207 protein-coding genes, 5 tRNA genes and 1 riboswitch (1 of these 213 only partly in view) are annotated in these 224,909 nt (G+C 68.7%); of the genes, 106 read left to right on the forward strand and 106 right to left on the reverse strand.

What is annotated here, in order from left to right; translation table 11 throughout:
* From DYS74_RS00265 to DYS74_RS00280, 4 genes are all read right to left on the reverse strand, one after another.
* Positions 1-1,103, reverse strand: the 5' portion of a protein-coding gene (locus DYS74_RS00265; protein ID WP_121530163.1) for an ABC transporter substrate-binding protein. 535 nt of this gene lie to the left of the window's left edge; the window shows 1,103 of its 1,638 coding nt (coding positions 1-1,103); its start codon is at positions 1,101-1,103; its stop codon lies beyond the left edge, outside the window.
* A 148-nt stretch (positions 1,104-1,251) separates the two neighbouring features.
* The gene (locus tag DYS74_RS00270; protein WP_121530164.1) at positions 1,252-2,148 is read right to left on the reverse strand and encodes a LysR family transcriptional regulator; all 897 of its coding nucleotides are present in this window, start codon (positions 2,146-2,148) and stop codon (positions 1,252-1,254) included.
* Between the two features lie 49 nt (positions 2,149-2,197).
* Positions 2,198-2,527 (reverse strand): GNAT family N-acetyltransferase, encoded by a 330-nt coding sequence (locus DYS74_RS00275; RefSeq protein ID WP_121530165.1) that lies wholly within the window; start codon positions 2,525-2,527, stop codon positions 2,198-2,200.
* On the reverse strand, positions 2,520-4,049 hold the full coding sequence (locus tag DYS74_RS00280; RefSeq protein ID WP_121530166.1) for a VOC family protein: 1,530 nt from the start codon (positions 4,047-4,049) through the stop codon (positions 2,520-2,522). Before DYS74_RS00280 ends, DYS74_RS00275 begins: the two co-directional genes overlap by 8 nt.
* A gap of 163 nt (positions 4,050-4,212) precedes the next feature.
* Between DYS74_RS00280 and DYS74_RS00285 the strand changes: the two genes are divergently transcribed.
* The 3 genes from DYS74_RS00285 to DYS74_RS00295 all read left to right on the forward strand — a co-directional run bounded on the left by DYS74_RS00285 (position 4,213) and on the right by DYS74_RS00295 (position 7,696).
* Positions 4,213-5,145: a pirin family protein gene (locus DYS74_RS00285; RefSeq protein WP_121530167.1), complete on the forward strand. Its 933-nt coding sequence runs from the start codon at positions 4,213-4,215 to the stop codon at positions 5,143-5,145.
* Between the two features lie 170 nt (positions 5,146-5,315).
* Positions 5,316-6,383 carry a phosphotransferase gene (locus DYS74_RS00290; RefSeq protein WP_183077411.1) on the forward strand — a complete coding sequence of 356 codons (1,068 nt, stop codon included), beginning with the start codon at positions 5,316-5,318 and terminating at the stop codon, positions 6,381-6,383.
* Positions 6,380-7,696 (forward strand): aspartate aminotransferase family protein, encoded by a 1,317-nt coding sequence (locus DYS74_RS00295; protein WP_121530169.1) that lies wholly within the window; start codon positions 6,380-6,382, stop codon positions 7,694-7,696. The genes DYS74_RS00290 and DYS74_RS00295 overlap by 4 nt, the downstream gene beginning before the upstream one ends.
* Before the next feature lie 2 nt (positions 7,697-7,698).
* Here DYS74_RS00295 and DYS74_RS00300 read toward each other — a convergent pair whose 3' ends face one another.
* Positions 7,699-8,499, reverse strand: coding sequence for an AraC family transcriptional regulator (locus tag DYS74_RS00300; protein WP_121530170.1), 801 nt, complete (start codon positions 8,497-8,499; stop codon positions 7,699-7,701).
* Positions 8,500-8,584: 85 nt separating this feature from the next.
* On the opposite strand from DYS74_RS00300, the gene DYS74_RS00305 reads away from it, so the two are divergent.
* A complete protein-coding gene (locus DYS74_RS00305) occupies positions 8,585-9,970 on the forward strand; it encodes an SLC13 family permease (protein WP_121530171.1) in 1,386 nt (461 codons plus the stop codon).
* 4 nt (positions 9,971-9,974) lie between these two features.
* Here DYS74_RS00305 and DYS74_RS00310 read toward each other — a convergent pair whose 3' ends face one another.
* From DYS74_RS00310 to DYS74_RS00345, 8 genes are all read right to left on the reverse strand, one after another.
* Positions 9,975-10,946, reverse strand: a complete 972-nt coding sequence (locus DYS74_RS00310; RefSeq protein ID WP_121530172.1) for a quinone oxidoreductase family protein — start codon at positions 10,944-10,946, stop codon at positions 9,975-9,977.
* Between the two features lie 12 nt (positions 10,947-10,958).
* Positions 10,959-11,363 carry a carboxymuconolactone decarboxylase family protein gene (locus DYS74_RS00315; protein ID WP_113899162.1) on the reverse strand — a complete coding sequence of 135 codons (405 nt, stop codon included), beginning with the start codon at positions 11,361-11,363 and terminating at the stop codon, positions 10,959-10,961.
* A gap of 22 nt (positions 11,364-11,385) precedes the next feature.
* On the reverse strand, positions 11,386-12,885 hold the full coding sequence (locus tag DYS74_RS00320) for a sugar ABC transporter ATP-binding protein (protein ID WP_121530173.1): 1,500 nt from the start codon (positions 12,883-12,885) through the stop codon (positions 11,386-11,388).
* A gap of 2 nt (positions 12,886-12,887) precedes the next feature.
* Positions 12,888-13,934, reverse strand: a complete 1,047-nt coding sequence (locus DYS74_RS00325; protein ID WP_121530174.1) for a hypothetical protein — start codon at positions 13,932-13,934, stop codon at positions 12,888-12,890.
* Positions 13,931-16,054 carry an ABC transporter permease gene (locus DYS74_RS00330; RefSeq protein ID WP_121530175.1) on the reverse strand — a complete coding sequence of 708 codons (2,124 nt, stop codon included), beginning with the start codon at positions 16,052-16,054 and terminating at the stop codon, positions 13,931-13,933. The genes DYS74_RS00325 and DYS74_RS00330 overlap by 4 nt, the downstream gene beginning before the upstream one ends.
* Positions 16,055-16,145: 91 nt before the next feature.
* Positions 16,146-17,180, reverse strand: coding sequence for a sugar ABC transporter substrate-binding protein (locus DYS74_RS00335; protein ID WP_121530176.1), 1,035 nt, complete (start codon positions 17,178-17,180; stop codon positions 16,146-16,148).
* A 61-nt stretch (positions 17,181-17,241) separates the two neighbouring features.
* The gene (locus DYS74_RS00340; RefSeq protein WP_121530177.1) at positions 17,242-18,213 is read right to left on the reverse strand and encodes an ABC transporter permease; all 972 of its coding nucleotides are present in this window, start codon (positions 18,211-18,213) and stop codon (positions 17,242-17,244) included.
* Positions 18,214-18,345: 132 nt separating this feature from the next.
* Entirely contained in the window at positions 18,346-19,293 is a 948-nt protein-coding gene (locus DYS74_RS00345; RefSeq protein ID WP_121530178.1) for a LysR family transcriptional regulator, read from the reverse strand.
* A gap of 249 nt (positions 19,294-19,542) precedes the next feature.
* Between DYS74_RS00345 and DYS74_RS00350 the strand changes: the two genes are divergently transcribed.
* Both DYS74_RS00350 and DYS74_RS00355 read left to right on the forward strand, forming a co-directional pair.
* Positions 19,543-20,781 carry an aromatic ring-hydroxylating oxygenase subunit alpha gene (locus DYS74_RS00350; RefSeq protein WP_121530179.1) on the forward strand — a complete coding sequence of 413 codons (1,239 nt, stop codon included), beginning with the start codon at positions 19,543-19,545 and terminating at the stop codon, positions 20,779-20,781.
* Between the two features lie 4 nt (positions 20,782-20,785).
* The gene (locus DYS74_RS00355) at positions 20,786-21,877 is read left to right on the forward strand and encodes a hybrid-cluster NAD(P)-dependent oxidoreductase (RefSeq protein WP_121530180.1); all 1,092 of its coding nucleotides are present in this window, start codon (positions 20,786-20,788) and stop codon (positions 21,875-21,877) included.
* Positions 21,878-21,964: 87 nt separating this feature from the next.
* Here the strand turns inward: DYS74_RS00355 and metH are convergent, their stop codons facing one another.
* The 9 genes from metH to DYS74_RS00400 form a co-directional block, all read right to left on the reverse strand.
* On the reverse strand, positions 21,965-24,688 hold the full coding sequence (gene metH / locus DYS74_RS00360; protein WP_121530181.1) for a methionine synthase: 2,724 nt from the start codon (positions 24,686-24,688) through the stop codon (positions 21,965-21,967).
* Between the two features lie 9 nt (positions 24,689-24,697).
* Positions 24,698-25,738, reverse strand: coding sequence for a homocysteine S-methyltransferase family protein (locus DYS74_RS18860; RefSeq protein ID WP_121530182.1), 1,041 nt, complete (start codon positions 25,736-25,738; stop codon positions 24,698-24,700).
* Positions 25,739-25,844: 106 nt separating this feature from the next.
* Entirely contained in the window at positions 25,845-26,528 is a 684-nt protein-coding gene (locus DYS74_RS00370) for an adenosylcobinamide amidohydrolase (protein WP_121530183.1), read from the reverse strand.
* On the reverse strand, positions 26,525-27,262 hold the full coding sequence (locus tag DYS74_RS00375; protein ID WP_121530184.1) for an ABC transporter ATP-binding protein: 738 nt from the start codon (positions 27,260-27,262) through the stop codon (positions 26,525-26,527). Before DYS74_RS00375 ends, DYS74_RS00370 begins: the two co-directional genes overlap by 4 nt.
* Positions 27,262-28,251, reverse strand: a complete 990-nt coding sequence (locus tag DYS74_RS00380; protein ID WP_121530459.1) for a FecCD family ABC transporter permease — start codon at positions 28,249-28,251, stop codon at positions 27,262-27,264. Before DYS74_RS00380 ends, DYS74_RS00375 begins: the two co-directional genes overlap by 1 nt.
* An 8-nt stretch (positions 28,252-28,259) precedes the next feature.
* A complete protein-coding gene (locus DYS74_RS00385) occupies positions 28,260-29,117 on the reverse strand; it encodes an ABC transporter substrate-binding protein (protein ID WP_121530185.1) in 858 nt (285 codons plus the stop codon).
* Positions 29,092-30,903 (reverse strand): TonB-dependent receptor plug domain-containing protein, encoded by a 1,812-nt coding sequence (locus DYS74_RS00390; RefSeq protein ID WP_183077413.1) that lies wholly within the window; start codon positions 30,901-30,903, stop codon positions 29,092-29,094. Before DYS74_RS00390 ends, DYS74_RS00385 begins: the two co-directional genes overlap by 26 nt.
* Before the next feature lie 117 nt (positions 30,904-31,020).
* Positions 31,021-31,220, reverse strand: a riboswitch (cobalamin riboswitch).
* Positions 31,221-31,376: 156 nt separating this feature from the next.
* Positions 31,377-33,017, reverse strand: coding sequence for an acyl-CoA synthetase (locus DYS74_RS00395; RefSeq protein WP_121530187.1), 1,641 nt, complete (start codon positions 33,015-33,017; stop codon positions 31,377-31,379).
* A gap of 51 nt (positions 33,018-33,068) precedes the next feature.
* A complete protein-coding gene (locus tag DYS74_RS00400) occupies positions 33,069-35,261 on the reverse strand; it encodes a 3-hydroxyacyl-CoA dehydrogenase/enoyl-CoA hydratase family protein (protein WP_121530188.1) in 2,193 nt (730 codons plus the stop codon).
* A gap of 340 nt (positions 35,262-35,601) precedes the next feature.
* On the opposite strand from DYS74_RS00400, the gene DYS74_RS00405 reads away from it, so the two are divergent.
* Entirely contained in the window at positions 35,602-37,581 is a 1,980-nt protein-coding gene (locus tag DYS74_RS00405) for a hybrid sensor histidine kinase/response regulator (RefSeq protein WP_183077414.1), read from the forward strand.
* A complete protein-coding gene (locus DYS74_RS00410; protein WP_121530190.1) occupies positions 37,581-38,291 on the forward strand; it encodes a winged helix-turn-helix domain-containing protein in 711 nt (236 codons plus the stop codon). Before DYS74_RS00405 ends, DYS74_RS00410 begins: the two co-directional genes overlap by 1 nt.
* A gap of 6 nt (positions 38,292-38,297) precedes the next feature.
* Here the strand turns inward: DYS74_RS00410 and DYS74_RS00415 are convergent, their stop codons facing one another.
* The 15 genes from DYS74_RS00415 to DYS74_RS00485 all read right to left on the reverse strand — a co-directional run bounded on the left by DYS74_RS00415 (position 38,298) and on the right by DYS74_RS00485 (position 55,080).
* Positions 38,298-39,425, reverse strand: coding sequence for an NAD(P)/FAD-dependent oxidoreductase (locus DYS74_RS00415; RefSeq protein ID WP_121530191.1), 1,128 nt, complete (start codon positions 39,423-39,425; stop codon positions 38,298-38,300).
* A 94-nt stretch (positions 39,426-39,519) separates the two neighbouring features.
* A complete protein-coding gene (locus tag DYS74_RS00420; RefSeq protein ID WP_121530192.1) occupies positions 39,520-40,734 on the reverse strand; it encodes an RNA polymerase factor sigma-54 in 1,215 nt (404 codons plus the stop codon).
* Positions 40,731-41,456, reverse strand: coding sequence for a type 1 glutamine amidotransferase (locus tag DYS74_RS00425; RefSeq protein WP_121530193.1), 726 nt, complete (start codon positions 41,454-41,456; stop codon positions 40,731-40,733). Before DYS74_RS00425 ends, DYS74_RS00420 begins: the two co-directional genes overlap by 4 nt.
* 44 nt (positions 41,457-41,500) lie before the next feature.
* Positions 41,501-42,997: an aldehyde dehydrogenase gene (locus DYS74_RS00430; RefSeq protein ID WP_121530194.1), complete on the reverse strand. Its 1,497-nt coding sequence runs from the start codon at positions 42,995-42,997 to the stop codon at positions 41,501-41,503.
* 14 nt (positions 42,998-43,011) lie between these two features.
* The gene (locus tag DYS74_RS00435; RefSeq protein WP_121530195.1) at positions 43,012-43,830 is read right to left on the reverse strand and encodes an ABC transporter permease; all 819 of its coding nucleotides are present in this window, start codon (positions 43,828-43,830) and stop codon (positions 43,012-43,014) included.
* A gap of 1 nt (position 43,831) precedes the next feature.
* Entirely contained in the window at positions 43,832-44,698 is an 867-nt protein-coding gene (locus tag DYS74_RS00440) for an ABC transporter permease (RefSeq protein ID WP_220668806.1), read from the reverse strand.
* Positions 44,695-45,792: an ABC transporter ATP-binding protein gene (locus DYS74_RS00445; protein WP_121530196.1), complete on the reverse strand. Its 1,098-nt coding sequence runs from the start codon at positions 45,790-45,792 to the stop codon at positions 44,695-44,697. Before DYS74_RS00445 ends, DYS74_RS00440 begins: the two co-directional genes overlap by 4 nt.
* A gap of 113 nt (positions 45,793-45,905) precedes the next feature.
* Positions 45,906-46,952: an ABC transporter substrate-binding protein gene (locus DYS74_RS00450; RefSeq protein WP_121530197.1), complete on the reverse strand. Its 1,047-nt coding sequence runs from the start codon at positions 46,950-46,952 to the stop codon at positions 45,906-45,908.
* A 31-nt stretch (positions 46,953-46,983) separates the two neighbouring features.
* Positions 46,984-48,366, reverse strand: a complete 1,383-nt coding sequence (locus DYS74_RS00455) for a sigma-54 interaction domain-containing protein (RefSeq protein ID WP_183077415.1) — start codon at positions 48,364-48,366, stop codon at positions 46,984-46,986.
* A gap of 18 nt (positions 48,367-48,384) precedes the next feature.
* On the reverse strand, positions 48,385-49,575 hold the full coding sequence (locus DYS74_RS00460) for a PAS domain-containing protein (protein ID WP_183077416.1): 1,191 nt from the start codon (positions 49,573-49,575) through the stop codon (positions 48,385-48,387).
* Between the two features lie 25 nt (positions 49,576-49,600).
* On the reverse strand, positions 49,601-51,082 hold the full coding sequence (locus DYS74_RS00465; RefSeq protein WP_121530200.1) for a glutamine synthetase family protein: 1,482 nt from the start codon (positions 51,080-51,082) through the stop codon (positions 49,601-49,603).
* Between the two features lie 26 nt (positions 51,083-51,108).
* Positions 51,109-52,425 carry a hypothetical protein gene (locus DYS74_RS00470; RefSeq protein WP_121530201.1) on the reverse strand — a complete coding sequence of 439 codons (1,317 nt, stop codon included), beginning with the start codon at positions 52,423-52,425 and terminating at the stop codon, positions 51,109-51,111.
* Between the two features lie 7 nt (positions 52,426-52,432).
* Complete coding sequence (locus DYS74_RS00475; protein WP_121530202.1) at positions 52,433-53,650, reverse strand: NAD(P)/FAD-dependent oxidoreductase; 1,218 nt, start codon at positions 53,648-53,650, stop codon at positions 52,433-52,435.
* A 4-nt stretch (positions 53,651-53,654) separates the two neighbouring features.
* Positions 53,655-53,840: a ferredoxin gene (locus tag DYS74_RS00480; RefSeq protein ID WP_121530203.1), complete on the reverse strand. Its 186-nt coding sequence runs from the start codon at positions 53,838-53,840 to the stop codon at positions 53,655-53,657.
* Positions 53,841-53,880: 40 nt separating this feature from the next.
* Positions 53,881-55,080 (reverse strand): cytochrome P450, encoded by a 1,200-nt coding sequence (locus DYS74_RS00485; protein WP_121530204.1) that lies wholly within the window; start codon positions 55,078-55,080, stop codon positions 53,881-53,883.
* A gap of 365 nt (positions 55,081-55,445) precedes the next feature.
* On the opposite strand from DYS74_RS00485, the gene DYS74_RS00490 reads away from it, so the two are divergent.
* From DYS74_RS00490 to DYS74_RS18865, 6 genes are all read left to right on the forward strand, one after another.
* The gene (locus tag DYS74_RS00490; RefSeq protein ID WP_121530205.1) at positions 55,446-56,387 is read left to right on the forward strand and encodes a lipid A-modifier LpxR family protein; all 942 of its coding nucleotides are present in this window, start codon (positions 55,446-55,448) and stop codon (positions 56,385-56,387) included.
* Between the two features lie 143 nt (positions 56,388-56,530).
* Positions 56,531-57,601, forward strand: a complete 1,071-nt coding sequence (locus tag DYS74_RS00495; RefSeq protein WP_121530206.1) for a Hint domain-containing protein — start codon at positions 56,531-56,533, stop codon at positions 57,599-57,601.
* Between the two features lie 281 nt (positions 57,602-57,882).
* A complete protein-coding gene (rpsD, locus tag DYS74_RS00500; protein ID WP_121530207.1) occupies positions 57,883-58,503 on the forward strand; it encodes a 30S ribosomal protein S4 in 621 nt (206 codons plus the stop codon).
* A gap of 156 nt (positions 58,504-58,659) precedes the next feature.
* Positions 58,660-59,751: a histidinol-phosphate transaminase gene (gene hisC / locus DYS74_RS00505; RefSeq protein WP_121530208.1), complete on the forward strand. Its 1,092-nt coding sequence runs from the start codon at positions 58,660-58,662 to the stop codon at positions 59,749-59,751.
* The gene (locus DYS74_RS00510; protein ID WP_121530209.1) at positions 59,748-60,677 is read left to right on the forward strand and encodes a prephenate/arogenate dehydrogenase family protein; all 930 of its coding nucleotides are present in this window, start codon (positions 59,748-59,750) and stop codon (positions 60,675-60,677) included. Before hisC ends, DYS74_RS00510 begins: the two co-directional genes overlap by 4 nt.
* On the forward strand, positions 60,674-61,594 hold the full coding sequence (locus DYS74_RS18865; RefSeq protein ID WP_245965152.1) for an extensin-like domain-containing protein: 921 nt from the start codon (positions 60,674-60,676) through the stop codon (positions 61,592-61,594). The genes DYS74_RS00510 and DYS74_RS18865 overlap by 4 nt, the downstream gene beginning before the upstream one ends.
* On the opposite strand, the gene DYS74_RS00520 is transcribed toward DYS74_RS18865, so the two are convergent.
* Positions 61,582-62,571: a DUF2125 domain-containing protein gene (locus DYS74_RS00520; RefSeq protein WP_121530210.1), complete on the reverse strand. Its 990-nt coding sequence runs from the start codon at positions 62,569-62,571 to the stop codon at positions 61,582-61,584. The two genes, DYS74_RS18865 and DYS74_RS00520, sit on opposite strands and share 13 nt — an antisense overlap.
* Positions 62,572-62,634: 63 nt before the next feature.
* On the opposite strand from DYS74_RS00520, the gene DYS74_RS00525 reads away from it, so the two are divergent.
* The 5 genes from DYS74_RS00525 (at position 62,635) to DYS74_RS00545 (ending at position 67,694) form a co-directional block, all read left to right on the forward strand.
* Complete coding sequence (locus tag DYS74_RS00525; protein ID WP_121530211.1) at positions 62,635-63,168, forward strand: gamma-glutamylcyclotransferase; 534 nt, start codon at positions 62,635-62,637, stop codon at positions 63,166-63,168.
* A 60-nt stretch (positions 63,169-63,228) separates the two neighbouring features.
* The gene (locus DYS74_RS00530; protein WP_121530212.1) at positions 63,229-64,422 is read left to right on the forward strand and encodes a biopolymer transporter ExbB; all 1,194 of its coding nucleotides are present in this window, start codon (positions 63,229-63,231) and stop codon (positions 64,420-64,422) included.
* 1 nt (position 64,423) lies between these two features.
* On the forward strand, positions 64,424-65,731 hold the full coding sequence (locus DYS74_RS00535; protein ID WP_121530213.1) for a peptidoglycan -binding protein: 1,308 nt from the start codon (positions 64,424-64,426) through the stop codon (positions 65,729-65,731).
* 251 nt (positions 65,732-65,982) lie between these two features.
* On the forward strand, positions 65,983-66,918 hold the full coding sequence (locus tag DYS74_RS00540) for a class I SAM-dependent DNA methyltransferase (protein ID WP_121530214.1): 936 nt from the start codon (positions 65,983-65,985) through the stop codon (positions 66,916-66,918).
* A gap of 11 nt (positions 66,919-66,929) precedes the next feature.
* Positions 66,930-67,694, forward strand: coding sequence for a bestrophin-like domain (locus DYS74_RS00545; protein WP_121530215.1), 765 nt, complete (start codon positions 66,930-66,932; stop codon positions 67,692-67,694).
* Positions 67,695-67,700: 6 nt separating this feature from the next.
* Here DYS74_RS00545 and DYS74_RS00550 read toward each other — a convergent pair whose 3' ends face one another.
* Positions 67,701-68,270 carry a hypothetical protein gene (locus DYS74_RS00550; RefSeq protein WP_121530216.1) on the reverse strand — a complete coding sequence of 190 codons (570 nt, stop codon included), beginning with the start codon at positions 68,268-68,270 and terminating at the stop codon, positions 67,701-67,703.
* 299 nt (positions 68,271-68,569) lie between these two features.
* Positions 68,570-70,876 carry an arginine/lysine/ornithine decarboxylase gene (locus tag DYS74_RS00555; RefSeq protein ID WP_121530217.1) on the reverse strand — a complete coding sequence of 769 codons (2,307 nt, stop codon included), beginning with the start codon at positions 70,874-70,876 and terminating at the stop codon, positions 68,570-68,572.
* A 395-nt stretch (positions 70,877-71,271) separates the two neighbouring features.
* Between DYS74_RS00555 and ygiD the strand changes: the two genes are divergently transcribed.
* The 4 genes from ygiD (at position 71,272) to DYS74_RS00575 (ending at position 75,752) form a co-directional block, all read left to right on the forward strand.
* Positions 71,272-72,093 carry a 4,5-DOPA-extradiol-dioxygenase gene (gene ygiD / locus DYS74_RS00560; protein WP_121530218.1) on the forward strand — a complete coding sequence of 274 codons (822 nt, stop codon included), beginning with the start codon at positions 71,272-71,274 and terminating at the stop codon, positions 72,091-72,093.
* Positions 72,094-72,103: 10 nt separating this feature from the next.
* Complete coding sequence (locus DYS74_RS00565; RefSeq protein WP_121530219.1) at positions 72,104-73,069, forward strand: glutathione S-transferase family protein; 966 nt, start codon at positions 72,104-72,106, stop codon at positions 73,067-73,069.
* A 117-nt stretch (positions 73,070-73,186) separates the two neighbouring features.
* On the forward strand, positions 73,187-74,902 hold the full coding sequence (locus DYS74_RS00570; RefSeq protein ID WP_245965153.1) for a tetratricopeptide repeat protein: 1,716 nt from the start codon (positions 73,187-73,189) through the stop codon (positions 74,900-74,902).
* Positions 74,889-75,752 carry a 4-(cytidine 5'-diphospho)-2-C-methyl-D-erythritol kinase gene (locus tag DYS74_RS00575; protein ID WP_121530220.1) on the forward strand — a complete coding sequence of 288 codons (864 nt, stop codon included), beginning with the start codon at positions 74,889-74,891 and terminating at the stop codon, positions 75,750-75,752. The genes DYS74_RS00570 and DYS74_RS00575 overlap by 14 nt, the downstream gene beginning before the upstream one ends.
* Before the next feature lie 19 nt (positions 75,753-75,771).
* On the opposite strand, the gene DYS74_RS00580 is transcribed toward DYS74_RS00575, so the two are convergent.
* Positions 75,772-76,773, reverse strand: coding sequence for a polyprenyl synthetase family protein (locus DYS74_RS00580; RefSeq protein WP_121530221.1), 1,002 nt, complete (start codon positions 76,771-76,773; stop codon positions 75,772-75,774).
* 63 nt (positions 76,774-76,836) lie between these two features.
* Here DYS74_RS00580 and DYS74_RS00585 point away from each other — a divergent pair, with 63 nt between their 5' ends.
* The 3 genes from DYS74_RS00585 to DYS74_RS00595 all read left to right on the forward strand — a co-directional run bounded on the left by DYS74_RS00585 (position 76,837) and on the right by DYS74_RS00595 (position 78,102).
* Positions 76,837-77,049: a putative signal transducing protein gene (locus tag DYS74_RS00585; protein ID WP_121530222.1), complete on the forward strand. Its 213-nt coding sequence runs from the start codon at positions 76,837-76,839 to the stop codon at positions 77,047-77,049.
* Positions 77,049-77,810: a tRNA1(Val) (adenine(37)-N6)-methyltransferase gene (locus tag DYS74_RS00590; protein ID WP_121530223.1), complete on the forward strand. Its 762-nt coding sequence runs from the start codon at positions 77,049-77,051 to the stop codon at positions 77,808-77,810. The genes DYS74_RS00585 and DYS74_RS00590 overlap by 1 nt, the downstream gene beginning before the upstream one ends.
* A gap of 118 nt (positions 77,811-77,928) precedes the next feature.
* Positions 77,929-78,102 (forward strand): YdcH family protein, encoded by a 174-nt coding sequence (locus DYS74_RS00595; RefSeq protein ID WP_121530224.1) that lies wholly within the window; start codon positions 77,929-77,931, stop codon positions 78,100-78,102.
* 34 nt (positions 78,103-78,136) lie between these two features.
* Here DYS74_RS00595 and yddG read toward each other — a convergent pair whose 3' ends face one another.
* The 4 genes from yddG to DYS74_RS00615 form a co-directional block, all read right to left on the reverse strand.
* Positions 78,137-79,000 carry an aromatic amino acid exporter YddG gene (gene yddG / locus DYS74_RS00600; RefSeq protein WP_121530462.1) on the reverse strand — a complete coding sequence of 288 codons (864 nt, stop codon included), beginning with the start codon at positions 78,998-79,000 and terminating at the stop codon, positions 78,137-78,139.
* A 64-nt stretch (positions 79,001-79,064) separates the two neighbouring features.
* Positions 79,065-79,787, reverse strand: coding sequence for a beta-ketoacyl-ACP reductase (gene phbB, locus DYS74_RS00605; protein WP_121530225.1), 723 nt, complete (start codon positions 79,785-79,787; stop codon positions 79,065-79,067).
* 105 nt (positions 79,788-79,892) lie between these two features.
* The gene (locus DYS74_RS00610; protein ID WP_121530226.1) at positions 79,893-81,068 is read right to left on the reverse strand and encodes an acetyl-CoA C-acetyltransferase; all 1,176 of its coding nucleotides are present in this window, start codon (positions 81,066-81,068) and stop codon (positions 79,893-79,895) included.
* Positions 81,069-81,222: 154 nt separating this feature from the next.
* Positions 81,223-82,068, reverse strand: coding sequence for an EAL domain-containing protein (locus DYS74_RS00615; protein WP_121530227.1), 846 nt, complete (start codon positions 82,066-82,068; stop codon positions 81,223-81,225).
* Positions 82,069-82,232: 164 nt separating this feature from the next.
* Here DYS74_RS00615 and DYS74_RS00620 point away from each other — a divergent pair, with 164 nt between their 5' ends.
* A complete protein-coding gene (locus tag DYS74_RS00620) occupies positions 82,233-83,465 on the forward strand; it encodes a PAS domain-containing protein (RefSeq protein WP_121530228.1) in 1,233 nt (410 codons plus the stop codon).
* Positions 83,466-83,473: 8 nt separating this feature from the next.
* Here the strand turns inward: DYS74_RS00620 and DYS74_RS00625 are convergent, their stop codons facing one another.
* Positions 83,474-84,016 (reverse strand): TlpA family protein disulfide reductase, encoded by a 543-nt coding sequence (locus DYS74_RS00625; RefSeq protein ID WP_121530229.1) that lies wholly within the window; start codon positions 84,014-84,016, stop codon positions 83,474-83,476.
* A 26-nt stretch (positions 84,017-84,042) separates the two neighbouring features.
* Between DYS74_RS00625 and argH the strand changes: the two genes are divergently transcribed.
* From argH to DYS74_RS00645, 4 genes are all read left to right on the forward strand, one after another.
* Positions 84,043-85,443 (forward strand): argininosuccinate lyase, encoded by a 1,401-nt coding sequence (gene argH / locus DYS74_RS00630; RefSeq protein WP_121530230.1) that lies wholly within the window; start codon positions 84,043-84,045, stop codon positions 85,441-85,443.
* Positions 85,444-85,453: 10 nt separating this feature from the next.
* Complete coding sequence (locus DYS74_RS18540; protein ID WP_183077417.1) at positions 85,454-85,606, forward strand: hypothetical protein; 153 nt, start codon at positions 85,454-85,456, stop codon at positions 85,604-85,606.
* A gap of 288 nt (positions 85,607-85,894) precedes the next feature.
* The gene (gene lysA / locus DYS74_RS00640) at positions 85,895-87,160 is read left to right on the forward strand and encodes a diaminopimelate decarboxylase (RefSeq protein WP_121530232.1); all 1,266 of its coding nucleotides are present in this window, start codon (positions 85,895-85,897) and stop codon (positions 87,158-87,160) included.
* 29 nt (positions 87,161-87,189) lie between these two features.
* Positions 87,190-89,709 carry a DUF4175 domain-containing protein gene (locus DYS74_RS00645; RefSeq protein ID WP_121530233.1) on the forward strand — a complete coding sequence of 840 codons (2,520 nt, stop codon included), beginning with the start codon at positions 87,190-87,192 and terminating at the stop codon, positions 89,707-89,709.
* 19 nt (positions 89,710-89,728) lie between these two features.
* Here the strand turns inward: DYS74_RS00645 and DYS74_RS00650 are convergent, their stop codons facing one another.
* Positions 89,729-90,823 (reverse strand): zinc-ribbon domain-containing protein, encoded by a 1,095-nt coding sequence (locus DYS74_RS00650; protein ID WP_183077418.1) that lies wholly within the window; start codon positions 90,821-90,823, stop codon positions 89,729-89,731.
* Between the two features lie 107 nt (positions 90,824-90,930).
* Here DYS74_RS00650 and DYS74_RS00655 point away from each other — a divergent pair, with 107 nt between their 5' ends.
* From DYS74_RS00655 to DYS74_RS00665, 3 genes are read left to right on the forward strand one after another with little or no spacing between them, the layout of a single operon-like run.
* On the forward strand, positions 90,931-91,602 hold the full coding sequence (locus DYS74_RS00655) for a cell division ATP-binding protein FtsE (RefSeq protein ID WP_121530235.1): 672 nt from the start codon (positions 90,931-90,933) through the stop codon (positions 91,600-91,602).
* A complete protein-coding gene (locus DYS74_RS00660; RefSeq protein ID WP_183077419.1) occupies positions 91,602-92,495 on the forward strand; it encodes a cell division protein FtsX in 894 nt (297 codons plus the stop codon). The genes DYS74_RS00655 and DYS74_RS00660 overlap by 1 nt, the downstream gene beginning before the upstream one ends.
* Positions 92,495-93,283: a lysophospholipid acyltransferase family protein gene (locus DYS74_RS00665; protein WP_245965154.1), complete on the forward strand. Its 789-nt coding sequence runs from the start codon at positions 92,495-92,497 to the stop codon at positions 93,281-93,283. The genes DYS74_RS00660 and DYS74_RS00665 overlap by 1 nt, the downstream gene beginning before the upstream one ends.
* Positions 93,284-93,302: 19 nt before the next feature.
* Here DYS74_RS00665 and DYS74_RS00670 read toward each other — a convergent pair whose 3' ends face one another.
* Together DYS74_RS00670 and DYS74_RS00675 are read right to left on the reverse strand one after the other, a co-directional pair.
* The gene (locus DYS74_RS00670; RefSeq protein ID WP_121530236.1) at positions 93,303-93,617 is read right to left on the reverse strand and encodes a DMT family transporter; all 315 of its coding nucleotides are present in this window, start codon (positions 93,615-93,617) and stop codon (positions 93,303-93,305) included.
* Entirely contained in the window at positions 93,614-94,576 is a 963-nt protein-coding gene (locus DYS74_RS00675; protein WP_121530237.1) for an acetyl-CoA carboxylase carboxyltransferase subunit alpha, read from the reverse strand. Before DYS74_RS00675 ends, DYS74_RS00670 begins: the two co-directional genes overlap by 4 nt.
* 140 nt (positions 94,577-94,716) lie before the next feature.
* Between DYS74_RS00675 and DYS74_RS00680 the strand changes: the two genes are divergently transcribed.
* Positions 94,717-95,181 (forward strand): AraC family transcriptional regulator, encoded by a 465-nt coding sequence (locus tag DYS74_RS00680; RefSeq protein WP_183077420.1) that lies wholly within the window; start codon positions 94,717-94,719, stop codon positions 95,179-95,181.
* Positions 95,182-95,312: 131 nt separating this feature from the next.
* On the opposite strand, the gene DYS74_RS00685 is transcribed toward DYS74_RS00680, so the two are convergent.
* Positions 95,313-96,269 carry an L-malyl-CoA/beta-methylmalyl-CoA lyase gene (locus DYS74_RS00685; RefSeq protein ID WP_121530239.1) on the reverse strand — a complete coding sequence of 319 codons (957 nt, stop codon included), beginning with the start codon at positions 96,267-96,269 and terminating at the stop codon, positions 95,313-95,315.
* A gap of 276 nt (positions 96,270-96,545) precedes the next feature.
* Here DYS74_RS00685 and dgcN point away from each other — a divergent pair, with 276 nt between their 5' ends.
* From dgcN to DYS74_RS00700, 3 genes are all read left to right on the forward strand, one after another.
* Positions 96,546-97,553 (forward strand): N-acetyltransferase DgcN, encoded by a 1,008-nt coding sequence (gene dgcN / locus DYS74_RS00690; protein WP_121530240.1) that lies wholly within the window; start codon positions 96,546-96,548, stop codon positions 97,551-97,553.
* A 66-nt stretch (positions 97,554-97,619) separates the two neighbouring features.
* On the forward strand, positions 97,620-98,582 hold the full coding sequence (gene dgcA, locus DYS74_RS00695) for an N-acetyl-D-Glu racemase DgcA (RefSeq protein ID WP_121530241.1): 963 nt from the start codon (positions 97,620-97,622) through the stop codon (positions 98,580-98,582).
* A 13-nt stretch (positions 98,583-98,595) separates the two neighbouring features.
* On the forward strand, positions 98,596-99,456 hold the full coding sequence (locus tag DYS74_RS00700; protein ID WP_121530242.1) for a D-amino-acid transaminase: 861 nt from the start codon (positions 98,596-98,598) through the stop codon (positions 99,454-99,456).
* Positions 99,457-99,511: 55 nt separating this feature from the next.
* On the opposite strand, the gene DYS74_RS00705 is transcribed toward DYS74_RS00700, so the two are convergent.
* From DYS74_RS00705 to DYS74_RS00715, 3 genes are all read right to left on the reverse strand, one after another.
* Positions 99,512-99,961 carry a hypothetical protein gene (locus DYS74_RS00705; RefSeq protein WP_121530243.1) on the reverse strand — a complete coding sequence of 150 codons (450 nt, stop codon included), beginning with the start codon at positions 99,959-99,961 and terminating at the stop codon, positions 99,512-99,514.
* A 76-nt stretch (positions 99,962-100,037) separates the two neighbouring features.
* The gene (locus DYS74_RS19015; protein WP_121530244.1) at positions 100,038-101,981 is read right to left on the reverse strand and encodes a calcium-binding protein; all 1,944 of its coding nucleotides are present in this window, start codon (positions 101,979-101,981) and stop codon (positions 100,038-100,040) included.
* A 149-nt stretch (positions 101,982-102,130) separates the two neighbouring features.
* On the reverse strand, positions 102,131-102,871 hold the full coding sequence (locus DYS74_RS00715; protein ID WP_121530245.1) for an N-formylglutamate amidohydrolase: 741 nt from the start codon (positions 102,869-102,871) through the stop codon (positions 102,131-102,133).
* A 132-nt stretch (positions 102,872-103,003) separates the two neighbouring features.
* Here DYS74_RS00715 and pyk point away from each other — a divergent pair, with 132 nt between their 5' ends.
* The 8 genes from pyk to DYS74_RS00750 all read left to right on the forward strand — a co-directional run bounded on the left by pyk (position 103,004) and on the right by DYS74_RS00750 (position 111,458).
* A complete protein-coding gene (gene pyk, locus DYS74_RS00720; protein ID WP_121530246.1) occupies positions 103,004-104,449 on the forward strand; it encodes a pyruvate kinase in 1,446 nt (481 codons plus the stop codon).
* Positions 104,450-104,480: 31 nt separating this feature from the next.
* Positions 104,481-104,708, forward strand: coding sequence for a hypothetical protein (locus DYS74_RS00725; protein WP_121530247.1), 228 nt, complete (start codon positions 104,481-104,483; stop codon positions 104,706-104,708).
* A 142-nt stretch (positions 104,709-104,850) separates the two neighbouring features.
* A complete protein-coding gene (gene rpmI / locus DYS74_RS00730; RefSeq protein WP_121530248.1) occupies positions 104,851-105,051 on the forward strand; it encodes a 50S ribosomal protein L35 in 201 nt (66 codons plus the stop codon).
* Between the two features lie 15 nt (positions 105,052-105,066).
* Positions 105,067-105,432: a 50S ribosomal protein L20 gene (rplT, locus tag DYS74_RS00735; protein WP_113899239.1), complete on the forward strand. Its 366-nt coding sequence runs from the start codon at positions 105,067-105,069 to the stop codon at positions 105,430-105,432.
* Positions 105,433-105,563: 131 nt separating this feature from the next.
* A complete protein-coding gene (gene pheS, locus DYS74_RS00740) occupies positions 105,564-106,646 on the forward strand; it encodes a phenylalanine--tRNA ligase subunit alpha (RefSeq protein ID WP_121530249.1) in 1,083 nt (360 codons plus the stop codon).
* Entirely contained in the window at positions 106,643-107,347 is a 705-nt protein-coding gene (locus DYS74_RS18435; RefSeq protein ID WP_147435428.1) for a hypothetical protein, read from the forward strand. Before pheS ends, DYS74_RS18435 begins: the two co-directional genes overlap by 4 nt.
* Positions 107,344-109,764 carry a phenylalanine--tRNA ligase subunit beta gene (gene pheT, locus DYS74_RS00745; RefSeq protein WP_121530250.1) on the forward strand — a complete coding sequence of 807 codons (2,421 nt, stop codon included), beginning with the start codon at positions 107,344-107,346 and terminating at the stop codon, positions 109,762-109,764. The genes DYS74_RS18435 and pheT overlap by 4 nt, the downstream gene beginning before the upstream one ends.
* 80 nt (positions 109,765-109,844) lie before the next feature.
* On the forward strand, positions 109,845-111,458 hold the full coding sequence (locus DYS74_RS00750) for a GMC family oxidoreductase (RefSeq protein WP_121530251.1): 1,614 nt from the start codon (positions 109,845-109,847) through the stop codon (positions 111,456-111,458).
* Here DYS74_RS00750 and DYS74_RS00755 read toward each other — a convergent pair.
* The 4 genes from DYS74_RS00755 to DYS74_RS00770 all read right to left on the reverse strand — a co-directional run bounded on the left by DYS74_RS00755 (position 111,430) and on the right by DYS74_RS00770 (position 113,908).
* Positions 111,430-111,816: a GFA family protein gene (locus tag DYS74_RS00755; protein WP_121530252.1), complete on the reverse strand. Its 387-nt coding sequence runs from the start codon at positions 111,814-111,816 to the stop codon at positions 111,430-111,432. The genes DYS74_RS00750 and DYS74_RS00755 overlap by 29 nt on opposite strands.
* Positions 111,816-112,547, reverse strand: a complete 732-nt coding sequence (locus DYS74_RS00760; RefSeq protein WP_121530253.1) for a rhomboid family intramembrane serine protease — start codon at positions 112,545-112,547, stop codon at positions 111,816-111,818. The genes DYS74_RS00755 and DYS74_RS00760 overlap by 1 nt, the downstream gene beginning before the upstream one ends.
* Positions 112,548-112,592: 45 nt before the next feature.
* Positions 112,593-113,003: an META domain-containing protein gene (locus tag DYS74_RS00765; RefSeq protein WP_121530254.1), complete on the reverse strand. Its 411-nt coding sequence runs from the start codon at positions 113,001-113,003 to the stop codon at positions 112,593-112,595.
* A gap of 74 nt (positions 113,004-113,077) precedes the next feature.
* Entirely contained in the window at positions 113,078-113,908 is an 831-nt protein-coding gene (locus DYS74_RS00770; protein WP_121530255.1) for a MerR family transcriptional regulator, read from the reverse strand.
* A gap of 110 nt (positions 113,909-114,018) precedes the next feature.
* Between DYS74_RS00770 and DYS74_RS00775 the strand changes: the two genes are divergently transcribed.
* From DYS74_RS00775 to DYS74_RS00825, 11 genes are all read left to right on the forward strand, one after another.
* Positions 114,019-115,305 (forward strand): 4-aminobutyrate--2-oxoglutarate transaminase, encoded by a 1,287-nt coding sequence (locus DYS74_RS00775; protein ID WP_121530465.1) that lies wholly within the window; start codon positions 114,019-114,021, stop codon positions 115,303-115,305.
* A gap of 4 nt (positions 115,306-115,309) precedes the next feature.
* Positions 115,310-115,774, forward strand: a complete 465-nt coding sequence (locus DYS74_RS00780) for an Lrp/AsnC family transcriptional regulator (protein ID WP_121530256.1) — start codon at positions 115,310-115,312, stop codon at positions 115,772-115,774.
* 57 nt (positions 115,775-115,831) lie between these two features.
* Complete coding sequence (locus DYS74_RS00785) at positions 115,832-117,088, forward strand: MgtC/SapB family protein (RefSeq protein WP_121530257.1); 1,257 nt, start codon at positions 115,832-115,834, stop codon at positions 117,086-117,088.
* Between the two features lie 100 nt (positions 117,089-117,188).
* Positions 117,189-119,150 carry a heme lyase CcmF/NrfE family subunit gene (locus tag DYS74_RS00790; RefSeq protein ID WP_121530258.1) on the forward strand — a complete coding sequence of 654 codons (1,962 nt, stop codon included), beginning with the start codon at positions 117,189-117,191 and terminating at the stop codon, positions 119,148-119,150.
* Positions 119,151-119,152: 2 nt separating this feature from the next.
* Positions 119,153-119,605 (forward strand): cytochrome c-type biogenesis protein, encoded by a 453-nt coding sequence (locus tag DYS74_RS00795; RefSeq protein ID WP_121530259.1) that lies wholly within the window; start codon positions 119,153-119,155, stop codon positions 119,603-119,605.
* 88 nt (positions 119,606-119,693) lie between these two features.
* Complete coding sequence (locus DYS74_RS00800) at positions 119,694-120,470, forward strand: enoyl-CoA hydratase-related protein (RefSeq protein ID WP_121530260.1); 777 nt, start codon at positions 119,694-119,696, stop codon at positions 120,468-120,470.
* Positions 120,471-120,513: 43 nt separating this feature from the next.
* Positions 120,514-120,598 (forward strand) — tRNA-Leu (locus tag DYS74_RS00805).
* Between the two features lie 228 nt (positions 120,599-120,826).
* A complete protein-coding gene (locus tag DYS74_RS00810; protein ID WP_121530261.1) occupies positions 120,827-122,137 on the forward strand; it encodes a hypothetical protein in 1,311 nt (436 codons plus the stop codon).
* A 150-nt stretch (positions 122,138-122,287) separates the two neighbouring features.
* A tRNA-Glu gene (locus DYS74_RS00815) sits at positions 122,288-122,362 on the forward strand.
* A gap of 167 nt (positions 122,363-122,529) precedes the next feature.
* The gene (locus tag DYS74_RS00820; protein WP_121530262.1) at positions 122,530-124,317 is read left to right on the forward strand and encodes an ABC transporter transmembrane domain-containing protein; all 1,788 of its coding nucleotides are present in this window, start codon (positions 122,530-122,532) and stop codon (positions 124,315-124,317) included.
* A 156-nt stretch (positions 124,318-124,473) separates the two neighbouring features.
* Positions 124,474-126,366, forward strand: a complete 1,893-nt coding sequence (locus tag DYS74_RS00825; RefSeq protein ID WP_121530263.1) for an acyl-CoA synthetase — start codon at positions 124,474-124,476, stop codon at positions 126,364-126,366.
* 53 nt (positions 126,367-126,419) lie between these two features.
* Here DYS74_RS00825 and DYS74_RS00830 read toward each other — a convergent pair whose 3' ends face one another.
* On the reverse strand, positions 126,420-127,403 hold the full coding sequence (locus tag DYS74_RS00830; protein ID WP_245965155.1) for a M23 family metallopeptidase: 984 nt from the start codon (positions 127,401-127,403) through the stop codon (positions 126,420-126,422).
* A gap of 4 nt (positions 127,404-127,407) precedes the next feature.
* The gene (clpA, locus tag DYS74_RS00835) at positions 127,408-129,729 is read right to left on the reverse strand and encodes an ATP-dependent Clp protease ATP-binding subunit ClpA (protein WP_121530264.1); all 2,322 of its coding nucleotides are present in this window, start codon (positions 129,727-129,729) and stop codon (positions 127,408-127,410) included.
* A 300-nt stretch (positions 129,730-130,029) separates the two neighbouring features.
* On the opposite strand from clpA, the gene DYS74_RS00840 reads away from it, so the two are divergent.
* Positions 130,030-131,484, forward strand: a complete 1,455-nt coding sequence (locus DYS74_RS00840; RefSeq protein ID WP_121530265.1) for a chloride channel protein — start codon at positions 130,030-130,032, stop codon at positions 131,482-131,484.
* A 16-nt stretch (positions 131,485-131,500) separates the two neighbouring features.
* Here the strand turns inward: DYS74_RS00840 and gloB are convergent, their stop codons facing one another.
* A complete protein-coding gene (gloB, locus tag DYS74_RS00845; RefSeq protein ID WP_121530266.1) occupies positions 131,501-132,271 on the reverse strand; it encodes a hydroxyacylglutathione hydrolase in 771 nt (256 codons plus the stop codon).
* A 62-nt stretch (positions 132,272-132,333) separates the two neighbouring features.
* Here gloB and DYS74_RS00850 point away from each other — a divergent pair, with 62 nt between their 5' ends.
* The 7 genes from DYS74_RS00850 (at position 132,334) to DYS74_RS00880 (ending at position 138,711) form a co-directional block, all read left to right on the forward strand.
* On the forward strand, positions 132,334-133,092 hold the full coding sequence (locus DYS74_RS00850; RefSeq protein WP_121530267.1) for a methyltransferase domain-containing protein: 759 nt from the start codon (positions 132,334-132,336) through the stop codon (positions 133,090-133,092).
* A 335-nt stretch (positions 133,093-133,427) separates the two neighbouring features.
* Positions 133,428-133,988, forward strand: a complete 561-nt coding sequence (locus tag DYS74_RS00855; RefSeq protein ID WP_121530467.1) for a F0F1 ATP synthase subunit delta — start codon at positions 133,428-133,430, stop codon at positions 133,986-133,988.
* Positions 133,988-135,517: a F0F1 ATP synthase subunit alpha gene (gene atpA, locus DYS74_RS00860; protein ID WP_121530268.1), complete on the forward strand. Its 1,530-nt coding sequence runs from the start codon at positions 133,988-133,990 to the stop codon at positions 135,515-135,517. The genes DYS74_RS00855 and atpA overlap by 1 nt, the downstream gene beginning before the upstream one ends.
* A gap of 21 nt (positions 135,518-135,538) precedes the next feature.
* Entirely contained in the window at positions 135,539-136,414 is an 876-nt protein-coding gene (locus DYS74_RS00865) for a F0F1 ATP synthase subunit gamma (protein WP_121530269.1), read from the forward strand.
* Positions 136,415-136,432: 18 nt separating this feature from the next.
* Complete coding sequence (gene atpD, locus DYS74_RS00870; protein WP_121530270.1) at positions 136,433-137,851, forward strand: F0F1 ATP synthase subunit beta; 1,419 nt, start codon at positions 136,433-136,435, stop codon at positions 137,849-137,851.
* A 12-nt stretch (positions 137,852-137,863) separates the two neighbouring features.
* Entirely contained in the window at positions 137,864-138,262 is a 399-nt protein-coding gene (locus tag DYS74_RS00875) for a F0F1 ATP synthase subunit epsilon (RefSeq protein WP_113899264.1), read from the forward strand.
* Between the two features lie 98 nt (positions 138,263-138,360).
* Positions 138,361-138,711 carry an H-type lectin domain-containing protein gene (locus DYS74_RS00880; RefSeq protein WP_121530271.1) on the forward strand — a complete coding sequence of 117 codons (351 nt, stop codon included), beginning with the start codon at positions 138,361-138,363 and terminating at the stop codon, positions 138,709-138,711.
* Positions 138,712-138,916: 205 nt separating this feature from the next.
* Here DYS74_RS00880 and groL read toward each other — a convergent pair whose 3' ends face one another.
* Together groL and groES are read right to left on the reverse strand one after the other, a co-directional pair.
* On the reverse strand, positions 138,917-140,554 hold the full coding sequence (groL, locus tag DYS74_RS00885) for a chaperonin GroEL (protein WP_121530272.1): 1,638 nt from the start codon (positions 140,552-140,554) through the stop codon (positions 138,917-138,919).
* A 56-nt stretch (positions 140,555-140,610) separates the two neighbouring features.
* Positions 140,611-140,898, reverse strand: coding sequence for a co-chaperone GroES (groES, locus tag DYS74_RS00890; RefSeq protein ID WP_121530273.1), 288 nt, complete (start codon positions 140,896-140,898; stop codon positions 140,611-140,613).
* A 278-nt stretch (positions 140,899-141,176) separates the two neighbouring features.
* Here groES and DYS74_RS00895 point away from each other — a divergent pair, with 278 nt between their 5' ends.
* The 6 genes from DYS74_RS00895 (at position 141,177) to DYS74_RS00920 (ending at position 146,251) form a co-directional block, all read left to right on the forward strand.
* Positions 141,177-142,097: a manganese-dependent inorganic pyrophosphatase gene (locus tag DYS74_RS00895; RefSeq protein WP_121530274.1), complete on the forward strand. Its 921-nt coding sequence runs from the start codon at positions 141,177-141,179 to the stop codon at positions 142,095-142,097.
* A gap of 174 nt (positions 142,098-142,271) precedes the next feature.
* Positions 142,272-143,150, forward strand: a complete 879-nt coding sequence (locus DYS74_RS00900) for a TIGR01459 family HAD-type hydrolase (RefSeq protein WP_121530275.1) — start codon at positions 142,272-142,274, stop codon at positions 143,148-143,150.
* 162 nt (positions 143,151-143,312) lie between these two features.
* On the forward strand, positions 143,313-143,750 hold the full coding sequence (locus DYS74_RS00905; RefSeq protein WP_121530276.1) for a MaoC family dehydratase: 438 nt from the start codon (positions 143,313-143,315) through the stop codon (positions 143,748-143,750).
* Positions 143,751-143,784: 34 nt separating this feature from the next.
* Positions 143,785-144,708, forward strand: a complete 924-nt coding sequence (locus DYS74_RS00910; protein WP_121530277.1) for a bifunctional riboflavin kinase/FAD synthetase — start codon at positions 143,785-143,787, stop codon at positions 144,706-144,708.
* A gap of 47 nt (positions 144,709-144,755) precedes the next feature.
* Complete coding sequence (locus tag DYS74_RS00915) at positions 144,756-145,202, forward strand: YcgN family cysteine cluster protein (RefSeq protein WP_121530278.1); 447 nt, start codon at positions 144,756-144,758, stop codon at positions 145,200-145,202.
* Positions 145,202-146,251: a threonine aldolase family protein gene (locus DYS74_RS00920; protein ID WP_121530279.1), complete on the forward strand. Its 1,050-nt coding sequence runs from the start codon at positions 145,202-145,204 to the stop codon at positions 146,249-146,251. The genes DYS74_RS00915 and DYS74_RS00920 overlap by 1 nt, the downstream gene beginning before the upstream one ends.
* Before the next feature lie 64 nt (positions 146,252-146,315).
* On the opposite strand, the gene DYS74_RS00925 is transcribed toward DYS74_RS00920, so the two are convergent.
* Both DYS74_RS00925 and DYS74_RS00930 read right to left on the reverse strand, forming a co-directional pair.
* Positions 146,316-147,125 (reverse strand): alpha/beta fold hydrolase, encoded by an 810-nt coding sequence (locus tag DYS74_RS00925; RefSeq protein ID WP_121530280.1) that lies wholly within the window; start codon positions 147,123-147,125, stop codon positions 146,316-146,318.
* Positions 147,125-147,724: a 2-hydroxychromene-2-carboxylate isomerase gene (locus tag DYS74_RS00930; protein WP_121530281.1), complete on the reverse strand. Its 600-nt coding sequence runs from the start codon at positions 147,722-147,724 to the stop codon at positions 147,125-147,127. The genes DYS74_RS00925 and DYS74_RS00930 overlap by 1 nt, the downstream gene beginning before the upstream one ends.
* Positions 147,725-147,837: 113 nt before the next feature.
* Here DYS74_RS00930 and DYS74_RS00935 point away from each other — a divergent pair, with 113 nt between their 5' ends.
* The gene (locus DYS74_RS00935) at positions 147,838-148,857 is read left to right on the forward strand and encodes a ribose-phosphate pyrophosphokinase (RefSeq protein WP_121530282.1); all 1,020 of its coding nucleotides are present in this window, start codon (positions 147,838-147,840) and stop codon (positions 148,855-148,857) included.
* Positions 148,858-148,960: 103 nt separating this feature from the next.
* Positions 148,961-149,797, forward strand: a complete 837-nt coding sequence (locus tag DYS74_RS00940; protein ID WP_121530283.1) for a DMT family transporter — start codon at positions 148,961-148,963, stop codon at positions 149,795-149,797.
* Between the two features lie 112 nt (positions 149,798-149,909).
* On the opposite strand, the gene DYS74_RS00945 is transcribed toward DYS74_RS00940, so the two are convergent.
* From DYS74_RS00945 to DYS74_RS00955, 3 genes are all read right to left on the reverse strand, one after another.
* Positions 149,910-150,974 carry a 5-(carboxyamino)imidazole ribonucleotide synthase gene (locus DYS74_RS00945; protein ID WP_121530284.1) on the reverse strand — a complete coding sequence of 355 codons (1,065 nt, stop codon included), beginning with the start codon at positions 150,972-150,974 and terminating at the stop codon, positions 149,910-149,912.
* Positions 150,967-151,452, reverse strand: coding sequence for a 5-(carboxyamino)imidazole ribonucleotide mutase (gene purE, locus DYS74_RS00950; RefSeq protein WP_121530285.1), 486 nt, complete (start codon positions 151,450-151,452; stop codon positions 150,967-150,969). The genes DYS74_RS00945 and purE overlap by 8 nt, the downstream gene beginning before the upstream one ends.
* Positions 151,453-151,534: 82 nt before the next feature.
* Positions 151,535-151,765, reverse strand: coding sequence for a YdcH family protein (locus tag DYS74_RS00955; RefSeq protein ID WP_121530286.1), 231 nt, complete (start codon positions 151,763-151,765; stop codon positions 151,535-151,537).
* A gap of 230 nt (positions 151,766-151,995) precedes the next feature.
* Between DYS74_RS00955 and DYS74_RS00960 the strand changes: the two genes are divergently transcribed.
* Together DYS74_RS00960 and DYS74_RS00965 are read left to right on the forward strand one after the other, a co-directional pair.
* Entirely contained in the window at positions 151,996-152,409 is a 414-nt protein-coding gene (locus DYS74_RS00960) for an Hsp20 family protein (RefSeq protein WP_121530287.1), read from the forward strand.
* Between the two features lie 21 nt (positions 152,410-152,430).
* Positions 152,431-152,658 carry a DUF1150 family protein gene (locus DYS74_RS00965; RefSeq protein WP_121530288.1) on the forward strand — a complete coding sequence of 76 codons (228 nt, stop codon included), beginning with the start codon at positions 152,431-152,433 and terminating at the stop codon, positions 152,656-152,658.
* 113 nt (positions 152,659-152,771) lie between these two features.
* Here the strand turns inward: DYS74_RS00965 and DYS74_RS00970 are convergent, their stop codons facing one another.
* Positions 152,772-154,478: a bifunctional sulfate adenylyltransferase/adenylylsulfate kinase gene (locus DYS74_RS00970; RefSeq protein ID WP_121530289.1), complete on the reverse strand. Its 1,707-nt coding sequence runs from the start codon at positions 154,476-154,478 to the stop codon at positions 152,772-152,774.
* Positions 154,479-154,691: 213 nt separating this feature from the next.
* On the reverse strand, positions 154,692-155,633 hold the full coding sequence (gene trxB / locus DYS74_RS00975; RefSeq protein WP_121530290.1) for a thioredoxin-disulfide reductase: 942 nt from the start codon (positions 155,631-155,633) through the stop codon (positions 154,692-154,694).
* 172 nt (positions 155,634-155,805) lie between these two features.
* Between trxB and DYS74_RS00980 the strand changes: the two genes are divergently transcribed.
* Entirely contained in the window at positions 155,806-156,306 is a 501-nt protein-coding gene (locus DYS74_RS00980; RefSeq protein ID WP_121530291.1) for an Lrp/AsnC family transcriptional regulator, read from the forward strand.
* Between the two features lie 234 nt (positions 156,307-156,540).
* Here DYS74_RS00980 and rpoH read toward each other — a convergent pair whose 3' ends face one another.
* The 3 genes from rpoH to DYS74_RS00995 form a co-directional block, all read right to left on the reverse strand.
* Positions 156,541-157,440 (reverse strand): RNA polymerase sigma factor RpoH, encoded by a 900-nt coding sequence (rpoH, locus tag DYS74_RS00985; protein WP_121530292.1) that lies wholly within the window; start codon positions 157,438-157,440, stop codon positions 156,541-156,543.
* Between the two features lie 140 nt (positions 157,441-157,580).
* Entirely contained in the window at positions 157,581-159,572 is a 1,992-nt protein-coding gene (locus DYS74_RS00990; RefSeq protein ID WP_121530293.1) for a potassium transporter Kup, read from the reverse strand.
* Positions 159,573-159,764: 192 nt separating this feature from the next.
* Entirely contained in the window at positions 159,765-160,805 is a 1,041-nt protein-coding gene (locus DYS74_RS00995) for an RluA family pseudouridine synthase (RefSeq protein WP_121530294.1), read from the reverse strand.
* Here DYS74_RS00995 and DYS74_RS01000 point away from each other — a divergent pair.
* Positions 160,795-161,121 (forward strand): DUF6476 family protein, encoded by a 327-nt coding sequence (locus tag DYS74_RS01000; protein ID WP_147435430.1) that lies wholly within the window; start codon positions 160,795-160,797, stop codon positions 161,119-161,121. The genes DYS74_RS00995 and DYS74_RS01000 overlap by 11 nt on opposite strands.
* The gene (locus DYS74_RS01005; protein ID WP_121530296.1) at positions 161,118-161,543 is read left to right on the forward strand and encodes an NUDIX hydrolase; all 426 of its coding nucleotides are present in this window, start codon (positions 161,118-161,120) and stop codon (positions 161,541-161,543) included. The genes DYS74_RS01000 and DYS74_RS01005 overlap by 4 nt, the downstream gene beginning before the upstream one ends.
* Positions 161,544-161,656: 113 nt before the next feature.
* Here the strand turns inward: DYS74_RS01005 and DYS74_RS01010 are convergent, their stop codons facing one another.
* Positions 161,657-161,914: an accessory factor UbiK family protein gene (locus DYS74_RS01010; RefSeq protein ID WP_121530297.1), complete on the reverse strand. Its 258-nt coding sequence runs from the start codon at positions 161,912-161,914 to the stop codon at positions 161,657-161,659.
* Between the two features lie 112 nt (positions 161,915-162,026).
* Between DYS74_RS01010 and lgt the strand changes: the two genes are divergently transcribed.
* From lgt to DYS74_RS01030, 5 genes are all read left to right on the forward strand, one after another.
* Positions 162,027-162,908 (forward strand): prolipoprotein diacylglyceryl transferase, encoded by an 882-nt coding sequence (lgt, locus tag DYS74_RS01015; protein WP_121530298.1) that lies wholly within the window; start codon positions 162,027-162,029, stop codon positions 162,906-162,908.
* Positions 162,905-164,005, forward strand: coding sequence for a class I SAM-dependent methyltransferase (locus DYS74_RS01020; protein ID WP_121530299.1), 1,101 nt, complete (start codon positions 162,905-162,907; stop codon positions 164,003-164,005). Before lgt ends, DYS74_RS01020 begins: the two co-directional genes overlap by 4 nt.
* Positions 163,989-164,750, forward strand: coding sequence for a peptidoglycan editing factor PgeF (pgeF, locus tag DYS74_RS01025; protein ID WP_121530300.1), 762 nt, complete (start codon positions 163,989-163,991; stop codon positions 164,748-164,750). Before DYS74_RS01020 ends, pgeF begins: the two co-directional genes overlap by 17 nt.
* A 238-nt stretch (positions 164,751-164,988) precedes the next feature.
* Positions 164,989-165,162: a hypothetical protein gene (locus DYS74_RS18545; protein ID WP_183077421.1), complete on the forward strand. Its 174-nt coding sequence runs from the start codon at positions 164,989-164,991 to the stop codon at positions 165,160-165,162.
* A 374-nt stretch (positions 165,163-165,536) separates the two neighbouring features.
* Positions 165,537-166,220, forward strand: coding sequence for a Hint domain-containing protein (locus tag DYS74_RS01030; protein ID WP_183077422.1), 684 nt, complete (start codon positions 165,537-165,539; stop codon positions 166,218-166,220).
* Between the two features lie 3 nt (positions 166,221-166,223).
* On the opposite strand, the gene DYS74_RS01035 is transcribed toward DYS74_RS01030, so the two are convergent.
* Both DYS74_RS01035 and DYS74_RS01040 read right to left on the reverse strand, forming a co-directional pair.
* Positions 166,224-167,393, reverse strand: a complete 1,170-nt coding sequence (locus DYS74_RS01035) for a dipeptidase (protein ID WP_121530302.1) — start codon at positions 167,391-167,393, stop codon at positions 166,224-166,226.
* An 81-nt stretch (positions 167,394-167,474) separates the two neighbouring features.
* The gene (locus DYS74_RS01040) at positions 167,475-169,298 is read right to left on the reverse strand and encodes a M3 family oligoendopeptidase (protein ID WP_121530303.1); all 1,824 of its coding nucleotides are present in this window, start codon (positions 169,296-169,298) and stop codon (positions 167,475-167,477) included.
* Positions 169,299-169,645: 347 nt separating this feature from the next.
* On the opposite strand from DYS74_RS01040, the gene DYS74_RS01045 reads away from it, so the two are divergent.
* Genes DYS74_RS01045 through DYS74_RS01060 form a run of 4 tightly spaced genes read left to right on the forward strand, consistent with a single transcriptional unit; the run spans position 169,646 to position 173,584 of the window.
* On the forward strand, positions 169,646-171,058 hold the full coding sequence (locus tag DYS74_RS01045) for a circularly permuted type 2 ATP-grasp protein (RefSeq protein WP_121530304.1): 1,413 nt from the start codon (positions 169,646-169,648) through the stop codon (positions 171,056-171,058).
* Positions 171,059-171,065: 7 nt separating this feature from the next.
* Positions 171,066-172,019 carry an alpha-E domain-containing protein gene (locus DYS74_RS01050; RefSeq protein WP_121530305.1) on the forward strand — a complete coding sequence of 318 codons (954 nt, stop codon included), beginning with the start codon at positions 171,066-171,068 and terminating at the stop codon, positions 172,017-172,019.
* Positions 172,016-172,828, forward strand: coding sequence for a transglutaminase family protein (locus DYS74_RS01055; protein ID WP_121530306.1), 813 nt, complete (start codon positions 172,016-172,018; stop codon positions 172,826-172,828). The genes DYS74_RS01050 and DYS74_RS01055 overlap by 4 nt, the downstream gene beginning before the upstream one ends.
* Before the next feature lie 30 nt (positions 172,829-172,858).
* On the forward strand, positions 172,859-173,584 hold the full coding sequence (locus DYS74_RS01060) for a peptidase (RefSeq protein WP_121530307.1): 726 nt from the start codon (positions 172,859-172,861) through the stop codon (positions 173,582-173,584).
* A gap of 17 nt (positions 173,585-173,601) precedes the next feature.
* Here DYS74_RS01060 and DYS74_RS01065 read toward each other — a convergent pair whose 3' ends face one another.
* Both DYS74_RS01065 and DYS74_RS01070 read right to left on the reverse strand, forming a co-directional pair.
* Positions 173,602-174,537 (reverse strand): alpha/beta fold hydrolase, encoded by a 936-nt coding sequence (locus tag DYS74_RS01065; RefSeq protein WP_121530308.1) that lies wholly within the window; start codon positions 174,535-174,537, stop codon positions 173,602-173,604.
* On the reverse strand, positions 174,537-174,824 hold the full coding sequence (locus DYS74_RS01070) for an SCP2 sterol-binding domain-containing protein (RefSeq protein ID WP_121530309.1): 288 nt from the start codon (positions 174,822-174,824) through the stop codon (positions 174,537-174,539). The genes DYS74_RS01065 and DYS74_RS01070 overlap by 1 nt, the downstream gene beginning before the upstream one ends.
* 65 nt (positions 174,825-174,889) lie before the next feature.
* On the opposite strand from DYS74_RS01070, the gene DYS74_RS01075 reads away from it, so the two are divergent.
* The 5 genes from DYS74_RS01075 to DYS74_RS01095 all read left to right on the forward strand — a co-directional run bounded on the left by DYS74_RS01075 (position 174,890) and on the right by DYS74_RS01095 (position 179,865).
* Positions 174,890-175,450 (forward strand): tetratricopeptide repeat protein, encoded by a 561-nt coding sequence (locus DYS74_RS01075; RefSeq protein ID WP_121530310.1) that lies wholly within the window; start codon positions 174,890-174,892, stop codon positions 175,448-175,450.
* Between the two features lie 22 nt (positions 175,451-175,472).
* Positions 175,473-178,259 carry a helicase-related protein gene (locus DYS74_RS01080; RefSeq protein ID WP_121530311.1) on the forward strand — a complete coding sequence of 929 codons (2,787 nt, stop codon included), beginning with the start codon at positions 175,473-175,475 and terminating at the stop codon, positions 178,257-178,259.
* Positions 178,260-178,574 carry an RNA-binding S4 domain-containing protein gene (locus tag DYS74_RS01085; RefSeq protein ID WP_121530312.1) on the forward strand — a complete coding sequence of 105 codons (315 nt, stop codon included), beginning with the start codon at positions 178,260-178,262 and terminating at the stop codon, positions 178,572-178,574.
* Between the two features lie 108 nt (positions 178,575-178,682).
* Positions 178,683-179,021, forward strand: a complete 339-nt coding sequence (fdxA, locus tag DYS74_RS01090) for a ferredoxin FdxA (RefSeq protein WP_113901794.1) — start codon at positions 178,683-178,685, stop codon at positions 179,019-179,021.
* A 334-nt stretch (positions 179,022-179,355) separates the two neighbouring features.
* The gene (locus DYS74_RS01095; RefSeq protein ID WP_121530313.1) at positions 179,356-179,865 is read left to right on the forward strand and encodes a CarD family transcriptional regulator; all 510 of its coding nucleotides are present in this window, start codon (positions 179,356-179,358) and stop codon (positions 179,863-179,865) included.
* A gap of 52 nt (positions 179,866-179,917) precedes the next feature.
* On the opposite strand, the gene DYS74_RS01100 is transcribed toward DYS74_RS01095, so the two are convergent.
* The 6 genes from DYS74_RS01100 to DYS74_RS18555 all read right to left on the reverse strand — a co-directional run bounded on the left by DYS74_RS01100 (position 179,918) and on the right by DYS74_RS18555 (position 188,754).
* A complete protein-coding gene (locus tag DYS74_RS01100; protein ID WP_121530314.1) occupies positions 179,918-181,813 on the reverse strand; it encodes a monovalent cation:proton antiporter-2 (CPA2) family protein in 1,896 nt (631 codons plus the stop codon).
* 132 nt (positions 181,814-181,945) lie between these two features.
* A complete protein-coding gene (locus tag DYS74_RS18550; RefSeq protein WP_183077423.1) occupies positions 181,946-185,437 on the reverse strand; it encodes a hypothetical protein in 3,492 nt (1,163 codons plus the stop codon).
* Between the two features lie 277 nt (positions 185,438-185,714).
* On the reverse strand, positions 185,715-186,998 hold the full coding sequence (locus DYS74_RS01110; protein ID WP_121530315.1) for an O-acetylhomoserine aminocarboxypropyltransferase/cysteine synthase family protein: 1,284 nt from the start codon (positions 186,996-186,998) through the stop codon (positions 185,715-185,717).
* 94 nt (positions 186,999-187,092) lie between these two features.
* Positions 187,093-187,461 (reverse strand): hypothetical protein, encoded by a 369-nt coding sequence (locus DYS74_RS01115; RefSeq protein WP_121530316.1) that lies wholly within the window; start codon positions 187,459-187,461, stop codon positions 187,093-187,095.
* 87 nt (positions 187,462-187,548) lie between these two features.
* The gene (locus tag DYS74_RS01120; protein ID WP_121530317.1) at positions 187,549-188,544 is read right to left on the reverse strand and encodes a hypothetical protein; all 996 of its coding nucleotides are present in this window, start codon (positions 188,542-188,544) and stop codon (positions 187,549-187,551) included.
* 126 nt (positions 188,545-188,670) lie between these two features.
* Positions 188,671-188,754, reverse strand: a tRNA-Tyr gene (locus DYS74_RS18555).
* A 117-nt stretch (positions 188,755-188,871) separates the two neighbouring features.
* Here DYS74_RS18555 and rlmB point away from each other — a divergent pair.
* Positions 188,872-189,654, forward strand: a complete 783-nt coding sequence (gene rlmB, locus DYS74_RS01125; protein ID WP_121530318.1) for a 23S rRNA (guanosine(2251)-2'-O)-methyltransferase RlmB — start codon at positions 188,872-188,874, stop codon at positions 189,652-189,654.
* Between the two features lie 211 nt (positions 189,655-189,865).
* Positions 189,866-190,285, forward strand: coding sequence for a CoA-binding protein (locus DYS74_RS01130; protein WP_121530319.1), 420 nt, complete (start codon positions 189,866-189,868; stop codon positions 190,283-190,285).
* Positions 190,286-190,450: 165 nt separating this feature from the next.
* Here DYS74_RS01130 and DYS74_RS01135 read toward each other — a convergent pair whose 3' ends face one another.
* From DYS74_RS01135 to hisA, 15 genes are all read right to left on the reverse strand, one after another.
* Positions 190,451-191,650, reverse strand: coding sequence for a DegT/DnrJ/EryC1/StrS family aminotransferase (locus DYS74_RS01135; protein ID WP_121530320.1), 1,200 nt, complete (start codon positions 191,648-191,650; stop codon positions 190,451-190,453).
* Positions 191,651-191,746: 96 nt separating this feature from the next.
* Positions 191,747-193,054, reverse strand: a complete 1,308-nt coding sequence (locus tag DYS74_RS01140) for an NAD(P)/FAD-dependent oxidoreductase (protein ID WP_121530321.1) — start codon at positions 193,052-193,054, stop codon at positions 191,747-191,749.
* The gene (locus tag DYS74_RS01145; protein ID WP_121530322.1) at positions 193,051-194,406 is read right to left on the reverse strand and encodes a glutamine synthetase family protein; all 1,356 of its coding nucleotides are present in this window, start codon (positions 194,404-194,406) and stop codon (positions 193,051-193,053) included. Before DYS74_RS01145 ends, DYS74_RS01140 begins: the two co-directional genes overlap by 4 nt.
* Before the next feature lie 17 nt (positions 194,407-194,423).
* Positions 194,424-195,104, reverse strand: a complete 681-nt coding sequence (locus DYS74_RS01150; RefSeq protein WP_121530323.1) for a type 1 glutamine amidotransferase — start codon at positions 195,102-195,104, stop codon at positions 194,424-194,426.
* 132 nt (positions 195,105-195,236) lie between these two features.
* A complete protein-coding gene (locus DYS74_RS01155; RefSeq protein WP_121530324.1) occupies positions 195,237-196,568 on the reverse strand; it encodes a glutamine synthetase family protein in 1,332 nt (443 codons plus the stop codon).
* 4 nt (positions 196,569-196,572) lie between these two features.
* Complete coding sequence (locus DYS74_RS01160; RefSeq protein ID WP_121530325.1) at positions 196,573-197,406, reverse strand: ABC transporter permease; 834 nt, start codon at positions 197,404-197,406, stop codon at positions 196,573-196,575.
* A complete protein-coding gene (locus DYS74_RS01165; protein ID WP_121530326.1) occupies positions 197,403-198,284 on the reverse strand; it encodes an ABC transporter permease in 882 nt (293 codons plus the stop codon). The genes DYS74_RS01160 and DYS74_RS01165 overlap by 4 nt, the downstream gene beginning before the upstream one ends.
* Positions 198,285-198,339: 55 nt before the next feature.
* Positions 198,340-199,065, reverse strand: a complete 726-nt coding sequence (locus tag DYS74_RS01170; protein WP_121530327.1) for a transporter substrate-binding domain-containing protein — start codon at positions 199,063-199,065, stop codon at positions 198,340-198,342.
* Between the two features lie 49 nt (positions 199,066-199,114).
* Positions 199,115-199,891: an ABC transporter ATP-binding protein gene (locus DYS74_RS01175; protein WP_121530328.1), complete on the reverse strand. Its 777-nt coding sequence runs from the start codon at positions 199,889-199,891 to the stop codon at positions 199,115-199,117.
* Positions 199,892-200,021: 130 nt separating this feature from the next.
* Positions 200,022-200,465, reverse strand: coding sequence for a tellurite resistance TerB family protein (locus tag DYS74_RS01180; RefSeq protein ID WP_121530329.1), 444 nt, complete (start codon positions 200,463-200,465; stop codon positions 200,022-200,024).
* A gap of 42 nt (positions 200,466-200,507) precedes the next feature.
* Positions 200,508-200,822 carry a DUF1330 domain-containing protein gene (locus tag DYS74_RS01185; protein WP_245965156.1) on the reverse strand — a complete coding sequence of 105 codons (315 nt, stop codon included), beginning with the start codon at positions 200,820-200,822 and terminating at the stop codon, positions 200,508-200,510.
* Positions 200,815-201,117: a DUF1330 domain-containing protein gene (locus DYS74_RS01190; RefSeq protein WP_121530330.1), complete on the reverse strand. Its 303-nt coding sequence runs from the start codon at positions 201,115-201,117 to the stop codon at positions 200,815-200,817. The genes DYS74_RS01185 and DYS74_RS01190 overlap by 8 nt, the downstream gene beginning before the upstream one ends.
* Before the next feature lie 56 nt (positions 201,118-201,173).
* Positions 201,174-201,485 (reverse strand): phosphoribosyl-ATP diphosphatase, encoded by a 312-nt coding sequence (locus DYS74_RS01195; protein ID WP_121530331.1) that lies wholly within the window; start codon positions 201,483-201,485, stop codon positions 201,174-201,176.
* Positions 201,482-202,243 carry an imidazole glycerol phosphate synthase subunit HisF gene (gene hisF, locus DYS74_RS01200; protein ID WP_121530332.1) on the reverse strand — a complete coding sequence of 254 codons (762 nt, stop codon included), beginning with the start codon at positions 202,241-202,243 and terminating at the stop codon, positions 201,482-201,484. Before hisF ends, DYS74_RS01195 begins: the two co-directional genes overlap by 4 nt.
* Before the next feature lie 182 nt (positions 202,244-202,425).
* The gene (gene hisA / locus DYS74_RS01205) at positions 202,426-203,145 is read right to left on the reverse strand and encodes a 1-(5-phosphoribosyl)-5-[(5-phosphoribosylamino)methylideneamino]imidazole-4-carboxamide isomerase (RefSeq protein ID WP_121530333.1); all 720 of its coding nucleotides are present in this window, start codon (positions 203,143-203,145) and stop codon (positions 202,426-202,428) included.
* A gap of 149 nt (positions 203,146-203,294) precedes the next feature.
* Between hisA and DYS74_RS01210 the strand changes: the two genes are divergently transcribed.
* Positions 203,295-203,678, forward strand: a complete 384-nt coding sequence (locus DYS74_RS01210; protein WP_121530334.1) for a DUF2147 domain-containing protein — start codon at positions 203,295-203,297, stop codon at positions 203,676-203,678.
* Positions 203,679-203,724: 46 nt separating this feature from the next.
* Here DYS74_RS01210 and hisH read toward each other — a convergent pair whose 3' ends face one another.
* The gene (gene hisH, locus DYS74_RS01215; RefSeq protein WP_121530335.1) at positions 203,725-204,366 is read right to left on the reverse strand and encodes an imidazole glycerol phosphate synthase subunit HisH; all 642 of its coding nucleotides are present in this window, start codon (positions 204,364-204,366) and stop codon (positions 203,725-203,727) included.
* A gap of 13 nt (positions 204,367-204,379) precedes the next feature.
* The gene (gene hisB / locus DYS74_RS01220) at positions 204,380-204,967 is read right to left on the reverse strand and encodes an imidazoleglycerol-phosphate dehydratase HisB (RefSeq protein WP_121530336.1); all 588 of its coding nucleotides are present in this window, start codon (positions 204,965-204,967) and stop codon (positions 204,380-204,382) included.
* Positions 204,968-205,090: 123 nt separating this feature from the next.
* Between hisB and DYS74_RS01225 the strand changes: the two genes are divergently transcribed.
* Positions 205,091-205,600, forward strand: a complete 510-nt coding sequence (locus DYS74_RS01225; protein ID WP_147435432.1) for a hypothetical protein — start codon at positions 205,091-205,093, stop codon at positions 205,598-205,600.
* A gap of 86 nt (positions 205,601-205,686) precedes the next feature.
* Here the strand turns inward: DYS74_RS01225 and DYS74_RS01230 are convergent.
* Together DYS74_RS01230 and DYS74_RS01235 are read right to left on the reverse strand one after the other, a co-directional pair.
* Positions 205,687-205,761, reverse strand: a tRNA-Gly gene (locus DYS74_RS01230).
* 22 nt (positions 205,762-205,783) lie between these two features.
* A tRNA-Gly gene (locus DYS74_RS01235) sits at positions 205,784-205,858 on the reverse strand.
* Positions 205,859-206,056: 198 nt separating this feature from the next.
* Here DYS74_RS01235 and DYS74_RS01240 point away from each other — a divergent pair.
* Positions 206,057-206,254: a CsbD family protein gene (locus DYS74_RS01240; RefSeq protein ID WP_121530338.1), complete on the forward strand. Its 198-nt coding sequence runs from the start codon at positions 206,057-206,059 to the stop codon at positions 206,252-206,254.
* 49 nt (positions 206,255-206,303) lie between these two features.
* Here the strand turns inward: DYS74_RS01240 and DYS74_RS01245 are convergent, their stop codons facing one another.
* Entirely contained in the window at positions 206,304-206,672 is a 369-nt protein-coding gene (locus DYS74_RS01245; RefSeq protein ID WP_121530339.1) for an MAPEG family protein, read from the reverse strand.
* 72 nt (positions 206,673-206,744) lie between these two features.
* Positions 206,745-210,179: a pyruvate carboxylase gene (locus DYS74_RS01250; RefSeq protein ID WP_121530340.1), complete on the reverse strand. Its 3,435-nt coding sequence runs from the start codon at positions 210,177-210,179 to the stop codon at positions 206,745-206,747.
* A gap of 167 nt (positions 210,180-210,346) precedes the next feature.
* Here DYS74_RS01250 and DYS74_RS01255 point away from each other — a divergent pair, with 167 nt between their 5' ends.
* Entirely contained in the window at positions 210,347-211,795 is a 1,449-nt protein-coding gene (locus tag DYS74_RS01255) for a TrkH family potassium uptake protein (RefSeq protein WP_121530341.1), read from the forward strand.
* A gap of 29 nt (positions 211,796-211,824) precedes the next feature.
* Here DYS74_RS01255 and DYS74_RS01260 read toward each other — a convergent pair whose 3' ends face one another.
* Positions 211,825-213,633 carry a trypsin-like peptidase domain-containing protein gene (locus DYS74_RS01260; protein ID WP_121530342.1) on the reverse strand — a complete coding sequence of 603 codons (1,809 nt, stop codon included), beginning with the start codon at positions 213,631-213,633 and terminating at the stop codon, positions 211,825-211,827.
* 161 nt (positions 213,634-213,794) lie between these two features.
* On the opposite strand from DYS74_RS01260, the gene DYS74_RS01265 reads away from it, so the two are divergent.
* Genes DYS74_RS01265 through glyS form a run of 3 tightly spaced genes read left to right on the forward strand, consistent with a single transcriptional unit; the run spans position 213,795 to position 217,268 of the window.
* Entirely contained in the window at positions 213,795-214,733 is a 939-nt protein-coding gene (locus tag DYS74_RS01265; protein ID WP_121530343.1) for a glycine--tRNA ligase subunit alpha, read from the forward strand.
* Complete coding sequence (locus DYS74_RS01270) at positions 214,730-215,206, forward strand: DUF6446 family protein (RefSeq protein ID WP_121530344.1); 477 nt, start codon at positions 214,730-214,732, stop codon at positions 215,204-215,206. The genes DYS74_RS01265 and DYS74_RS01270 overlap by 4 nt, the downstream gene beginning before the upstream one ends.
* Before the next feature lies 1 nt (position 215,207).
* Entirely contained in the window at positions 215,208-217,268 is a 2,061-nt protein-coding gene (gene glyS / locus DYS74_RS01275) for a glycine--tRNA ligase subunit beta (protein ID WP_121530345.1), read from the forward strand.
* A gap of 118 nt (positions 217,269-217,386) precedes the next feature.
* On the opposite strand, the gene DYS74_RS01280 is transcribed toward glyS, so the two are convergent.
* Positions 217,387-218,388, reverse strand: coding sequence for a sugar-binding transcriptional regulator (locus tag DYS74_RS01280; RefSeq protein WP_183077424.1), 1,002 nt, complete (start codon positions 218,386-218,388; stop codon positions 217,387-217,389).
* Positions 218,389-218,560: 172 nt separating this feature from the next.
* Between DYS74_RS01280 and DYS74_RS01285 the strand changes: the two genes are divergently transcribed.
* The 5 genes from DYS74_RS01285 to DYS74_RS01305 all read left to right on the forward strand — a co-directional run bounded on the left by DYS74_RS01285 (position 218,561) and on the right by DYS74_RS01305 (position 224,861).
* Complete coding sequence (locus DYS74_RS01285; RefSeq protein WP_121530347.1) at positions 218,561-219,901, forward strand: sn-glycerol-1-phosphate dehydrogenase; 1,341 nt, start codon at positions 218,561-218,563, stop codon at positions 219,899-219,901.
* Positions 219,901-220,716 carry an HAD-IIB family hydrolase gene (locus DYS74_RS01290; protein WP_121530348.1) on the forward strand — a complete coding sequence of 272 codons (816 nt, stop codon included), beginning with the start codon at positions 219,901-219,903 and terminating at the stop codon, positions 220,714-220,716. Before DYS74_RS01285 ends, DYS74_RS01290 begins: the two co-directional genes overlap by 1 nt.
* Entirely contained in the window at positions 220,709-222,238 is a 1,530-nt protein-coding gene (gene glpD / locus DYS74_RS01295; RefSeq protein WP_121530349.1) for a glycerol-3-phosphate dehydrogenase, read from the forward strand. Before DYS74_RS01290 ends, glpD begins: the two co-directional genes overlap by 8 nt.
* 86 nt (positions 222,239-222,324) lie before the next feature.
* Positions 222,325-223,770 carry a xylulokinase gene (xylB, locus tag DYS74_RS01300; protein WP_121530350.1) on the forward strand — a complete coding sequence of 482 codons (1,446 nt, stop codon included), beginning with the start codon at positions 222,325-222,327 and terminating at the stop codon, positions 223,768-223,770.
* 80 nt (positions 223,771-223,850) lie between these two features.
* On the forward strand, positions 223,851-224,861 hold the full coding sequence (locus DYS74_RS01305; RefSeq protein ID WP_121530351.1) for a sugar ABC transporter substrate-binding protein: 1,011 nt from the start codon (positions 223,851-223,853) through the stop codon (positions 224,859-224,861).
* Positions 224,862-224,909: the final 48 nt, after the last annotated feature.

The following is a 224,909-nucleotide window of genomic DNA, read 5'->3' on the forward strand; positions in this document are numbered from 1 at the left end:
TCCGGCGCGGCCCAGCCCTCGACGAACATGTCCGAGCGGCGGAAGCTGTCGAACTGCAGCCCCGCGGGCACCACCGTCTGCCCGGCCCAGAGCGCCTCGACGATCGCCTGACGGTCGATCGCATGGGTCATGGCGCGGCGCACGCGCGGATCGGCGAGCACCTCGTTTTGCGTGTTGAAGACCGAGATCCGGTGGTTCCAGATGGTCGAGCTTTGAACCTCAAAGCCTGGGGTGCCGGTGACCGCGGCGATCTGGTCGGGCGGCAGGTCGCAGGCGAAGTCGTATTCGCCCGACAGCAGGCCGTTCACCCGGCTCGACACTTCCGGCACCTCGACGAAGGTGATCTTCTCGAGCGGCGGCTGACCGCCCCAGTAGTCGTCGAAGGCGACGAGGGTCAGCGACACGTCGGGCTTGAACTCGGCCACCATGTAGGGGCCGGTGGTGACGGGCTTCGCCGCCCACTCGGCATAGCTTGCCGCCTCGTCCCAGGCGCGGCGGTTGGCGATCTGGCTGCCGAAGGCATAGAGCCGGCCCTCGAGCGCGACGTCGGACGTCGCGTTGTGGAAGCGCACGGTATGCTTGTCGACGATCTCGACGCCCTGCAGCGCCGGCCACAGGCGGCGGCCGATGCCCGGCACGGTGGCGGGCAGGTCCTTCGCCGTCGCGGGTTTGGAGTTGTCGGCGAAGATCGTGGTGCCGCCGACCGGCTGGGTGTTGCCGAAGACACGCTCGGGCGAGAACGAGAAGGCCACGTCCTCGGCGGTCATCTCGTCGCCGTTGTGGAACTTGACGCCCTCGCGCAGCTTCAGCTCGATCGTCTTGTCGTCGATGCGCGACCACGAGGTCGCCAGCCCCGGCACCGGGCCCTGATCGCCCATCCAGTTGCGCAGGATCAGCCCTTCCCAGAGGTTCGGGAAGAGCACCCGCTCGCCGACGTTCGACTGTTCGTTCCAGATGTCGAGCGTGTTGTTGTTGGTGATCTTCTGCACCGCCACCGTGATCGAGCGGCGGGCGCCCTGCGCGCGCAGATAGCCGGGCAGCAGCAGGCTGCCGGTGGTGGCCCCCATCAGTCCGAGGGCGTGGCGGCGGTTCAAGCGGATCATCGGTGTCTCCTGAAATGGCACAAGACGGGGCCGGGCCCCGGGAGCAGGGACCGCCGCGGTGGAGCGGCGGGACTGCCGGTCATTGAACAGGTTCAGGTGACGTTCCGGCGACCGCCGTGCGAAACTTGCGTAACAGGCCCGCTCGGGCTCAGCCGCGGGGCAGCCAGGGCGGGTGCTCGCCGATGGTGGCGACGAGATGGTCGACGAAAAGGCGCAGCTTGCGCGGCATCGGCCGGATCGGCGGCCAGACCGCGCTGATCGGCAAGGGCGGCGGGGCAAGGCCCGGCAGCACCGTGACGAGTCGCCCGTCGGCCAGTGCGTCATGCACGATGAACGAGGGCAGAAATGCCAGGCCCAGCCCCGCAATCGCCATGTCGCGCATCGCCTCGCCGTTGTTCGCGGCGACGCGGGCCGGGCGGGGGGGCGGCACGCCGGGGCCGAGTTCCCAGGCCTCGCCCGGGCGGGTGTTCAGATAGCCGATCGCCTCATGCGCGGACAGATCCGCGGCGGTGGCGGGGGTGCCCATGCGGGCCAGGTAGTCGGGGCTCGCGACAATCGCGCGCGGGTCCTCGCACAGCCGGCGCGCCATCAGCGTGCTGTCGCGCAGCCGGCCGATGCGCAGCGCCACGTCAAAGCCCGCCCGCGCCAGGTCGATGTGCTGGTCGTCATAGTTCAGCACGATCTCGAGCCCCGGATGGGCGCGGGCGAAGCCCGCCACCACCGGGCCGAGATGGCGGATGCCGAAGCTCATCGGCGCAGCGATGGCAAGCCGGCCGCGCAGCGCGCCGCTGGCGGCACTTTCGGTGGCGGCAACCAGGGTGGCCAGCGCCGGGCGCAGCCGCTCGGCCAGCTCCTGTGCGGCGTCGGTCGCGGTGATCCGCCCGGCACTGCGCAGGAACAGCGCGGTGCCGAGCGCCGCCTCGAACTCGGCGATGCGCTTGCTGACCACCGATTTCGACAGCCGCAGCCGCGCGCCCGCGGCCGAGACGCTGCCGGTCTCCATCACCGCGAGGAAGGTCTCGATATCCGCGAGCGTCCAGGTCATGCGGGCAGGATATCCGCCGCCCGTGCCGTTCGCAAATCCGGAACGCACCTCAGCGGGGCAGGTCCGGTTTCTCGCCCGGGGCGGTGGTGAAGACATCGGCCCAGTCCGGGTGGCGGGTATAGAGCAGCTGCACATAGGGGCAGAGCGGGATGATCTTCACCCCCTCGGCGCGGGCATCGGCGACCAGCCGCTCGACCAGCGCCGCGGCGGCGCCGGTGCCACGCAGGGCCTCGGGCGCGCCGGTGTGATCGGCACTGAGGAGCGCCGGGCCGCGCCGGGTGAAGGTCAGTTCCGCCTCGGCCTCGATACCGGCGACGCGGGCGACATAGCGCCCGTGCCGGTCGTCGCGCCATTCGCGGGTCAGGGTGATCTCAGTCATCGGTCTCTCCTGTCATCCAATGTTGCACCGCGGCCTCGTCGGCCGTGGTGATCTCATGCCCGGCATCGAGCGCGCGCCGCGTGACCTCGGCCCCGGCCGCGGTCAGCGCCGCGGTGAGCTTCGGCGCCTCGGCGCGGAAGAAGTCGCGCGTGCCGGTCAGCGCCAGCACCCGGGTGCCGGCGAGATCGGCGGCGGGCGGGTTTTCCAGCGCCGCTGCCGGGCGCAGCAGCACCGCGCGCCGCACAGCCCCCGGGTAAAGCTGCAGCACCGCGCCGAGGAACGCCGCCCCGTTCGAATAGCCGATCACGCTCAGCCCGTCCGGGGCGAGCCCATAGGCGCGGCGGGCCTCGGTCAGGAAGGCGTCGAAGGCCTCGGCCTCGGCGCGGATGTCATCCTGATCGAAGCGCATCAGCCCCTCGCGGCGGAACCAGCGCGGCGTGCCTTCCTCGACCGCCCGGCCGCGCAGGGCGACCAGCGTCGCGTGCGGGGCCACCCGATGCGCGAAGGGCAGCAGGTCGGCTTCGTTCCCGCCCGAACCGTGCAGCAGGACGAGCGTCGTGCCGTCCGGCTCCTCGGGGGTGAAGATCCGGTGCACGAAGGGCAGATCGCGCTGCGGCAGGCGCGGCGCGCCCGGCAGGGCAAATTGCGGCAGCATCACCCGCAGATCGGCGGCGCGGCGCGGGTCGTCGACCGGCACGAAGAGCGTCTCGCCCAGATGCCCGGGCGCCTCGTCGACCGCAAAGCCGGGCCCGTCCGTCGCGTATTCGAGCAGGCTGCCGCCCGGCTCGCGCACATAGAGCGAGGTGAAATAGGTCCGGTCGTGCAGCGCGGTGGGCTCGGCCGGGGCCAGTGCCGCCTCCATCGCCGCGACGGCCGCCACATCGGGGGCGCGGAAGGCGACGTGGTCGATGCCGCCGGTGCCCGGCGCCGCCTCCCAAAACCCGGTCGCGTCGCGGATGTCGAGCGCGTCGGTTTCCGACACCAGCCGCCGCACCGCGCCCTCGCGCGCCGCCTCGCGATAGCCGAAGCGGGCGACGAAGGCCGCGGTCTCGTCCGGGCGCTCGGTGAAGAGCGTGACCGCACGCAGCCGGCGCGGCGCCTCGACGGGGTCGAGCGGCGCGGTGGCGGGCAGATCGGCGCCGACCAGCTTCACGATGATGCCGTCCGGGTCCTTCAGCCGCAGCACGGTCTCGCCGAATTCGCGCAGCGGGCCCTCGACCGGCACATGCGCGGCGAGCGCCCGGGTCAGCCACAGGCCGATGCTGTCGGCGGGAACGGCGAGCGCGATCTCGCCCGGCGCGCCATGGCCCGCGCGGCCCGGCCCGCCATCCTCCCACACCAGGAAGGTGACGAGCGAGCCGGGCGCGCCGGCGGCATCGCCGTAGAACAGGTGCAGCTGGTTCGCATCCTCGAAGCCGCCGGTGCGCTTGACCAGCCGCAGGCCGAGGAAGCCCGCGTAGAAGTCGACATTCGCCTGAACGCGGCGGGTGAGGGCGGTGACGTGATGCAGACCGGTGGTCATGGAAGTTCTCCTGAAGGAGGTTTGGCCAGAAGATAGGGCGCGGCGGCGCGCCGGCGAAGCGGCCCGGCACAGAACCCGGCGTTCTCGAAATGCGAACGAATTGCATCTCACGCGTTTCATGATTTCGTGCTATCTCAGAGGCAATCAACGACAGGAGAACGCCATGAGCTGGAACCCCGCCCTCGCCCCGGGCGATCCCGACGCCGTCGGCCCCGACGCGATCGAGACCCTGATCATTCCCCGCGCCCGCGATCTGGGCGGCTTCGAGGTGCAGCGCGCACTGCCCTCGGTGCAGCGCCAGATGGTCGGGCCCTTCATCTTCTTCGACCACATCGGTCCGGCCGAGTTCCTCACCGGCAAGGGCATCGACATCCGGCCGCACCCGCATATCGGGCTGGGCACGGTGACCTATCTCTACCGCGGCGACTTCCACCACCGCGACAGCACCGGCGCCGATCAGGTGATCGTGCCCGGAGAGGTGAACTGGATGGTCGCGGGCAAGGGCGTGACCCATTCCGAGCGCACCAGCGAGGAAGGCAAGCACGGGCCGCACAGCCTTTACGGCATCCAGACCTGGATCGCGCTGCCCGAGGACCGCGAGGACATGGCCCCGGTGTTCGAGCATCACGGCAAGGGCGCGCTGCCGCTCTTCGAGGATGGCGGGGTCAGCGCGCGGCTGATCCTCGGCACCGCCTACGGCGAGGTGGCGCCGGCGACGATGTTCTCGGAAACCTTCTACCTCGACGTGACGCTGGCCCCCGGCGCCCGCTTCCCGCTGCCCGACGATCACGAGGACCGCGGCATCTATGTCACCGAGGGCGAGATCCGCGTCGCCGGCCAGCGCTTCGAGGCGGGGCGGATGATGGTCTTCCGCCCGGGCGACCGGATCACCGTCGAGGCGGGAGAGCGCGGCGCGCGGATCATGGCGCTTGGCGGTGCCACGCTGAACGGGCCGCGCCACATCTGGTGGAACTTCGTCGCCTCGAGCCGCGAGCGGATCGAACATGCGAAGGAAGAGTGGCGTGCGGCACGGTGGGGGCGGGGGCTGTTCGACCTGCCCGCCACCGACCACGACGAGTTCATTCCGCTGCCCTGAGCCGGTCTGCCTCACTCCGCTGCCCCGGTGCATTGACGCGCCGGGGCGCTTGGTGAACTAATCGGCGCCGGACGAAGGCTGCCCCATCGCGCGGGGCGCCGATGCGGAGGCGCTGCGATGACCCACTTCCCCTTGCGACCGGCGCGCGCGCCCCGTTTCCGGGCGTGCCGATGAGCAACGCGCTCTCCGACCCGATCTTCGCCGTCCTCCTCGACAGCCCGCCGCCGCCCGTCGATACCGCGGCGGCCGAGGCGCTGTTGCGCGATCTGTGGGGGATTGAGGGGCGGGCCGAGAGCCTGGCTTGCGAGCGCGACGCGAATTTCCGCATCACCACCGAGGCCGGGCCGGGCTATGTGCTGAAGGTCGCAAACCCGGCCGAGGCGCGCGCCACCACCGCGTTTCAGGTCGAGGCGCTGCGCTGGCTGGAAGGCCGCACCCCGGCCCTGCCGGTGCCGCGGATGGTCGCGACGGGGACGGGCGATTTCCTTGCGCCGCTTGCCCTTGACGACGGACGGAACAGCACGGTGCGGCTGCTCAGCTGGGTGCCGGGCACGCCGGTGGCGCGCACGGGCGGGGCAGGGCGGCTGGCGGCACAGATCGGCACGCTGGCCGCGCAACTGGGCGCGGGGCTGGCGGGCTTCCGCCATCCCGCCTCGGGGCACGAGATCCTGTGGGACATCCGCCACCTGCCGCGGCTGATGCCGCTGCTCGCATCGCTGCCCGCCGGCGCCTTGCGCGACCAGCTTCAGGCCGAGATCGACCATTTCGCCGCCGCGGTGGCGCCGCGTCTGCCCGCGCTGCGCTGGCAGGTGGTGCACAATGACCTCAACCACCACAACATCGTCATCGACCCGCAGGCGCCCGAGCGGATCGCGGGCGTGCTCGACTTCGGCGACATGGTGCGCACGCCGCGCGCCGTCGATGTCGCGGTGGCGGCCTCCTATCTCACCCATCTCGAGGAGGATCCGCTTGCCCCGGTGGCGCGGATGGTCGCGGCCTATGCCGCGGTCACGCCGCTTGATGCGGCCGAGGTCGAGCTGCTGCGCGACCTGATCGTGGCGCGGCTGGTCGCCTCGATCACCATCACCGAGTGGCGCGCGGCGCGCTATCCGGAGAATGCCGAGTATATCTTGCGAAACAACCGCGGCGCGCGGGCCGGGATGGCGGGCTTTGCCGCCCTGCCGCGCGAGGTGGTCACGGCGGCACTGCGGGCCGCGGCTGAGGAGGGCGTGCGATGACGCGCGAGACGATGGTGAACGCCTATGTCGAGGGGGCAGCCGACCTCGATGCCGAGACCGCGGCGCTGATCGCGCGGCGGCAGGCGCTGCTCGGGCCCGCCTATCGGCTGTTCTACGAAAAGCCGCTGCATCTGGTGCGGGGCGAGGGCGCATGGCTCTATGATGCCGCGGGCGAGGCCTATCTCGACGCCTACAACAACGTCACTTCGGTCGGGCATTGCCACCCGAAGGTGGTGGCGGCGATTGCCGCGCAGGCGGGGGTTCTGGCGACCCATACCCGCTATCTGCACGCGGGCGTTCTGGACTATGCCGAGCGGCTGCTCGCCACGCTGCCGGACGAGATCGGGCAGATGATGTTCACCTGCACCGGCTCCGAGGCGAATGACCTTGCGGTGCGGATCGCGCGCGCCTTCACCGGCGGCACCGGCATCATCGTGACCGAGACTGCCTATCACGGCGTCACCCAGGCGGTGGCGGAGTTCTCGCCCTCGCTCGGCCCCGCGGTCGATCTGGGCGTGCATGTGCGCACCGTGCCCGCCCCCGACAGCTACCGCGAGGCGGATGTGGCAGGCGCCTTCACCGCCTCGGTCGAGGCGGCGATCGCCGATCTGACCCGCCACGGCATCCGCCCGGCGCTCTTCATCTGCGACGGCATCTTCGCCTCGGACGGGGTGTTCGACGGGCCGGCGGGCTTCCTGCAGGGCGCGGTGGCCGCGATCCGTGCCGCGGGCGGGCTTTACATCGCCGACGAGGTGCAGTCGGGCTTTGGCCGCACCGGCGACGCGATGTGGGGGTTCCAGCGCCACGGCGTCACCCCCGACATCGTGACCATGGGCAAGCCGATGGGCAATGGCTATCCGGTCGCGGGCGTCGCGCTGCGCCCCGAGGTGGTCGCCGAGTTCGGCCGCAAGGCACGCTATTTCAACACTTTCGGCGGTAATGCCGTGGCGGTTGCGGCGGCGACCGCGGTGCTGGACGTGATCGAGGGCGAGGGGCTGGTCGCGAACGCCCGCGACGTCGGCGCGCATCTGCGCGACGGGCTGCGCGGGCTGGCGGCGCGTCATCCCTGCATTGGCGACGTGCGCGGCGCGGGGCTCTTCATCGGCGTCGAGATCGTCTCGGACCGCGCCGCGAAGACCCCAGATCCGGCGCGCACGGCGGCCATCGTCAATGGGCTTCGCGCGGAGCGCGTGCTGATCTCGGCCTGTGCCAAGGGCGCGAATGTGCTGAAGATCCGCCCGCCGCTGATCTTCACCCGCGAGCAGGCCGACCTGCTGGTGGCGCGGCTTGACCGGGTGCTTGGCGGGCTCTGAGCCTAACCCATCAGGAAGCTCTGCGGCGGCCGGCCGAATTGCGCGCGGAAGGCGGCGACGAAGGCGCTCGGGCTGCGATAGCCGAGCGACCAGGCGATCTCGGTGCTGCTTTGCCCGCGCTCGAGCCGCTCGATCGCCGCCATCAGCCGCAGCCGGCTGCGCCACTGCCGGAAGGTGAGCCCGGTCTCGGCGCGGAACAGCCGTTCCAGCGTGCGCGGGCTCGCCCCGGCCAGGGCCGCCAGATCGGCGAGCGGGCGCGCCTCGTCGGGGCTCTCGCGCAGGTGCCGCATCAGCCGCACCAGCCGCGCGTCATGCGCGCCGGGCAGGCTGAAGGGCGCCTCGGCCAGCGCCTCGATCTCGTCGGCGATGACCGCGGCCAGATGCAGCCGCCGCGCGTCGAAGGGAGCGTCGGTCGTCAGCGCGGCCAGCCGCAGGATCAGCTCGCGCAGCAGCGGCGTCAGCAGCAGCACGGCGCAGCGCGGCACCTGCCGGCGCAGCGGCAACGAGGGGTCGACGTAGAGGTTGCGGATCTCGACCTCGGTCTCGGTGGTGACGTGGTGGTCGGTGCCGCCCGGGATCCAGACCGCATGGCTGGGCGGCACGATCCAGACGCCGCCGCGGCTTGTCACCCGCAACACCCCCTGCATCGCCCAGATCAGCTGGCCGCGCGGGTGGCTGTGAGGCTCGACCATCTGCCCGGCCGGCATCTGCCCGCTGTGCACCAGCACCGGGCGCGCGGGATCGCGCACGAAGCCCGCGCCGCTGGCGGGCCGGGTTGGCGTTTCGGCGACATCCTTTGTCATGATGATGGTCTAACGCAGGGGCGCGCGCCGGGCTAGTGTGGCGACGAGTGCGAACGGGGGGCCCATGTCAGTCGCAAGAATTTCGATGAAACCGCTTTTCGTCGCGCTGGTCGTGCTGGCGGCGCTGGTGCTGGCGTTGCTGCCGCCCGCCGGGCTGACACTCGAGCAGGCGCGCACGCTCGGCATCGTGCTGGTCACGCTGGCGCTCTGGGCGACGGGGGTGGTGCCGGGCTATCTGGCCAGCCTGATCTTCTTCGCCGTGGTGCTGATCCTCGGCCTCGCGCCGGCCGCCACGGTCTTTGCGGGCTTCGGCTCGACTGCGGTCTGGCTGATCGTCTCGGGCTTCGTCATCGGCACGGCGATCGGCGTGTCGGGCCTTGGCGGGCGACTGGCCGAAGCGGTGGGGCCGGTGCTCGGCCGCTCCTATCCCTGGCTCATTGGCGGGCTGATGGGCGTGGCGATGGCGCTCGGCTTCCTGATGCCCTCCTCGGTCGGGCGTGCCGTGGTGCTGGTGCCGATCGGCATGGCGCTGGCCGACCGGGCGGGCTTTGGCCGCGGCTCGAACGGGCGGATCGGCATTGCCGCGGTGCTGGCGATCGGCTGCAACATGCCGAGCTTTGCGATCCTGCCCTCGAACATCCCGAACATGGTGCTGTCGGGCGCGGCCGAGACCATCCACCACGTCCATTTCGGCTATACCGAATACCTGCTGCTGCATTACCCGGTGCTGGGCATTCTCAAGGCGGCGCTGACCGTCGCGCTGGTGCTGCGCCTGTTCCCGGCCGAGGTCGGTGCGCCGCTGCCGCGCGTGCTCGAGGCAGAGGCCGCGGCGGGCGCGAACCCCGGCGAGCGCGGCAAGCAGATCCGGGTGGCGGTGATCCTGCTTGCGACGCTCGTGCTGTGGATGACCGACAGCTGGCACGGGGTGAACGCGGCCTGGGTCGGGCTGGTCGCGGCGGTGATCCTGCTGATGCCGGGGATCGGCGTGGTGACGCCGCCGGCCTTCAGGCAGGGCGTCGACTTCGGCATGCTGCTGTTCGTCGTCGGTGCGCTGGCGCTTGGGGCGATGGTCAATGCCTCGGGGCTCGGTGCGCTGCTGGGCGCGGGGCTGCAAAAGGTGCTGCCGATGGCGCCCGGCGCCGAGGCGACGAATTTCCTGTCGCTCGTCGCGATGGCGAGCGGCACCGGCCTCTTCGCCACCGTGCCGGGGGTGCCCGCGGTGCTGACGCCGATGGCGCAGGATCTGGCCACCCTCACCGGTTTCAGCCTGAAGGCGGTGCTGATGACCCAGGTGATCGGCTTCTCGACGGTGTTCTTCCCCTATCAGGTCGGGCCCCTGGTGGTGGCGATGCAGCTCTCGGGCGAGCGGCTTTCCCACCTCGTCAAGGTGGTGCTGCCGCTCGCGCTGCTCACGCTTCTCGTGCTCGCCCCGCTCGACTTCCTGTGGTGGAAGCTCCTGGGCTGGATCTGACGCGTCAGGGGATCAGGACCGTGGTGCCGGTGGTGCGCCGCCCCTCGAGTGCCGCATGCGCCTCGGCCGCCTCGCTGAGCGGCCGCGTCGCCACCACGTCGGCGCGGACCTCGCCGCGTTCGAGCCGGGCGAACAGATCGGCGGCGCGGCGTTCGAGGTCTTCGCGCGCATCGACATAATCAAAGAGCATCGGCCGGTTCGCCGACAGCGAGCCCCGGGCCAGGTCGGAGAGCTTGAAATCCTCGATCATCCCCGAGGACTGGCCGAAGTTCACGAACATGCCGAAGCGCTTCAGACAGGCGAGCGAGCCGCGCCAGGTGTCGCGCCCGACGCTGTCATAGACCGCGGCGCAGAGCGCGCCCCGGGTCAGCCGCGCGACCTCGGGGGCGAAGTCGGTGGCGGTGTAGTCGATGACGTCGCTGTAGCCGTGCTGAAGCGCCAGCGCGACCTTGGCGGGCCCGCCCGCGGTGCCGATCGCCCGCGCCCCGATCGCGCGCAGCCACTGGCCGAGGAGCAGCCCGACGCCGCCCGCCGCCGCATGGACAAGAACGGTGTCGCCCGGCTGCACCGCGTAGGACGAGGTGACGAGGTATTGCGCCGTCAGCCCCTTCAGCATGACGCTTGCCGCCACCGTGTCGGGGATCGCGTCGGGCAGCCGCACCAGCCGGTCCGCGGGCACCACGCGGCGGGTGCGATAGGCGCCGAATTTCAGCACATAGGCCACCCGGTCGCCGGGCCGCACCGTGTCGACGCCGGGGCCCACCGCCTCGACCACCCCCGCGGCCTCGGCGCCGGGGATCATCCTGCCCTCGGGCCAGGGGTACAGGCCCGAGCGGTGATAGACGTCGATGAAATTCACCCCGATCGCGGTGTGGCGGACCAGCGCCTCGCCGGGGCCGGGGGCGGCGGTCTCGACCGCGCTCCATTCCATCACCTCGGGGCCGCCCGGGCGGCGGGCGACAAGGGCCATGTCCATCGCGCGGCCTCCTTACAGCTGGAATTCGGGATCGACCGGGATCTGCATCCCGGTGACGAGGTGGTTCGTCTGCGCCGCGAGCGCGACGATCGACAGAAGCTCGGCGTGCTCGGCCGCGCCCATGCCCTTCGCCTTCGCCTGCGCGGTGTGCGAATGCACGCAATAGCTGCAGCTGTTGGCGATCGAGACCGCGACATAGATCATCTCGCGCGTCTTCGGGTCGATCTCGCCGGGCACGGTCATCACCGCCTTCAGCCCCTCCCAGGTGCGCGCAAGAAGCCCCGCGTCGAAGGCGAGCGCGCGCCAGAAGTTGTTGATGAAGTCGGTCTTGCGCGTCGCGCGGATGTCGTCGAACACCGCCTTGACCGCGGGGATCGTCTCCGCCTCGGCATCGCTCATCAGTTTCACGGTCGCCATCGCGTCCTCCTTTTTCCGCCGCTCAATGCACGGCGGCATACATGATCCTGGCCTCGGTCGCCTCGCCGGGCGAGAATTCCTCGACGATCCGGCCCTGACGGCACACGAGGATGCGGTCGGAGAGGTTCATCACCTCGGGCAGGTAGGAGGAAATCACCACCACCGCGAGCCCCTCGTTCGCGAGCCGGTTGATCAGCGCGTGAATCTCGGCAATCGCGCCGACGTCGACGCCGCGGGTGGGTTCGTCGAAGATGACGAGCCGCGGTTTCTGCACCAGCCCCTTGCCGATCACCACCTTCTGCTGGTTGCCGCCCGACAGCTCGACCACCCGGGCATTCTCGTTGATCGCGCGGATGTTCAGGGTCTGCGTCCACTCGGCCGCCACCGCCGCCATCTCGGCGCGCCCGACATACCAGGCGTGATCGTGCCCCGCCGCCAGAAGCCCGGAATAGATGTTCTCGGCAATCGACATCGTCTCGAAGAAGCCCTCGGCCTTGCGGTCCTCGGTGATGTAGACGATGCCGTCGCGCACCGCCTCGCGCGGGACGGTATAGCGTACCGGCCGGCCGTCGAGCGCCACCGCCCCGCCGCGCAGGAAGTCGCGCTTGTAGATCCCCGAGACCACCTTGAAGGTCTCGGTCCGGCCCGAGCCCACCAGGCCGAAGACCCCGGTGACCTGCCCGGCGAAGATGGAAAACGAGGTGTTGCGCACCATCGCCCCCATCGACAGGTCCTGCACCGACAGCACCTTTTGCCCGGCCTTGCGGGTGCCCGCGGCCGAGCGGTCGCGGTAGAGCGCATCGGACAGCGTGCGCCCGACCATCGCGGCGACGATCGTCTCGCGGGTGAACCCGGCGGTCGGGCCCGTCGCCACCAGCTCGCCGTCGCGCAGGATGGTGATGCGGTCGGAGAGGTCGAGCGCCTCCTCGAGCGCGTGCGAGATGAACACGATCGACACGCCGCGCGCCTTCAGCCGGCGGATCAGCGCGAAGAAGTGGCGCTTTTCCTCGGGGGTCAGCGTCGCGGTCGGCTCGTCGAAGATGATCACCTCGGCGTTGTGATGGACGGCGCGGGCGATCTCGACCATCTGCTTCTTGGCGGCGCCCAGCGTCTCGACCATCGCCGCCGGATCGACCGGGAAGTTCAGCGATTGCAGGAATTGCTGGGCCGAGATGTAGGTGCCGCGCAGCCGGTTCAGGAACTTCTCGGAGCCGAGATAGAGGTTCTGTGCCACCGTCATCGAGGGCACGAGCGAGGTCTCCTGGAAGACCATCGCGATGCCGGCCTCGAGCGCCGCGTTCGGCGTGGCGAAGACCGTCTCGCGGCCATGGAGCCACATCCGCCCGGAACTGGGCGCGACGACCCCCGCCATCATCTTCGTCAGCGTCGACTTGCCGGCGCCGTTCTCGCCCAGAAGGGCGTGGATCTCGCCCTTGCGCAGTTCGAAATCGACCTCGCGCACGGCGGGGACGCCGCGATAGGCCTTGGTGATCTTCTCGAGCCGCAGGATCGCATCGTCCATGCTCAGCCCTCCGCCGGCAGGGTGACGAGGACGTCGCCGCCCTTCGAGGCGACGACAAGCCGGCCCGCATGCACGATCGCCGAGCATACGCCATGGCGGTGGCCGTTGGCGCGGCTGTGCGCGCTCGAGACCGGGTTCATCTGCCGGTCGAGCCGCACCACAAGGCCCCAGGAGCGCGAGGGCGACCAGGGCTTGTGCACGCCCATGGTGCGGATGCCGCCGCATTGCAGCGGTTCGAGGAAGCTGCGCCCCGAGGCGAGCGCCGGCGCGATCCAGTAGTCGCGCGGCACCTCGCGGATCATGTCCTCGCGGTAATGGGTTTCGTGCAGCACGAATTCGATCAGCCGGTTGCGCGGCGCAAAGACCGCAAGCACCGCACCGCCGTCGGGGGTGGGCGAGATCCGCGCGGGATAGCCCGGGATCATCTCGATCAGCGGTTTCAGCCCGCCCTCGGCATTCAGTTCCATCACCCGGTGCCGCCAGCTTTCGGAAAAGGCGATGGTGCCGCCCGGGCGCGGGCAGAGCCCGTTCGGCCAGGCGAGATCCTGTGCCACCTTGTGGAAGGGCTGTCCCTCGGCGCGGCGCACCCAGATCGAGCCGGTGGCGCGCCGCTTCATCAGATCGGCGGCCCAGTCCGAGGGCGCGTGCTCGGCCGAGCCGTTCGTCAGCCACAGCGCGCCATCGGCGGCAAAGGCAAGGCCGGTGATCGCGCGCACCTCGGGCAGCAGGTGCTGCGCCACCCCGTCGACCAGCAGCACGCCAGTTTCCAGCGCCACCGCAAGCTGGCCCTCGGCCGAGACGGCGAGCGCGGTCACCGGTGCGTCGAAGCGCTGGAGAAGCAGGGGCTCGGCGCCCGGCACGAGGCGGTAGAGCGCATTGCCCGAGGAGGCGATGAGGTCGCCACCGAGCACGGCGAGGTTGTCGGGTTCGGCAAGACGCGCCAGCACCGGCGCCTCGTCAAGCGCGGTATTCGGCCGGAACGCGCCGTCCATCGGCGGGATCGTCACCGCCTTGCCGCGAAACAGGTCGAGGATCGGATCGAAGATCATGCGCGGGTCCCCCAATAGGCGCGCATCCCGGTCCACTCGGGGTCGGCGCCCTCGATCCGGTAGCGGCCGATGCGGTTGTTCAGGATGCCGCCGATGAACAGCTCGCCCTTGTGCTCGCGCATCGAGGTGACCATCGGGTGGTTCTCGCCGGTGAGGTCGCCGAAGGTCTGCAGGATGCGGCCGCTGTCGTCGAATTTCACGATGCCGCCGGTGTTGATGTTCGGGAACAGCCAGTCGTCCTGCGGCAGGCGGCGGGTCATCCGCTTGCGCATCGCCGGATGGCGCAGGCTGAGATCGAAGCTTGGCGTGCGCATGCCGAGCCAGGCCATCCAGTAGGTGCCGTCCGAGGCGCGGTTGATGTTGTCGGTATAGCCCGGCATGTCCTTGATCACGCATTCCGCGGTGCCGGCCTTCGGCCCCTCGAGCCAGTAGCGATGGATCCGGCAAGCCCAGCTTTCGGCGAAATAGAGCGACTTGCCGTCATGGGCCATGCACACGCCGTTGGTGTAGCGATAGCCATCGAGCAGCGTCTTCGTCGAGCCGTCCCGGGGATCATAGACCAGCAGCCGCCCGGTGCCGCGGTTCTCGATGCTGTCGAGTGTCCAGTCATGCGCGTCATAGCGCTTCGTCGAGTCGGTGAAATAGATCCGCCCGTCCGGCGCGATGTCGAGGTCATTGGGGTCGCGCAGCCGCGCGTCATCCTGCACCGAGGTGAGCGAACGCCGGGTCTCGGCACTCAGCCGCGTCACGGTGCGGTCGGGCGCGATCTTGTAAAGCCCCATGGCGCCCACGCAGGAGATCAGGTTGCCGTCGCGGTCGAAGGCGAGGCCGAGGGGGAAGCCGCCGACATGGGCGAAGACCTCGGAACGGGTGTAGTCGGGCGCGAAATAGCGCACGATCTCGCCATGCCGGGTGCCACAATACAGATGGTCGTCGGCGTCGAGGATCACGTCCTCGGGCCCCTCGAGCTCGCCCAGCCCGATATGCTCGGCTGCGGCGAGGCGGTTGTTCAGCGCATAGGGCGTGCCCGAATGCGGCTCGGCCGACTGGGGCTCGCCCATCTTCAGATAGACCGGCGCGACATAGACCTCGTTCAGCACCTTGTGGCGGTTCTTCAGCCAGCGGATGTCGATGGTGACGGCGACGGCCAGCATGATGCCCAGGACCATCTGGTTGGTGCCGGTGCCATAGCCCAGGCGAATGAGCCCGTTCGTCATCACCAGCACGATCACCGCGCCCATCAGCCCCTTGACCACCGAGCCGCGCCCGCCGCCGAGGGCATTGCCGCCGACGACCGCCGCGGTGAGGGCGAGGATCTCGAGCCCGGCGCCGGTGCCCGGGCCCGCGCCCGAGAGCCGGCAGGCGATCAGGAACCCCGCCGCGCCCGAGCACAGGCCCGAGAAGACATAGGTCAGGAACACCGTGCGCCGGACCTTGATGCCGGCGTTATGCGCCGAGCGGCGCGAGCCGCCGACGGCGAGGATGTGCCAGCCGATGCGGGCGCGGGTCAGGGTGACGTGGGTGACGAGCGCCAGCAGCCCGGCCGCGATCACCGGCACCGACAGCCCGGCGAAGGTGCCGTCGCCGATGAAGTCCCACGCATCCGAGCTGGCAAAGGACATCTGGATCGCGGCGCCGAACTGCACCACCAGGATGTCGAAGACGGCGCGGCCGATGATGAAGGTGACCAGCGTGGTCAGGAACGCACGCAGCCGCAGGAAGCCGACGAGATAGCCGTTGATCGCGCCGAAAAGCGCGCCGGTCGCCAGCGCCGCCAGGAAGGCCGCCCAGACCGGCAGGCCGAGGATGAAGAACGAGCCCACCGAGGCGAAGGTCGCCAGCGCGAAGATCGACCCCACCGAGAGGTCGATGCCGCCGCCGAGCATCACCACCGTGAGACCGATCACCACGATCGCGAACTCGCCCAGCTGGCGGGTCGATTCCTGCAGGCTGAACGGGTTGAAGAACCCGGGGATCGCCGTGCCGAAGAGCGCGATCACCGCCACCAGCACGAGGAACGGGATCGCGTTGTCGGTCCAGCGCTTGGTCAGGATCTCGCCGATCAGGTGATCGGGAATGAGGTTGTAGCGCAGGGCCTGCAGGCGTTCGCGTGACGGCATGTCGGGGATGTCCGGCTCGGGGGAGGGGAGGGGCGGCCCCGCAGGGCCGCCCCGGTTCGCGTGAGTGGTCGTCGCGTGAGTGGGGAAGGGCTTACTTCGCCGCCGCCTGCAGCGCCTGCAGCGCCTGCAGATCCCAGCAGGTGCCGGGGGTCAGGTCGGCCTTGGTGGTGGCCTTGAGCAGCGTGTAGAGATAGGCAGACGAGGTGCCCGGCGCCTGACCGCTTTGCAGCAGGTACTTGATCATCGCCACCATGTCGCTCGACTCGTGGGCGAGATCGGTCATCACCACGGCGTCATAGGTGCCATCCTCGAGCCGGTCGCAATCGGCGGTCTTTTCGCCGCCGCCGGTGGTCACGAGGTAGACCTTGTCCTGCAGCCCCGCATCCCGGATCGCGGCGGCGGCGCCGGTCGCGTCGCCGTCCCAGAAGTCGATGATGCCGCAGATGTCGGGGTTTTGCTGCAGCATCGTGGTGGTCACGTTGCGCGAGGTGGTGGCGTCCCAGTTCGAGTCGGGTTTCGCCACGACCTGGAAATCGGGATATTTCGCCAGCACCTCCATGATGCCCGCATATTGGAACAGGCTGGTGGCGTTGACCTGATCGCCCTGGACAAGGCCGATCTTCTTCGAGCTGCCCTCGCCACAGCCCTTGACCACCGCCTCGGCCTCGAGCCGGCCAAGCTGGGTCCAGTCCGAGCCGGTGTAGACGTCGGCCTTGAAGTTCGCCGGGTTGTCGACAAGGATCACATAGATCCCGGCCTGCTGCGCCTTCTTCAGCAGCTTCGAATAGCTGTTCAGGTCGGGCGACATCACGATCAGCACGTCGGGCTTCTCGGCCGAAGAGATCGCTTCGGTGATCGCCTGCGCGCCGGCCTCGGCCGACCAGTTCGGGTCGCGGGTCTCGAGCGTGCCACCGAAGGCGTCGATCTCGCGCTTGAGGAAGGCGGTCCAGCCCTGCGCCAGGTCGAAGCCCATCGACAGCGGCACCAGCATCACCTTCTTGCCCTTCAGCGCGGCCGAATAGGCGGCCGGGCCCGGATCGTCGAGGGCGGCGGCGGGCAGCGTCGCGGCGCCGAGGAACCCCGCGGCCGCGGCGGTCATCAAGGCAGTCTTCAGCAGTGTCTTCATGTCGTTACCCCTGTTGGAAATGGCCCGCCGCCCGGATCGCGCGCGGGGGCGGTCGTCGGTCTCAGATGTCGCCTTGCTGCGCGGTCTGCTCGTCGCGCGGGTTCAGCACGCCGTCGAAGATGATCGCGGCCAGCAGGATCGCGGACTTGATCAGGTTCTGATAGAGAAGCGGGATGTCGAGGATGGTCATCGCGTTCAGCATGATGCCGATCAGCGCGGCGCCGATCAGCACGTTGCGCACGCCGCCCTTGCCGCCCGCGAGCCCGATGCCGCCGATCACCGTCACCAGAACGATGTCGTAAAGCTGGGGCGAGTTCACCACGCGGGTGTTCATCGACTGCAGGCTGCCCGCGGTCAGGATCCCGGCGGCGAAGGCGACGAGCGATGAGAGCACGTAACGCAGCACCAGCATCGGGCGCACCGGCATGCCGACATTGCGCGCCGCCGCCGGGTTGTCGCCCGCGTAATAGACATAGCGCCCCCATTTGGTGAAGCGCAGGAAGACGAAGGCGGCAAGGGCGAGACCGGCGAAGACGAAGACCTCGACCGGCACGTCGGCAAGCCGCAGCGCGCCGAGCTCGGCCACCCAGTGCCCGGGCGGCACCGGCACCGCGTCCGAGCCGATCAGCTGCGAGCGCACGAGCCCGTAGACGAAGGAGGCCGAGGCGAGGGTGACGAAGATCGCCGGCACCTCGGCATAGGCGACAAGGAAGCCGTTCGCGAAGCCGATCGCCACCACGCCGGCAAGGGCCAGACCAAGCGCCGCGCCGTCGCTCATGCCGTTGCCCAGCATTTGCAGATACCACGCCACCGACATCGCCATCACCGCCACCATCGACAGGTCGATGCCACGGCCGATCACGATGATCGCCATGCCGAGCGCGAGGATGCCCAGCACCGAAACCGAGCGCACGATCGCCACCAGATTGTCGGCGGTGAAGAACCCCGGCAGGGTCAGCGCCGCGACGACGAAGATTGCCACCGCGATCGCGAAGACGATGCGCTCCTGATTGAGGGATCCGAGAAAACCCATCGGCAAGACCTTCCTGTGGCGGCCGTCCTCTTGCGGGGCGGGCCGATCCGGTCAGGCTAGTCGCGCGCGCGCAGCACGGTCCAATGAATAATTTCGACCAAAACCGATGCGAAACCGGAATGGATCCGGGGGTCAGACCACCTGCAGCCGGCCATAGCGGGCGGCGGGCAGGCGGCCGTCCTCGGGGGCCTGATCGGCGCGGATATGGGCGCCGAGCTCCTCGATGAAGCGCCGGCCATAGAGCGGCAGCCCGGCCCGCGCGTTCCACATCGCGCAGATGCCGAACTGCACCGGGTCGCCATTCAGTGCGATCGGCCGGCTCACCAGCCGCTCGACCGGGGGCTTGGCCGAGGAGGGCACCACCGCGATGCCGTTGCCGCCCTCGGCCATGGCGAACAGCGTGTGCGGCGAATAGCTTTCCAGCACGATGTCGGCGACGGTCCCCGAGACCCGGCAGGCGGCGTCGAACACCTCGCGCGAGGCATGGCGGCGGTTCAGCGTCAGGATCGGCCGGTCGAGCAGATCGGCCAGTTCAACCGGCGCATTGCCCTCGGGCAACAGTTCCGGCTCGGCCACGGCGAGAAAGCCGAGCTGGCCGAGCGGCAGGCTTTCGAGCACGTCGATCGGCGCCGAGGGCGCGGCTGAGAGGGTCAGGTGCAGCTGCCCGTCCTTGAGCTTGCCGGCCAGTTCCGGCCCGCCGCCATCCTCGAGCCGCAGCTCGATCCCCGGATTGGCCGCGCGCCAGCCGCGCAGGAAGGTGGGCAGATAGCGCTCGATCATCTGCGAGCAGGCGCCGACGCGCAAAAGCCCGGCGTCGCCCTTCGCCAGATCCTCGGCGCAGGCCAGCAGGCTGCGATCGGCGGCAAGCACCGCACCGACGCGGCCACGCAGCGCCTCGCCCGCGGCGGTCAGGCGGATGTTGCGCCCGGCCTTCTCGAACAGTGCCACGCCCAGGTGATCCTCGAGCGCCTTGATCTGCCGCGACAGCGCCGATTGCGTCAGGTTCAGCCGTTCGGCCGCGCGGGTGACGTTCAGTGTCTCGGCGGTGGCGGCGAAGGCGGTGTAGGTGCGGATGTCCATGGGCGCTCCGGTTTGGCCGGGGAAAGCCTAGGCGCGGGCAGGGCGATGCGTCAACAATCCTGCTGCATCCGCGGCGGCGCGAAGCGGCAGGTCTTTTTCCGTCGATCCGGTGTCGCAAATGTTGATCGGCGCCACGAAAACTCTGGCTAGAGTGGGCTCATGCGGCCCCGTCCGCAGCGAGTCACGGCGGCCTGCCGCCCCCCTTCAGCCCGATCCGTGCGCAAGGCGCGGAGCCAACAGAGGTGCCACATGCTGGGCAAGACCGAAATCCGCGCGCTTCTCGATGCACGCCGCCCGAACTATGCGCTCGAACGCGATCTCTACTGCGATCCGGGCGTCTTCGAGGCGGATCTCGAGCAGATCTGGTACAAGGAATGGCTGTTCGCGATTCCGGCGGTGCAGCTGACCAAGACCGGCGCTTATGCGACGCTGCAGATCGGCGCCTATCCGGTCGTCATCGTGCGCGGCGCCGACGGCGCGATCCGCGCCTTCCACAACGTCTGCCGCCACCGCGGCCAGCGGCTGTGCGCGAAGGAAACCGGCTCGGCGCCGAAGATCGTGTGCCCCTATCACCAGTGGACCTACGAGCTGGACGGCCGGCTGCTTTACGCGAAGGACATGCAGCAGAGCTTCGACCCGGCGGCGCACGGGCTGAAGCCGGTGGCGTGCAAGACCATCGGTGGCATGGTCTTCGTCTGCCTCGCGGACACGCCCCCCGACACCGCGCTTCTGGAAGAGAAGCTGTCGACCTATCTCGCCCCCTCGGGCATCGCGGAGGCCAAGGTCGCCTTCACCTCGACCATCGTCGAGAAGGGCAACTGGAAGCTCGTGCTGGAAAACAACCGCGAGTGCTATCACTGCGGCGGCTCGCACCCCTCGCTGTGCCGCACCTATTCCGACAGCCCGACGATGACCGCGATGGAAGGCCCCGACAGCGCCGCGCCCGAGATCCTCGAGCACTGGAAGCGCTGCGAGGAGGCCGGCCTGCCCTCGCGCTTCACCAACGAGCCGAAGATGCAGTGGCGTCTGGCCCGCATTCCGCTGCTGAACAACGCCGAGAGCTACACCATGAGCACGAAGCGCGCGGTCAACAAGCTGATGGGGCAGATGCCCTTCTTCGATGCCGGCTCGCTGCTGTTCTACCACTACCCCAACAGCTGGAACCACTTCCTCGCCGATCACGCGATCGTCTTCCGGGTGCTGCCGGTCAGCGCCACGGAAACCCTCGTCACCACCACCTGGCTGGTGCCGAAGGATGCGGTCGAGGGCGAGGATTACAACCTCAAGGAACTGACCGAGGTCTGGGAAGCGACGAATGACGAAGACCGCCGCGTCGTCGAGGAGAACCAGAAGGGCATCCTGTCGCCGGCCTACGAGCCCGGCCCCTATTCGACCGTGGTCGAGGAGGGCGTGATCCAGTTCATCGACTGGTATTGCGACCTGATGTCGGCGCGTCTTGCGCCCCGACCCGCGCTGGCGGCGGAGTGATCGGATGGCGAAACCCCGGCTGAACTGGGGCGCCGAGCCCTGGCAGGATTCGGAGCCGCTTGAATGCGCGATGGTGGTGCCGGAGACCTCCGACACCGCCACCTTCACCTTCCGCGCGCCCTCGGGCGCGTGGTTCGACTATCAGCCGGGGCAGTTCGTCACCCTCGACCTGCCGGTCGATCCGGCGAAGGGGGCGGCCGGGAACGTGCAGCGCACCTACACGATCTCGTCGAGCCCGTCGCGGCCGCTCTCGATCTCGGTCACGGTGAAGGCGCAGAAGGACAGCATCGGCACGCGCTGGATGCTCGATCACCTGAAGCCCGGGATGCGGATCCGCGCCTTCGGGCCCTCGGGGATCTTCTCCTTCCTGCGCCACCCGGCGAAGAAATACCTGTTCATCTCGGCGGGCTCGGGGATCACCCCGATGATGTCGATGACCACCTGGGCCTGGGATTCGGGCGAGATGCCCGACATCGCCTTCGTCCACGCCGCGCGCCGGCCCTCGGACATCATCTTCCGCGAGCGGCTGGAGCAGTTCGCGAACCGGGTGCCGGGGCTGCAGCTGCGCCTGACCGTCGAGGAGCCGGATCCGTTCCGCTTCTGGCCCGGCTATCACGGCCGGCTGAACCAGATCATGCTGGGCCTGATGGCACCCGACTATCTGGAGCGCGAGGTGTTCTGCTGCGGGCCCGAGCCCTTCATGCAGGCAGTGCGCGAGATGCTGATCTCGCTCGGCTATGACATGGAGCATTACCACCAGGAAAGCTTCGGTGCCCCGGTGGCGACCGAGGCCGAGGCGCCGGTGATCGAGGACGTCACCCCCGAGGAAGGGGTGAAGGCCGAGGTCACCTTCACCGAAAGCGGCGTCACCGCGCCCTGCGCCGAGACCGACACGATCCTGGCCGTCGCCAAGCGGTCGGGGCTGAACATCCCCTCGGGCTGCACCTTCGGGCTGTGCGGCACCTGCAAGGTGAAGAAGGTCTCGGGCGAGGTGCACATGGTGCACAACGGCGGGATCTCGGACGAGGATATCGAAGAGGGCTGGATCCTTGCCTGCTGCTCGAACCCGATGGGCAAGGTCGAGGTCGAGGTCTGACCCGTTCAGGGGCCGGCAAGAGCCACCACTCACAGACTGAAACGCCCGCCATTTCCGGCGGGCGTTTTCTTGTCTGCGGAGGAGGGTTCAGGCGGCCGAGCTGGCCACCGGAACGTAGTTCAGCACCGGGGCAAGCCAGCGCTCGGCCTCGGCGAGCGTCATGCCCTTGCGACGGGCGTAATCCTCGGCCTGATCGCGTTCGACCCGGGCGACGCCGAAGTAATAGGCCTCGGGATGGGCGATATAGAGGCCCGAGACCGACGAGCCGGGCCACATCGCCATGCTGTCGGTCAGCGTCACCCCGGTCGCTTCGGTGGCGTCGAGCAGATCGAAGAGCGTGACCTTCTCGGTGTGGTCGGGCTGGGCGGGATAGCCCGGGGCGGGGCGGATGCCGCGATAGGGCTCGGCGATCAGCTCCTCGGGGGAATAGCCCTCGTCGGGCGCATAGGCCCAGAACTCGCGCCGCACGCGGGCATGCAGCAGCTCGGCCAGCGCCTCGGCGATGCGGTCGGCCAGCGCCTTGACCATGATCGCGCCATAGTCGTCATTGGCGCGTTCATAGCGCGCGGCGATTTCCTGCTCCTCGGGGCCCGCGGTCACCACGAAGCCGCCGACATGGTCGGGCACGCCCGCCGGGCCGACGAAATCGGCCAGCGCCACGTTCGGCCGGCCCTCGCGCTTGCGGGTCTGCTGGCGCAGGGTGTGCAGCGTGGCCAGCGGCGTCGCCCGGTCCTCGCCGGTGAAGAGCCGGATGTCGTCGCCCTCGGCATTCGCCGGCCAGAAGCCAACCACCGCCTTGGGGTTGAACCACTTCTCGGCGATGATGCGGTCAAGCATCGCCTGCGCATCGGCGAACAGCGCGCGCGCCGCCTCGCCCTGCTTCTCGTCCTCGAGGATGCGCGGATAGATGCCCTTCAGCTCCCAGGTCTGGAAGAACGGGGTCCAGTCGATATAGCGCGCGATCTCGGCCAGGTCCCAGTCGGCCAGAACCTTCGTGCCGAGGAAGCGCGGCGCCGGCGCGGCATAGCCCGCCCAGTCGATCGCCAGCGCATTCGCCCGCGCCTCGGCCAGCGGCAGGCGCTGCTTCGCCAGTTCCGCGCGCTCGTGCCGCTCGGCCACGTCGCGATACTCGGCGCGGACCTGGTCGATATAGGCGACCTTGTGCTCGGCGCTCAGCAGCTGGCTGACGACGCCCACGGCGCGGCTCGCATCGGTGACATAGACCGCCTGGCTGTGGGTGTAGCGCGGCGCGATCTTCACCGCCGTATGCACCTTCGAGGTGGTCGCGCCGCCGATCAGCAGCGGAATGTCGAAGCCCTCGCGCTCGAGCTCGGCGGCCATGTGCACCATCTCGTCGAGCGAGGGGGTGATCAGACCCGAGAGCCCGATCGCGTCGACCTGCTCGGCCTTCGCCACCTCGAGGATCTTCTGCGGCGGCACCATCACGCCAAGGTCGATGATCTCGTAATTGTTGCACGCCAGCACGACGCCGACGATGTTCTTGCCGATGTCGTGCACATCGCCCTTCACCGTCGCCATCAGCACCTTGCCTGCGGTCTCGCGGCCGGTGCCGCCATTCGCGGCCTTTTCCTCTTCCATGTAAGGCAGCAGCACCGCCACCGCCTGTTTCATCACACGGGCCGATTTCACCACCTGCGGCAGGAACATCTTGCCCGCGCCGAAGAGGTCGCCGACGACGTTCATGCCGGCCATCAGCGGCCCCTCGATCACATCGAGCGGACGGGTGGCGGCCTGACGGGCCTCCTCGGTGTCGGCCTCGATGAATTCGGTGATGCCGTTGACCAGCGCATGTTCGAGCCGCTTCGCCACCGGCCAGTCGCGCCAGGCGAGGTCGCGCGCCTTCTCCTCCTTCGCGCCCGCGCCCTTGAAGCGTTCGGCGATGGTCAGAAGCCGTTCGGTCGCGGTGCCGCCGACCTTGGGGGCGCGGTTCAGCACCACGTCCTCGCAGGCCTCGCGCAGCTCGGGGTCGATCTGGTCGTAGACGGCAAGCTGGCCGGCGTTGACGATGCCCATGTCCATCCCCGCCTGAATGGCGTGGTAGAGGAAGACCGCGTGCATCGCCTCGCGCACCGGTTCGTTGCCGCGGAAGCTGAACGATAGGTTCGACACCCCGCCCGAGACATGGGCGTAAGGCAGGTTCTGCCTGATCCAGCGCGTCGCCTCGATGAAGTCGACGCCGTAATTGTCGTGTTCCTCGATTCCCGTCGCCACCGCGAAGATGTTCGGGTCGAAGATGATGTCCTCGGGCGGGAAGCCGAGCTCGTCCACGAGGATGCGATAGGCGCGCTCGCAGATCCGGGTCTTGCGCTCGAAACTGTCGGCCTGGCCCTTTTCGTCGAAGGCCATCACCACCACCGCGGCGCCATAGGCGAGGCAGAGCGAGGCATGGGCGCGGAAGGCGTCCTCGCCCTCCTTCAGGCTGATCGAGTTGACGATCGGCTTGCCCTGCACGCATTGCAGGCCGGCCTCGATCACCTCCCATTTCGAGCTGTCGATCATCACCGGCACGCGGGCGATGTCGGGCTCGGCGGCGACGAGGTTCAGGAACTCGACCATCGCGGCCTTCGAATCGATCAGCCCCTCGTCCATGTTGATGTCGATCACCTGTGCGCCGTTCTCGACCTGGCTACGGGCCACTTCCAGCGCCGCGGCATAGTCGCGATTGGTGATCAGCTTGCGGAACCGCGCCGAGCCGGTGACGTTGGTGCGCTCGCCCACGTTCACGAAGGGGATGTCGGGGGTGAGGGTGAAGGGTTCGAGCCCGGAGAGGCGCAGCAGGTGGTTGGTCATGGTCGTACCTCAGGCGGGGATCTTGCGGGGGGCGAAGGGACGCACCGCCTCGGCGATGGCGCGGATATGCTCGGGCGTGGTGCCGCAGCAGCCGCCGACGACGTTCACCAGCCCCTCGCGGGCGAAGTCGGCCACTTGCCGGGCGGTGTCCTCGGGGCCCTCGTCATACTGGCCGAAGGCATTCGGCAGACCGGCGTTCGGATAGGCGCAGATCCTCGTGTCGGCAACGGCCGACAGTTCCGCCAGATGCGGGCGCATCGCGGCGGCGCCAAGGGCGCAGTTCAGCCCCACGGTGAAGGGCTGCGCGTGCTGCACCGAATACCAGAAGGCGGTCGGCGTCTGGCCCGAGAGGGTGCGCCCCGAGGCATCGGTGATCGTGCCCGAGATCATCAGCGGCAGCCGCGCGCCGTGCTCGGCGAAGGCCTCGAAACAGGCGAAGATCGCGGCCTTGGCGTTCAGCGTGTCGAAGATCGTCTCGATCAGGATCAGGTCCGAGCCGCCGGCGATCAGGCCGCGCACCTGCTCGCCATAGGCGCGGCGCAGGTCGTCGAAGGTGACAGCGCGATAGCCCGGATCGTTCACGTCTGGGCTGATCGAGGCGGTGCGGTTCGTGGGCCCGACGGCGCCGGCGACGAAGCGCGGCCGGCCGTCCTCGGCCTCGGCGCGGTCCATCGCCCGGCGGGCCAGGCGGGCGCCCTCGCGGTTCAGCTCGAACACCTTGTCTTCCATGCCGTAATCGGCCTGCGCGATGGTGGTCGAGGAAAAGGTGTTGGTCTCGACGATGTCGGCACCGGCGCGGGCATAGCGCAGGTGGATCTCCTCGATCGCCTCGGGCTGGGTCAGGATCAGCAGGTCGTTGTTGCCCTTCTGCGGCTTGTCCGAATGGATGTGGCAGGCGCAGCCGCCGCCGCAGCCGGTATAATCCTCTTCGCTCAGGCCAAGGCTCTGGATCTGCGTGCCCATGGCGCCGTCGAGGATCAGGATGCGCTCGCGGGAAAGCGCCTCGAGGCGGGCGAAGGCCTCGGTGCGGGGCAGGCGAAGGTTGATCATCGGCGTACGGGCCTCCTTGCAAAGCAGCAAAGACCCTACTGCGCCGGCAACCCGCGCGCAAATTCATAATTTTCGTAAAGATTATGAGTGAAATCGAAGTTCGGGGTCAGTCGAGCGGCTTGCCCTCCGCCTTCAGGCGCCGCAGCCGGTGGATGTCGATGCGCCAGTCGGCGATGCAGCGGGCGACGCCCGCGCGTACCGCGGCGCCGATCGCCTCGCCAAGCGCGGTGTGCAGGCCGGCGTGGGGCAGGGCGGGGCCCGCCTCGCGCGCGGCGATCGCGATGCAGTCGGTGCCGGTGCCGGTGGCAAGCCCGGTTGGCAGCTCGATCGCCGCCTCGATCACCGCCGCGGTGCGGGCTTCGGTCGCGATGCTGAGCGCCTCGAAAAGCGCGGGCTCGGTCAGTGCGGCATGGATCTGCACGGCGATGTTGATCGTGCCCCAGTCCATGCCGGCCCAGTCCTGCCGCCGGCCCACGGCCTCGGCATTCGAGAGGCCCGCGGTGGTCAGCGCCTCGACCGTCACGCCCTCGACCTCGGCGCGGGTCAGGGCATGGGCGCGGATGTCGCGCGAGGTGAGCAGGCCGACGGCATCGGCCCCGCCCCGCCCCGCCATCTCGCGCGCAAGCCAGGGCGTGACGTCAAGATCGGCGGGCAGGTCGGCATTGCGCACCTCGCGCCACCAGATCGCCGGGGCGCGGGTGAGCCCGCCGTTGTGCACGGCCCAGCTGAGCACCCGGTGCGGCGCGCCGAGATCGGCGCAAAGCCAGGGCCGGTCGCAGGTGACGATCATCGCGCGACCCGGCCGAGCGGCTGGAAGATCAGCCCCTCGGGGCCCTCGGACAGGTGCGCGCGGATGCCGAAGGTGCCGGCCAGCAGCGCCTCGGTCAGCACCGCGCGGGGGGCGCCGTCGGCAACGATCCGGCCGGTGTCGAGCACGATCAGCCGGGTGCAGTGCCGTGCCGCAAGGCCGAGGTCATGGAGCGAGGCGAGCACCGTGCCGCCCTCGGCCGCAAGCCCGGCAAAGAGCGTCATCACCGCAAGCTGCTGCTCGGGATCAAGCCCGGCGGTGGGTTCGTCGGCCAGCAGCAGCGGCGCCTCCTGTGCCAGCGCGCGGGCGAGCAGCACGCGCGCCTGTTCGCCGCCCGAAAGCTCGGTCGCGCGGCGCGGCCGCAGGGGGGCAAGGCCGAGCCGGTCGATGGCGCGGGCAACGGCGGCGGTATCCTCGGGCCGGCGGCCGGGACGACCGAGTGCGACCAGCGTCTCGACCGGCATCGGCCAGGCGATCTCGCGGCCCTGCGGCAGGAAGGCCGCGGCACGGGCGCGGGCGGCGGGCGGCAATGCGGCGATCGACGAGTGTCCCCCGGCCGGCAAGAGCCCAAGCGCCGCGCGCAGAAGCGTGGTCTTGCCGGCGCCGTTCGGGCCCAGAAGGCCGACGAATTCGCCCTCAGCCAGCGTCAGGGAAATATCATGCAGCACCGGGCAGGGGCCGCGGCGGACGGTCAGATGATCGAGGACAAGCCGCATCACAGCCCCTCCTGCCGGGTGCGCAAGATCAGGTGCAGGAAGAAGGGCGCGCCGACAAGCGCGGTCAGCACGCCCAGTTTCAGGTCGCGGTCCGGCGCGATCAGGCGCACCGCGACATCGGCCGCCAGCACCACCGCCGCCCCGCCAAGCGCCGAGGCGGCCAGCAGCCGGCTGGGCCGCGCGTCACAGGCGCGGCGCAGCAGGTGCGGCACGACGAGGCCGACAAAGCCCACGGCACCGGCGACGGCGGTCGCGGCGCCGACCATCAGCGCGGCGGCCAGCACCGTCAGCAGCCGCAGCCGGCGCAGGTTCACCCCAATCGAGGCCGCCGCATCCTCGCCCAGCGTCAGCGCGTCGAGGCTGCGCGCGGCGGGGATCGCCAGCAGCGCGCCAAGGCCGAGGAAGGGCAGCGCCAGCTGCACATGCAGCATCGAGCGGTCGGCAAGCGAGCCCATCATCCAGAAGATGATCTCGTTCGCGGCAAAGGGGTTGGGCGAGAGGTTCAGGATCAGCGCCGTGGTGGCGGTGGCGAGCGACGAGATCCCGATGCCCGCCAGGATCAGCGTCAGCGTCGAGCCGCGCGGGCCCGAGAGCAGCAGCAGCACCGCGACCGAGGCAAGCGCGCCCGCAAGCGCGGCAAGCGGCAGGGCGAGCGCAAAGGCCGCCGAGACCCCGGTCTGGATCGCCAGCACCGCGCCGAGCGCCGCCGAGGAGGAGGTGCCGATCAGCCCGGGCTCGGCCAGCGGGTTGCGCAACAGCCCCTGCAGCAGCGCGCCCGACAGCCCGAGCGCCGCGCCGATCGCCGCGCCGAGGATCGCGCGCGGCAGCCGCACCTCGCGCATCACCAGCGTCACCGCCTCGCCCTGACCATGGATCAGCGCGGCGAGGCTGTCCGACAGCCCGATCGCCGCCGGGCCGACCAGCAGCGAGGCGAGGAACAGCAGGGCGCCGGCAAGGCCGAGCGCGGCAAGAAGCGCGGGATAGGGCAGGCGCATGGTCACTCCGTCAGGCCGTCGCGGGCGGCACGCAGCGCCCGCACGGCGCGCAGAACATAGGGCGTTCCGCAGATCCAGTCACGATCCGCCATCGCCGCCCGCGCCGAGGCGGTGCCGAGCGCGGCGAGCGCCGGGTGGTCGAGCACCTCTTCCGAGCGCGAGGCGCCGGGATAGCGCTGCCCCGAGACGATGAGATCGGGATGGGCGAGGATCAGCACCTCGAGCGGCAGGGTGCCGCCGATGCTCAGCCCCGCCTCGGCACCGACATTGCGGAACCCGGCAGCGGCGAGGATCTGGCCCGAAAGCGTCTTGTCGCCCAGCGAATAGCTGTTGGCATAGTAGAGTGCGGCGCGCGGGCCGGTGGCGGGATCGGCGCGCAGCGCGGCCAGATCGGCGTCGAACTGCGCCACCATCGCGCGGGCGGCCTCGTCACGGCCGAGGGCGGTGCCCATGGCGAGGATCTCGGCGCGCACGGCCGCCATGTCGGAGGCGGGGGCGAAGGTCTCGACCCGCACGCCGAGGCGACGCAGCAGGCCCGTCGTCGCGGGGCTGGTATAGGTGCCCGCCAGCACCAGATCGGGGCGCAGCGCGAAGACCTCTTCGGCAAGGCCGTGGTTCTCGGGATAGGCCGCGGCCTCCTCGGCCATCGCCGAGGCGAGCGGATCGCGGGCGAGGTTCGACACCGAGACAAGCTGCCCGGGTGCGGCGAGCAGCATGGCCAGCTGGTCGGTGCACAGGTTGATCGACACCACCCGCTGCGGCACCTCGGCCGCGGCGGGGGGCGCCAGCATCAGCGCGGCGGCAAGCGCAAGCGCCCGCCAGCCCTTATGCCGCTCAGAACGACGCACGGAGCCCGACATAGAAGGCCCGGTCCGAGGTGCCATAGCCCTTGTTCGTCTGGTATTCCTTGTCGAACAGGTTCTCGACCCGCAGATAGCCGGTCCGCCCCTCGCCGAAGTCATAGTCGAGCGAGGCGTTGACCACCGCATATTCGGGCATCCCGTCGGGCCGGTCGGCGACGTAATGCACCGACATGTCGCCCGACAGTGCCTCGGTGATCGTGCCGGTGGCGGTGACGGTCAGGTCATGACGCGCGACCGCCGCCCAGCCGGTCGAGACCGAAGTGTCGGTGTAGGTATAGGCCGCGGCCAGATCGAGACGCGGCGAGACCCGGTAATGGCCGGCCAGTTCCAGCCCAGAGCGGCGCGAATGGCCCGGCACCTGCGCATAGCAGCCCCAGGGCTGACCGCAGGCGGTGGCGGCGTAATCCCAGCCGATCAGGTTCTTGGCGTCGAGATAGAAGGCCGTGGCGCGCAGGCTCGCCGTCTCGCCCCAGCGTTTCTCGATGCCGATGTCGGCGCTCTGGCTGTCCTCGCGCTTCAGGTCCGGGTCGCCATAGACGCTGAAAAGCTCATAGAGCGAGGGGGCGCGGAAGCCGTTGCCGAGCGAGGCGCGCAGCAGAAGGTCGTCCTGCAGCCGGTAGACCGCCGCGATCCGGCCCGAGGTGAAGCCGCCGAAATCGCTGTGGTCGTCATGGCGCAGCGAGAAGGTCAGGTCGAGCTTTTCGGCCGCGGCCCAGTTCAGCTCGCCGAAGACACCGTTGGTGCGGGTCGAGGCGCCGGCGGATTTCTCCTTGGTGGTGTCGGCGCCGAAGACGAGCCGCGCCGTCGCCCCCAGATCCGTCGCGCCCTGATAGCCAAGCTTGGTGCGGGTGCCGTCGAACGGGTCGCACCAGCCGTTCGAGCACGACTGCCGGTCGCTGTCGAACCAGGTCGCGTCGAGCGTGTTGGCGACGGTGCCGGTGACGAAATCGGCAAAGACCCGCGCGCCCTTGGTGTCGCGGGTGGTGAAGTCGTCGCCCGGCGTGCCGGCGACATCGCCGGTGTAATCGTCGAATTCGCCCCAGCTCTTCTCGGCAAAGCCGTTCGCGCCCAGCGTCAGCCCGTTCGCGAAAGTGTACTGGCCGAAGAAGCTGAGCCGGTTGGCGCGATAGCCATCGGCCTCGTAATTGCCGTCGTTCTCGTCGCGGGCCGAGAAGCCATGCGTCGAGAGATGCGAATAGGTCAGCGCGGCCTCGGCGTTCTCGGTCTTGGTGGCGACCGAATAGCTGAACTTGCGGGTGGCATACTGGCCGTATTCGGTGGCGACCGACTGCTCGGTGCCAGGTTTCGTTGCGCGCTTGGTGGTGATGTTGATCACGCCGGCCACCGCCTGCGAGCCGTAAAGCGCCGAGCTCGAGCCCTCGAGCACCTCGATGCGGCTGACATCGGCGGTCGAGAGCGTGCCGAAGTCATAGGCCCCCTGGGGCGAGGCCGGATCGCCCACCTCGATGCCGTCGACCAGCACGGGGATGTATTGCGCCGGCGCGCCGCGCAGATAGAGCGACGCGGTGGTGCCGATCGGGCCCGAACCGTTCACCGAAATCCCGGGCAGGCGCGCGAGGTAATCGGCAACGCGGGTGTCGCCGGCCTGGGCCAGCGCGTCGGCGGTGACGACGGTGACGGTGGCGCCGGTGCGATCGGTGCCGGTGGCCTCTAGATTGGCCGAGACGGTGATCTCGTCGAGCGCGGTGGTGTCCTCGGCGCCGGCGGGCAGCGCGGTGACAAGGGCGGTGGTGAGAAGCAGCGAGATGCGCAGGGTTTGCATGCGGAACTCCCTCAGGGCGGGGCAGGGCCCCTCGTGAAACGAAATCTGACGGGAGATCCCGCAGACGGCGACAATCACCACTGCGGATGGCCGCTGAACCGATGCGCCCCGCATCGGACAAGGGTGAGTGCCGCGGCAGGTCTCCTGGCTTGCGGGTCTGGGCTCGGACGGGCCTTCCCGGGGGATCGCCCCAGTGGCAGTTGCCGTCTTCGCTCGCCGCTTACAGTTGCGGGGGCAGCTGCGGCATGACCCGAAGGCGCACCGCATTCCCTTTTCATCCGGACTTTGGGCCCGGAACCGAGGCGCGTTCGTCTTGCGCGATCGGGGGCGGCGCTGTCAAGCGCCCGTGAGCCTGCGCGAGGGCCGCGTGAGCTGGCGATGCGGATTTGCCGCGATGCAGCGACGGGACATGTGGGCCGGACAGCGAAAGGGGCCCCACCGGGGCCCCTGGTCTGGTTTCGAACCGGTCTGTCTCAGGACTGCAGTTCCATCTGCCGCGCCCGGTCGCGCAGCACGAATTTCTGCACCTTGCCGGTCGAGGTCTTCGGCAGCTCGCCGAAAACCACGGTCTTCGGCGCCTTGAAATGCGCCATGTTCTGCCGGCAGAAGGCGATGAGCTCCTTGTCGGTCACTTCCGAGCCCGCGCGCAGCTTGACGAAGGCGCAGGGCGTCTCGCCCCAGCGTTCGTGCGGGCGGGCGACGACGGCCGCCTCCATCACCTCGGGGTGCTTGTAGAGCACGTCCTCGACCTCGATCGAGGAGATGTTCTCGCCGCCCGAGATGATGATGTCCTTCGAACGGTCCTTCAGCTCGATATAGCCATCGGGGTGCATCACGCCGAGGTCGCCCGAGGCGAACCAGCCGCCGGCAAAGGCCTCGTCGGTGGCGGTGGGGTTCTTGAGGTACCCCTTCATCACGTTGTTGCCGCGCATGAAGATCTCGCCCATCGTCACTCCATCGGCCGGCACCGGCTCCTGGGTGTCGGGGTTCGCCACCATGATCTCTTCCATCGCGTGGTTGCGCACGCCCTGCCGCGCCTTGAGTTTCGCGCGCTCGGGCAGCGACAGCCCGTCCCATTCCTCGTGCCAGGCGCAGGTGACGCCGGGGCCGTAGGTCTCGGTCAGGCCATAGCCATGGGTGACGTCGAAGCCGAGCGCCTCCATCTTCTCGATGATGATCGCGGGCGGCGGGGCGCCGCCGGTCAGCACCTTGACGCCCTTCTGCAGGCCGTCCTTCATTTCGGGGGCCGCATGCACCAGCATCGCCAGCACCACCGAGGCGCCGCAGAAATGGGTGACGCCCTCTTCCTTGATGAGGCGATAGATCGGTTCGTCGCGCACCGCGCGCAGGCAGACCGCGACCCCCGCCGAGGCGGCGATGGTCCAGGGGAAGCACCAGCCGTTGCAATGGAACATCGGCAGCGTCCACAGGTAGACCGGCCGGTCCCCCATGTGCCACGACACGACATTCGCCAGCGCGTTCAGATGCGCGCCGCGGTGGTGATAGATCACGCCCTTCGGGTTGCCGGTGGTGCCCGAGGTGTAGTTCAGCGTGATCGCGTCCCATTCGTCGTCGGGGCGGATCCAGCGGAAATCGGCATCGCCCTCGGCCAGCAGCTCCTCATAGCCGATCTGGCCGATCTTGCGCGCCGCGCCGAAGGCCGGGTCGGTGATGTCGACCACCAGCAGGTCGCGCGGCCGGGCGATGTGCACGGCGCGGTCGACGATCTCGGCGAATTCCGGGTCAACGAAGATCACCTTGCTTTCGGCATGGCTGAGGATGAACGCCACGGCCTCGGCATCGAGACGGGTGTTGATCGCGTTCAGCACCGCGCCGGCCATCGGCACCGAGAAATGCGACTCGAACATCTCGGGGATGTTGGTCGCCATGATCGAGATCGTGTCGCCCTTGCCATAGCCGCGCTTCGACAGCGCCGAGGCCATCTTCAGGCAGCGCGCATAGGTCTCCCCCCAGGTGCGGCGCACGCCCTCGTAGACCACCGCAAGCCGGTCCGGATAGACCTTGGCCGAGCGGTCCATCAGGCTCAGCGGCGTGATCGGCAGATAGTTCGCCGGGGTCTTCTCCACCCCGATGTTGTAGATGTTGTGCTCCATGGGTCCTCCCTTGGTGTGGCCGGGCAGGGCGCCCGGCCGCAGGTTGTCTGATCAGGTCTTCAGCGGCTTGCCGGTCTCGAGGATGTGCTTGATCCGGGCAAGCGTCAGCGGCACCTGCATCATCTCGACGAAGGCGCGGGCCTCGAGCGCACGCAGATCCTCCTCGGCCAGCTCGCCGCCAAGCGGGCCGCCGGTGATGACCGAGGCGATGTGCTCCTGCACCGCGAGATCGGCCGCCGACAGCTTGCCCGCCGCCACCATCTCGCGGCGCGGGGCGAGGATCGCCTCGGCCTCCTCGGCGCCGCCGGTGGTGATCCGCTCGGGCGCAAGCGCCTCGTAACCGTCGATCATCGCCAGCGCAGTCCGCATCGCCGCGCCGATCCGGTCATCCGCGTGCATCACCACCTGCGTCGTCGCGGGGTCGAGGAAGCCAAGCGTCGCCGCCTCGCGCGCCGAGCCCGCCGGGCGCGGCTGGGTCAGTGCCGCGAAGGCCTTCGCCGCGCCAAGCCGCGCGGTCAGCCGGGTGCAGCCGCCCCAGCCCGGCAGGATGCCAAGCGTGTGCTCGGGCAGGCCGATCTTCGCCTCGAGATGCACGACACGGGCCGCGCAATGCAGCGTCAGCTCGCAGCCGCCGCCGAGCGTGATCCCCTGCACCGCCGCGACCGAGGGCACCGGCGCCTGCCGCAGCAGCGGGTAAAGCGCATGGCCGCGGGCGATGAAGCCACCGATCGCGTCCCAGTTCGCGCTCTCGATCATCTCGACGAAACGGGCGAGGTTGGCGCCGGCCGAGAAGGCGCGCGGGTCGTGGTTGCCGACCACCAGCGCCTTCACCGCGCCGCCGATCTTGCCCAGCGTCTCCTCGATCATGTCGAAGACGCCGTCGTCGACCGCGTTCATCTTGGTGGTGAGTTCGAGACAGCCGACGCCGTCGCCCAGATCCCACAGGCTGGCCGAGGCATTGCCGGCAAGCTTCGTGCCTGCCGCCTTCGCCCGGTCGAGCGGGTCATGCGCCGAGGCGTCCTTCACCACCGCGGGCATCGCCGGCAGGTTCAGCGCGGCGCGGCTGGCGGCGTCGAGGCCCTGGGCGATGGCGAAGGGGCCCTTGCGCCAGGCAAAGCCGAGCTCGAGCGCCGCATCAAGCGCCGCGGGGCCGGTCGAGATCTCGGCGACATGGGCCGCGGCATAGCGCAACACCTCGCCCAGCACCTCGCGCGCATAGGCGCCAAGCTTGCCCTGATCGGCCAGAAGCGCGCCCAGGTCCTTGCCGCCGCCGGGCACGGTGACGGGCTGCACCGCGCGGTATTCGCCGGTGGCCGGGTCGATCACCTCGCGGCTGCCGTCGGCCGCCTTGCGGTAGAAGCCCGCGCCCGATTTGCGGCCGAAACGACCCTTGGCGATCATGTCCCTGACCAGCGCGTTCGCCGGCAGGTCGAAGCGGTTGATCGCGTCGTCGCCGGGCAGCTCGCCCATCAGCGAGCCCCAGATGCTCGGGATCATGTCGACGCCGACCAGATCCGACAGGCCGAAGACGCCGGTGCGCGGGATGCCGAAGACGGTCTGCACGGCGTCGGCCTCCTCGATCGTCAGGCCAAGGCGCAGCGCCTCGACCATGGCGATCGACATCCAGGTGCAGCCGATGCGGTTCGCGATGAAGCCGGGGGTGTCGCGGCAGTCGATCACCGTCTTGCCCAGCACTGCGCGCCCCGCCTTGCGGATGAAGGCCTGCGCCGGCCCGCCGTCCTCGGCGACCAGCTCGAGCAGCGCCATGTGCCGCGGCGGGTTGAAGAAATGCGAGATCGCGAAGCGCGCGGCGAACTCGGCGCCGAAGCCCTCGGTCAGCAGCTCGCGCAGGATCGTCGAGGTGTTCGAGGACACCACGGCACCCGGCGCCAGAAGCGGCGCGACCTTGGCGAAGAGCGCGCGCTTGACCTCGAGGTTCTCGATCACCGCCTCGATGATCCAGTCGGCCTCGGCGATGCGGCCGATGTCATCCTCGACGTTGCCGGGGCGCACGAGCGCGGCGGGGCCGGGGCCGGCGAAACCGCCCGCCTTCAGCTGCGCGGCGATGCCCGCCTCGGCGCGGGCGTTGCGGTTGCCCTCGGCCGGGATGTCGAGCAGGTCGACCGGCACGCCGGCGTTGGCGAATTGCGCGGCGATGCCCGCGCCCATCGAGCCCGCCCCGATCACCACGGCGCGGCGGCATCCGCTTGTCGTCACGCCCCAGGCCTGCGTCAGTTCCGTCATCTTCGTGCCTTTCTCGTCATGCCCCGCGGGGCCGTCGGGACCGGGCAGCGTGCCGCCGCGGTCGTCTGTCTCGGGGCCGGGGGACGGCCGGCGGCGCCTCGCGCGTGGCGGCCTCCCGCATGGGGGGCTGCCGGGCGCTGGCCCGAAGATCCGGTGACGGGTCCTCCCGTGCACAGCCCGGGCCCCTCCGACCCCGGCTGCATCCGGCACTAGCTCATGCAGGTGTTGCGCAAGTTTTGTCGAATTGTATCGAAATGTGACGTCCGCCGCTTCGGGCTTTTGGAGGGGGCGGGGGATGTTGCATGCTGGCCGCGGTGGAGGAGAACCGATCGGAATCGCGATGCAGAACAGACCCGTGCGCCCCGGCCTGTCGGTGCCGCTCGAGGAGGCGCTGAACGAGCTCGAGGAGGGCTTTGCCGTCTTCGACGCCGAATTCCGGCTGCTGGCCTGGAACCGGCGCTTTCTGGAATTGCACGACCTGCCCGCGGCGCTGGCCTTTCCGGGGGCGGACTACGAAAGCTTCGTGCGCTGCTTTGCCGAGCGTGGCGATTACGGCCCGGGCGACCCCGCGGCGCTGGTGCGCGGGCGGATGGCCGGCGCGCGGCGCGCCGAGCGGATCCAGATCGAACTGGCCAAGCCGATGGATCGGGTGATTGAGGCGGTGGGGCGGCCGCTCGCCTCGGGCGGCTATCTGTCGACCTGTGCCGATGTCACCGCCCGGCGCAACCGCGCGGTGCAGCTCGAGGCGCAGGTCGAGGAGCGCACCCGCGCGCTGCGGCTGAGCGAGGAGCGCCTGGCGCTGATCGCCGACGAGGTGCCCGCGGGGATCGCGCATTTCGACAACGAGTTGCGCATCCTCTATGCCAACCGCCGCTTTGCCCGCGCCTATCACCGCAGCCCGGCGGAGATGATCGGGCTGCACGCGACCGAGGTGCTGTCGGCGCGCACGCTGGGCGAGTCCGCGCGCTATTTCGAGCAGGCGCGGCGCGGCGCGCTCGTCGATTTCGAGATGCGGGTGGAGCTGCCCGACGGCCGCTTCAAGGACATCCGCACCCTGCTGCGCCCCGAGCGGCCGTCCTCGGGCGAGGTGATCGGCTTCTATCTGCTGTCGATCGACGTCACCCGGCGCAAGGCGGCGATGGCGGCCTTGATGGGGGCGCAGAAGATGGATGCGCTTGGCCGCATGGCTTCGGGCATCTCGCATGATTTCAACAACCTGCTGACGGTGATCCTGGGCAACCTGCTGCCGCTTGCCGAGGAGATCGGCGAGGGCGAGCTGAACCGCGAGTTCCTGGCGCCGGCGATTGCCGCCGCGCGCCGCGGCTCGGCGCTGACGCAGCGGCTTCTGACGCTTGCCCGGCGCGAGCAGTTCGCGCCCGAGCCCACCGACATCCCGGGCGCGGTGGCCGAGATCTGCACGCTTCTGCGTGCCTCGATGCCCCGCAAGCTGGTGATCGGCACCGAAAGCGCGGCCGAGGTGCCGCCGGCGCTGGTCGACCGCTCGCAGCTCGAGATGGCGCTCCTGAACCTTGCGATGAACGCGCGTGACGCGACCGGCGGGGCGGGGCGGATCGGGATCGCGATCGAGCCCTATGACCTGCCGCCGCAGGAGGCGGACCTGCTCTATCTGCCGGCCGGCCGCTATGTCCGGCTGCGCTTTTCCGACGACGGCTGCGGCATGTCGCCCGAGCAGGTCGAGCGGATCTTCGAGCCCTTCTTCACCTCGAAGGCGGCGGGCGCCGGTTCGGGGCTTGGCCTCTCGATGGTCTATGGCTTCGTCAAGCAGTCGAATGGCGCGATCATGGTCGACAGCGCCCCGGGCAAGGGCACGAGCTTCACCATCCTGCTGCCCAGCGTCGAGCTCGCCGCGCTGCCGCCCACGCCGCTCGCGCTGCCCGCCCCCGAGCCCGCCCCCGAGGAGGAAAGCCCGCCGCTTCTGCTGCTGGTCGAGGATGACCGCGACGTGCGCCGCACCCTGCGCCGCAAGATCGCCGCGCTTGGCCATCCGCTGATCGAGGCCGACAGCGCCGACGAGGCGAAGCTGCTGATCCAGCGCATCGGCGCGATCGCGGTGGTGATCTCGGATATCGACATGCCCGGCACGCTCGACGGATTCGGCCTGGCGCGCTGGCTGGCGGCCGAGCGGCCGGGCACCGGCGTCGTGCTGATGAGCGGCAAGGCGGGGCTTGCCGGTCAGGCGGCGGCCGAACTTCCGGGCCTGCCCATCCTGCGCAAGCCCTTCACCGATGCGGCGCTGGCCGCCGCACTTGCCACCGCGCGGGCGCAGGCGCGCGCGCCGCAACAGGCCGGGAGAGACTGATGCCCCTGATCTACCTGCTCGAGGATGACCTCGACATCGCCCGGCTGATCGAGCGCACGCTGAGCCAGCAGGGCTATGCGCTGCGCAAGTTCCGCCGTCTGGCCGAGTTCGAGCGCGAGGTGCGCCGGCAATTGCCCGACCTGTGCCTGATCGACCTGTCTTTGCCCGATGGCGACGGGCTTGGCCTGCTTGGCTCGGGGCTGTTGCCGCGCTCGGTGCCGAGGGTGGTGGTGACCGGGCGCGGGTCGGTCACCGACAAGGTGATCGGGCTCGAGATCGGCGCCGATGACTATATCACCAAGCCGTTCGAGCCGCGCGAGCTGGTGGCGCGGGTGCGCGCCGTGCTGCGCCGTGGCACGCTCGCCCGCGAGGAAAGCGAGGCGGCGGCGCATGCGCAGGCGCGGTTCGGCGGCTGGGTGGCGAACCTGACGGCCTGCACGCTTGCCGGCCCGGCGGGGCAGCAGGTGGCGCTCAGCTCCTCGGAAACCAGCCTGCTCGGCGCCTTCCTGAATGCGCCGAACCGGGTGCTGAGCCGGGCGCAGCTGCTCGATGCCACGCGCGGGCGCGCCGACGAGCCCTTCGACCGCTCGATCGACGCGCGGGTGTGCCGGCTGCGCCGCAAGCTCGAGGATGACAGCCACGCGCCCGAGCTGATCCGCACCGTCTATGGCGCGGGCTACATCCTGACGAGCGATGTCGACTGGCTGTGACGCGGCTCAGCGGTAGGCGCGCAGATAGTGGTTCTCGAACATCCGCTTGAGCCAGTGCAGCGGCTTGAGCGCGGGCAGCACGATGTTGATCTTGCCGCGGCGGAACACCAGCATGCCGCGGTCGAGGCTGTCCATGATGCACACGAGCTCGGCCTCGAAGGCGGCCTTCGGTTCCTCGCCCTTCAGCGTCGCGGCGATGTTGGCGGCGGCGGCCTTGGCCTGCAGGTCGGCCTGATGCGCCTGTTTCGGCATCCAGTCCGGCCCCGGGAAGCTGCCGGCATCGCCCGCGACCCAGATCCCGGGCCGGTCCGCCACCCGGCACAGCCCGTCGGACAGCACCATGCCGCCCGGCGAGAGCGGCAGATCGGCATTCGCGAGCCACGCCGGCCCGGTCATGCCGGGCTGGAACAGGATCAGGTCGGCCGCGATCTCGCCGCCCTCGGTCACCACCTTGGCGGGCTCGATCCGCACCATCTTGTGGCCCAGATGCGTCTCGATGCCGCGCTTCGCCATCTCCTTCAGGATGCCGTCCACCGCCTTCTCGCCAAGCCGCTGGCCGGGGCGGGACGAGGGGCTGAAGAACACCAGCCGGAACTTGTCGCGCCGGCCCTCGCGGCGCAGCAGCGTGTCGAGGATGAAGAGATATTCGAACATCGGCCCGCCGCGCATCGCGCCCGGCTCGTTCGGATTCGTCGCCATGCCGATCGCGATGGTGCCGCCCTCCATCGCCTTCAGTCGCACCGCGATCTGCTCGGCGGCAAGGATGCCCTCGCAGGGGATGATGGCGTTCTCGACGCCGGGCAGCTTGCGGATGAAGCGGCCACCGGTGGCGATCAGGATCTGGTCGGCCATGATCGGGCCGGCATCGGTCTCGACCACCTTCTCGGCGGCCTTCATGCCGGTGACCGAGGCCTTGACGTGCTTCACCTGGTGGCGCGCGAAGAAGGCCGCAAGCGGCAGGCGCAGCGCCTCGGCGGTGCGCAGCCCGGCCGGGATCCAGATCGAGGAGGGCAGGTAATGCAGTTCCTCGCGCGGCGAGACGACGGTGATCTCGGCCTCGACCTTCTGGCGGCGCAGTTCGCGAACGGCGGTGAGGGCGGCAAAGCCCGAGCCGAGAATGGCAATTCTGGTCATGTGCTGGATCCGGGCTGAGATATTCGATCTCTGGAATGTAACTTTGCCGCAGCGCAGAAGCAAGCGCGGCGTCGTGGCCCAGGGGGCGCGGGGCTCAGCGGCGGCGCAGGGCGCGGGGCGGAATGCCGGCGCGGGCGCGCAGCTTGGCCACCACCCGGCGCGAGACGGTGATGCCCGCCTGCGCCAGTGCCTCGGCCAGTGCGCCGTCGGTCAGCGGTGCGCTCGGATGCTCGGCGCCGACCAGGGCGCGGATGCGGGCGATGACGGCGGGGCCGGCCTCGGCATTCTCGGCCTGGGCGACGGCGCGGCCGAAGAAGGCGGCCAGCGGTTCGGTTCCGCGGGGGGTCTCGGCCGAGCCTGCGGCGACCATCCGGCTCACCGTGCTTTCATGCAGCCCGATCGCCGCGGCGACGGCACGGCGGGTCAGCGGGCGCAGCGCGGCGGGGCCGTCGCGCAGGAAGCCCGGCTGTTCGCGGGCGAGCGCCGTGCCAAGCGCCAGCAGCGCGGCGTTGCGCCGCTCGACCGCGGCAATCAGCGCCTGCGCGGCACGGCGCTCGCGCGCCGGGCCGGTGATCGCGGCCAGGGCAAGGCGCGGCGCGGTCTCGCGGTTCAGCCGCACGGTCCAGCCCGCGCCCTCGGGGGCGAAGACGAGATCGGCGATGCGGGCGCGGGCAGGGGGTGTCGAAAAGCCCGCGGCGGGGCGCGGGGTCAGACCGCGCAGTCGCGCGAGCAGCGGCGCAAGCGTGTCGGGCGCGAGCCCCGTGGCGCGGGCGAGCGCCGCGGGGCCGCCCTCGGCAAGGGTGGGCAGCGCCTCGAGGACGCGGCGCATCTCGGGCGCGATCGGGCCTTCCTCGGCCAGTTGCAGGGCCAGGCACTCGGCAAGCGAGCGGGCGAACAGCCCGCGTGGCTCGATCCGCTGCAGCTGCGCCAGCACCGCCTCGATATGCGCGGGCGGCAGGCCGAGGCGGGCGGCGATCGCCGGCGTCGGCGTTGCCAGAAACCCCTGCGCATCCAGTGCCTCGGCCAGCGCCAGCGCCACCGCGCGGTCGGCGGGGGCGGGAACAAGACCGGGCAGGCGCTCGAGCACATGGGCGATGAGGGATGGCCCCTCATCGGCGATCTCGACATCCTCGAGCGCCGCGGCCCGCGGCAGTTCAAGCCGCAGGAAGGGGTTCTCGGCCGCCGCCTCGCGCAGGCTCTCGCCCAGATCGAGGTTCGACAGGCCGAGCAGGCCGATCGCGCGCACCAGGTCCTGGCTGAGGGTCAGCCGGGTCTGCTGGCGCAGCGCGATGTCCTGGCGCAGCTTCATGCGGGCGCGATCTCCTCGCCGCGCAGCACGCGGGCAAAGCCGCGGGCGATGCGCTGCTGATCGAGCGGGCCGGCGAGCGAGGCCATCGCCTCGGCATGCAGATCCTCGGCCAGCCGCACCCCGTCGGGCGGGGTGATCAGCGCGCGCAGGAAGTCGAGGGTGAACTCCGGGTGGGCCTGCGACGAGATCGCCGGGAAGTCGGTGTAGAGAAAGCCGCCGTTCGGCGAGGCGGCGGTCGAGAACAGCCGCTCGGCCCGCGGCGGCGGCACCATGACCTGATCCTGATGGATCGAGAGCGCGGGCAGCGCGCCCGGCCCGAAGACCGCCGCGCCGGTGGCGCTCAGGTCGTGGTCATGCCGGCCCACCACCCAGCCGTCGGGCGACTTGCGCACCTCGCCGCCGAAGGCCTGCGCCATCACCTGATGACCGAAGCAGACACCGGCGAGCGGCACCCGCGCCGCGGCGATGCGCTGCAGCCCGGCGATCAGCGGCGCGATCCACGGCCGGTCCTCGTAGACGCCGGCGCGCGAGCCGGTGACGAGGAAGGCGTCGAAGGCGGTCAGATCCTCGGGCACCGTCTCGCCCTCGGCGATGAAGACACGGGTGAAACGCGCCTCGGGCAGCACGGGGGCAAGCCAGCGCGAGAACATGTCGGCATAGCTGCCATGGACGGGCTCGAAGGCGGGGCCGGTGGTGTCGGTCTCGAGAATGCAGATCTTCATGGGGTCCTCGGAAGGGGCGGGGGGAGGCCCCCCGCCCGTTGCTCTCAGCTCAGTTCGATCCAGACGGATTTCGTCTGGGTGTATTGGGTCAGCGCCTCGAGGCACTTGTCGCGGCCGTTGCCCGATTGCTTGAAGCCGCCCCAGGGGGTGGTGGCATCGCCCGCCTCGTAGGCGTTGACCCAGACGATGCCGGCCTCGATCTCCTGCGCGAAGCGATGCGCGCTTTTCAGATTCGAGGTCCAGATCGCCGAGGCGAGGCCGTAGATCGTGTCGTTCGCGGTGGCAATCGCATGGTCGAGGTCGTCGACCGGGATGATCGAGGCGACCGGGCCGAAGATTTCCTCCTGCGCGATGGTCATCTTGTTCGACACCTCGGTGAAGAGCGTCGGTTCGACATAGCAGCCGGCGTTGAACCCCGCCGGCACGCCGCCGCCGAAGGCAAGCTTCGCCCCCTCGGCCTTGCCCTTCTCGATATAGCCGAGCACCCGCGATTGCTGTTCGGGGGTGACGAGCGGGCCCATGGTGGTCGCGGGGTCGAGCGGGTTGCCCGGCACATGCATGCCCTTCGCGGCCTCGGTGAAAAGCGCGACATAGTCGTCATAGACCTTGCGCTCGACGAGGATGCGTGAGCCGGCCGAGCAGACCTCGCCCTGGTTGCCATAGATGCCGGCGACGCCGAAGGTCGCGGCCTTCTCGAGATCGTCGCAATCGGCCAGCACGATCTGCGGCGACTTGCCGCCGCATTCGGTGGTGACGCGCTTCATGTTCGACTGGCCGGCATAGACCATCATCAGCTTGCCGACCTCGCCCGAGCCGGTGAAGCCGATCTTGTCGACATCCATGTGCAGCGCGAGCGGCTTGCCGGTTTCCTCGCCAAAGCCGGTGACGACGTTGAAGACGCCGGCGGGGCCGCCCGCCTCGCAAAAGAGCCTGGCGAGCAGAAGCGCCGAGAGCGGCGACTGTTCGGCCGGTTTCAGCACCACCGAGTTGCCGCACGACAGCGCCGGGGCCAGCTTCCACGCCGCCATCATCAGCGGGTAGTTCCACGGCACCACGATGCCGCACACGCCGAGCGGCTGGCGCAGGATGTAATGCAGCGCATCGGCCCTGGTCGAGGTGACGACGCCCTCCATCTTGTCGATGGTCTCGGCAAAGAAGCGGATCGTCATCAGCGAGCCGGGGATGTCGATGTTGAGCATGTCCGAGATCGGCTTGCCCATGTCGAGCGTGTCGAGAAGCGCGAAATCCTCGGCGTGCGCCTCGATCAGATCGGCGAAGCGGCGCATCACCGCCATCCGGTCCGAGGGCGCCATGCGCGACCACACGCCCGACTTGAACGCCTTCTTCGCGCTCGCGACGGCGCGGTCGACATCCTCGGCGGTGCCGCGGGCGACTTCGGCCACGACCTCGCCGGTGGCGGGGTTCACGGTCTCGAACTTGCCGCCCTTCGCGGCATCGACGAAGGCGCCGTCGATGAACAGGCGGGTGTCGGGTTTCAGCGCGGCGGCGCGCGCCTGCCAGTCCTTCAGGGTCATGGTCATGGGGGAACCTCCTGTCATTTCTGTTTTGTGTCGCGGGTCGAGACCACCGAGACGACGATCAGCACCAGCGACAGCAGCACGATGATCGTGCCGACGGCGTTGATCTCGGGCGTCACGCCGCGGCGCAGGGTGGAATAGATGTACATCGGCAAGGTATTGTCGCGGCCGGTCAGGAAGAAGGTGACCGGGATCTCGTCGAAGCTCAGCACGAAGCTCAGCATGCCGGCGCCGACGATGGCGGTGCGGATGTTGGGGAGCGTGATGTCGACGAAGCTGCGCCAGGGCGAGGCGCCCAGATCGAAGGCCGCCTCCTCGAGCGATTTCGGCAGCCGCTGCAGCCGGGCATAGACCTGGGTCACGACGACGCCCAGAAGCGCCGTGGCATGGCCGAGGATCACCGTTTCCAGGCTGAGCGGGAAGCCGATCAGCTTGAACATGTTCAGCATCGAGATGCCGGTGACGATGCCGGGCAGGGTGATCGGCAGCAGGATCAGGCGGCGGAACACCGTCTTTCCGGGGAAGTTGACCTTGTGCAGCGCGAGTGCCGCGGGCACGCCCACGCACAGCGTCAGGATCGTCGCCCCGGTCGCCACGTAGAAGCTGTTGCGGATCGCGGCGAGCAGGTCGCCGTTCGAGGCAAGCTTGACATACCAGTCGAGGGTGAAGCCCGACAGCGGCCAGGTCAGCGAGCGCGAGTCGTTGAACGAGAAGGCGATCAGCACCCAGATCGGGATGTAGAGGAACGCCATCAGCGCCGCGACGAAGGTCATGAAGGCGGTGTCGGCGCCATAGCGGGACACGAGGCCCGGGGCGCGGTTCGGTGATTGTGCCATGTCAGATCCCTCCCGTGGCGCCCTTGCGCTCCATCCGGTCGCTGAGCGAGACGATGGTCAGCACGACGACCAGCATCACGATGGCGAGTGCGGAGCCGAGCGGCCAGTTCAGTGCGGCGCCGAATTGCGTGGCGATGACGTTGGCGATCAGGTTGCCGTCCGGCCCGCCCACCAGGAAGGGCGCGATGAAGTCGCCGAACGACAGGCAGAAGGTCAGCGTCGCCCCCGCCGCGATGCCCGGTGCCGAGAGCGGCAGCGTCACCGTCCAGAAGCTGCGCCACGGGCCCATGCCCAGATCCGCCGCCGCCTCGGTCAGGTTCGCGGGGATCTTCTCGAGCGCGGTATAGATCGGCATCACCATGAAGGGGATGAAGATATAGGTCAGCGTCACCACCATCGCGAACTGGTTGTAGAGGAAGATCGAGGAGGGCTCGTCGATCAGGCCGATCGATTTCAGGAACGAGTTCAGCACCCCCTCGGTGCCAAGGATGGTCTTCCAGACATAGGCGCGCAGCAGATAGCTGACCCAAAGCGGCGCGATCACCGCCATGTAGAGCCAGGTGCGCAGCTTGGCCGAGCGGCAGCGGAACACCAGCCAATAGGCGAAGGGATAGGCCAGCAGCAGCGAGGCCACCGACACCAGCACCGAGATCTTCAGCGTGCGCAGCAGCACCAGCACATATTGCGGGTCGGTGAAGAGGGTGACGTAATTGCCGAACTGGAAGGCCGGCACGAAGGTCGGGTATTTCTTCACCCAGAACGAGAAGGTGACGATGATCCCGTAGGGGAGCAGCATGAAGAGGGCGATCCAGAGCAGCGGAATGCCCAGCACCATCACCCCCGAGAGGTTGCGGCGGGCGTGGCTCACGGCGTGACCTCCCCCTCGAAGACGAAGACGTTGTGCGGCTCGACGGCAAGGCGCAGGCTTTGTCCGAGCGGCGGCACCGGGCTGAGCGCGAGGCGGTCGGGAAGCAGGCTGTCGGTATAGACGCGGCTGCCGTCCGCGAGCTCGACCGCAAGCCGCAGCCCGAGCCCGTAATAGATCACCTCGGCGACCCGGCCCTCGAGCACGTTTTCCGCGGTTTCGCCCTCGGCGAGCAGGCGCACCTTCTCGGGGCGGCAGCCGGCGGTGACGGTGCTGCCCGCGACCAGCGGCGCATCGACGATCGCGCTCAGCCGGCCGCCGCCGATCTCGATCTCGGCGCGCTCGCCCGTGCAGCGGATGACGCGGCCGGGCAGGAAGTTGGTGGTGCCGATGAAATTCGCGACATAGGGCGAGGCGGGGTGGTCATAAAGCTCCTGCGGGCGGCCCTGCTGGGCGATGCGGCCCTTCTCCATCACCACGACGCGGTCCGACATGACGAGCGCCTCGGTCTGGTCATGGGTGACCATGACGAAGGTGATGCCGACCTTCTCGTGCAGGTGCTTCATCTCGATCTGCATCTGCTCGCGCAGCTTCGCATCGAGCGCCGAGAGCGGCTCGTCGAGCAGCAGCACCTTCGGTTCGCGCACGATGGCGCGGGCCAGGGCGATGCGCTGGCGCTGACCGCCCGAGAGCTGCTGGGGACGCAGCTTCACCTTGTCGAAGAGACCGACGAGCTTGAGCGCATCATGCACCTTGGTCTCGATCTCGAGCCGGCCGAGGCCCTTGACCTTGAGCCCATAGCCGACGTTCTCGCCCACGGTCATGTGCGGGAAGAGGGCATAGTCCTGGAACACCATGTTGACCTCGCGCTTGTAGGGCGGGTCCCAGGTGACGTCCTTGTCGGCCAGGCGGATGGTGCCGTGGGTGGGCGTCTCGAAGCCGCCGATCATCCGCAGGAGCGTGGATTTCCCGCAGCCCGAGGGGCCGAGCAGCGTGACGAATTCGCCGTCCTCGACCGTCAGCGAGACATTGTCCACGCCGATGATCGTCGGGCTGTAGTGTTTGGAGATGTTCTCCAGTTCGATGATTGCGGCCATGTCGCCTTTCCCTGAAACGTGGCGCCCGGGCTCTCCTCCCCCGAAAACCCGGCGCCCTTTTGATTGGTGGCCCGGCCCGGGATGCCGCGCGGCATCCCGGATCGGGCGGGTCGTCATTGCGCCTTCACGGCGTTCCAGGCGTTGGTGTAGGCCTCGAAGCGGTCACCGAGCGGCTGCCAGACCATCAGGCTGTCGAGATAGGCCGGGTCGTCCTGATGCAGCGAGGTGAACTGTTCGGGCGTCATGCAGGCCTTGGCCGAGACCGGGTCGGCCACCGAATAGCCGTTGATGTTGGCGACACCGCACTGACCGAGCGGCGACAGCTGCATGTTCAGGAACTTGTAGGCGCATTCCTTGTTCGGCGTGCCCTTGACCACCATCCAGCTGTCCATCCAGCCCTCGGCGCCTTCCTTCGGGATGAACTCGGTGACCTTGATGCCCTCGGCCTTCAGCATCCCCGACTGGTAGCCCGCCCAGGTGTTCGAGATCACCACTTCGCCGGCCTTGTAGAGGTCGACGAGCTCGCCCGCGGTGGCCCAGTACTTGCGGATCAGCGGCTTCTGCTCGAGCAGCTTCTTCTGCGCGGCGGCGATCTGCTCGTCGGTCAGGTTGTAGATGTCCATGTCGCCGTTCAGCCGCGCCGCGACATAGATCGAGGACTTGTCGTCCCACAGCGCGACCTTGCCCTTCAGCGCGGGGTTCCACAGGTCGGCGATCGAGGTCGGCGGCGTGGTGAAGGCGTCGTCGCGATACATGAAGGCGATCGCGCCCCAGACATAGGGCATGCCGTAATATTCGCCGTCCTTCTGGATCCCGTCGAGGTCGCGGAATTTCTTGTAGATGTTGTTCCACTCGCTGATCTTCGCGGTGTCGAGCGGCTCGACGAAGTCGAGGTCGATCATCAGCTTGGTGGTGTCGATCGAGGGGGTGATGAGGTCATAGACGCCACCGCCCGACATCAGCTTGGGCGCGAAGTCGTCGTTCGAACCGACATAGGTCGCGTTCACCTTGCAGCCCGACTCTTCCTCGAACTTCGAGATGAAGGAGGAGTCGGCATAGCCTTCCCAGGTCAGCACGTTGAGCGTGCCTTCGGCAAGCGCCGGGGCGGCGGTGGTCAGGGCGAGGGCGCCAAGCGCGCCGAGCAGGATCTTCCGGGTCATTTCGTGTCTCCACTGTTGGTTGAACGGCCGTTCACGGCTCTTTTCGGGTCTTTCGCGAGATGGTGCCGATATCGACACCCAGAGCGGCAGCGGCCTTGCGCTTGCTGCCGTGGATGCGGATCGCCTCTTCGATGATCCGCAATTCGTATTCCGCCAGGGCCTCGCGCAGCGGCAGGCCCTCGGGCGGGTCTTCCGCCCCGGCGACGGTCGGTGCCGTCGCCGGGGCCCGGACAGGCACGGCATCGAGGTCGATGGCCATCAATCGCCGCGGCAACTCGTCGATGTCGTCGCCGAGCACCGAGATCTGCTGCATCAGGTTCCACAGCTCGCGGATGTTGCCGGGATACTGGTAGGCACGCAGCCGCGCGCACAGATCCTCGCTGAGGTCGAGCGGCTGCGAGCGGCGCTGGTTGATCGCGGTGAGAAAGCGCTCGATCAGATGGTCGAGCAGCTCGGGCACCTCGCGCAGCGGCTTGATCGGCATGTTCACCACCGCCAGCCGGTAATAGAGGTCGAGGCGGAAGCGGCGCTCCTCGGCCATGGCGAGCAGGTCGCGGTTGGTGGCCGAGATCACCCGCACGCTGACCCGCCGCGGCCGGGTGCCGCCGATCCGCATCACCATCCCGTCCTCGAGGAAGGTCAGCAGCTTGGCCTGCAGCGGCAGGGGGATCTCGCCGATCTCGTCGAGGAACAGCGTGCCGCCCTCGGCCATCTCGATCAGGCCCTTCTTGCCCTCGGTCGAGGCGCCGGTGAAGGCGCCCTTCTCGTAGCCGAAGAGCTCGCTTTCGAACAGCGTCTCGGGGATCGCGGCGCAGTTGACCGCGATGAACGGGTCGGTGGCGTTCGACACGAAGCCGTGCAGGTGGCGCGCGATCTCGGTCTTGCCGACGCCCGACTCGCCGGTGATGATGACCCGCGCGCCCTGCAGAAGCGCCCGCTCGCCGCGCGACATCATCCGGTCGAGCCAGGGCGACAGGTGGCGCTGGCGCGCGAAGTCGGGACGCAAGCGGCGCTCGGCGGTGGTCGGGAAGGGTGCGGCGTCGCGCTGGCCCGCGGCCTGGCGGCGGGCGTGGTCGAGCACCGCCAGATCGCGCAGGGTCAGCACATGGCCGCCGGTCGCGATCCGGCGCAGGGTGACAAGCACCGCCCCCACCGTGTCGCCGCGCAGCATCACCGAGCCGGTGCGCCCGGCCTCGATCATCTCCTCGACCGGCAGCCAGTTCAGCGCCGAGCCGGCACCGAGACGGGCCAGCGTCTGGCCCGGCGCGGTCGCCGCATCGAGCCCGCCGATCATCGCCGCCTCGCGGTTCAGATGGGTGACGGCGCCCGTGGCATCGAGCACGATCAGCCCGTCGGGCAGCGCATCGAGCGCGGTTTCAAGCGCGGGGGGCTGCGGGCGGGTGTGGCTGGTCATCGCGTCACCTCCCATCCCTCAGCGCTCCGCCCGGAAGCGCGCGATGCGCCCCGCCGGGGCGCCCGCGAGCGCCGGGCCGCGCTTCAGCCGCAGGCTGAGGACCAGGCACTCGGTTTCGCGCAGGCGCAGCGGCCGGGCCTGCATCTCGGCCCGCCCCCCGGTTTCCGAGCGCAGCGGCACCACCGTCCAGGTCCGGTCGGGATGGCCCGGCAGCCGCCCCGCCGCGGCCTCGAACAGCGTCTCGAGCGGCAGGGGCAGCTCGATGTAGTCGCCCAGTTCGCGCGTCGCATAGGCGTCGGTTGCCAGCGACAGCAGCTCCTCGGCCGCAAGGTTCGTGCGCAGCAGGTGCCCGGCGCGGTCGATCACCAGCACCGCATCGGGCAGCGCCGTCAGCACCGCCTCGAGCGCCTCGATCTCGTCGCGCAGCACCGCGGCGCGGCGGGCGTGTTTCGAGACGTCGCGCACCGTGCCCCACATCCGGGTCAGCCGGTTGCCGCGGATATGGCCGCGCACGTCGTTCTCGACCTCGATCCAGACCCCGTCATAGCGTAGATCGCGCGAGGGCGAGGCGGTGACGTCGAAGCTCGCGCGCACCAGACGGCGGACGAAATCCTCGTTTTCCGGCGTGCGCGGGAAGGTCTCGTGCACCGGCAGTTCGTTGAAGTCATGGCTAGGCGGGGCGCGGTAGAGCCGCGCCATCGCCTCGTTGCAGAAACGCCAGCGCGGGCCGTTCTCGAAGACCTGGCGGATCGTCTCCTGCTCGGGCGCGGACAGGTCGACGGGTTCCGCCCATTCCATGCACCAGCCCGCATCGTCCGAGGTGGCGAGGATCGAGGCGATCACCTCGTTCTCCTCGGCCAGCCGCTCGACCGCGTCGATCATCCCGCCGCGCGGCCATTTGAAGAGCCGCAGGCAGGGGCCCGCGAGCGGGTCCTCGACCCGCTCGATCACCGCCGTCACCGGCAGCGTCGAGGCGCCCGCACAGCGCAGCTCGAGCGCCAGCACCTGCGGCCAGGGGCCGGTGAGGGCAAACAGCGTCTCCAGCCGCTCGCGCGCGGCCAGCGGATAGATCAGTGACCACGGACGGCCGGCGGCCGCGCCCGGGTCAAGCCCGAGCGCGGCATCCTGCAGGGGACTCGCGCGCAGGATCGTCCCGTCGCGCGCGAGCCAGTCTTCCAGCATCGAACCTTGCGGTTCCCGTGCTCCCATCAAGTGATCTCCCCGTCGGCCCCGCTCAGGGCACGCAATGCAAGTAGCGTTCCACATCCCAATTGGTGACCTCGCGCAGGAAGCGCGTCCACTCATCCTGCTTGTATTCGTCGAAGACGTCGTAGAGACGCCCCGGCAGTGCCGAGCGAATGACCTCGTCCTTTTCCAAAGCGGTCAATGCATCGCGCAGATTGAGAGGGATGAGCTTGACCGGCTCGCCCGACTGCCAGACCTCGGTGACGTTACGCGATTCGGGGGCGCCCGGGTCGATCTTGTTGCGGATGCCGTCGTCCATCGCCTTCAGCAGCGCGCCGCAGAAGAGATGCGGGTTCACCATGCTGTCGACGGCGCGGAACTCGAACCGGTCGGGGGACGAGATGCGGATCGTGCAGGAGCGGTTCTGCAGACCCCAGTTCGCCCCGATCGGCGCCCAGAGGCCGAAGTCGTTGAAGCGGCGATAGGAGTTCACCGTCGAGGCGCCGATGCAGGTGAGCGCGTCGATGTGCTTGAGCGAGCCGCCGAGAATGTGGTGGCCAAGTTCCGTCGGCAGCCAGCCGCCGTCCTTGTTCTCGAACTCGTTCACCCCACCCTTCGAGTAGTGCCACAGCTCTTCCATGCCCGGAAGCTCGCCCGGGATCAGCTGCTGCAGCTCGCGCGAGCCGCCGGTCCAGACCGAACAGTTGTGGTGGCAGCCGTTCGCGGCATAGCCCATGAAGGGTTTCGCCATGAAGCAGGCAATCAGCCCGTTCTGCCGCGCCACCTCGGCGCAGATCTGGCGATAGGTGGTCATCCGGTCGCAGGTCGGCAGCGCGTCGTCGAACTGATAGTTCAGCTCGATCTGGCCGGGGGCGTCCTCGCAATCGCCCTGGATCATGTCGAGACCCATGGCGCGGGCGTAATCCGACACCTGCATCCAGATGTTGCGGGCGCTCTCGAACTGGCCGATGTGATAGGCATAGGCCTCGGTGATGCCCTCATAGGGGCGGACCTCGCCATCCTTCGGCTTCAGCCACAGCATCTCGGGCTCGAGGCCGACGCGCAGCGTGAGGCCGTTATGCGCCTCGCGGAACTCGCGGTCGAAGCGCTTGAGGTTGCCGCGGGTGTCGTATTCGTAATGCTGGCCCGGGAAGTTCGGGTCTTCGAGGCTGTAATAGAGCGTGCAGAAGACGCGCGCGACGCGCTTGTCCCAGGGCAGCTGGCAGAAGGTGTCGGGATCGGGCAGCGCGATGCATTCCATCGCGTTGCTGTCGAACCCGATCAGGTTGCCCTTGAAGTTCGGGGTGACGTCGGCGACGCCGCCCATCCAGGTCTGTACGCCCTTGCGCGCCTGGGTCTCCCAGTGCCGCGCCGGGGCGGCCTTGCCCATCACGCGGCCGGTGATCGAGATGTATTGGTAATAGATGTAATCGACGCCAAGCGCGTCGATCTTGCGGCGCACGCGCTCGACCAGCGCGGCGCGGCCGGGCGCCTCGATCTCGCGGTGATAGTCGGTGTCAGTGGTGGTCATGGTCGTCTCCCTGTTGTTCTGACCACTCAGCCTTCGAGATAGCGGGCGCGTTCTTCGGCGCTGACCGCTTTCGCGAGGCTGGCGTATTCGGCGCGGCAGGCGGCCGCGAAATTCTGGCAGAAGGCCTGCCCGAAGATGCGCGCGGCATCGGGCGAGGCGGCGAGGCGGTCGGCCGCCTCGGCAAGGTCGCGCGGAAAGCGTTGGGCACCCTCGGGCACGACATCGGGATGCGTGGCGGTGGCGGGGGCGGGGGTGTCAAGCTGCCGCTCGATCCCGTCGAGCCCCGCGCCCAGCATCAGCGCAAGCGTGAGATAGGGGTTGCAGTCGGCCGGCGGCACCCGGAATTCGAGCCGCGCGCGGTCGCCCGCATGGGGGGCCGAGCGCACCGCAACGGTGAACGGGTATTCGGCCCAGGTCAGCGATTTCGGCGCCCAGCTGCCCGGCGCAAGCCGGCGATAGGCGTTCACCGTCGAGGTGCACATCGCGAAGGCCTGCGGCACGATCTGCATCATGCCGGCGATGAACGAGCCCGCAAGCGCCGAGGTCTTCGCCTCGGGGTCCGAGAATAGGTTCTTGCCCGTCGCCTTGTCGCGCAGCGAGACGGTGCAGTGCCCGCCGATGCCGGGGTATTCGGCGCCGAGATAGGGCATGAAGCTCGCCGTCTTGCCCATCTTGCGGGCATAGGACCGCGCCGCCATGCGGAAGAAGGCGGCGTCATCGGCCGCGCGCAGCCCCTCGGTCGCGCCGAGCGTCGCCTCGAGGCAGCCCGGCCCGAGCTCGACGCCCAGACCGTAGAGCGCGACGTCATGGCCGAGGATCTCGGCCTCCATCCCGGCGATGAACGCGGCATGGGTGTTTGCCGTGGCGCCCGACCAGCACTTGTTGTCGGGGGCGAATTTCGCAAGGCCGGTGAAACCCTTCTCGCGCACCGAGGTGTCGGTCTCGTCGAGCACGATCACCTCGAATTCGAAGGCCGCGTCGACGGTGAAGCCCATGGCGGCGGCGCGGTCGATCTGCCGGCGCAGCACCTCGCGCGGCATCAGCTCCTTCGCGGCACCCGAGAGCTCGGCGATCACCGTGACGGCGCCGGGCTCGGACGGGTTGCGGCGCATCGAGCTTGGGTCGATCTCGACCGTCTCGGTGTAGAAGGCATCGCCGCCATAGAGGTTGTCGGCGCTGTCCCAATAGGCGAGGACGTTGGCAAAGCGCGCGTCCGTCGCCCAGTCGAGGAATTGCGGGCGGCGCAGCCGGCGTTCGCGGAACACCGAGGCATAGTCGAACTGGCCGACATGGACGATCTCGGCATTCAGGGCGTCAAGGGCGGCGGTCAGGTCGTGGGTCATCGGGGCCTCAGGCGGTAAGCGTTTCGGTCAGCGCCGCGTCAAGACGGGCGCGGGCCCTGGCGAGGGCGGCAGGGTTCGCACCGAGGCCGAGCACGCCGACCGGCTCGCCCCCGCGCAGGTATTCGACGATCACCGGTGCGCGGCCGACGAGCGACAGCTCGCCTTCCAGCACCCGGCAGGCGTCGGCGAGATAGGGCGCGCCGAAGGCCTGCAGCCGCATCCCGTGCTGGTCCGACCAGAACGAGGGCATCGGCGCGAAGCGGGTGGCAAGGGCCGTGCCCGTGGCTTCGGCGGCAAGCGTCTCGCCCACCCGTTTCGCGGTCTGGCCGGGCACGCACCAATGCTCGGTGCGGCGTGCCTCGGGGCCGAAGAGCGGGTTGACGAAGCGGGCGACGTCGCCCACCGCCATCAGCCCCTCGGCGCCGGGGGCGATCATCCGGTCGTCGACCAGCACGCCGTCGCGCAGATCGGCGCCCGATCCCGCAAGCCATTCGACATTCGGGTGCGAGCCGAGCGCCTCGACGATCACCTCGGCGGCAAGTGCCTGACCGTCGTCGAGGATCACGCCCTCGTCCGAGAAGCCCGCGACCGAGCGGCCGGTGAGCAGCACGACGCCATGGGCGCGGTGCAGCGCCGCCATCGCCGCGGCGACGCGCGGGCCGAGGGCGCGCAGCATCGGTTGCGGCGAGGGCTCGACGATCGTCGCCTCGAGGCCGAGCTTGCGGCCGGTCGCGGCGATCTCGCAGCCGATGAAGCCACCGCCGATCACCACCATCCGCGCGCCGGGGCGCAGGCTCGGGGCCAGGCGGACGAGGTCGTCGAAGCTGCGCAGCACGTGGCGGCGGGCCTCGGCGCCCGGCAGGGGCAGGCGGCGCGGGCGCAGCCCGGTTGCCGCGATCACCCGCTCGCCCGGCACCAGCGCGCCATCGGCGAGCCGCACGCCGCCCGGTTCGAGCGCCACCGCGCCCGACCCGAGACGCAGGCTCAGCGCCGCGGGCGAAAGCTTCGAGCGCAGCAGCAGCTTGCCGAACACCGCCTCGCGCGCCGCGGTGTCGCGGGCCAGCGTCTCGGCCGCCTCCTTCGACAGCGGCGGGCGGTTGTAGGGGGCGAGCGGTTCGTCGCCCACAAGGGTGATCCGCGCCGCGGGCAGGGCGGCGTGAACCGCCTCTGCCGTGCGCAGGCCCGCAAGCGAAGCCCCGACGATGGTGATGCGCGGCGCGGTCATGGCGTCAGCCGAGAAGGATCGCCTGCTCGGGGCAGGCATCGGCGGCGGCTTCGACATCGGCGCGCTGCGCCTCGTCCACTTCGGCGACCCAGACGAGCCCGCCGTCGTCGTCGAAGGAGAACACCTCCGGCGCGGCGATCACGCATTGGCCGTGCAGCAGGCAGATCGACATGTCGACATCAACTTTCATTTTCGCTTCCCTGTGTCTGATGGGGTCTGGGTGGCTTGGATCAGGCCGGATCGAAGGCGATCGGCAGGGTGATGGCGCCGGTGTTGCCGCTGTCGGCGAGCCATTTCACCTCGCCGTTGAAGCGCGGGTTCTTCAGCCGCTGGGCGAGCAGCTTCAGCGCCTCGGTCATGTCGCCGCGGGCGATGAAATGGCCGAGGCAATGGTGCGCGCCGCCGCCAAAGCCGAAATGCGGCTTGCGTTCGGCGGTGATGTCGAAGCCGGGCTCGGGGAAGACCGCGGGGTCCGAGGTCGCCGATTGCGAGAACAGGTGGATCGTCGTGCCGGCCTTGATCGGCAGGTCGTTGTAGGTGAAATCCTCGGTCGCCTCGCGGGTGACCCAGGTCACCGTCGGACGCACGCGCATCACCTCCTCGACCGCGGCGCGGGCGAGATCGGGCTGTTCGGCCAGCAGTGCCCATTGCTCGGGGTGCTCGATGAAGGTCGCCATCGCCAGGCCGAGCTGGTTGCGGGTGGTGTCGATGCCGCCGAAGATCGCCAGAACGATCATGTCGAGCAGCTCCTGGTCCGAGAGCTGCGACTTGTCGGCATTGGCCTGCACCAGCATGCCGACGAAATCGTCGGACGGATTGGCGCGCTTCAGTGCCACCAGATCCTCGGCGTATTTCAGCAGTCGGGCGGTTGCCGCCTCGACCGTGGCGAGGTCCTGCTTGAAGGTCACGCCAAGCGCGAGGCCCATCTCGGCGGCGATGTCGGCGAGCTCGCGCCAGGTCTCGAAGGGCAGGCCGAGCAGGTCGCAGATCACGCCGGTGGCATAGGGTTCGGTGAACTCGGCGATGAAGTCGCATTCGCCCTTCGCGGCGAAGCCGTCGATCAGCTTGTTGGCGAGCGCCTGGAACTTCGGCCGCAGCTCGGTGATGAGCTTGGGCGAGAAGGCGGGGTTCGCCATCCGGCGCAGGCGCGAATGGGTCTCGCCCTCCTGCGACAGCAGCATCGCGCCCCACCAGCGGGCAAACAGACCGCCGTGCACGTCGCTCAGCTCGGGCCAGCGATAGGAGCCCTGGCGCAGCTTCGGATGGCGCAGCAGCTTCATCACGTCGTCATAGCGCAGCACCGCGATGCCGTAGTTGGTGCGGGCATACCAGCTCGCCTCGCGGGCATCGAGGACCGCCTGCGAGCGGATCGAGAAGGTGGGGGCGGCAACGTCCAGATAGGGCGCTTCGGCGAGGGTTTCTTGCGTCATCGGCTCAGGCTCCGGTCAGGGGTGCGCGGTTCACTAGGCCATGATGCAAGTTCCGTTCCAAAATATTCCATGGCAGCGAAGAAAAACGCATCATTCGGAAAAACAAGGAAAAGAAATTTCTCGGCGCGGAGGGGGGCGGGGTTTCTTCCGCCTGACATGGCGGCGCCGGCCGCGGGCGATGCGTCGTTGCATCGCTGCATCGGGGCATCTGCGCATCACCTGCGGCGGTGCAGCCGGGGCACGTCGGGCAAAAAATCACGGATCCGTCCGCATTTTGGCCTGATTTTAGGTGAATGAGGCCTTAAGACTTTTGCCAAACACCAAGGCCCGCCGGCAAAGCGCGGGTGCCAGAGCAGGACAGACCGATGACGAACCGCCCGAAAGCCGCCCTGCGTGGCCTTCTCCTTCTTGCCGCGCTGCTCGTGCCCGCCGTGGCCCGGGCCGAGATCGACTTTTCCGGGCGCTCGACGCTCGGCGTGGGGCGGTTCTTCAACAACGATTACCTGGGCGATGGCAAGGACCGCTGGCAGACCGGCAGCTACAACATCTCGGTGGTGCGCGGCGTGAGCTGGGACGGGGCGCTGCCCTCGCGCCCGTTCGAGATCATGGAATACCGCTTTGGCGCCTCGATCATCGCGCCCTCGGTGCTGAGCCACCCGCCGGCCGGCGATCGCCGCTATGCGGGCGTGCTGCATTTCGCTGCCAAGACCCAGTTCGAGCTGGCGCCGAAGGTCGAGACCGGGCTCGGCTTCGGCCTTGTCGCCGTCGGCCCCTCGACCGGCGTCGCGAATTTCCACGAATCCGTGCACCGGATCTTTTCGGCGCCGACCCCGAAGGTGGCGAAGGATCAGCTCGAGGATCACCTCTATCCGGTGATCGACGGCGAGATGGGCCGCAGCTTCGCTCTCGGCGCGCTCGATGCGCGGCCCTTCGTCGAGGCGCGGGCGGGCGACGAGACCCTGGTGCGCGCGGGCTTCGACCTGGCCTTCGGCATGCGCGAGCAGGGCGCACTGTGGCTGCGCGACGAGATCACCGGGCAGCGCTATGTCGGCATCTCGGGCCAGTCCGAGCCGTTGGCGCCGAGCTTCGTGCTGGGTGCCGATGTCGCCCATGTCTTCGACAGCGGCTATTTCCCTGCGGAAGACGGGGTCGATTTCGAGGGCACCCGCACCCGGCTGCGCGCGGGCGTCAGCCTGCGCTCCGAGACCTTCGGGCTGTTCTACGGCGTCACCTGGCTGTCGAAGGAATTCGAGGGCCAGCCCGAGGGCCAGCTCCTGGGCAGCCTGCGCGCGCGCGTCAACTTCTGACGCAGAGGAAGGCGAGGGGGCGGCTGCGGCACGCTGCCACAACCGTTAACAAAAAGGATTCCCAAGAGAATTTCCCCATGTTAGCGTGTCCTCCAATCAAGGGCCAAAAGGCCCGTATAAAACGAGCGCGGGACATACAGGCAATGAAAACGGGCTATCAGGGCACGTTTGTCATTTCATGGGCACAGACGGAGATCGACGGCGCGGCCGCTGCGCCGGCGTCGGCACTTGCCATCGGCTCCTGCTGGCGCTGGGGCGGCGAGGCGGTCTGCGTGGACGGCCCGCGCGGTCTTCTGCTGCTCGGTCGGGCCGAGGGCGAGGCCGAGGTGCGGCTGCGTGCGGCGAAGATGGTGCGCCGGCTGCTGGGCGCGGCCCTCGAGGAGGTGCCGCTGCCCGAAGACCCGCTGCTGGCCACGCTGCCCGAGCTTCCCGATCAGAGCTTCACCGTGACCGACGGCCACGCCGCCTGGGTGGTGACGCTGGTCGAGGTGGCGACGGGGGGCGCACGGCTGCTGATGTTCTCGGGCGGAGTGCCGCCGCGCGGGGCCGATCTGTGGGTCGTCGAGGTCGGGCTCGACACCCGGCCCGAACCGGCGCGGCTGCCGCCGCCCGGCGTGATCTGCTTCACCCCCGGCACGCTGATCGACACGCCGGACGGGCCGCGCCCGGTCGAGGCGCTGCGCCCGGGCGACCGGGTGCTGACCCGCGACGACGGCGCGCAGGAGCTGCTGTGGATCGGCTCGCGGCGGATGACCGGGGCCCGGCTGCATGCGCTGCCGCATCTGTGCCCGGTGCGGATCTGTGCTGGCGCCTTCGGCATCGGCCGGCCGACCGGCGACCTGATCGTCTCGCCGCAGCACCGCATGCTGATCCGCGGCCCGCAGGCGCGGGCGCTGTTCAACGAGGCCGAGGTGCTGGTGCGGGCCTGTGACCTGGTCAACGGCGGCTCGGTGCGGGTCGAGCAGGGGCTGGCGGGGCTGCACTATATCCATCTGCTGTTCGCCCGCCATCAGGTGATCCGCGCGAACGGGATGGAGAGTGAGAGCTTCCACCCGGCCTCGACCGCGCTCGAGATGATCTCCGAGCCGCAGCGGGCGGGGCTGCTGGCGCTGCTGCCCGAGATCGCCACCGATCCGCTGGGCTATGGCGCCTTCGCGCGGCGCGCGCTGAGCGGCTCCGAGGCGGCGATCCTGCGCCACGATCTGGCTGCCTGAGGGCGGGCCGGGCAGGGGGCGCTGCCCCCTCCGGCGCCGCGGGCGCCGTCACCCCCGAGGTATTTTCGGCAAGGAGAAAGCCGGGCGAAGGGGACGGGGCATTCGGGGCATTGACTCCGGTCAGGCGGGCTGTATAAGCCCCGCCAGTCCGGATGGCTGCGGTCTTCCGGATTTCATTGGTGTTGGTGGACCCCGCGAGGGGAAACCTGTCGCCCGAGGCCTCGCGGATGGGGCCGAGGGAGGAGGACAACGCCCTTCGGAACACATGAAGGAGATCAGCCGTGACCAAACGCACGTCTGCCAAGTACAAAATCGATCGCCGCATGGGCGAGAACATCTGGGGCCGCGCCAAGTCGCCGCTGAACAAGCGCGAATACGGCCCGGGCCAGCACGGTCAGCGCCGCAAGGGCAAGCTGTCGGACTTCGGTACCCAGCTGCGCGCCAAGCAGAAGCTCAAGGGCTACTACGGCGACCTGACCGAGAAGCAGTTCCGCCGCATCTATGCGGAAGCCGAACGCGTCAAGGGTGACACCGGCGAGAACCTGATCGGCCTGCTCGAGCGCCGTCTGGACGCGATCGTCTATCGCGCCAAGTTCGTGCCGACCGTCTTCGCCGCCCGTCAGTTCGTCAACCACGGCCACGTGACCGTGAACGGTCAGCGCGTGAACATCGCTTCCTACCGTGTGAAGGAAGGCGACGTGGTCGCGGTGCGCGACAAGTCGCGTCAACTCGCGCTGGTGCTCGAGGCCGTGCAGTCGGGCGAGCGTGACGTTCCGGATTACCTGGAAGTCGACCACAACAAGATGACCGCGACCTTCGTGCGCACCCCGGCTCTGGGCGACGTGCCCTACCCGGTGCAGATGGAACCGAACCTGGTCGTCGAATTCTACGCGAAGAACTGATCTCTCGGTCTTCGCCGATCTTGCGGGGCCGTCCTTCGGGGCGGCCCTTGCCTTTTGCGCGCCCGCAGTGGCGCGGCGGGCGGGCTGCGACGCAAGTAGCCCTTCCCATGTGCCCCCGCCCCGGCTAATACGGCGGCGAGAGCAAGGAACCCCGCCATGAACGACCTGATCCGCCCGAAGCCCGGCATCCTCGACATCGCCCTTTACGAGGGTGGCGCGGCGCATGTCGCGGGGCTCAGCGATGCGATCAAGCTGAGCTCGAACGAGAACCCGTTCGGCCCTTCCGACAAGGCGAAGGAGGCGTTCTCGCGCGCCGTGCACAAGCTCAACCGCTATCCCTCGACCGATCATGCCGGGCTGCGCCAGGCGATCGGCGATGTGCACGGGCTCGACCCGGCGCAGATCATCTGCGGCGTCGGCTCGGACGAGCTGATCCGGATGATCGTCAATGCCTATGCCGGACCGAAGGACGAGGTGCTGTTCACCGAGCACGGTTTCCTGATGTATCGCATCGCGGCGCTTGGCGCGGGGGCGACCCCGGTCGCGGTGGCCGAGCGCGAGCGCACCACCGATGTCGACGCGCTGCTGAAGGCCTGCAACAAGAAGACGAAGCTCGTCTTCCTGGCGAACCCGAACAACCCGACCGGCACGATGATCGGTCTGGCCGAGCTCGAGCGTCTGGCCATGGGGCTGCCGAAACAGGCGATCCTGGTCATCGACGGCGCCTATGCGGAATATGTCGAGGGGTATGATGGCGGGGCGGGACTGGCGACGCGGCTGCCCAACGTGTTCATGACCCGCACCTTCTCGAAGATCTACGGGCTCGGCGGGCTGCGCATCGGCTGGGGCTATGGCCCGCGCCACATCATCGACGTGCTGAACCGCATCCGCGACCCGTTCAACCTGTCGACCGCGCAGCTCGAGACCGCCGAGGCGGCGATGCGCGATCAGGACTGGATCGCGCGCTGCCGCGATGACAACACCCGGCTGCGCGGCTGGCTGGCCGAGGCGCTGGCCGAGAGAGGCGTGCCGTCGGACACCTCGACCGCGAACTTCATCCTCGCCCGTTTCGGCTCGGAAGAAGAGGCGACGGCCTGTGACGAGTTCCTGAAGAAGGACGGGCTGATCGTGCGCCGTGTCGGTGGCTATGGCCTGCCGAACTGCCTGCGCATCACCGTGGGCGACGAACCCTCGTGCCGGCGCGTGGCGCATATGATCGGCCAGTTCAAGGCGGGTGCGACGGCATGACGGAATACAGGCGCGTCGCGCTGATCGGCCTTGGGCTGATCGCCTCCTCGATGGCGCATGCGATGCGCGAGAAGGGGCTGGCCGGAGAGATCGTCGGCCATGCCCGCTCGGCCGAGACGCGGGCGACGGCGCGCGAGATCGGTCTGGTCGACCGGGTCTGCGACACCGCGGCCGAGGCGGTGCAGGGCGCCGACCTTGTCGTGCTGGCGGTGCCGGTGGGCGCCATGGGCGCGATCGCGGCCGAGATCGCCCCGCATCTGGCCGAGGGCGCGACCATCACCGATGTCGGCTCGGTCAAGCAGGCGGTGATCGAGGCGGTGGCGCCGCATCTGCCGGGCCATGTGCATTTCATCCCCGGCCACCCGCTTGCCGGCACCGAGCATTCGGGGCCGCGTTCGGGCTTTGCCACGCTCTTCGTCAACCGCTGGTGGCTGCTTACGCCGCTCGAGGCGACGGAGCCCGCGGCGCTTGCGCGGCTGCGCGGCTTCCTGACCGGTCTTGGCGCCAATGTCGACGAGATGGACGTGCATCGCCACGATCTGGTGCTGGCCGTCGTGTCGCACACGCCGCACCTCATCGCCTACACCATGGTGGGGGTCGCCGATCACCTGCGCCGCGTAACGCATGAAGAGGTGATCAAGTATTCCGCCTCGGGCTTTCGCGACTTCACCCGCATCGCGGCCTCGGACCCGACGATGTGGCGTGACGTGTTCCTGACCAACCGCGAGGCGACGCTCGACATCCTCGGCCGGTTCACCGAGGAGCTGTTCATGCTCCAGCGCGCGATCCGGATGGGCGACGGCGACATGCTGTTCGACTATTTCACCCGCACCCGCGAGATCCGCCGCGGCATCATCGAGGCCGGTCAGGACACCGCCGCCCCCGACTTCGGCCGTGGCGCGCCGGTGCCGGAGAAGAAGGCATGATGCGGCGGGCGGCGGGCGTTTTCGCGCTGCTCGCAAGCCTGACAGCAGGCCTGGCCCATGCCGAGGCGCCCGGCGCCTCGCCGCGCCCCGTGGCGCGCCCGGCCGATGCCGCCCCCGCGCCCGACGCTCCGCTTCTGCTGGCGGCGGCCGTGCCGGTGCGGCCGCAGGCCCGTCCGGCGGCACTGGTGCCCGAGGCCGGACCGGCCGCCGGGGCCAGCCTTGCCGCGGGGGCGCTTGCCCCCGAACCCGAACCCGAGACCGCCTCGCTGGCGTTCGCCGCCTTGCGGCCGCTGCCGAAGCCCGCGGTGGCGCGGGCCGCGACGGCCGCCGCCCCGCGGGAACAACTGATCCAGGTCTCGGGGGCCGGTCCGGCCAAGCGTCTTGCCGCGCCCGGGCGCAGCGGCGCGCTGTGTGGCGTGCCGGGGCTGACGGGTCATCCGATCGCGCCCATTGCCTCGCGCGTGCAGGGCTGCGGCCTGCCCGACGGGGTAGAGGTCACGGCGATCTCGGGGATTCCGCTGTCGCTGCCGATCCAGGTCGATTGCGGCACCGCGGTGGCCTTCAAGCGCTGGATCGACCGCGGCATCGTGCCGGCCGTGGGCAACCGCGGTGGCGGGCTTGCGCGGATCGAGGTGGCGGGCTCCTACATGTGCCGGCCGCGCAACAACCAGCGCGGGGCGAAAGTGTCCGAGCATGGCCGCGGCCACGCCGTCGACCTGGCGGGGCTGCGTCTGCGCAACGGCCAGACGATCACCGTGCTCGCCGGCTGGAAGAGCGACGCGCGGCTGCTGAAGGCGGTGCATGCCTCGGCCTGCGGCACCTTCGGCACGGTGCTCGGCCCGAAGTCGGACCGCTTCCATCAGGACCATATCCACGTCGACACCGCGGCGAACCGCGGCGGGCCCTACTGCCGCTGAACCAGCACCGGCGCGCGGCCAAGCGGCACCGGGCCGAGGCTCATCCGCCCCTGCGCGAAGGCGAGCGGCACTTCGACGGCGCCGTCCTTTGACTGCTGCGCCAGATAGGCGCCGAGCGTGGTCAGCATCGGCACCCGTTTCGCCTCGACCAGCCCCGCCGCCACCGCGACCTTCAGCCAGGCGGCCCAGTCCCTGGTCGAGAGCGTGATCGTGCCCTCGGGCCGGCCCTTGGCGTCGATGGTGAGCGCGCCGCGGGCATCCAGCGCCCGCCCGCCCCAGGTCAGATGCGCGTCGGTCAGATCGAGCGCGGTCAGCTCGGGCATCCGCTCGGCCACCAGCGCGGGCGGGGTATCAAGGCTTGCCGTCGCATCGACCGTCACCGTCTCGATCACGTCGGGCAGGCCCGCGCCGGGGGCGAGGCTGTCGGTCAGCCCCTCGGGCAACGCCAGCGCCGTGGCCCCGGCGACGATCTGCCAGCGCCCGTCTCCGGCCCGCGTCGCGGTGGCGGTCACGTCCTGTGCCGCCAGCGCGGGCGTGCTGGCGTCCTCGGCGCTCAGCCGCGGCGCGTCGAGGGTCAGCGTCGCGCGGCGCAGCGGCAGCGCGGCGCCCAGCCCGAGGCCCAGCGTCGCGACGCTGTCGGTGGCGGCAAGGGTGAAGCGCTGCCCGGCAAGCGTCAGCTTTTGCGGCGCGGTCGCGGCGATGCGCCAGTCGAGCGGCGCCCAGAGCGGCGCGGCGAGTTCGGCCGAAGGCGCCTGCCAGCGCCCGCCCGCCTCTGGGAAATCGAGTGCGGGCGCCGTGACCTCGGCGCCGATGCGCAGCGGAAAGCCCGCCGCGCTGACCGAGGCCGCGCCACCGCGCCCCTCGGCCGCAAGGCGGGCAAAGCCTTCGGCCGTCTGCCGGGCGAGCAACGTGCCGCCACCCCAGCTTGCCGCCGCACCAAGGGCCGCGAGGGCCGTGATTGCTCCGAGCCAGCGCATCGCCGCCCCCTTCCCAAAGACCTGCCTCCCATGTAACCACGCCCCCGCAGGAGGGCCAGCGCAATGACCGAAACGTTATGGATCTTCGGCTACGGCTCGCTGATCTGGGACCCGGGATTTGCGCCCGCCGAGGTCCGGCGCGCGCGGCTTGACGGCTGGGCACGCAGCTTCTGCATGCGCTCGATCCATTTTCGCGGCACCCACGCGGCGCCGGGCCTCGTCCTTGCCCTCGACGCCGCCGAGGGGGCCAGCTGCACCGGTCTTGCGCTGCGCGTGCCCGAGGCGGAGGCCGCCGAGATCCTCGCCGCGATCCGGGCGCGCGAGCTGATCTCGGACGCCTATCTCGAGCGGCGGCTGACGGTGACCTGCGAACAGGGCGAGCAGGTGTCGGTGCTGGCCTATGTGATCGACCGCGCCGGGCCGCAATATTGTGCGCTTCCCCCCGAGGAACAGGCGCAGATCATCGCCCGGGCGGCGGGCGCGCGCGGGCCGAACCGCGACTATCTGTGGAACACTGCTCAACATTTGCGCGCGCTTGGCATTCCCGACCCGGAACTCGAGGCGCTTGCCGCACGGGTGCGCGACCTCGCCGGTTAAGTCTTGGCACTGTCGCGCCCGCCGCCTATCCTCGCGCCAAGAACAAGCGAGAGGCAGACCATGCGCGCCCCTGTCCGGCGGCCCGAACCGCATTTTTCCCAGCCCGTCCGGCAGGTCACGCTGATGCTGATGGCGCTTGCGCTGGTCGGCGCGGGCGGCTGGTTCGCCTATGCCCGGATCTTCCCGGTCTTCCTCGCCAACCCCTGGCTGAACGGGCTGATCGGCACGGTCTTCGTGCTGGGCATCCTGACCTGCTTCTGGCAGGTGGCGCAGCTGGTCGCGGCGGTGAGCTGGATCGAGAGCTTTGCCGCCGACCGCCCCGGCCGGCCGCAGCTGCAGGCGCCGCAGATGCTCGCGCCGCTGGCCGCGCTGCTGGGCAGCCGCGGCGCCACCCGCTCGATCGCCACCACGGCCGGCCGCTCGATCCTCGAATCCGTCGCCACCCGGATCGAAGAGGCGCGCGACATCACGCGCTATCTGACCAACCTGCTGATCTTCCTCGGTCTTCTGGGCACTTTCTACGGGCTGGCGACGACCGTGCCGGCGGTGGTCGACACCATCCGCGCGCTCGCCCCGCAACCCGGCGAGACCGCGACGGCGGTCTTCGACCGGCTGATGTCGGGGCTTGAATCGCAGCTTGGCGGCATGGGCACGGCGTTTTCCTCCTCGCTTCTGGGGCTTGCCGGATCGCTGGTCGTCGGCCTGCTCGAGCTGTTCGTGACGCATGGCCAGAACCGCTTCTATCGCGAGCTCGAGGAATGGATCTCCTCGATCACCCGGCTCAGCTTTGCCGCCGCCGAGGGCGATGGCGAGGCCTCGGCGGTGGTCGAGATCCTCGACCACATGGCCGAGCAGATGGACGCGCTGCAGACGCTTTTCGTCCGATCCGAACATGCGCGCGGGCAGACCGAGACGCAGCTGGCGCAGCTGACCGACGCCTTTGCGGGGCTGGCGCAGAACCTCGGTGCCGACCTGTCGACCCGCGCCGAGCAAAGCGCCTCGCTCGCCAAGATGGCGGGCGGGCAGGACCGGTTGGTGACCGCGCTCGAGGCGCTGACGCAGCGTGCGGCGGCCGCGCAGGACAGCGAGGTCGATGCCGAGATGCGGATGCGGCTGCGCTCGATCGACCTGCAGATGCTGCGCCTGCTCGAGGAGCTGTCGGCCGGCCGGCAGGAAAGCATGGCCGAGCTGCGCAACGATTTCGCCGCGCTGACCCGCGCGATCCTGACCCGCCCGCGCGGGCAGGAGGGCTGAGATGGCACTCCCCCGGCGCGGCGGCGCGCGGTTCTCGACCAATGTCTGGCCGGGCTTCGTCGATGCCATGGGCGCGCTGCTGATGGTGCTGATCTTCGTGCTGTCGATCTTCATGATCGTGCAGTCGATGTTGCGCGACACGATCACCAGCAAGGAAAACGAGCTGACCGCACTGACCCAGCAGGTCGACGGGCTGTCGCAGGCGCTGTCGCTGGAGCGGGCGCGGGCGAAGGATCTGGCCGGGCAGCTGGATGCGGCGGGACAGAAGATCACCGATTTCGAGGCGCAGGTGGCCAGTCTGATCGCCGCGCGCGATGCGGCGAAGGCCGATGCCGATGCCAGCGCCGCGGCGCTCAAGCTTGACAAGGCGACGATCGAGGAGCTGCGGGCCAAGCTGAAATCCTCGGGCGACGAGGTCGCGGCGATGACCCTCGCGCTCGAGGCCGAACGGCAGAAGGCGGCCGAGACGCTGACCCTGCTGGCCGCGGCGGAGGCCTCCGAGGCGGAGCTGAAGCAGCAGCTGGCGACGCAGATGACCGAGGCCGAGAAGGCCGCGGCGCTGCGCGCGGTGGCGGAGAAGGCGCTGGCCGATCAGACCCAGCTCAGCGACCGCAATGCCGAGAAGGTGGCGTTGCTGAACGCGCAGATCGCGGCGCTGCGCAATCAGCTCGGAGAGCTGCAATCGGTGCTCGATGCCGCGCAGGCGCGCGATGCGGCGTCAAAAGTGCAGGTCGAGACGCTGGGTGCGCAGCTCAATGCGGCGCTTGCCCAGACCGCGGCCGAGCAGAAGCGCCGCGCCGAGCTCGAGGCCGAGGCGCGCAAGAAGGCCGAGGCCGAGGCGCAGGATCTGGCGAAGTATCGCTCGGAATTCTTCGGCCGGATGTCGCAGCTCTTGCAGGGCCGCGAGGGCGTGCGCATCGTCGGCGACCGTTTCGTCTTTTCCTCGGAAGTGCTGTTCCAGCTCGGCTCGGCGGATCTGTCGGAAGAGGGCAAGGCGCAGATCGCGCGGGTGGCCGAGACCTTCCGCGAGCTGGCCTCGGACATCCCGCCGACGATCTCCTGGATCCTCGAGGTCGACGGTTTCACCGACGACACGCCGCTCTCGGGGCAGGGGGCGTTTCGCGACAACTGGGAGCTGAGCCAGGCGCGGGCGCTGTCGGTGGTGCGCTACCTCATCGACGATCTGGGCTTTCCGCCGCGGCGGCTGGCGGCGACGGGCTTTGGCCAGTACCAGCCGGTGGTCGGCGGCACGAGCGAGAGCGCGCGGGCGCAGAACCGGCGCATCGAGCTGAAGCTGACCGAGCGCTGAGGCGGCGGTCTGCGAGGGCGGCCGGGCAGGGGGCGCTGCCCCCCGTGGCCTGCGGCCCCTCCCCCCGGGATATTTGCGGCAATTGGAAGCGGGGTGTGGTTTTTCACGAAATCACGAGGGCGCGCGCGGGGGCTTGACGGGTACCGTGTGGCGCGGCATCTGGCGCTGTCCCCTGCACTGGAAAATCATGCGTCAGCCCCTGTCGTGACCCCTGTTCCTGGCCTCTTCCCCGAATGTTCAGGAGCCTTGCGATGACCCCCCTCCAGTTTTCTTCCGGCGACCTGATCGCCGATCGCCGCGCCGATTATGCCGAGGGCCTGCTGGCGGCGGGCGAAGCGGCGGCGGCGGCCGATCTTTACCGCCAGGCGCTCGAGGTCGCGCCGGGTTGGGTCGCGGGCTGGTACCGGCTGGGCGAGATCCGCGCCGAGCAGGATCTGCCCGGCGCCGCCGAGGCCTTTGCCGAGGCGCTGCGGCTCGACCCCGCCGATGTGATGGGGGCGGCGCTGCGCCTTGATCTGTTGCGCCCGCGGCCGGCGGCCGAGACCATGCCCTCCGCCTTTGTCGAAACGCTCTTCGACCAGTATGCGAGCCATTTCGATGCGGCGCTGGTCGGGTCGCTCGACTATTGCGCGCCGCAGCTGATCCGGGCGGGGCTGAGCGGGGGGCACGGCCGGGTGCTGGATCTCGGCTGTGGCACCGGGCTGATGGGGGCCGAGCTGCGCCCGCTTGCGGATTGGCTCGAGGGCTGGGACATCTCGGCCGAGATGCTGCGCGAGGCCGAGGCGAAGGGGATCTATGACCGGCTCGGGAAGGCGGATCTCTCGGCGCTGCCGGTGCCGGCCGAACGCTGGGATCTGGTGACGGCGGCAGATGTCTTTGCCTATCTCGGGGCGCTCGAGCGGATCGTCGGCTGGGTGGCGCTGGCGCTGGTGCCGGGGGGCAGTTTCGCCTTCACCACCGAGGCGCATGACGGGCCCGAGCCGCTGATCCTGCGCGAAAGCCGCCGCTATGCCCATTCCGAGACCTATCTGCGTGGACTTCTGGCCGAAGCGGGCTTTGGCGAGGTGACGGTGCGGCGTGCGACCCTGCGCCGCGACCGCGGCGCGGAAATCGCGGGCTTCGTGGTTCTGTCCCGGCGCAATCCGGATATGATGGCCGCGGTCGGAGAGGCGGTCGTCACCGCCTGAGAGGAGGCGGGATGAACGCGCTGGCTTACGAGCATTATGGCTATGCCGCGGTGGCGGTGATCGGAACGCTGGCGGCGGTCTGGGCGGTCGATCATCTGCTCGGCCGCCCGGCGGTCGCGGCGCGACTGGAGCCCTGGCGCGGCGTGGTGGCGCCCTTCATCAACGTCAATGCGATGCTCTTCGGCCTGACGCTCGCCTTCATCGCCAATGACACCTGGTCGGCGCGCGACCGGGCGATGGATGCGGTCTTTCGCGAGGCGGACAGCCTGCGCAGCCTCTTGGTGCTGGCCTCGGCGCTGCCCGAGCCTGCGCGGGGCGCGATGGCGGGGGCGGTGCGCGACTATGGCACCGCGGCGGCGGGCGAATTTACGAACCTTCGGACGCGCGACGTGGCGCCCGCGGCGGCGGTGGCCGCCGATGCGCTGTTGCGCCGGGTCGCGGGGGTCAGTGCCACGGCCGCGGGCGAGGTGGTGCAGGCCGAGATGCTGCGCCAGGTGATGCGGCTGCGCGATGATCGCGACCTGCGCGTGTCTCTGTCGCGCACCCATCTGAATCCGCTGAAATGGCTGGGCATGGCGGCGCTTGGCTTCCTCACCATCCTGTCGATCGCGGCGGTGCATCTGGGCGCGCCGAAGGCCGGGATGCTGGCGACCGCGCTCTTCGCGCTGGCCGCCGCGCCCTCGGCCGCGATCGTGCTGGTGCAGGGCAATCCGTTTCAGGAGCCCGCCGCGATCAGCGCCGCGCCGATCCTTGCGGCGATCGCGGGCGAGCCCTGATCGCGCCTATTTGTCATAGGCGGGCAGGCGCGCGAAATCGAGCGTGGCGAGCACCGGCAGCATCGCGGCGCTCTCCATTCCCTGCGCCTGCACCAGCACCCGCCCGCCGGCCAGCGCGGAAAGCGAGCCGTCCTGTTCCAGCATGTCCTGCGACCCGGCCTTCACGATCTTGCCCATCATCGCCATCATCTGCGGAGTGCCGAGCATCCCGGCCATCGAGGCGACGATCGGGCTGTCGGCGGTGAGGGTCAGGGTGAAGCTGTCGCCCGCGGCGCTGGTATAGCGCCCCTCGACCATGTTGCCGGACATGCCCATCATCGCCATGCCTTGTGCGCCATCGGTGTTGACCTCGCGGCTCCAGCCCTCGGGGGCCTCTGGCAGCATCGCGGCGAGCTTGGCGCTTTGCAGCGCCTGCACCTCTTTCCCGGCCACGGTGATCTGCGCCGCGGTGGTGGACAGATCGCCTGCGGCATGGGCCGCAAGCGCCGCGTTGAGCGCATCGTCCACCGCATCGGCATGAAGCGGCGCGGCGAGCAGGCCGGCAACGAGGAGGGGGGTGGCAAACGTCTGTTTCATCGTCGTCTTTCCCTGGGTTCAGTCGGTGGGGCGCGCCCGGGGCGCGCGGGTGAAACTGCGGTCCGTCGCGCCTTCCGCGTGCCGCGGGCCGCGCGGGCGCGGCACGAAAGCGGAAGGGGGCAGGCTCGCGCTCGACCGGCCGGAAACCCGGTGCCGGGCGCCCGGATCTGCTGTCCTGAAGCTGAAATGGCTCATGTCAAAATCCGGTGGGCTGCGAGGCGCACCGGAGCATTGCACATGGAAAATGACGTCAGGTCAATCGCCGAGAGCGGGGCGCGGCGAGCCGCGCCCCGGCCGGCTCAGCCCTGTGCGTCCCCGGCAGCGACGCAATCGGCGTAGTAATGCACCGTGCCATCCGCCTCGGTCTCCTGCACGAGGCCGTGGATGTCGGTCTCGAAGCCCGGGCATTCGCGCGCGAATTCGCGGTTGAACTTGAGGTATTCGACGATGCGCGGGTTGAACACCTCGCCCGGGATCAGCAGCGGGATGCCGGGCGGATAGGGGGTGACGAGCGAGGTGGTGATGCGCCCCTCGAGATCGTCGATCGCCACCCGCTCGGTGGTGCGGCGCGCGATATGGGCGAAGGCGTCCGAGGGTTTCATCGCCGGGGTCAGGTCGCTCAGATAGATCTCGGTGGTCAGCCGCGCGACGTCATACTTGGCGTAAAGCGCGTGCACATGGGCGCAGAGGTCGCGCAGGCCCATGTGTTCATAGCGCGGTTGCTTGGCGCAGAACTCGGGCATGATGCGCCACATCGGGTGGTTCTTCTCGTAATCATCCTTGAACTGCTGCAGCGCGGTCAGCAGCGTGTTCCAGCGGCCCTTGGTGATGCCGATGGTGAACATGATGAAGAAGGAATAGAGCCCGGTCTTTTCCACCACCACGCCATGCTCGGCGAGGTATTTCGTCACGATCGAGGCGGGGATGCCCCAGTCCTCGAAGCGGCCGTCGAGGTTCAGGCCGGGGGTGATGATCGTCGCCTTGATCGGGTCGAGCATGTTGAACCCCGGCGCCATGTCGCCAAAGCCGTGCCAGCTGTCCTCGCCGTCCGAGGGGTGCACGCCATCGGCATCGGTGCGGCGCAGCACCCAGTCCTTGGTGCGGCCGATGCCTTCCTCGGCCAGCTCCTCGGGGCCCCAGACCTTGAACCACCAGTCGTCGTCGCCGTATTCGTCGTCGACCTTGCGCATCGCGCGGCGGAAATCGAGCGCCTCCATGATGCTCTCCTCCACCAGCGCCTCGCCGCCCGGCGGCTCCATCATCGCCGCGGCGACGTCGCAGCTCGCGATGATCGAGTATTGCGGGCTGGTCGAGGTGTGCATCAGGTAGGATTCATTGAAGAGATGGCGGTCGAGCTTGGTCTCTTCGCTGTCTTGCACCAGCACATGGCTCGCCTGGCTGATGCCGGCCAGCAGCTTGTGGATCGACTGCGTCGCATAGACGACCGAGGCGCGGGTGCGCGGCCGCTTGCGGCCCATCGAGTGATACTGGCCGTAGAACGGGTGGAAGGCGGCATGCGGCAGCCAGGCCTCGTCGAAATGCAGGTTCTCGACCCAGCCGTCGAGCAGGCCCTTGATGACCTCGGTGTTGTAAAGGACGCCGTCATAGGTCGATTGCGTCAGCGTCATGATCCGCGGCTTCACCCGGTCGGCGTCATAGTCCTTGAGCAGCGGGTTCGCCCGGATCTTGGCGCGGATCGTCTCGGGCTCGAATTCCGAGCGCTGGATCGGGCCGATGATGCCCCAGTGGTTGCGCGTGGGCTTCAGAAACACCGGGATCGCGCCGGTCATGATGATCGAGTGCAGGATCGACTTGTGGCAGTTGCGGTCCACCACCACCACATCGCCCGGCGCCACGGTGTGGTGCCAGACCATCTTGTTCGAGGTCGAGGTGCCGTTCGTCACGAAGAAGCAGTGGTCGGCGTTGAAGATCCGCGCCGCGTTGCGCTCGGAGGCGCCGATCGCGCCGTTGTGGTCGAGCAGCTGACCGAGTTCCTCGACCGCGTTGCAGACGTCGGCGCGCAGCATGTTCTCGCCGTAGAACTGGTGATACATCTGCCCGATCGGCGATTTCAGGAAGGCGACGCCGCCCGAATGGCCCGGGCAGTGCCACGAATAGGACCCGTCCTCGGCATAGTCGAGCAGGGCACGGAAGAACGGCGGCTGGATCGCCTCGAGATAGCTTTTCGCCTCGCGGATGATGTGCTTGGCGACGAACTCGGGGGTATCCTCGAACATGTGGATGAAGCCGTGCAGCTCGCGCAGGATGTCGTTCGGAAGGTGTCGCGCGGTCTTCGTCTCGCCATAGATGTAGATCGGCACCTCGGCGTTCTTCCAGCGCACCTCCTCGATGAAGTTGCGCAGGTTCATCACCGCGGGGTCGAGATCGGGGCCGGGGGTGAATTCCTCGTCGTCGATCGACAGCAGGAAGGCCGAGGCGCGCGACTGCTGCTGGGCGAATTTCGACAGATCGCCATAGCTCGTCACGCCGAGCACCTCGAAGCCCTCGTCCTCGATCGCCTGGGCCAGGGCACGGATGCCGAGGCCCGAGGAGTTCTCGGAGCGGAAATCCTCGTCGATGATGACGATCGGGAAGCGGAACTTCATGCGGCTCTCCTTCGGGGAGCGGGGCCCGGATGTGGAACGGGCCGGAGATTGCCAGGATGCGCGGGCGGGCTGGTCGCGGGTCCCTTGTTCCTTGCGTTGCGCCCCCCGTCAAGAGCCCTGTGCGCCCCCGCGCGGCAGGGCGCCGGCGGGGCTGTGACAAGCCCGTGACCGGGGCCGGTGCAGGGCCCGGTTGCGGGGGCGGCCCGCGGTGGAATGCGTCTCGATTATGAACGCATTGGCGATAGTGCTTCCCGGTTTGCGCCATTTTGTGGATGGAGCGCCTGCACTACCTTCTGGGCAAGCCGGATGAGAGTCCGGGGGGCACGGGGCAGGGCAGGCGGCGCAGGCGCCGCATCGGCCGCCCGCGTCGCCCGCACCAGATCAGGAGAGTTTCGATGAGCACCGTTCCCACCCTCGACGCCCTGCGCGACAGCCTGCCCCCGACCGAGCGGATGCCGCTCGTCTTCCTCGGCCATGGCAGCCCGATGAATGCGATCGAGGACAATGCCTACAGCCGCGCCTGGACCGATCTCGGCCGCAAGCTGCCGCATCCGAAGGCGATCCTCGTCGTCTCGGCGCATTGGATGACGCGCGGCACGACGCTGGTCGACGTCTCGGCGATGCCGCGCACGATCCATGACTTCTACGGCTTCCCGCAGGCGCTGTTCGACGCGCAATACCCGGCCCATGGCGCGCCCGATCTGGCGCGCGAGGTGGCGACGCTGCTGGCCAGCCACCATGCCGAGACCGATGGCACCTGGGGCCTCGATCACGGCGCCTGGACGGTGCTGAAGTTCCTTTACCCCGGGGCGGATGTGCCGGTGTTCCAGGTCTCGGTCGACATGTCGCGCGGCCTCGAACATCAGCTCGAGATCGGCCGCACCCTGTCGCAGCTGCGCGACCGCGGCGTGCTGATCCTCGGCTCGGGCAATGTCGTGCACAACCTGCGTGCCATGCGCTTCAACGGCCGTCCCGCCGATTTCGCGATCGAGTTCGACACGCTCTTCGCCGACCGTCTGGCCGAGCGTGACTTCGCGGCGCTGGCTGACCGGCCGAAGCTGGGCAGCCTGCTGCAGATGGCGCATCCTTCGGTTGACCACTACCTGCCCGCGCTGACCATCGCCGGCGCCTCGGACGCGCGCGACGATCTGACCTTCATGACCAGCTCGATCGACCTTGGCACGGTGTCGATGCGGTCCTTCGTGTTCCACGCCTGAGGAGGGGGCCATGCTGGTCGACGGAAAATGGGTGACGGCCTGGCAGCCGGTGCAGAAGGCCGACGAGAAGGGCCGCTTCGTGCGCCAGGTCTCGAGCTTTCGGAACTGGATCACCCCTGATGGCAGCGCCGGGCCGACCGGCGAGGGCGGCTTTGCCGCCGAGCCCGGGCGCTATCGGCTTTACGTCGCGCTGATCTGCCCCTGGGCCTCGCGCACGCTGATCGCGCGCAAGCTCAAGGGGCTCGAGGCGCTGATCCCGGTGACGGTGCTGAACCCGACGCTCTCGGACGAGGGCTGGGCCTTCGGCGGCTATCCGGGCGCCGAGGAAGACCCGCTCTTCGGGGCGCAGCACCTGCACGAACTCTATACCCAGGCCGATCCGCATTTCACCGGTCGCGCGACGGTGCCGGCGCTGTGGGACATGCAGCGGGGCGTGATGGTGAACAACGAAAGCGCCGATATCCTGCGCATGTTCGACACCGCCTTCGAGGGGCTGGTGCCCTCGGACCTGCGGCTTTACCCGGCCGATCTGGCCGAGGAGATCGACGCGCTCAACGCCCGGATCTATGACCGGCTGAACAACGGCGTCTACAAGGCGGGCTTTGCCGTCACCCAGGCGGCCTATGACGAGGCGGTCGCGGGCGTCTTCGAGATGCTCGACGCGCTCGAGGCGCGGCTTGACGGCGACTATCTCTTCGGCGACCGGCTGACCGAGACCGACATCCGCACCTTCGTCACGCTGATCCGCTTCGACGCGGCCTATCACGGCCTGTTCAAGACCAACCGCCGCCAGATCGCCGATTATCCGCGGCTGTCGGCCTATCTGGAGCGGATGCTGCACCTGCCCGGGGTGATCGACACCGTCAACATGGACCACATCACCCGCGGCTATTACTCGATCAAGGCGCTCAATCCGACCCGCATCCGCCCCGTCGGTCCCGCCCATGTCGAGCGGATGCTTGCCGCGGCGCGCTGAGCGCCGCGTCACATCGGCGTGTAAAGCGGAGGGTGCAGGTGCCTGCGGGGCCGGGCCGGATTGCGTTGCCCCGGCCCGTTGGCTAGGGTCGGGCCATTCGTCGGAAAGGACCTGCCCGTGCCCGCCACCCCCCGTCTGCTGCGCCCCCTCCTGCTTGCCGCTCTGCTGGGATCGGTCGCCGTGCCGCCGGCCAGTGCGGATGTGGCGGGGCCCTATCTTGCGGCGCGCGCGGCCACCGTCGCCAATGACTATGCCGCGGGGCTCAGCTATTACGACCGGCTGCTGGTCTCGATGCCCGAGGACCGCGACGTGCAGGACGGCGCGCTCTTGACCCATGTCGCGATGGCCGATTTCGACCGGGCCGGGGCGCTCGCCTCGGTGATGGTGACGCAGAAGGACCCGACGCAGATCGCCACGCTGGTGATGCTGGCGCAGAACGCGAAGAGCGGGGACTTCGCCAAGGGGATTGCGCTGCTCGATGGCGGGGCGGATCCCGGCGCGCTCGTGGGCGGGCTCTATCGGGCCTGGGCGCTGGTTGGCGAGGGGCAGATGGGCGATGCCGCCAAGGCCTTCGACGCGATGGTGCAAAAGCAGGGGCTCGAGGGCTTCGCCTCCTATCACAAGGCGCTCGCGCTGGCGCTGGTCGGCGATTACGAGGGCGCCGAGAAGATCTTCACCGGCACCTATGCCCAGTTGCTGAACGGCACCCGGCGCGGCATCGTCGCGCATGTTCAGGTGCTGTCGCAACTCGAGCGCGACGCCGAGGCGATCCGCCTGCTCGACACCAGCTTCGGGCAGAATCTTGACCCCGAGCTGGCCGCGCTCCGTGCCCGGCTCGAGAACAAGGAGACGCTGCCCTTCACCGTGATCCGCTCGGCCGCCGATGGCGAGGCCGAGGTGTTCTTCTCGGTGGCGCAGGCGATCAACACCGACTCGCCCACGGCCTTTGCGCTGCTGCACGCGCGACTGGCGAGCTGGCTGCGCCCGGCCGACGGCGACGCGCTGCTGCTGTGCGCCGCGATCCTCGAGGCGCAGAAGCAATACGATCTGGCGATCGAGACCTATGCCCAGGTGCCGGCGGACAGCCCGATCGCCCATGCCGCCAAGCTTGGTCAAGCCGAGGTGCTGGTGCAGGCCGACCGCGTCGACGATGCGATCGGCGTGTTGCAGGAGCTTGCCAAGGCGCATCCCGAGCTGCCCGCGGTCTGGTCGACGCTGGGCGACAACCTGCGCCGCAAGGAACGCTACAAGGAGGCGGCCGAGGCCTATGACAAGGCAATCGCGCTGATGGGCGAGCCCGAGCCGCGCGACTGGTTCGTCTGGTATGCCCGCGCCATCGCGCAGGAGCGTTCGGGCCAGTGGGACAAGGCGGAGCCCGGCTTCCGCGAGGCGCTGAAGCTCAGCCCGGAACAGCCCTCGGTGCTGAACTATCTCGGCTATTCCTATGTCGAGAAGAAGCTCAACCTCGACGAGGCGCTCGACATGATCAAGCGCGCGGTCGCGGCCGAACCCGACCAGGGCTATATCGTCGACAGCCTCGGCTGGGCGCTCTATCGCCTTGGCCGCTATGACGAGTCGGTGGTGCAGATGGAGAAGGCGGTCGAGCTTGACCCGACCGAGCCGCTGCTGAACGATCACCTCGGCGATGTCTACTGGGCCGTCGGGCGCAAGCGCGAGGCGGAGTTCCAGTGGCGCCGGGCGCTGAACCTGGGCCCGGGCGAGGATCTCGACATCGACCGCGTGCGCGAGAAGCTCGACATCGGGCTGGATGCAGTGCTGAAGGCCGAGGGCGCGCCGCCGCTCCATCCGGCGACGGCCAATGCCGGCGATTGAGGTCTTTGCCCCGGCGAAGGTGAACCTCGCGCTGCACGTGACCGGGCGGCGCGCCGACGGCTATCATCTGCTCGACAGTCTCGTGGCCTTTGCGCCGGTGGGCGACCGGCTGCGGCTCGACCCTGCGCCCGCGATGGCGCTGCGGGTGACGGGGCCCGAGGGCGCGGGCGTGCCCGAGGGGCCCGAGAACCTCGTCCTGCGCGCGGCGGCGCTGCTGCCGGCGGGGCAGGGGGCGGCGATCACGCTTGAAAAGCACCTGCCGCCGGCCTCGGGGATCGGTGGCGGCTCGTCGGATGCCGCGGCCGCGCTGCGCGGGCTGGCGCTTTTGCGCGGGAGTGCGGTGCCGGGGGCGGGGCTCGAACGGCTGGGGGCGGACGTGCCGATGTGCCTGGTGCCCGCGCCCGCCCGCACGCAAGGGATCGGCGAGGAGCTGAGCCCCGTTTCGCTGCCACCACTGCCCGCGCTACTGGTCAATCCGCGGGTGGAGGTGCCGACGCCCGCGGTCTTCCGTGCCCTGGCCTGCCGCGAGAACCCGCCGCTGCCCGATCTGCCGGCCTTTGCCGATGCGCCGGCCTGCATCGACTGGCTGGCGCAGCTGCGCAACGACCTGCAGGCGCCGGCGATCGCGACGGCGCCGGTGATTGCCGAGGTGCTCGACCTGCTGGCGGCGCTGCCGGGCTGCCGGCTGGCGCGGATGTCGGGATCGGGGGCCACCTGCTTTGCGCTCTTCGCGACCCACGCCGAGGCCGAGGTGGCGCAGGCGCAACTGCGGGCGAGGCGGCCGGATTGGTGGAGTGCCTGCGGCCCGCTTGGCGATCAGACGGCCGCGGCCGCGCCCCGCCGCCTCTAGGCGCGGGACGCAGGGTCGCTCATTTCACCCGCGCGACGACGTAATCGGCCAGATCCGACAGCATGTCGCGCAGCGAATGCGCCGGCAGCGCGTTCAGCGAGGCGCGCGCCCGGTTGCCCCAGGCCAGCGCCTCGTCGCGCGTCGCCTCGAGCGTGCCGTGCAGGTGCATCAGCCGCAGCGCCTCTTCAAGGTCGCCCTCGCGCTGGTCACCCTTCTCGATCACCCGCACCCAGAAGGCGCGTTCGGCGTCCGAGGCCGCCGCCACCGCCTTGATCACCGGCAGCGTCAGCTTGCGCTCGCGGAAATCGTCGCCGGTGTTCTTGCCGATCTGCGCCGAGGCCCCGCCGTAATCGAGCAGGTCGTCCGCCATCTGGAAGGCGATGCCGAGCGCGTCGCCATAATCATGCAGCGCCCGCACCGCGTTCTCGTGCGCGCCGGCCAGCACGCCGCCGACCTCGGTCGCCGCCGAGAACAGCGCCGCGGTCTTGCCACGGATCACCTTGAGATAGGTCGCGGGCGTGGTCGCCAGATCCTGCGCCGCGGTCAGCTGCAGCACCTCGCCCTCGGCGATCACCGCCGAGGCATTGGCGAGGATGTTCAGCACCCGCATGTTGTTCGCCTCGGTCATCAGCTGGAAGCTGCGCGCGAAGAGATAATCGCCCACCAGAACCGAGGACTTGTTGTCCCACAGCAGGTTGGCCGTCGGCCGGCCGCGGCGCTGCTTGCTTTCGTCGACGACGTCGTCATGCAGCAGCGTGGCGGTGTGGATGAATTCGACCGTCGCGGCGAGGTGGACGTGATAGGGCCCCTCATAGCCGCAGACCTTGGCCGCGGCGAGGGTCAGCATCGGCCGCAGCCGCTTGCCCCCGGCCTCGATCAGATGGGCCGTCACCTCGGGGATGCGCGGCGCGTGTTCCGAGCTCATCCGGTCGCGGATCAGCACGTTCACCGCCTCCATCTCGGCGGCCAGCGCCTGCGCCAGGCGGTCGTGCGGCTTCGTGGCCTTGTCGTCCAGGCTCATTCTTCTTCCTTCCCGCTTCCCCTCGTCTCGACAGGGCGTCACACTGCCCCTAAGTGAGGGAACATGAAAGAGCTTCTGCGCACCACGGACCCGGTGAAACTTGCCCTGGCGACGGCCCTTCTCGAGGGCGAGGGTATAACGGCCTTTCAGATGGACGTCCATATGAGCGTGCTCGAGGGCAGCCTTGGAATTCTGCCGCGCCGGCTGATGGTGGCAGAGCGCGACGCCTTCATGGCGCGGGCGATTCTGGCCGACAACCGGATCGGCTCCGACTGATGTTCGCGCCCGAAGATCTGACGCAGGACCGCTTCCTCGACGGCCGGCTTCTGGTGGCGCAGCCGCGCAAGGGCTATCGCGCCGCGATGGACCCGGTGCTGCTGGCCGCGGCCTGTCCGGCGCGGCCGGGGCAGGCGGTGCTCGAGCTTGGCTGCGGCGCCGGGGTGGCGAGCCTGTGCCTTGGCTGGCGCGTGCCCGATCTGCGGCTTGCCGGGCTGGAACTGCAGCCCGCCTATGCGGCGCTTGCCCGCGCCAATGCCGCGGCGAATGGCATCGCCGTCGAGGTCGTCGAGGGCGACCTTGCCGCGATGCCGCCGTCCCTGCGGGCGCGCAGCTTCGATCACGTCATCGCCAACCCGCCCTATTTCGCGCCGATGGGCGGCACCGCCGCCGCCGATCCCGGGCGCGAAACGGCGCAGCGCGAGGCAACCCCCTTGGCCGAGTGGGTGACCTCGGGCTATCGTCGTCTGGTGCCGGGCGGCTGGCTGACGGTGATCCAGAACGCCGACCGCCTGCCCGAGCTGCTGACCGCGATGGCGGGGCAGGGCGGCTCGATCCGCGTGCTGCCGATCGCGGCGCGCACGGGCCGGGCGGCCGGGCGGGTGATCGTTCAGGCACGCAAGGGCGGGCGGGGGCCCTTCGCCCTGCTCGCGCCGCTGGTGCTGCATGCGGCGCCGGTGCATGCCGGTGATGCCGAGGATTTGACGAAAATTGCGCAAGATGTGCTGCGCTGCGGCGAAGTCTTGCGCATGGAGCCCTGATCCTTTCGCAAGATTTCGCGACCCGATCTGACATTCTGTCGCGCCAGTGCGACAGGCGCGTGACACGACTCAAAAAACGTGCTGCACTCTGATAACGGTAACAAGAGAGGAGACTGCAATGTCGCTTGGTTCGCACATCACCGAACTTCGCAAGAAACATCAGGCCCTGTCGGTCGAGGTCGAAAAGGCGACCCGGACCCCGAGCTTCGACGATCTGCATATTGCCGAACTGAAGAAGCAGAAACTCCGCATCAAGGAACAGATCAGCCGCCTCGAAGGCGTGACCGCCTGACGCCTTCCCGGCCCGGATGGCGGCCGGGCCACGTTCAGCGCGATCGACCGGCCATGGCGGCGAGGAAGGCCCCGGCGGCGATCATGGCGGCTGCCAGCACCAGCACCGGGCTGGCGGCCGCGACGCCCGCCACGATCAGCGCGAGCGTCGACAGCAAGGGAGCCGCGTAGGAGGCCGTGCCCAGCATCTGGATGTCGCCGCGCTTGACGCCGATGTCCCAGGTGTAGAAGGCCAGCCCCACCGGCCCGATCCCCAGAGCCAGAACCGAGATCCAGCCGCGGGCCCCGACGGGCCAGAGCGTGTCCTCGAGTGCGACATGGGCGACGGCGGACAGCACCGCCGTGGCCAGGCAATAGACCGCCACGGCCGCGGTCGGCACCTGACCGAGGCGGCGCGAGATCAGCGAATAGCTGGACCAGGTCAGCGCGCAGAGCAGCGCAAGCCCATAGCCCGGCAGCGCCTCGGCCCGGGCCGAGATGCCGCCGCGGGTGACGATCAGCGCGGCGCCGGCAAAGGCGATCAGCGCGCCGACGACATGCAGCCCGCGCAGCTTCTCGCCCGGCAGCAGGCCGGAAAACAGCACGATCAGCAAAGGCCAGAGATAGGCGATCAGGCTCGCCTCGGCCGGCGGCGCGAGCCGCAGCGCCGAGAAATAGAGCAGGTGATAGCCGAAGAGCGCCACCGTGCCGAAGGCATAGACCTTCCACGAGATCCGCTTGAGCACGCCGAAGCCTTCGGTCGCGGCGACCCAGACCAGCCCGATGGCGCCGCCGATTGCGAAGCAGATCGCGTTCAGCTGCAGGGGCGGCACCGGGGCCGATCCGACGGTGAACAGCGCCAGCAGCGCCCAGAGGGCAACGGCGGAAAAACCGATCAAAGTGGCTTGCTTGCGCGACATCTGGTCCTCGAAATGCAAAGAGGCCCGCACCATGCGGGCCTCTTGCCGTTTTGCCAAGGGCAAATCAGGTCAGATACTGACCGCCGTTCGCGGTGATCGTCGAGCCGGTGATGAAGCCGGCCTCGTCCGAGGCGAGGAAGACGACGCAGCGCGCGATGTCCTCGGGTTCGCCCAGACGGCCGACCGGGATCGTCGCGATGATCGATTCGCGCACCTTTTCCGGCACCGCCATCACCATCTCGGTGGCGATGTAGCCCGGGCAGATCACGTTGACGGTGATGCCCGCGCGCGCGCCTTCCTGCGCCAGCGCCTTGGTGAAGCCGATGTCGCCCGCCTTCGCCGCCGAATAGTTGGCCTGGCCGAACTGCCCCTTCTGCCCGTTGATCGACGAGATCGAGATCACGCGGCCGAACTTGCGGTCGCGCATGCCGGGCCACAGCGGATGGGTCATGTTGAACAGACCCGACAGGTTGGTGTCCATCACCTCTTTCCACTGTTCGCGCGTCATCTTGTGGAAGGGGGCGTCGCGGGTGATGCCCGCGTTGTTCACCAGCACGTCGACCGGGCCGAGATCGGCCTCGACCTTGGCGATGCCCGCGACGCAGGCATCATAATCGGCGACCGACCACTTGTAGGTCTTGATGCCGGTCTCGGCGGTGAACTTGGCCGCGGCCTCGTCGTTGCCGGCATAGTTCGCCGCAACGGTGTAGCCCGCATTCTTCAGGGCGATCGAAATCGCGGCACCAATGCCGCGCGACCCCCCGGTAACAAGTGCAACTCTGGACATGACTCCTCCTCTGGATCAAATGCCTTTGAAACGCTGTTACTCAAGAAGAACCTTGCGCGCAACAATGTTGCGCGCAGAATTTTCAAAAACTGTCTCGCTGATGCGTCACAGCCCCTCGATGCACATCGCGACGCCCATGCCGCCGCCGATGCACAGCGTGGCAAGGCCCTTCTTCGCGCCCGACCGCTTCATTTCGAACAGCAGCGTGTTCAGGATGCGGCAGCCCGAGGCGCCGATCGGGTGGCCGATGGCGATGGCGCCGCCGTTCACGTTCACCTTCGACAGATCCCAGCCCATGTCCTTGTTCACCGCGCAGGCCTGGGCGGCGAAGGCCTCGTTCGCCTCGATCAGGTCGAGGTCGGCCGCGCTCCAGCCGGCCTTGGCCAGCGCCTTGCGCGACGAGGGGATCGGGCCGCAGCCCATGATCGAGGGATCGACGCCCGCGGTCGCCCAGGAGGCGATGCGCGCGAGCGGGGTCAGGCCGCGCTTCTCGGCCTCGGCTTCCGACATCAGCAGCACCGCGGCGGCGCCGTCGTTGATACCCGAGGCGTTGCCGGCGGTGACCGTGCCGTCCTTGATGAAGGCGGGCTTCAGCTTCTGCATCGATTCGAGCGTGGCGCCGTGGCGGATGTATTCATCGGCGTCGACGATGGTCTCGCCCTTGCGGGTCTTCACCGAGAAGGGGACGATCTCGTCCTTGAACTTGCCGGCAAGCTGTGCCGCCTCGGCCTTGTTCTGCGAGGCGAGGGCGAATTCGTCCTGCATCTCGCGGGTGATCTGCCACTGCGCCGCGACGTTCTCCGCGGTCTGGCCCATGTGATAGCCGTTGAAGGCGTCCCACAGCCCGTCCTTGATCATCGTGTCGATGAATTTCAGGTCGCCCATCTTCTGGCCGGCGCGCAGATGCGCGGCATGGGTGCTGAGCGACATGCTTTCCTGGCCGCCGGCGATGACGATCTCGGCGTCGCCGCACAGGATGTGCTGGGCGCCGAGCGCGACCGAGCGCAGACCCGAACCGCAGACCTGGTTGATGCCCCAGGCGGCCGATTCGATCGGCAGGCCGGCCTTGATATGCGCCTGGCGGGCCGGGTTCTGGCCCTGGGCCGCGGTCAGCACCTGGCCGAGGATGGTTTCCGACACTTCGCCCTTCTCGATGCCGGCACGGGCAACCACGGCCTCGAGCACGGACGCGCCCAGCTCATGGGCCGGAACATTGGCGAAAGAGCCGTTGAAACTGCCGACGGCGGTGCGCGCCGCCGAGACGATCACGACATTGGTCATGGATTCTCTCCTCACAGGATCCCGGGGCGTGGATGGCTGCCCCTTTCCGGTCTGCAGCATGCCCCATGCGGGAGGCAGGTCAAGGAGATTTCCGACGTTGGCGCAAACAGTTGCGCAATTTTATTTCGTATTTTGCGCAAATTTCGCAGTTCCGCTAGGCGCGTTTCACCTTTGCCGATTCCGGCATCTTCCAGGGCGGCATCACCGTCGGCGCGCCGAAATAGTAGCCCTGCATGCAGTCGATGCCGAGCGAGGTGAGGAAGGCGGCGTCGGCGGCGTTCTCGACCGCCTCGGCAACGGTGAACATGTCGAAATGCTGCGCGATCGAGATCAGCGCGGCGGTCAGCACCTGGTTGTCGGCATTCTCGGCGATGCCGGTGATGAACTGGCCGTCGATCTTCAGGATGTCGAAGAAGAACTCGCGCAGGTAGCGGAACGAGGTGTAGCCCGCACCGAAATCGTCGAGCGCGAAGCTGACGCCGCGCGCCTGCAGGTCGCGCATGAAGACGCTGACGATCTCGGGCATGCTCATCGCCGAGCTCTCGGTGATTTCGAGAATCAGCCGTTCGGCCGCGGTGTCGTCAAGTGCGAGCCCCTTGTTCAGGGTCTTCATCCAGTCGGGATAGCCGATCGAGCGCGCCGACATGTTGATCGCCAGCCGCAGGTGGCGGTCCTCGGCGAGCGAGGCGAGCCCCATTTCGAGGGCGAGGCAGTCGAGCCGGCGGCCCAGTTCGGTCCGTTCGACCGTTTCCATGAAATCCTTGGCTGGAATGATCCGCCCGGTCTCGTCGAGCACGCGGATCAGCCCCTCGTAGAAGGCGGGGCGATCGGGGCTTGCGGTGCGCACGATCGGCTGGAAGGCCAGGATCACGTCGCGCCGTTCGATCGCGCGGCGCACCATGTCGATCACGTCCCGGTCCCGCTGGGCGATGGCGAAATCCAGCGGGCTCGTGAGCGCAGGCTCGATCGGCTCCTGAGGCGGCAATTCGCGTTTCGACATCTTCGTCTCCCGTTGCGGACCCTGCCATCCTCCGCGCGGCTTGCTAACAACGCGTAAAGGTGCGGGAAAATCTTTCCCCATGGTAAAGAAACGGTTTCCGGCCGCGTAAACGCTTCGGTAAGGCCGCGCGTCTAGTCTGGTGCCGCACGTCAAGCGGGGGGCACATGGCCAGTCAGGCAGAGATCGCGCGCAGTTCGTCGGGCGAGGTCCCCTTCGCCTTTTCCGAACTCTTCTATTCGCGCACCGACCCGCGCGGGGTGATCCTTGCGGGCAATGACGTCTTCCAGCGTGTCTCGGGCTATGACTGGGCCGAGCTGCTGGGCGCACCGCACCGGCTGGTGCGCCATCCGGACACGCCGCGGGGGGTGTTCCACATCCTGTGGGGGGCGCTCGGCAAGGGCAATCCGATGGGGGCCTATGTCAAGAACCGCGCGAAATCCGGGCAGCATTACTGGGTCTTCGCGGTGATGCTGCCGATCGCGGGGGGCTTCCTGTCGGTGCGGCTGAAACCCTCCTCGCCGCTTTTCGGCCAGATCCGCGAGATCTATGAGGAGCTGATCGCGCACGAACAGGAGGGGCTCGACCCCGAGGCGGCGGCGCAGTGGCTGCGCGGGGTGGCGCACAAGAAGGGGTTTTCCAGCTACACGAGCTTCATGGCCTATGCGCTCGGGCAGGAGCTGACGGCGCGCGATGCGCGGCTCGAACGGCCGGCGGATGCCCGCACCCGGGTGCTGACCGAGATGAACGAGGCGCTCGAGGAAACCGCGCGCGAGCAGGGGCGCCTGCTGCGCAGCTTCGATTCGCTGCAGTCGATCCCGAACAACATGCGCATCGTCGCCTCGCGGATGGAGCCGACGGGCGGGCCGATCTCGGCGATCTCGGAGAATTACAAGATCTCGTCGCAGGCGATCTCGGCGCGGCTGCACAGCTTTGCCGGCGCCCGCGACAGCCTGATCGACCGGGTCTCGCGCGAGGTGGCAAAAGCGCTGTTCCTGCTTGGCTGCGGGCGGGTTCTGGGCGAGATGACCGCGAGCATCGCCGCCGCCGCGCCGGCTCCGGGCATCGACTGGGAGGTCGAGCGCACGCTTCTGCTGGGGCTTGAGCGGGACTGCGCCCGCGACGGGCGCGAGGCGATGCTGCGCGCGGTCGAGCATTCGGCCACGCTGAACCGGGCAAGCGCCGAGGTGCGCCGCCACATGCTCGGCCTCGACACGATCCGGGTGCTTGGTCGCGTCGAATGCGGGCGGATGCGCGACACCGGCGGGCTGGCCGCCACCATCGACCAGCTCGACGCCTTCCATGCCGAGATCAAGGGGCGGCTCGAGACGATCATGCGCCTGTCGGAAAAGATCGGCCTGTCGATGGGCAGCTATCTGCGCGCCAGCAAGGCCGCCTGAGCGGCCGTTCAGTCGGCGATCAGCGCCTCGATCACGGCGCGGGCGGCGGGGCCGTTCCAGTCCGCTTCGCCGATCAGCCGCGCCACCTCGTGGCCGTCGCGATCGATCAGCACGCTGACCGGCAGCCCCATCACGCCCATGGCGCGCGACAGCGTCTGCTTCTCGTCCTGGAAGCGGGGCAGCCGGGTCACCCCGGCTTCCTCGAAGAATTTCGCGATCTTCGGCTGCGGGTTACGGCCGGTGGCCAGCGTCACCACCTGGAAATCCGCGCCGCCAAGCTCGCCCTGCAGCGCGTCGAGCCCGGGCATCTCGACCCGGCAGGGCGCGCACCAGGTGGCCCAGAGGTTCAGCAGCACGACCTTGCCGCGGAACTCGGTCAGGCGGTGCTCGGCCCCGGTCTCGTCGACGAAGGGCAGCTCGGGCGTGGCGAGCGGCTGCTCGTAGACGACGAGCTTCTTCATGTCATCGGTCTTCAGCGCGCCAAGATCGGCGGCCGCGGCGGCATTTGCAGTGAGGCTCAGGGCCGTATAAAGGACGAACAACCGCAGCATGATGCCTCCTGACAAAGGGCCGACCGATGACCGACAGCACGGAAAAATCCTCGAACGCGATGTGGGGCGGGCGTTTCGCCGCCGGCCCGGACGCGATCATGGAGGCGATCAACGCCTCGATCGGGTTCGACAAGCGACTTTACGCCCAGGACATCCGCGGCAGCCGGGCCCATGCCGCGATGCTCGCGGCGCAGGGCATCCTTACCGATAGCGATGCCGCGGCGATCCGGGAAGGCCTGCTCACGGTCTTGTCAGAGATCGAGGCCGGCAAGTTCCCGTTCTCGACCGCGCTTGAAGACATTCACATGAACGTCGAGGCGCGTCTGAAGGAGATCATTGGCGAGCCCGCGGGCCGTCTGCACACGGCGCGGAGCCGCAACGACCAGGTCGCGACCGATTTCCGCCTGTGGGTGCGCGATCAGGCCGATGCCGCGATCAAGGGCCTCGACGCGCTGATCCGGGCGCTCGTCGCCCGCGCCGAGGTGACGGCCGACTGGGTGATGCCGGGCTTCACCCATCTGCAGACGGCGCAGCCGGTCACCTTCGGCCATCACATGATGGCCTATGTCGAGATGTTCGCTCGCGACCTCGGCCGCTTCACCGATGCGCGCAAGCGGATGAACGAAAGCCCGCTCGGCGCCGCGGCGCTGGCCGGCACCGGCTTTGCGATCGACCGCCACATGACCGCCGAGTCGCTCGGCTTCGACCGGCCGATGGCGAACAGCCTCGATGCCGTGTCCGACCGCGACTTCGCGCTCGAGTTCCTCTCGGCCTCGTCGATCTGCGCCGTGCACCTGAGCCGGATGGCGGAAGAGCTGGTGATCTGGTCCTCGGCGCAGTTCCGCTTCGTCGCGATGTCGGACAAGTGGTCGACCGGCTCGTCGATCATGCCGCAAAAGCGCAACCCCGATGCCGCGGAACTCATCCGCGCGAAGATCGGCCGCATCCTGGGCGCGACCGTCGCGCTCTTCACCGTGATGAAGGGCCTGCCGCTCGCCTATTCCAAGGACATGCAGGAAGACAAGGAACAGGTCTTCGACGCCGCCGACACGCTGATGCTGGCGCTCGCGGCGATGACCGGGATGATCTCCGACCTCACGGTGAACCGCGACAAGCTGGAGGCCGCGGCCTCGAACGGCTTCTCGACCGCGACGGACCTCGCCGACTGGCTGGTGCGCGAGGCGGGGCTGCCCTTCCGCGAGGCGCATCACGTCACCGGCACGCTGGTCGCGATGGCCGAGAAGAAGGGCGTCGATCTGCCTGACCTCAGCCTTGCCGAGATGCAGTCGGTCAATCCGGCGATCACCGAGGACATCTTCCGCGTGCTCGGGGTTCACAACTCGGTCGCTTCGCGGCAGTCTTACGGTGGCACCGCACCCGATCAGGTCCGCGCGCAGATCGCGCGCTGGAAGCAGGTGCTGGGCTGAGGAGGCCGTGATGAAGGTTGTGCTGCTCCTGACCGGGCTTGTGGCCCTGGCGGCCTGCGGTGTCGACGGTGCGCCGACGCCGCCGAAGGGCGGTCCGGCCGTTCCGGTGACCGGCGTGACGGTCACCGGCGAGGCGAGCCTCGGCGTGGTCGGGCACCTGTGACGGCGCGCGCCGCGGGTCTTCTGCTCGCGGTGTGTCTTGCCGGCTGTGCCCCGCGTGCCGGGGTCCGTGTCGGCCCCGACGGGCAGACAAGCGGCGTGGTCTCGGGCGGCCTCGGCCCGGTCCGGGTTGGCGTGACCGGCGCCGGCCGCGGTTTCGTCGGCACCCATCTGGGCCCGTTCGGTCTCGGCGCGGGGTTCTGAGGCCCGCGCGCCCTGTTCCCGACACAATAGTTGGCTTTTCCCGCGGGGCGCTTCGCGTTAAACGGGGCGAAACCGGAACGAGGGCGCAATGGACCATTTTCTCTACCGCAACGGGGTGCTTCACGCCGAGGATGTCGCGATCCCCGAGATCGCCGCGGCGGTCGGCACGCCCTTCTATGTCTATTCCGCCGCGACGCTGACGCGGCACTTCCACCTGTTCGACGAGGCGTTCGGCGACACGCCGCATCTCGTCTGCTTCGCGATCAAGTCGAACTCGAACCTTGCGGTGCTCAAGCTTCTGGGCGATCTGGGCGCGGGCATGGATGTGGTCTCGGGCGGCGAGTATCGCCGGGCGAAGGCCGCGGGCGTGCCGGGCGACCGCATCGTCTTTTCGGGTATCGGCAAGACCCGGGACGAGATCCACCTCGCGCTGACCGGCGGCATCCGCCAGTTCAACGTCGAGAGCGAGCCCGAGCTCTTGGCGATTTCCGAAATCGCCGCCGGGCTGGGCGTCACCGCGCCCGTCGCGCTGCGGGTGAACCCCGATGTCGACGCCCATACCCACGAGAAGATCGCCACCGGCAAGTCGGAGAACAAGTTCGGCATCCCGATCGCCAAGGCGCGTGCCGTCTATGCGCTGGCGGCCAGCCTGCCGGGCCTCGACGTGATCGGTGTCGATGTGCATATCGGCAGCCAGCTGACCGAGCTCGGCCCGTTCGAGGCGGCCTTCCGCAAGGTGCGCGAGCTGACGCTGGACCTGCGCGCCGACGGCCATGATATCCGCCGGCTCGATCTGGGCGGTGGTCTCGGCATCCCCTACACCCGCTCGAACGAGGCGCCGCCCTTGCCGGTCGAATATGTCGGTGTGGTCAAGGACGTGCTCGGCGATCTCGGCTGCGAGATCGAGATCGAGCCGGGCCGGCTGATCTCGGGCAATGCCGGGCTGCTCGTCTCGGACGTGATCTATGTGAAGGAAGGCGAGGGGCGCAAGTTCCTGATCGTCGACGCCGCGATGAACGACCTGGTGCGGCCTTCGATGTATGGCGCCTGGCACGACATCGTGCCGGTGGTCGAGCCCGCGCCCGGCACCCCCGCCACCCCCTTCGACGTGGTCGGCCCGGTGTGCGAGACCGGCGACACCTTCGCCCGCGCCCGCGCCCTGACGCCGCTCGCGCCGGGCGATCTGATCGCCTTCCGCTCGGCCGGGGCCTATGGCGCGGTGATGGCCTCGGAATACAATTCGCGGCCGCTGATCCCCGAGGTTCTGGTGCAGGGGGATCACTTCGCTGTCATTCGTGCGCGTCCGAGCTTTGAGGAAATGCTCGCCCGCGATAGCATCCCCGAGTGGCTCTAGGCACCTTTGCCCGGGGCCGGAAAGGCAAGATGCAGCGACGCCCCCGTTCCGCCCCCACAGCGCCGATCGCGGCGCTGGCCCGCCCGATTGCGCTGACCCGGGCGGGGCTGGCGCTGGAGCGGGGTCTGCGGGCGTTCTGGCCGGCGCTGTCGCTGCTGGCACTGGCCTTTACCGCGCTCGCCTTCCGCCTGCCCGCGCTGCTGCCGCCCGGTGGCGGGCGCATCGCGGCGGGGATCTTTGGCCTTGCGCTGATCGCCGCGCTCGGCGCCGGCCTGTGGCGCTTTCGCTGGCCGACACGGGCCGAGGCGATCGCCCGGCTTGACGCGACGCTGCCGGGCCGGCCGCTCACCGCGCTCACCGATGCGATGGCGCTTGGCCAGACCGACCCGGCAAGCGCTGCGCTCTGGCAGGCGCATCTCGACCGCAGCGCACGTGCCGCGGCGGGTGCCCGTCCGGTGCCGCCCGCGCCCGACCTTGCCCCCCGCGACCCTTTCGCGCTGCGCATCGCGGCGCTGAGCGCCGCGGTGATGGCGCTGATCTTCGGTGCGCCACTGGCGCTCTTCGAACCCGGCGCCCGCCCCGGCACGCCGGGCGGCGCCGAGGCGGCGATGGGGCCGAGCTGGGAAGGCTGGGCCGAGCCGCCGCGCTATACCGGCAAGCCCGGGCTCTACCTCAACAAGCTGGAACATGACGCGGTGGCGCTGCCCGAGGGCACGCGCTTTTCCTTCCGCTTCTACGGCGCGCCGGTGCCCTTCGAGGAAAGCGTCTCGAACCCCGCCGCCGCGCCCGATGCCGCCGCCGATCCGCAGCGCCGCGATTTCGAGGCGGTGCGCTCGGGGCGCATCCATCTGGGCGGCACCGGCGGGCGCGATTTCATCGTCACGCTTTTGCCCGACGCGGCGCCCTCGGTGGTGCTGGTGGGGCAGGCGGAACGGCGCGCCGACGGCAAGCTCTCGCAGCCCTTCCACGCGCTTGACGATTACGCCGTGACCGCCGGCGAGGCGCGGATCACCCTTGATCTGGAGGCGGTCGACCGCCGCTATGGGCTGAGCGTCGCGCCCGAGCCGCGGCCGGATCTGGTCTATGACCTGCCGATGCCGATCTCGGGCTCGCGCGCCGATTTCTCCGAGGCGCTGGTCGAGGATGCGGCCGAGCACCCCTGGGCGAACCTGCCGGTGACGCTGAGCCTGTCGGTGACGGATGGCCGCGGGCAGATGGGTGACACCGGGGTGCAGCATCTGGTGCTGCCCGGCCGGCGCTTCTTCGACCCGCGCGCCGCGGCGCTGATCGAGGCGCGCCGCGATCTGCTGTGGTCGCGCGAGAACGGCCCGCGCACCGCCGAGATCCTGCGCGCGATCACCAACCGCCCCGAGGGGCTGTTCCCGAAGGCCGACATGGCGCCGACGCTGCGGCTGGCCGCGCGGCGGGTCGAGGTGCCGGGGCTGACGCCCGAGGTGCGCGACGAGGTGGCGGCGATGCTGTGGCAGATGGCCGAGCTGCTCGAGGATGGCGGGCTTTCGGATGCGCTGGCCGCGATGGAGCAGGCGCAGCAGCGGCTGAGCGAGGCGATGCGCAACGGCGCCTCGAAGGACGAGATCGCCAAGCTGATGCAGGAGCTGAAGGAGGCGACCGACAATTACCTGAAGATGCTGGCCGAGCGCGACGCGCAAAAGGAGCAGGGCCCGCAATTCGGCCAGCAGGGGCCGAGCCAGCAGATTACCGGCGACCAGATCCAGCAGATGATGGACGCGATCCAGAAGCTGATGGAAGAGGGGCGCATGGCCGAGGCGCAGGAGCTGCTCGATCAGCTCGCCCGGATGATGCAGAACCTGAAGGTCACGCAGGGCCAGGGCGGGCAGGGCGACGGCCCCGGCAGCCAGTCGATGAAGGACCTGGGCGAGACCCTGCGCGAGCAGCAGAAGCTGTCCGATGACGCCTTCCGGCAGATGCAGCAGCCGCCGGGGGCCGGGCAGGACGGCATGGGCAACGAGGCCGTGCCCGACGGGCAGGGAGCCACGGATGGCGGGCAGAGCCTGGCCGACCGGCAGCGCGCGCTGCGCCGCGAGCTTGACCGCCAGCGCGGGCTGATGCCGCGGCTTGGCGCCGAGGCGGGCGATGCCGCGCGCCAGCGCCTCGAAGAGGCGGGGCGCTCGATGGACCGCGCCGAGCAGGCGCTGCGGCAGGGGGAGAACGGCGCCGCGCTCGACCGGCAGGCCGACGCGATCGAGGCGCTGCGCGAGGGCATGCGCAACCTTGGTCAGGCGATGGCCGAGGAGCAGGGCCGCGGCACGCCGGGGCAGGGCGCCGAGGGCGAACAGCGGATGGGCGATGCGACGGGCGGCAATGGCGCGCGCGAGCTGCCGCGCGACCCGCTCGGCCGGACGACGGGCGAGGGCGGGCGGATCACCAGCAATCAGGACCTGCTCTCGGGCGAGGACGTGCGCCGCCGCGCGCAGGATCTGCTCGACGAGATCCGCCGCCGCTCGGGCGAACGGCTGCGGCCCGAGGACGAGCGCGATTATCTGAAACGGCTGCTCGACCGGTTCTGAGCGGGCCGGGCCGGCGCGCTCAGCCTTTGGTGTGCGGCTGCAGGGTCTCGATCACGCCGCGCAGCTGGCCATCGAGCCAGACCCGCCCCTCGTTCACCGCGCCGACATAGGCGCGGAGCGCGGGGGCAAGCGGCGGCACCGCGGCGCCAAGCCGGGGCGCAAGGCCGTAAAGCGCGGCCAGCACCACGGCGGCCCCCATCACCAGCGTGAAGCCGAGCCGGAAGCCCGAGCGTTGCCGCGCGAGCACTTGCGGCGTGTCATGCGCCGCGGCCTCGCCGGCGCGGTCGGCGCTCGCCCGCAGGGTCGAGTTGATCTGCTCGATATCCGGCAGCCGGCCGCGGCCGCGCGGGGCACCGCCTGCGGGGGCATCCTCGCGCTCGTTCAGATCGGCGAAGCGTTCTTCTTCGAGCGCTTCCTCGGAGGTGGACAGGTCGCTGAAATCGGGCACGGTGCGCGCCGAGGGCGCGGCGGCGATGGCCGCGAGCTTGGCGGCGGCACGGCTCGCCGCGGCCGTGGGCGGCGGCTCGAGGTTCATCTCTTCCTGCGTCTCGAGGGGCGCGGCCGTGCCCTCGGCGCGGCGGGCGCGGGCCTCGCGCTCGGCTTCTTCTCGCAGGATCGCAAGCAGGCTGTCATCGAGCGTGCGGCGCTGCGGCGGGGCCGCGGGCTCGGCTGCGGGCGCGGGGGCAGGCGCGGACGCCGGGGAGGGCTCTGCGATGGCCTCTTCCGCCTGCACAACCTCCGCAGGCGCCTCCTCTGCGGCGATCTCGGCCAGTGCTTCGGCCAGCGCCGCGTCTTCGGGATCCTCGGGCTCTTCGTCTTCCGGCCCGGCAGGCGGCGCGTCCGCGCCAACCGCCTCGGGCGCGGCCTCTGCCGGCGCCTCGGGCATGTCCTCTTCGGGGATCTCCCACCCCTCCGGAGCGGCGAGAGCCTCGGGCGTCCCGTCCTCCTCGGCCTCGAGCATGGTGCGGCTCTTCTGGAACCACAGCTGCCCGCAGGCGGAACATTGAACGTCGCGCCCGGCCTCCGGGATCACCGCGTCGTCGACCTCATATTGTGCGCCGCAATTCGGGCAGATCAGCCGCATGCCCGCTCCCATCCCGCTGTCACAAGCCATTCTGGCAATTCTTCTGTACATGTTGTAGCAAGCGCGTGATCAATATCCAAGGGTTTGCGTTCCGAGGACAATTCCGTCCCGGTGCCACCAGATGAAGGGGCCGTGCAGTGATCGAGCTGCAAAATGTCGCCATGGGCTACGGCGGGAGCGAGCTCGTCGCCGAGATGACGCTGAAGCTGGTGCCCGGATCGTTCCATTTCCTCACCGGCCCGTCCGGGGCGGGCAAGACCAGCTTTCTCAAGCTGTGCTATGCCGAGATGCTGCCCTCGGCGGGCTATCTGAACCTGTTCGGGCAGGACGTGCGCACGATGACGCGCGACGACATCGCCCATGTCCGGCAGAAGATCGGCGTGGTGCATCAGGACTGCCAGTTCCTCGACCACCTGCCGGTGGCCGAGAACGTGGCGCTGCCGCTGACGGTGACCGGGCGCTCGGTCGACGGGGCCGAGCTGCGCGAGCTGCTGAGCTGGGTCGGGCTGCGGGCGCAGGCCGGTGCGCTGCCGCCGCAGCTCTCGGGCGGCGAGCGTCAGCGCGCGGCACTGGCCCGCGCGGTGATGATGTCGCCCGAGGTGATCATCGCCGACGAACCGACCGGCAACCTCGACTGGGAGATGTCGCTGCGCCTGCTGTCGCTGCTGGTCGAGCTGAACCGGATGGGCAAGACCGTGGTGATCGCCACCCATGACCTGAACCTGATCCGTCAGGCGAAGGCGCAGGTCTCGGCCCGGGTGCTGCGGATCGCGAACCGGCGGTTGCATCTGGCGGGGGCGGATCTGTGATGATGCGACTGACGATGTTCCGCGCCGACATGAGCGCCACCGACCGCGTCGTGCCGCCCTCGGGGCACACGGCCAACCTGACCGTGCTGACCTCGGCGGCGATGGCCTTCCTCGCCGTCTTCGCGCTGGCGCTGTCGCTCGCCTCCGGCCGGCTCGCAGATCGCTGGTCCGAGGCGCTGGCGCGCTCGGCCACGATCCGGATCTCGGCCCCGCCCGAGCAGATCGAGGCGCAGACCAAGGCGGTGCTCGACGCATTGTCGACGACGCCCGGGGTCGAGAGCTATCGCGCCCTCGACGACGCCGAGATGAAGAAGCTGCTCGATCCGTGGTTCGGGCCCGACCTGCCGGTCGACAGCCTGCCGCTGCCGAAGCTGGTCGAGCTGACCGAGACCGCGCAGGGCATGGACACCGAGGGGCTGCGGCTGCGGCTTGCGGCCGAGGCGCCCGGGGCGGTGCTCGATGACCACACGCGCTGGCGCCGGCCGCTGGTTGCGGCCGCCGGCCGGCTGCGGTTCCTCGGCTGGCTGTCGATGATCCTGATCGGCGGGGCGATGGCGGGGATGATCACCCTTGCCGCGCAGGCGGCGCTTGCCGCGAACGGGCAGGTGATCCGCACGCTCCGGCTGGTCGGCGCGCGCGACGCCTTCATCGCCCAGGCCTTCGTGCGCCGCTTCACCCTGCGCGGGCTGACCGGCGCCGCCGCGGGCACCGTGGTCGCGATGATCGCCATCGCGCTGCTGCCCGCCACGGACGAGGCCGGCGGCTTCCTCACGGGGCTCGGCTTCACCGGCTGGGGCTGGCTCTGGCCGCTGTTCATCCCGCCGCTGGCAGCCCTTGTGGCCTTTGGCGCGACCCGCCACGCGGCCTTCCGCATGCTGAAGGAGGTGCGCTGATGGTGCCGGCAGACAAGATGCGCCCGGGCAAGGTGACCTGGTTCACCTATCTGCGCTCGGTCTTCTTCTACATCCACATCGCGCTGGTGACGCTGGTTCTCGGCCTGTGGGGGGTGATCTTCCAGGTGCCGTGGTTCGGCCGCAGCGGCGTGCACCGCGTCGCCTCGGTCTGGAGCCATGCGCTTCTGTGGGCGGCGAAGGTCGATCTTGGCCTGAGCTACGAGATCCGCGGAGAGCCGCCCGTGGGGGACTGCATCATCGGCGCCAAGCATCAGAGCTTCTTCGATATCCTGATCATTGCCCGCCACGCGCCCGAGCGTGCCTTCATCATGAAGAAGCAGATCCTGCGCGTGCCGGTGATGGGCTGGTTCGCCTGGAAGGCGGGCTGCATCCCGATCGACCGCTCGAAGGGATCGGAGGCGATGAAGGTGATGCTGTCGGAAGTGACGGCGCGGCAGCAGGGCGAGGGGCTCGGTCAGCTCATCGTCTACCCCGAGGGCACGCGGGTGAAGCCGGGCGAGAAGCGGCGCTACAAGCCGGGCATCGGCGCGCTCTACGAGGCGACGGGGCTGCCGGTGGTGCCGGTGGCGACCAATGTCGGGCTGTTCTGGTCGAAGCGCGGCTTCCCGATCCGCTCGGGCGTGGGCGTCGTCGAATATCTGCCGGCGATCGCGCCGGGGATGCAGCTGCACCCGCTGATGGAGCGCATCGAGGCCGAGGTCGAGGGCACGTCGGATGCGCTGATGGCCGAGGCGGGGTTCGTCGCGAAGGACGCGGGCCGGCGCTGAGGCGCCGGACCTAGACGGCTCAGGCGATCTTCAGCGCGGCGATGCCGGCGACGATCAGCACCACGCCCAGCCCGTGCATCAGGTTCAGCGGTTCGGTGAAGAACATCGCGGCATAGATCATCGTGCCAAGCGCGCCGATGCCGCTCCAGACCGCATAGGCGGTGCCGACCGGCAGCGCGCGCATCGCATTCGCCAGCATCAGGAAGCTGATCACCACCGTCACCACGGTGACCACCGAGGGCACCAGCCGGGTGAAGCCCTCAGAGTATTTCAGCCCGACCGCCCAGACCACCTCGAGCAGCCCGGCGATGGCAAGGGTGATCCAGGGGTTCACGCGGCGAGGCCCTTCGAGCCCATGTCGAGGAACTTCCGGCGGCGGTCCTTGATCAGCTCGGCCGGCTTCTTGCCCTTCATCTCGTCGAGCATCAGCGCGATCTCCGAACCGACCGAGGCGATGGTCGCGGCGCGGTCGCGCTGTGCCCCGCCAAGCGGCTCCTTGATGATCCGGTCGATCACCGCAAGCTTCTTCAGATCCTGCGCGGTCAGGCGCAGCGCCTCGGCGGCCTCGCGCATCTTCTCGGCATCCTTCCACAGGATCGAGGCGCAGCCCTCGGGCGAGATCACCGAATAGACGGAATGCTCGAGCATCGCGATCCGGTTCGCCGTGGCGAAGGCCACCGCGCCGCCCGAACCGCCCTCGCCGATGATGACCGAGACCAGCGGCACGCCGATCTGCAGGCATTTCTCGGTCGAGCGGGCGATCGCCTCGGCTTGGCCGCGCTCTTCCGCGCCCTTGCCCGGATAGGCGCCGGGGGTGTCGACGAGGGTGATGACCGGCAGCCGGAAGCGGTCGGCCATGTCCATCAGGCGGATTGCCTTGCGATAGCCCTCGGGGCGGGCCATGCCGAAGTTGCGCTCGATCCGGCTTGCGGTGTCATGGCCCTTCTCGTGGCCGATCACCATCACCGGCGCGTCGTTGAAGCGGGCAAGCCCGCCCATGATCGCGTGGTCGTCGGCGAAGTTCCGGTCGCCGGCGAGCGGCGTGTATTCGGTGAACAGCGCCTCGATGTAATCCTTGCAATGCGGCCGGTCGGGATGGCGCGCGACCTGGGTCTTCCGCCAGGGGCTCAGATCCTTGTAGAGGTCCTTGAGCAGCTGCGCCGCCTTCTTGTCGAGCGCGGCGGCCTCCTTCTCGACATCCATCTCCTCGTTGGCGCGCGCCAGTGCCCGCAGCTCCTCCGCCTTGCCCTCGATTTCCGCGAGCGGCTTTTCGAACTCGAGATAGGTGGCCATCGAAACCCTCCGTCAGTGCTGCCGACTATATGCCGGCGCGGCGCGGGAATTGCAACTGACGCGGCGGGAAGGTGACGGAGCGCCTGCACGGTGGCATGCTGGACCGGGGAGGATCCGGCACGGGTGAAGGAGCGGATCCGATGGGCCACGAGATTTCGGTTCGGGAACTTGGCGCGGCGCGGCTGGCGGGGGTGCTGCACCGCGGCGACTATCGCAAGCTGGGCACCAGCTTCGAGCGGCTGCGCGAGCTGCTCGGCCCCGGGGACTGGGCGCAGGTGCGCCGCGCGGCGGCGGTTGGGCACGACAATCCGCGCCGCACCGCCGAGGCCGACCTGCGTGCCCATGCCTGCGTGCTGGTCACCGAGGCCTTCGCGCTGCGCCCGCCGTTCGAGGAAATCCGTTATCCTGCGGGACGATACGCGGTCATGCTGCTGCGTGGCCCCTGCGATCAGCTGCCCGAGGCCGGGCGCGGGTTCATCGAGGACTGGCTTGCCGCCTCGGGCGAGGTGGCGGCCGGCCCGGCGCCCTACGAGGTCTATCTGAACGATCCGCGCGACACCGCGCCGGCCGACCTGCTGACCGAGGTGCGGCTGCCGCTGGTCTGAGGGGGCGGAAAAGGAAAACGCCCCGATCCTTGGATCGGGGCGCCCCTGTTTCCCTCATGCAGGCGGGGCCTCCCCTCCCCACCGCTCCGGGATCCAGACCGATTCGCCTGGGCGAATCGTTTTCATAGTGCTCAACCTTTCATCATTTCGGACTGTCTGACAATAACTTCCGCCTGCCGGATCGAAGCAATATCGACAAGACGGCCCTTGTAGACGGTGGCGCCGGCGCCCTCGGCCTTGGCCTTCTCCATCGCGGCAAGGATTTCGCGCGCTTCGGCGACTGCGGCCTCCGACGGCGTGAAGACCTCGTTGGCCAGCGCGACCTGCTTCGGATGGATCGCCCATTTGCCGACCATGCCGAGCGTGGCCGAGCGCAGCGCCTGCGCGCGGAAGCCCTCGTCGTCCGAGAAATCGCCGAACGGGCCGTCGACCGGCAGGATGCCATGGGTGCGGCAGGCGGCGACGATCGCGGTCTGCGCCCAGTGCCACGGGTCCGACCAGTATTTCGCGCCCTCGCGGATCATGTAGTAGTTTTCCTGCGTGCCGCCGATGCCGGTCGTGGCCATCCCCATCGAGGCGGCGAAGTCGGCGGCGCCCAGGCTCATCGCCTGCAGGCGCGGGCTCGAGGCGGCGATTTCCTCGACATGGGCGATGCCGGCGGCGGTCTCGATGATGACCTCGAGCGAGATCCGCTTCTTGCGGCCCTTCGCGGCTTCGATCGCGGTGACCAGCGCATCGACGGCATAGACGTCGGCGGCGCAGCCCACCTTCGGGATCATGATCTGGTCGATGCGCTCGGAGCCCTCTTCCAGCAGCTCGACGACGTCGCGATACCAATAGGGGGTGTCGAGGCCGTTGATCCGCACCGACAGATACTTGCTGCCCCAGTCGATGTCATGCGAGGCGGCGATGATGTTGCGCCGGGCCTGCGCCTTGTCGTCGGGGGCGACCGAATCCTCTAGGTCGAGGTTGATCACGTCCGCGGCCGAGCTGGCCATCTTCTCGAAGATCGCCGGGCGCGAGCCGGGTCCGAAAAGCTGGCAGCGGTTGGGACGGGCGGGGGCAGGCGGCTGGACGCGGAAGCTCATGGCACCTCTCGGCAAGTATGTTACGAGTTTTGTTGCCGTTGGGATATAATCTTGCGCATCCGCATGCAAGCCTTGTTTCGCAATCGCAGAATCGCGCGCCCGTCGTGGTGATGAATTTCATGGCAGAAAGAAAACTTGCATCTTTCTTCGACAAATCTCAGAAAGTGTCGAAGATTCTGCGATGTCCTGTGCGATCGCGGCGCATGTTTCTCAGGAAATCCGGTGCGGCCGCGGTAATCTTTCGCCAAACACCCCATCAGCACGGCCGAGGAACCCATGGCGCAGATCGAGACCCCCTATCTTCTTTTCCTGGGCGACGCGCCCGACCAGCTGGCCGCGAAGGTCGCGCAGGGCATCAAGGACTGGCGCCCGGAATTCGCCGTGGGCCAGTACCGGATGGAGGGCTGCAAGGCCGACATGGGCCTGCCGGACATGAACCTCGCGACGGCGAAGGCCGCCGGCTGCAGGACGCTGGTGATCGGCGTGGCGAACCGCGGCGGCATCATCTCGCCCGCGTGGAAGAAGGTTCTGGTCGCGGCGCTGGAAGAGGGCTTCGATCTGGCGTCGGGGCTGCACAACCTGCTGCGCGACGAGCCCGAGCTTGTTGCCGTGGCGCAGGCCTGCGGCCGCACCCTGCATGACGTGCGCGTGCCCTCGGTCGCCTATCCGATCGCGAATGGCGTGAAGCGCACGGGCAAGCGCATGCTGGCCGTCGGCACCGACTGCTCGGTCGGCAAGATGTACACCGCGCTCTGCATCGAGAAGGAGATGCGCGCCCGCGGCATGGCGGCCGATTTCCGCGCCACCGGCCAGACCGGGATTCTCATCACCGGCGACGGCGTGCCGCTTGACGCGGTGATCGCCGATTTCATGGCGGGCTCGGTCGAATATCTGACCCCCGACAATGACGCCGAGCACTGGGACCTGATCGAGGGGCAGGGCAGCCTGTTCCACGTCAGCTATTCCGGCGTGACCATGGCGCTGGTGCATGGCGGCCAGCCCGACGCGCTGGTGCTGTGCCACGAGCCGACGCGGCCCCACATGCGCGGCCTGCCGGGCTACACTCTGCCCTCGCTCGAGGCGCTGCGCGACGTGGCGCTGACGCTCGCCCGCGTGGCGAACCCGGCCTGCGTGGTCGTCGGCATCTCGGTCAACACCCAGCACATGGCCGAGGACGAGGCGAAGGCCTATCTCGCCAGGCTCGAGGCCGAGATGGGCCTGCCCGCCACCGACCCCTTCCGCTTCGGTGCGGAAAAGCTCGTGGACGCGCTCGCCGCGATCTGAGACGGTGACACCCGCCGGGGGGATGCCCTCGGCGGGACTATTCTTGCCAAGAAAAGGGGGGACGGGATGATTTCCGTGACCGCGGATGTGTTCCGCCTGGCCGAGGTCTTCACCATCTCGCGCGGCAGCCGCACCGAGGCGAAGGTGCTGACGGTGCGGATCGAGCGCAATGGCGTGACCGGCTGGGGCGAATGCGTGCCCTATGCGCGCTATGGCGAAAGCCTTGAGACGGTGACCGCGCAGATCGCGACGCTTCCGGCCGCGATCACCCGCGCCGAGCTGCAAGAGGCGCTGCCGCCGGGGGCCGCGCGCAATGCCGTCGACTGTGCGCTGTGGGATCTCGAGGCGAAGGCCGCGGGCAAGCGGGTGTGGGAGCTGGCGGGCCTTGCCGCGCCCGGGCCGCAGACCACCGCCTATACGCTCTCGCTCGACACGCCCGAACGGATGCGGGCGGCGGCGGCAAGGAATGCCGCGCGGCCGCTGCTGAAGATCAAGCTTGGCACCCCCGACGACATGCCGCGGCTTGAAGCCGTGCGGGCGGGCGCGCCCGCCTCGACGATCATCGTCGACGCGAACGAGGGCTGGAGCGCCGAGGTCTATGCCGATCTCGCGCCGCATCTCGTGCGCCTTGGCGTCGCGCTGGTCGAACAGCCGCTGCCGGCGGCCGCCGATGAAGACCTGATCGGGCTTGCCCGCCCGGTGCCGGTCTGTGCCGATGAAAGCTGTCATGACCGCGCGAGCCTTGCCCACCTCAAGGGCAAGTATGACATGATCAACATCAAGCTCGACAAGACCGGCGGTCTGACCGAGGCGCTGGCGCTGCGCGATCTGGCCCGTGCCGAGGGCTATCGGGTGATGGTCGGCTGCATGGTCGGATCGAGTCTCGCGATGGCGCCCGCGGTGCTGGTTGCGCAGGGCGCGGAGGTTGTTGACCTTGACGGGCCGCTGCTTCTGGCCGAAGACCGCGACACGCCGCTGTGTTACGACGCAGGCCGCGTTTTCCCGCCCGAACCGGGCCTGTGGGGCTGAGAAGGAGATCTGCATGAGCCGCACCGTCTATCTGAATGGCCAGTATCTGCCCGAGGAAGAGGCCATGGTCTCGATCTTCGACCGTGGTTTCGTCATGGGCGACGCCGTCTACGAGGTGACCTGCGTCCTCGATGGCAAGCTGATCGAGTTCGAGGGCCACATGACCCGCCTCGAGCGCTCGCTGCGCGAGCTCGAGATGACCTGTGACATCAGCCGCGAGGAATGGCTGGCGATCCACCGCAAGCTGGTCGAGCTGAACGGCGTCACCGACGGCGGCGTCTATCTGCAGGTGACGCGCGGCAACGCGGGCGATCGCGACTTCCACTTCCCGCCGGCCGGCACGCCCGCGACCGTGGTGCTGTACACCCAGTCGAAGCCGGGCCTGGCGAATGACCCGCATGCGCTGACCGGCATCAAGGTGATCTCGGTTCCGGACCTGCGCTGGCACCGCCGCGACATCAAGACCGTGCAGCTCCTTTGGGCCTCGATGGCGAAGATGGCGGCCGAGAAGGCCGGCAAGGATGACGCCTGGTTCGTCGAGGACGGCTTCGTCACCGAGGGCTCGTCGAACAACTGCTACATCGTCAAGGGCAACAAGATCATCACCCGCAACCTGTCGAACGACATCCTGCACGGGATCACCCGCGGCTCGGTGCTGAAGATGGCGCGCGAGGCGCAGCTGGAGATCGAGGAACGCCCCTTCACCATCGAAGAGGCGCAGGCGGCCGACGAGGCCTTCTACACCTCGGCCTCGTCCTTCGTGATGCCGATTGTCGAAGTGGATGGCGTCAGCCTTGGCGACGGCACCCCGGGCCGGGTGTCGAAGCGCCTGCGCGAGATCTACATCGAGGAAAGCCGCAAGGTCGGGATCTGATCTTTCCCCGCACGGCGCCGATCAGGGCCCCGGCTTCGGTCGGGGCCTTTTCGTTTCAGGCATTGCTTCGGAAACGGAAGATTTCCGGGGTCAGGCGTGCGGCCACGGTGTCCTCGATCAGCAGCACCGGCGCGCCCGCGATCAGCACCCGGGTGTGCGGGCCCGCCTGTTCGAAGCGGATCTCCTCCGGGGCGGGGATGGGGATGTCGAGCTCGAGCTCGAGCAGGTCGCCCGGGGCGAAGCCGCGCACGCGGGTCAGGGTGGCGTCGGTGTCGTCCGCCTCGGCCTCGGCCGGTGCAAGCCCGGCCGCGACCCGGGCCAGAACCGTGTCATGGGCGTCCTCGGGCGGCGGCGCGTCGGCCGCCTCTGCCGGGAGCGCGTTCCGGGCCGGGGGAGGGGGCGCGGGCGCCTGCTCCTGTGCGCGTCGGGACGGGGCGAGCTCGGCCCAGGCCAGCAGGGCAAGCGCGCCGCCAAGGGCGATGAACAGGAGGAGAAGCAGGACCATCCGGGCCTCCGGGCTTTGCTTCAGCCTGCCGGCTGGCGCGCGCGCATGCAAGACATTCGTGCGCGCCGGTCCCCCGTCAGCCGTTCGCCGGTGCCGCGACCGAGACCGCGTAGCCGGCGCCGCTCGCCGGGTCGAGCACCGAGATGGTGGTGCCATCGCCCAGCGTGTCGAGCGTGCAGTCGGCCAGCCGCGCGACCAGCGTGTCGTTCACGAACAGCCCGACGCCGCCCTTGATGCTGTCCATCTGGAAGCTGTCCTGCGCCGGGTCGAAGCCGTCGACCACCACCTCGATCAGGTCGTTGGTGTTGAAATCGCTGATCGTGACCGGGGCGTCGCCCGGGGCCCAGACGATGCCGAAAGCGTCGTCGCCGTTGCCGCCGGTCATCGTGTCGCCGTCGTCGCCAAGCAGCAGGTCGTTCCCCGCACCGCCGTCAAGCCGGTCTGCGGCGCCCGCCAGGGGGTCGAGCGCGATCAGCGTATCGGTGCCCGAACCGCCCAGCAGCACGTCCTGGCCGGCATCGTCGGCGAGCAGATCGTTGCCGACATTACCCGCAAGCGTGTCATTGCCCGCGCCGCCGATCAGCGCATCGCTGCCGACGCCGCCGTTCAGGCTGTCGTCGCCCGCGCCGCCATCAAGACCGAAGACGCCGGCCTCGCGCAGTGCGCCGGTGATCTCGTCGGGCGAGGTGATGCCGTCGATCGCCTCGGACTCGAGCGCCGAGAAATCGCTGTCATTGCCCGCGTTGCCGAACAGCGTGTCGTTGCCGGTGCCGCCCGAGAGCGCATCGGCGCCGGTGCCACCGCTCAGGCTGTCGTCGCCCGCGCCGCCTGCCAGCACGTCGTTGCCATCCCAGCCGATCAGCGTGTCGCGCCCGCCGCCGCCCATCAGGCTGTCGTCGCCCGAGCCGCCGTGCAGGCTGTCATGCCCCGCGCCGCCCCCCAGCGTGTCGTCGCCCATGCCGCCTGTCAGCGTGTCGTCGCCGTTGTTGCCGGCGAGCTGGTCGAAGCCGTTGCCGCCCGAAAGGACGTCGTCGCCCCGACCGCCGGTCAGCCTATCGGGCCCGGCAAAGCCAAGGAGCGTGTCGCCGGCGTTGCCGGCGTCAAGCTCGTCGGCGCCATTGGTGCCGGGGATCTCGTGGCCTTCGGTGCCGGCGGCGTCCGTGCTGTCCACCGCGTCGGCGGCCTTTGTCATGTCCGAGACCCCATACCGGTAGCCGGTCGCGGTATCGGTCAGGAAGATCGAGTCGCCGGTGTGCAGATCCTCGAGCGTCGCGCCCTCGAGCGTGCCGACCAGCGCGTCGTTGACGTAGAGGCCGACGCCGCCCTCGAGGCTGTCCATCTGGAAGCTGTCGTGACCGGGGCGGAAGCCGTCGACCACGACCTCGACCATGTCACTGTCGTTGCTGAAGTCGGTGATCGTGACCGGGGCGTCGCCCGGGTTCCAGACGATTCCTAAACCGTCCTCGCCCTCGCCGCCGGTCATCGTGTCGCCATCGTCGCCAAGCATCACGTCGTCGCCCATGCCGCCCTCGAGCAGGTCGGCCGCGCCTGCCAAGGTGTCGAGCGCGATCAGCAGGTCGTCATTCGAACCGCCACGCAGTGTGTCGTGACCCGAATCGTCGGCCAGCAGGTCGTTGCCGACGTTGCCCGCGAGCGTGTCGTCGCCCCTCCCGCCGATCAGCGCATCGCGGCCGGTGCCGCCGTTCAGGCTGTCATCGCCCGCGCCACCATCAAGGCCGAAGACGCCGGCATCGTGCAGCGCGCCGGTCATGTCGTCGAGCGAGGTGATCCCGTCGAAGATGTCCGCATCGATGCCCGAGGCGTCGCGGTCATTGCCGCCGCCGCCCAGGATCGTGTCATCGCCTGCGCCGCCGGTCAGCATGTCGGGGCCCGAGGTGCCGGTCAGGCGCTGATCGTGCTGGGGCTCGTTCTGGTCCTCGTCAGTCTCACCGCCGACCCCGCTGAACGCGGCCCCGGCAAGACCGAGCGGCAGAAGCGCAAAGAGCCACAACATTTCCATGACGAAATACCTCAGCAGAATCAAAGAATTGTCTTCAATGTCCCCGGAGTGGCGGTGAGGTCAAGAAAAGTTGATGAAAAAGCCGTAAAATCGCGGCGTCATTCCGCACAATGCGGGCTGTGCGACGGGATTGTTTCCGGGCCTGCGGTTCAGAGGCCGCTTTCGGCCAGAACCCGGCTGAGCACCGGGGCAAGGCGCTCGGCCCAGGCCTGCTGGCCCCCGGCCTCGGCGATCAGGTCGTTGCGCAGCTCGATCAGCACGTTCGGCCGGCCCGGGGCCAGCGCATGGCGGTCGATCGAATCGCCGTCGAGATGGCCGGCATAGGGCTCGTTGTCGCCCACGCAGATCCCCTCGGCCGCGAGCGCCGCGATCAGCGGCACGGCAAGCCGGCGGTCCTTGTGCGAGGACAGCACCCCCACCTGCCACGGCCGCGGCGCATGGCCGCGCAGTTGCGGGGTGAAGGAGTGGATCGCGCAGATCACCGTGTCGGGCCGACGCGCGGCCAGCGTTTCGAGCGCGGCGTGATAGGGCCGGTGCAGGCGGGCGAGGCGTTCCTCGACGGCCGCATCCGAAATCGCGCGGTTCGCCGGGATGATCGTGCCATCGTACAGCTGCATTACCAGCGTCGGGTCATCCTCACCGCGGTTCGGGTCGATCACCAGGCGCGAGAAATCGCTGTGGATGAGCGGGGCATCCAGCCGCTCGGCCAGCGCCTGCCCGAGGCCGAGCGCGCCCACGTCCCAGGCGATATGGCGTGCCATGTCGGCGGCCGCGATGCCGAGGGCGCCGCCGTTCACCCAGGCGGGCACGCGGTTCGTGGCGTGATCCACGGTGACAAGCCAGCGCGCAGGTCTTTCGGCGCCGATGATCTCGTAGGCAGGATGCGTCATGTGTTCGTCGTCTCTTTCGGTCACGACAGGTTTACGCCAGCGCGGCGGGCAGGGCCAGTTGCCCCCTGCCGGTTTTTGTTCCATAGCTGGGCGCGGCCCGCCAACCGACTGAAACAACAGGATCGAGGACGGATGAGACGCCTTCGCAACGTCAAGATCGTGGCAACGCTTGGCCCCGCATCTTCTGATTACAAGACCATTCGCGCGCTGTTCGAGGCGGGAGCCGACGTGTTCCGGCTGAACATGAGCCACGGCACGCATGACGAGCAGCGCGCCCGCTTCGACATCATCCGCCAGATCGAGGCCGACACCGGCCGCCCGGTCGCGGTGCTGGCCGACCTGCAGGGGCCGAAGCTGCGCGTCGGCACCTTTGCTGCCGGCGCCGCCGATCTGGAGGAGGGCGAGCGCTTCCGCTTCGACCTCGACCCGACCGAGGGCGACGGCCACCGCGTCTGTCTGCCGCATCCCGAGATCTTCGCGGCGCTGGTGCCCGGCACGCGCCTTCTGGTGAACGACGGCAAGATCCGGATGCGGGTCGAGGCCTGCGGCGCCGATTTCGCCGACTGCACGGTGACGGTCGGCGGCACGATCTCGAACCGCAAGGGCGTGAACGTGCCCGACGTGGTGCTGCCGCTCGCGGCGCTCTCCGACAAGGACCGCAAGGACCTGGAATTCGCCTGCGCGCTTGGCGTCGACTGGCTGGCGCTCAGCTTCGTGCAGCGCCCCGAGGACGTGATCGAGGCGCGCACGCTCGCCAGGGGCCGCGCCGCGGTGCTCTCGAAGATCGAGAAGCCCGCGGCCGAGAAGGCCTTCGACGAGATCCTCAAGGTCTCGGACGGGATCATGGTGGCGCGCGGCGATCTTGGCGTCGAGCTGCCGGTCGAGGCGGTGCCGCCGATCCAGAAGCGGCTGGTGCGCAAGTGCCGCGCCGCGGCCAAGCCGGTGATCGTCGCGACGCAGATGCTGGAAAGCATGATCGAAAGCCCGATGCCCACCCGCGCCGAGGTCTCGGACGTGGCGACGGCGATCTACGAGGGCGCCGACGCGATCATGCTGAGCGCCGAATCCGCCGCCGGCCGCTATCCGGTCGAGGCGGTGTCGACGATGAACGCAGTGGCCCGCTCGGTCGAGAGCGACCCGACCTATCGCGAGGTGATCGAGGCCTCGCGGCTGGTCGCGCGCCAGACCATCGCCGACGGCATCGTGGCGGCGGCGCGCGAGATCGCCGAGGCCACCGACATCTCGGCGATCTGCTGCTATACGCAATCGGGCAAGACGGTGTCGCTCAGCGCGCGCGAACGGCCGCGGGTGCCGATCATCGCGCTGTCGCCGCTGCCGGCGACGCTGCGCAAGCTGTGCCTGTTCTGGGGCGTGCATGCGGTGCGCTGCGAGGAGGTCGAGCGCTTCAAGATGGCCGTCGTCAACGCCGCCCGCGCGGCGCGCGACTATGGCTTTGCCGACGAGAGCAACCAGATCGTGGTGATCGCGGGGGTGCCCTTCAACGTGCAGGGCACGACCAACATCCTGCGCGTCGCGCCCTGCGACGAGCGGTTGATCTTCCGCACCGACCCGGAATAGCCTGATCCGCAGGCGGCTGCGGGGGGGCGCGATGATCGACAGTGACGTTCTGCTGGTGGGAGGGCTGCTGGTCGCGGCCTTCGCCATTCCCGCCGGTTTCTCGGCCTTTTCCGAGGGCAGGCCGCCGCGCGCGGCGGCCGTGGCGCTGGCACTCGGCGCGGTGCTGGTCGCGGCGGCGGTGCTGCAGCGACCCGGCGGCTACAGCCCCGCACAGATCCCCGCGGCCTTTGCCCGGGTGGCGGCGCGGCTGCTGCACTGAACCCGGAGCCCCGGGCCGAAACCGGCGGATTTGCTCTTGCCAAACCGGCGGCAAGGTCCTATCAGCCGCCCCCTGACCACCGTGCGGCCGGCCGTTGAGGCATGCCGAGTCGCGCGTTCACTCTCGACTAGAGGAGACGGAAATGCCCAAGATGAAGACCAAATCCGCTGCCAAGAAGCGGTTCAAATTCACCGCGACCGGCAAGGTCATTGCTGGCGCCGCCGGCAAGCGCCACGGCATGATCAAGCGCACGACCAAGTTCATCCGCGACAGCGCGGGCACGATGATCCTGTCCGACTCGGACGCGAAGATCGTCAAGAAATACATGCCCTACAACCGCTGAACGGAGGCCTGAACAATGTCCCGCGTCAAATCCGGCAAGGTCACCCACGCCTCGCACAAGAAGGTCCTGAACAAGGCCAAGGGCTATTACTCGGCCCGTTCGCGCAACTTCCGCACGGCGACCCAGGCGGTCGACAAGGCGAACCAGTACGCCACCCGTGACCGCAAGCAGCGCAAGCGCAACTTCCGCGCGCTGTGGATCCAGCGCATCAACGCCGCCGTGCGCGCGTTCGATGCCGAGATGACCTACTCGCGCTTCATCAACCTGCTCGCCAAGGCCGGCATCGAGGTCGACCGCAAGGTCCTCGCCGATCTCGCCATCCACGAGCCGGAAGCCTTTGGTGCCATCGTCGAACAGGCGAAGGCTGCCGCGGCTGCGTAATCTCCCGATTTCGGGATTGCATTTCGAACCCCGCGCCGGCGCTTCGCCGAGCGCGGGGTTTTTCGTTTCACGCGCTTGAAATCGGGCCGGAGCACGCTTAGCACGGGCTCCGACCAGCCAGGAGAGAACAGATGAACGCGCTCGACGAGCTCAAGGCGAAATATCTCGGGGGCATTGCGCAGGCCGGCGACGAGGCCGCCCTCGAAGAGCTGCGGCTTGCCGCGCTTGGCAAGAAGGGCGAGATCAGCCTGAAGATGCGCGAACTCGGGCAGATGAGCCCCGAGGAGCGGCAGACCACCGGCGCCGCGCTGAACGTGCTGAAATCCGAGATCGACGCCGCGCTGCGGGCGAAGAAGGCGGCGCTCGCCGATGCCGCGCTCGATGCCCGGCTGGCGGCCGAATGGCTTGACGTGACGCTGCCCGGCCGGCCGCGGCCCGCGGGCACGATCCACCCGGTCAGCCAGGTGATGGACGAGGTCACGGCGATCTTCGCCGACATGGGCTTCGACGTCGCCGAGGGGCCGCAGATCGAAAGCGACTGGTACAATTTCGACGCGCTGAACATCCCGCCCGAGCATCCGGCCCGGCAGGAGTTCGACACCTTCTTCATGGCGCGCGACCCGGCCGATGCGCGCCCGCCGCATGTGCTGCGCACCCATACCTCGCCGGTGCAGATCCGCGCGATGGAGGCGAAGGGCGCGCCCATTCGCGTGATCGCGCCGGGCCGCGTCTATCGCATGGACATGGACCAGACCCACGCGCCGATGTTCCATCAGGTCGAGGGCATGGCGATCGGCCGCGACATCTCGATGGCGAACCTGAAATGGACGCTCGAGGAATTCTGCAAGGCCTTCTTCGAGGTGCCGAATGTCGAGCTGCGCTTCCGCGCCTCGCATTTCCCCTTCACCGAACCCTCGGCCGAGGTCGACATCCGCTGCTCGTGGGAAGGCGGTCAGCTGAAGATCGGCGAGGGCGACAGCTGGCTTGAGATCCTCGGCTCGGGGATGATGCAGCCGAAGGTTCTGGCCGCGGGCGGGATCGACCCGAACGAATGGCAGGGCTTTGCCTTCGGCATGGGCATCGACCGCATCGCGATGCTGAAATACGGCATCCCCGACCTGCGCGCCTTCTTCGAGAGCGACCTGCGCTGGCTGAAGCACTACGGCTTCGCCCCGCTCGATCTGCCGACGGTGTTCGGGGGGCTGAGTAAGTGAACTTCGACTTTGTAAACTGGGGGCTCGGTATACTCACAGCCGTGATCGTGGCTGTGCTCGGGCGCTTGGTCTTCAAAGCGATTTCGGATCGGCTGGAAAAGAAGCCCCAATTGGATTGGTTTGTTTTGGCGGATTTTTCAGCTCCAGAGCAAAGAATCCACGCGGACTCGTTCGACGTTTTTTATGCGGCGAGGCTTCAAGACAGTGCGCGCTTTAAGCCTGACCTTATAGATCAATATCGTGCCGATCTCAGAACTTCGCGGGAGGCTGTAAAGATAAAGATAAGGAATGAGGGAGCAGGACCTTCAGAAACGGTATCTCTGTTGTTGAATGGAGATCCAACCTCGATCGATCTTAGTCCCTCAACCACTATCAAGAAGATGGTAACGGCAGATCAAAAGACCCACTTAGAGATTCCCGCAATTGGCGGAAATTCTTCGGTTGAGATGTTCCTTTATGGAGTCCCTGCCTACAAACTGGTGGGGGTTTTTCACAAGGGAATCCCTATCAGCAAAAACCTGTCAGGGTTGCTTCCCTATAAGCGCCCACGAAGTCATTGGATGTGGGCGTTGCAGGGTTTTTCCTTCGGAATGATGTTCATTGTTGCCCTCGATACCCTGGTGAAGAAGTATAGTCCTGACACTGAACTCAAGATTGAGCAGGCAGTTCAATCCGAAAATCAAGGCGAGCCGAAAAAATGAAATTCACCCTCTCCTGGCTGAAAGACCACCTCGAGACCTCGGCCACCGTGGACGAGATCGCCGAGGCGCTCACCGACCTCGGGCTCGAGGTCGAGGAGGTCGTGAACCCGGCCGCGAAACTTGCCCCCTTCACCATCGCCAAGGTGCTGAAGGCCGAGAAGCACCCCGACGCCGACAAGCTGCGCGTCTGCCAGGTGCTGACCGACGAGGGCGAGAAGACCATCGTCTGCGGAGCGCCGAACGCGCGGGCGGGGATCACCGTCGTGCTGGCGAAACCGGGCGACTATGTGCCGGGCCTCGATGTCACCCTCGGCATCGGCAAGATCCGCGGTGTCGAAAGCGCCGGCATGATGTGCTCGGAGCGCGAGCTGGAGCTTTCGGACGAGCATAACGGCATCATCGAGCTGCCCGAGGACAGCCTGAATTCCGAGGTCGGCTGCAAGTTCACCGACTGGCTGGCCGAGAACCGTCCGGCGGCGGTCGACCCGATGTTCCACATCAAGATCACCCCGAACCGCCCCGATGCGCTTGGCGTGCGTGGCGTGGCGCGCGACCTTGCGGCGCGCGGGCTTGGCGTGCTGAAGCCGCTGGTGGTCGAGGCGGTGCCCGGCGGCTTTGCCTGCCCGGTCGCGGTCGAGATCGACGCGGGGCTGAAGGAAAAGGGCTGCCCGGTCTTTGCCGGCCGCCTGATCCGCGGCGTGAAGAACGGGCCGAGCCCGGCCTGGCTGCAGGCGCGGCTGATCGCGATCGGGCTGCGGCCGATCTCGACGCTGGTCGATATCACCAACTTCTTCACCTATGACCTGAACCGCCCGCTGCACGTCTTCGACGCGGCGAAGGTGCAGGGCAAGGTGCGGATCATCCCGGCCCAGGGCGGCGAAGAGCTGCTGGCGCTTGACGGCAAGACCTATACCCTGGCCCCGGGCCAGATGGTGATCGTCGACGACAAGGGGCCGGAAAGCCTTGCCGGCATCATGGGCGGCGAGCTCTCGGGCTGCACCGAGGAGACCGTCGATGTCTTCCTTGAAAGCGCCTATTGGGACCCGATCACCATCGCCGCCACCGGCCGCGCGCTGAAGATCACCTCGGACGCGCGCTATCGCTTCGAGCGCGGCGTGGACCCCGAATTCACCCTGCCGGGCCTCGAACTCGCGACGCAGATGGTGCTTGACCTGTGCGGCGGCGAGGCCTCGGAGGTGGTCGTCGACGGTGCGGTGCCAGACACCTCGCGCGCCTACCGGCTCGACCCGGCGCGGGTGATCTCGCTGGTCGGCATGGAGATCCCCGAGGCGGAACAGCGCCGCACGCTCGAGGCGCTCGGCTTCACCTTCGAAGGCGACATGGCCGCCCCGCCGAGCTGGCGCCCCGATGTGCAGGGCGAGGCCGATCTGGTCGAGGAAGTGGCGCGCGTCGCCTCGCTCTCGAAGCTGGTGGGCAAGCCGATGCCGCGCGAGACGACCGGCGTGCCGGGGCCGATCCTGACCCCCGCGCAGGTGCGCGAGAAGACCGCGCGGCGCACGGTCGCGGCGCTCGGCTACAACGAATGCGTCACCTACAGCTTCATCGACGGCGCGGCCGCGGCGATGTTCGGCGGCGGTTCGGAAGCGATGCGGATCGAGAACCCGATCAGCTCGGAAATGACGCATATGCGTCCCGACCTGCTGCCGGGCCTGCTGGCGGCGGCGGCGCGCAACCAGGCGCGCGGCTTCGCCGATCTGGCACTCTTCGAGGTCGGCCCCGCCTTCATCGGCGGCGAGCCGGGCGATCAGGTGACGCAGGCGACCGGGCTTCTGGTCGGCGCGCGCGCCGCCCGCGACCCCTGGGGCTCGCGCCGGCCGGTCGACGTCTATGACGCCAAGGCCGATGTCGAGGCGGTGCTGGCCGCGATCGGCGCGCCGGCACGGGTGCAGATCAACCGCAAGCTCGACGCCTGGTGGCATCCGGGCCGCGCGGGCAACATCGCGCTTGGTCCGAACGTTCTGGCCACCTTCGGCGAGGTCCACCCCCGCGTGCTGCGCGAGATGGGGGTGAAGGGGGCGGCGGTGGCCTTCACCATCCGTCTGGCCAACATTCCCTTCCCGAAGGCGAAAACGCCGACCCGTCCGGCCCTTGTCCTGCACGATCTGCACGCGGTCGAGCGCGACTTCGCCTTCGTCGTCGATGCCTCGGTCGAGGCGATGACGGCGGTGAACGCGGCGCTTGGCGCCGACAAGGCGCTGATCGAGGCAGTCTCGGTCTTCGACGCCTTCACCGGCCCGAAGGCGGAAGAGCAGATGGGGGCGGGCAAGAAGTCGATCGCGCTCGCCGTCCGGCTGCAGCCGAAGGACAAGACCCTGACCGATGCCGAGATCGAGGCGGTGTCCGCCAAGATCGTCGACAAGGTGGCCAAGGCCACCGGCGGCAGCCTGCGCAAGTGACGCGGCGGCGCTGACTTCGCGTCACGCTATCCGGTCCTGAAAATCCCGTTAGGCTCCTCTCCCATTGGGGGAGGAGCCTGATGATTTTTGACTATCTGATCTTGGGCGGCGGCTCGGCCGGCGCCGTTCTGGCCGCGCGTCTGAGCGAGGATCCGGCGCTGCGGGTCTGTCTGGTCGAGGCCGGGACCGAGGCGCGGGACATCTTCGTGCGCGCGCCGGCGCTGGTCGCGGCGATGGTGCCGGGGCGACCGCCGATTCACAACTGGGCCTTCCACACCGTGCCGCAGCCGGGGCTGGACGGACGGCGGGGGTTTCAGCCGCGGGGCAGGGGGCTTGGCGGTTCCTCCGCGATCAATGCGATGCTCTATATCCGCGGCCGGCCCTCGGATTATGACGCCTGGGCCGAGGCGGGGGCGGAGGGCTGGAGCTGGGACGACTGCCGGCCGCATTTTCTTGCGGCCGAGCGCAACATGCGCGGAGCGTCGGAGTGGCACGGCGCTGCGGGGCCGCTTCAGGTCGGCGATCAGCGCCGTCCGCGTCCGGCGACCCGCGCCTTCATCGAGGCCTGCGCCGCCGTCGGCTGTGCGCCGAATGACGATTTCAACGGGACCGAGCAGGAGGGCGCGGGGCTTTACCAGGTCACGCAATTCTGGGACGGGCTGCGCAAGGGCGAGCGCTGTTCCGCGGCGGCGGCCTATCTGCACCCGGTCATGGCGCGGCCGAACCTGACCGTGCTGACCCGCGCGCGGGCCGAGCGGCTGCTGATCGCCGAGGGGCGGGCCACCGGGGCACTCGTCCGCCGCGGCCGGCGTCATCTGCGGATCGAGGCGCGGCGCGAGATGATCGTCTCGGCCGGCGCCTTCGGCTCGCCGCAACTGCTGATGCTGTCGGGGATCGGTCCGGCCGAGCATCTGCGCGAGCACGGCATCACCCCGGTGCACGACCTGCCCGGGGTGGGGGCGAACCTGCAAGACCACCTCGATTACATCGTCTCCTATACCTCGCCGCGGCCCGATGTGGTCGGGCTGAACCCGGCCGGGCTGTGGCGCATGGCGCGCGCCGCCGGGTTCTGGAAACGGCACGGCGAGGGGCTTTTCGCCTCGCCGATGGCCGAGGGGGCGGCCTTCCTGCGCTCGGAACCGGGGCTCGCCGAGCCCGACCTGCAGCTCCACTTCGTCGTCGGCATCGTCGACCGGCACATGCGCCGCCCGCATCTGGCGGATGGCTGGTCGGCGCATGTCTGCGCGCTTCGGCCGTTCTCGCGCGGGACGGTGCGGCTCGCCTCAGGCGACCCGCGGGCCGCGCCGGCGATCGACCCGGCCTTCCTCAGCGATCCGCGGGATGCGGCGCTGCTCTTGAAGGGGGCGCGGCTTCTCGATGCCATCGCCGGGGCCGAACCGCTGGCGCCGTGGCGCGGGCGGCGGCTTTACCCGCATGACGGCAGCGACGCCGGACTGATGGCCGACATCCGGGCGCGCGCCGACACGATCTATCACCCGGTCGGCACCTGCCGGATGGGGCGCGACGCGATGGCGGTGACGGACGCAAAGCTGCGGGTGCACGGCATCGCCGGGCTGCGGGTGGTCGATGCCTCGGTGATGCCGAGCCTGATCGGCGGCAATACCAACGCGCCGACGATCATGATCGCCGAGCGCGCGGCGGGCTTCATCCGCGCCGATCGGAAGGGTGGTTGACCCCGTCCGACCACGGCACGGGGTCAAGGTCGCGCGGGTTCACGCCCTCGAGGCAGCCCGCGTTCACCCCGTATTCGTTCGGGTTCGAGCGGCGCTGGTGGTGGGTGTAGATGCCGCAGGTCCTGCAAAACCAGTGCTTCGCCGTCTGCGTGCCGAACTGGTAGAGGCTCAGGTTCTCGGCCCCCTTCACGATGCGGATGCCGTCGAGCGGGGCCGAGACGGCCACCGCCCCGCGCCGCCGGCAGAACGAACAGTCGCAGCGCCGCTTCGTGTTCAGCCCGTCCGAAAGCGTCACCTCGATCTCGACGGCGCCGCAATGGCAGGTCAGGCGGTGGGGCGTGTGGATCTCGGGCAGCATCAGCGCCTCCTGCGGCGGACCACGGGGATCGTGGTGCGGATATATTCGATGTCCGGATGCGGCGGCCGGCCGTGGGTGCGGGCCCAGAAGCCCGGCCCGCCCATGCGCAGGAAATGCGGCACGCACAGCACGAGCCCGGCGAGGAAGCCGCCGATATGGGCCCAATAGGCGACGCCGCCGGTGAGGCTCGTCTCGGTGCTGCCGATCACCTGCAGCCCGAACCAGACGCCGAGCACGATCCAGGCGGGGATGGTGAAGATCCGGAAGAAGATGATGAAGATGATCAGCACATCGACGCGGGCGCGCGGGAACATCAGCAGATAGCCGCCCATCACCCCGGCGATCGCGCCCGAGGCGCCGACCATCGGGATCGTGCTGGTCGGGTCAATGGCGATCTGCGCGCCGGCCGCGGCGAGGCCCGAGAGCAGGTAGAAGGCAAGGAAGCCGAGCGGGCCGAACTGATCCTCGAGATTGTCGCCGAAGACCCACAGGAACAGCATGTTGCCGCCCACATGCATCAGGCTGGCATGGAGGAACATATGGGTGAACAGCCCCCACAGCCAGGCGCCCTGCGACACCGCCGCGGGATAGAGCGCGCCCGCCTGCCACAGCCCCTCCATGTTGCCGCCCCAGGGCGCGGTCAGGAGATAGAGCGCGAGGTTGATCGCGATCAGGCCCCGGGTGATCCAGGGCGTGCGCATCGAGGGGTTGTGGTCGCGGATCGGGAACATGGGGCGAGAGTTTCCGATCCGCCCCGTCCCGTCAAGCGAGCGGCCTTATTTCTGCGCGCGGATCAGCACCTTGCCCGCGGCATCGGTGAGCTCGAGCACATCGCCGGCCATCTGCGCATCCTTGGCGCGGCCGATGGTCGAGTGGAAGGCGCGCTCGACCTCTTCGGCCGGGCCGAGGCAGGCCATCCGGGTGCCGGCCAGCGCGCCGATCTCGAGCTTGCCGTCATGCGTGCTGACCCGGCCCGAATAGCGGTTGCAGCCCGAGGTGCCGGCGATCATCCCGTCCTCGGGGCGGGCGAGGGTGACGCTGACACCCTCGGGCACGGCGGTGCCGGCGATCTCGGTCACATGCCACTCGACGCCCATGCCCAGCAGTTCGAGCGGGTCGGCGGCGGCCTCGTCCTTGCAGGCGGCAAGCGCAAGGCAGGCGAGGGCGGTCAGCATCAGGCGGCGCATGGGGGTCCTCCGGTCATGTGCCGCGCACAGTGGGCCCGGGGGCGGGCGCCCGCAACCCGCATCACGAAAGCGTGTCAGAAGGTGGGCGGCGTGTTCACCCAGATCACCACGGTGCGGCCGTCGGCGGCATTCGCCCAGGCATGCGGGCGGCGGCTTTCGAAATAGATCGAATCGCCGATGCCCAGCTCGTGCACCTCCTCGCCGTCGAGGGTGATGCGGAAGCGGCCCTCGAGCACGGTGATGAATTCCTCGCCCTCGTGGCCATAGCCGCCTTCCGAGGCGGCGCCGGGGGCGAGGATGAAGCGGTGACAGTCCATCTGCCGGCGGCCCTCGGCCAGCACCTCGACGCGCACCCCCTCGACCGGCATCGGCCAGATCCGCGCCGCGCCCGAGCGCACCACCGGGCTGCCCGGCGCGTCCTGCCCCGACAGCCGCGACACCGTGGTGCCGTAATACTGCGCCAGATCGGCGAGCACCTTGAAGCTGACGCCGGCGCCGGTGCGCTCGAGTGTCGACAGCGCCGAGGCCGAGATCGCCATCGCCTGCGCCACGTCATCAAGCTTTTCGCCGCGGGCGTTGCGCAGCTGGCGCAGAGCGGCGCCAAGCGGTTCGTTGGTGATTGCCGTGGCGGCCCCGGTGCTGTCGCCCTCGGCCTCGAGCGTGGCGCGGATCGCCGCCGGGTTCAGCCCCGCCTCGCGGCGCAGGAACGAGATCCGCTGCAGCCGCGCCACATCGGCCGCGCTGTAAAGCCGCTGCCCCGAGGCGCGCCGCTGCGGCGCGATCAGCCCCTGCGTCTCCCACAGCCGCAGCGTCGAGGGCGCAACGCCCGCCGCGCGCGCCGCTTCGGTCACGCGGAAGGTCGGTTCGCCGTCGGTCTGGTCAGAGGGGGCGCTGGAATCGGTCATTTTCTAAGCCTTACACTGGCAATCTGCAGGGCACCATCAAAGGGTGCAAGAAATTTCTTGCAGAAAAAATGCAAAGTGCGATGGTGAGTCATCACGAATCGGAGTTCCCCATGACCGTGCAAACCTCGCCCGAACTTACCGCCCGCAAGAACGCCGCCGTCGCCCGCGGCGTGGGCATGACCACGCAGATCTACGCCGCCAAGGCCGAGAACTCCGAGGTCTGGGACAAGAACGGCAAACGCTACATCGACTTCGCCGCCGGCATCGCCGTGGTGAACACCGGCCACCGTCACCCGAAGGTGATCGAGGCGGTGAAGAAGCAGCTCGACGCCTTCACCCACACCTGTCACCAGGTGATGCCCTACGAAAACTATGTCGTGCTGGCCGAGCGCCTGAACGCCAAGGTTCCGGGCGATTTCCCGAAGAAGACGATCTTCACCACCACGGGCGCCGAAGCCGTTGAAAACGCGATCAAGATCGCGCGTCACTACACCGGCCGCTCGGGCGTGATCGCCTTCGCCGGCGGCTTCCACGGCCGCACCTTCATGACCATGACGCTGACCGGCAAGACCGCGCCCTACAAGGTCGGTTTCGGCCCGATGATGAACGACGTCTGGCACCTGCCCTACCCGAACGCGCTGCACGGCGTGTCGATGGATGACGCGCTCGAGGCGCTGAACCGTCTGTTCAAGTCCGACGCCGACCCGACCCGCATCGCCGCGATCATCCTCGAGCCGGTGCAGGGCGAAGGCGGCTTCGTGCCGGCTCCCGAAGGCTTCATGAAGAAGATCCGCGAGATCTGCGACGAGAACGGCATCGTGATGATCGCCGACGAGGTGCAGACCGGCTTTGCCCGCACCGGCAAGCTCTTCGCGATGGAACACCACGGCGTTGCCGCCGACATCACCACCATGGCCAAGGGCCTTGGCGGCGGTCTGCCGATCTCGGCGGTGACCGGCCGTGCCGAGATCATGGACCACGCCCAGCCGGGCGGCCTTGGCGGCACCTATGCCGGCAACCCGCTGTCGGTGGCCGCGGCGAATGCCGTGCTCGACGTGATCGAGGAAGAGGGCCTGTGCGACCGCGCCGCCCGTCTGGGTGCGCGCCTGAAGCAGCGCCTTGCCAGCCTGCAGGACCAGGTGCCGGAACTCGTCGAGATCCGCGGCCCGGGCTTCATGAACGCGGCCGAGTTCAACGTGGCGGGCACCGACACGCCGAACCCGGACTTCGTGAAGAAGGTCTGTGAAGAGGCGCTCGAGCGCGGCCTCGTGCTGCTGACCTGCGGCGTCTACGGCAACGTGATCCGTTTCCTGTCGCCGCTCACCATCCAGGAGCCGGTGTTCGAGGAAGCCCTCGACATCCTCGAGGCCTCGATCCTCGCCGCGAAGAAGGGCTGACACGATGTGGGGAGAGGCTCCGCGCGGGGAACGGCTCGATGACACCGATCAGCGCCTGATCGCCGCCTTGCGGCGGGACGGGCGTGCCTCGGTCTCGGACCTGGCCGCGCAGCTCGGCCTCTCCCGCGCCACCGTGCGCACGCGCATCGAGAGGCTGGTCGCGCGGGGCGAGATCTCCGGCTTCACCGTGCTCACCCGCGCCGACGTCACCGCCTCGCCGGTGCGCGGCATGATGATGCTCACCGTCGAAGGGCGCGCCACCGAGCGCGTCGTGCAACGGCTGCTCGGCCTGCCTGCGGTGCAGGCCGTGCACACCACCAACGGCCAGTGGGACCTGATCGTCGAGATCGGCACGCGCAGCCTGCCCGATCTCGACGAGACGATCCTGCACATCCGCCGCATCGAAGGGGTGCAGCGGACCGAGACCAACCTGCAGCTGTCGACCCGCCGTCCCTCGGCGCGTCTCTGACGCCTTCCCTCCGGCCCGCGCGCGCGCCATGATGGGCGCGCAAGGGGAGGGGCGGCGATGGACGAGACGATGCTGAAGCTGGGCGTCGCGCTGGCGATCGGCCTTCTGGTCGGGCTCGAACGTGGCTGGCGCGAGCGCGACGAGCCCTCGGGCAGCCGCACCGCGGGGCTGCGCACCTATGGCATCTTCGGCCTGCTCGGCGGCGTTTTCGCCGCCGTCAGCCTGGCGCTCGGTTCCTCGATCGTGCTCGGCGCGGCCTTTCTCGGCTTCGCGGCGCTGTTCGGTCTCTTCGAATACCGCGAATCCCGGCATGACGAGAATTTCAGCGTCACCGGGCTGATGGCCGGCCTTGGCGTCTTCGGCCTCGGGGCGCTCGCCGTGGTCGGCGACTACCGGGTCGCCGCGGCAGGCGGCACGGCGCTCGCCGGCATCCTTGCCAGCCGCGAGATGCTGCATGGCGCGCTGCGCCGGCTGAGCTGGGTCGAGCTGCGCTCGGCCCTTGTCCTTGCCGCGATGACGGTGATCGTGCTGCCGCTGCTGCCCGACCGCACGATCGACCCCTGGGGCGGTTTCAACCCGCGCGAGGTGTGGTTCTTCACCGTGCTGATCGCGACGATCTCCTATCTCGGCTACATCGCGGTGCGGATGCTGGGCACGACGCGCGGGCTGATCGTCAGCGGGCTTGCCGGCGCGCTCGTCTCCTCGACCGCGGTCACCGTGGCGCTCGCGCGCATGGCGAAGGAGGCCGAGCGCCCGGTGCCGCTCGCCGGCGCCGCGGCGCTGGCGGCGCTGGTGTCGGTGCTGCGGGTGACGGTGGTCGTCGGGCTGATCGGCGGGCCGGTGCTGGTGCAGATCCTGCCGGTCACCGCCACGGCGGCGGCGGTGCTGGCGCTGGTCGGCGGGCTGGTGCTGGCGCGGGCGAAAAGCCTGCCCGAGGGCAGCGAGATGTTGCGCAACCCCTTCGAGCTGCGCGCGCTGCTGGCCTTTGCCGCGCTGTTCTCCTGCGTTTCGATGCTGAACGCCGCACTCAGCGCGCGCTTCGGCGGTTCGGGCCTGATCGTCACCTCGGCCGCCTCGGGCCTTCTCGACGTCGATGTCGCGGTGCTGAGCGCGCTGCGCCTGACGGGCGAGGACTTCGCCGCGCCGATGGTCGCCGGGGCGGTGCTGATGGCGCTTGTCTCGAATACCGTCGGGCGGATCTTCCTGTCGATGCTGGCGGGGCCGGTGCGGTTCTGGGCAGCGCTGGCCCTGATCTCGGCGCTCGCCGTTGCGGCGGGCGGGGCGGTCTTTGCGGTGCTCTCCGCCGCCGGCTGAGCATCACCATCGCGTGCCCCCGCGACAATGACGCGCAGCCACCTTGGCCGGGGCCGCCAGACCTTCTATGATCGCGGCCGCGGACAGAGAGGACATTCCCATGATTGCAGAGCTCGGCCATTTCGCCCTGATCCTCGCCTTTTGCGTGGCGCTGATCCAGATGGTGATCCCTCTGATCGGCGCCCAGAAGGGCTGGAGCGGCTGGATGGCGGTTGGCGACCCCGCCGCCTCGGCCCAGTTCCTGCTGATCGCGGTCGCCTTCGCCGCGCTGATGCACGGCTTCGTCACCTCGGATTTCTCGCTGAAGGTGGTCTACGAGAACTCGCATACCGACAAGCCGATGCTTTACAAGGTCACCGGGCTCTGGGGCAACCACGAGGGCTCGATGCTGCTGTGGGTGCTGATCCTGTCGCTCTTCGGCGCCGCCGCGGCCTGGTTCGGCGGGGCGCTGCCGCCGCGGCTGCGGGCGCGGGTGCTGTCGGTGCAGGCCTCGATCGGGGTGGCCTTCCTCGGCTTCATCCTGCTCACCTCGAACCCTTTCACCCGCCTGGCCGAGCCGCCCTTCAACGGCCGCGACCTGAACCCGCTGCTGCAGGACCCGGGCCTCGCCTTCCATCCGCCCTTCCTCTACCTCGGCTATGTCGGGCTCTCGATGGCCTTCTCCTTCGCCGTCGCCGCGCTGATCGAGGGCCGCGTCGATGCCGCCTGGGCCCGCTGGGTCCGGCCCTGGACGCTTGCCGCCTGGATCTTCCTGACCATCGGCATCGCGCTCGGCTCGTGGTGGGCCTATTACGAGCTTGGCTGGGGCGGCTTCTGGTTCTGGGACCCGGTCGAGAACGCCTCCTTCATGCCCTGGCTTCTGGCCGCGGCGCTGCTGCATTCGGCGATCGTCGTCGAGAAGCGCGAGGCGCTGAAGAGCTGGACGATCCTTCTTGCGATCATGGCCTTCGGCTTCTCGCTGATCGGCACCTTCATCGTGCGCTCGGGCGTCATCACCTCGGTGCACAGCTTTGCCAATGACCCGAAGCGCGGCATCTTCATCCTGTTCATCCTCGCCCTCTTCGTCGGCGGCGCGCTGACGCTTTACGCCGCGCGGGCGGGGGCAATGCAGGCGAAGGGCGTGTTCTCGATGGTGTCGCGCGAAAGCGCACTGGTGCTGAACAACATCCTGCTGGCCACCGCGGCGCTTGTCGTCTTTGTCGGCACGCTCTGGCCGCTCGTCGCCGAGATGGCCTGGGGCCGCAAGCTCTCGGTCGGTGCGCCGTTCTTCGACAAGGCCTTCACCCCCTTCATGGTGATCCTCGCCCTGATCCTGCCGATCGGCGCGATGATGCCGTGGAAGCGGGCGACCCTTGGCAAGCTCGTGCGCCCGCTCGCCCCGGCAGCGATCCTGGCGCTCGCCGTCGCGGGCCTTGCCTGGACGCTCGAGACCGGCCGCCCGGTGCTGGCGCTGGTCGCGGCGGGGCTGGGCTCGTGGCTCGTCTTCGGGGCCGCGGCCGAGCTTTGGGTGCGCGCCGGTCGCACGCCGGCCCGTCTCGCCCGTCTGCCGCGCGCCGACTGGGGCAAGGCCACCGCGCATTCGGGGCTGGGCGTGGTCTTCGCCGGCATCGGCCTGCTGATGGCGGGCCAGGTCGAGGATATCCGCGTCGCCCAGGTCGGCGAGACCTTCACCGTCGCGGGCTATGCGATCACCCTCGACACCGTCGAGCACCTGCCGGGCCCGAACTACACCACCACCGAGGCGACGATCACCGTGCGCCAGGACGGCAAGTTCGTCGCCACGCTGCATCCCGAGAAGCGGATCTACCCGGTGCAGGCGATGCCGACGACCGAGGCCGACATCGACAACGGCTTCCTGCGCGACGTCTATCTGGTGATCGGCGACCCGCAGGAGGGCGGTGGCTGGGCGGTGCGCACCTATATCAAGCCCTTCGCGGACTGGATCTGGGCCGGCGCGCTGCTGATGGCCCTTGGCGGGCTGCTCAGCCTGAGCGACCGGCGCTATCGCGTCGCCGCCGGCGCCCGCAAACCCGCCGCCTCCACCATCCAGCCCGCGGAGTGACCATGCTGAAACGTCTTGCGCTGCTGCTGCTTCTGGCCACCCCCGCCCATGCCGTGCAGCCCGACGAGGTGCTGGCCGATCCCGCGCTCGAGAAACGCGCACGGGAAATCAGCCAGGTGCTGCGCTGCCCGGTCTGTCAGGGCGAGAACATCGACGAATCGAATGCCGATGTCTCGCGCGATCTGCGGCTCCTGGTGCGCGAGCGCCTGACGGCGGGCGACAGCAATGCGCAGGTGCTCGACTACATCACCGCGCGCTATGGCGAATATGTGCTGTTCGAGCCGGAAAGGACCGGCGCGAACCTGATCCTCTACTGGACCGGGCCGGCGGTGCTGCTGGTGGCGCTTGGCGGTGCCTTCGTCTGGATCCGCCGCCGCCGGCGCGAGGAACCGCCCGCGGCGAAGGCCCTCAGCCCCGAGGAAGAGGCGCGGCTGAAGGAGCTGATGAACTCCTGAGCCACCCGCGGCCCGGGCCGTGACGCACGGTTTCGCTTTCGTCCCCCGTTGTCCCGGCTAATCTCCGGTCGGGACAAGGGAGGACGGCATGAGCTGGCAGACGATCCGTTACGAGATTTCCGAGGGGCTTGCGGTCATCACGATGAACCGCCCCGAGGTGATGAATGCGCTCAACACCACGATGCGGGCCGAGCTGCTCGAGGCGCTGAGCCGCGCCACGGGCGAGGCGCGGGCGATCGTGCTGACCGGCGCGGGGCGGGCCTTCTGCTCGGGCCAGGACCTGGCCGATGGCGCGGCGACCGGGGTGCTCGAACTCGAGACCGTGCTGCGCGAGGAATACGAGCCGATCCTGAAGGCGATCACCGACTGCCCGGTGCCGGTGATTGCCGCGGTGAACGGCGCCGCGGCCGGGGCAGGGGCCAATCTTGCGCTCTCGGCCGATGTGGTGATCGCTACCGAATCGGCGGTCTTCCTGCAGGCCTTCACCCGGATCGGGCTGATGCCGGATGCGGGCGGCACCTATTGGCTGCCGCGGCAGGTGGGGCTTGCCCGCGCCATGGGGCTCGCGCTTTTTGCCGACAAGGTCACTGCGGCCGAGGCCGCCGCGCAGGGAATGATCTGGGAGGCGGTGCCCGACGTCGATTTCGCCCATCACTGGCGTGCCCGCGCCGAGCATCTGGCCAAGGGCCCGACCCGCGCCTTTGCCGCGGTGAAACGCGCGATGCGGGAAAGCTCGGCCAATGATCTGTCGGCGCAGCTGTCGCTCGAGGCGGAACTGCAAGGCGGGCTTGGCCTGACGCAGGACTTCCGCGAGGGGGTGCAGGCCTTCCTCGAGAAGCGCGCGGCACGGTTCGAGGGCCGCTGAGCGCTTGCCGGCGGGCCCCGGGCACGCTAGCCAAGGGCCGAGTGCGGGCGTGGCGAAATGGTAGACGCATGGGACTTAAACTCCCTCGGGCCCAGCCCATGCCGGTTCGAGTCCGGTCGCCCGCACCACGACCAAGCGAGACCGGTCCGGCCCCGATCTGGCGGGGCCATTCCGCAATCGCCGCGCATTGCGCGTGTCAGCCGTCACCTGAGAGCGTCCCCGCGCGGTGGAGACGGCACGCCCTTTCCGGCATGGTCGGTCATCGTCATGCGGCCGGCTGGCTGGACAGGACAGATGTGGTGCGGCACAGTGCCGGGGTCGGGATGGCTTGACCCGAGCTTGCAAGGACAGGAAATGTGATTCGGGATAACGTAATTTTTGGCAAAGAAAATTTCCTCTTTCTCCACAACGGGGCGCATGCCGAAACCTCGCTCCTGATCGGAGAGGCGGTGCCGGAGGCCACGTCGGTGCGCAATTTCCGCGACAACATCTCGGCCAGGCGGGCCTGGTGCGCGGAACGGGGCATCGCCTATGCGCATGTCGTCTATCCGTCGAAGCATCTGGTCTATCGCGACCACCTGCCCGACGATCTTGCGGGGCGGGTCGGCGGCATCTATCAGCGCTATTTCGCCGGCGATGACGAGATCCTCTATCCGATCGACCTGCTTCTCGAGGGGCGGAAGCAAGGCCACGTCTTCAGAACCTGGGATACCCATCTGAATGATCGTGGCGCGCTGATCGTTGTGCAGGCCCTGCTGTCGAAGATCGGGATTGAGGCCGGCGACATCCAGGACGCCTTCGAGGTTGCCGAGAGCAATCTGGGCGGCGATCTGGCAAATATGACTGCACTGTCCGGAACGGTCCCCGAGATGGTGCTCCGACAAAAATTCAGGTTTTTCATTTCCAATAACTTGCCGCTGTTGCCGCGAAACCGGTTTCACAGCGTCGTCATTCGCAACCGGCATTCCGTGACCGAGAGCAGGCTTCTGGTGTTCGGCGACAGCTTCCTGCACCAGTCGCTCAAGTTCCTCGCCCGCTATTTCCGGGAAATCCTCTTCGTCCGCTCGTCGTCCTTCCAGGAGGACATCGTCGCGCTCTACGAGCCGGACGCGATCATCTCCGGCAATGTCGAGCGATACCTGATGAAGGTCAATCGCGATGTCGACGCTGATAGCTTCCTGCTGTCGCAGCTCAATTCCCCCGACTATGCGTCGGACGACCGGCATCAGCTGGCCTTCAACGCGCAGCTGTCGCACCGCTTCCACCGGCTCGCCTATGACCGCTGGACCCCCGCCATCGACGCGCTGCAACCGTCTGCGGAAACCCAGCTCGTGCCGGTTCAGGATCTGGTCAGCACGGGAACGTCCTTCCGGGCGACCGGCAACGATCCGATCTTCTCGATCCATGGCACTGCGGGGCAACGGATCGAGAGGTTCACGGTCGAGTTCGTGTCGGATGTCGATTCTGTGGCGCAGTTCTTCTTCATCCCCGAGGGCGACCGGACGTTCAGTGGCGAGCACAGCATCAGCCTCGCCGTCGTCCGGGGATTCAACCGGCTGCAGTTCGAATTGGGGGGGCAGCTGGTGAAAGGTCTCCGCTTCGATCCGTTGGCCGCACCCGGGACGATTTCGCTGCGGCGTTCCGAGCTCGTGACGCTGCCCGGCTGAGATCTTCGATTGTCGATCGCGGGGGCAGCTCCTTGAAACGATGCGGTCGCAGCGGGGCAAGGCGATGCGGCCTGCTCACCAACCCGTGCGACGGTGCAAAATCCGCTTGTGCCCGCCAAGGCATCGGCCTATATCGCCCCCCACGGATGTGGCGCCTTCGTCTAGGGGTCAGGACGTGTGGTTCTCAGCCATAAAACACGGGTTCGAATCCCGTAGGCGCTGCCAATCTTCCGCGACATGAACGATCACCGCCGACCACCCTTCGGGGTGGCGGCGGCGTTCTGCTTTCTTCCCCCGCCATCACGGCTGCGTGCAGATTCTGCCTGCAGGAACACAATGCTTGCCCGGAGCGGTTTCGCCGCCTAAACGGGCAACAAACGAAGGGAGAGCCCATGGCACGCAGACCGCAAGCCCCGATCGAGGACCGGCCCACCACGAAACGCATCGGCGCGCTGAGGGGGCTTGCCCCCTTCGTGCGGCCCTATCGCGGCACCGCTGCCGCGGCGCTCGCGGCGCTTGTCCTCACCGCCTCGATCAGCCTGATCCTGCCGATCGCGGTGCGCCGCGTCGTCGACGGGTTCCAGCAGGGGGCCGAGCTGCTCGACCAGTATTTCGGTGCGGCCCTCGTCATCGCGGCGCTGCTCGCGATCGGCACCGGGCTGCGCTATGCCCTTGTCACCCGCTTCGGCGAACGCGTCGTTGCCGATATCCGCAAGGCGGTGTTCGGCCGGGTGATCGGCATGTCGCCCTCGTTCTTCGAACGCATCCTGACCGGCGAGATCATCTCGCGCATCACCACCGACACCACGCTGATCCTCTCGGTGATCGGCTCCTCGGTCTCGGTCGCGCTGCGCAACGTGCTGATCCTGATCGGCGGCCTGCTGATGCTGCTCGTCACCTCGGCCAAGCTGACCGGGCTGGTGCTGCTGGTGGTGCCGCTCGTCGTCGTGCCGATCGTGGTGATGGGCCGGCGGTTGCGCGTTCTCGGCCGCGAGAACCAGGACTGGATCGCCGCTTCCTCGGCCTCGGCCTCGGAGGCGCTGCTCTCGGCGCAGACGGTGCAGGCCTTCACCCACGAGGCGCTGACCCGGCGCGCCTTCTCGGACGTGACCGAGAAAAGCTATGACTCGGCGCGGCGGCGGATCAGCACCCGCGCGCTGATGACGGTGATCGTGATCTTCCTCGTCTTCGCGGGCGTCGTCGGCGTGCTGTGGGTCGGTGCGCGTGACGTGCGCGGCGGCGCGATGTCGGTGGGCGAGCTGGTGCAGTTCGTGATCTATGCGGTGATGGTCGCGGGCTCGGTCGGGGCGCTCTCCGAGATCTGGGGCGAGCTGCAGCGTGCCGCGGGCGCGACCGAGCGTCTGGTCGAGCTGCTCTCGGCCCATGACAGCGTCACCGATCCCGAGCATCCGGTGCCGCTGCCGATGCCGGCGAAGGGAGCGATCCGCTTCGAGGACGTCAGCTTCCACTATCCCTCGCGGCCCGAGACCTCGGCGCTCGATCATGTCGAACTGACGATCGAGCCGGGCGAGACCGTGGCCCTTGTCGGCCCCTCGGGGGCGGGCAAGACCACCGTCGTGCAGCTGATCCAGCGCTTCTGGGACCCGGAGACGGGGCGCGTCACGATCGACGGCTATGACCTGCGCAGCCTGGCGCGTGCCGATTTCCGCCGGGCCATCGCGCTCGTGCCGCAGGACCCGGTGATCTTCGCGGCCTCCGCGCGCGAGAACATCCGCTTCGGCCGGCCCGAGGCGACGGATGCCGAGGTCGAGGAGGCCGCGCGCGCGGCCCATGCCTGGGACTTCCTCACCGCGCTGCCGCAGGGCTTCGACACCTATGTGGGCGAGCGCGGCGTGATGCTGTCGGGCGGGCAGAAGCAGCGCATCGCCATCGCCCGCGCGATCCTGCGCGACGCGCCGATCCTGCTGCTCGACGAGGCGACCTCGGCCCTTGATGCCGCGTCCGAGCGCGAGGTGCAGGCGGCGGTCGACCGGCTGTCGGTCGGGCGCACCACGGTGATCGTGGCGCACCGGCTGGCCACGGTGAAGAAGGCGCATCGCATCGTCGTCTTCGACGAGGGCCGGATCGTCGCCCAGGGCACGCATGAGGAACTGGTGGCCCAGGGCGGGCTTTACGCCGAGCTTGCGAAGCTCCAGTTCACCGACGGCGCCGCCCTCTGAGGCGGGCGCCGCTTCCCCCGCGGCGCGGGGCAGGACTGCCCTCGCGTCATGGCTGCCATGACGTGACGTTTCGGTAAGCCTTGCCCTTGCCGCCCGTCGGCGCTTTGACGCATTCTGCGGGCGAGGCCCGGGGAGGAACGGGCAGGGGAGGTTGAGATGGCGGAAGTCTATGCCACGGTCGCGGACCGTGATCGTATCGAGCGTGAGGCGCCCTGGGCGGCGCGCGACAACGCGAAGACGCTGTACGAGTTTCTGACGCGTGCGAAACAGCGCCACGGGGCGCGGCCGGCGCTGTCGTTCCAGCTGTTCTCCGACCCGAAGGCGCCGGCGCAGACGCTGACCTGGTCGGCGCTGCATGCGCGGGTGACGCAGGCCGCGAACCTGCTGCGCAGCCTCGGCGTGGGCGAGGGGGACACCGTCGCCTATCTGCTGCCGAACTGCCTCGAGACTGCGATCACGCTGCTGGGCGGGGCGACGGCGGGCATCGTCAACCCGATCAATCCGCTGCTTGAATCCGAGCAGATCTCGGCGATCCTGCGCGAGACCAAGGCCAAGGTCCTGGTCACGCTCAAGGCCTTCCCGAAGACCGACGTGGCGCAGAAGGCGGCCGAGGCGGTGAAGTTCGCGCCGAACGTGCAGACGGTGCTCGAGATCGACCTGAACCGCTATCTCGCGCCGCCGAAAAGCTGGATCGTGCCCTTCCTGCGCCCGAAGATGGAGACGCGCCATCACGCCGACGTCTTCGATTTCAACCGCGAATGCGCGAAGATGCCGGGCGACCGGCTGACCTTCGCGGACAGCACCGGCGACCGGGTCGCGGCCTATTTCCACACCGGCGGCACCACCGGCATGCCGAAGGTGGCGCAGCACAAGTATTCGGGGATGATCTACAACGGCTGGCTCGGCGGCACGCTGCTGTTCGACGAGACCGACGTGATGATCTGCCCCTTGCCGCTGTTCCACGTCTTCGCCGCCTATCCGATCATGATGTCGGCGATCGCGGCGGGCGCGCATGTGGTGATGCCGACGCCCGCGGGCTATCGCGGCGAGGGCGTCTTCGACAATTTCTGGAAACTGGTCGAGCGCTGGCAGGTCACCTTCCTCATCACCGTGCCGACGGCGATCTCGGCGCTGATGCAGCGGCCGGTGAATGCCGATATCTCGTCGCTGCGCACGGCGATCTCGGGCTCGGCGGCGCTGCCGGTCGAGCTGTATACCCGCTTCAAGGAGGCGACCGGCGTCGAGGTCTGCGAGGGCTATGGCCTGACCGAGGCGACCTGCCTCGTCGCGGTGAACCCGCCCGACGGCAAGAAGAAGGTCGGCTCGGTCGGTCTGCCGCTGCCCTACACCCATGTGCGGATCCTGCGCCGTGTGAACCACGAATACATCGAATGCGGCATCGACGAGGTCGGCGAGATCTGCGTCGCCAACCCGGGCGTCTTCGAGGGCTCGACCTATACCGAGCCGGACAAGAACCACGATCTGTTCGCCGAGGACCGCTTCCTGCGCACCGGCGACCTCGGGCGCCTGGATGGGGACGGCTATCTGTGGATCACCGGCCGCGCAAAGGACCTGATCATCCGCGGCGGGCACAACATCGACCCGGCAGAGATCGAGGAGGCGCTGCTCAGCCATCCGGCTGTGGCCTTCGCCGGTGCCATCGGCCAGCCTGACAGCTTCGCGGGCGAGCTTCCCTGCGCCTATGTCGAGCTGGTGGCGGGCGCCGAGGTGACCGAGGCCGAGATCATGGCCCATGCGAAGAAGCACATCCACGAGCGCGCCGCGATCCCGAAGCATATCGAGATCATGGCGGAACTGCCGAAGACCGCGGTCGGCAAGATCTTCAAGCCCGACCTGCGCAAGCGCGCGATCCAGCGGGTGCTGGACGCCGCGCTGAAGGAGGCGGCGATCGCCGCCCATGTCGTCTCGGTGATCGAGGACAAAAAGCGCGGTCTGGTGGCCGAGATCGCCACCACCGGCGCGGTCGAGGAAGAGGCCGTCAAGCGCAAGCTCGGCGAGTTCACCGTGGCCTGGGAATGGGCGAAGTGAGCCGGACCTGAGATCAGGGGGCGGGCCGCTGGTCCGCCCCTTTCCCTTTGCGCTCAGCCGCCCAGCTCGACCGTCGCGTGCCGCGTGCCGATCACCTTGCCGGCGCGGACCAGCTCTGCCGTGGCGCGGTAGGGGCCCCGGGCAAAGCCGCCCGGCGGAGCCTTCTTGCCGGCATAGCGGAAGAACAGCGCCTGTCCCTTGGCAACCGGCATCTCCTGCGCGAAGCGAAAGCCCGCGGGCCCCTCGATCACCACGCGCAGCACGTCGCCCGTCACGCTGTCCCAGCCATAGGCCCAGAGGATCAGCGCGCCGGCATCGGCGGGCAGGTGGGTCTCGGCAGGGGCGCCATTCCGGATCGCGGCATACTCGGGCGGGGCCGCCGAGAACCCGGCCTCGAGCAGGCCGCCGGGGGTGTAGGGCAGGGGGCTTTGCCACAGCCCGGCCTGCGCGGCGGTGGTGCAGCTTTGCGCGGCCGCGGGCAGGAACGGGTCGACGGGGGCGCCGTTCTCGCGCAAGGTCAGGTGCAGGTGCGGAAACTCGGCGAGCCCCGAGAGGCCGACAAGGCCGAGGGGGGTGCCGGTCGCGACCGTCTCGCCGGGTTTCACCCGGATCGAGCCGCGTTTCAGATGGCAATATTGCGTCTGCCAGCCCGCGCCATGCTCGATCACCACGCCGTTGCCGCATTCCTTGCCCGCGACGCTTTCGCCGGCCAGGAATGCGCCATCCGCCTCGCCGTCGCGCACTGCACGCACCCGGCCGGGGGCGGCTGCCAGCACCGCGACGCCCGCCTCCATCGCGGCGCGGGTGGGCAGGGCGAAATCCGTGCCGTCATGGCCTTGGTAGGTGACGGTGCCGCAGCCGTAATCGCGGATCCCCGGCCCCGGGTCGCGGTCGACGTACTGCTGGATGTAGCAGTCCTTGCCCAGCGTGCAGTCGATGGGCAGGGCAAGCGTGATCGCCTCGGCCGACGCGGCCGGGGCAAGGAAAATCCCGGCCCCGAGGATCAGGGCCGGGATCCGATGTCGTCTGGACCGCACGGGATCAGCCGGCGGGCAGCAGGCGCGGTTTCGCCTCGCCGGTCAGGCGCGGCTTGCCGGGCTCCTCGACGTCGAGGACGATGGCGTCGTCCTTGACCCCGATGAAGACCATGCCGCCCTTGGTCAGCTTGCCGAAGAGCAGTTCCTCGGCGAGCGGCTTCTTGATGTATTCCTGGATCACGCGGCCGAGCGGACGCGCCCCCATCTTGTCGTCATAGCCGCGCTCGGCGAGCCAGTTCGCCGCCTCGGGGCTCAGCTCGATATGCACGTTGCGGTCGATCAGCTGCGCCTCGAGCTGCAGCACGAACTTGTCGACAACCTGCAAGATCACGTCACGCGACAGCGGCGCGAAGCTGACCACGGCATCGAGACGGTTGCGGAACTCGGGCGTGAAGGTGCGCTCGATCGCCGCCGTGTCCTCGCCCTCGCGCCGGTCGCGGCCGAAGCCGATCGCCGCCTTCGCCTGTTCCGAGGCGCCCGCGTTCGAGGTCATGATCAGGATCACGTTGCGGAAGTCCACCGTCCGGCCGTTGTGGTCGGTCAGCTTGCCGTGGTCCATCACCTGCAAGAGGATGTTGTAGACATCCGGATGCGCCTTCTCGATCTCGTCGAGCAGCAGCACGCAATGCGGGTGCTGGTCGACGCCATCGGTCAGCATGCCGCCCTGATCGAAGCCGACATAGCCCGGAGGCGCACCGATCAGCCGGCTGACCGCGTGCTTCTCCATGTATTCCGACATGTCGAAGCGCAGCAGTTCCACGCCGAGCGTATCGGCCAGCTGCTTCGCCACCTCGGTCTTGCCGACGCCGGTCGGACCCGCGAACAGGTAGTTGCCGATCGGCTTTTCCGGCTCGCGCAGGCCGGCGCGGCTGAGCTTGATCGCCGAGGCCAGCACCTCGATCGCCTTGTCTTGACCGAAGACCACGCGCTTGAGCGTCTTTTCCAGATCGCGCAGCACCTCGGCATCGCCCTTCGAGACGGTCTTCGGCGGGATCCGGGCGATCTTCGCCACCACCGCCTCGATCTCCTTCGGGCCCAGCGTCTTGCGCCGCTTGCTCTCGCTCAGCAGATGCTGGGCGGCGCCGGCCTCGTCGATCACGTCGATCGCCTTGTCGGGCAGCTTGCGGTCATGGATGTAGCGCGCCGACAGCTCCACCGCCGCCTTGATCGCGTCGTTGGTATAGCGGATGTCGTGATGCTTCTCGAAATAGGGCTTCAGCCCCATCAGGATCTTCACCGAATCCTGCACCGTGGGCTCGTTCACGTCGATCTTCTGGAACCGGCGGGAGAGCGCGCGGTCCTTCTCGAAGTGCTGGCGGAACTCCTTGTAGGTGGTCGAGCCCATGCAGCGCAGCTTGCCGCCGGCCAGCGCCGGTTTCAGCAGGTTCGAGGCATCCATCGCCCCGCCCGAGGTGGCGCCGGCGCCGATCACCGTGTGGATCTCGTCGATGAAGAGGATCGCGTCGGGATGGTCCTCGAGTTCCTTCACCACCGCCTTCAGCCGTTCCTCGAAATCGCCGCGATAGCGGGTGCCGGCCAGGAGCGCGCCCATGTCGAGCGAGAAGATCGTCGCCTTCGACAGGATCTCGGGCGTCTCGCCACGGGTGATCTTGAGCGCGAGGCCCTCGGCGATGGCGGTCTTGCCGACACCGGGGTCGCCCACCAGCAGCGGGTTGTTCTTGCGCCGGCGGCACAGCACCTGGATCGCGCGCTCGACCTCTTCCTCGCGGCCGATCAGCGGGTCGATGTCGCCCTTTTGCGACTTCTGGTTCAGGTTGACGCAGTATTTCGCCAGCGCCGATTCCTTCGCCTCGCCGGGCTGGGCCGCCTCGGCCTTCTGCTCGTCCTCGGCGCCGACGACCGGGCGCGCCTCGCCGAAGGCGGGGTCCTTGGCGACGCCATGGGCGATGAAGTTGACCGCGTCATAGCGGGTCATGTCCTGCTCCTGCAGGAAGAAGGCGGCGTTGCTCTCGCGCTCGGCGAAGATCGCGACGAGCACATTCGCCCCCGTCACCTCGGTGCGTCCCGAGCTTTGCACATGGATCGCGGCGCGCTGGATCACGCGCTGGAAAGCGGCCGTGGGCACGGCCTCCGAGCCCTCGACCTCGGTGATCAGGGTCGACAGGTCGTCTTCGATGAATTCGTTCAGGGTCTGGCGCAGCTCGTCGAGATCGACGCCGCAGGCGCGCATCACGCGGCTGGCGTCGGGCTCGTCGATCAGCGCGAGCAGCAGGTGTTCGAGCGTTGCAAGCTCGTGCTTGTGCGAATTTGCCAGCGCGAGGGCCCCGTGGATGGCTTGTTCGAGCGTGGTCGAGAACGACGGCATTTGGTGCTCCTTTCCTGGGGTGCGGGGCCTGGGCCCTGTGCTGGTCCGATAGGACTAGAGTTCGGCGGAAACGGCCGCGCTTCAAGCCCTCTTTGCGTAAAAATCACTCACTGTTTCCGCTCTGCCCGAAAAGTGAACAGAACCTCTGCCCGTTTTCCCGCCCCGAGGGCAGGCGCCCCGCCGTCCGCAGAGGGCGTGACCGGGGGTGAAAATCCCGCGTCGGGACCAGTTCCGGGTTGAAATAGGGTGGGGAAGGGGTCATTGGAAGGGCCTCTCGTTAGGGAAATGACGGAAAGAACGATGGCCTCCTTCCGGATCTCGCGTCTGGCGATGTGGCGTCGCTCGCGGGCGATGAACTCGACACGGCTTTGGAAGTCGCGCTTCGTGTTCTGGATCGGTGCGCTGGCGATCGGTGCGATCAGCGCGGGTTTCGCAATTGCCGCCGACTTCGCGCAGAAGACCTTCGCGGCCTTTGCCGGAACCGACGAGTTCCGCCTTGCGCCGCTGATCCTCACCCCGCTCGGCTTCGTCGCCTGTGCCTGGGCGGCGCGGAGCTGGATCCCGAATTCGCAGGGCTCGGGCATTCCGCAGGCGATGGCGGCGCGGGTGCTGCGCGATCTGCCCGACCGCGGCGCGATGCTGAGCCTGAAGATCGCCGTGGGCAAGGTGGTGCTGACCGTGGCCGGCCTGTTCTGCGGCGCCTCGATCGGGCGCGAGGGGCCGACGGTGCAGGTCGGCGCCTCGATCATGATGGCGGCGGGGCGTTTCGGCGGCATCCCGGCGGGGCGCGGGCTGATCCTTGCGGGCTCGGCCGCGGGCATCGCGGCGGCCTTCAACACCCCGGTCGCGGGCATCGTCTTCGCGATCGAGGAAATGAGCCGCGCCTACAAGGCGCGCACGAACGGCGTGGTGCTAATCACCGTCATCATCGCCGGTCTCTCCTCGCTCGGCATTCTCGGCAACTACACCTATTTCGGCCAGTCCGACGCGCTGGCGAGCGGCTGGCGCGACGGGCTGCTGGTGCTGGCCTGCGGTCTCGTCGGGGGCGTCGTCGGGGCGATCTTCAGCCGCGCTGTGATCTTCATCACCCGCTGGCTGCGGCGCTTGCGCGTGGTCAGTGCGGGGCGCAAGGCGGTGCTGGTGGCGCTCGTCGCGGGCATCGTCACCGCGGTCGCGGGCGTCTCCTATGACGGGCTGACCTGGGGCACGGGCTATGACGTCGCCCGCGCCGCGATCGAGGGGCAGGCGCCGCCGCCCAGCTATTTCCTGGCAAAGCTCGTCTCGACGCTGGCCGCCACCGTCTCGGGGATTCCGGGGGGGCTCTTCGCGCCCTCGCTCTCGGTCGGCGCGGGGCTGGGCGCCACCGTGGCGCTGGTGCTGTCGAGCGAGGTGGGCCTGGCCGCGATCCTTGGCATGGCGGGCTATTTCGCCGGGGTGACGCAGGCGCCGATGACGGCGTTTGTCATCATCATTGAGATGACCGGCAACCACGACATCATCGTGCCGGTGATGGCGGCGGCGATGCTCGGCTATGGCACCTCGCGCTTCATCTCGCCCGAGCCGCTCTATGCCACCCTGTCGCGGCTCTTCGTGGCCGATGCGCTGCGTGCGGCGCGGGCGGCCGGGGCGGCAGGGCGTGCGGCGGCGGCACAGGAGGTGGCGGCGGTGGCCGAGGCCGAGGCGCTGTTCGAGGACAGCCCTGCGGACGACCGGCCCGCGGGCGCCGCCGGCAAGGACGGCGACGGGCCGCGCTGAGCGGCCCGCGGATCGCTCAGAACCGGTCCTTGCGCGCCCGCGCCTCGGTGAAGGTGTCAAGCGCGCTTGCCTCGGGCGGCAGGCCGAGGGCGCGTTTCAGCGCCGGATCGGCGCCGCGCAGGAACGGGTTCGTCGCCAGTTCCAGATCCAGCCGGGCCGGCACCGTCGGCCGCCCCTCGGCGCGCAGCGCCTTCACCTCGGCCATCCGCGCGCGCAGGGCAGGGGCCTCGGGCTCGAGGCTCAGCGCGAAGCGGCCGTTCGCTTCGGTGTATTCGTGGCCCGAGCAGATCAGCGTGTCGCCCGGAAGCGCCGCCATCCGGGTCAGCGTCGCCAGCATCTGCGCCGGGCTGCCCTCGAACAGCCGCCCGCAGCCCCAGCTCATCAGGCTGTCGCCCGAGAACAGGAGCCCCGCCCGCGGCATGTGAAAGGCGATGTGGCCGAGCGTGTGGCCCGCGGCATCGAGGATCTCGGTGCGGTGGCCCGCGACCTCGATCACCTGGCCCGGATGCACGGCCCGGGTCAGCGGCGGCAGCCGGTGCGCATCGGCCTCGGCGCCGATCACCGCCGCCCCGGTCGCGGCCGCGAGCGCCGGCACCCCGGCGATGTGATCGGAGTGGTGGTGGGTGAGCACGATCGTGTCGAGCCGCCAGCCGCGCTCGGCCAGCAGCTGCTGCACCGGCGCCGCCTCGGGCACGTCGACGACCGCGGTCGTGTCGCTGCCGGCATCGTGCAGCAGATAGGCGTAATTGTCGGCAAGACAGGGGACGATCAGCAATTCGAGGGTCATGGCTTTTCGTGTCGCATTCGCTATTGTGGCCCCCAGTTACGCCCGGGGAGGGACCGCACGCAATGCACCTCGACGTGCTCGACCTGCGCAATTTCTACTATCGCACCCAGCTTGGCCGTGCGGCGCAGCGCGCGGTGCGCGACCGTCTGCTCGAGCTCTGGCCCGCGACCTCGGCCGAGATGGCGGGGCTGACCGTGGCGGGCTATGGCTTTGCGGTGCCGCTGCTGCGGCCCTATCTCGCGCCGGCGCGGCGGGTGATCGGGCTGATGCCCGCGGCGCAGGGGGTGATGCCCTGGCCCGCGGGGATGCCCAATGTCTCGGTGCTGTGCGAGGAGACGCGCTGGCCGCTCGAGACCGGCATGGTCGACCGGCTCGTCGTGCTGCACGGGCTCGAGGTCTCGGACAACCCCGATGCGCTGCTCGAGGAATGCTGGCGGGTGCTCGGCCCCGGCGGGCGGGCGATGCTGATCGTGCCGAACCGCTCGGGCCTCTGGGCGCCGCGCGAGACCACCCCCTTCGGCTTTGGCCGGCCCTACACGCTTGCCCAGCTCGACATGCAGGCGCGGCGCGCCGGATTCGTGCCCGAACGCCACGCCGCGGCCCTCTACATCCCGCCCTCGCACCGCCGGTTCTGGCTGCGCTCGGCCGCGATGTGGGAGCGGATGGGGGCGCGGGTGTCGGGCTTCCTTGCCGCGGGCGTGCTGTTTCTCGAGCTGTCGAAACAGGTGCATTCGCCGCGCCGGCCGGGGCTTGGCGCCGCGGTGCGCAAGCCGCTGTCGATCCTGGAAGGGGCGGCGAAGCCGATGGCCGATCCGGTCTGAGGCCGTGGCCCGGGGCGGCCCCTGCCGCAGGGGAATCATGCCACGAACCGCCCCGCCCGGCACCCCACGCAAAAGTGGGATTCTGCATTGCAGCATCGTGTTAGCGCCACAACTTCCGGTCGGCTTGCGCTAACAGTTCCGCCCCTGGCCGAATTCCTTTCGCGCACCTCACATTCTCTTGTGCAAGACGGTTGCGAGGGGGGGATGGCTCTGCTACACGCGGTCCCGAATGCGGCGTCTGGGCGGGAACCCGAACGCCGAAGGGAGCCTCCGGCCCGGCCCGGTCGGTGCGATCGGATCGGACGCGCGGGGGCAAGAGCATCGGAAGGGTGGACGTGTCCGAACCAGCTTCGATTTCCGCAGCCATCGCCGGGCGCTATGCCACGGCCATCTTCGAACTCGCACGGGATGCCGGGGGCGTTGATGCCCTCGAGGCCGATGTCGGTGCGCTCGGTGCGGCTCTGGCCGCCTCGGCCGAGCTGCGCGACCTGATTTCCTCGCCGCTCTACAGCCGCGACGATCAGGGCAAGGCGATCGCCTCGGTGGCCGCGCGCATGGGCCTCTCGGCGCCGATGGCGCAGGGGCTTGCGCTGATGGCGTCCAAGCGTCGCCTGTTCGCGCTGCCGCAGCTTCTCAAGGCGCTGGCCGAGGCGATTGCCACGGCGAAGGGCGAAGTGACCGCCGAGGTCACCGCCGCCGCGCCCCTCAGCGACGAGCAGGCCGCCAAGCTGGCCGCCACGCTGCGGGAAAAGACGGGCAAGACCGTCAAGCTCAATGTCGCCGTCGATGACAGCCTGATCGGCGGAATGATTGTCAGGCTGGGCTCGCGCATGATCGACACCTCGATCCGCTCGAAGCTCGCTTCTCTCCAGAACACCATGAAAGAGGTCGGATAATGGGCATCCAAGCAGCTGAGATCTCTGCGATCCTCAAGGAGCAGATCAAGAACTTCGGGCAGGACGCCCAGATGGCCGAAGTCGGCCGCGTGCTCTCGGTGGGCGACGGTATCGCCCGCGTGCACGGGCTCGACAACGTCCAGGCGGGCGAAATGGTCGAGTTCCCCGGCGGCATCCGCGGGATGGCGCTGAACCTCGAGGTCGACAACGTCGGTATCGTGATCTTCGGCTCCGACCGCGACATCAAGGAAGGCGATGTCGTCAAGCGCACCAACGCGATCGTGGACGTGCCCACCGGCCCGGGCCTGCTCGGTCGCGTCGTTGACGCCCTCGGCAACCCGATCGACGGCAAGGGTCCGGTGACCTATGTCGAGCGTCGCATCGCCGACGTGAAGGCTCCGGGCATCATCCCGCGCAAATCGGTGCACGAACCGATGGCGACCGGCCTGAAATCGGTCGACGCGATGATCCCGATCGGCCGTGGCCAGCGCGAGCTGATCATCGGCGACCGTCAGACCGGCAAGACCGCGATCGCGCTCGACACCATCCTGAACCAGAAGTCGTACAACGAGGCCAACCCCTCGAACAAGCTGCACTGCTTCTACGTCGCCGTCGGCCAGAAGCGCTCGACCGTGGCGCAGCTGGTGAAGAAGCTCGAGGAATCGGGCGCGATGGAATACACCACCGTGATCGCAGCGACCGCCTCGGACCCGGCGCCGATGCAGTTCCTCGCCCCCTACTCGGCGACCGCGATGGCGGAATACTTCCGCGACAACGGCCAGCACGCGCTGATCATCTATGATGACCTGTCGAAGCAGGCCGTGTCCTATCGCCAGATGTCGCTGCTGCTGCGTCGTCCCCCGGGGCGTGAAGCCTATCCGGGCGACGTGTTCTACCTGCACTCGCGTCTGCTGGAACGTTCGGCCAAGCTGAACGAGGACTACGGCCTCGGCTCGCTGACCGCTCTGCCGATCATCGAGACCCAGGCGGGCGACGTGTCGGCCTACATCCCGACCAACGTGATCTCGATCACCGACGGCCAGATCTTCCTCGAAACCGAGCTGTTCTACCAGGGCATCCGCCCGGCCGTGAACACCGGTCTCTCGGTGTCGCGCGTCGGCTCCTCGGCCCAGACCAACTCGATGAAGTCGGTCGCCGGTCCGGTGAAGCTGGAACTCGCGCAGTATCGCGAAATGGCCGCCTTCGCGCAGTTCGGCTCGGACCTCGACGCCGCCACGCAGAAGCTGCTGAACCGCGGTGCGCGCCTGACCGAGCTGATGAAGCAGCCGCAGTACTCGCCGCTGACCAACGCGGAAATCGTCGCGGTCATCTTCGCGGGCACCAACGGCTTCCTCGACACCGTGCCGGTGAAGGAAGTCGACCGCTTCGAGAAGGGGCTGCTGAGCTACCTGCGCTCGAACCGCAAGGATGTCCTTGACTGGATCACCAACGAAGATCCGAAGATCAAGGGCGATGCCGAAGCCAAGCTGAAAGCCGCGATCGCAGAATTCGCCAAGACTTTCGCTTGACCCGCCTGAAAGGACAGGGACATGCCCAGCCTTAAGGACCTCAAGAACCGGATCGCGAGTGTCAAGAACACTCGTAAGATCACGAAGGCGATGCAGATGGTCGCGGCGGCAAAGCTCCGTCGCGCCCAGGAAGCCGCCGAACACGCCCGGCCCTATGCCGAGCGGATGAACGCCGTGATGACCAGCCTTGCGGCTTCGGTCGGCGGCTCTGCCTCTGCGCCCCGGCTTCTGGCCGGGACGGGCTCTGACCAGACCCACCTCCTGGTGGTGATGACCGGCGAACGCGGGCTTTGCGGTGGCTTCAACGCCAACATCGCCAAGCTTGCGCGGCACCGGGCGGACGAACTGCTGGCTGCCGGCAAGACGGTGAAGATCCTGACCGTCGGCAAGAAGGGCCGCGACGCGCTGCGCCGCGACTATGGCCAGTATTTCGTCGGGCACGTGGACCTGAGCGAGGTGAAGAAACTCACCTATCTCACCGCCCGCGGGATCGGCCGTGACATTCTCGCCCGCTTCGACGCCGGCGAATTCGATGTCGCGACGATCTTCTACTCGGTCTTCGAGAGCGTGATCTCGCAGGTGCCGACGGCGAAACAGGTGATCCCGGCCCAGTTCGAAGAAAGCGAGGGGCATGGCTCCTCGGCGCTCTTCGACTACGAGCCGAGCGAGGAGGCGATCCTCCACGACCTGCTGCCGCGCGGTGTCTCGACGGCGATCTTCTCGGCGCTGCTCGAGAACAACGCCTCGTTCAACGGCGCCCAGATGTCGGCGATGGACAACGCCACCCGCAACGCGGGCGACATGATCGACAAGCTGACGATCGAGTACAACCGCTCGCGCCAGGCCGCGATCACCAAAGAGCTCATCGAAATCATTTCGGGCGCCGAGGCGCTCTGACGGAACCGGAGATAGACAATGGCAAGCAAAGGCAAAGTGACCCAGGTCATCGGCGCCGTCGTCGACGTGCAGTTCGAAGGCGGCCTGCCCGCAATTCTGAACGCGCTCGAGACCACCAACAACGGCAAGAAGCTGGTGCTCGAAGTCGCCCAGCACCTCGGCGAGAACACCGTCCGCGCGATCGCGATGGACGCCACCGAAGGCCTCGTGCGCGGCGCTGAAGTCGTCGACACCGGCTCGCCGATCTCGGTGCCGGTCGGCAACGCGACGCTCGGCCGCATCCTGAACGTCATCGGCGCGCCGGTGGACGAACGCGGCCCGGTCGAAGCGGCCGAATACCGCGCCATCCACCAGCCGGCCCCGGATTTCGCGGCGCAGTCGACCGCGTCGGAAATCCTCGTCACCGGCATCAAGGTCATCGACCTGCTCGCCCCCTACTCGAAGGGCGGCAAGATCGGCCTGTTCGGCGGCGCCGGCGTGGGCAAGACCGTTCTGATCATGGAACTGATCAACAACATCGCGAAGGTGCACTCGGGCTTCTCCGTGTTCGCCGGCGTGGGTGAACGGACCCGTGAAGGCAACGACCTCTATCACGAGATGATCGAGTCGGGCGTCATCAACCTCGACAACCTCGAGGAATCGAAGGTGGCGCTGGTCTATGGCCAGATGAACGAGCCTCCGGGGGCCCGTATGCGCGTCGCCCTCTCGGGCCTGACGCTGGCCGAACAGTTCCGCGACCAGTCGGGTTCGGACGTGCTGTTCTTCGTCGACAACATCTTCCGCTTCACCCAGGCGGGTTCGGAAGTGTCGGCGCTGCTCGGCCGTATCCCTTCGGCCGTGGGCTATCAGCCGACGCTCGCGACCGACATGGGCGCGCTGCAGGAACGCATCACCTCGACCAAGGCGGGCTCGATCACCTCGGTGCAGGCGATCTACGTTCCGGCCGACGACCTTACCGACCCGGCGCCGGCGACCTCGTTCGCCCACCTCGACGCCACCACGGTTCTGTCGCGTGCGATCTCGGAACTCGGCATCTACCCGGCCGTGGACCCGCTCGACTCGACCTCGCGTATCCTCGATCCGCAGATCGTCGGCGAAGAGCACTACCAGGTCGCCCGTGACGTGCAGGGCATGCTGCAGCGCTACAAGTCGCTGCAGGACATCATCGCTATCCTCGGCATGGACGAACTGTCGGAAGAGGACAAGCTGACCGTGGCCCGCGCCCGGAAGATCCAGCGCTTCCTCAGCCAGCCGTTCGACGTGGCGAAGGTCTTCACCGGCGCCGACGGCAAGCAGGTTCCGCTCGAGGACACCATCAAGTCGTTCAAGGCGGTGGTGGCCGGTGAATACGACCACCTGCCGGAAGCTGCCTTCTACATGGTGGGTGGCATCGACGAAGTGATCGCCAAGGCCGCGAAACTCGCTGCTGCGGCGTAAGGGGGATAACCCATGGCCGATACGATGCAGTTCGACCTCGTCGCACCCGAGCGGAAGCTTGCTTCCGCTCCGGTGACCGAGGTGCGGATCCCGGGCGCCGATGGCGACCTGTCCGCGATGCCGGGGCATGCGCCCCTGATCACCACGCTGCGGCCGGGGATCCTGACCGTGGTCAGTGCTGCAGGGACCGCGGAATACGCGGTGACCGGCGGCTTTGCCGAGATCACGCCCGAAAGCGTGATCGTTCTGGCCGAGCGCGGCATGCCGAAGGCGGAACTGACGCCCGACGTGCACGCCGAGATGGTGGCCGAGGCCCGCAAGGCCGTCGAGGAGGCTGCGCCCTCGCTCGTCGATGCCGCGATGAAGGTGCTCGCCGACATGGAAGCCCTTGGCACGCACATGACCCTCTGAGGGGCGGTGCCGCAAGATCGAAGGCCCCGGGGGAAACCCCGGGGCTTTTTTCTTTTCCCGAGGCGTCGTAGACCTTCGGAAAAGCCGGAGATTGAGGCATGTTGAAGATCGCGTCGCACCGGGTGGGGATTGCCCAGGGGTCGCTGGTGCTGTTTTCCGATTTTCAGGACGGCGGGGTGATGTGGACCGGCGAGGGCCCGCGCGAGCTGCGCCGCATCGTCACCTTCCGCGAGCCCTTCCGGGAAACACCTGCGGTGCAGGTCTCGCTGTCGATGTGGGACATCGACCAGAAGCACAACGGCCGGATGGACATCTCGGCCGACATGGTGACGTCCGAGGGCTTCGTCATTGTGTTCCGCACCTGGGGCGACACCCGCGTGGCGCGGGTGCGGGCGGACTGGATGGCGATCGGCGGTGTCGGACACGAGGACGACTGGGAGGTCTACTGAGGGGCAGGGCAGGGGAGCGCCGCGTTCCCGCAAGCCGTCGCTCCAGGCCGCCGTGCAAAGCGCCCCGCACACGTCCAATTGCGGCAAATATCCCGGGGGGAGAGGCCCGCAAGGGCGGCGGGGGCGCGCCCCCTTTTTCCGGCAGCCGGACAGCAAAAGGGCGCCCCGAGGGGCGCCCTTCCGTTTCCCGCAAGGGAAGGCGTGATTACATCATGCCGCCCATGCCGCCCATGTCGGGCATGCCGCCAGCCGGAGCCTTGGGCTCGGGCTTCTCGGCGATCATCGCCTCGGTGGTGATCAGCAGGCCGGCAACCGAAGCCGCGTTCTCGAGCGCGGTGCGGGTCACCTTGGCCGGGTCGATCACGCCGAACTTGAACATGTCGCCATATTCTTCGGTCTGCGCGTTGAAGCCGAACGAGAGCGATTCCGAGTCGCGGATCTTGCCGGCGACCACGGCGCCGTCGACGCCCGAGTTCTCCGAGATCTGACGCAGCGGCGCTTCGAGGGCGCGACGGATGATCGAGATGCCGACGTCCTGATCGGCGTTGGCGCCCTTCAGCCCGTCGAGCGTCTTGGTGGCCTGCACGAGGGCGACACCGCCGCCGACGATGATGCCTTCCTGAACGGCCGCACGGGTCGCGTTCAGCGCGTCATCGACGCGGTCCTTGCGCTCTTTCACTTCGACCTCGGTCATGCCGCCGACGCGGATGACAGCGACGCCGCCAGCGAGCTTGGCCACACGTTCCTGCAGCTTCTCGCGGTCGTAGTCCGAGGTGGTTTCCTCGATCTGGGTGCGGATCTGGGCGACGCGCGCCTCGATCTCGGCCTTGTCGCCGGCGCCGTCGACGATGGTGGTGTTCTCTTTCGAGATCGACACCTTCTTCGCCTTGCCGAGCATGTCGATGCCGACGTTCTCGAGCTTCATGCCGAGGTCTTCCGAGATCACCTGGCCGCCGGTCAGGATCGCGATGTCCTGCAGCATGGCCTTGCGACGGTCACCGAAGCCCGGAGCCTTGACGGCGGCGATCTTCAGGCCGCCACGCAGCTTGTTGACCACGAGGGTGGCCAGCGCTTCGCCTTCCACGTCCTCGGCGATGATGAGGAGCGGCTTCTGCGACTGGATCACGGCTTCCAGCAGGGGAACCATCGGCTGCAGCGACGAGAGCTTCTTCTCGTGCAGCAGGATCAGCGCATCGTCGAGATCCGCGATCATCTTGTCGGGGTTGGTGACGAAGTAGGGCGAGAGGTAGCCGCGGTCGAACTGCATGCCTTCGACGACTTCGACTTCGGTCTCCATGCCCTTGTTTTCTTCGACGGTGATGACACCCTCGTTGCCGACCTTCTGCATCGCGTCAGCGATGAAGCGGCCGATCTGGGCTTCGCCGTTCGCCGAGATCGTGCCGACCTGGGCGACTTCGTCGCTGTCGGCGACCGGGCGCGAGGCGGCCTTGATCGCTTCGACGACCTTCGCGGTGGCAAGGTCGATGCCGCGCTTCAGGTCCATCGGGTTGAGGCCGGCGGCGACCGACTTCAGGCCTTCCTTGATGATCGCCTGGGCGAGCACGGTGGCGGTGGTGGTGCCGTCGCCGGCTTCGTCATTGGTGCGGGCGGCGACTTCTTTCACCAGCTGCGCACCCATGTTCTCGAACTTGTCCGAGAGCTCGATTTCCTTCGCGACCGAGACACCGTCCTTGGTGATGCGGGGCGCACCGAACGACTTCTCGATGACGACGTTGCGGCCTTTCGGGCCGAGAGTGACCTTCACGGCGTCCGCGAGGATGTTCACACCCTTCAGCATGCGGTCGCGGGCATCGGTCGAGAACTTGACGTCCTTGGCTGCCATTGTTTGGCTCCTTCAGAATAGCGTTGAGATCAGGGGATCGCGTGGGCGGATGGGCCTCAGGCGATGATCCCCATGATGTCGGATTCTTTCATGATCAGCATTTCGGTGCCGTCGAGGGTCACTTCGGTGCCCGACCACTTGCCGAACAGGACGCGGTCGCCGACCTTGACCGACGGCGCGATCAGCTCGCCCGAGTCCTTGCGCGCGCCTTCGCCCACGGCGACGACTTCGCCTTCGGCCGGCTTTTCTTTCGCCGAATCCGGAATGATCAGCCCGCCCTTGGTCTTTTCTTCGCTCTGCACGCGCTTGACCAGCACGCGGTCATGAAGCGGTTTGAATGCCATCTGGGTCACTCCCTAAGGTTCCAGGTTGAAAGCTTTTAGCACTCAGCGCTGGCGAGTGCTAACGAGGCGGGAGTTAGTCACGCCCCCCCGGGCCTGTCAACACCCCGATTGCCGAAAATTTCCGCTGCACCGCGGCGATCCGGAGCATCCGGCAGGGCAGGGCGTGCATGCTGCGGGAAAGCGCGCCTGTTAGCGCCGAAGCTTCCCGCGCAAGGCGTGACAACCGACCCGGCTTTCCGTATAACCCGCGCGACATCGCTTCAGACCCCGAGGAATCCATGACCATCAAGGTTTTCGGCCATAAATCTCCCGACACCGACTCGACCGGCTCGCCCATCGTCTGGGCCTGGTATCTGACCGAAGTGAAGGGCGTGGCTGCCGAGCCCGCGCTGCTGGGCGAGCCCAACACCGAGGCCGCCTTCGTGCTGAAGCACTGGGATCTGCCGAAGCCCGCGATCATCGCCGGCGTCGAGCCGGGCGAGAAGGTCGTCATCGTCGACACCAACAACCCGGCCGAGCTGCCCGAGGGCATCAACAAGGCCGACATCACCGCGATCATCGACCACCACAAGCTGGTCGGCGGGATCGAGACCAAGGGCCCGATCGACATCACCATCCGCCCGCTCGCCTGCACCGCCACCATCATGCACGACCTGATGGGCGAGGCCGTCGAAAAGGCGCCGAAGGCGATCAAGGGCGCGATGCTGTCGTGCATCCTGTCGGACACGCTCGAGTTCCGCTCGCCCACCACCACCGACCACGACAAGGCCGTTGCCGAGAAGCTGGCCGCCGATCTGGGCGTGAACATCAACGAGCTCGCCTCGGCGATGTTCGAGGCGAAATCGGACGTCTCGGCCTTCTCCGACGCCGCGCTGCTGCGCATGGACTCGAAGGAATACAACGTCGACGGCACCGAGCTGCGCGTCTCGGTCCTCGAGACCACCGCGCCGAAGCTGCTCCTTGACCGCAAGGACAGCCTGATGGCCTCGATGGTGGACGTGGCGAAGGAAGACGGTGCCGATCAGGTCCTGCTCTTCGTCATCGACATCCTGAACGAGGAAGCCACGCTGCTGGTGCCGAACGATCTGGTGAAGAAGATCGCCGAGGCGTCGTTCGGCTGCACCGTCGAGGGCGACACCGTCGTCCTGCCGGGCGTCATGTCGCGCAAGAAGCAGATCATCCCGGCGCTGAAGGTCTGATCCTTCGCACAGGGCAAGCTTGCGGGGCGGGGGGAAACCTCCGCTCCGCTGTCGTTTTGAGGGGAACGGAAAGCGCCCGGGGCGGGTTTGCCTTCCGTCGCGGGCGTGTCATATAGCGCCTGTAGGACAACGCGGCGGGGCGGCAGCGCGCCGCATCAAGGATTTGAGGCTGTGATGACCCGTATCGTGCAATCCCTGGCCGAGATCTCGGCGCCCTATGACGCGCTTTTCTGCGACCTCTGGGGCTGTCTGCACAACGGCGTCGCGCCCTTCCCGGCGGCCGTTGCCGCGCTGCAGGACTTCCGCGCCAAGGGCGGCCGTGTGGTGCTGCTGACGAATGCGCCGCGGCCGGCGAAATACGTGATCGCCACGCTCGACCGGCTCGGCGTGCCGCGCGATGCCTGGGATCTGGTCGTCAGCTCGGGCGATGCGGCGCAGGACGCGATGTTCGCCGGCGCCGTCGGTCGCAAGGTCTGGCATCTCGGGCCGGAGAAGGACAACGGCTTCTTCGAGGAGGTGCCCGAGGCCTGGCAGGGCCAGCCCGGCGTCGAGCGCGTGTCGCTTGCCGAAGCCGAGGGCATCGTCTGCACCGGCCCCTTCGACGAGATGAACGAGGTGCCCGAGGATTACCGGCCGCGATTCCTGCTGGCCAAGACCCGCGGCCTGCCGATGCTCTGCGCCAACCCCGACATCGTCGTCGACATGGGCGAGACGCGGATCTACTGCGCCGGCGCGCTGGCGGCGCTTTACGAGGACATGGGCGGCGAGGCGCTCTATTTCGGCAAGCCGCATCCGCCGATCTATGACCTTGCACGCCGCCGTCTGGCCGCGCTCGGCGTCGCCGAGGATGCGCGCCTCCTGGCGATCGGCGATGGCGTCAACACCGATGTCGCAGGCGCCGCGGGCGAGGGCATCGACGTGCTTTTCGTCACCGGCGGGCTTGCGGCCGACCAGTTCGGTCCCGATATCGAGTCTCCGGATGCCGAGCTGCTCGACACCTGGCTTGCCGCGCGCCAGCAGGCGCCGCAATTCGCCATCGGCCGTCTGCGCTGAGGTGCTTCGCGCCCCGGCGTGCTGCCGGGGTGCCTCATCTCAATTCTGCAATTTTCTTGCGCAACCTGTCTCATTTTGGCACGGAAGTTGCGCAATGACTTGCGTGCGAGGGGCGGGAGTGTTATGCCGCAGTGCAACATGAACCGCGGCAGGACAGCGACAATGGCGAACGACTTCACCCCCGGCACGATCTATCTGGAAGACCTTGAAATCGGCATGAGCCGTTCGCTCAGCAAGGTCATCACCGACAAGGACATCGAGATGTTCGCCGAGGTCTCGACCGACCACAACCCGGTGCACCTCGATGCCGATTATGCCGCGAAGACCATGTTCAAGGGCCGCATCGCGCATGGCATGCTGTCGGCCGGGCTGATCTCGGCGGTGATCGGCGAGCAGCTGCCGGGCCATGGCACGATCTACCTCGGCCAGTCGCTGAAGTTCCTCGCGCCGGTGCGTCCGGGCGACGAGGTGGTCGCCGAGGTCAAGGTGGTGGCGATCGACCACGCCCGTCGTCGTGTCACCCTTGAAACCACCTGCTCTGTGGGCGATACCACCGTCATCAAGGGCGAAGCGCTGGTTCTGGCGCCCTCGCGGAACTGAGACGCGCCGGCCACGGCGCCGGAAGACGGGGAAGATGCAGACGTTCACCCACTGGCAGGATGTGCCCGAGGCGTTTCGCGGCGCCTCGGTCGCGATGGGAAATTTCGACGGGATCCATCTCGGCCACCAGTCGGTGATCGATCTCGCGCGCGGCAAGGGCCCGCTTGGCATCGTCACCTTCGAACCGCACCCGCGGCAGGTCTTCGCCCCCGAGGCGCCGCCCTTCCGGCTGATGAATGCCGAGGCGCGGGCGCACCGGCTGGCGAAGCTCGGCGTCGAGCGGCTGTTCCAGCTTCCCTTCGATCGCGCCCTTGCCGGGATGAGCGCCGAGGCCTTTGCCCGCGACGTGCTGGCCGAGGGGCTGGGCGTGCGCCATGTCGCCGTGGGCGGTGACTTCCGCTTCGGCAAGGCGCGCGAGGGCGACACCGCGACGCTGATCGAGCTTGGCCGCCGCTTCGGCTTCGAGGTGACGGTGGCGCCGCTGCTGCATCTCGAGGGCGTCGAGATCTCCTCGACCGCGATCCGAAAGGCCCTGGCCGAGGGCCGCCCGCGCGATGCCGCGGCGATGCTCGGTCACCTGCACCGCATCGAGGGGCCGGTCCTGCACGGCGACAAGCGCGGCCGCGATCTGGGCTTTCCGACCGCGAACATGAGCGTCGCCGGGCTGCACCTGCCGCGGCTTGGCGTCTATGCGGTGAAGTTCGACGTGCTCAAGGGCCCGCATGCGGGCAGCTACGAGGGCGCGGCAAGCCTGGGCGTGCGGCCGATGTTCGGCGAGAACACCCCCAATCTCGAGACCTATGTCTTCGACTTCAAGGGCGATCTTTACGGCGCCGACGTGTCGGTGGCGCTGGTCGAGTATCTGCGCCCCGAGCTGCGCTTCTCGAGCCTCGATGCGCTTGTCGACCAGATGAAGGCCGATTGCGCGCAGGCGCGGATGATCCTCTCGGGGGCGTGACGCGGCCCCCCCTTCCCCTTGGCCCCAGTTTGCGGCAGGGTGCGCCGATGACCGATCTTCGCCCCGAATTCTGGACCCTGCCGCTCGCGAAGCTGACGCCCGCGGAATGGGAAGCGCTGTGCGACGGCTGCGGCCGCTGCTGTCTCAACAAACTCGAATACGAGGACACGGGGGAGCTTGAATTCACCCGCGTCGCCTGCCGGCTGCTCGATGACGAGACCTGCCGCTGCACCCGCTATGAAACGCGCCACCAATACGTGCCCGAATGCGTGCTGCTGACGCCGAAGTCGATCCGCAAGATCGCCTACTGGATGCCCGCGACCTGCGCCTATCGGCTACGCTTCGAGGGCAAGCCGCTCGAACCCTGGCACTACCTGATCTCGGGCTCGCATGAGACCGTGCACGAGGCGGGGGTCTCGGTGCGTGGGCGGACGGTGTCGGAAACCGAGGTGCCCGAGGATCTGTGGGACCAGTTCATCATCGAGGAACCGTGATGCATTTCGCCTCTGACAACACCGCGGGGGTGGCTCCGCAAATCATGGCGGCGCTCGAGGCCGCGAATGCCGGCAACGTGCCCTCCTATGGCGCCGATGCGCTGACCGAGGCGGTGACGGTGCGGCTGCGCGAGATCTTCGAGGCGCCGCAGGCCGCGGTCTATCTGGTGGCGACGGGGACGGTGGCGAATGCGCTGTCCTGTGCGATGTTCTGCGCGCCCTGGGAGACGGTCTTCTGCCACCGCACCGCCCATATCGAGGAAGACGAGTGCGGTGCGCCCGAATTCTTCATCGGCGGCGGCAAGCTGACGCTGGTCGACGGGCCGCATGCGAAGATGGACCCGGCGGCGCTGCGCCGCGCCATCGCCCATACCGGCCGCGGTGGCATCCACAACCTGCAGCGCGGCATGGTCTCGATCACCAATGCGACCGAGGCGGGCACCGTCTATTCGGTGGCCGAGGTGACGGCGCTGGCGGAGGTCGCGCGCGATTTCGGCCTGCCGGTGCACATGGACGGGGCGCGTTTCGCCAATGCCCTGGTCGCGACCGGGGCGAGCCCGGCCGAGATGACCTGGAAGGCGGGTGTCGATGTGCTGAGCTTCGGCGGCACGAAGAACGGCTGCATGGGCGTCGAGGCGGTGATCCTGTTCGACCCCGCCCGCGCGCGCGACTTCGAGCTGCGGCGCAAGCGTGGGGGGCATCTCTTCTCGAAGCACCGCTTCCTTGCGGCGCAGATGCTGGCCTATCTGGCGGGCGGGCTGTGGCTCGATCTTGCCGCCCATGCGAATGCGATGGCGGCGCGGCTGTCCGAGGGGATCGCGGCCTTGCCCGGGGCGAGCCTCGTGCATCCGACCGAGGCGAACGCGGTCTTTGCCGCCGTTCCGCGTGCCGCGCATCGCCGCGCGCAGGCGGCGGGCGCCGCCTATTACCTGTGGCCCTTCGACCAGTCGCTCGATGGCCCGGGCGAGGAGCCGCTTGCCGCGCGGCTGGTGTGCAGCTGGGCGACGACCGAGGAAGAGATCGACGAGTTCCTCTCGCTTCTGCGCTGAGGCCAGGGGGGGGGGCGCTGCCCCCCCGGAGTATTTTCCCAGGGAAAGGCCCGGAAGGGGCGCCTTAGCTCCGCTCGAGGTTCAGCGCGATCAGATCGGTGACCTGGCGCGTGTGGGTGAGCGGCAGCATGTGGCCCGCGCCCGGCACGCAGGCCGTGCCGACATCGGCCATGCGCGCGGCCAGCGCCTCGCAGACCCGCGCCGAGATCGGCGGGCTCTGATCGCCATGGATCAGCATCACCGGCGCGTCGATCGCCTCGATCCCGCCCGGGCGGCAGATCCGGTCCGGGTCCTCGAAATTCGACGGGGTGACATTCGCCACGATCGGCATCTGCGCGATGAAGCGGGCGCGGTGGCGGTCGGGGATCGTGTCCCAGGGCACGCCCGCGCCCCAGTCGCGCACGAAGCGGCGCGCGGCCTCTTCCAGCGCGCCTTCGGCGAGGAGGGTGTCGAGGTGGTCCTGATGCGGGCGCAGCTCGGCCCATTCGGGGCTGTCCTTCGCGGCGGCGAAGAGCACCGGCTCGATCAGGGTGAGCGAACGCACCGCCTCGGGGGCGGCCACGGCAATGCGCAGCGCGACCGAGGCGCCGAAGCTGTGGCCGATCAGGTCGACGGGCCTCTCGATGAAGGAGGCGGCGATGCGGGTGGCGAGTGTCTGATAGGCGCCGGGCGCCGCGCCCTCGGCCGCCCACGGGTCCGACTTGCCATGGCCGGGCAGGTCGAAGGCAACGGTCGAGAGCTCGGCGAGCGGCGCCAGCAGCGGCCCCCACATGTCCGAGGTGCCGAGCATGCAGTGGATGGCAAGCGCCGGGCGCGGGCCGGTGCCGAACACCTGCCAGCTGATGCCGGTGCCCTCGCGGATGTCCTTTTCCATCACAGCGCTCCCAGCTCCTCGTCGAGGAAGTCGAGCCGGTCCTGGCCCCAGAACCGCGCATCGGTCTCGCGCAGGATGTAGAAGGGCGAGCCGAAGACGCCGCGCTCGACCGCCTCCTCGAGGTTGCGCTCGTAGGCGAGCGCACCGGTGAAGAGACCGGTGGTGACGAGGTTCGGATCGAAGCCATGCGCGGTCAGAAGATCGCGCAGCACCTCGTCCTCGGCGATGTTGCGCCCCTCGGCCCAGAGCGCGCGGCCGATCGCGTGCACGAGCCCGCCCAGATCGCCGCCGCCCGCCGCCTGCGCCGCGATCACCGCGTAAGAGGCGGGCGCCGGGTTCGGCGGATAGCCCGCGGGCGCCAGCGTCAGCGGCAGGCCGAGCCGTTTCGACCAGCGGGTGAGTTCCTGGCTGCGATAGGCGAGCCGGTTCGGGTGCCGGCCGGCGGGGCGGGTGCCCCCCGTGCGGTCGAAGAGCCCAAGCAGGTCAAGCGGCTTGTAGGCGATCTCGGCCCCGTGGCGGGCGGCGATTTCCTCGAGTCGCAGCCCGGCAAGGTAGGTCCAGGGGCTGAAGACCGAGAAAAAGTAGTCGATATGGGCCATCAGGGCTCCTTTGGGGCATGCGCGGCGTTTGCGGGGAGGCTAGCCCGGTGCTAAGGCAGGCGCAATCTTCGCGAATCCGCCGGTCTGCTCCCGGCGCAGACCAGAGGTAGCTGATGCCCGTCATGACTGAACCGAAACTCATTGCTGGCAATGCCAACACGCCGCTCGCCCAAGCCATCGCGCGCCGGATGTCGATGCACCGGGGGATGTCGGTGAACCTCGTCGACGCCCGGGTCGAGCGCTTCAACGATCAGGAGATCTTCGTCGAGGTCTACGAGAACGTCCGCGGCGAGGACATGTACATCATCCAGCCGACCTCGAACCCGGCGAATGACAACCTGATGGAACTGCTGATCATGACCGACGCGCTGAAGCGCTCCTCGGCCGATCGCATCACCGCCGTGATCCCCTATTTCGGCTATGCCCGTCAGGACCGCCGCGCCAAGGCCCGCACGCCGATCTCGGCCAAGCTGGTCGCCAACCTGCTGACCGAGGCCGGCGTCGACCGGATCCTGACGCTCGACCTGCACGCGGCGCAGATCCAGGGCTTCTTCGACATTCCCGTCGACAACCTCTATGCCTCGCCGGTCTTCGCGCTCGACATCCTGCACAACTTCAAGGGCCAGCTCGACGACGTGATGGTGATCTCGCCCGACGTCGGCGGCGTGGCCCGTGCCCGCGAGCTCGCAAAACGCATCGGCGCGCCGCTCGCCATCGTCGACAAGCGCCGCGAGAAGGCGGGCGAGGTTGCCGGCATGACGGTGATCGGCGACGTGACCGGCAAGAAATGCTTCATCGTCGACGACATCTGCGACACCGCGGGCACGCTGTGCAAGGCGGCCGAGGTGCTGATGGAAGCCGGCGCGACCGAGGTTCATGCCTATATCACCCATGGCGTCCTGTCGGGCCCGGCGGTCGAGCGCGTGCGCAACTCGGTGATGAAGTCGCTTGTCATCACCGACTCGATCCAGGCGACGCCGGCGACGCTTGCCTGCCCGAACATCCGCATCGTGCCGACCGCGCCGATGTTCGCCCAGGCGATCCTGAACACCTGGTCGGGCACCTCGGTCAGCTCGCTGTTCGAGACCGACACGCTGGTGCCGATCTACGAAGGCTTCTACTCGCAAAGCTGATCTCAGCCGAGGCGACGGACCATGGGCCCGGGGATTTCCCCGGGCCTTTTCCTTGCGCGAAGGTCGGATTGCGCGGGGCCGACGATCGGCGCAGCCTTGGGCGATGCGGCTGTTCCTGCTCACCACCCTCGTGATGATCGCCTTCGCGGCGAATTCGGTGCTGAACCGGATGGCGGTCGGCGTCGCGGGGCTCGATCCGGCGCTGGCGGGCGTGGTGCGGCTCGGTGCGGGGGCAGGGGTGCTGATCGCCCTGACGCTCGCCCGGCGGGGCAGTACCGCGCTGCGCCTGCCGCCGCGGGTGGCGCTCGCCGGGATGGCGACGCTTTTTCTCTATATCCTCGGCTTCACCCTGGCGAACGGTCGCATCGACGCGGGCGTCGGCGCGCTGATCCTCTTCGGCTCGGTGCAGATCACCATGTTCGCGGCGGCGCTGATTGGCGGTGAGCGGGTCGGGCGCTGGCGGCTGATCGGGGCGGGTGTGGCCTTTGCCGGGCTTGCGGTGCTGGTGGCGCCCGCGGGCGGTGTCACGGTCGATCGGCTGGGCGCGGCCTTCATGGCGGCGGGCGGACTCGGCTGGGGGCTCTATTCGCTGAACGGCCGGCGGGCGCGTGATCCGCTCGGCGCGACGGCGGTGAACTTTTCGCTCGCGCTGCTGCCGGCGCTGGCCTGGCTCGCACTGCGCGGCGCGGTGCCGGCACCCACCTGGGGGATCTGGCCGGCGCTCGTCTCGGGGGCGGTCACCTCGGGGCTTGGCTATGCACTGTGGTATGCGGTGGTGCCGCACCTTGCCAAAAGCCTTGCCGCCGTCGCGCAGCTCTCCGTGCCGGTGCTGGCGGCGCTTGGCGGGGCCATATTGCTCGCCGAGGTTCCGGGGCCGCGCTTCTGGGCGGCGGCGGTGCTGGTTCTGGGGGGCATCGCGCTGTCGCTGCGCAAGGGCTAGGGGCGCTGCCCCTCTGGGCCTGCGGCCCATTCACCCCGAGGTATTTTGAGCAAGATGAAAGCCTCTTCATCTTGCCTGAAATACCTCGGGGTCCGGGGCAGAGCCCCGGCGCTCAGAGCACGCGGTTGACGTGGCCCATCTTGCGACCGGGTTTGGCCTCGGCCTTGCCGTAAAGATGGATCTGCGTGCGCGGCTCCTTCGCCAGCACCGGCACCCGCGCGACATCGTCGCCGATCAGGTTCAGCATCTCGACATCGGCATAGCGGCTGCCGTCGCCAAGCGGCCAGCCGGCAAGCGCGCGGATGTGCTGTTCGAACTGGTCGACGGTGCAGCCCGCCTGCGTCCAGTGGCCCGAGTTGTGCACCCGCGGCGCGATCTCGTTCACCAGCAGGCCCTTCGGCGTGACGAAAAGCTCGACCCCAAGCACGCCGACGTAATCGAGCGCGTTGAGGATCTTCGCGGCGATCAGCACCGCGTCCGAACGCAGCGCGGGCGAGATCCGCGCCGGCACCGTCGTCGTGTGCAAAATCCCGTCGCGGTGCACGTTCTCGCCCGGATCGAAGCAGGAGACCGACCCGTCAAGCCCGCGCGCCGCGATCACAGAGATCTCGCAGCTGAACTCGACGAAGCCCTCGAGCACGGCGGGCGCACCCGCCATCGCGGCAAGCGCGGCGGGCGCGTCCTCGGGCGTCTTGATCCGCGCCTGGCCCTTGCCGTCATAGCCGAGCCGGGTGGTCTTGAGGATCGAGGGCGTGCCGATCGTGGCGAGCGCCGCCTCGAGCGAGGCCATGTCCTCGGCCGCCGCCCAGGGGGCGGTCGAAAGGCCGATCCCGTTCAGGAAGGCCTTTTCCTGCAGCCGGTCCTGCGAGATCGCCAGGGCCCGGCGGTTCGGGTGGATCGGACGCAGCCGCTCGATCAGATCGAGCGCGGCGGTCGGGATGTTCTCGAATTCATAGGTCACCACGTCGACGCTTTCCGCAAAGGCGGTGAGCGCGGCCTCGTCCTCGTAAGGCGCGGTCGTCACCTTCCAGGCGACCTGACCCGCCGGCGGCTCGGCGCCCGGCTCGAAGATGTGGCAGCGAAAGCCGAGCCGCGAGGCCGCGACCGAGAGCATGCGGCCAAGCTGGCCGCCGCCGAGAATGCCGATGGTGGCGCCGGGTTTCAGGGTCTCAGTCATCTTGCGGCTCGTCGGGAATGGAGGCGGAAAGGGCGGCGCGCCAGGCGTCGAGGCGTTCGGCGAGCGCAGCGTCGGAGATCGCGAGGATGCCCGCGGCCATCAGCCCGGCATTCGCCGCGCCCGCGGCACCGATCGCCATGGTGGCGACGGGGAAGCCCTTCGGCATCTGCACGATCGAATAGAGGCTGTCGACGCCCGAGAGCGCCTTCGTCTGCACCGGCACGCCGATCACCGGCACCCGGGTCTTCGAGGCCATCATGCCCGGCAGATGCGCGGCGCCGCCGGCGCCGGCGATGATGACATGGAGCCCGCGCTCGACCGCGGTCTTGCCATAGCTCCAGAGCCGGTCGGGGGTGCGGTGGGCCGAGACGATCTTCTTCTCGTAGGGAACGCCGAGCTCGTCGAGCACCGCCGCCGCCTCGCGCATGGTCGCCCAGTCGGACTGGCTGCCCATGATGATTCCCACTTTCACGCTCATCGCCGCCCTCGCTGTTGTCGCGCGGGCACTATAGGCGGCAGGCCCGGAACGGCAAGGGGGCCGGGCGGGGCAGGGGCCGCCATCAGGCGATGATGTCGGGGGTGAGGCGGTCCTCGATCCGGGCGATCTGGTCCTTGAGCGACAGTTTCTGCTTCTTCAGCCGCACGATGCGCAGCTGATCGGGATGGCCGGTGTCGACGAGCGCCGCAATCGCCTCGTCCAGATCGCGATGTTCGCGCCGAAGGACCGCAAGCTTCAGCCGCAGCACTTCTTCGGTGTTCATCTCGACGGGGGCATCGCTGTGGGCGTTCATGTCCGGCTTTCGGGCTTCTGACTGGCTCTGGCTTGCAAGGCGCGCGGGCGACTCGGCCCCCGGCTGAGGACAAATATAGCAATTCCTTGCGTTTGCGGGGAAAAATTCGCGGTGCGGCCCGGCGGCAGGAACCCCTTGCAGCTGCGGCATCGCCTGCCCATATCTGTGCGGAACGGGCTGCCGCAGCGCGGGGCCCGCAACCGCAATGTCGCTGATCAAGGGCTTGCCTGATGACGAAACTGAGCTTTGGCGCGCATCCCTATCTGCTGGGCTTTGACCAGCTGGAGCGCCTTGTCGAGCGGACGGCCAAGTCCGGCTCCGACTCCTATCCGCCTTACAACATCGAACAGAACGGCCCCGATGCCTTCCGCATCACCCTTGCGGTGGCGGGCTTCGCCGAGGATGACCTGGCGATCACCATGGAGGACCGGGCGCTGGTGATCCGTGGCCGGCAGGCCGATGACCTCGGCGAGCGGATCTTCCTGCACCGCGGCATCGCCGCGCGCGCCTTCCAGCGCAGCTTCGTGCTGGCCGATGGCGTCGAGGTGGCGGGGGCGGCGCTCGAGAACGGGCTGCTGCATGTCGATCTGAAGCGGGTGATGCCCGATCCGGTGGTGCAGTCGATCCCGATCCGGCGGCGGTGAACATCAGGCAAGGAGGCTGAAATGGACACGAGATATGATTTCGGCGCAGAGACGGGCGAGCGCATCGTCTATGTCCGGCCGGTGGCGGTGGCGGACCTGCCCGAGGAAATCCGGGCACAGGCCGCGGGGCTGACCCAGCTTTACGCGCTGTGCGATGCGAATGGCGAGCGGCTTGCCCTCGTCAAGGACCGCTGGATGGCCTTTGCGCTCGCGCGCGAGAACGAGGTGCAGGCGGTCAACGTGCACTGACCCGCGGGCAGGGGGCTTTGCCTCGATGGCCCCGCCCGAGGGAAACACCCCGGCGGAAAAGCGAAACGCCCCGGCGCAGGCCGGGGCGTTCGTCATTTCGGGCTGAGGGCCGATCAGGCCTTGATCAGGCCCATCGACTCGAGCTTCAGGATCACCTGATGCGCGCAGTGGTCGACATCGACGCCGGCGGTGTCGACGCGCAGCTCGGGGGTCGCGGGTTCTTCATAGGGGTCCGAGATCCCGGTGAATTCCTTGATCTTGCCTTCGCGCGCGAGCTTGTAGAGGCCCTTGCGGTCACGCGCCTCGCATTCCTCGATCGAGGTCGCGACATGGACCTCGACGAAGGCGCCATAGGCCTCGATCATCTCGCGCACGGCGCGACGGGTCGCGGTGTAGGGCGCGATCGGGGCGCAGATCGCGATGCCGCCGTTCTTGGTGATTTCCGAGGCGACATAGCCGATGCGCTTGATGTTGATGTCGCGGTGCTCCTTGGAGAAGCCGAGCTCCGAGGACAGGTGCTTGCGCACCACGTCGCCGTCGAGCAGCGTCACCGGGCGGCCGCCCATTTCCATCAGCTTGACCATCAGCGCGTTGGCAATCGTCGACTTGCCCGAGCCCGAGAGGCCGGTGAAGAAGACGGTGAAGCCCTGCTTGGCGCGCGGCGGCGAGGTGCGGCGCAGCTCGGTCACCACTTCCGGGAAGGAGAACCATTCCGGAATGTCGAGACCTTCACGCAGCCGGCGGCGCAGTTCGGTGCCCGAGATGTCGAGCACGGTGCAGCCTTCCGGCACCTCGTTCGCGGGGTAGTACTGGGCCTTCTCCTGCACATAGACCATGTGCTTGAAGTCGACCATGACAACGCCGATTTCCTCTTCGTATTTCTTGAAGAGTTCCTGCGCGTCATAGGGACCGTAGAAGTCCTTGCCGGCACTGTTCTTGCCCGGGCCGGCGTGGTCGCGGCCGACGATGAAGTGGGTGACGCCGTGGTTGCGGCGGATCAGCCCGTGCCAGACGGCTTCGCGCGGGCCGGCCATGCGCATGGCCAGGTTCAGCAGCGACATCGTCGTGGTCGACTGCGGGTATTTGTCGAGCACCGCCTCGTAGCAGCGCACGCGGGTGAAGTGGTCGACGTCGCCGGGCTTGGTCATGCCGACGACCGGATGGATCAGCAGGTTCGCCTGCGCCTCGCGCGCGGCGCGGAAGGTCAGTTCCTGGTGGGCGCGGTGCAGCGGGTTGCGGGTCTGGAAGGCCACGATCTTCTGCCAGCCGAGCTTGCGGAAATAGGCGCGCAGCTCGTTGGGCGTGTCGCGGCGGGCCTTGAAGTCGTAATGCACCGGCTGCTGGATGCCGGTGATCGGGCCGCCGAGATAGACCGGGCCCGCGACGTTGTGCAGGTAGTTCACCGCCGGGTGGGCGAGGTCATCGGCGCCGAAGACCTTCTCGGCCTCGCGCGCCTTGTTCGGCACCCACTTGTCGGTGACCGACAGGATCGCGAGGATCACGCCTTCCTGATCGCGCAGCGCGATATCGGTGCCGGGCGCGATGCCCTCGGCGAATTTCTCGCTGACGTCGAGGGTGATCGGCATCGGCCAGAGCGAGCCGTCCGCGAGGCGCATGTCCTCGACGACGCAGTTGTAGTCTTCCTCGCTCAGGAAACCCTTGAGCGGGTTGAAGCCGCCGTTCATCAGCAGCTCGAGGTCACAGATCTGACGCGGCGTCAGATCCCACGAAACGAGGTTGCCCGCTTCGATCTTCAGCTTCTGCGCAGACTCGTGGGAAACGTAGAGCTCCGGGATCGGGGCGAGATTGGGAAGGGACATCGCGGGACCTGTCTGATTGACGTCAAATGCGGAAAGAGTGCAGCAATGCACCCTGCCGGGCCTTAGCCTGCAACACGCGCGCGTTGCAAGCAGTCTGGTCGCGAACCGGCAGAAAAAAGCCGGTTCTCGGGTATTTTGGCACCATTTTAGGCTGAATTTCGTCCTTCCGGGCGGGAGGGCGACGGATGTTCCGCTCCCCGCCCGGACGTAGCGTCACTCCTGCTCGGCGAGCCAGCGCTCGGCGTCGAGTGCGGCCATGCAGCCCATGCCCGCCGAGGTCACTGCCTGACGATAGATGTGGTCGGTCAGATCGCCCGCGGCAAAGACCCCCTCGATCGAGGTGCGGGTGGTGCCGGGCTCGACCTTGACGTAGCCGCCGTGGTGCAGCTCGAGCTGATCCTTCACCAGCTCCGAGGCGGGCGCATGGCCGATCGCCACGAAGAAGCCGTCGCAGGGCACCACGGTTTCGGCGTCGGTCTTCACGTTGCGGATCCGCACCCCGGTGACGCCAAGCGGCGCGTCGGTGCCGAGGATTTCCTCGGGCACCGAGTCCCAGATCACCTCGACCTTCGGGTTGCGGAACAGCCGGTCCTGCATGATCTTCTCGGCGCGGAAGCTGTCGCGGCGGTGGATCACCGTGACCTTGGTGGCGAAATTGGTCAGGAACAGCGCCTCCTCGACCGCGGTGTTGCCGCCGCCGATCACCACGACCTCCTTGCCGCGATAGAAGAAGCCGTCGCAGGTGGCGCAGGCCGAGACGCCGAAGCCCTTGAACGTCTCTTCCGAGGGCAGGCCGAGCCAGCGCGCCTGCGCCCCGGTGGCGAGGATCACCGCATCGGCGACATAGGTCGTGCCGGAATCGCCAAGCGCCACGAAGGGCCGGTCGCCGAGTTTGAGGCTGGTGATCGTGTCCGAGATGATCTCGGTGCCCATGGCGCGGGCGTGTTCCTCCATCTGCACCATCAGCTCAGGCCCCTCGACCGCGGTGCGGCCGGGCCAGTTCTCGACCTCGGTGGTGATGGTCAGCTGGCCGCCGGGCTGGATGCCCTGCACCAGCACCGGGTTCAGCATCGCACGCGCGGAATAGACGGCGGCGGTATAGCCCGCAGGCCCCGACCCGATGATCAGCACGCGTGTCTTCTTCGTCTCGCCCATGGCAGCCTCCCGGTTTCTGGCGGCGAAGATATAGGCATAGACGGGCGCGGACGGAACCCCCCGGCCAAAACGCTTTGAAAATCGGTCGAATTGCTCTTGCAGCGGTTCGGGCGAAAGAATATTGCGCCATCTTCTTCTCGCGGATAAGTTCTGCGCAACTGCGGAGGGTAAGATGGCCAGCACCAAGCTTGACGAGATCGACCGGAAGATCCTGGCCGAGTTGCAGGCGGATGGTCGCATGACGAACGTCGAGCTGGCCAAGCGCGTCGGCATCTCGGCGCCGCCCTGCCTGCGCCGGGTGCGCACCCTCGAGGAGGCGGGCTATATCCGCGGCTACCATGCCGACGTGAACCCGCGCGAGCTGGGCTTCGAGGTGCAGGTCTTCGCCATGGTGCGGCTGCAAAGCCAGGCCGAGGCGGACCTCAGCGCCTTTGAAAACCGCTGCCGTGCCTGGCCGCTCGTGCGCGAGTGCCACATGCTGAACGGCGAGATCGACTTCGTGCTGAAATGCGTGGCGCCGGATCTGTCGACCTTCCAGTCCTTCCTGATGGGCGAGCTGACGCCGGCCGACAACGTGGCGAGCGTGAAGACCTCGCTCGTCATCCGCTGCGCCAAGGACGAGCCCGGCGTGCCCTTCGACGTGCTCGAGGACCGTCTCGCGAAACAGGCCTGAGGTCTGACTAGGGCCCGGGGCGATTCGGCGCTCCGGTGCAAAAACATCCCCGAAAGACCGGCATCGGGCCCCCTCGCGGCTCCTCCGCTTCAAAATGCCGCAAGCGGGCAGGGGCCTCCGATACCCCCCTGTCCCGCTTCCAATCGCCACGAATATCCCGGGGGTGAGCGGCGTCCGCCGCGAGGGGGCAGCGTCCCCTCCTTGTCCCGCCAGATGCCCGGAGGACGCCCCGCCTCAGGCGGGAATCGTCATCCCCTTGTCCTTCGCCAGCACCCGCATCCGGTTTTGCAGCTTCTCGAAGGCGCGCACCTCGATCTGCCGGATCCGCTCGCGCGAGACCTCGTATTTCGCCGACAGCTCCTCGAGCGTGACCGGCTCGTCGCGCAACCGCCGCTCCATCAGGATGTCGCGCTCGCGCTCGTTCAGCACGTCCATCGCCGCGACCAGCATCGCGCGGCGCGCCTCGAGCTCGTCGGCCTCGGCAAAGGCCTCGGCCTGGTCGGCGTCCTCGTCCTCGAGCCAGTCCTGCCACTGCGCCGCGCCGTCGCCCTCGGCCGAGCCGACCTGCGCGTTCAGCGAGGCGTCCGAGCCCGACAGCCGGCGGTTCATCTCGACCACCTCGGTCTCGGTGACGTTCAGATCATGGGCGATCTGCTTGACCGCATCGGGGCGCAGGTCGCCCTCCTCATAGGCGCCGATCCGGGCCTTGGCCTTGCGCAGGTTGAAGAACAGCTTCTTCTGCGCCGAGGTGGTGCCGAGCTTCACCAGCGACCACGAACGCAGGATGTATTCCTGGATCGCGGCGCGGATCCACCACATCGCATAGGTGGCCAAACGGAAGCCGCGCTCCGGGTCGAAGCGCTTCACCGCCTGCATCAGCCCGACGTTCGCCTCGGAGATCACCTCGGCCTGGGGCAGGCCATAGCCGCGATAGCCCATGGCGATCTTCGCCGCGAGTCGCAGGTGCGAGGTAACAAGCTTGTGCGCGGCCTCGGAATCCTGGTGATCGACCCAGGCCTTGGCCAGCATGTATTCCTCTTCCGGCTCCAGAAGCGGAAACTTCCGGATTTCCTGCAGATAGCGGTTCAGACCCTGTTCGGGACTGGGCGCGGGCAGGTTGGCGTAAGTGGTCATGCGTTCCTTTTCTCCCTGATCGACCTGAGCAGATGGGGACCGGCTGTCCCGCTGTCAAGGCCTCGGGCCCCGGGCGGGCGGCTGGCCGCACCGGGATGAGCGCAGGATGAGCGCCTTCGCGTCGGGCATCAAGGCCTGTCTCAGAGTGGAACGCGCTCGCCCAGTTCGACCACGCGGTCGCGCGGCAGGTGGTAATAGGCCGTCGGATCGGCCGCAAAGCGCGACAGCGCCGCGAAGAAGCGGTTGGAGGCGAGCTCGGGGCCGCTTCCCACCGGTACCGGCCGCCGCCGGCCAAGGAAGAAGGTCGAGGTCATCACGTCGAAGCGCAGCCCGGCACGGCGTGCGGCCCCCATGGCGCGCGACACGTTCGGGTTTTCCATGAAGCCGAAGCGCAGGACCAGCCGCACGAAGCCGTTGCCCAGCGGCTCGACGCTCGCACGTTCGGCCGCAGTGGCATAGGGCACGCGCAGCATCTCGACGGTCAGCAGAACGGTCTGCTCGTGCAGCACGCGGTTGTGCTTGAGGTTGTGCAGAAGCGCGGAGGGCACCACCTTCGGGTCCGAGGTCAGGAAGAAGGCTGTTCCCGGAATCCGGATCACCGAACTGTCCTGCATCGAGCGCAGGAAGCTGTCGAGCCGCACCGCCGAGCGATGGACGCGCATCATCATCAGCTGGCTGCCGCGCCACCATTGCCACATCACCACCCCGATCACGAGCGCGATCAGCATCGGCACATAGCCGCCGGCGAAGATCTTCGCGAGGTTCGAGGCGAGGAAGACGGATTCGATCAGGGCGATCGGCGCCACCAGGGCGATTGCCTGCGCCGGCCGGGCGCGGCCGCTGACGATCAGCAGCAATGTGCCAAGCACGGTGGTCAGCATCATCGTGCCGGTCACCGCGATGCCATAGGCCGAGGCCAGCGCCTCGGAGCTGCCGAAGGCAAGCACGAGGCAGATCACCGCGGAGAGCAGCATCCAGTTCACCACGCCGATGTAGATCTGCCCGCTCTGGTCCTGCGCGGTATGACGGATCGTCAGCCGCGGCAGGAAGCCCAGCTGCATCGCGCCGCGCGCCATCGAGAAGGCGCCCGAGATCACCGCCTGCGAGGCGATCACCGTGGCCATCGTGGCAAGTCCGACGATCCAGGGCAGGAGCGTGCCGGGCACCATGGCGAAGAAGGCGTTGTCTGCCCGTTCGGGATGCGACAGCACCATCGCCCCCTGTCCGAGGTAGTTCAGCACCAGCGCCGGCAGCACCAGCGCGAACCAGGCGATGATGATCGGCCGCCGGCCGAAATGACCAAGATCGGCGTAGAGTGCCTCGCCTCCGGTCACCGCGAGAAACACCGCGCCGATCACCGCGAAGGCGGTGCCGAGGTGGCTGGTGACGAAGCCGAGACCCCACAACGGGTTGAAGGCGCGCAGCACGATCGGCGCCTCGAGCAGGTGCAGCAGGCCGAGCCCCCCGAGCACAAGGAACCAGATCACCGTCACGGGGCCGAAAAGGCGGGCGACGCTCGCGGTGCCGCGCGCCTGCACGACAAAAAGCCCGACGAGAATCGCCAGCGTCACCGGGATCACATAGGTTTCAAGCTCGGGCAGCACGAGCCCCATGCCCTCGACGGCCGAGAGCACCGAGATTGCCGGGGTGATCGCGGCATCGCCGGCGAACAGCGCCGCCCCGGCGATCGCGATCATCAACACCGGGATGGAACGGCGCCCGAGCGCCAGCCGCACCAGTGTGTAGAGCGCAAGAATGCCGCCCTCGCCGCGGTTGTCGGCGCGCAGCAGCGCGAAGACATATTTCACCGTGACGATCAGCAGAAGCGTCCAGATCAGCAACGACAGGATGCCCAGGACCTCGGCCGGGCCGGGGGTGACGGCGCCGGTGGCCCGCAGCGCCTCGCGGAAGGCGTAGATGGGCGAGGTGCCGATATCGCCGTAGACGACCCCGATCGCGCCGAGGGTCAGCGCGGCCAGCCCCTGACGTGGGTGGCCGTGGTCCACGGTCTCGGAGTCGACCTCGCTCTCCGCGCGCAGGAAGTCGGCAATGTCGAGTGCGCCTTCGTCGAGACCGGCGGTGGTTGCGCTGGTCAGCGTGGAACCGGAAACGGGGCCGGCGGGCATGGGCATGAAACCACCATCTGGAAAGGGGGGAAGCGGGGCCGGCGACCGAGGGCGCCGGGCGGACCTGTCGAAAAGCGAGTGTCACTCGCGCGTGGGACGACACCACCTCCGCTGCGGTCTTGCGCAAAACACGCTTCGTTCAAGACTATGTGAGCTGCGCAGGGCCTGCAAGTGGTCGGCCGAGCGACGTCGCGACGCTCAGCCGGCCGTCCCCGTGCGCAACGCCGTCAGAAGCAGCTCGATGTCCGCAGGCAGGGGCGAGGAAAAGCTCAGCTCCTCGCCGGTCACCGGGTGGACGAAACCGAGCGTCGCGGCATGCAGCGCCTGACGCGGGAAGGCGGCAGCCGCCGCCGCGCCCGGCTCGCCCACGGCCTTCGGCGGCAGCTTGCGCTTGCCGCCATAGACCGGATCGCCGATCAGCCCGTGGCCGGCATGGGCCATGTGCACGCGGATCTGATGCGTGCGCCCGGTCTCGAGCCAGCAATCGACGAGCGCCGCGACACCACCGAAGGCCTCGACCACGCGGGCGCGGGTGACGGCGTGACGGCCGCCCTCGAACAGCACCGCCTGGCGCTGCCGGTCGGTCTTGTGGCGGGCGAGCTGCGAGGTGACCTTCATCACGTTGCCCGCCTCGAAGCTGACGCCGCGGGTGCCGCGCAGCCGCGGGTCCCCGGCATCGGGCACGCCATAGACCACGGCCGAGTAATGCCGGTGCACCGTGTGCTTCTCGAATTGCGCGGCAAGGCCGTGATGGGCGCGGTCCGACTTCGCCACCACCAGAAGGCCCGAGGTGTCCTTGTCGATGCGGTGCACGATCCCCGGCCGCGCCTCGCCGCCGATCCCCGACAGGGTGCCGCCGAAATGATGGAGCAGCGCATTGACCAGCGTGCCGTCTTCCGAGCCCGGCGCCGGATGCACCACCATCCCCGCGGGCTTGTCGATGACGATCAGATCCTCGTCCTCCCAGATCACGGTGAGGGGGATCTCCTGCGCCACGGTCTCGACCGGTTTCGGCGGCTCGAGCGCGATCTCGTAGATCTCGCCGGGCTCGACCTTCGCCTTCTGGTCGGTGACGGGCGCGCCGTCCTTCGTCACCGCGCCCTCGGCGATCAGCCGTGCCAGCCGCGAGCGCGACAGCGCCGCTTCCTCTGGCACTGCCGCCGCCAAGGCCTTATCAAGGCGGCCGGCGGGGGTGTCCCCGATCTCGACGCGAAGGATGGTCTGCCCGATGTCCGACATGCTGCCTTCCGATCCGGCCCCGCTGCCCGAGGTCCGGTTTCTGAAAATCCTGGTGACGGCGCTGGCCGTCACGATGATCCTCGGGCTTGTAACGATCGTCGGGCTGCTTGTCACCCGCCTGTCGGGCCCGGTGCCGCTGCCCGAGCTGCCCGCCGCGGTGGTGCTGCCCGAGGGGCTGCGCCCGATCTCGCTCGCCTTCGCCGGCAACCGCATCGTGGTGCTGGGCGCCGACGACCGGGTGCTGGTCTATCTGCGCGACGGCACGCTGCTGGGCGAGACCCGGCTTGCTCCCGCCCCCGGGGCGCCCGCGCCATGAGCGCGCCGGTGCCGCGGCTGGCCGTGCTGGCGGTGGTGCTGCGCGGCGAAGAGGTGCTGCTCGTGCGCCGGGCGAACCCGCCCGATGCGGGGCTCTGGGGCTATCCGGGCGGCAAGGTCGACTGGGGCGAGACGGTCGAGGCGGCGGCACTGCGCGAACTGACGGAAGAGACCGGGCTTGTGGCCCGCGCCGGCACCGTCATCGCCCAGACCGACGCGATCAGCCGCGACGCGGACGGCGCGGTGCAGTTTCACTATCACCTCGTGGCCGTCGCCTGTGCGCAGGCGCAGGGCGAGCCGCAGGCCGCCGATGACGCGCTCGAGGCGGAATGGGTGCCGGTGCCCGAGGTGCTGGCCCGCGCCCGCCCGATGAGTGCGCGGGTCGAAGAGGTCCTCGCCCGGGCTCTGGCGGCGCGAGTTTAGGCTTTTCCCTGCACAAAGACTCCCGCCGGAGGCGCGGGCAAGGGTGCGGGAGCCTCCGGCGGGAGTCTTTGAACCAAGAAAAAACCGCGGGAGAAAAGCCCGCGGGGCGGGGCTCAGGCCCCGGTCTTCGGGCTTGCGGCCTCGAGCGCATCGAGACGGGCCTTCAGCGCCTCGTTCTCCTCGCGCGCCTTCTGCGCCATCGCCTTCACCGCGTCGAATTCCTCGCGGGTGACGAAGTCGCGGTCGGCAAGCCAGCGGTCCATCCAGCTTTTCATCGCGGTTTCCGCCTCGGTGCGGGCGCCCTGCGCCACGCCCATGGCGTTGGTCATCAGCTTGGACATCTCGTCGAAGAACTTGTTCGGCGCTTGCATCGCATCCCTCATGGTCACGGGGTTTTGCCCTATATGAGCGCAGCTGCGGCAAGAGACAAGGTTGACTTCGCCCCGGCCCGCGGGCTTCCTGCGCGCGACATCGAGGAGCACCATGGCCATTCCCTTCCCCGAGATCGACCCGAACGCCTTTGTCATTCCGGTCGTGAACCTGCCGATCCGCTGGTATGCGTTGGCCTATATCGCCGGCCTGCTGGCCGGCTGGCGCATCATCGTGGCGCTGATGAACCGCCCCGCGCTCTGGGGTGGCACCGCGCCGATGCGGCCGAAGCTGGTCGAGGATCTGCTGACGGCGGTGATCCTTGGCGTGGTGATCGGCGGCCGGCTCGGTTTCGTGCTGTTCTACGAGCCGGGGTATTACCTGACCCACCCGCTCGAGGTGGTGAAGGTCTGGCAGGGCGGCATGTCCTTCCACGGCGGCTTCCTCGGCACGGTGGTGGCGGGGCTGTGGTTCTGTCGCCGCCACGATCTGCCGGCGCTGCGCGTGGCCGATGCCTTTGCCCTTGTCGCGCCGATCGGGCTGTTCCTGGGCCGGGTCGCGAATTTCATCAAGCCCGAGCTTTGGGGCCGGCCCACGGATGCGCCCTGGGGGGTGATCTTCCCGGTCGAGGCGGCGCAGGTCTGCAACGGCATCGCCGGGCAGATCGACGGCATTTGCGCGCGCCACCCCTCGCAGCTCTACGAGGCGGGGCTCGAAGGCCTGCTGCTGGGCGCCATCCTCTGGGCGCTGATGGCCACGGGGGCGCTGAAGCGGCCGGGGCTGTTGCTGGGCGTGTTCCTGACCGGCTATGGGCTCAGCCGCGCGGTGGTCGAGCTCTTCCGTCAGCCCGACGCGCAATTCGTCGGGCCGGGCAACCCGCTCGGGCTTGCGCTGCAGTTCGGTGACTGGGGCCTGACCATGGGGCAGATCCTGTCCTTGCCGATGATCGCTGCCGGGCTGTGGTTTGCGCTGCGCGCGCGGCGGGGGCAGGCGTGACCCCGCTTGCCGAGATCTTCGCGCGGCGCATCGCGCTCGAGGGGCCGATCCGGCTGGATGCCTACATGGCCGAATGCCTGCTGCATCCGGCGCATGGCTATTACGCCACCCGCGACCCGTTCGGCCGGGCAGGCGATTTCATCACCGCGCCGGAAATCTCGCAGATGTTCGGCGAGATGCTGGGCCTGTGCCTGGCGCAGGCCTGGCTCGATCAGGGCGCGCCCGCGCGCTTCGTGCTGGCCGAGCTCGGCCCCGGGCGCGGCACGCTGATGGCCGACATGCTGCGCGCGATGCGCGCCGTGCCGGGGATGGCGACGGCGGCCGAGGTGCATCTGGTCGAGGCCTCGGCCAGCCTTCGCGAGGTGCAGCGCGCGCGCCTTGCGGGCCATGCGGTGCAGTGGCACGACAGCGTGGCCGATCTGCCCGAGGCGCCGCTGTTCCTGGTGGCGAACGAGTTCTTCGATGCCCTGCCGGTCCGCGCCTTCGAGCGCCGGGGCGGGGCCTGGGCCGAGCGGCAGGTGGGGCTTGCGGACGGGCGGCTGGTGCCGGGGCTCGCCCCGCCGGCGGCGCTGGCGCTGCTTGACGATCGTCTCGCCGACACGCAGGACGGCGACATCGTCGAGATTTGCCCCGCCGTGCCCGCCATCGTGACCGAGATCGCCGGCCGGATCGCGCGCCAGGGCGGCGCGGCGCTGGTCATCGACTATGGCAACTGGCGCAGCCTTGGCGACACCTTCCAGGCGTTGCGCGCCCATGCCCCTTGCGACCCGTTCGAGGCGCCGGGCGAGGCCGACCTGACCGCCCATGTCGATTTCGAGCCGATCGCGCGCGCGGCCCGCGCCGCCGGCGTTGCGGTGAGCGCGATGACCCCGCAGGGGGTGCTGCTCGAACGGCTCGGCATCACCGCCCGGGCCGAGCGTCTGGCGCAGGCGCTGACCGGGGAGGCGCTTGACGCGCATGTTGCCGCGCATCGGCGCTTGACCCACCCGGCCGAAATGGGTCACCTGTTCCAGACGCTTGCCCTTTACCCCAAGGCCGCCCCGCGGCCTCCGGGCTTCGATGCAGCCACCGCAGAAAATGATGCCGACAACTCTTGATATCCTGACCTCGCGCGCGCTTTCGGGCGTCAAGCATGGCTTCTTCACTCGCCGCGGCGGGGCCTCTTCTGGGGTGTTCCAGGGGCTGAACTGCGGCCACGGGTCAAGCGACCTGACCGAGGCGGTGAACCTCAACCGCGCCCGCGTGGCGAGCGCGATGGGGGTGAGCCCGGCCGAGATGGTGGGCGTAAACCAGGTGCATTCCGCCGATGTCGCGGTGGTCGATGCGCCGCTGGCTGCCCCGGTCACGGCCGATGCGATCGTCACCGCGACGCCCGGTCTGCTGCTGACGGTGCTGACCGCAGATTGCGAGCCGGTGCTGTTTGCCGACCGCAGCGCGGGGGTGGTGGGCGTGGCCCATGCCGGCTGGCGCGGCGCTCTGGGCGGCGTGCTCGAGGCGACGCTTGAGGCGATGGAGGGGCTGGGGGCGCAGCGCGCCGATACCGTGGCGGTGATCGGCCCCTGCATCTCGCAGCGCGCCTATGAGGTCGGTTTCGACTTCATGGACAATTTCCTCGCCGAAGACCCGGAGTATGACCGCTTCTTCGCCGGCGGCCCGAATGGCAAGCCGATGTTCGACCTGCCGTCCTTCGGCCTGCACCGGCTGCGCACGGCGGGGGTGGGCGCGGCGGAATGGACCGGGCATTGCACCTATTCCGACCCCGACCGATTCTATTCCTACCGCCGCGCAACCCATGCCGGCGAGGCGGATTACGGCCGGCTGATCTCGACGATTCGGCTCTGATTGCGGCGCGATTGCGCCGGGGGCTGCCACGCTCTTGCCGCAATTGTGGCGCCCCGCGGCGGATTTCGGTGAAAACCCGTTGATTTGTTCGTCCGGCGCAACAATCGGGAGCCATAATTCCCGCAGATGGCCCCGTGACGGATTGGTTCCAAAGCCTTAACAGTGCCGCAATGGGCCGCGATAAAGAGGGCATCCGGGACGATCCCGCACTGACACGCCCCAAGGCAGGAGAGCAGAGATGAGCACCACCAAGACCCCCCGCTGGATGAAATCGGTCCTCGCCGAGGCCGCGCAGTCCGAGGTGCAGATGCCCTGGGCTCGCGGTGCGCGCCGCGAGGCGATGATTGTGCGCCGGGCTGCTGACGAGGCCGCCTCGCGCGCGCCGCAGCGTCCGGTGCTGGCCGCCCGCTGAGCGGGCTGGCCCCCGGGCCGGGGGCTGCCACTCCCGGCCCGCCGAGGCCGCGTCGTCCGCGCGATCGATTCGCTGCCCATTTTGGCAAGATCCGCGCCGGGCGCGGCTTTCGCGAAACAGTTCCCGCAGGCCCCGTGGATTGATCCCGCGGGGCGGCGCAATTTTCAGTAAAATTTGACCGCTCGGCGGGGCGTGCGCATCCTCTCAGGGTCTCTCTGCGAAAGGGTGGGGGCCCCGCAGATCCGACGCATATCAAGGCTGTTTTCATGACCCAGAACCGCCCTCTGGCGGCCGGGCCGGTTGCGCCCGCGACCCCTGTCCAGATTTCTGCGCGCCCGGCGCCTGCCGCGCCCGATGGGCGTGCGCCGCGCCCCGTGCCCCTGACCCGTCGTTACGAGACCTGCTGGCTCGCAGCCGATGGCCGCATCGACAGCGCCACCCGGCTTGGCCCCGCGGTTCCGCTGTTCGAGGAGGCGTTCTCGGCGCTCGCGCGCGGTGCGGTGATCGCGACCGGGGACGGGCCTGTCGCGGTCGAGGACCTCGTGCCCGGTGTGCGCGCGCTGACCGCCGAGGGGCGGGCCGAGACGATCACCTGGATCGGCTCGATGGTGCTTTACCCCGATGCGACGACCGACGCGGCGTCCGGCCCCATCCGCGTCACTGCCGGGGCCTTCGGTCAGGGCCGTCCGATGTCCGACCTCGTGCTGGGCCCCGCGGCCCGGCTGTGCCTGCGGGGCGGCCGGCTGACGCGGGCGACGGGGCTCGAGGCGGCCTATGTGCCGGTGCGGGCCCTGGTCGACGGCGAGACCGTGATCGCGCTGCGCCCGGCGATGCCGGTCACCGTGTATCATCTCGTTCTTGCACGGCAGGGCAGCCTGCGCGTCGCCGGGGTGGAGGTCGAGAGCTATCACCCCGGCGGTGGGCTCGAGACGATGGTCGAGCCGCGGATGCTGTCGCTGTTTCTGGCGCAGTTCCCGCAGCTGCGCGGGCTTGCCGATTTCGGCCCGCCGGCGCTGCCGCGGCTGACCTCGGCCGCCGCGGGGGCGCTGTGGGGCTGAGGCTCAGCCCGGCAGGGTCTCGCGCAGGTAACGCAGCATGTTGCGGCCCATCACCTTGGCAATCACCGCCTCGCTCATCCCGGTGTCCATCAGCGCCTGGGTGATCGCGGCAAGCTCGGAACTGTCGAGATCGGTGGTCACCGCGCCGTCGAAATCCGAGCCGAGCGAGACGTGATCCTCGCCCAGAAGCGCCACCGCGGCCGTGATGCTTTTCGCGATGCCCGCGGGCGTCGCATCGCAGACCGCCTCGTCCCAGAAGCCGATGCCGACCACGCCGCCCTTCGCCACGATCGCCTGCATCAGCTCGTCGGGGAAGTTGCGCTTCGTCGGGCAGGTGCCGTGGATGCCGGTGTGGCTGACGATCGGCCGGGTGCCGGGCATCGCCAGCACGTCGCGCGCCATCTGCGGCGAGGCATGGGCGAGGTCGATCACCATGTGGCGCGCGACCATCTCTGCCACCACCTCGCGGCCGAAGGGGGTGAGGCCGGCGTTGTCCTCGCCATGCAGGCTGCCGCCAAGTTCATTATCGAAGAAATGGGTGAGCCCCATCAGCCGGAACCCCGCGTCGTAAAGCCGGCCGAGGTTCTCGATCCGGCCTTCGAGCACATGGCCGCCCTCGGCGCCGAGCAGGCCGCCCACGGTCTCGGCGCCCGCCGCGCGCGCGGCCACCAGCGCGTCGAGATCGGCGCGGGTGCGGATCACGGTCAGCTGCTCGGGCGCCTTCGCCGCGGTCGCATTCAGCCGGGCCGCCTGATCGAGGCCGCGCGCCATCAGGCTGAACCAGGTCTGCGGCGGACGCGCCTCGGCGATCATCAGCGCGGTGATGTTGTCGCGCGCGCTGGCCGAGTTCTGCTCGTAATTCTGCCCGGCGGGGCTTTTCGTCACCGTGGTGAAGACCTGCAGCGCGACATGGCCCGCGCGCAGCCGCGGCAGGTCGACATGGCCGCGGGTCGAGCGCATCAGCAGGCTGCGCCCCCACAGCAGCGCGTCCGAATGCCAGTCGCCGACGAACAGCCGGGCATGCAGCGCGGCGGCCTCGGGCGAGACCGGCCAGGGCGCATGCGGGGTGACGGCGTTCTGCCCGTTTTCGGCAATGCGCGGGGCGAGCGTGAAAAAGGTGCCGGCTCCCAGAACCAGCACCCCCGCAAGGCGCCACAGCCATTTGCGTGCCATTTGAAATTCCTCCCTGAAATCCTCCGGTGCCGAGGCTAGCAGGGCGGGGCAAGGGCGCCCAGAGGCACCCTTGCGTCAGGCTCAGGCCTCCATCGCCTCGAGCTCGTCGATGAAGCCCGCGATCATGCTCAGCCCCTTGTCCCAGAAGGCGGGGTCCGAGGCGTCGAGGCCGAAGGGGGCGAGCAGCTCCTTGTGGTGCTTCGAGCCGCCGGCCTTCAGCATCTCGAAATACTTCTCCTGGAAGTCGGGCAGCCCGTCGGCATAGGCGGCGTAGAGCGCGTTCACCAGCCCGTCGCCGAAGGCATAGGCATAGACGTAGAAGGGCGAGTGCACGAAATGCGGGATATAGGACCAGAAGGTCTCGTAGCCCGGCATGAAGGTGAACGCCGGCCCGAGGCTCTCGGCCTGCACCGACATCCACAGCGCGTTGATGTCCTCGGGCGTCAGCTCGCCCTGGGCGCGGGCGGCGTGCAGCTTGCATTCGAAGTCATAGAACGCGATCTGCCGCACCACGGTGTTGATCATGTCCTCGACCTTGCCGGCGAGCAGCGTCTTGCGCTCGGCCTGGGTCTTCGCGCCATCGAGCAGCTTGCGGAAGGTCAGCATCTCGCCGAAGACCGAGGCGGTCTCTGCCAGCGTCAGCGGCGTGTCGGCCAGCATCTCGCCCTGGCCCGCCGCAAGCACCTGGTGCACGCCATGGCCGAGCTCGTGCGCCAGCGTCATCACGTCGCGCGGCTTGCCGAGGTAATTCAGCATCACATAGGGGTGGACGGTGGTCACGGTCGGATGCGCGAAGGCGCCCGGCGCCTTGCCGGGCTTGACGCCGGCGTCGATCCAGCCCTTCTCGAAGAACGGCTGCGCGATCTCGGCCATCTTCGGCGAGAAGCTGGCATAGGCGGTCAGCACCGTGTCCTTCGCCTCGTCCCACAGGATCTTGCGCGGCGCCTCGCTCGGCAGCGGCGCGTTGCGGTCCCAGATCTGCAGCTTGTCGAGGCCGAGCCATTTCGCCTTCAGCGCGTAATAGCGGTGGCTGAGCCGCGGATAGGCGGCGACCACGGCGTTGCGCAGCGCCTCGACCACCTCGGGCTCGACGTCGTTCGACAGGTGCCGGCCGGTCTGCGGCGTCGGCATCTTGCGCCAGCGGTCCTCGATCTCCTTTTCCTTGGCGAGCGTGTTGTGCACGCGCGCGAAGATCTTGATGTTGTCGGAAAAGACCTTGGCCAGCGCATGCGCCGCAGCCTCGCGCTTCGGCCGGTCGTGGTCGGTCATCAGCGTCGTCGTGGCTTCAAGGTTCAGCCTCTCGCCCTCGACCTCGAAGGTCAGCGCGGCGGTGGTCTCGTCAAAGAGCCGGTTCCAGGCGGCGGCGCCGACAACCGACTGGTCGTGCAGGAATTTTTCCAGCTCGTCGGACAGCTGATAGGGTTTCATCGCCCGCATCCGGTCGAACACCGGCTTGTAGCGCGCCACCGCCGGATCGGCGAAGACCGCCTCATAGGTCGCGTCGTCGATCCGGTTGAACTCGAGCGAGAAGAAGACGAGCGGCGTGGTGTAGCCGGTGATCCGGTCCTGCGCGTCCGACAGGAACTTGGCGCGCGCGCCATCGACGGTGTTCTGATAATAGCGCAGCCCGGCATAGGACATGATCCGCCCGGCCGTCGTCTCGATCGCCTCGTAGCGGCGGATGCACTCGGCCATCGCGGCGGCGTCGAGCGTGGCAAGCTTGCCCTCGTAATCGGCCGCGAAGCTCGCGCACATGGTTTCGAGCGAGCCCATGTCGCGGGCCAGTTCCGGCGCGTCGGGGGCGGTGTAGAGATCGCTCAGGTCCCAGTCCGGCAGGTCACCGAAGCCGCCCGAAGCGCCCCCGGCACTGGCGTTGGCATCGGGAAGCGGCAGGTTCTTTTTCATGGCACCCTCATCTGTGGTTGTCCCAGAGATAGGCGCAGGCAGGGGGCAGGTTCAAGCCGCGGTGCGGATCGGACGGCGGCAGGGCGCCGGTGCCGGTGCGCCGCCGCGGTCGATCCCGGCGGCCCGGCCGGTCGCCGCCCTGCCGAAAAAGCGCGATGAATTGCCCGATTTGGCGGCTAAAGTTATCATTTCGCTGCGAAAGTAGGCCAATAGCTGTATAAATTTTAATCAAATGCCCCGTGTTCGCGCTTAATTCCGGGGTACGGGTGCTTTGACACCGGGGCGCCGCTTCCGCTCGCCGAAACCGCTCCTTAAGGTTTGAGCAAGGCCGGAGGAATCAACGCGCCATGACTGACTTCTTCAACGAAATGTATGACGCCGGAAAAGTCCGCGAGCCCTATGCACGGCTCGAGGACTGGACCAAGGCGATGCCCGCCGAATTGCGGCACCTGAAACAGGCCGAGGCGGAGGCACTCTTCCGCCGCATCGGCATCACCTTCGCGGTCTATGGCGAAGGTGGCGACCCGGATCGGCTGATCCCCTTCGACATGTTCCCGCGCGTCTTCACCCAGTTCGAATGGCGCCGGCTGGAAAAGGGCATCAAGCAGCGCGCCCGCGCGCTCAACGCCTTCCTGCTCGACGTCTACGGGCGCGGCGAAATCGTCAAGGCGGGCAAGATCCCGGCGCGGCTGGTCTATCAGAACGAGGCCTACGAGCGCGCCGTCTCTGGCTTCACCCCGCCGCGCGGCATCTACAGCCATATCGTCGGCATCGACATCGTGCGCACCGGCGCGGACGAGTTCTTCGTGCTGGAAGACAATTGCCGCACCCCGTCGGGCGTCAGCTACATGCTGGAAAACCGCGAGATCATGATGCGGATGTTCCCGCAGATCTTCCGCGAGAACCGGATCGAGCCGGTCGATGGCTATGCCGACGCGCTGCGCCGGACGCTGGCCTCGGTCGCCCCGGCGAAGTGCGACCGGGAGCCCACGATCGCGATCCTCACGCCGGGCCATTTCAACTCGGCCTATTACGAGCACAGCTTCCTCGCCGACCTGATGGGGGTCGAGCTGGTCGAGGGCGCCGATCTCTTCGTCGAGGGCGGCTTTTGCTGGATGCGCACGACCGAGGGGCCGAAGAAGCTCGACGTGATCTATCGCCGCCTTGACGACGCCTTCCTCGACCCGCTGTGCTTCCGCCCGGACAGCATGCTGGGCGTGCCCGGGCTGATGGATGTCTACCGCTCGGGCGGGGTGACGATCTGCTCGGCGCCGGGGGCCGGGGTGGCCGACGACAAGGCGATCTACACCTATGTGCCGGACATGGTGCGCTTCTACCTCGGCGAGGAGCCGCTGTTGAACAACGTGCCCACCTGGAAATGCGCCAAGGACGACGATTGCAAATATGTCCTCGAGCATCTGGGCGATCTGGTGGTGAAGGAGGTGCACGGCTCGGGCGGCTACGGCATGCTGGTCGGGCCGAAGTCGACCAAGGAGCAGATCGAGACCTTCCGCATCAAGATCACGGAAAATCCCGACAATTACATCGCACAGCCGACGCTGGCGCTGTCGACCACGCCGACCTTCGTCGAGGAGGGCATCGCGCCGCGGCACGTCGATCTGCGGCCCTATTGCCTTGTCGGCGAGAAGATCGAACTGGTGCCGGGCGGGCTGACCCGCGTGGCGCTGAAGGAGGGCTCGCTGGTCGTCAACTCGTCGCAGGGCGGCGGGGTCAAGGACACCTGGGTGCTGGCGGAGTGACGACAAGATGCTGAGCCGGACTGCGGAAAACCTGTTCTGGATCGCGCGCTACATCGAGCGGGCGGAAACCATGGCGCGCCTGCTCGAGGTGGGCGCAAGGATCGCGCTGATGCCCTCGGCGGGGCATGGCTATCGAAGCGAGTGGGAGAGCCTCTTGCAGGCCTCGGGCACGGCCGAGGGCTTTGCCGAGAAATACGGCGACCCGGTGCAGCGCAACATCGAGAGCTATCTGTTCTTCGACCGCGACAACCCGTCCTCGGTGGTCAGCTGCATCGAGCGGGCGCGCGAAAATGCGCGCATCGTGCGCACCGCGCTGACCGCGCAGGTCTGGGACGCGCTCAACATGGCGTTCCAGGAGATGCGCCAGCTCGAGCGCAAGGCACGCTCCGAACTGGAGCTGACCGAACTCACCGAATGGGTGATGCGGCAGGCGGCGATGATCCGCGGCGCGATCGAGGCGACGCTGCTGCGCAACGACGGCTACAACTTCCTGAACCTCGGTTTCGCGCTCGAACGCGCCGACAACACCGCGCGGCTGATCGACGTGAAATATTACGTCCTTCTGCCGAGCGTCGATTTCGTCGGTTCCGGGCTCGACAACTATCAGTGGCAGACATTGCTGCGCGCGATGTCGGCGCAGCGCGCCTTCCACTGGGCCTATGGCGGCGACATCACGTCGAAGAAGATCGCGCATTTCCTGATCCTGAACCGGCAGACGCCGCGCTCGCTGATCACCGCCACGACCTCGGCGATGGAGCATCTCGACGATCTCGCCCATGCCTATCACAAGTCCGGCCCGGCACAGATGCGCGCCCGCGCGCTGGTGGGCGAGCTGGCCGAGACCACCGTCGAGGAGATCTTCGAGGAAGGTCTGCACGAGTTCCTGACCCGCTTCATCCGCGACATCGGCGAGCTCTCGAACATGGTCTACAACGCGTATCTGAGCGGAGAGGCGAGATGATCCTGACGGTCAACCACGTGACCACCTACCGCTATGACGCGCCGATGCGCGCGGCGGTGCAGTCGCTGCGGCTGTTTCCGTCGCGCTTCGACGGTCAGCGGGCGATCCGCTGGGATGTGACGGTCGAGGGCGGCACCCGCGGCGGTTCGTTCCGCGACGGCGCGGGTGACAAGGTCGAAGGCTGGTCGATGCGCGGCCCGGTGAGCGAGGTGTCGATCGCCGTCTCGGGGCAGGTCGAGACCATCGACATGGCGGGGGTGCTGCGCGGCCACCGCGAGCTGGTGCCGCCCTTCGCCTATCTGCGCGAGACGGTGGCGACCTGGATCGACGACGCGATCGAGACGCTGGCGCAGGAGGCTGCGGCGGGTGCCGATGACGCGCTCGACCGCGCCCACCGGCTGAGCGCGGCGGTGGCCGGGGCGATCACCTATGCGCCGGGGGTGACCCATGCGCATACCACCGCGGCAGAGGCGCTCGATCTGGGCGAGGGGGTCTGTCAGGACCATGCGCATGCGCTGATCGCCTGCGCGCGCGCCCTCGACATGCCGGCGCGCTATGTCTCGGGCTATCTCTACGCCCGCGACGACGGCGTGCCGCACGAGGCCAGCCACGCCTGGGCCGAGATCTGGGTCGAGGGCATCGGCTGGATCGGCTTCGACGCGGCGAACGGCTGCTGCCCGGACGAGCGCTACATCCGGCTCGGCTCGGGGCTCGACGCGCGCGAGGCGGCGCCGGTCAAGGGTGTCGCCATGGGCGCGGGCGAGGAGAAGCTCGACGTCACCGTTGCTCTTGACGCGATCCAGCAATAGAAGGGTTCCCGGGCTTTTCCGGGGAAGAACATGACGTATTGCGTTGGCCTTCTGCTCGACGAGGGGATGGTGCTGCTGTCCGACACCCGCACCAACGCGGGGCTCGATAACATTGCCATCTATCGCAAGATGTTCGTCTTCGAGGAGCCGGGCGAGCGCGTCGTCGCCATCCTGACCGCGGGCTCGCTCTCGGTCACGCAGACGACGATGGCGCGGCTGCACGAGGCGGTCGACGACCACGAGGCGACCTCGGAAACCTCGATCATGCTGGCGCCGACGATGCTGAAAGTGGCCGAGATCGTCGGCAACACGCTGTCGTCCGTGCGTCAGGACATCGACAGCAAGATGGAGGCGTCGAAGGTCTCGACCGCGGCCTCGATGATCGTCGCGGGTCAGCGCAAGGGCGGCGCGATGCGGATGTTCCTGATCTATCCGGAAGGGAACTTCATCGAGGCGACCGAGGACACGCCCTATCTGCAGATCGGCGAGCACAAATATGGCAAGCCGATCCTCGACCGCGTGGTGACGCCCGCAACCTCGCTTGACGACGCGCGCAAGGCGGTGCTGCTGTCGATGGACTCGACGCTGCGCTCGAACCTATCGGTGGGCATGCCGCTCGATTTCGCGGTGATCGCGAAGGATGCCTGCCGCGTCACCACGCGCCGCCGGATCGAGAAGAAGGACCCGGATTTCGCCCGCATGTCCGAGGCCTGGTCCGAGGCGCTGCGCGAGGGCTTCACCCGCATCGAGATCTGAGCCCCGGGGCCGGGGGCTCAGGCGCGTGCGAAGGTCTCGGCCACCGCGTCAAAGAAGCGCGCGCGGGTGGCGGCGCCCTCCATCATCAGCTCGTGCTGGGCGCCCTCGAAGACCTCGAGCCGCCCTTTCGGCCAGCGTGCCATCCGCGCCGTCACCGCCGGGATGTCGATGATCCGCTCGGCGCCGCCGATCGCGGTCAGACAGGGCAGGTCGGGCGAGGCAAGCGCCGCCAGCGCCTCGCATTCCAGCACGCCCTGCGTCACCCAGTGCAGCGTCGGCCCGCCAAGGGCGAGCTCGGGCGCCTCGCCCAGATGGCCGACCATGAAGGCCCACATGCCGGGATCGGTGGTCAGCTTGTTGTCGAGGAAGGGCGCGCTCAGCACATAGGTGCCGGGGCCGGTGCCCGGGGCATAGCGTTCGGCAAGGGCGCTCGCGTCGAAGAGGCGGGAGATCTGCGGCCCGAAGGGGTGGATCAGCCGGGGCAGGCCGATGCCCCACATCGGCGCCGAGAAGGCCGCGGCCGAAAAGGGATGCACCCCCATCAGCGCCCGAAGCCCGATCGCGCCGCCCATCGAATGGCCGAGGATGAACCACGGCCGCGGCAGCTCGAGCGCGGTCGCCGCGGCGATCACCGCGGCCAGATCGCGCTGGAAGTCGGGGAAATGCGCGACATGCCCCTTCAGCGGGTCGTCGAGCGGCCGGTCAGCCAGCCCCTGGCCGCGCCAGTCGACGGCGAGCATCGCATAGCCGCGCGCGCCCAGATCGGTGGCCGCGGGGCCGTATTTCTCGACATATTCGGTGCGGCCGGGCAGCAGGAACACCGTGCCCTTCGCCGCCGCGGGCCCCGGCCACAGGCCGAGGCGGATGCGTGCCCCGTCCTCCGTGCGCAGCCAGACCGCGCGGCCGCCCTCGGGGCCGCGTGCCATCGCCGCATGGAACGGGGCCGTCTGCATCAGCTGAGCGCCGCGCCGAGCTGCATCGCGAGGCCCATCGAGCCGTCGATCTTCAGCTTGCCGGTCATGAAGGCCATCGTCGGGTTCACGTCGCCCTCGAGGATGCCGCGGAAGGTGTTGGCATCGGCGATCAGCGTCACATCGGCCTCGTCATCGCCCGCGCGCACGCCGTCGGCGTCGATGATGATACTGCCTTCGTCCTTGATGACGAATTTCGCCGTCGACGAGAAGCCGTTGGGCAGTTTCACGGCCAGCGCCGAAACCGCCTTGTCGATGATGTCGCTCATTGAGTTCCTCCGAAAGTGAACGCCGGGCTCTCGCTTTCTCCGGCGCTTGGGTTACAGTTTGGTATATGCGCGCGCTCCGGGCCACAAACAAATGTATCGTTGCGGCAGTTGCCGTAATCGTCAACTTCGCAGTTCCGGCCCATGCCGAGACGGCGGGTCTCGACCGGTCTTTCGCCGAACTGGCCGATCCGGACTATGCCGGCTGGAGCCGTGCGGAGTCGGACATCCGCCGCGCCTGGTCGCGCTCGGGCTCGGCGTCGATGGATCTGCTGCTCAAGCGCGGCGAGGAGGCGCTTGATTCGGGCGACACCACCGCAGCGATCGAGCATCTGACGGCACTCACCGATCACGCCCCCGATTTCGCCGAGGGCTGGAATGCGCGCGCGACGGCCTATGCGGGGGCAGGGCTCTTCGGCCCGGCGGTCGAGGATATCGCCCGCACGCTTGAACTCGAGCCGCGGCATTGGGAGGCGCTGGCCGGGCTGGGCGCGATTCTCGAGGAGATCGGCGACCAGCCCCGGGCGCTTGCCGCCTATCGCGCCTCTTTCACCTTGAACCCGCACCAGCAGGATGTGAAAGACGCTATCGCAAGGCTGGAAAAGGAGCTTGCGGGCGTCGCGCTGTGACGGCCGCGAGGGGGCAGGGGAAATGTCTGGGCGGATTACCGCGGTCCTCGGGCCGACCAACACCGGCAAGACGCATTACGCGATCGAGCGGATGCTGGCGCATCGCACCGGCGTCATCGGGCTGCCGCTGCGGCTTCTGGCGCGCGAGGTCTATGACCGGATCGTGACCGCGCGCGGCCCCTCGGTCGTGGCGCTGGTCACCGGCGAGGAGCGCATCGTGCCCGAGCGCGCGGCCTATTGGGTCGCGACCACCGAGGCGATGCCCGAGGTCGGCGCCGATTTCGTCGCCATCGACGAGATCCAGCTCTGCGCCGATCCAGAGCGCGGCCACGTCTTCACCGACCGGCTGTTGCACATGCGCGGGCTGCACGAGACGCTGTTCCTGGGCTCGGAAACGATGAAGGGGGCGATTGCCGCGCTGGTGCCGGGGGTGCAGTTCACCCGCCGCGAGCGGTTCTCGAAACTCAGCTGGGCAGGTTCGAAAAAGACAAGCCGGATGAAGCCGCGCAGCGCGATCGTCGGGTTTTCGGTTGAAAATGTCTATGCCATCGCGGAACTGCTGCGCCGTCAGAAGGGCGGGGCGGCGGTGGTGATGGGGGCGCTTTCGCCCCGCACGCGCAACGCGCAGGTGGCGCTCTATCAGTCGGGCGACGTCGATTACCTCGTGGCCACCGACGCCATCGGCATGGGGCTGAACCTCGACATCGAACATGTCGCCTTCTCCTCGATGGCGAAGTTCGACGGGCGCCGGATGCGCGCCCTGTTCCCGCACGAGATCGGCCAGATCGCCGGCCGCGCCGGGCGGCACACGATGGACGGCACCTTCGGCGTGACCGGCGAGGCAAGCCCGCCGCCGCCCGAGGTGATCGCCGCCGTCGAGGAGCACCGCTTCGCCCCGATCCAGCGGTTGCAATGGCGCAACCCGCGGCTTGAATTCGGCACGCCCGAGCGGCTGATCCGCTCGCTCGAGGAAAGCCCGCAGAACCAGTGGCTGACCCGCGGCCGCGAGGCGGACGACCTGCGCGCGCTGAAGGCGCTGGTCGAGATGCCCGAGATTTCCGGCCGGATCGGCCATCCGCATGACGTGCGCCTGCTGTGGGACGTCTGCCGCATCCCCGATTTCCGCTCGATTTCCGAGGCTGAACATGCCACGCTTCTGGCGCGCATTTTCGGCTTCCTGCGCGAGGGCAAGGGTGTGCCCTCGGACTGGCTTGCGGGCCAGATCTCGCGCATCGACAAGGTTCAGGGCGACATCGACACGCTGTCGAAACGGCTCGCCTTCATCCGCACCTGGACCTACGTGGCGCAACGCAAGGGCTGGGTCGATGACGAAACCCATTGGCGCGAGGAAACGCGCGCGGTAGAAGACCGCCTGTCGGATGCGCTGCACGGTGCGCTGACCCAACGATTTGTGGACCGGCGCACCTCTGTGCTGCTGCGCCGGCTCAAGCAGAAGGAGACCCTCGTGGCCGAGGTGAACGACAAGGGCGAAGTGACGGTCGAGGGCGAATTCGCCGGCCGTCTGGAAGGCTTCCGCTTCCGGCAGGACGCGACCACGTCGCCTGACGAGGCGAAGATGCTGGCGCGCGCCGCCTATGAGGCGCTGAAGCCCGAGTTCAGCCTGCGGGCGGACCGCTTCTACAACGCGCCCGACACCGAGATGGACTTCACCGAGCAGGGTGGCCTGATGTGGGGCGAGCTCGCGGTGGGCAAGCTGGTGAAGGGCTCCGACCCGATGAAGCCCTCGGTCGAGGCCTTCGTCGACGAGGAAGCGGGCGCCGATGTGGCCGAGAAGGTCAAGCGCCGCCTGCAGCATTTCATCGACCGCAAGGTCGCCGCGCTGTTCGAGCCGCTTCTGGCGATGAGCCGCGACGAGGCGCTGACGGGGCTTGCCCGCGGCTTCGCCTTCCGGCTGGTCGAGCATATGGGCATCCTGCCGCGCGAGGGCGTGGCCAACGAGGTCAAGGAGCTTGACCAGGACGCCCGCGGCCTGCTGCGCAAGCATGGCGTGCGCTTCGGCCAGTACACGATCTTCCAGCAGGCGCTGCTGAAGCCCGCGCCGACCCGGCTGCGGCTGGTTCTCGCTTCGCTTTGGGACGGGCTGCAGGAATTCCCCGAAAGCCCGCCTCCGGGCCTCGTGACGATCCCGCATATCGCCGAAGTCCCGGTCTCGGCCTACACGCTCTCGGGCTATCGCCCGGCGGGCAGCCGCGCCATCCGCATCGACATGCTTGAACGGCTGGCCGACCTGCTGCGCACGCAAGACACACGTGGCGGCTTCGAGGCGACGCCCGACATGCTGTCGATCACCGGCATGACGCTCGAGCAGTTCGCCGACCTGATGCAGGGGCTGGGCTATCGCGCCGAGAAGGGCGAACGGGCGAAGACCCGTCCCGTGGCCGAGCCGAAGCCGCCGGTCGAGGGCGCCGAGAACCCGATCCCGGAAGAGACCTCGCCGATTGCCGAGACCGAAGCCGAGGCAGAGGCTGCCGCGGCCGAGCCCGAGACCGAGGTGTTCTACACCTTCGCCTGGGCCCCGCGTCCGCGCCCGCAGCGCCCCGAGCGCGCCCCGCGTCGCGAGGGCGAGGGCGGTGGCAAGCCGCGCCGCGAGGGTGGCAAGCCCGAGTTCCGTGGCGACCGCGACGGCGCCAAGGGCGGCAAGCCGAAGGGCAAGGGCAAGCCGCACGGCAAGCCGCGCGACGAGGACAAGTCCCGCGCCTTCGAGGCCCGTCCGCCGAAGAAGGACAAGCCGATCGACCCGGACAACCCCTTCGCCGCCGCGCTGATGGGCTTCAAGAGCAAGCCCTGAGTGGACGACAGCCCGGATCGCATCCGCATCGACAAGTGGCTGTGGCACGCGCGTGTGGTGAAGACCCGCGCGCTTGCCGCCGAACTGGTGTCGAAGGGGCGGGTCCGGGTGAACGGCAACCGCACCGACAAGCCGGGCCGCGCCGTCGGCCCGGACGACGTTCTGACCATTGCGGTCGCCGGGCGGGTGCGGGTTCTGCGCGTCCTTGGCTGCGGCCTGCGCCGCGGCCCCGCGACCGAGGCGGCCGAGCTGTTCCTCGAGCTGGGCGAGGCCGGTGTTTCCCCGGCCGCCGAAACCGCGGAACGCCCGTCCTGACCCCGCGGCAAGAATGCCGCGGCCGGTCTTTCCGGTCCTCGCGCTCTTGATTGATCCGCACGGCAGGGCTAGGAAACGAAAAAAGCGCAAACGATCCGGGGTTTCTCCATGACCTATGTCGTCACCGACAACTGCATCGCCTGCAAGTACACCGACTGCGTCGAGGTCTGCCCGGTGGACTGCTTCTACGAGGGCGAGAACACGCTGGTGATCCACCCCGACGAATGCATCGACTGCGGCGTGTGCGAGCCCGAGTGTCCCGCTGACGCGATCCGCCCGGACACCGAGCCGGGGATGGAAAGCTGGGTCGAGCTGAACCGGAAATACGCCGAGATCTGGCCCGTCATCACCCAGAAGAAGGAACCGCTTCCCGATCACGAGAAGCACGACGGCGAGACCGGCAAGCTCGAGAAGTACTTCTCGCCGAATCCCGGCACCGGCGACTGATCGGGCGATTCCCCCGGGAGCGTCCGGGAACGGGGAGAGCACCCGATTCGGCTGGGTCAGGCCTGCTTCCCCAAGGGAAAGAATCGGATTTTTTACGGCCAAGGCCTTGAATCTGCGGCATCACGGTCTCGTGCTGTGCCGCAGCGCTTTGAAATGACCTTATTTTGTGCTACATTCCTGTGACAAGGAGTTCGACCCCCCAAACCTCGGCGGACCTGCTCGCCTGCCCGAGGCGTTTCTGGTGAGAGAAAATGACATCGCGGAGCTTCGGCGCCGGGGATGTTTTCTGCGCTGAAATCGGTGGGCGAAGGACCGGCTGCGAGGAAGCGACTGAATGACCAAGACCAAGAAGACCGAGTTTCGTCCGGACGATTTCGTTGTGTACCCTGCCCATGGCGTCGGCAAGATCATGTCGATCGAGGAGCAGGAGATTGCCGGTCTCCGGCTCGAGCTTTTCGTCATCTCCTTCGAGAAGGACAAGATGACCCTGCGCGTGCCCACCCACAAGGCGCTCGACATCGGCATGCGTGGCCTGTCGACCCCGGACGTGGTGTCGAGGGCGCTCGAAACCCTGAAGGGCAAGGCCAAGGTCAAGCGCGCGATGTGGTCGCGCCGGGCCCAGGAATACGAGCAGAAGATCAATTCGGGCGACCTGCTGTCGATCGCCGAGGTGGTGCGCGATCTGCACCGCGCCGATGACCAGCGCGAGCAGTCCTATTCCGAGCGTCAGCTCTACGAGGCGGCGCTGGAACGTCTGACCCGCGAGGTTGCGGCGGTCTCGGGCACCGACGAGGCGGGCGCGGCGAAGAAGGTCGACGACGTGCTCGTGGGCCGCGCGGCCTGAGCCTTCCCGACATGTCCTCACGACGGGCCCCCTTGCGGGGCCCGTTCGCGTTTCAGCCCTTGCTGTCGAGCGGCGTGGCGGGGGTGGCCTCGGGCTCCTCGCCCTTCTCCTCGCGCCGGGAAAAGCTTTTCAGCATCGCCGCTTCCAGCTCGGCGTTCAGCTCGCGGGTGCGCTGGATGTATTCGGGGTTCTGCTCGATCGGCACGCCGGGCTTCCAGGCCTGCGCCAGATCGCGCACCGCGGCGCGGTCGATCTTGAAGAAGATCTTCTCGAGCTCGGAGGCCTCGAACTCGTTCAGCCCGACGTTTTCCAGCACATAGCGCGCGGCGCGCAGCGACGAGTCGAAGAGCTCGCGCACGATGTCGTTGGCGCCGGCCTTGTAGAGCTCGAACACATGGATCCGGTCGCGGGCGCGGGCGATGATGTGCAGATCGGGCCGGACCGAGCGGGCATAGGCCACCAGCCGGTTCGCCGAGGCCTTGTCGTCAAGGCACACCACCAGCACCTGCGCCTTGGCCAGCCCCGCCGCCGCCAGCAGGTCGGGCCGCGTCGGATCGCCGAAATAGGCCTTGAAGCCGAAGGTGCGCATCAGCTGGATCGTCTTCAGATCGGCATCGAGCACCGTGGTGCGGAAGCCCGACATCGTCACCATCCGGTTCACCACCTGGCCGAAGCGGCCGACGCCGGCGATGATGATCGGCTGCTGCTCGTCGATCTCGTCGGCATCGGGGCCGTCGTCCTCGCGCCGCAACCGGCGCGCGAGCTGTTCGTTCAGGATGAACAGCAGCGGCGTGATCAGCATCGAGAGCGCGATCAGCACCAGCACCTTTTCCGCGACGGGCGTGGGCAGGATCCGCTGGCTGACCGCGAAGGAGACGAGGACGAAGCCGAACTCGCCCGCCTGCGCCAGGCCAAGGGTGAAGAGGCCGCGATCCGCCCCCTTCAGCCGGAAGATGCGGGCGAGCACGTAGAGCACCCCGGCCTTCACCGCCACCAGTGCGGCGACGAGGCCGATGATCTGGAACGGCTGGGCGGTGATCACCGCGAAATTGATGCCGGCGCCGACGGTGATGAAAAAGAGGCCCATCAGCAGGCCCTTGAACGGCTCGATGTCGCTTTCGAGCTCGTGCCGGAATTCGCTGTCGGCGAGAACCACGCCGGCAAGGAAGGTGCCAAGCGCCGGCGAGAGCCCCACGAGGCTCATCAGCGAGGCGATGCCCACAACGATCAGCAGCGCCATCGCGGTGTTGATCTCGCGCAGCCGTGCGCCATGCACGAAGCGGAAGACGGGCCGCACCAGATAGTGCCCGGCGATGATGATGAAGGCGACGGCGGCGAGCGTCATCAGCGTCACGCCCCAGCCCGGCATGCTGTCGATGAAGCGGCTGACCGGGTGATCGCCCGCCGCCTCGGCCTTGGCGACGGCGCGCGCGCCCGGCAGCGCCAGCAGCGGCAGCAGCGCCAGCATCGGGATCACCGCGATATCCTGCGTCAGCAGCACCGCGAAGGCCGAGCGCCCGCCCGCCGTCTGCATCAGCCGCTTCTCGTTCAGCGTCTGCAGCACGATCGCCGTCGAGGAGAGCGAGAAGATCATGCCAAGGGCCACCGCGACCGGCAGGGTCTGGCCGAAGGACAGCGTGAAGATCGTCACCAGCGCCATCGTCAGCAGCACCTGCAAGCCGCCCAGCCCCACCAGCTTGTCGCGCATCGCCCAGAGCGCGCGCGGTTCCAGCTCCAGCCCGATCAGGAACAGCATCATCACCACGCCGAATTCGGAGAAATGCTGCAGATCCGTCATCTCCGACCCCGACAGGCCCAGCACCGGCCCGATCAGGATGCCGGCGCAAAGGTATCCCAGCACCGAGCCCAGCCCCGCGCGGGTGGCCAGCGGCACCGCGATCACCATCGCGAATAGGTAAAGTGTGGCCTGAATCAGGAAGCCGGTCATGTGCGCGGGGACTCGTCAACTGGGCCGCGCGAAGCGGCCGGAGGAAAGGGGGAGGGTGAACGCGACAAGCCTAGAGCATCACGCCCCGGCGGCAAGGCAGAAACCGTCGTTTGTCGAAGCTGTTATCGCCCGTCAGCTGCCCTTGAGCATCTTCAGCATCAGGGTGCGGCTGCCCTTCTGATAGGTCAGCTGTCCGTCGCCAATGGCGGTGACCCTGCCGCCGTCGAGCCGGTCGCCGACCGAGACCTTGACGAAGCGGCCGTTCGGCATCCGGATCAGCGCGCGGCGATTGCCCGAGCCGCCGTAAACGCCGATCAGGTTCATCTCGCGCAGCGCCAGCGCGTTCTGCTCGGTCGCCTGTTTCGCCACCGAGGCCGAGGTCGGCATGTTGCGCGTCGGCATCGTCGGCTCGGGCTCGTCCAGCTCGACCAGCGGCTCGGGCGCGGTGGCCACGGTACGCCGCGGCGCGGGGGCGGCCTTCTGCGGGGCCGGAGCGGGGGCGGCGACCGGGGCGGGCGGAGCCACCACCACCGGCACCGGTGCCGCGGCGGCGATGACCGGCTCGGGTTCGGAGGCGATGGCAAGCGCGAGCGCCTGCTCGACCGAGGTCTTGAAGCTGCGCGGGCGGGCCGCGGGGCGGCGCGAGACCGAGACCGCCTGCGAGGTGGCATCGGCAACCGCCGCTGTGGCCGCCTTGGCCTCTGCTTCGGCCTTTGCCGCTTCGGCCTCGGCTGCGGCGGCGGCCATCTCGGCGCTGCGCTGCACGGCTGCCGGCCGGGCCGAGGGGCGTTGAGCGGCAAGGCGCAGCTCTTCGGCAGAGAGCGGCGCGGCCGGCGCGGCCACTGCGGTGTCGGGGGCCGGCGCGGGGGCCGGTGTCGGGGCCGGCTGCACGGCAGGCGCCGCGGCGGTGGCGGCGGTCTCGACACCCGCCGGCCGGGTCTTCGGCTTGAAGCGTTTCAGTGCCGGGTCAGCCCAGGGCAGGGCGGCGGCCGCCTCGGCGGCGATGGCGGCCTGCGTCACCGTCTCGGGGCGGGCGCGCGACGCGCGCGGCGGGCGGCCGGCGTAGAGGGTGAAGCCGCCCGGCGTCACCACGCCCTCGGGCGTCGGTTCGAAACTGTCGCCCGGCGTGACGCGGGCCAGATCCTCGAAGGGCGGCGGGGCAGCCGGGACGACGGGCTGGGCATCGGCCTGCGGCGCGGCAGGCGCGAGCACGGCGCCGGCCGGCGCGCCGGCCGCGGTCTCGGCCGCGGGGGGCGCCGCCGCGAGGGCGGCGTCGCCGGTGCCGGGTTCCGCGGGGGCGGCCTCCGGCGCGTCGGCGGCGGGTTCGGCGGGCAGCTGCGCGCTCGACAGCGTCGCGTCTGGGGCCACGGCATCCGGGGGCGCAGCGTCGGGGCCGACCGCGTCGCGTGCTGCGAGGGCATCCGGCGCGATGCCATCGGCCGCCATCTCGGGATCGGTGCCGGCAGGATCAGCGCCCGCAAGATCGCCATCGGCGGCCATGTCGCTTGCGGCTTCGTCCGCGGCGCTTGGCTGGGCGTCGCCATCGGCTGCCTGCATCTCGGGGGCGGTGTCGGCGGGAAGGTCGCTCGCCGCGGTTTCGGTGCTGACGGGGGGCTCCTCGGCCTGGCCGTCGATCGTGGGCGCAAGCGCTGTGTCGGTGCCGACCCGCGGCGCGGGCACATCGAGATACGAGGCCCAGATCGCCACCAGCCCGAGGAAGATCACCAGCGCGGCCACCAGCGTGACGCCCAGATGGCGCGGCTTGCCGCCGACCTCCTTGTGCCGGCGCGCGCCGAAGACCGTGGTCTCTGGCGGGGCGGGCGCGGGCTCGACCGGGGCGGGTTTCTTCTTCTCGATGCGCTGTGCCTTGCGCGGCGCGGCCAGGACGGGGGCGGCCTCCTCTTCGGGCAGGTCGAGCCCGGGGGCGGCGATCGCGGCGGTGCGCAGCGCGCCGCCCAGCGGGCGGGGCGGGGCCGCGCCGCGCGCGACGCCGGCGAGCGGCGGAACACGGGGCGACCGCTGGGCGGCGCCGGCCTTCGGCTCGGCAGCCTCGTTCTCGCTCTCGGCCGCGGTCTTCGCGTCCGCGTCGGGGGCGTCATCCGTTTCGGAGGCGCCGTTGGCGGCGTCCTCGACCGGGGCCGCTTGCGGTTCCGTGACGGCCTCGTCGGCCGTCTCGGCCGCTTCCGGGGCCTCTTCGGCACGGTTCTCTTCCGCGGGGGCGGAGGTGTCTTCAGTCGCCTCTGCCGTCGCGGCGACGGCATCCTCTGCCGCGGTGTCCGCGGCGGGGGTGTCCTCGGCGGGGGGGGCGATCTCGGCCGCCGTCATCTCGATCGCGCTCGCCTCGGCGGCGACAAGGGCCGCGGCAACCGCCAGCGTGTCGCTTTCGGCGGGGCCTTCCTCGGTCGCAAGCTCGGCCGCTTCCGCCTCGGGCACCGCGTCGAGCGGCGCGAGCGGGGCATCCGCGTCGGCCGGGGGCTCCTCGGCCGCGACCGGCGCATCGGCGTAGTCTTCCGCGTCGCCTTCGGTCGCGGGCCGGTCCGCGGGGGCAGGCGCCTCCTCGAGCGGCGCGTTCAGCGCGTGTTCGAGATCGGCAAGGGCCTCGGGATCGTCGATCTCATCATCGAGCTCGGGGCGGGGAGGCGCCTCCGCCGCAGATTCGGGGGGTGCCTCGGCGAGAGCGGCCTCGGCGACCGGCGGCTCGGGCGGAACGTCGGAGTCGGGTTGAACGTCGGAGGGGACATCGGCCGGCTCGGGAAAGGCCGTCTCGGCACTCTCTTCGGCAGGCGCTGCCTCGGTGCTTTCCGCCTCCGCGGCGACCACCTCGGGCTCGGCGACCGTGTCCATCGCGGGCGCCGTCTCCGTCTCCGTCTCCGTCTCCGTCTCCGTCGCAGGCTCCGCCTCGGCGGGCGCGATCATCTCCTCGACCGCGAGCGCCTCGGTCGCGATCCCGCTGTCCGGGGACGGCGTGTCCTCGAGCGGGGGGATCTCCTCAGCGGCAGGCGGCATCGGCGCTTCCGGGAGGGGGGCAACGGCTTCGGCCCCTTCCGCCATCAGGTCGAGCGGCGCGGCATGGGGGGCCGTGGCCAGCGGCACCGGGTCCTGGTCGCGATCCAGCCGCACGCCCTCGGGCAGGTGACGGCCGGCGACCGAGCTCAGCCCGAACCAGGGCTCGCCGGCGAAGTTGCCGGGGGCCGGGACGGCGACGAAGCCCACCGGGCAGAAGCCCCAGTCCTCGGCAAAGCTTTCCGCCTCGGCCAGGGTGTCGCGTGCCACGACCGCCACCTGCACCCGCTCGCCGCGGCCCGACCAGTCGAAGACCAGGTCGGGCACCTCGTAGGGCGTCATCCCCTCGAGCGCGGCGGTGATCTGGCGGCGGCGCATTGCGGGGCGCGGGCCGGGGGCGGCGATCTCGGCATAGAGGATCTGGCTTGCCGGGATGATCAGCTTGGTCAGCACGCCGGTTTCGGGGGCACGCGCCTCGGCCAGGCGGCGCATCCGGCCAAGTTCCTCGGCCAGATTCGGCGCATCGAGGCTGACTTCGCCCAGGATCTCCCAGCCGGTCGGGGTGCGGTGCAGCAGGCCGATGCCGTCATGCGATAGATTGAGCGCGAAGCTGGGTTTCATGACGGGGCTCTGGACATGCGGGACGGGCGCCGGAACGGGCGCAGGCGGTTCCTTCCTTGGTAAAGCATCTTCCCCGCCATGAAAAGCGGGGCCCGGGCCGCCGGCCCTGCCAGCACCCGCATCGGGCGGCATTTCTCCGCCGAATGTTGAAAAAGTGATGGGGGGCGATCCCTGGAGCGACTGTCGCCGCCCGGCTGAGGGCTTATTTCTGCTGCGCCCCGCACCCGGAACAAGGCCGGGCGCAGGGCCCGGCCTTCCTGGTTCTCGCGGTGCCGCCTCAGGCGGTGGCGGCGGCCAGTGCCTGATCGAGGTCGTCGATCAGGTCGGCCACATCCTCGATCCCGATCGAGAGCCGCACCACGCCCGGCGCGGCGCCGGCGGCGACCTGCTGTTCCTCGCTCAGCTGGCGGTGCGTGGTCGAGGCGGGGTGGATGATCAGCGAGCGCGCATCGCCGAGGTTCGCGACGTGGCTGAAGAGCTTCAGATTGTCGACGAGCTTGACGCAGGCGTCATAGCCGCCCTTCACCGCCACGGTGAAGAGCGCGCCGGCGCCCTTCGGGCAGATCTTCGCGACCCGGTCGTGCCAGGGCGAGGACGGCAGGCCCGCCCAGGTGACATAGTCGATGCGCGGGTCCTTCTCGAGCCACTCGGCCACGGCCTTCGCGTTCGCCACGTGCTTTTCCATGCGCAGGCTGAGCGTCTCGATCCCCATCAGCGTGTAATGCGCTGCCTGCGGGTTCATCGTCATGCCAAGGTCGCGCAGCCCGATCGCGATCGAGTGGAAGGTGTAGGCCATCGGCCCGAGCGCCTCGTGGAACTTCAGCCCGTGATAGGCCGGTTCGGGCGCGCTGAGCGAGGGGAACTTGTCCGAGGCCGACCAGTCGAACTTGCCGGAATCGACGATCGCGCCGCCCATCACCGTGCCGTTGCCGGTGAGGTATTTCGTCGTCGAATGCACGACCAGCGTCGCGCCATGCTCGATCGGGCGGCACAGGTAGGGCGAGGCAAGGGTGTTGTCGACGATCAGCGGCAGGCCGAGCTTGTCCGCCACCTTAGCCACCGCGTCGAGGTCGGTGATGTAGCCGCCGGGGTTCGAGATCGACTCGCAGAAGATCGCGCGGGTGTTCTCGTCCACCGCCGCCTCGATCGCCGCGGGATCGTCGAAATCGACGAAGGTGCAGCCCCAGCCGAAGCGCTTCATCGTCAGGCCGAACTGGGTGATGGTGCCGCCGTAAAGGCGCGTCGAGGCGACGATGTTCAGGCCCGGCCCCATCAGCGGGAAGAGCGCCATGATCTGGGCCGCGTGGCCCGAGGAGCAGCACACCGCCCCCGCGCCGCCTTCGAGCGCGGCGATGCGGCCGGCGAGCGCCGAGACCGTCGGGTTCGTCAGCCGCGAATAGATGTAGCCCACTTCCTGCAGGTTGAAGAGCCGCGCCGCGTGATCGGCGTCTTTGAAGACATAGGCCGTGGTCTGATAGATCGGCACCTGGCGGGCGCCGGTCGCGGGGTCGGGCTCGGCCCCGGCGTGCACCTGCAGCGTGTCAAAGGAAAAGTCGGTCATATGCGCCTCCCGAAATGCATCGGGGCGAACCCTATCGCCGGGCCCGGGGCGCTTCAAACACATTCGTTTTGCGCGGGATGTTCCGGCTCAGGACCTAGAGGCCGAGGTGCAGATGCCCGCGCAGCCGGTACCAGGCCGGTGCGATGAAGCATTTCAGCACCATGTAGGTGAAGCCGATCGCGCCAAGCTGGCCCGCCGACTCGATCATCCGGTCAGGGCTGAACGGCGCCCCCGCGGAGGTCGAGAAGGGCTGCACGATGAAGGCCAGCAGCTCTGCCGCAAAGGCCGAGGCCAGCGCCAGCGCCGCAAGCGTGCCGAGAAACCGCAGCGGCCGGAACCAGCCCGACAGCCCGGTGTGCACGGCCTCGGCGAAGATCGCCAGGCCGATGCCGGTCAGGGTGGTCATGACGACGGGGACTTCCGCACCGAGAATCGGAACCGTGAATTCCATGAGCCGGTCCATGGGTTTCTCCCTCTACGCTCTGCCAAAAAGTTAACGGCAAACTGCGGTGGGATTGCGGGAAAACCGTGGTGGAAATGTGGCGGCGCCTCAGCGCAGCCAGAGCCCCTCGCGCCGGATCGCGTTGCGCAGCACCTGCTCGCGCCGCGGCAGGGCGTCGCGGTCGAACTTGCGCCGCAGCTTCTGGCCCTTGTGCTGATAGATCAGCTTCTTCGCGGGCAGGTAGGTCTTCAGCACCTTCTTCACCGCGTTCGGCGCCGTGACCTCCTCGACCATCGCCACCGCTGCGTCGCTTTCGCGCGCATAGAGCAGCGGCAGGGCGCGGTAATGGGTGGAGACCGCGCCATCGAGCCCGGCAAGCTCTGGCCCAGGCCGGCCGCCGCCGAAGGAGTGGATCACCAGCGGCAGCGCGATCTGGTCGAGCCAGGGATCGAGCGACTGGCTGGCCAGTTCGTCGGGTGTGCTCCAGCGGATCCAGTGCGCATAATGCATGAAGCGCTTGCCGAAGGCCTGGGCGTCGGCGCCGAAGAACCAGCCGGCGTTGAAGTAGAGATAGCGCTGCCAGTATTCATCGGGCTTGCTCAGGTCGAGCGAGCTTTCGAAATCGAGGCCGAAATGGTCGTAGAGGCTCTTCCAGATCTCGGTGTAGCCGACCTTGTAGAGCGGCGGCTCGGGCCAGGTGCCCTCGCGCCGCATCGAGGCCGAGGGGCGCGCGAAATCGAAGCCCACGCTGCTCAGCGGCCCGGTGAACACAGTGTCGGTGTCGAAGAAGACGAAAGGCTCGGCCGGCAGCGCCGTCATCGCCTCGATCTTGTTGCCGTAGGGATAGCTTTCGCCGAAGTGCTTGTTCTCGAAGGGGACGATCTCGGCGCCGGCTTCCGTCAGCAGCGCCCGCACCGGGTCCGAGATCCGCACCGGTTGCGACCAGCGTGCGCCCGTGGGCTCGGCGATCAGCAGCCGGCCGGCGAAATCGGGATTGGTCTTGCGGAAGGAGAGGGCGAAGAGGATCGCCTCGTATTCGAGCCGCCCGGCCTGCGCCACACAGAACACGTTGTAGGTTTGCCCGCTGGCCGCTGTGCCCGTCATCGTAATGCCTTTCACTGTCGCGACACTATAGCGGCAGAGCGGCGGCGGAGGGAAGGTGCCGCGCGCGCGAAGACCGCAGCAGAAGTGCCCGCAGGCCTTGCGAAAATCACCAATCCTGGGGGGGAATGGTGGGTGACCCTGGAATCGAACCAGGCGTGGGTCTCCCCGGCGGAGTTACAGTCCGCTGCCGCACCTTGCAGCTCGTCACCCGACGTGGGGCGGGATTTACCGAAGGGGTCGGGGGGCGTCAAGCGGGTTTTTCACGGATTTCGCGGCTCTTGCCAAAACGGCGCTGCCGGCGCAGGAAGGGACAAAAGGGGAGCGGCGATGAAGAAACCGACCTGGGTGATCGAGAAGGAGCGCGCCAAGCGCGCGGCGGCGGCGGAAACCGTGTGGCTGTTCGGCCTGCATGCGGTGCGCGACGCGCTGGTGAACCCGGCGCGGGTGAGGCTGCGCCTCGTGCTGACGAAGAACGCGTCCGACAAGCTGACCGATGCGATCGCCGCCTCGGGCATGACGGCCGAGATCGTCGATCCGCGCAAGTTCGACACGCAGGTGCCGCTCGCGCCCGATTCCGTGCACCAGGGCGCCGCGCTCGAGGTCAAGCCGCTCGACTGGGGCAAGCTCGAGGACGTGGCGCTCACCGGCCGCGGCGCGCCGCTGGTCGTGCTGCTCGACCGGGTGACCGATCCGCACAACGTCGGCGCGATCCTGCGCTCGGCCGAGGTCTTCGGGGCGCGCGCCGTTGTCGCCCCGGCGCGGCATTCGGCGCCCGAGACCGGCGCGCTGGCAAAGACCGCCTCGGGCGCGCTCGAACGCCAGCCCTATCTGCGGGTGACGAACCTCGCCGATGCGATGGAGGAACTGCGCAAGATGGGCTATGTGCTGCTCGGCCTTGCGGGCGAGGTCGAGGAAACGCTGGCCGAGGCGCTGGCCGCCGTCGGCACGCGGCCCGTGGCGCTGGTGCTTGGCGCCGAGGGGCCGGGCCTGCGCGAGAAGACGCGCGACACCTGCGACCGTCTGGTGAAGATCCCCTTCGGCGGGGAATTCGGCTCGCTCAACGTGTCGAATGCGGCGGCGGTGGCGCTTTACGCGGCGACGCATCGCTGAGGGCGATGGGGGATGCGGCGCGCGGATCTTTCACAAAGACGCGATTCGTTCCCGCCCCCCTTTAACCGCGGTTTCACATACCTATGTAAGATCACAGAAGCGCAGCTTGGAACCGCTGTGTTTCAGTTCACTGTCCCTCGTTCCGCACCTGTGCGCCCGGCCATTCTGGTTCGGGCGCATTTTTATCTGTCCGGCTGAAAGGGAGGCTCCCATGACCGATGCCGAACTCCGCGAGATCCTGCAGACCACCAAGGTGATCGCCGTCGTGGGCTTTTCCGCGAAAACCGACCGCGCCTCGCATTACGTCGCGGCCTTCCTGCAGGCGAAGGGATACCGGGTGATTCCGGTCAACCCGGGCCTCGCCGGCCAGAGCTTCCTCGGCGAGACGGTCTTTGCCGATCTCACCTCGATCCCTCCAGAGATCGCCGTCGACATGGTCGACATCTTCCGCGCGCCCGAGGCGGTGCCCGGCATCGTCGACGAGGCGCTTGCCCATCTGCCGGCGCTACGCACGGTCTGGATGCAGCTTGGCGTGATCAGCGCGGAGGGCGCTGCCCGCGCTCGCGCGGCCGGCAAGCGGGTGGTGATGGACCGTTGCCCGAAGATGGAGATCCCGCGGCTCGGGCTGTGAGCGGGGAGGGGGGCTCTGCCCCCCGCTGCGCGCCCCCCGAGGTATTTTCGGCAAGATGAAAAGCGAAGGGCCTCGCCTTGGTGACGAGGCCCCTGCTTTCTCCTTGCCTGAAATACCTCGGGGGTGAGCGGCGTCAGCCGCGAGGGGGCAGCCCCCCCTGCGCCCTCAACCCTTGACCGCCGCCGCCGCCTCGACGATCGCATCGGCGATGAAGTCGAGCTCGGGGCGGGTCAGCCGCGCGGGAAGGCGGGTGTCGCAGGCGCGCATCAGCATCGCGCGGGTCTTCGGCAGCTCGGGCAGCTCGCCGAGGAACTGCCAGTTCCAGAAGGCGCGGGCATTGTCCTTGCTCAGCCCGAAGACCTGCACGCCGACGCCGCGAGCCCTGGCCTCGTCCTGCAGGCGCAGCGCCTCGGCATCGGTCCAGTCGCCCTTGAGGTTGAACTGCAGGCTGTCGGGGGCGCGCGTCTCGGGGCCGAGGGCGGGCGGCACGTCGAGCCAGGGGCTCTCGTTCAGCTTCGCCGCGACGTAATCGTGGTTCGCCAGCCCGTCGCGCACGCGGCGCGGCACTTCGGCCAGCTGCGGCCGGATCACCGCGGCCGACAGGTTCTGCATCCGGGTGTTGTAGAGCGGCAGCTGGTTTTGCCAGTGCACGAAGCTGTTCTGCAGCCCCGGGTGTTTCTTCCAGTTGTGCTCGTAGGCGCCCGACATGATGATCGCGCGGGCGGCGAGTTCCGGGTCATCGGTCACCAGCACCCCGCCCTCGCCGGCGTTCACCAGCTTGTAGCTCTGGAAGCTGAAGCAGCCGATCTTGCCGATCGTGCCGATCTTCTTGCCGTCCCAGACGGTGCCGAGGCTGTGTGCCGCATCCTCGATCACCGGCACGCCCTTCGCGTCGGCGAGCTCCATGATCGCGTCCATGTCCGAGGTGTGGCCGCGCATGTGCGAGATCAGCACCGCCGCGATGCTGTCGTCGAACTTGGCGCGGAAGTCGTCGAGATCGACGCGGAAATTCTCGCCCACCTCGACCAGCACCGGCACGCAATCGGCATGCACGATCGCCGAGGGCACGGCGGCGAAGGTGAAGGCGGGCACCAGCACCCGCGCGCCGCGCGGCAGGTCGAGCGCCTTCAGCGAGAGGAAGAGCGCCGCCGAGCAGGAGGCGACGGCAACGGCATAGCGGGTGCCCATGAAGGCGGCGAACTCCGCCTCGAGCTGCGACACCGGCGCATTCTCCGAGGTGTAGCGGAACAGGTCGCCCGAGGCGAGAAGCCGCTCGATCTCGGCGCGCGCGGCCTCGGGGATGGGCTCGGCGTCGTAGCAGTTCGGCGGGGGGCAGGTGGGGGCGAGTGCGCCGTCACGGGGCATGAATTTCAGCTTTCCTGAATGTGACATTCGGGAAAGCTGTAAGATGCTGCGGGCCGCAGGCCAAGTGAAAGTTTCGTGTCGCCGGCGAAGTGTCGCCTAGAATCCCAGTCTATCGCGCAGGCTGTACCAACCCATGCCGAGCGCGAGGAGCGGGAAGCGCAGGTGGCTGCCACCCGGGAAGATATGGGCGGGCAGGGCTGCCATCACGTCGAAACCGTCGCCGGTCGCCGTCACCGCCTCGGCCATCAGCTTTCCGGCATGGGTGGCGAGCGCCACGCCATGGCCCGAGAAGCCCGATGCGGAGAGGCAGTTCAGATGGGGGCGGCGGAAGCAGGGCATCCGGTTCACCGTGATCGCCAGTGTGCCGCCCCAGGCATGGGTGATCTTCACCCCCTTCAGCTGCGGATAGACCTGTTCGAGCGGCTTGCGCACCAGCGCCGCGATGTCGCGCGGGAAACGATAGCTGACTGTCTCGCCGCCGCCGAAGAGCAGCCGGTCTTCATGCGCGCGCCAGTAGTTCACCACGAATTTCGTGTCATGCGCGGCGATGTTCTCGGTCAGCACCTCGCGCAGGCGGGCGCCCAGCGGTTCGGTGGCGACGATGTAATTGTTGATCGGCATCACGCGCGCGGCGATCTTCGGCTCGAGATGGTCGAGATAGCCGTTGGCGGCGAGGATCACGTGGTCACAGCTGACCTCGCCCGCCGCGGTGATCACCCGGCTCGTCTCGCCCGCGTGATGAGCGTGGCGGATCTTCGTCACCGCCGAGCGCTCGAAGATCTGCGCCCCCGCGGCCTCGGCCAGCCGGGCGAGGCCAAGCGCGAGGTTCAGCGGATGCAAATGCCCCGCGCCGCGGTCGATGTCGCCGCCGACGTAAAGCGGCGAGGGGATCAGCGCGGCAAGCCCGTCGCGGTCAAGCGGCGTGATCGCGTCATAGCCGTACTGGGTGGCGAGGTGCTCGGCCATGTGATGGGCGTGGGCAACCTCGCGCTCGTGCACGGCGCAATGGGCGATGCCGCGATGGGTCGGCACGCCCGCCTCGGCGGCGAGCGCATAGGTCAGCGCCTTCGCCTCCTCGGCCATGTCCCACATCCGCCGCGCCGCGGGCTTGCCGGCCATATGCTCGAGATCCGTCACCTCGAGCCGCTGGCCCGAACCGATCTGCCCGCCGTTGCGGCCCGAGGCGCCAAAGCCCGCGCGATGCGCCTCGAGCACGACGACGCGCCGCCCCGCGCGGGCGAGATGCAGCGCCGCCGACAGTCCGGTATATCCCGCGCCGACCACCGCGACATCGGCGCGGACCGCCCCCGCCAGGGCGGGACGGTCGGGCGCGGCATCGCGGCTCGCGGCATAGAAGCTTTGCGGGAATTCCCCGGGACGGTCGTTGGCGAAGAGAAGATTCATACGTTCAGCAGCAGATGTTCCCGCTCCCAGGGCGAGATCACCTGCAGAAACTCCTTGTATTCGTTGCGTTTCACCGCCTCGTAGACGGTGCAGAACTCGATCCCCAGCACCTCGCGCACCGGCGCGGAATCGGAGAACAGATCCAGCGCGTCGCCGAGGTTGTAGGGCAGGTCGGTCTCGTTCATGTAGGCGTCGCCGATGCATTCGGGGCGCGGCATCCGCTTCTCCTTGAGGCCCAGATAGATGCAGGCAAGCGAGGCGGCGAGGCCGAGGTAGGGGTTGCAGTCCATCCCGGCGAGGCGGTTCTCGATGCGCCGCGCGGCGGGGCCCGAGATCGGCACGCGCAGCCCGGTGGTGCGGTTGTCGCGGCCCCACTCGAGGTTGATCGGCGCGGCGAAGTCCGGCACGTAGCGGCGATAGCTGTTCACATAGGGCGCGAGCAGCGCAATCACCGCGGGCAGGTGGTTCTGCAGCCCGGCGATGGCATACATGAACTGGATGCTCTCGCTGCCGTCGGGCTCCGAGAAGATGTTCTCGCCGGTCTTCACGTCGACCACCGACTGGTGGATGTGCATCGCCGAGCCGGGCTCGCCCTCGATCGGTTTCGCCATGAAGGTGGCGAAGCAGTCGTGGCGCAGCGCGGCCTCGCGGATCTGCCGCTTGAAGAAGAAGATCTGGTCGGCCAGATGCACCGCATCGCCATGGGCGAGGTTGATCTCGACCTGACCGGCGCCGCCTTCCTGCAAGATGCCGTCGATCTCGAAGCCCTGCGCCTCGGCAAAGTCATAGATGTCGTCGATCACCTTGCCGTATTCGTCGACGGCCGACATCGAATAGGCCTGCTTGCCCGCGGCGCGGCGGCCCGAGCGGCCCATCGGCGGGATGATCGGCTGGTTCGGGTCGAGGTTGCGCGCGACGAGGAAGAATTCCATCTCGGGCGCGATCACCGGCTTCCAGCCCTCGGCCTCGTAAAGCGCAAGGATGCGCTTGAGCACGTTGCGCGGCGCGGTCGGCACCGGGTTGCCTTGCTGGTCCTCGACGTTGTGGATGATCTGCAAGGTCACGTCGGCGGTCCAGGGCGCGGCGGTGGCGGTGGCCCAGTCCGGCGTCAGGATCATGTCGGGCTCGGTGAAGGCGCCCATCGGGTTGTCGACCCATTCGCCGGTGATCGACTGCAGGAAGATCGAGTTCGGCAGGAAGAAGCGGTCCTGATGCACGAATTTCGAGGCCGGCATCGCCTTGCCGCGCGCCACGCCCGCGATGTCGGCGACGATGCACTCGACCTCGTCGAGACGGCGCCCGGCGATGTAGTCGCGCGCGGCCTGCGGGATCAGATCGGTCCAGTCTGACATGATGTGCCTTTCGGGGCTCAGGCCCGGGGTTTGAGGAAGAAGGCCGTGATCCGGTCGGCAAGCGTGCCGGAGTCGTTCGGCTGGCCAAGCCGGGCGCGGGCGGCCTCGAGCCGGTCGTCGGGGACCACGCCCTTGCCGCGGGCGTTCATCAGCCCCTCGACGAAGCTGTCGCGGAACTCGGGGTGGGCCTGCACGGTGAAGGCGGCATCGCCATAGACGAGCGCGGCATTCTCGCAAAAGGCGTTCGAGCCCGCCACCTCGGCCCCCTCGGGGCGCTGCGTCACCTGGTCCTGATGCCAGGCGTTCAGCGTCACGGACTCGCCGCCGAAATCATAGTCCTGCGCGCCGACGGCCCAGCCCCCGGGGAATTTCTCGACCGTGCCGCCCATGGCCTGGGCGATGATCTGGTGGCCGAAGCACACCCCGACCATCGGCACCTTCGCCGCGATCGCCTTGCGGATGAAGGCCTCGAGCGGCTTGATGAACGGGTGGTCCTCATAGGCGCCGAAGCGCGAGCCGGTGATGAGCCAGCCCTCGCAGTCATGGACGTCGGCGGGGAAGTCCATGTCCTTCACCCGGTAGGTGCGGAAGGTGAATCCGCGTCCGGCCAGAAGGGTTTCGAACATGTCGGGATAGTCGCCGGAGCCCTCGCGAAGGATGTCGGGGGTTTCGCCGGTTTGCAGGATGCCGATCAGCATGGAAGTCTCATGAAAGTTGGGTCGGGCAAGCCTAGCCCTCCGTCCCGAAGCGGGCAAGGGGGCCGGAACGGGCGGCGGGCGGGCCGTTTGCGCATGGGCGGCGGCCCTTTGCGCATGATCCGCCCGGCCATGTCACACCGTGTCGAGGTAGAGCTCGGTCTGTTCCTGCTCGGACAGCTCGGCCATGTAATGCACCTCCTGACGCTTGGTCATCAGGAAGTTCTCGATCAGCTCCTCGTCGAAGATGCGCCGGATCAGCGGGTCTTCGGCGAAGGTGTTGATCGCGAGGTTCCAGGTCGCGGGCAACTGCGCAAGACTTTGCGCATAGGCGTTGCCGATGATCGGCTCGTCGGGGCTCATGCCATCCTCGATGCCGATCAGCGCGGCACCGAGAACCGCGGCGATGCTCAGATAGGGGTTCACGTCGCCGCCCGCCACGCGATGCTCGATCCGCCGTGCCGCGGGGCCCGAGGCCGGGATCCGCAGCGCTGCGGTCCGGTTCTCATAGGCCCAGCCGATGCCGGTGGGCGCATGGGCGTTCGGCACCAGGCGCTCGTAGCTGTTCGCATGCGGTGCGAAGATCAGGGTCGAGCCGGGCAGGGCGGCGAGGCAGCCTGCGACCGCGGCGCGCATCGCCTCCGATCCCTTCTCGCTGCCGTCGTTGAAGATGTTGCGCCCCGCCTCGTCGAGGATCGAGAAATGCATGTGCATGCCGTTGCCCGACCACAGCGAATAGGGTTTCGCCATGAACGAGGCGGCGAAACCGTGGCTGCGCGCGAGCCCCTTCACCAGCATCTTGAAGAACCAGGTGTCGTCGGCGGCCTTCAGCGCGTCGGGCTGGTGCATCAGGTTCAGTTCGAACTGGCCCGGACCGGCCTCGGAAATCGCGGTGTCGGCGGGAATGTCCATCGCCTCGCAGGCGTCATAGAGCGCGCTGAAGAAGGCATCGAAGGCATCGAGCGCGCGCAGGGACAGCGTCTCGCCGCCGGTGCGCCGCTTGCCCGAGCGCGGCGAGGGCGGCACCCGCAGGGTCTTGCCGCTGTCGTCGATCAGGAAGAATTCGAGCTCGGTCGCCACCACGGGCGTCAGGCCGCGCGCCTTGTAGCGGTCGACGACGCGGGCCAGCGCCTGACGCGGATCGCCCGCATAGGGCCGGCCGTCCATGTGGAACATCCAGATCGGCAGAAGCGCCGTCGGCGAGGCGAGCCAGGGCATCGGCATGAAGCCCCGCTCGGTCGGGCGCAAAAGCCCGTCGCAATCGCCGGTCTCGAAGACGAGGGGGCTGTCCTCGATATCCTCCCCCCAGATGTCGAGGTTCATCACCGAGAAGGGGAAGCGGGTTCCCTCGGTGAAGATCTTGTCCGCGAACCTTGCGGGGATGCGCTTTCCCCGCGCCACCCCGTTCAGGTCCGCCGCTGCCACGCGAATGGTGCGCACTTCGGGGTGTTCAATCAGCCAGTCCATATCCTCACCTGACGATTTGCGGCCTGATCCTCAGTTTCGGGCGGATCGCGCCCGGCAGATGCCGGTTCAGGCGGCGGTTGATCCCCCCGAACAGCGCGATCAGGGTGACGGTCAGACAGACGAAGTAGAACGCCGCGATCGGGTAGGGGATGAAGGGGTTGAATGTCTTGTCCGCGAAGAACTTCGCGTAATAGAGCGCGTCGCCGCGCTGCTGGAACGCCGGGAAGCCCGAGAAGAAGACGAGCGTCGTGGCGTGGAAGAGGAAAATTGCCTCGTTGGTGTAGGCGGGCCAGGCAAGGCGCAGCATCGTCGGCCAGACGACGCGGCGGAACTTGGTCCAGCCGGTCATGCCATAGGCATCGGCGGCCTCGAGATCGCCCTTCGGCACCGCGTTGAGCGCACCATAGAAGATCTCGGCGGAATAGGCGGAGGTGTTGAGGAACAGCACGAACAATGCGCCGGCCCAGGCCGAGGTCATCCAGTCGGTGGGGACCAGAAGCCCCCACAGGTCGAAGCCGGTGCGCGGCAGCATCACCAGCGCCTCGTAGGCGATGAAGAACTGGATGAAGAGCGGCGAGCCGCGGAAGACGAAGATGAACCACTCGGCGGGCTTGCGCAGCCAGCGGTTCGGGCTGGCCTTCGCGAGCGCGAGCGCGGTGGCGAAGAAGAAGCCGAAGGCAAGGGCGAAGACACCGAAGTAGATGTTCCAGATCAGCCCCGAGCCGATCAGGGTGAACTGGTCGCACAGGGTGAAATCGCCGCGCGGCAGAAGCCGCTCGCCAAAGCCGAGCGAGCGCAGGCCGTAATCGGAGATCGTCTGCAGGCAGGAGGAACTCATGCGCCGGCCTTTCGCATCGCTTCGCCCGCCATCGTCGCCTGGCCCCGCGCGAGCCGCGTCGCGAGCCGGCCGAGCACGATCTCCGAGACCCGGGTCATGCCGAGATAGAAGGCAAGCAGCAGCAGGAAATACCACAGCCGCCAGTCGGGATGCGGGAAGTCATAGATCTGCGACTTCGTCGCCCCCAGCTCGCGCGCCCAGTAGACGATATCCTCGACGCCCAGCAGGAACAGCAGCGGTGTGGCCTTGATGAGGATCATCCACAGGTTCGACAGGCCGGGCAGCGCATAGGTCCACATCTGCGGGATCAGGATGCGCCGGCGCACCTGTGCGGGTGTCATGCCATAGGCCTCGGCGGTCTCGAGCTGGGCATGCGGCACCGCCCGCATCGCGCCATAGATCACGTTCGAGGCAAAGGCGCCGAAGACGATGGCGAAGGCCACCACGGCGAGGAGGAAGCCATAGACCTCGTGATAGATCTGCGGCGCGGAATTCAGCGGCAGCTTCGCCGCGGGGCAGACGAGGAAGTCATTGCCCTGCCGGATCGGCGCGGTCCAGTCCGGGCAGAGGATCTTGTGGCGGATGTATTCCAGCCCCTGGTCCATCGCCACGGGCACGAACAGGAAGAAGATGATGTCGGGAATGCCGCGCACCATCGAGGTGTAGCCCTTGCCGAACCAGCGCAGCGGCGCGATGTGGGAGCGCGCGGCGAGCGCGCCGCCAAAGCCGAAGGCCAGCGCCACCGGCGCCACCACCAGCATCAGCGCAATCACCACGAGGAACGAGCCGTAGAACAGCAGGTGCTTGCCCGAACTCAGGTAGCACAGCATCCAGGCGAGGCCGTCGAGGGCCTTCGGGTCGGCGCAGCTTGCGAACATGGAACCTGTCAGGAAGGGGCGGGTGCCGATCGTGAGACGGCCCCCGCCGGGGGGATCAGAAGGTCAGGGCGTCGTCGCCGAACCATTTCTTGATCATCGCGTTGAGCGAGCCGTCGGCCTTCATCGCGGTGATGACGGCGTTGAACTTCTCCTTCAGCGCGGTGTCGGACTTGCGCAGGCCCATGCCGATGCCTTCGCCAAGCGGAACATCCTCGCCGGTCCAGACGAGCGCGCCGCCCTGATCGGTGGTGAAGGCTGCCAGGGCGTCCTTGTCGGCGAAGACCGCGTCGGCCTCGCCGTTCTTCACCGCGGCGACGGTGTCGTCGAGGGTGGCGAATTCCAGCAGCGTCGCGCCCGATTTCGCGACGTAATCGGCCTGGATCGTGCCGACCTGCGCCGCGACCACACCCTTGAGGTCGGCGCCGTCCTTCAGCGCGGCATAGGCCGAGGCTGCCGGCGGGTAATAGGCTTCGGTGAAGTCGATGGTCTGCTTGCGCTCGTCGGTGATGCTCATGCCGGCCATGATCGTGTCATAGTTGCCGCCGAGCAGGTTCGGGATGATGCTGTCCCATTCGTTCGTCACCCAGGTGCACTTGACCTCGGCCTTGGTGCAGAGCGTGTCGCCGAGTTCGCGTTCAAAGCCGTCGACCTCGCCCTTGTCGTTGATGAAGTTGAAGGGCGGGTAGGCGCCCTCGGTGCCCATGCGCACGACATCCTCGGCGCTGGCAAACCCGGTCGACAGCGCCAGCGCGGCAGCGGCGGTCAGGATCAGCTTCTTCATGTGTTTCCCCTGTGCAGTGTTTGCAATCGTTGATTGTCTATCGTTGGCATCAAGCCGGCACGCTGGCCGACAGGAACTGTTGCAGGCGCTCCGATTTCGGCGCGCCGAAAAGCTGGGCAGGCGGACCTTCTTCCTCGATCAGGCCCTTGTGCAGGAAAATGACGTGATCCGAGACATCGGCCGCAAGGCGCATGTCATGGGTGACGAGGATCATCGTGCGATGCTCGTTCGCGAGATCCTTGATCACCTTCACCACCTCCTGCTGCAACTCGGGGTCGAGCGCCGAGGTGGGTTCATCGAAGAGCAGCGCCTCGGGCTGCATGCACAGTGCGCGCGCGATCGCCGCGCGCTGCTGCTGGCCGCCCGAGAGCTGTGCCGGCCAGTTGTCGGCCTTGTCGCCGATACCGACCTTGGCCAGCAGACTGCGCGCCAGCACCTCGACCTCCTTCGGGTCGCGCTTCAGCACCGTCACCGGCGCCTCCATGACGTTTTGCAGGATCGTCATGTGCGACCACAGGTTGAACTGCTGGAACACCATCGACAGGTTGGTGCGGAAGCGGGTCACCTGCGCTCGGTCGGCGGGACGCCGCGCGAGACCCTCGCCCGCCCATTTCACCGCCTCGCCGCCGAACAGGACCTCGCCGCGCTGGCTGTCCTCCAGCAGGTTGCAGCAGCGCAGCAGGGTGGATTTGCCCGAGCCCGAGGAGCCGATCAGCGAGATCACCTCCCCACGGTCGGCGCGGATCGAGACGCCCTTGAGCACCTCGAGCGACCCGTAGCTTTTGTGCAGGTCGCGGATTTCGATGACGGGTGCGGTCGCTGTCACTTTTCGGCTTCTCTTTGTCCGGTTGGTAAAGTTGGCGCGATTCCGGGGGGGAATGCAACGGCGGAGTGACGCTTGACGCTGGGAGATGCGCCAAAATGTCGGGCAGATGCATGCAGAGCGGGCATCCCCCTCAGCCGCGCCGGGCTTCCACCCGTTGTCGCGCCAGAGCCGAATCGCGGTCATTGATGCCCAGAAGGCTTGCGGTCAGGCGGATCAGCGCCTCTTCCTCGGGGGCGCGGGCGTCGTCCGACAGCGCCACGTCCCACATCGCCTCGATCACCCCGGCGCGGTCTTCATGGGCAATCTTGTCCTTCAGTGCGCGGGTGAAGCGCACGGTGTCGGGGGCCTCGGCCTCGACCGCCTCGCCGCGCTCGCGCAGCGCCTGCGCGGCCTCGGGCCCAAGCCCGCGGCGCATCGCGAGAACGCGGTCGATGCGCATCTTCTCGCCCTCGTCATACTGGTCGTCGGCGCGGGCAAGCCGCACCAGAAGCGCCGCCAGCGCCAGTTCCGCATCATCCGAGGTGAGCGGGGCAGGGCGGGGGTCGGCGAGAAGGTTGAGAAGTGCCTTGAACATGGCCGACACTCTAGCGCCTTTCGCGGCCGGGGCAAGGCGGGCTCAGCCGGCGTGGCCCTCGACAATGGCGAGCGAGACCTCGGCCGCGGCATCGCGCCCGGCCAGCGTCGCCTGATACCCCGCGCCGTGATGGCAGGCCCGCGCCGCCGCCAGACTGGGAAATTCGACGATCACGGTTTCGGGCGCCATCGTGCCCGCCACCACCTCGGGCGCGCCACCGAGCACCAGAAGACGCCCGCCCGCCGCGGCGATCGGGGCGGCGGCGGCCGCGCGATAGGCGGCATAGCCCGCGCGGTCGTGCACACGCACCTGCGCCACCCAGTATGCCGGTGTCATCCGCCCGTCGGGCTCAGCCATCCCAGCCCTCGACGATGCAGATGTCGGCCTCGGACACCGGCGTGCGCAGCGCCATTGCGCGCTGGTATTCCGGGCTCAGGTAGCAGGCCCGCGCCGCCTCGATCGTCGGAAACTCGATCACCACGGCGCGCGGGCGCAGGTCGCCCTCGACCACCTCCTGCGCACCGCCGCGCACGAGAAACCGGCCGCCATATTTCCCGAAAGCCTCCGCATTCGCCTCGCGATAGGCCGCATAGGCCTGCGGGTCGTCGACAGTGACGTGGCCGATCCAATATCCTTTCGCGCTCTTGCTCATCTGCGCCTCCCATTTTGCCAAAGCGTTGCGGGAGAACGCGGATTTTGCAAGACGACTCAGCGTCGCGCGGCCTTTTCGGCAATCCCCGAGGTGCCCTCGCGGCGCTCGAGCTCGGCCAGCACCTCGGCAAGGGGGACATCCTTCGCGGCGAGCATCACCAGCAGGTGGTAAAGCACGTCGGCGCTTTCATAGACGAGATTCTGGCGGTCGTCCTTGGCCACGGCCATGCAGGCCTCGATCGCCTCCTCGCCGAATTTCTGCGCGCATTTCTGCGCCCCCTTGGACAGCAGCTTCGCCGTCCAGGAGCTGTCGGGATCGGCGCTCTTGCGCGCCGCGATCGTGGCTTCAAGCCGTTCGAGCGTGGTCATGTCAGCCTCACGGGGATGCCGGCGGCGGCCATGTGTTCCTTGGCCTGCCGGATGGTGTAGGTGCCGAAGTGGAAGATCGAGGCGGCAAGCACCGCCGAGGCATGGCCCTCGGTCACACCCTCGACCAGATGGTCGAGCGTGCCGACCCCGCCCGAGGCGATCACCGGCACCTCGACCGCATCGGCGATGGCGCGGGTCAGCGGCAGGTTGAAGCCCGCCCGGGTGCCGTCGCGGTCCATCGAGGTCAGCAGGATCTCTCCCGCGCCCTTCGCCTCGACGGTGCGGGCGAATTCGACCGCGTCGATGCCCGTCGACTTGCGCCCGCCATGGGTGAAGATCTCCCACCGGCCCGGTTCCACCGTCTTCGCGTCGATCGCAACGACGATGCACTGGCTGCCGAAGCGGTCGGCGGCCTCGGCCACGACATCGGGGTTCGCCACGGCGGCAGAGTTGAAGCTGACCTTGTCGGCACCCGCGAGCAGCAGCTTGCGCACGTCCTCGTGGCTGCGCACGCCGCCGCCGACGGTGAGCGGCATGAAGCATTGCTCGGCGGTGCGGGTGACGAGGTCGTACATCGTGCCGCGGTTCTCGTGCGTCGCATGGATGTCGAGGAAGCACAGCTCGTCGGCGCCCGCCGCGTCATAGGCCTTCGCCGCCTCGACCGGGTCGCCCGCGTCGATCAGGTTGACGAAGTTGACGCCCTTGACGACGCGGCCGTCGGCGACATCGAGGCAGGGGATGATGCGGGTTTTCAGCATGGAGGCGCCTCCTTTGGCGCCTTGATAGCGCCCGTCGCGCGGGATGGGAAGCGAAAGGGCAGGGGCGCTGCCCCTGCACCCCGAGGTATTTCGGGCAAGATGAAGAGAGGGCCGCGGCGCTTTCATCTTGCCGAAAATACCTCGGGGAGCCGAGGCAGCGCCTCGGCGGGGCGGAGCCCCTCTTACGCCTTCAGCGCCGCAAGCGCCGCGGTCAGGTCGAGTGCGCCGTCATAGATCGCCCGGCCCGAGATCGCGCCGGCAATGACGCCGGTGTCGCGCAGCGCGATCAGGTCGGGCAGCGACGACACCCCGCCCGAGGCGATCACCGGGATCGTCACGGCGCGGGCCAGCGCCTCGGTCGCCTCGATGTTCGGGCCGGTCATCGCGCCGTCGCGCAGGATGTCGGTGTAGATGATCGCCGCAACGCCCGCATCCTCGAAGGATTTCGCGAGATCGGTGACCATCACGTCGGTCTCCTCGGCCCAGCCCTTGGTGGCGACACGGCCGCCGCGGGCGTCGATGCCGACCGCGACCTGGCCCGGGAATTCGCGGGCCGCCTCGCGCACCAGCGCCGGGTTCTCGACCGCCACGGTGCCGAGAATGACGCGCGAAAGCCCCTTCGAGAGCCAGCCCTCGATCGTCGCCATGTCGCGGATGCCGCCGCCGAGCTGGGCGGGAACGGTGATCCGGGCGAGGATCGCCTCGACCGCGGCGGCGTTCACCGGCGCGCCGGCGAAGGCGCCGTTCAGATCGACGAGGTGGACCCATTCGCAGCCCGCGGCCTCGAACTTGGCGGCCTGGGCGGCGGGATCGTCGCCGAACACCGTGGCCTTGTCCATTTCGCCATGCAGCAGGCGCACGCACTGGCCGTCCTTGAGGTCGATCGCGGGGTAGAGGATCATCGCGGCTCTCCTTGCCTTCGGGCTTTGGGCTTTCGGGCCTCATGCCACGGGCCGGGGCGCGCGGCAAGCCTTGCGAAACGCCACGTCAGGCTTGCCGGGAATCGGGGGGCGTGACCAGATGACGCGCAGGGAAACCGGGAGGAGAGACCATGAAACGCATTCTGCTGGCGGGGCTGTTTGCGCTCGCCGCGGGCGCCGCGGGCGCCGATCCGATCGAGGGGGTCTGGCAGACCCAGGCCGATGACGGCGCCTATGCGCTGGTGCAGATCGCGCCCTGCGGGGCGGCCTATTGCGGCAAGATCACCCGCACCTTCAAGGATGGCGGCGAGTACAAGTCGCCCAACATCGGCCGGCAGATCGTCATCGACATGGCGCCGAAGGGCAATGGCGCCTACGAGGGCAAGGTCTGGCGGCCCTCGAACGACAAGACCTACATCGGCAAGATCGCCCTTGCGGGCGATGCGATGAAGCTGTCGGGCTGTGTGCTGGGCGGGCTCGTCTGCGCCAAGCAGGACTGGTCGCGGGTGAAGTGACCGGCCTGCCGGCGGCAACGGAAAGGGCGCCTTCGGGCGCCCTTTTTCATGGTTTCCACTGCAGGAAGTTCGAGATCAGCCGCAATCCGGTGCGCTGCGATTTCTCGGGGTGGAACTGCGTCCCCACCATGTTGTCGCGCCCGACGATCGCGGTGATCGGCCCGGCATAGTCGACATGGGCAAGCAGGTGTGCGGGGTTCGCCACGCGGAAGTGGTAGGAGTGCACGAAATAGGCGTGATCGCCGGTCTCGATCCCCTCGAACAGCGCATGCGGGCGGTCGATCACCAGATCGTTCCAGCCCATGTGCGGCACCTTCAGCGCCGGATCGGCGGGCTCGATGCGCACCACCTCGCCCGGGATCCAGCCGAAGCCCTCGGTCGGTTCGAACTCGAGCCCGCGGCTTGCCATCATCTGCATGCCGATGCAGATGCCGAGGAAGGGCGTGCCCTTCTGGTGCACCGCCTCCTCGATCGCCTCGAAGAGCCCGGTGAAGCGGGTGAGGGCGGCGCGGCACGACGGGAAGGCGCCGTCGCCCGGCAGCACGATGCGGTCGGCGCGGGCCACCACATCGGGTTCCGAGGTGACGACGACCGAGCCCTGTCCGAGCTCGAGCGCCATCCGCTCGAAGGCCTTGCGGGCCGAGTGCAGGTTGCCCGAGTCGTAATCGACCAGAACGGTGAGGCTCATCTGTCTTCCCCTCTCAGAGTGCGCCCTTGGTCGAGGGCAGGACCCCGGCCATGCGCGGGTCGATCTCGACCGCCATGCGCAGCGCGCGGGCGACCGACTTGAAGGCCGCCTCGGCGATGTGGTGGCTGTTGATGCCATGCACCTTGTCGACATGCAGAGTGATGCCGCCGTTGGTCGAGAGCGCCTGGAAGAACTCGCGCACCAGCTCGGTGTCGAAGGTGCCGATCTTCTGCGTCGGGAACTCGACGTTCCACACGAGGAAGGGCCGCGCCGAGAGGTCGAGCGCGGTGGCGACCTGGGTGTCGTCCATCGCAAGCGCGAAATGGCCGTAGCGGCGGATGCCCTTCTTGTCGCCAAGCGCCTGCACCAGGGCCTGGCCAATGGCGATGCCCGTGTCCTCGACGGTGTGGTGGTCGTCGATGTGCAGATCGCCCACCGCGGTGATCGTCATGTCGATCAGCGAGTGGCGCGCGAGCTGGTCGAGCATGTGGTCGAAGAAGCCCACCCCGGTGACGTTCCGGTAGCTGCCGGTGCCGTCGAGGTTGATCTCGACCGAGATCTCGGTCTCGGCGGTCTTGCGGGTGATGGTGGCCTTGCGCATCGTCGCTCCCTTCCGTGTCACAGCCTTATAGGGCGCGGGGCGCGGCTTGCAAAGCAGGGGTGGGGCAAGGGTTTCTTAAACTCTTGCGCGGCATCTTTTGCCCGGCGGGGTGGAGAGCGCGACATGAGAATTCTGGTCCTGGCCGGGCGCTCGCCCGCGATGAGCCGCTTTTGTTCATTGATGCATGAGACCGGTTTCGAGGTGGCGCAGGCCCTGACCCTGGCCGAGGCGCGCATCCGCGCGCGGCTGCTGCGGCCCGGGGTGGTGGTGGCGGGGCTGTTCCCCGGGGAAGATGCCGAGGCCGGAGAGAGTGCGCTTGGCCTGATCCTGACGATGCAGGCGCATACGCCGGATCTGATGACGATCCTGCTGACCGATTCGCCGCTTTTCGCGCATGGCGAGCTTTTCGACATGCTCGGCTCGCTGCGTTGCGTCCTGGCCGAGACGATCGCGGCAGAGGACCTGGCCGAGGTGGTCCGGCATCTTCTGGCGCGGGGCCCCGGTCTGTGGGCTGTCCCGCATGCCTGTCTGCGGTGTCGTGTGGCCGATCAGTGCCACGATGCCGCCGCGGTGCGCGAGGGGGAGGAGGCGGGGGGATGGTCGTGCTGCATCGGCTGCGGTCGCGGCGTCTGAGCGGGGCGCGTGTGTCGGCCGCAAGCGTGGCGCGGGCCAGAAAAGCAAAAGGACCGCCGAAGCGGTCCGTTTCGCATTCATTTCGCTGGAGCGGGCGATGAGATTCGAACTCACGACCCTTACCTTGGCAAGGTAATGCTCTACCCCTGAGCTACGCCCGCATGCAGCGATATGTTTCCGAACTGGAGCGGGCGATGAGATTCGAACTCACGACCCTTACCTTGGCAAGGTAATGCTCTACCCCTGAGCTACGCCCGCACCGTTGTTCGGTGGAGGCGATTTATGGGATCGGGCGGGGGGCCGCAAGAGGAAAAATTCGTCGCTCCGAAAAAATCCTGTGGGCATCTTCCGGCGCAGGGTGGGCGCGATGCGGGAACCGTCAACAGGGCTTGGCCGTTGGCAGGGGGAAGGGCGGAAAGATCCGCCCCGACCCGAAACCACAGACGGAGGCAAGCGATGAACACCGACATGCTCGAAGGCAAGTGGAAGGAGATCAAGGGCAGCGTGCGCGCCAAATGGGGCGAGCTGACCGATGACGAGGTCGAGCAGGTGGCCGGCAATACCGAACGCCTGGCCGGGCTGATCCAGCAGAAATACGGCCGCTCGAAGGAAGAGGCGAAGCGCGAGGTCAACGACTTCATCGATTCGCTCTGACCGGGACGATTCCGGTGAAAAGGGGGGCTCAGGCCCCCCTTTTTGCGTTTCAGGCGAGGATCGCCAGCACCGCACTTGCGGCGAGCGACAGGAAGGTCAGCCCCATGCCGGCGACGCGCGCACGCATCGGGCCGCCGAAGCCGAGCGCCCAGGCGTGCAGCGCGCGCCCGAGAATCAGCGCCGCGCCCGACAGGTGCAGCGCGATGGCCCCGGCGCCGGCCAGCTCGGCCAGCAGCAGCATCACGATGCCGAAGGGCGCGTATTCGGCGAGGTTTCCGTGCGTGCGGATCCGCAGCGCCAGATCCCCGTTGCCGCCATCGCCGATCGAGACGCGCTGCGCCTTGCGCGCGTTCACCACATGCAGCGACAGGAAAATGTAAAGCGCCACCAGCGGCAGCGCATACCAGGCCGTGATCATCAATGTCTCCCATGCAATCGCGCCCGCAGCCTGACCGGCCACGGGCGCGAGAACAAGGGGAAACGGACGGACTTACTCGAGCTCGACGAGCAGGTCCTTGGCGTCGATCTGCGCGCCGGGCGCGACATGCACGGCCTTCACCGTGGCGGCGCGATCGGCGTGGATGCCGGTTTCCATCTTCATCGCCTCGATGGTCAGCAGCAGGTCGCCCTGCGCCACCTTCTGCCCGACCGCGACGGTGACCGAGGCGACGGCCCCCGGCATCGGCGCGCCGACATGGGCGGGGTTGCCGGCCTCGGCCTTCGGCCGCGCCTTCACCGCCGATTTCACCGCCCGGTTCGGCACGCGCACCGCGCGCGGCTGGCCGTTCAGCTCGAAGAACACCTTCACCTCGCCGGCCTCGTCGGTCTCGCTCATCGTCTGATAGCGGATCTCGAGCGTCTTGCCCGGGTCGATCTCGGCCGAGATCTGCTCGCCCGCCTGCATGCCATAGAAGAAGACCGGCGTCGGCAGGGTGCGCACCGGCCCGTATTGCCGGTGCCGGCCCATGTAGTCGAGGAAGACCTTCGGATACATCAGGTAGCCCGCCAGATCCTCGTCATCGACGGCATAGCCGTTCAGCTCGGCCGAGAGCTTTGCCCGCGTCGCCTCGAGATCGACCGCCGGCAGATGCAGCCCCGGCCGCTCGGTCGAGGCGGGCTCGCCCTTCAGCGCCTTCTTCACGATCGCCTCGGGCCAGCCTCCGGGCGGCTGTCCAAGGTTGCCCTTCAGCATGTCGACGACCGAGTCGGGGAAGGCCATGTCGCGGTCGGGATCAAGCACATCGGCCTTCGACAGCCCCTGCGCCACCATCATCAGCGCCATGTCGCCCACCACCTTCGACGACGGCGTGACCTTCACGATGTCGCCGAAGATCTGGTTCGCGTCGGCATAGGCCTGCGCCACCGCGTGCCAGCGTTCCTCGAGGCCAAGGCTGCGCGCCTGCGCCTTGAGGTTGGTGAACTGGCCCCCCGGCATCTCGTGCAGCCAGACTTCCGAGGCGGGAGCGCGCGTGCCCGATTCGAAGGCCGCATATTGCGTCCGCACCGCCTCCCAGTAGTTCGACATCCGCCGGATCGCGTCGATGTCGAGGCCGGTGTCGCGCTCGGTATGGGCGAGCGCCTCGACGATCGAGCCGAGGCAGGGCTGCGAGGTGCCGCCCGAGAAGGCGTCCATCGCCGCGTCGACGGCATCGACGCCCGCCTCGGCCGCGGCCAGAACCGTGGCCCCGGCGATGCCCGAGGTGTCATGGGTGTGGAAGTGAATCGGCAGGCCGACCTCGGCCTTCAGCGCGGTGACGAGGGCGCGGGCGGCGGCGGGCTTGAGCAGCCCCGCCATGTCCTTCAGGCCGAGCACATGGGCGCCCGCGGCCTCGAGCTCCTTCGCCATCGCGACGTAATACTTCAGGTCGTATTTCGCCCGCTCGGGGTTCAGGATGTCGCCGGTGTAGCAGATCGTGCCTTCGCAGATCTTCTCGGCCTCGATCACCGCATCCATCGCGACGCGCATGTTCTCGACCCAGTTCAGGCTGTCGAAGACGCGGAACACATCGACGCCGGTCTTCGCCGCCTGCGCCACGAAGAACCGCACCACGTTGTCAGGATAGTTGGTATAGCCCACCCCGTTTGAGGCGCGCAGCAGCATCTGCGTCAGCACGTTCGGCATCGCCGCGCGGATGTCGCGCAGCCGCTGCCAGGGGCATTCCTGCAAGAAGCGATAGGCGACGTCGAAGGTGGCGCCGCCCCAGCACTCGACGGAGAACAGATCGCCCAGATTGGCCGCATAGACCGGCGCCGCCTTGATCATGTCGATCGAGCGCATCCGGGTCGCCAAGAGCGACTGGTGGCCGTCACGCATCGTGGTGTCGGTCAGCAGCAGCCGCTTTTGCGCCTTCATCCAGTCGGCCACCGCCTTCGGCCCTTCGGCCTCGAGCAACTGCCGGGTGCCGGGACGGACCGGGCCCTTGATCTCGGGCAGGCGCGGCGGGCGTGCCTCGGCCGGCGGCTTCGGCCGGCCCGCGGTCTCGGGATGGCCGTTCACCGTGATGTCGGCGATGTAGGTCAGGATCTTGGTGCCGCGGTCGCGCCGCTTCTTGAAGCTGAACAGGTCAGGCGTCGTGTCGATGAACTTCGTCGTGTAGCCCATGCTCAGGAAAGTCGGGTGCTTGAGCAGGTTGATGACGAAGTCGATGTTGGTGCTCACGCCGCGGATGCGGAACTCGCGCAGCGCGCGGTCCATGCGGTGGATGGTCTGGTCGGGGGTCTGCGCCCAGGCGGTCACCTTCACCAGAAGGCTGTCGTAATAGCGGGTGATGACGCCGCCCGCATAGGCCGTGCCGCCGTCGAGCCGGATCCCCATGCCGGTCGCGGTGCGATAGGCGGTGATGCGGCCGTAATCGGGGATGAAGTTGTTCTGCGGGTCTTCGGTCGTCACCCGGCATTGCAGCGCGTGGCCGGAAAGCGTCACCTCGGATTGCGCGGCGGCGCCCGTCGCCTCGGCCAGCGTCGCGCCCTCGGCGATGCGGATCTGCGCCTGCACGATGTCGATGCCGGTGACCTCCTCGGTCACGGTATGCTCGACCTGCACGCGCGGGTTGACCTCGATGAAGTAGAAACGGCCCTCGTCCATGTCCATCAGGAACTCGACGGTGCCGGCGTTCTGATAGCCGACGGCATTGCCGATCTTCAGCGCCAGGCCACAGACCTCGGCGCGCTGTTCGGGTGTCAGATAGGGGGCGGGAGCGCGCTCGACCACCTTCTGGTTGCGCCGCTGCACGGTGCAGTCGCGCTCGTAGAGGTGATAGAGATGGCCATGGGTGTCGCCCAGAAGCTGCACCTCGACGTGGCGGGCGCGCAGGATCATCTTTTCCAGATAGCCCTCGCCGTTGCCGAAGGCGGCCTCGGCCTCGCGCCGGCCCTCGCGCACCTTCTCGACCAGCTCGTCGGGGCCCATGATCGGGCGCATGCCGCGCCCGCCGCCGCCCCAGCTCGCCTTCAGCATCAGCGGATAGCCGATCGCGGCCGCCTCGGTCTTGATCGCGTCGAAATCGTCGCCCAGCACCTCGGTCGCGGGGATCACCGGCACCCCCGCCTTCATCGCCACATGCCGGGCCGAGGCCTTGTCGCCAAGGGCGCGCATGGTCTCGGCGCGCGGGCCGATGAAGGTGATGCCGGCCTTGTCGCAGGCCTCGACGAAATCGGGGTTCTCCGACAGCAGCCCATAGCCCGGGTGGATCGCGTCGGCGCCCGATTCCTGCGCCACACGGATGATCTCGGGGATCGAGAGATAGGCGCCGACGGGGCTCAGCCCCGCGCCGATGCGATAGGCCTCGTCCGCCTTGAAGCGGTGCAGGGAGAGCTTGTCTTCCTCGGCATAGACGGCGACGGTCTTCTTGCCGAGTTCGTTTGCGGCCCGCATCACGCGGATGGCAATCTCGCCCCGGTTGGCGATCAGGATTTTGCGGAACATCATGGACCCTCCCCGCAGTGGTGCTGGAAAACCTAGCGTCGCTGCGATGCAGCGCAAGTCAAATCTGCGAAATTGAGCAAATTAACTGACCAATTTGGAAATGTTTGCAAAGTTTGGGTGGCCGGGCGGCTATTGACCTGCGGCAAGGCGGCGGGCAAGCAGGGGGCATGATCGAGTTGCGCCCGGTGGGCTACATCATCGGCCTGCTGGCCACGGCCCTCGGGGCGGCGATGCTGATCCCGGCCGCGCTCGATTTCCTGCGCGGCGACGTCAATGCCGGCGCCTTCCTCGAGGCGGCGATCGTCACCATGACCGCGGGCGGTCTGGTGGCGCTGGCGGCCCATGACGGGCGCGGCACGATGCTGAGCCTGCGGCAGAGCTTCGTTGTCACCACCGGCGCCTGGGCGGTGCTGCCCGCCTTCGGCGCGCTGCCCTTCATCACCGGGGCGCCGGGGCTCGACTTCACCGACGCCTATTTCGAGGCGATGTCGGGGCTGACCACCACCGGCACGACGGCGATTCCCGAGCTCGACGAGCTGCCCGCCGGCACCAACCTGTGGCGCGCGATCCTGCAATGGCTGGGCGGGCTCGGCATCATCATCGTGGCGATGATCTTCCTGCCGGTGATGAAGGTCGGCGGCATGCAGTTCTTCCGCTCGGAAGGCTTCGACACCTTGGGCAAGATCCTGCCGCGGGCGATGGACATCTCGGCGGCGCTGATCCGGATCTATGTCGGGCTGACGGTGGCCTGCGCGGTGACCTATGGCGTGCTGGGGATGACGGCCTTCGACGCGGTGGTGCATGCGCTGACCACGCTCTCGACCGGGGGCTTCTCGAATTACGACGCGAGCTTCGGCGTCTATCGCGGCGCGCCGGAATATGCGGCCTCGCTGTTCATGCTGCTGGCCGCGATGCCCTTCATCCGCTTCGTGCAGCTGGCTCAGGGCAACCCGGCGCCGCTGTGGCGCGACCCGCAGGTGCGCGCCTTCCTGCGCTGGCACGGCTATGCGATCGCGGTGATCGTGCTCTATCGGCTGATCCGGCACGAAAGCGCGTTCTGGCCGACGCTGCGCGAGGTGACCTTCAACGTCGTGTCGACCTTCACCGGCACCGGCTATGCGTCCGAGGACATCACCTCCTGGGGGCATCTGGCCTTCGTGGTGCTGATCATCACCGGGCTGATCGGCGGCTGCACCTCCTCGACCGGCTGCTCGGTCAAGGTGTTCCGCTATCTGATCCTGTTCCAGGCGATCAAGGTGGCGATCCGGCGGCTCTACAGCCCGCACCGGGTGATGGGGATGCGCTATGACGGCCGCGCGGTCGAGCGCGAGGTGCTCGATTCCGTCGTCGCCTTCTTCACCCTCTTCGTGCTGACCTTCGGCGGGCTGATCGTGGCGCTGTCGCTGACCGGGCTCGCGCCGCGCACGGCGCTGACCGCGGCCTGGACGGCGATCGCCAATGTCGGGCCGGCCTGGGGGCCCGAGGTGTCGGCAAATGGCGCCGTCGACCGCTTCCCCGACAGCGCGAAATGGCTGATGGCGCTCGGGATGATGCTTGGCCGGCTCGAGCTGATGTCGGCCTTCGTGCTGCTCTTGCCGAAGTTCTGGCGCGGCTGAGCGCCGCGCCCGCGGTCAGGGGCGGGCGGTCATTTCCAGCAGGCGATCTGCACGGTGAATTTCTGCGCCTCGACGGCCAGATCCTCTGCCGCAAGCGTGCCCGTTGCCTCCGACGCGGTGGGCATGAAGCCATGCTCGGCCAGCACCTGAACCAGCGGCATCGCCTGCACCGCCTCGGTCAGGCCGGCGGGCATCAACTTGGTGCCATCGGCCGCGCGTGGCAGCACCACGCCGACCAGTGCGCCCGAGCCATCCAGCACCGGCCCGCCCGCATCGCCCGCCAGCGTGTGCACCGCCAGCCGCGCCCGGTTCGCCTCGCCGGCAAGGCCGGTCAGATCGGAGAGCGTGCCAAAGCTCAGCACCGGCGCGGTCAGCGTCTCGGGATAGGAAAAGCCCGCCACCGCCACCTGCGCACCGGCGGCGGTCGCCGCGGTCTCGAAGGCGACGATGCCGGCAGGCGCCATCGCCTTCTTCGGCGTCAGGACGGCGATGCCAAGCGCCGGATCGGAGAAGGCGAGATCCGCCTCCTCGTCCTCGATGGTGATCTTGGTGCAGGTGTCGAGCCCGGCGCCCGCCGTCAGAACCGCGCCCTTCTCGTCGATGAAGGCGCCCGAGCGGGCAAACTCCGGGTGCCGCCGCTCGAGCCCCGCCATCAGATCGCCGCGCGTCACCGTCATCGGCGTGCCGAGCGAGGGGTCGAGCGCGGTGCTGCCGATCGGCCGGAACGAGGCCTTCATCGCCGCCAGCACGCGCTGCATCTTCGTCTCCTGCCCGGGCGGCCAGGCTAGGGTGAAGCCCTTGATCAGCCCGCCCGCCAGATGCGCCTCGGTCCAGGAGTGCAGGCTGTCGTTCTGTCCGGCGATGGTGAAGCCGCTGCGGTTTCGGCTGCGCTCGCCCTCGGCGGGCACCAGCGCCAGCGTCTGCATCCGGTCGTAAAGCCCGTAAAGCGCGTTCTGGTCGCCGGTGAGCGACAGCAGCAGCGCGGTGACGCCCGAGCCGTCCTTGGCGCGATAGATGACGAAGGGCGGGTCGTAGCGGTCGAATTCGACCAGGCCGAGCGGCAGGTCGATGGCAATGCCGGCGTCGGTCTCCTCGACGGTCTCGAGGCCGAGCGCGGCGCGGTCGGCCGCGACGGCGGCGAGAAGCTGCGTCTGCTGCGTCGAGGCGAGCACGCCGGTCGGTGCAAAGCCCTGCGCCGTCTGCCAGGCGGCGATCGCCGTGCGGGTGCCGCGGCCGAAGGCGCCGTCGATCGTGGCGTTGTAGACTCCCTGCCATTCGAGCGCGGCCTGGATCTCCATCCGTGCCTCGCGGTCAAGTGCCGCCTCGAGCCGCTGTGACTCGGCCAGCGTCTCGACCGGCATCTCGGGCGCGGGCGCCGGGGCGGCGACGGCAGGCGGGGCCTCGGCCGCGGGCGCGACGGGCGGCGGTTCGATCGCGGCGGTTTCCGGGGGCGCGGTTTCGGGGGCGGGCGGCTCGGCCGCCGGGGGCAGGGGGGCGCCCGCGCCGGGCCAGAACTGGTCACGGAAGCGGCCGCCGTCCGAGACATAGCTGTCGCGCGGGATCAGCCCTTCACGGCGCAGCGTGCGCAGCCGCGCCGTTGCCTCCTCGGTGTCGGCGAAGGGGCCGATGGCGATCGCATACCAGCCTGTCGACATCGCAAAACCGGCGATGTCGGGGAATATGCCGGCCCAGTCCTGCGCGCGCTCCTCGGCCTGCGGGAGCGAGGGCTGCGCCTCGATCTGCACCCAGACCGGGTCGGCCGCGCCGGGGCCCGTCCAGATCATCCCCGCCAGACCCGCCGCCGTCGCGAGGCGCATCGCCTTGCGCATTCCCGTCATCGTGAAACCCGCTTCCTGTTCTCAAAACAGGGTGAGGTTAGCAGGCTGGCGGCGCACGTCACCCCGGAAATCGCGTGAAATCGGGCCCGGGCGCGGGGCGGGGCGTTGACCCTTGCCCGGCGCTTGCCTAGAGAGAAGGCGCTTTGAACCAGAGGGAAGCCATGTCGAACCCTGTCGCTCCGCGGTCGTTCCAGGAAATCATCCTGCGGCTCATGAATTACTGGGCCTCGAAAGGCTGCGCGGTGCTGCAGCCCTATGACATGGAGGTGGGCGCGGGCACCTTCCACCCGGCGACCACGCTGCGCTCGCTCGGCTCGAACCCCTGGGCCGCGGCCTATGTCCAGCCCTCGCGTCGCCCGACCGATGGCCGCTATGGCGAGAACCCGAACCGTCTGCAGCACTATTACCAGTATCAGGTGCTGATCAAGCCAAGCCCCTCGAACCTGCAGGAGCTCTATCTCGGTTCGCTCGCCGCGATCGGCATCGACCTTGACCTGCACGACATCCGCTTTGTCGAGGACGACTGGGAAAGCCCGACGCTCGGCGCCTGGGGGCTGGGCTGGGAAGTCTGGTGCGACGGCATGGAAGTCAGCCAGTTCACCTATTTCCAGCAGGTCGGCGGGCATGACTGCAAGCCGGTCTCGGGCGAGCTGACCTATGGGCTCGAGCGCCTTGCGATGTATGTGCTCGGCATCGACCACGTCATGCAGATGCCGTTCAACGCCCCCGACGCGCCGATCCCGCTGACCTATGGCGACGTGTTCCGGCAGACCGAGGAAGAATATTCGCGCCACAACTTCGACGGTGCCAACACCGAGATGCTCTTGCGCCATTTCGAGGATGCCGAGGCGGAATGCGAGCGGCTGCTGTCCTTCCCGGCCGAGGACCCGAACTCGGGCAAGCGCATCCTCATGGTGCACCCGGCCTATGACCAGTGCATCAAGGCCTCGCATCTGTTCAACCTGCTCGACGCGCGGGGCGTGATCTCGGTGACCGAGCGGCAGGCCTATATCGGCCGGGTCCGGGCGCTTGCGAAGAAATGCGCCGATGCCTTCGTGCAGACCACGGCCGGCGGCTGGACGCCCGAGGCCGCGCAGTGAATGGAAAGCTGGTCGGAGGCAGTCTCGTGCTGGGCGCGCTGATCACCGGGGCCGCGGTCTATTACCTGCAGGTCTACGGCTATTATCACGCGGTCGATGCGGCGGCGCCGGCCGCCGAGGTGCGGCTGACCGCGATCGAGACCGGCACGCCCGAACCGATCCTCGCCGAGGATTTCCAGGGCATCGACGCCGACAGCTCGCCGCTGCGCTATCGCGGCTGCTTCCGCACGCCGATGAGCCTTGCGCTGCTGACCGAGACCTTCACCGTCTATGACAAGGCCACGCCGCTCACTGCGCCGGGCTGGTTCTCCTGTTTCGACGCTGCCCGGATCGGTGCCGACATCGAGACCGGCCGGGCGGTGGCCTTCCTGTCCGAACACGACATCCACCCCGGCGTCGACCGCGTGGTGGCGATTTATCCCGATGGCCGGGCCTATGCCTGGCAGCAACTGAATGACGAAGCGGAGAAGTGACATGCCCGATCTGCTGATTGAACTCTTCTCCGAAGAGATCCCGGCGCGGATGCAGCCGGGGGCGCGCGAGGCGCTGAAGAAGCTGGTGACCGACGGTCTCGTCGAGGCGGGCCTGACCTATGGCCATGCCGCGGCCTTCTCGACGCCGCGCCGCCTCACGCTCGCCCTCGAGGGGCTGAGCGCCGAGAGCCCGACGCTGCGCGAAGAGCGCAAGGGCCCCTCGACCGGCGCGAACGAGAAGGCGATCGAGGGCTTTTTGCGCTCGACCGGCCTGACGCTCGACCAGCTCGAGGTGCGCGACGACAAGAAGGGCCAGGTCTATTTCGCCGTGGTCGAGAAGCCCGGCCGCACCGCGCCCGAGATCGTCGCCGAGGTGCTGGAAAAGACGATCCGCACCTTCCCCTGGCCGAAGTCGATGCGCTGGGGCTCGGGCACGCTCAAATGGGTGCGGCCGCTGCATTCGATCCTGTGCCTGCTGACCACCGAGGCCGGCGCCGAGGTCGTCGACCTCGAGGTCGAGGGCATCCGTTCGGGCAACACCACCGAAGGCCACCGCTTCATGGCGCCGGGCCGCTTCGCGGTGACGGGTTTTGACGATTACGTCGCCAAGCTGAAGGCGGCGAAGGTCGTGCTCGACAGTGCCGAGCGCGAGGAGATCCTGTGGAACGAGGCGCAGACGCTCGCCTTCGCGCGCGGGCTCGAACTGGTGCCGGACCGGGGCCTGCTGGCCGAGGTCGCGGGGCTGGTCGAATGGCCGGTCGCGCTGATGGGCGACATCGCCGAGACCTTCCTCGGCCTGCCGCCCGAGGTGCTGCAGACCTCGATGAAGGAGCACCAGAAGTTCTTCTCGGTGAAGAACCCGAAGACCGGCCGGATCGAGGGCTTCGTCACCGTGGCGAACCGCGAGACCGCCGATCATGGCGCGACGATCCTGAAGGGCAACCTCAAGGTGCTGTCGGCGCGGCTGTCGGATGCCAAGTTCTTCTGGGAACACGACCTGCGGATCGTCAAGACCGAGGGGCTCGAGGGCATGGGCGAGGGGCTGGCCCAGGTCACCTTCCACAACAAGCTGGGTTCCCAGGCGGCGCGGATCGAACGCATCGAGGCGCTGGCGCAGGAGATCGCGCCGATGGTCGGTGCGCAGCCCGATCTGGCCGCCGAGGCCGCGCGGGTGGTGAAATCCGACCTGCGCTCGGCGATGGTCGGCGAGTTCCCGGAACTTCAGGGCCTGATGGGCAGCTATTATGCCAAGGCCGCGGGCCTGCCCGAGGCGGTTGCGAATGCCTGCAAGGGCCATTACTCGCCGCTTGGTCCCTCGGACGAGGTGCCCTCGGAGCCGGTGACGGTGGCGGTGGCGCTGGCCGACAAGATCGACACGCTCACCGGCTTCTGGGCGATCGACGAGAAGCCCACGGGCTCGAAAGACCCCTTCGCGCTGCGCCGCGCCGCACTGGGCGTGATCCGGCTGGTGCTCGCGAACGGGCTGCGGCTTGACCTTGCGAAGGTCTTCGCGACGGCGAATGACAAGACCGATGCGGCCGACCTTCTGGCCTTCTTCCATGACCGGCTGAAGGTGTTCATGAAGGACCAGAACATCCGTCACGACGTGATCGACGCGGTTCTGGCGATGCCGGGCAATGACGATCTGACGCTTGTGGTGAAGCGGGCCGAGGCGCTCGCGGCGTTCCTGAAGACCGAGGATGGCGGCAACCTGATCCAGGGCTTCAAGCGCGCCAACAACATCCTCAGCCAGGCCGAGGCGAAGGACGGGGTCGAATACAGCTTTGGCGCCGATCCGAAATTCGCCGAAGGGGTCGAGGAGACCGCGCTGTTTGCCGCGCTCGATGCCGCCGAGGCGGCGATCGGGCCGGCGATGGCGGCCGAGGATTTCGGCGCCGCGATGGCCGCGATGGCCGCCCTGCGCGCACCGATCGACGCCTTCTTCACCGCGGTGCAGATCAATGCCGAGAACGAGATCCTGCGCCGCAACCGGCTCAATCTGCTCTCGCGCATCCGCCAGATCTGCCTGAGCGTCGCCGACCTGACGAAGATCGAGGGCTGAGCCCCGGCGCGGCGCCCTTTCCCCGGCCGGGGAGGGGGCGCTGCCCCCGCCTGCCGCTGGCAGGCCCCCCGAGGTATTTCGGGCAAGATGAAGGCCCCGGGGTGGTTCCTGCGGCGCCTCAGCCGGCCGCGAGGGCGAGGGCTGTCGCCTCGTCGGTGACGAGGACGCTCGCCAGCCCGCCGCGCAGCATGGCGCGGATCGCCTCCACCTTTTCCGGACCGCCGCCGATGCAGATCCGCTCGGGTACCTGCAGCAGGTCGCCGAGCGCCATGGTGATGTGGCGGCCGTCGAATTCGCTGTGCACGATCTTGCCTTCGGCGTCGAAGAAATAGCCCGCGGCAAAGCCCACCGCACCGAGGTCGCGATAGGCGGCCAGCTCGGCCTCGGTCATGAAGCCGCCCTGCACCAGCAGCGTCTCGCCGGTCAGCTGGGTGACGCCGAACACCGCCTTGGTGCAGCCGCGCAGCAGCGCGAAATGGTCGCGGATCGCTGGCTCGTGCATCAGGATCTCCTTCACATGCGGCGAGGAGACGACACCCGGCGCATGCAGGTTGATCGCCCGCGCGTTCAGCCGCGCCGCGATGTTCGAAGTGCACAGCACCGGCGAGAAGTCGAAGGTGGCGGCCGAGGAGCCGGTGATCTGCGCCACGGTGACGGTCGGGCAGGCGATGGCGCTGAGGTGTTGTGACAGCGCGAGCACGGTGCGCCCCCAGGCGACGCCGATGGTGTCCTCGGGCCGCAGCCGGTTTTCCAGCACCCGCGCCGCGAGATGGCCGATCTGGCCATGCAGCGATCCGCCCTCGCCCTCGCGCTGGCGCGGCAGGATGTAGCATTCCGCCAGGCCGGTCGCGGCGCAGATCTTCAGCGACAGCGCCATGCCGGCGATTCGCGTCGGGTCGATCGAGATGTTCACCACCCCCTCGTCGCGCGCTTTCTGCAGCAGGTTGAACACCGAGGCGCGGGAGATCCCGAGCTCCTCGGCGATCCGGTCCTGCTTTTGCCCCTGCTCGTAATAGAGCCAGGCCGCCCAGAGCACCTCGTCCATGCCGAATTGCGCCGGAACGGCGCGCCGGCCGGTCCGGGGCTCGGTCGTCTCGATCAAATCCGCTTTTTTCGCCATGCCTTTTCCCTTCGTCGGTCGGGGCCGAAATGCGCCCCGACCTCTCGGGCAGTTTCGCATGAAAGCGGGCGTTTTGGCAAATGCCGACGTTGCGTGAAAATTGTTATTGACGAATGACAGAGTCATCTGGCAACTTTCACATCAAGGGAGAGCACTTGCTTGGGAGGAGCAGATGAGCTTGCCGCTGACGGCGCGCGAGAGCGCGACCGGGGGCTGGAATGCCCTCATCGAAGACGTCACCACCGGCCGCTGGCAGGACCCGGACACCGGGGCTGCGGTCACCGTGCCGTTCCGCTGCATCGAGATCGGCGACGGGTTTGCCGCCGGGGCGCGGGATCTGGTCGAGCGGGTGATGCGGGCCGGGAGCTATGCCGTGGTCTGCGATGCCGACACCGCCGAGGCGATGGGGGCGGAGGTTGCCCGGGCGATGGGGGCGAAGGCACGGCTTGTCGTGCTCGATCACCCGCATGCCGACGAGGCGCAGGTGCGGGCGCTGAGCGATGAGACCCGCGATGTCGAGGCGCTGATCGCCGTCGGCTCGGGCACGATCAACGATCTGTGCAAATACGCGACCTTCCGCGACGGGCGGGCCTACAGCGTCTTCGGCACCGCGCCCTCGATGAACGGATACACCTCGTCGACCGCCTCGATCACCCTCGATTCCGGGCTGAAGACCACGCAGAAGGCGCATGCCGCGCGCGGCGTCTTCATCGACATCGGGGTCTCGGCCGCGGCGCCGCAATACCTGATCGGGGCGGGGCTCGGGGACAGCCTGTGCCGGCCCACCGCGCAGGTCGACTGGTATTTCTCGCATGTGATGCTGGGCACGCGCTATGCCACCGCCCCCTATCTTCTGCAGGAAGAGGACGAGGCGGCGGTTCTGGCGCGCAGTGCGGGGCTCGGTGCGCGCGACCATGACGCCATCGGGTCTCTGCAGCGCCTGCTGACGCTTGGCGGGCTGGGCATCGCGGTGGTGGGGATGAGCCACCCGGGCTCGATGGGCGAGCATCAGATCTCGCACTGGATCGACAGCTTTGCCGGCGCGCGGCATCCGGGCACGGTGCATGGCCAGCAGGTCGGCGTTGCCTCGGTCACCATGGCGCGGTTGCAGGCGCGGATCCTTGCGATGGAAGAGGCGCCGCGGCTGCGGCCCTGGCAGCCCGACGAGGCGGCGATTCGGGCCCGCTATCCGGCCGCCGCGGTCGAGGATTGCCTGACCGCGAGCCGGGCGAAGGCGATGACGGCCGATCAGGCCGAGGCCTTCAACGCCAAGCTTGCCGCGATCTGGCCCGAGCTGCGTGCGACGCTTGGCGCGATGATGCTGCCGCCGGACGAGATGGCGGCGCATCTGCGCGCGGCCGGCGGCGGTGCGACGCCGGCCGAGATCGGCCTCGATCGCGACCTCTATATCGAGGCGCTGCGCCACTGCCGCGAGATGCGCGACCGCTATTCGCTGCTCGATCTAGCCGAGGACATCGGCATTCTGGACGATTTCATCGAGGAGGAAGTCTGATGCGACCGCTTGCCGAGCTCGACCCGGCCGCGCTGCGCGGTTGCGTCGCGGTGCTGACCGATATCGACGACACGCTGACCACCGACGGGCAGTTGCCCGCCGCCGCCTATGGGGCGCTCGAGCGGCTGGCGCAGGCCGGGCTTGCGGTGGTGCCGATCACCGGCCGCCCGGCGGGCTGGTGCGACATGATCGCCCGGTTCTGGCCGGTCGCGGGGGTGGTGGGCGAGAACGGCGCCTTCTACTTCAGCTATGACCGCACGGCGCGGGTGATGCGGCAGCGCTTCTTCGCCTCCGAGGCCGAGCGTCAGGCGAACCGCGCCCGGCTGAGCGCGCTGCGCGAGCGGATCCTGCGCGAGGTGCCGGGGGCAGGGATCGCCTCGGACCAGCTTTACCGCGAGGCCGATCTCGCCATCGACTTCTGCGAGGATGTGCCGGCATTGCCCGAGGCCGAGGTGCAGCGCATCCTCGACATCTTCGCCGAGGCGGGGGCGGTGGCGAAACTGTCGTCGATCCATGTGAACGGCTGGTTCGGCGATTACGACAAGCTGTCGATGACCCGGATCTTTGCGCGCGACATCCTCGGGCTCGACATCGACGCCGAGCGGGCGCGGGTGATCTTTGCCGGCGACAGCCCGAACGACGGGCCGATGTTCGGCTTCTTCCCGAACAGCTGCGGCGTGGCGAATGTGCGCGACTTCGCACCGGGCAGCTTCACGCCGCCGGCCTTCGTCGCAGGCTCGGAAGGGGGCGCGGGGTTCGTCGAGATCGCCGAGCGGATTCTGAGCGCGCGGGTGCCGGAGGCGGCCGATGCCTGACATGGTCGATCTGTTCATCATCGGCGGCGGCATCAACGGCTGCGGCATCGCGCGCGACGCGGTCGGGCGGGGCTATTCGGTGGTCCTGTGCGAGCAGGGCGATCTCGGTGGGGCGACCTCGTCCTCCTCGACCAAGCTGCTGCACGGCGGGCTGCGCTATCTCGAACATCACGAGTTCCGGCTGGTGCGCGAGGCGCTGATCGAACGCGAGGTGCTGTGGAACATCGCGCCGCATATCGTGCGCCCGCTGCGCTTCGTGCTGCCGCACAGCAAGGGGATGCGGCCGGCCTGGCTGCTGCGGCTTGGCCTGTTCATCTATGACCACCTCGGCGGGCGCAAGCTGCTGCCCGGCACCGCGCGCGTCGACCTGGAGTCGGGGCCGATCGGGCAGGGGCTGCGCGACGGGCTGACGCTTGGCTTCGAATATTCGGATTGCTGGGTCGAGGACAACCGGCTGGTGATCCTGAATGCGATCGACGCGGTCGAGCGCGGTGCGACGGTGCGGGTGCGCACCCGCTGCACGAAGGCCGAGCCGCGTCCGGGCGGCGGCTGGCGCGTCACCCTGCGCGGCGAGAGCGGTCGCGAGGAGGTGGTCGAGGCGCGGATGCTGATCAACGCCGGCGGTCCCTGGGCGAACGATGTCGCGCGCACCATCGCGCGGCGCCCGCCGAAGGGGCGGGTGCGGCAGGTGCAGGGCTCGCATATCATCGTGCCGAAGCTCTACGACCACGATCGCTGCTTCATCTTCCAGAACGGCGACGGCCGGATCGTCTTCACCATCCCCTACGAGGGGCGCTTCACCCTGATCGGCACCACCGACCGCGACTATCCGGGGGACCCGGCCAAGGTCGCGGCCTCGCCCGAGGAAATCGCCTATCTGTGCACGCTGGCGAGCAGCTATTTCAAGCGCCCGGTCACGCCCGCCGATGTGGTCTGGACCTATTCCGGGGTGCGCCCGCTCTATGACGACGGCAGCTCCGAGGCGCAGAAGGCCACCCGCGATTACGTGCTCGAGCTCGACACCCGGGCCGAGGCACCGGTGCTGTCGGTCTTCGGCGGCAAGATCACGACTTATCGCCGACTTGCCGAATCGGCGCTGGAGCGCATTGCTTCGTGCCTCGGAGATCCTGAGGGAGGCCCGCGGCTGCCGGCGGGATGGACCGGGCAGAAGGCGCTGCCGGGCGGGGATTTCGCGCCGCTGGCGTTCGACGCCGAGCGCGACGCGCTACGCGCGGAGTATGGTTTCCTGGCCCAGGCCGAGGCGACCCGGCTGCTGCGCTATTACGGATCGCGGGCGCGACGGGTTCTGGGAGGGGCCCGCAGCCGTGCCGATCTGGGCGAGACCTTCGGCGGCGGTCTGACCGCGCGCGAGGTCGACTACATGCGCGCGCAGGAATGGGCGCGCAGCGCCGAGGACATCCTGTTCCGCCGCTCGAAGCTGGGCCTTGTGCTCAGCCCGGACGAGGTCGCCGCGCTCGAGCGCTACATGGAAGGACCGATGCCGAAACGTCAGAGCGCCTGAGCGCGATCGCGCCGGGAGTGGAGGCCCGGGGCGCTCTGATCCAACCGGCCGCACGGGAGGCGGCCGAGCAACAGGGAGGAGACGCGATGTTTCTGGGGATCGACCTTGGAACGTCGGGGGTGAAGTGCATCCTGATGGATGACGCCCAGAGCGTGATCGGCGAGGCTTCCTCGCGGCCGCTCGAGGTGAGCCGGCACCGGCCGGGTTGGTCGGAGCAGGACCCCGAACTGTGGTGGGAGGCGGTGAGCGAGACGCTCGACAGCCTAGCGGCCGGGCATCCGGCAGCGATGGCGGCGGTCGAGGGGATCGGGCTGTCGGGGCAGATGTATGGCGCGACCGTGCTTGATGCACGCGATCAGCCGCTGCGCCCGGCGATCTTGTGGAACGACACCCGCAGCGGCGCCGAGTGCGACGAGCTGATGGCGGGGGTGCCCGATCTGGTGGCCCGCGTCGGGCGCCGGCCGACCCCCGGGGTGACGGCCAGCAAGATCCTGTGGCTGCGCCGGCACGAGCCCGAGACCTATCGCCAGATCCGCAAGGTGCTGCTGCCCAAGGACTATGTGCGGCTGCGGCTGTCGGGCGAGAAATCGACCGACCTCGCCGACGCGAGCGGCACGATGTGGGTCGATCTGGCGGCGCGGAACTGGTCGGACCGGATGCTCGAGGCCTCGGGGCTGAACCGCACGCACATGCCGCAGCTGGTCGAGGGCACCGAGGTCTCGGGCCGGCTGCGGCGCGAGCTCGCCGCCCGCTGGGGCATGCACCGTCGCCCGGTGATCGCCGGCGGCGGCGGCGACAACGCCTGCGGCGCCTGCGGCACCGGAGTGATCGAGGATGGCGACGGCACCGTGTCGCTCGGCACCTCGGGGGTTTTGTTCGTGGCCAACGACAGCCCGCGCCCGGCCGGCGATTACGCGATCGAGACGCTGTGCCACGCCGTGCCCGGCCGCTGGCACCAGATGTCGGTGCTGCTGTCCGCGACCTCCTGCCTGACCTGGCTCGGCGCGCGGCTCAAGCGCGAGCCCGGCGAGCTGGCCCGGGCGCTTGGCGAGGCGCCGCTGCCGGCGACGGGGCTGATCTTCGTGCCCTTCCTCGACGGCTGCTGGTCGCCGCGCTCGGACGCCTCGGTGCGCGGCGGCTTCTACGGCCTGGCGCATCAGCACGACGATCTGGCGATGGCGCAGGCGGTGATGCAGGGCGTGGCCTTCGCGCTGCGCGACTGCGCCGACGCCTTCCGCTCGGGCGGCTCCGAGCTGCGCCGGCTGCTGGCGATCGGCGGCGGCTCGCGCTCGCGCCCCTGGCTGTCGATGATCTCGACCTCGCTCGGCGTCGAGCTCGACGTGCCGCGCACCGGCGCCCTTGGCGCGGCCTTCGGGGCGGCGCGGCTCGGCATGATCGCGGCGAGCGGGGCGGCGCCCGACACCGTGCTGCGCCGCCCGGCGCTGCGCGAGGCGATCGGGCCCGAGCCCGCCCATGCCGACGGCTACGCACAGGCCTACGACCGCTGGAGGACGGTCGCGGCGCTGTGCTGACGAAGGGCGGGCGCCTTGCGGGGCGCCGGCCGAGGACCCCGCCCGGGAACAGGGCGGTGCAACAGTGGAGGAGAGACGACATGACCGAAGAATTCACCGGCGCGGGCCTTGGCCGCCGTGCCTTCCTGACCGGGGCGGCAACGCTCGCCGCATCGGCCGCGCTCTGGCCGCGCGAGATGCGCGCCGCCGCCGCCGACCGCAAGTTCGCCGCCTCGCTCGGCTGGACGACCTATGACTCGGGCCGCCACCTGCAGGACGGGTTCAACGCCGCGGTGAAGGAGCTGGGCGGTTCCCTGACCACCACCGACGCGGGCTTTGACGCGCGGGTGCAGTCCGACCAGATCGACTCGCTCGTCGCCTCGAAGCCCGAGGCGCTCTTCGTCACCCCGGCCGATGCGGTGGCGATCGCCCCGGCGGTGCAGCGCGCGATTGCCGCGGGGATCCCGGTGTTCTGCGCCGACAGCTCGGTGCCGGGCGCGATGGTCACCACCACCGCGATGTCGTCGAACTTCGGCATGGGCCAGTATTCCGCCGAGTTCATCTGCAAGGCGCTGAACGGCAAGGGCAAGATCGCCCGGGTGATGCTGCCGCAAAACGAAAGCTGGGATCAGCGCACCTACGGCATGGAATGGACGCTGCGCCGCTATCCCGGGATCGAGATCGTCACCGAATGGGCCTTTGCGCTGGCCGGCAACGTCACGCCGCGTCAGGCGGTCGACAACATCCTGACCTCGAACCCCGATGTCGACGCGATCTGGTGCGCCTGGGACGGCGCCTCGGTCGAGGGCACGCTCGCCGCCCGTGCCGCGGGGCGGGCCGATCTGATCCTGACCGGCATCGACGGCGGCTCGCAGGCCTTCAACTACATTGCCGCCGACACCCCGCTGAAGCTGTCGATGGCGCAGAGCTTCTACGAGATGGCCTATGCCAGCGTCTTCTATGCGCATGAGGTGCTGGCCGGGCGCAAGGCGCCGCGGCTGATCATCACCCCGACCTATGCGGTGACCAAGGACATGCTGAAGGACGGTATTCCCGACGATTACGACGTGCCGGGGCGCGCCGGAGAGCTGGGCTGGACCCGCGCGCTCTGACCCGGGTCGGGCCGCGGGTGACCCCCGCCCGCGGCCCGCAAACGCAAC

This window comes from Paenirhodobacter hankyongi (assembly GCF_003664585.1).
Classification (GTDB): domain Bacteria; phylum Pseudomonadota; class Alphaproteobacteria; order Rhodobacterales; family Rhodobacteraceae; genus Rhodobacter; species Rhodobacter hankyongi.

Coding starts and splice junctions, on each gene's coding strand:
- DYS74_RS01095 (WP_121530313.1), top strand. CDS start 179,356: ATGACCAAGACCAAGAAGACCGAGTTTCGTCCGGACGATTTCGTTGTG.
- DYS74_RS01280 (WP_183077424.1), bottom strand. CDS start 218,388: ATGGCGAAAAAAGCGGATTTGATCGAGACGACCGAGCCCCGGACCGGC.
- DYS74_RS00930 (WP_121530281.1), bottom strand. CDS start 147,724: ATGGCCCATATCGACTACTTTTTCTCGGTCTTCAGCCCCTGGACCTAC.
- hisH (WP_121530335.1), bottom strand. CDS start 204,366: ATGAGCCTCACCGTTCTGGTCGATTACGACTCGGGCAACCTGCACTCG.
- DYS74_RS00290 (WP_183077411.1), top strand. CDS start 5,316: ATGAGCAACGCGCTCTCCGACCCGATCTTCGCCGTCCTCCTCGACAGC.
- DYS74_RS00935 (WP_121530282.1), top strand. CDS start 147,838: ATGCCCGTCATGACTGAACCGAAACTCATTGCTGGCAATGCCAACACG.
- DYS74_RS00355 (WP_121530180.1), top strand. CDS start 20,786: ATGGCGAAACCCCGGCTGAACTGGGGCGCCGAGCCCTGGCAGGATTCG.
- DYS74_RS01065 (WP_121530308.1), bottom strand. CDS start 174,537: ATGCAGACGGCCCCGTTCCATGCGGCGATGGCACGCGGCCCCGAGGGC.
- DYS74_RS01150 (WP_121530323.1), bottom strand. CDS start 195,104: ATGCTGATCGGCATCCTGCAAACCGGCGAAACCCCCGACATCCTTCGC.
- ygiD (WP_121530218.1), top strand. CDS start 71,272: ATGAGCACCGTTCCCACCCTCGACGCCCTGCGCGACAGCCTGCCCCCG.
- DYS74_RS00595 (WP_121530224.1), top strand. CDS start 77,929: ATGTCGCTTGGTTCGCACATCACCGAACTTCGCAAGAAACATCAGGCC.
- DYS74_RS00585 (WP_121530222.1), top strand. CDS start 76,837: ATGAAAGAGCTTCTGCGCACCACGGACCCGGTGAAACTTGCCCTGGCG.
- DYS74_RS00415 (WP_121530191.1), bottom strand. CDS start 39,425: ATGACCAGAATTGCCATTCTCGGCTCGGGCTTTGCCGCCCTCACCGCC.
- lysA (WP_121530232.1), top strand. CDS start 85,895: ATGGACCATTTTCTCTACCGCAACGGGGTGCTTCACGCCGAGGATGTC.
- DYS74_RS00510 (WP_121530209.1), top strand. CDS start 59,748: ATGACGGAATACAGGCGCGTCGCGCTGATCGGCCTTGGGCTGATCGCC.
- DYS74_RS00625 (WP_121530229.1), bottom strand. CDS start 84,016: ATGCTGCGGTTGTTCGTCCTTTATACGGCCCTGAGCCTCACTGCAAAT.
- DYS74_RS01190 (WP_121530330.1), bottom strand. CDS start 201,117: ATGAGCAAGAGCGCGAAAGGATATTGGATCGGCCACGTCACTGTCGAC.
- DYS74_RS00675 (WP_121530237.1), bottom strand. CDS start 94,576: ATGGCCACCTATCTCGAGTTCGAAAAGCCGCTCGCGGAAATCGAGGGC.
- DYS74_RS01170 (WP_121530327.1), bottom strand. CDS start 199,065: ATGAAGAAGCTGATCCTGACCGCCGCTGCCGCGCTGGCGCTGTCGACC.
- DYS74_RS00755 (WP_121530252.1), bottom strand. CDS start 111,816: ATGCTGCCCGAGATCCACACGCCCCACCGCCTGACCTGCCATTGCGGC.
- DYS74_RS01210 (WP_121530334.1), top strand. CDS start 203,295: ATGAAACGCATTCTGCTGGCGGGGCTGTTTGCGCTCGCCGCGGGCGCC.
- DYS74_RS01080 (WP_121530311.1), top strand. CDS start 175,473: ATGTCTGGGCGGATTACCGCGGTCCTCGGGCCGACCAACACCGGCAAG.
- pheT (WP_121530250.1), top strand. CDS start 107,344: ATGAAATTCACCCTCTCCTGGCTGAAAGACCACCTCGAGACCTCGGCC.
- DYS74_RS00960 (WP_121530287.1), top strand. CDS start 151,996: ATGACGAAACTGAGCTTTGGCGCGCATCCCTATCTGCTGGGCTTTGAC.
- DYS74_RS01070 (WP_121530309.1), bottom strand. CDS start 174,824: ATGAGCGACATCATCGACAAGGCGGTTTCGGCGCTGGCCGTGAAACTG.
- DYS74_RS00495 (WP_121530206.1), top strand. CDS start 56,531: ATGAAAACGGGCTATCAGGGCACGTTTGTCATTTCATGGGCACAGACG.
- DYS74_RS00435 (WP_121530195.1), bottom strand. CDS start 43,830: ATGGCACAATCACCGAACCGCGCCCCGGGCCTCGTGTCCCGCTATGGC.
- DYS74_RS00850 (WP_121530267.1), top strand. CDS start 132,334: ATGCACCTCGACGTGCTCGACCTGCGCAATTTCTACTATCGCACCCAG.
- DYS74_RS00780 (WP_121530256.1), top strand. CDS start 115,310: ATGTGGGGAGAGGCTCCGCGCGGGGAACGGCTCGATGACACCGATCAG.
- DYS74_RS01285 (WP_121530347.1), top strand. CDS start 218,561: ATGAGCTTGCCGCTGACGGCGCGCGAGAGCGCGACCGGGGGCTGGAAT.
- DYS74_RS00520 (WP_121530210.1), bottom strand. CDS start 62,571: ATGCGCTGGCTCGGAGCAATCACGGCCCTCGCGGCCCTTGGTGCGGCG.
- DYS74_RS00615 (WP_121530227.1), bottom strand. CDS start 82,068: ATGTCGAAACGCGAATTGCCGCCTCAGGAGCCGATCGAGCCTGCGCTC.
- DYS74_RS00580 (WP_121530221.1), bottom strand. CDS start 76,773: ATGAGCCTGGACGACAAGGCCACGAAGCCGCACGACCGCCTGGCGCAG.
- DYS74_RS01145 (WP_121530322.1), bottom strand. CDS start 194,406: ATGTCAGACTGGACCGATCTGATCCCGCAGGCCGCGCGCGACTACATC.
- DYS74_RS01250 (WP_121530340.1), bottom strand. CDS start 210,179: ATGTTCCGCAAAATCCTGATCGCCAACCGGGGCGAGATTGCCATCCGC.
- DYS74_RS18865 (WP_245965152.1), top strand. CDS start 60,674: ATGATGCGGCGGGCGGCGGGCGTTTTCGCGCTGCTCGCAAGCCTGACA.
- DYS74_RS00765 (WP_121530254.1), bottom strand. CDS start 113,003: ATGCGCCGCCTGATGCTGACCGCCCTCGCCTGCCTTGCGCTTGCCGCC.
- DYS74_RS00375 (WP_121530184.1), bottom strand. CDS start 27,262: ATGCGGCTTGTCCTCGATCATCTGACCGTCCGCCGCGGCCCCTGCCCG.
- DYS74_RS00270 (WP_121530164.1), bottom strand. CDS start 2,148: ATGACCTGGACGCTCGCGGATATCGAGACCTTCCTCGCGGTGATGGAG.
- DYS74_RS19015 (WP_121530244.1), bottom strand. CDS start 101,981: ATGGAAATGTTGTGGCTCTTTGCGCTTCTGCCGCTCGGTCTTGCCGGG.
- DYS74_RS00555 (WP_121530217.1), bottom strand. CDS start 70,876: ATGAAGTTCCGCTTCCCGATCGTCATCATCGACGAGGATTTCCGCTCC.
- DYS74_RS00455 (WP_183077415.1), bottom strand. CDS start 48,366: ATGACCAGCCACACCCGCCCGCAGCCCCCCGCGCTTGAAACCGCGCTC.
- DYS74_RS00480 (WP_121530203.1), bottom strand. CDS start 53,840: ATGAAAGTTGATGTCGACATGTCGATCTGCCTGCTGCACGGCCAATGC.
- DYS74_RS00285 (WP_121530167.1), top strand. CDS start 4,213: ATGAGCTGGAACCCCGCCCTCGCCCCGGGCGATCCCGACGCCGTCGGC.
- DYS74_RS00725 (WP_121530247.1), top strand. CDS start 104,481: ATGATCGACAGTGACGTTCTGCTGGTGGGAGGGCTGCTGGTCGCGGCC.
- DYS74_RS01160 (WP_121530325.1), bottom strand. CDS start 197,406: ATGAGTTCCTCCTGCCTGCAGACGATCTCCGATTACGGCCTGCGCTCG.
- DYS74_RS00540 (WP_121530214.1), top strand. CDS start 65,983: ATGACCCCCCTCCAGTTTTCTTCCGGCGACCTGATCGCCGATCGCCGC.
- DYS74_RS00430 (WP_121530194.1), bottom strand. CDS start 42,997: ATGACCATGACCCTGAAGGACTGGCAGGCGCGCGCCGCCGCGCTGAAA.
- DYS74_RS00880 (WP_121530271.1), top strand. CDS start 138,361: ATGTTGAAGATCGCGTCGCACCGGGTGGGGATTGCCCAGGGGTCGCTG.
- xylB (WP_121530350.1), top strand. CDS start 222,325: ATGTTTCTGGGGATCGACCTTGGAACGTCGGGGGTGAAGTGCATCCTG.
- lgt (WP_121530298.1), top strand. CDS start 162,027: ATGGCCATTCCCTTCCCCGAGATCGACCCGAACGCCTTTGTCATTCCG.
- trxB (WP_121530290.1), bottom strand. CDS start 155,633: ATGGGCGAGACGAAGAAGACACGCGTGCTGATCATCGGGTCGGGGCCT.
- DYS74_RS00475 (WP_121530202.1), bottom strand. CDS start 53,650: ATGACCGCGCCGCGCATCACCATCGTCGGGGCTTCGCTTGCGGGCCTG.
- DYS74_RS00330 (WP_121530175.1), bottom strand. CDS start 16,054: ATGCCGTCACGCGAACGCCTGCAGGCCCTGCGCTACAACCTCATTCCC.
- DYS74_RS00990 (WP_121530293.1), bottom strand. CDS start 159,572: ATGCCCATGCCCGCCGGCCCCGTTTCCGGTTCCACGCTGACCAGCGCA.
- fdxA (WP_113901794.1), top strand. CDS start 178,683: ATGACCTATGTCGTCACCGACAACTGCATCGCCTGCAAGTACACCGAC.
- DYS74_RS00335 (WP_121530176.1), bottom strand. CDS start 17,180: ATGAAGACACTGCTGAAGACTGCCTTGATGACCGCCGCGGCCGCGGGG.
- DYS74_RS00925 (WP_121530280.1), bottom strand. CDS start 147,125: ATGGAAAAGGACATCCGCGAGGGCACCGGCATCAGCTGGCAGGTGTTC.
- DYS74_RS18860 (WP_121530182.1), bottom strand. CDS start 25,738: ATGATCAACCTTCGCCTGCCCCGCACCGAGGCCTTCGCCCGCCTCGAG.
- dgcN (WP_121530240.1), top strand. CDS start 96,546: ATGGCGCAGATCGAGACCCCCTATCTTCTTTTCCTGGGCGACGCGCCC.
- hisB (WP_121530336.1), bottom strand. CDS start 204,967: ATGCGCAAGGCCACCATCACCCGCAAGACCGCCGAGACCGAGATCTCG.
- DYS74_RS00620 (WP_121530228.1), top strand. CDS start 82,233: ATGGCCAGTCAGGCAGAGATCGCGCGCAGTTCGTCGGGCGAGGTCCCC.
- pheS (WP_121530249.1), top strand. CDS start 105,564: ATGAACGCGCTCGACGAGCTCAAGGCGAAATATCTCGGGGGCATTGCG.
- DYS74_RS00760 (WP_121530253.1), bottom strand. CDS start 112,547: ATGTTCCCGATCCGCGACCACAACCCCTCGATGCGCACGCCCTGGATC.
- DYS74_RS01100 (WP_121530314.1), bottom strand. CDS start 181,813: ATGACCGGCTTCCTGATTCAGGCCACACTTTACCTATTCGCGATGGTG.
- DYS74_RS00875 (WP_113899264.1), top strand. CDS start 137,864: ATGGCCGATACGATGCAGTTCGACCTCGTCGCACCCGAGCGGAAGCTT.
- DYS74_RS01040 (WP_121530303.1), bottom strand. CDS start 169,298: ATGAAAAAGAACCTGCCGCTTCCCGATGCCAACGCCAGTGCCGGGGGC.
- DYS74_RS00395 (WP_121530187.1), bottom strand. CDS start 33,017: ATGGAGCACAACATCTACAACATCGGGGTGGAGAAGACCCCGGCGAAC.
- DYS74_RS00405 (WP_183077414.1), top strand. CDS start 35,602: ATGCAGAACAGACCCGTGCGCCCCGGCCTGTCGGTGCCGCTCGAGGAG.
- DYS74_RS00955 (WP_121530286.1), bottom strand. CDS start 151,765: ATGAACGCCCACAGCGATGCCCCCGTCGAGATGAACACCGAAGAAGTG.
- DYS74_RS00315 (WP_113899162.1), bottom strand. CDS start 11,363: ATGGCGACCGTGAAACTGATGAGCGATGCCGAGGCGGAGACGATCCCC.
- rpmI (WP_121530248.1), top strand. CDS start 104,851: ATGCCCAAGATGAAGACCAAATCCGCTGCCAAGAAGCGGTTCAAATTC.
- DYS74_RS00775 (WP_121530465.1), top strand. CDS start 114,019: ATGACCGTGCAAACCTCGCCCGAACTTACCGCCCGCAAGAACGCCGCC.
- DYS74_RS00900 (WP_121530275.1), top strand. CDS start 142,272: ATGACCCGTATCGTGCAATCCCTGGCCGAGATCTCGGCGCCCTATGAC.
- DYS74_RS00465 (WP_121530200.1), bottom strand. CDS start 51,082: ATGACCACCACTGACACCGACTATCACCGCGAGATCGAGGCGCCCGGC.
- DYS74_RS00660 (WP_183077419.1), top strand. CDS start 91,602: ATGATGCGACTGACGATGTTCCGCGCCGACATGAGCGCCACCGACCGC.
- DYS74_RS00280 (WP_121530166.1), bottom strand. CDS start 4,049: ATGACCACCGGTCTGCATCACGTCACCGCCCTCACCCGCCGCGTTCAG.
- DYS74_RS00820 (WP_121530262.1), top strand. CDS start 122,530: ATGGCACGCAGACCGCAAGCCCCGATCGAGGACCGGCCCACCACGAAA.
- DYS74_RS01075 (WP_121530310.1), top strand. CDS start 174,890: ATGCGCGCGCTCCGGGCCACAAACAAATGTATCGTTGCGGCAGTTGCC.
- argH (WP_121530230.1), top strand. CDS start 84,043: ATGACCGACAGCACGGAAAAATCCTCGAACGCGATGTGGGGCGGGCGT.
- DYS74_RS00980 (WP_121530291.1), top strand. CDS start 155,806: ATGGCCAGCACCAAGCTTGACGAGATCGACCGGAAGATCCTGGCCGAG.
- DYS74_RS00490 (WP_121530205.1), top strand. CDS start 55,446: ATGACGAACCGCCCGAAAGCCGCCCTGCGTGGCCTTCTCCTTCTTGCC.
- glyS (WP_121530345.1), top strand. CDS start 215,208: ATGCCCGATCTGCTGATTGAACTCTTCTCCGAAGAGATCCCGGCGCGG.
- pyk (WP_121530246.1), top strand. CDS start 103,004: ATGAGACGCCTTCGCAACGTCAAGATCGTGGCAACGCTTGGCCCCGCA.
- rlmB (WP_121530318.1), top strand. CDS start 188,872: ATGAAGAAACCGACCTGGGTGATCGAGAAGGAGCGCGCCAAGCGCGCG.
- DYS74_RS01135 (WP_121530320.1), bottom strand. CDS start 191,650: ATGCCCCGTGACGGCGCACTCGCCCCCACCTGCCCCCCGCCGAACTGC.
- DYS74_RS01255 (WP_121530341.1), top strand. CDS start 210,347: ATGATCGAGTTGCGCCCGGTGGGCTACATCATCGGCCTGCTGGCCACG.
- DYS74_RS00305 (WP_121530171.1), top strand. CDS start 8,585: ATGAAACCGCTTTTCGTCGCGCTGGTCGTGCTGGCGGCGCTGGTGCTG.
- DYS74_RS00895 (WP_121530274.1), top strand. CDS start 141,177: ATGACCATCAAGGTTTTCGGCCATAAATCTCCCGACACCGACTCGACC.
- DYS74_RS01055 (WP_121530306.1), top strand. CDS start 172,016: ATGATCCTGACGGTCAACCACGTGACCACCTACCGCTATGACGCGCCG.
- DYS74_RS00545 (WP_121530215.1), top strand. CDS start 66,930: ATGAACGCGCTGGCTTACGAGCATTATGGCTATGCCGCGGTGGCGGTG.
- DYS74_RS01225 (WP_147435432.1), top strand. CDS start 205,091: ATGAGAATTCTGGTCCTGGCCGGGCGCTCGCCCGCGATGAGCCGCTTT.
- DYS74_RS00910 (WP_121530277.1), top strand. CDS start 143,785: ATGCAGACGTTCACCCACTGGCAGGATGTGCCCGAGGCGTTTCGCGGC.
- DYS74_RS00685 (WP_121530239.1), bottom strand. CDS start 96,269: ATGAGCTTCCGCGTCCAGCCGCCTGCCCCCGCCCGTCCCAACCGCTGC.
- groL (WP_121530272.1), bottom strand. CDS start 140,554: ATGGCAGCCAAGGACGTCAAGTTCTCGACCGATGCCCGCGACCGCATG.
- DYS74_RS18540 (WP_183077417.1), top strand. CDS start 85,454: ATGAAGGTTGTGCTGCTCCTGACCGGGCTTGTGGCCCTGGCGGCCTGC.
- DYS74_RS00525 (WP_121530211.1), top strand. CDS start 62,635: ATGACCGAAACGTTATGGATCTTCGGCTACGGCTCGCTGATCTGGGAC.
- DYS74_RS00460 (WP_183077416.1), bottom strand. CDS start 49,575: ATGGGAGCACGGGAACCGCAAGGTTCGATGCTGGAAGACTGGCTCGCG.
- DYS74_RS01245 (WP_121530339.1), bottom strand. CDS start 206,672: ATGATCACGGCCTGGTATGCGCTGCCGCTGGTGGCGCTTTACATTTTC.
- DYS74_RS01155 (WP_121530324.1), bottom strand. CDS start 196,568: ATGGACTGGCTGATTGAACACCCCGAAGTGCGCACCATTCGCGTGGCA.
- DYS74_RS00590 (WP_121530223.1), top strand. CDS start 77,049: ATGTTCGCGCCCGAAGATCTGACGCAGGACCGCTTCCTCGACGGCCGG.
- DYS74_RS01050 (WP_121530305.1), top strand. CDS start 171,066: ATGCTGAGCCGGACTGCGGAAAACCTGTTCTGGATCGCGCGCTACATC.
- DYS74_RS18550 (WP_183077423.1), bottom strand. CDS start 185,437: ATGAAACCCAGCTTCGCGCTCAATCTATCGCATGACGGCATCGGCCTG.
- DYS74_RS00345 (WP_121530178.1), bottom strand. CDS start 19,293: ATGGACATCCGCACCTACACCGCCTTCGCCGCCACCGCCGAGACACTG.
- DYS74_RS00295 (WP_121530169.1), top strand. CDS start 6,380: ATGACGCGCGAGACGATGGTGAACGCCTATGTCGAGGGGGCAGCCGAC.
- DYS74_RS01165 (WP_121530326.1), bottom strand. CDS start 198,284: ATGTTCGCAAGCTGCGCCGACCCGAAGGCCCTCGACGGCCTCGCCTGG.
- DYS74_RS00945 (WP_121530284.1), bottom strand. CDS start 150,974: ATGACTGAGACCCTGAAACCCGGCGCCACCATCGGCATTCTCGGCGGC.
- DYS74_RS00300 (WP_121530170.1), bottom strand. CDS start 8,499: ATGACAAAGGATGTCGCCGAAACGCCAACCCGGCCCGCCAGCGGCGCG.
- DYS74_RS01180 (WP_121530329.1), bottom strand. CDS start 200,465: ATGTTCAAGGCACTTCTCAACCTTCTCGCCGACCCCCGCCCTGCCCCG.
- DYS74_RS00665 (WP_245965154.1), top strand. CDS start 92,495: ATGGTGCCGGCAGACAAGATGCGCCCGGGCAAGGTGACCTGGTTCACC.
- DYS74_RS00795 (WP_121530259.1), top strand. CDS start 119,153: ATGCTGAAACGTCTTGCGCTGCTGCTGCTTCTGGCCACCCCCGCCCAT.
- DYS74_RS00785 (WP_121530257.1), top strand. CDS start 115,832: ATGGACGAGACGATGCTGAAGCTGGGCGTCGCGCTGGCGATCGGCCTT.
- DYS74_RS00825 (WP_121530263.1), top strand. CDS start 124,474: ATGGCGGAAGTCTATGCCACGGTCGCGGACCGTGATCGTATCGAGCGT.
- DYS74_RS00940 (WP_121530283.1), top strand. CDS start 148,961: ATGCGGCTGTTCCTGCTCACCACCCTCGTGATGATCGCCTTCGCGGCG.
- DYS74_RS00790 (WP_121530258.1), top strand. CDS start 117,189: ATGATTGCAGAGCTCGGCCATTTCGCCCTGATCCTCGCCTTTTGCGTG.
- DYS74_RS00530 (WP_121530212.1), top strand. CDS start 63,229: ATGCGCGCCCCTGTCCGGCGGCCCGAACCGCATTTTTCCCAGCCCGTC.
- DYS74_RS00750 (WP_121530251.1), top strand. CDS start 109,845: ATGATTTTTGACTATCTGATCTTGGGCGGCGGCTCGGCCGGCGCCGTT.
- gloB (WP_121530266.1), bottom strand. CDS start 132,271: ATGACCCTCGAATTGCTGATCGTCCCCTGTCTTGCCGACAATTACGCC.
- DYS74_RS01120 (WP_121530317.1), bottom strand. CDS start 188,544: ATGACGGGCACAGCGGCCAGCGGGCAAACCTACAACGTGTTCTGTGTG.
- DYS74_RS01240 (WP_121530338.1), top strand. CDS start 206,057: ATGAACACCGACATGCTCGAAGGCAAGTGGAAGGAGATCAAGGGCAGC.
- DYS74_RS00535 (WP_121530213.1), top strand. CDS start 64,424: ATGGCACTCCCCCGGCGCGGCGGCGCGCGGTTCTCGACCAATGTCTGG.
- DYS74_RS00770 (WP_121530255.1), bottom strand. CDS start 113,908: ATGACCGATTCCAGCGCCCCCTCTGACCAGACCGACGGCGAACCGACC.
- rpoH (WP_121530292.1), bottom strand. CDS start 157,440: ATGACCACTTACGCCAACCTGCCCGCGCCCAGTCCCGAACAGGGTCTG.
- atpA (WP_121530268.1), top strand. CDS start 133,988: ATGGGCATCCAAGCAGCTGAGATCTCTGCGATCCTCAAGGAGCAGATC.
- DYS74_RS00400 (WP_121530188.1), bottom strand. CDS start 35,261: ATGACGGAACTGACGCAGGCCTGGGGCGTGACGACAAGCGGATGCCGC.
- DYS74_RS01195 (WP_121530331.1), bottom strand. CDS start 201,485: ATGACCACGCTCGAACGGCTTGAAGCCACGATCGCGGCGCGCAAGAGC.
- DYS74_RS00420 (WP_121530192.1), bottom strand. CDS start 40,734: ATGAAGCTGCGCCAGGACATCGCGCTGCGCCAGCAGACCCGGCTGACC.
- DYS74_RS01290 (WP_121530348.1), top strand. CDS start 219,901: ATGCGACCGCTTGCCGAGCTCGACCCGGCCGCGCTGCGCGGTTGCGTC.
- atpD (WP_121530270.1), top strand. CDS start 136,433: ATGGCAAGCAAAGGCAAAGTGACCCAGGTCATCGGCGCCGTCGTCGAC.
- DYS74_RS00485 (WP_121530204.1), bottom strand. CDS start 55,080: ATGACGCAAGAAACCCTCGCCGAAGCGCCCTATCTGGACGTTGCCGCC.
- DYS74_RS00370 (WP_121530183.1), bottom strand. CDS start 26,528: ATGATCGTCACCTGCGACCGGCCCTGGCTTTGCGCCGATCTCGGCGCG.
- DYS74_RS00340 (WP_121530177.1), bottom strand. CDS start 18,213: ATGGGTTTTCTCGGATCCCTCAATCAGGAGCGCATCGTCTTCGCGATC.
- DYS74_RS01000 (WP_147435430.1), top strand. CDS start 160,795: ATGTCCGACATGCTGCCTTCCGATCCGGCCCCGCTGCCCGAGGTCCGG.
- groES (WP_121530273.1), bottom strand. CDS start 140,898: ATGGCATTCAAACCGCTTCATGACCGCGTGCTGGTCAAGCGCGTGCAG.
- DYS74_RS00715 (WP_121530245.1), bottom strand. CDS start 102,871: ATGACGCATCCTGCCTACGAGATCATCGGCGCCGAAAGACCTGCGCGC.
- DYS74_RS00450 (WP_121530197.1), bottom strand. CDS start 46,952: ATGACCCGGAAGATCCTGCTCGGCGCGCTTGGCGCCCTCGCCCTGACC.
- DYS74_RS00275 (WP_121530165.1), bottom strand. CDS start 2,527: ATGACTGAGATCACCCTGACCCGCGAATGGCGCGACGACCGGCACGGG.
- DYS74_RS00865 (WP_121530269.1), top strand. CDS start 135,539: ATGCCCAGCCTTAAGGACCTCAAGAACCGGATCGCGAGTGTCAAGAAC.
- DYS74_RS00385 (WP_121530185.1), bottom strand. CDS start 29,117: ATGTCGGGCTCCGTGCGTCGTTCTGAGCGGCATAAGGGCTGGCGGGCG.
- DYS74_RS01110 (WP_121530315.1), bottom strand. CDS start 186,998: ATGACCGACTTTTCCTTTGACACGCTGCAGGTGCACGCCGGGGCCGAG.
- DYS74_RS00565 (WP_121530219.1), top strand. CDS start 72,104: ATGCTGGTCGACGGAAAATGGGTGACGGCCTGGCAGCCGGTGCAGAAG.
- DYS74_RS01305 (WP_121530351.1), top strand. CDS start 223,851: ATGACCGAAGAATTCACCGGCGCGGGCCTTGGCCGCCGTGCCTTCCTG.
- DYS74_RS00650 (WP_183077418.1), bottom strand. CDS start 90,823: ATGGCTTGTGACAGCGGGATGGGAGCGGGCATGCGGCTGATCTGCCCG.
- DYS74_RS00610 (WP_121530226.1), bottom strand. CDS start 81,068: ATGACCAATGTCGTGATCGTCTCGGCGGCGCGCACCGCCGTCGGCAGT.
- DYS74_RS00320 (WP_121530173.1), bottom strand. CDS start 12,885: ATGGACGATGCGATCCTGCGGCTCGAGAAGATCACCAAGGCCTATCGC.
- DYS74_RS00995 (WP_121530294.1), bottom strand. CDS start 160,805: ATGTCGGACATCGGGCAGACCATCCTTCGCGTCGAGATCGGGGACACC.
- DYS74_RS00350 (WP_121530179.1), top strand. CDS start 19,543: ATGCTGGGCAAGACCGAAATCCGCGCGCTTCTCGATGCACGCCGCCCG.
- purE (WP_121530285.1), bottom strand. CDS start 151,452: ATGAGCGTGAAAGTGGGAATCATCATGGGCAGCCAGTCCGACTGGGCG.
- DYS74_RS00575 (WP_121530220.1), top strand. CDS start 74,889: ATGCCGGCGATTGAGGTCTTTGCCCCGGCGAAGGTGAACCTCGCGCTG.
- hisF (WP_121530332.1), bottom strand. CDS start 202,243: ATGCTGAAAACCCGCATCATCCCCTGCCTCGATGTCGCCGACGGCCGC.
- glpD (WP_121530349.1), top strand. CDS start 220,709: ATGCCTGACATGGTCGATCTGTTCATCATCGGCGGCGGCATCAACGGC.
- DYS74_RS01265 (WP_121530343.1), top strand. CDS start 213,795: ATGTCGAACCCTGTCGCTCCGCGGTCGTTCCAGGAAATCATCCTGCGG.
- DYS74_RS01185 (WP_245965156.1), bottom strand. CDS start 200,822: ATGGCTGAGCCCGACGGGCGGATGACACCGGCATACTGGGTGGCGCAG.
- DYS74_RS00390 (WP_183077413.1), bottom strand. CDS start 30,903: ATGCAAACCCTGCGCATCTCGCTGCTTCTCACCACCGCCCTTGTCACC.
- DYS74_RS01260 (WP_121530342.1), bottom strand. CDS start 213,633: ATGACGGGAATGCGCAAGGCGATGCGCCTCGCGACGGCGGCGGGTCTG.
- DYS74_RS01140 (WP_121530321.1), bottom strand. CDS start 193,054: ATGAATCTTCTCTTCGCCAACGACCGTCCCGGGGAATTCCCGCAAAGC.
- DYS74_RS01005 (WP_121530296.1), top strand. CDS start 161,118: ATGAGCGCGCCGGTGCCGCGGCTGGCCGTGCTGGCGGTGGTGCTGCGC.
- DYS74_RS00445 (WP_121530196.1), bottom strand. CDS start 45,792: ATGGCCGCAATCATCGAACTGGAGAACATCTCCAAACACTACAGCCCG.
- DYS74_RS01060 (WP_121530307.1), top strand. CDS start 172,859: ATGACGTATTGCGTTGGCCTTCTGCTCGACGAGGGGATGGTGCTGCTG.
- DYS74_RS00965 (WP_121530288.1), top strand. CDS start 152,431: ATGGACACGAGATATGATTTCGGCGCAGAGACGGGCGAGCGCATCGTC.
- dgcA (WP_121530241.1), top strand. CDS start 97,620: ATGATTTCCGTGACCGCGGATGTGTTCCGCCTGGCCGAGGTCTTCACC.
- DYS74_RS00915 (WP_121530278.1), top strand. CDS start 144,756: ATGACCGATCTTCGCCCCGAATTCTGGACCCTGCCGCTCGCGAAGCTG.
- DYS74_RS01045 (WP_121530304.1), top strand. CDS start 169,646: ATGACTGACTTCTTCAACGAAATGTATGACGCCGGAAAAGTCCGCGAG.
- DYS74_RS01035 (WP_121530302.1), bottom strand. CDS start 167,393: ATGGCACGCAAATGGCTGTGGCGCCTTGCGGGGGTGCTGGTTCTGGGA.
- clpA (WP_121530264.1), bottom strand. CDS start 129,729: ATGCCGTCGTTCTCGACCACGCTCGAACAAGCCATCCACGGGGCCCTC.
- DYS74_RS00705 (WP_121530243.1), bottom strand. CDS start 99,961: ATGGTCCTGCTTCTCCTCCTGTTCATCGCCCTTGGCGGCGCGCTTGCC.
- pgeF (WP_121530300.1), top strand. CDS start 163,989: ATGCCGACAACTCTTGATATCCTGACCTCGCGCGCGCTTTCGGGCGTC.
- DYS74_RS00800 (WP_121530260.1), top strand. CDS start 119,694: ATGAGCTGGCAGACGATCCGTTACGAGATTTCCGAGGGGCTTGCGGTC.
- DYS74_RS00840 (WP_121530265.1), top strand. CDS start 130,030: ATGGCCTCCTTCCGGATCTCGCGTCTGGCGATGTGGCGTCGCTCGCGG.
- DYS74_RS18545 (WP_183077421.1), top strand. CDS start 164,989: ATGAGCACCACCAAGACCCCCCGCTGGATGAAATCGGTCCTCGCCGAG.
- DYS74_RS01130 (WP_121530319.1), top strand. CDS start 189,866: ATGACCGATGCCGAACTCCGCGAGATCCTGCAGACCACCAAGGTGATC.
- DYS74_RS00310 (WP_121530172.1), bottom strand. CDS start 10,946: ATGGACATGGCCCTTGTCGCCCGCCGCCCGGGCGGCCCCGAGGTGATG.
- DYS74_RS01115 (WP_121530316.1), bottom strand. CDS start 187,461: ATGGACCGGCTCATGGAATTCACGGTTCCGATTCTCGGTGCGGAAGTC.
- hisC (WP_121530208.1), top strand. CDS start 58,660: ATGAACGACCTGATCCGCCCGAAGCCCGGCATCCTCGACATCGCCCTT.
- DYS74_RS00425 (WP_121530193.1), bottom strand. CDS start 41,456: ATGAAGATCTGCATTCTCGAGACCGACACCACCGGCCCCGCCTTCGAG.
- DYS74_RS00905 (WP_121530276.1), top strand. CDS start 143,313: ATGGCGAACGACTTCACCCCCGGCACGATCTATCTGGAAGACCTTGAA.
- DYS74_RS00700 (WP_121530242.1), top strand. CDS start 98,596: ATGAGCCGCACCGTCTATCTGAATGGCCAGTATCTGCCCGAGGAAGAG.
- rplT (WP_113899239.1), top strand. CDS start 105,067: ATGTCCCGCGTCAAATCCGGCAAGGTCACCCACGCCTCGCACAAGAAG.
- metH (WP_121530181.1), bottom strand. CDS start 24,688: ATGACCAACCACCTGCTGCGCCTCTCCGGGCTCGAACCCTTCACCCTC.
- DYS74_RS00680 (WP_183077420.1), top strand. CDS start 94,717: ATGGGCCACGAGATTTCGGTTCGGGAACTTGGCGCGGCGCGGCTGGCG.
- DYS74_RS00920 (WP_121530279.1), top strand. CDS start 145,202: ATGCATTTCGCCTCTGACAACACCGCGGGGGTGGCTCCGCAAATCATG.
- yddG (WP_121530462.1), bottom strand. CDS start 79,000: ATGTCGCGCAAGCAAGCCACTTTGATCGGTTTTTCCGCCGTTGCCCTC.
- DYS74_RS00325 (WP_121530174.1), bottom strand. CDS start 13,934: ATGATCTTCGATCCGATCCTCGACCTGTTTCGCGGCAAGGCGGTGACG.
- hisA (WP_121530333.1), bottom strand. CDS start 203,145: ATGATCCTCTACCCCGCGATCGACCTCAAGGACGGCCAGTGCGTGCGC.
- DYS74_RS00470 (WP_121530201.1), bottom strand. CDS start 52,425: ATGACCCACGACCTGACCGCCGCCCTTGACGCCCTGAATGCCGAGATC.
- phbB (WP_121530225.1), bottom strand. CDS start 79,787: ATGTCCAGAGTTGCACTTGTTACCGGGGGGTCGCGCGGCATTGGTGCC.
- DYS74_RS00970 (WP_121530289.1), bottom strand. CDS start 154,478: ATGTCCCTTCCCAATCTCGCCCCGATCCCGGAGCTCTACGTTTCCCAC.
- DYS74_RS00550 (WP_121530216.1), bottom strand. CDS start 68,270: ATGAAACAGACGTTTGCCACCCCCCTCCTCGTTGCCGGCCTGCTCGCC.
- DYS74_RS00645 (WP_121530233.1), top strand. CDS start 87,190: ATGCAGCGACGCCCCCGTTCCGCCCCCACAGCGCCGATCGCGGCGCTG.
- DYS74_RS00410 (WP_121530190.1), top strand. CDS start 37,581: ATGCCCCTGATCTACCTGCTCGAGGATGACCTCGACATCGCCCGGCTG.
- DYS74_RS01010 (WP_121530297.1), bottom strand. CDS start 161,914: ATGCAAGCGCCGAACAAGTTCTTCGACGAGATGTCCAAGCTGATGACC.